General features: G+C 58.7%; 196 protein-coding genes, 3 tRNA genes and 8 pseudogenes (2 of these 207 running past the window's edge). 121 read left to right on the top strand and 86 right to left on the bottom strand.

The features are described 5' to 3' along the window. A protein-coding gene (gene ahpC, locus ACTG1K_RS11465; protein WP_005337335.1) for an alkyl hydroperoxide reductase subunit C crosses the window boundary here: on the top strand, positions 1–392 show its 3' portion. 175 nt of this gene lie to the left of the window's left edge; the window shows 392 of its 567 coding nt (coding positions 176–567); its start codon lies off the left edge, out of view; the stop codon is at positions 390–392. A gap of 124 nt (positions 393–516) precedes the next feature. Next, positions 517–2,097, top strand: a complete 1,581-nt coding sequence (gene ahpF / locus ACTG1K_RS11460; protein WP_440005408.1) for an alkyl hydroperoxide reductase subunit F — start codon at positions 517–519, stop codon at positions 2,095–2,097. 136 nt (positions 2,098–2,233) lie between these two features. Here ahpF and ACTG1K_RS11455 read toward each other — a convergent pair whose 3' ends face one another. The 9 genes and pseudogenes from ACTG1K_RS11455 to ACTG1K_RS11415 form a co-directional block, all read right to left on the bottom strand. Then, positions 2,234–2,950 (bottom strand): SIMPL domain-containing protein, encoded by a 717-nt coding sequence (locus ACTG1K_RS11455; protein ID WP_440005406.1) that lies wholly within the window; start codon positions 2,948–2,950, stop codon positions 2,234–2,236. Between the two features lie 56 nt (positions 2,951–3,006). Further along, positions 3,007–3,567 (bottom strand): hypothetical protein, encoded by a 561-nt coding sequence (locus ACTG1K_RS11450; protein ID WP_425855184.1) that lies wholly within the window; start codon positions 3,565–3,567, stop codon positions 3,007–3,009. Positions 3,568–3,653: 86 nt separating this feature from the next. Beyond that, complete coding sequence (locus tag ACTG1K_RS11445) at positions 3,654–10,337, bottom strand: retention module-containing protein (RefSeq protein ID WP_440005404.1); 6,684 nt, start codon at positions 10,335–10,337, stop codon at positions 3,654–3,656. A gap of 269 nt (positions 10,338–10,606) precedes the next feature. Beyond that, positions 10,607–12,532, bottom strand: coding sequence for an EAL domain-containing protein (locus tag ACTG1K_RS11440; protein WP_440005402.1), 1,926 nt, complete (start codon positions 12,530–12,532; stop codon positions 10,607–10,609). Positions 12,533–12,535: 3 nt separating this feature from the next. After that, entirely contained in the window at positions 12,536–13,288 is a 753-nt protein-coding gene (locus tag ACTG1K_RS11435) for a transglutaminase-like cysteine peptidase (RefSeq protein ID WP_005350994.1), read from the bottom strand. A 135-nt stretch (positions 13,289–13,423) separates the two neighbouring features. After that, positions 13,424–14,744 (bottom strand): annotated as a pseudogene (locus tag ACTG1K_RS11430) (TolC family outer membrane protein). 37 nt (positions 14,745–14,781) lie between these two features. Then, positions 14,782–16,215 carry an HlyD family type I secretion periplasmic adaptor subunit gene (locus ACTG1K_RS11425; RefSeq protein WP_216953334.1) on the bottom strand — a complete coding sequence of 478 codons (1,434 nt, stop codon included), beginning with the start codon at positions 16,213–16,215 and terminating at the stop codon, positions 14,782–14,784. Beyond that, positions 16,208–18,352, bottom strand: coding sequence for a type I secretion system permease/ATPase (locus ACTG1K_RS11420; RefSeq protein WP_227342443.1), 2,145 nt, complete (start codon positions 18,350–18,352; stop codon positions 16,208–16,210). Before ACTG1K_RS11420 ends, ACTG1K_RS11425 begins: the two co-directional genes overlap by 8 nt. 377 nt (positions 18,353–18,729) lie before the next feature. After that, entirely contained in the window at positions 18,730–19,659 is a 930-nt protein-coding gene (locus ACTG1K_RS11415) for a TIGR01212 family radical SAM protein (RefSeq protein ID WP_107682174.1), read from the bottom strand. 213 nt (positions 19,660–19,872) lie between these two features. Between ACTG1K_RS11415 and ACTG1K_RS11410 the strand changes: the two genes are divergently transcribed. The 3 genes from ACTG1K_RS11410 to ACTG1K_RS11400 are packed head-to-tail and all read left to right on the top strand — an operon-like array spanning position 19,873 to position 26,156. Beyond that, positions 19,873–20,232, top strand: a complete 360-nt coding sequence (locus ACTG1K_RS11410) for a hypothetical protein (protein ID WP_440005399.1) — start codon at positions 19,873–19,875, stop codon at positions 20,230–20,232. 38 nt (positions 20,233–20,270) lie between these two features. Next, positions 20,271–24,728: a glutamate synthase large subunit gene (gene gltB, locus ACTG1K_RS11405; RefSeq protein ID WP_440005397.1), complete on the top strand. Its 4,458-nt coding sequence runs from the start codon at positions 20,271–20,273 to the stop codon at positions 24,726–24,728. A 12-nt stretch (positions 24,729–24,740) separates the two neighbouring features. Then, complete coding sequence (locus ACTG1K_RS11400; RefSeq protein ID WP_201946056.1) at positions 24,741–26,156, top strand: FAD-dependent oxidoreductase; 1,416 nt, start codon at positions 24,741–24,743, stop codon at positions 26,154–26,156. 91 nt (positions 26,157–26,247) lie between these two features. Here ACTG1K_RS11400 and ACTG1K_RS11395 read toward each other — a convergent pair whose 3' ends face one another. Next, entirely contained in the window at positions 26,248–26,646 is a 399-nt protein-coding gene (locus ACTG1K_RS11395; RefSeq protein ID WP_440005395.1) for a nuclear transport factor 2 family protein, read from the bottom strand. An 11-nt stretch (positions 26,647–26,657) separates the two neighbouring features. Beyond that, positions 26,658–27,236 carry an O-methyltransferase gene (locus tag ACTG1K_RS11390; protein ID WP_270820246.1) on the bottom strand — a complete coding sequence of 193 codons (579 nt, stop codon included), beginning with the start codon at positions 27,234–27,236 and terminating at the stop codon, positions 26,658–26,660. Between the two features lie 287 nt (positions 27,237–27,523). Here ACTG1K_RS11390 and ACTG1K_RS11385 point away from each other — a divergent pair, with 287 nt between their 5' ends. Together ACTG1K_RS11385 and ACTG1K_RS11380 are read left to right on the top strand one after the other, a co-directional pair. Further along, positions 27,524–28,819, top strand: coding sequence for a DEAD/DEAH box helicase (locus tag ACTG1K_RS11385; protein ID WP_440005392.1), 1,296 nt, complete (start codon positions 27,524–27,526; stop codon positions 28,817–28,819). 98 nt (positions 28,820–28,917) lie between these two features. Beyond that, entirely contained in the window at positions 28,918–29,568 is a 651-nt protein-coding gene (locus ACTG1K_RS11380; RefSeq protein WP_440005390.1) for a DUF2913 family protein, read from the top strand. 94 nt (positions 29,569–29,662) lie between these two features. On the opposite strand, the gene ACTG1K_RS11375 is transcribed toward ACTG1K_RS11380, so the two are convergent. The 3 genes from ACTG1K_RS11375 to ACTG1K_RS11365 all read right to left on the bottom strand — a co-directional run bounded on the left by ACTG1K_RS11375 (position 29,663) and on the right by ACTG1K_RS11365 (position 32,525). Beyond that, positions 29,663–29,902 carry a FeoC-like transcriptional regulator gene (locus ACTG1K_RS11375; RefSeq protein WP_005350974.1) on the bottom strand — a complete coding sequence of 80 codons (240 nt, stop codon included), beginning with the start codon at positions 29,900–29,902 and terminating at the stop codon, positions 29,663–29,665. Continuing rightward, positions 29,899–32,169, bottom strand: coding sequence for a Fe(2+) transporter permease subunit FeoB (gene feoB / locus ACTG1K_RS11370; RefSeq protein ID WP_421279162.1), 2,271 nt, complete (start codon positions 32,167–32,169; stop codon positions 29,899–29,901). Before feoB ends, ACTG1K_RS11375 begins: the two co-directional genes overlap by 4 nt. Positions 32,170–32,297: 128 nt before the next feature. After that, a complete protein-coding gene (locus tag ACTG1K_RS11365) occupies positions 32,298–32,525 on the bottom strand; it encodes a FeoA family protein (RefSeq protein WP_005337384.1) in 228 nt (75 codons plus the stop codon). Positions 32,526–32,644: 119 nt separating this feature from the next. Here ACTG1K_RS11365 and ACTG1K_RS11360 point away from each other — a divergent pair, with 119 nt between their 5' ends. From ACTG1K_RS11360 to ACTG1K_RS11325, 8 genes and pseudogenes are all read left to right on the top strand, one after another. Further along, positions 32,645–32,974, top strand: coding sequence for a translation initiation factor (locus ACTG1K_RS11360; RefSeq protein ID WP_005337385.1), 330 nt, complete (start codon positions 32,645–32,647; stop codon positions 32,972–32,974). 259 nt (positions 32,975–33,233) lie between these two features. Next, positions 33,234–33,791: a TMEM165/GDT1 family protein gene (locus ACTG1K_RS11355; protein ID WP_005337386.1), complete on the top strand. Its 558-nt coding sequence runs from the start codon at positions 33,234–33,236 to the stop codon at positions 33,789–33,791. A gap of 165 nt (positions 33,792–33,956) precedes the next feature. Continuing rightward, positions 33,957–34,894: pseudogene (locus ACTG1K_RS11350) on the top strand (DUF2157 domain-containing protein). Further along, on the top strand, positions 34,887–35,891 hold the full coding sequence (locus ACTG1K_RS11345) for a DUF4401 domain-containing protein (RefSeq protein ID WP_440005388.1): 1,005 nt from the start codon (positions 34,887–34,889) through the stop codon (positions 35,889–35,891). Before ACTG1K_RS11350 ends, ACTG1K_RS11345 begins: the two are co-directional and overlap by 8 nt. Further along, complete coding sequence (locus ACTG1K_RS11340) at positions 35,888–36,406, top strand: GDYXXLXY domain-containing protein (RefSeq protein ID WP_440005386.1); 519 nt, start codon at positions 35,888–35,890, stop codon at positions 36,404–36,406. The genes ACTG1K_RS11345 and ACTG1K_RS11340 overlap by 4 nt, the downstream gene beginning before the upstream one ends. A 71-nt stretch (positions 36,407–36,477) precedes the next feature. Further along, positions 36,478–37,224 (top strand): substrate-binding periplasmic protein, encoded by a 747-nt coding sequence (locus ACTG1K_RS11335; RefSeq protein ID WP_440005384.1) that lies wholly within the window; start codon positions 36,478–36,480, stop codon positions 37,222–37,224. 130 nt (positions 37,225–37,354) lie between these two features. After that, complete coding sequence (locus ACTG1K_RS11330; RefSeq protein ID WP_440005382.1) at positions 37,355–38,101, top strand: substrate-binding periplasmic protein; 747 nt, start codon at positions 37,355–37,357, stop codon at positions 38,099–38,101. 139 nt (positions 38,102–38,240) lie between these two features. After that, the gene (locus ACTG1K_RS11325; RefSeq protein WP_005359734.1) at positions 38,241–38,996 is read left to right on the top strand and encodes a substrate-binding periplasmic protein; all 756 of its coding nucleotides are present in this window, start codon (positions 38,241–38,243) and stop codon (positions 38,994–38,996) included. Between the two features lie 1,197 nt (positions 38,997–40,193). Here the strand turns inward: ACTG1K_RS11325 and ACTG1K_RS11320 are convergent. Next, on the bottom strand, positions 40,194–41,333 hold the full coding sequence (locus ACTG1K_RS11320; RefSeq protein ID WP_440005380.1) for an N-6 DNA methylase: 1,140 nt from the start codon (positions 41,331–41,333) through the stop codon (positions 40,194–40,196). A gap of 73 nt (positions 41,334–41,406) precedes the next feature. On the opposite strand from ACTG1K_RS11320, the gene ACTG1K_RS11315 reads away from it, so the two are divergent. Beyond that, entirely contained in the window at positions 41,407–43,104 is a 1,698-nt protein-coding gene (locus ACTG1K_RS11315; protein WP_440005378.1) for a hypothetical protein, read from the top strand. Next, positions 43,104–43,991 (top strand): hypothetical protein, encoded by an 888-nt coding sequence (locus ACTG1K_RS11310; protein ID WP_440005376.1) that lies wholly within the window; start codon positions 43,104–43,106, stop codon positions 43,989–43,991. Before ACTG1K_RS11315 ends, ACTG1K_RS11310 begins: the two co-directional genes overlap by 1 nt. 121 nt (positions 43,992–44,112) lie before the next feature. Here ACTG1K_RS11310 and cysS read toward each other — a convergent pair whose 3' ends face one another. After that, positions 44,113–45,489 carry a cysteine--tRNA ligase gene (gene cysS / locus ACTG1K_RS11305; protein ID WP_265784069.1) on the bottom strand — a complete coding sequence of 459 codons (1,377 nt, stop codon included), beginning with the start codon at positions 45,487–45,489 and terminating at the stop codon, positions 44,113–44,115. Between the two features lie 212 nt (positions 45,490–45,701). Here cysS and ACTG1K_RS11300 point away from each other — a divergent pair, with 212 nt between their 5' ends. From ACTG1K_RS11300 to ACTG1K_RS11265, 8 genes and pseudogenes are all read left to right on the top strand, one after another. Beyond that, complete coding sequence (locus ACTG1K_RS11300; protein WP_005337417.1) at positions 45,702–46,199, top strand: peptidylprolyl isomerase; 498 nt, start codon at positions 45,702–45,704, stop codon at positions 46,197–46,199. Continuing rightward, positions 46,189–46,986 (top strand): DUF4269 domain-containing protein, encoded by a 798-nt coding sequence (locus ACTG1K_RS11295; protein ID WP_440005374.1) that lies wholly within the window; start codon positions 46,189–46,191, stop codon positions 46,984–46,986. The genes ACTG1K_RS11300 and ACTG1K_RS11295 overlap by 11 nt, the downstream gene beginning before the upstream one ends. Then, entirely contained in the window at positions 46,983–47,714 is a 732-nt protein-coding gene (gene lpxH / locus ACTG1K_RS11290; protein WP_440005372.1) for a UDP-2,3-diacylglucosamine diphosphatase, read from the top strand. The genes ACTG1K_RS11295 and lpxH overlap by 4 nt, the downstream gene beginning before the upstream one ends. 256 nt (positions 47,715–47,970) lie before the next feature. After that, positions 47,971–48,147: a DUF3606 domain-containing protein gene (locus ACTG1K_RS11285; protein ID WP_440005370.1), complete on the top strand. Its 177-nt coding sequence runs from the start codon at positions 47,971–47,973 to the stop codon at positions 48,145–48,147. Positions 48,148–48,425: 278 nt separating this feature from the next. Then, positions 48,426–49,450 (top strand): annotated as a pseudogene (locus ACTG1K_RS11280) (IS630 family transposase). Positions 49,451–49,820: 370 nt separating this feature from the next. After that, entirely contained in the window at positions 49,821–50,294 is a 474-nt protein-coding gene (locus tag ACTG1K_RS11275; RefSeq protein ID WP_257124722.1) for a DUF2846 domain-containing protein, read from the top strand. Between the two features lie 45 nt (positions 50,295–50,339). Next, positions 50,340–50,591 carry an EexN family lipoprotein gene (locus tag ACTG1K_RS11270; RefSeq protein WP_257124721.1) on the top strand — a complete coding sequence of 84 codons (252 nt, stop codon included), beginning with the start codon at positions 50,340–50,342 and terminating at the stop codon, positions 50,589–50,591. Positions 50,592–50,879: 288 nt separating this feature from the next. Beyond that, positions 50,880–51,455, top strand: coding sequence for a hypothetical protein (locus ACTG1K_RS11265; RefSeq protein WP_257124720.1), 576 nt, complete (start codon positions 50,880–50,882; stop codon positions 51,453–51,455). Positions 51,456–51,868: 413 nt separating this feature from the next. Here the strand turns inward: ACTG1K_RS11265 and ACTG1K_RS11260 are convergent. The 11 genes from ACTG1K_RS11260 to ACTG1K_RS11210 form a co-directional block, all read right to left on the bottom strand. Beyond that, a tRNA-Leu gene (locus ACTG1K_RS11260) sits at positions 51,869–51,955 on the bottom strand. A 41-nt stretch (positions 51,956–51,996) separates the two neighbouring features. Next, positions 51,997–52,070, bottom strand: a tRNA-Cys gene (locus ACTG1K_RS11255). A gap of 35 nt (positions 52,071–52,105) precedes the next feature. Further along, a tRNA-Gly gene (locus ACTG1K_RS11250) sits at positions 52,106–52,181 on the bottom strand. Between the two features lie 181 nt (positions 52,182–52,362). Beyond that, complete coding sequence (gene pgsA, locus ACTG1K_RS11245) at positions 52,363–52,917, bottom strand: CDP-diacylglycerol--glycerol-3-phosphate 3-phosphatidyltransferase (RefSeq protein WP_031227442.1); 555 nt, start codon at positions 52,915–52,917, stop codon at positions 52,363–52,365. A gap of 199 nt (positions 52,918–53,116) precedes the next feature. Continuing rightward, complete coding sequence (gene uvrC / locus ACTG1K_RS11240) at positions 53,117–54,970, bottom strand: excinuclease ABC subunit UvrC (protein WP_440005368.1); 1,854 nt, start codon at positions 54,968–54,970, stop codon at positions 53,117–53,119. Positions 54,971–55,097: 127 nt separating this feature from the next. After that, a complete protein-coding gene (uvrY, locus tag ACTG1K_RS11235; RefSeq protein WP_005337448.1) occupies positions 55,098–55,742 on the bottom strand; it encodes a UvrY/SirA/GacA family response regulator transcription factor in 645 nt (214 codons plus the stop codon). Between the two features lie 212 nt (positions 55,743–55,954). Beyond that, the gene (gene kdsB / locus ACTG1K_RS11230; protein ID WP_429215456.1) at positions 55,955–56,722 is read right to left on the bottom strand and encodes a 3-deoxy-manno-octulosonate cytidylyltransferase; all 768 of its coding nucleotides are present in this window, start codon (positions 56,720–56,722) and stop codon (positions 55,955–55,957) included. After that, positions 56,719–56,907 carry a Trm112 family protein gene (locus ACTG1K_RS11225; RefSeq protein WP_005347033.1) on the bottom strand — a complete coding sequence of 63 codons (189 nt, stop codon included), beginning with the start codon at positions 56,905–56,907 and terminating at the stop codon, positions 56,719–56,721. The genes kdsB and ACTG1K_RS11225 overlap by 4 nt, the downstream gene beginning before the upstream one ends. A 121-nt stretch (positions 56,908–57,028) precedes the next feature. Next, entirely contained in the window at positions 57,029–58,030 is a 1,002-nt protein-coding gene (gene lpxK, locus ACTG1K_RS11220) for a tetraacyldisaccharide 4'-kinase (RefSeq protein WP_216963406.1), read from the bottom strand. After that, positions 58,030–59,793 carry a lipid A ABC transporter ATP-binding protein/permease MsbA gene (gene msbA, locus ACTG1K_RS11215; RefSeq protein ID WP_157160501.1) on the bottom strand — a complete coding sequence of 588 codons (1,764 nt, stop codon included), beginning with the start codon at positions 59,791–59,793 and terminating at the stop codon, positions 58,030–58,032. The genes lpxK and msbA overlap by 1 nt, the downstream gene beginning before the upstream one ends. Before the next feature lie 104 nt (positions 59,794–59,897). After that, positions 59,898–62,099, bottom strand: coding sequence for a DNA internalization-related competence protein ComEC/Rec2 (locus ACTG1K_RS11210; RefSeq protein ID WP_440005365.1), 2,202 nt, complete (start codon positions 62,097–62,099; stop codon positions 59,898–59,900). A gap of 27 nt (positions 62,100–62,126) precedes the next feature. Here ACTG1K_RS11210 and ACTG1K_RS11205 point away from each other — a divergent pair, with 27 nt between their 5' ends. Next, positions 62,127–62,645, top strand: coding sequence for a DUF2062 domain-containing protein (locus ACTG1K_RS11205; protein ID WP_005350890.1), 519 nt, complete (start codon positions 62,127–62,129; stop codon positions 62,643–62,645). Next, a complete protein-coding gene (locus tag ACTG1K_RS11200; RefSeq protein ID WP_069526675.1) occupies positions 62,639–63,142 on the top strand; it encodes a DUF2062 domain-containing protein in 504 nt (167 codons plus the stop codon). The genes ACTG1K_RS11205 and ACTG1K_RS11200 overlap by 7 nt, the downstream gene beginning before the upstream one ends. A 116-nt stretch (positions 63,143–63,258) precedes the next feature. Here the strand turns inward: ACTG1K_RS11200 and ACTG1K_RS11195 are convergent, their stop codons facing one another. The 9 genes from ACTG1K_RS11195 to glpT all read right to left on the bottom strand — a co-directional run bounded on the left by ACTG1K_RS11195 (position 63,259) and on the right by glpT (position 73,166). After that, a complete protein-coding gene (locus ACTG1K_RS11195) occupies positions 63,259–64,449 on the bottom strand; it encodes an amino acid aminotransferase (RefSeq protein WP_440005363.1) in 1,191 nt (396 codons plus the stop codon). A gap of 145 nt (positions 64,450–64,594) precedes the next feature. Next, a complete protein-coding gene (locus ACTG1K_RS11190) occupies positions 64,595–65,536 on the bottom strand; it encodes a hypothetical protein (protein ID WP_440005361.1) in 942 nt (313 codons plus the stop codon). Between the two features lie 175 nt (positions 65,537–65,711). After that, positions 65,712–66,584, bottom strand: a complete 873-nt coding sequence (gene hdfR / locus ACTG1K_RS11185; RefSeq protein ID WP_005337525.1) for an HTH-type transcriptional regulator HdfR — start codon at positions 66,582–66,584, stop codon at positions 65,712–65,714. Next, on the bottom strand, positions 66,584–66,955 hold the full coding sequence (gene maoP / locus ACTG1K_RS11180; protein ID WP_005337527.1) for a DUF413 domain-containing protein: 372 nt from the start codon (positions 66,953–66,955) through the stop codon (positions 66,584–66,586). Before maoP ends, hdfR begins: the two co-directional genes overlap by 1 nt. Before the next feature lie 298 nt (positions 66,956–67,253). Then, positions 67,254–67,736: a serine protease inhibitor ecotin gene (gene eco, locus ACTG1K_RS11175; RefSeq protein WP_005337529.1), complete on the bottom strand. Its 483-nt coding sequence runs from the start codon at positions 67,734–67,736 to the stop codon at positions 67,254–67,256. A gap of 218 nt (positions 67,737–67,954) precedes the next feature. Beyond that, positions 67,955–69,043 carry a glycerophosphodiester phosphodiesterase gene (gene glpQ, locus ACTG1K_RS11170; protein ID WP_139401361.1) on the bottom strand — a complete coding sequence of 363 codons (1,089 nt, stop codon included), beginning with the start codon at positions 69,041–69,043 and terminating at the stop codon, positions 67,955–67,957. A 106-nt stretch (positions 69,044–69,149) separates the two neighbouring features. Continuing rightward, complete coding sequence (gene glpD, locus ACTG1K_RS11165) at positions 69,150–70,637, bottom strand: glycerol-3-phosphate dehydrogenase (protein ID WP_159157172.1); 1,488 nt, start codon at positions 70,635–70,637, stop codon at positions 69,150–69,152. Between the two features lie 309 nt (positions 70,638–70,946). Continuing rightward, the gene (locus ACTG1K_RS11160) at positions 70,947–71,705 is read right to left on the bottom strand and encodes a DeoR/GlpR family transcriptional regulator (protein WP_005347045.1); all 759 of its coding nucleotides are present in this window, start codon (positions 71,703–71,705) and stop codon (positions 70,947–70,949) included. A 102-nt stretch (positions 71,706–71,807) separates the two neighbouring features. Beyond that, positions 71,808–73,166 (bottom strand): glycerol-3-phosphate transporter, encoded by a 1,359-nt coding sequence (gene glpT, locus ACTG1K_RS11155; RefSeq protein ID WP_005337540.1) that lies wholly within the window; start codon positions 73,164–73,166, stop codon positions 71,808–71,810. A 489-nt stretch (positions 73,167–73,655) separates the two neighbouring features. Between glpT and ACTG1K_RS11150 the strand changes: the two genes are divergently transcribed. From ACTG1K_RS11150 to ACTG1K_RS11135, 4 genes are all read left to right on the top strand, one after another. Then, the gene (locus ACTG1K_RS11150) at positions 73,656–74,504 is read left to right on the top strand and encodes an MIP/aquaporin family protein (protein ID WP_005350866.1); all 849 of its coding nucleotides are present in this window, start codon (positions 73,656–73,658) and stop codon (positions 74,502–74,504) included. A gap of 54 nt (positions 74,505–74,558) precedes the next feature. After that, positions 74,559–76,061 carry a glycerol kinase GlpK gene (gene glpK, locus ACTG1K_RS11145; protein ID WP_005337546.1) on the top strand — a complete coding sequence of 501 codons (1,503 nt, stop codon included), beginning with the start codon at positions 74,559–74,561 and terminating at the stop codon, positions 76,059–76,061. 224 nt (positions 76,062–76,285) lie between these two features. Continuing rightward, positions 76,286–78,262, top strand: a complete 1,977-nt coding sequence (locus ACTG1K_RS11140) for a methyl-accepting chemotaxis protein (RefSeq protein WP_440005358.1) — start codon at positions 76,286–76,288, stop codon at positions 78,260–78,262. A gap of 193 nt (positions 78,263–78,455) precedes the next feature. Then, positions 78,456–78,689: a hypothetical protein gene (locus ACTG1K_RS11135; RefSeq protein WP_064336424.1), complete on the top strand. Its 234-nt coding sequence runs from the start codon at positions 78,456–78,458 to the stop codon at positions 78,687–78,689. 171 nt (positions 78,690–78,860) lie between these two features. On the opposite strand, the gene ACTG1K_RS11130 is transcribed toward ACTG1K_RS11135, so the two are convergent. Beyond that, the gene (locus ACTG1K_RS11130) at positions 78,861–79,763 is read right to left on the bottom strand and encodes a LysR substrate-binding domain-containing protein (RefSeq protein WP_440005356.1); all 903 of its coding nucleotides are present in this window, start codon (positions 79,761–79,763) and stop codon (positions 78,861–78,863) included. A gap of 191 nt (positions 79,764–79,954) precedes the next feature. On the opposite strand from ACTG1K_RS11130, the gene ACTG1K_RS11125 reads away from it, so the two are divergent. The 3 genes from ACTG1K_RS11125 to dkgB all read left to right on the top strand — a co-directional run bounded on the left by ACTG1K_RS11125 (position 79,955) and on the right by dkgB (position 82,152). After that, positions 79,955–80,359: a DUF6404 family protein gene (locus ACTG1K_RS11125; RefSeq protein ID WP_331379544.1), complete on the top strand. Its 405-nt coding sequence runs from the start codon at positions 79,955–79,957 to the stop codon at positions 80,357–80,359. A gap of 627 nt (positions 80,360–80,986) precedes the next feature. Further along, entirely contained in the window at positions 80,987–81,283 is a 297-nt protein-coding gene (locus ACTG1K_RS11120; protein ID WP_331378158.1) for a putative quinol monooxygenase, read from the top strand. A gap of 65 nt (positions 81,284–81,348) precedes the next feature. Beyond that, positions 81,349–82,152 (top strand): 2,5-didehydrogluconate reductase DkgB, encoded by an 804-nt coding sequence (gene dkgB / locus ACTG1K_RS11115; RefSeq protein ID WP_150996309.1) that lies wholly within the window; start codon positions 81,349–81,351, stop codon positions 82,150–82,152. Between the two features lie 162 nt (positions 82,153–82,314). On the opposite strand, the gene ACTG1K_RS11110 is transcribed toward dkgB, so the two are convergent. Then, positions 82,315–83,199 carry an HAD family hydrolase gene (locus ACTG1K_RS11110; RefSeq protein WP_331378157.1) on the bottom strand — a complete coding sequence of 295 codons (885 nt, stop codon included), beginning with the start codon at positions 83,197–83,199 and terminating at the stop codon, positions 82,315–82,317. Between the two features lie 477 nt (positions 83,200–83,676). On the opposite strand from ACTG1K_RS11110, the gene ACTG1K_RS11105 reads away from it, so the two are divergent. Beyond that, a complete protein-coding gene (locus ACTG1K_RS11105) occupies positions 83,677–84,855 on the top strand; it encodes an MFS transporter (RefSeq protein WP_331378156.1) in 1,179 nt (392 codons plus the stop codon). A gap of 154 nt (positions 84,856–85,009) precedes the next feature. Continuing rightward, positions 85,010–85,681 (top strand): NAD(P)H-dependent oxidoreductase, encoded by a 672-nt coding sequence (locus ACTG1K_RS11100; RefSeq protein ID WP_259583606.1) that lies wholly within the window; start codon positions 85,010–85,012, stop codon positions 85,679–85,681. A 100-nt stretch (positions 85,682–85,781) separates the two neighbouring features. Here the strand turns inward: ACTG1K_RS11100 and ACTG1K_RS11095 are convergent, their stop codons facing one another. From ACTG1K_RS11095 to ACTG1K_RS11060, 8 genes are all read right to left on the bottom strand, one after another. Then, positions 85,782–86,390 (bottom strand): HvfX family Cu-binding RiPP maturation protein, encoded by a 609-nt coding sequence (locus tag ACTG1K_RS11095; RefSeq protein ID WP_064338242.1) that lies wholly within the window; start codon positions 86,388–86,390, stop codon positions 85,782–85,784. 38 nt (positions 86,391–86,428) lie between these two features. Then, positions 86,429–87,193, bottom strand: coding sequence for an HvfC family peptide modification chaperone (locus ACTG1K_RS11090; protein WP_440005352.1), 765 nt, complete (start codon positions 87,191–87,193; stop codon positions 86,429–86,431). Continuing rightward, positions 87,186–88,043, bottom strand: a complete 858-nt coding sequence (locus ACTG1K_RS11085; protein WP_440005350.1) for a DUF692 domain-containing protein — start codon at positions 88,041–88,043, stop codon at positions 87,186–87,188. Before ACTG1K_RS11085 ends, ACTG1K_RS11090 begins: the two co-directional genes overlap by 8 nt. Continuing rightward, entirely contained in the window at positions 88,031–88,360 is a 330-nt protein-coding gene (locus ACTG1K_RS11080) for a hypothetical protein (protein WP_227094832.1), read from the bottom strand. Before ACTG1K_RS11080 ends, ACTG1K_RS11085 begins: the two co-directional genes overlap by 13 nt. Beyond that, positions 88,353–89,312, bottom strand: coding sequence for an MBL fold metallo-hydrolase (locus ACTG1K_RS11075; RefSeq protein WP_042081514.1), 960 nt, complete (start codon positions 89,310–89,312; stop codon positions 88,353–88,355). The genes ACTG1K_RS11080 and ACTG1K_RS11075 overlap by 8 nt, the downstream gene beginning before the upstream one ends. A 129-nt stretch (positions 89,313–89,441) precedes the next feature. Continuing rightward, entirely contained in the window at positions 89,442–89,552 is a 111-nt protein-coding gene (gene cydX / locus ACTG1K_RS11070; protein WP_005337572.1) for a cytochrome bd-I oxidase subunit CydX, read from the bottom strand. A gap of 16 nt (positions 89,553–89,568) precedes the next feature. Next, entirely contained in the window at positions 89,569–90,708 is a 1,140-nt protein-coding gene (cydB, locus tag ACTG1K_RS11065; protein WP_421300032.1) for a cytochrome d ubiquinol oxidase subunit II, read from the bottom strand. Further along, positions 90,708–92,279 carry a cytochrome ubiquinol oxidase subunit I gene (locus tag ACTG1K_RS11060; protein ID WP_440005348.1) on the bottom strand — a complete coding sequence of 524 codons (1,572 nt, stop codon included), beginning with the start codon at positions 92,277–92,279 and terminating at the stop codon, positions 90,708–90,710. The genes cydB and ACTG1K_RS11060 overlap by 1 nt, the downstream gene beginning before the upstream one ends. A 122-nt stretch (positions 92,280–92,401) precedes the next feature. Here ACTG1K_RS11060 and ACTG1K_RS11055 point away from each other — a divergent pair, with 122 nt between their 5' ends. After that, the gene (locus ACTG1K_RS11055; protein ID WP_440005346.1) at positions 92,402–93,820 is read left to right on the top strand and encodes a PLP-dependent aminotransferase family protein; all 1,419 of its coding nucleotides are present in this window, start codon (positions 92,402–92,404) and stop codon (positions 93,818–93,820) included. A gap of 70 nt (positions 93,821–93,890) precedes the next feature. Here the strand turns inward: ACTG1K_RS11055 and ACTG1K_RS11050 are convergent, their stop codons facing one another. Further along, complete coding sequence (locus ACTG1K_RS11050) at positions 93,891–94,529, bottom strand: tellurite resistance TerB family protein (protein WP_139460719.1); 639 nt, start codon at positions 94,527–94,529, stop codon at positions 93,891–93,893. Between the two features lie 138 nt (positions 94,530–94,667). Between ACTG1K_RS11050 and ACTG1K_RS11045 the strand changes: the two genes are divergently transcribed. Both ACTG1K_RS11045 and rsmS read left to right on the top strand, forming a co-directional pair. Next, positions 94,668–95,135, top strand: coding sequence for an acyl-CoA thioesterase (locus tag ACTG1K_RS11045; RefSeq protein ID WP_021230653.1), 468 nt, complete (start codon positions 94,668–94,670; stop codon positions 95,133–95,135). A 94-nt stretch (positions 95,136–95,229) separates the two neighbouring features. Continuing rightward, positions 95,230–95,385: a pleiotropic regulatory protein RsmS gene (gene rsmS / locus ACTG1K_RS11040; RefSeq protein WP_021230652.1), complete on the top strand. Its 156-nt coding sequence runs from the start codon at positions 95,230–95,232 to the stop codon at positions 95,383–95,385. Between the two features lie 57 nt (positions 95,386–95,442). Here rsmS and ACTG1K_RS11035 read toward each other — a convergent pair whose 3' ends face one another. Then, entirely contained in the window at positions 95,443–96,285 is an 843-nt protein-coding gene (locus tag ACTG1K_RS11035) for a LysR family transcriptional regulator (RefSeq protein WP_440005344.1), read from the bottom strand. A 175-nt stretch (positions 96,286–96,460) separates the two neighbouring features. Between ACTG1K_RS11035 and ACTG1K_RS11030 the strand changes: the two genes are divergently transcribed. Then, positions 96,461–97,723 (top strand): cyanate transporter, encoded by a 1,263-nt coding sequence (locus tag ACTG1K_RS11030; RefSeq protein WP_440005342.1) that lies wholly within the window; start codon positions 96,461–96,463, stop codon positions 97,721–97,723. 80 nt (positions 97,724–97,803) lie between these two features. Here the strand turns inward: ACTG1K_RS11030 and rluF are convergent, their stop codons facing one another. Then, positions 97,804–98,790, bottom strand: coding sequence for a 23S rRNA pseudouridine(2604) synthase RluF (gene rluF, locus ACTG1K_RS11025; RefSeq protein WP_440005340.1), 987 nt, complete (start codon positions 98,788–98,790; stop codon positions 97,804–97,806). Next, entirely contained in the window at positions 98,780–98,902 is a 123-nt protein-coding gene (locus ACTG1K_RS11020; protein ID WP_257493004.1) for a hypothetical protein, read from the bottom strand. Before ACTG1K_RS11020 ends, rluF begins: the two co-directional genes overlap by 11 nt. A 331-nt stretch (positions 98,903–99,233) precedes the next feature. On the opposite strand from ACTG1K_RS11020, the gene ACTG1K_RS11015 reads away from it, so the two are divergent. Further along, positions 99,234–100,814, top strand: coding sequence for an alpha/beta hydrolase (locus ACTG1K_RS11015; RefSeq protein WP_440005338.1), 1,581 nt, complete (start codon positions 99,234–99,236; stop codon positions 100,812–100,814). Positions 100,815–100,936: 122 nt separating this feature from the next. Here the strand turns inward: ACTG1K_RS11015 and ACTG1K_RS11010 are convergent, their stop codons facing one another. The 3 genes from ACTG1K_RS11010 to ACTG1K_RS11000 form a co-directional block, all read right to left on the bottom strand. Next, positions 100,937–101,305 carry a VOC family protein gene (locus tag ACTG1K_RS11010; protein WP_076493698.1) on the bottom strand — a complete coding sequence of 123 codons (369 nt, stop codon included), beginning with the start codon at positions 101,303–101,305 and terminating at the stop codon, positions 100,937–100,939. A gap of 133 nt (positions 101,306–101,438) precedes the next feature. Then, positions 101,439–101,732, bottom strand: coding sequence for a hypothetical protein (locus ACTG1K_RS11005; RefSeq protein WP_270904555.1), 294 nt, complete (start codon positions 101,730–101,732; stop codon positions 101,439–101,441). 130 nt (positions 101,733–101,862) lie between these two features. Beyond that, positions 101,863–102,339 carry a very short patch repair endonuclease gene (locus tag ACTG1K_RS11000; RefSeq protein WP_021230647.1) on the bottom strand — a complete coding sequence of 159 codons (477 nt, stop codon included), beginning with the start codon at positions 102,337–102,339 and terminating at the stop codon, positions 101,863–101,865. Between the two features lie 118 nt (positions 102,340–102,457). Here ACTG1K_RS11000 and ACTG1K_RS10995 point away from each other — a divergent pair, with 118 nt between their 5' ends. Then, positions 102,458–103,867 (top strand): DNA cytosine methyltransferase, encoded by a 1,410-nt coding sequence (locus tag ACTG1K_RS10995; RefSeq protein ID WP_440005335.1) that lies wholly within the window; start codon positions 102,458–102,460, stop codon positions 103,865–103,867. Positions 103,868–103,907: 40 nt separating this feature from the next. On the opposite strand, the gene ACTG1K_RS10990 is transcribed toward ACTG1K_RS10995, so the two are convergent. Further along, positions 103,908–105,131 (bottom strand): type II restriction endonuclease, encoded by a 1,224-nt coding sequence (locus ACTG1K_RS10990; RefSeq protein WP_252656717.1) that lies wholly within the window; start codon positions 105,129–105,131, stop codon positions 103,908–103,910. Positions 105,132–105,440: 309 nt separating this feature from the next. On the opposite strand from ACTG1K_RS10990, the gene rsxA reads away from it, so the two are divergent. Genes rsxA through gloA form a run of 8 tightly spaced genes read left to right on the top strand, consistent with a single transcriptional unit; the run spans position 105,441 to position 112,968 of the window. Beyond that, complete coding sequence (gene rsxA / locus ACTG1K_RS10985) at positions 105,441–106,022, top strand: electron transport complex subunit RsxA (protein WP_005337600.1); 582 nt, start codon at positions 105,441–105,443, stop codon at positions 106,020–106,022. A 2-nt stretch (positions 106,023–106,024) separates the two neighbouring features. Beyond that, the gene (gene rsxB / locus ACTG1K_RS10980) at positions 106,025–106,603 is read left to right on the top strand and encodes an electron transport complex subunit RsxB (protein ID WP_005350799.1); all 579 of its coding nucleotides are present in this window, start codon (positions 106,025–106,027) and stop codon (positions 106,601–106,603) included. A gap of 14 nt (positions 106,604–106,617) precedes the next feature. After that, positions 106,618–109,326, top strand: coding sequence for an electron transport complex subunit RsxC (gene rsxC, locus ACTG1K_RS10975; RefSeq protein ID WP_440005333.1), 2,709 nt, complete (start codon positions 106,618–106,620; stop codon positions 109,324–109,326). Positions 109,327–109,337: 11 nt separating this feature from the next. Next, complete coding sequence (gene rsxD / locus ACTG1K_RS10970; protein ID WP_005359616.1) at positions 109,338–110,390, top strand: electron transport complex subunit RsxD; 1,053 nt, start codon at positions 109,338–109,340, stop codon at positions 110,388–110,390. 43 nt (positions 110,391–110,433) lie between these two features. Then, positions 110,434–111,066, top strand: coding sequence for an electron transport complex subunit RsxG (gene rsxG, locus ACTG1K_RS10965; RefSeq protein ID WP_440005331.1), 633 nt, complete (start codon positions 110,434–110,436; stop codon positions 111,064–111,066). Positions 111,067–111,081: 15 nt separating this feature from the next. Continuing rightward, a complete protein-coding gene (locus ACTG1K_RS10960; RefSeq protein WP_440005329.1) occupies positions 111,082–111,843 on the top strand; it encodes an electron transport complex subunit E in 762 nt (253 codons plus the stop codon). Positions 111,844–111,856: 13 nt separating this feature from the next. After that, positions 111,857–112,498, top strand: coding sequence for an endonuclease III (gene nth, locus ACTG1K_RS10955; RefSeq protein ID WP_440005327.1), 642 nt, complete (start codon positions 111,857–111,859; stop codon positions 112,496–112,498). Positions 112,499–112,554: 56 nt separating this feature from the next. Then, a complete protein-coding gene (gene gloA, locus ACTG1K_RS10950) occupies positions 112,555–112,968 on the top strand; it encodes a lactoylglutathione lyase (protein ID WP_005347113.1) in 414 nt (137 codons plus the stop codon). Between the two features lie 87 nt (positions 112,969–113,055). On the opposite strand, the gene ACTG1K_RS10945 is transcribed toward gloA, so the two are convergent. Next, positions 113,056–113,931, bottom strand: a complete 876-nt coding sequence (locus ACTG1K_RS10945) for a flagellar protein MotY (protein ID WP_005337611.1) — start codon at positions 113,929–113,931, stop codon at positions 113,056–113,058. Positions 113,932–114,154: 223 nt separating this feature from the next. Here ACTG1K_RS10945 and ACTG1K_RS10940 point away from each other — a divergent pair, with 223 nt between their 5' ends. The 4 genes and pseudogenes from ACTG1K_RS10940 (at position 114,155) to ACTG1K_RS10925 (ending at position 117,806) form a co-directional block, all read left to right on the top strand. Further along, the gene (locus ACTG1K_RS10940) at positions 114,155–115,120 is read left to right on the top strand and encodes an autotransporter domain-containing protein (protein WP_100646196.1); all 966 of its coding nucleotides are present in this window, start codon (positions 114,155–114,157) and stop codon (positions 115,118–115,120) included. Positions 115,121–115,747: 627 nt separating this feature from the next. Continuing rightward, the gene (locus ACTG1K_RS10935) at positions 115,748–116,287 is read left to right on the top strand and encodes a hypothetical protein (protein ID WP_440005325.1); all 540 of its coding nucleotides are present in this window, start codon (positions 115,748–115,750) and stop codon (positions 116,285–116,287) included. A gap of 87 nt (positions 116,288–116,374) precedes the next feature. Continuing rightward, positions 116,375–116,758: a hypothetical protein gene (locus ACTG1K_RS10930; RefSeq protein WP_042056543.1), complete on the top strand. Its 384-nt coding sequence runs from the start codon at positions 116,375–116,377 to the stop codon at positions 116,756–116,758. An 80-nt stretch (positions 116,759–116,838) separates the two neighbouring features. After that, positions 116,839–117,806 (top strand): annotated as a pseudogene (locus ACTG1K_RS10925) (integrase core domain-containing protein). Positions 117,807–118,029: 223 nt separating this feature from the next. On the opposite strand, the gene ACTG1K_RS10920 reads toward ACTG1K_RS10925, so the two are convergent. Then, entirely contained in the window at positions 118,030–119,175 is a 1,146-nt protein-coding gene (locus ACTG1K_RS10920) for a porin (protein WP_440005323.1), read from the bottom strand. Positions 119,176–119,571: 396 nt separating this feature from the next. On the opposite strand from ACTG1K_RS10920, the gene dinG reads away from it, so the two are divergent. The 3 genes from dinG to ACTG1K_RS10905 all read left to right on the top strand — a co-directional run bounded on the left by dinG (position 119,572) and on the right by ACTG1K_RS10905 (position 123,524). After that, complete coding sequence (gene dinG / locus ACTG1K_RS10915) at positions 119,572–121,644, top strand: ATP-dependent DNA helicase DinG (RefSeq protein WP_439997357.1); 2,073 nt, start codon at positions 119,572–119,574, stop codon at positions 121,642–121,644. Positions 121,645–121,786: 142 nt separating this feature from the next. After that, positions 121,787–122,446, top strand: coding sequence for a YccT family protein (locus ACTG1K_RS10910; RefSeq protein WP_270816956.1), 660 nt, complete (start codon positions 121,787–121,789; stop codon positions 122,444–122,446). 181 nt (positions 122,447–122,627) lie between these two features. Further along, positions 122,628–123,524: a histone deacetylase family protein gene (locus ACTG1K_RS10905; protein WP_047439244.1), complete on the top strand. Its 897-nt coding sequence runs from the start codon at positions 122,628–122,630 to the stop codon at positions 123,522–123,524. 135 nt (positions 123,525–123,659) lie between these two features. Here the strand turns inward: ACTG1K_RS10905 and ylqF are convergent, their stop codons facing one another. Next, positions 123,660–124,610, bottom strand: coding sequence for a ribosome biogenesis GTPase YlqF (gene ylqF / locus ACTG1K_RS10900; RefSeq protein WP_270816955.1), 951 nt, complete (start codon positions 124,608–124,610; stop codon positions 123,660–123,662). Positions 124,611–124,933: 323 nt separating this feature from the next. On the opposite strand from ylqF, the gene ACTG1K_RS10895 reads away from it, so the two are divergent. The 8 genes from ACTG1K_RS10895 (at position 124,934) to ACTG1K_RS10860 (ending at position 133,617) form a co-directional block, all read left to right on the top strand. Beyond that, the gene (locus tag ACTG1K_RS10895; protein ID WP_005334065.1) at positions 124,934–126,331 is read left to right on the top strand and encodes an alkaline phosphatase; all 1,398 of its coding nucleotides are present in this window, start codon (positions 124,934–124,936) and stop codon (positions 126,329–126,331) included. Positions 126,332–126,342: 11 nt separating this feature from the next. Next, a complete protein-coding gene (locus tag ACTG1K_RS10890) occupies positions 126,343–127,734 on the top strand; it encodes an alkaline phosphatase (RefSeq protein ID WP_440005320.1) in 1,392 nt (463 codons plus the stop codon). 78 nt (positions 127,735–127,812) lie between these two features. Then, positions 127,813–128,499, top strand: coding sequence for a hypothetical protein (locus tag ACTG1K_RS10885; RefSeq protein WP_151287117.1), 687 nt, complete (start codon positions 127,813–127,815; stop codon positions 128,497–128,499). Positions 128,500–128,581: 82 nt separating this feature from the next. Then, entirely contained in the window at positions 128,582–129,319 is a 738-nt protein-coding gene (locus ACTG1K_RS10880) for a substrate-binding periplasmic protein (protein ID WP_439987896.1), read from the top strand. A gap of 245 nt (positions 129,320–129,564) precedes the next feature. Further along, entirely contained in the window at positions 129,565–129,960 is a 396-nt protein-coding gene (gene rnk, locus ACTG1K_RS10875) for a nucleoside diphosphate kinase regulator (protein WP_005334070.1), read from the top strand. A 193-nt stretch (positions 129,961–130,153) separates the two neighbouring features. Beyond that, the gene (gene uhpA / locus ACTG1K_RS10870) at positions 130,154–130,744 is read left to right on the top strand and encodes a transcriptional regulator UhpA (protein WP_005334071.1); all 591 of its coding nucleotides are present in this window, start codon (positions 130,154–130,156) and stop codon (positions 130,742–130,744) included. Next, complete coding sequence (gene uhpB, locus ACTG1K_RS10865; RefSeq protein ID WP_440005318.1) at positions 130,741–132,261, top strand: signal transduction histidine-protein kinase/phosphatase UhpB; 1,521 nt, start codon at positions 130,741–130,743, stop codon at positions 132,259–132,261. Before uhpA ends, uhpB begins: the two co-directional genes overlap by 4 nt. A gap of 21 nt (positions 132,262–132,282) precedes the next feature. Continuing rightward, positions 132,283–133,617: an MFS transporter gene (locus ACTG1K_RS10860; protein WP_440005316.1), complete on the top strand. Its 1,335-nt coding sequence runs from the start codon at positions 132,283–132,285 to the stop codon at positions 133,615–133,617. 18 nt (positions 133,618–133,635) lie between these two features. Here the strand turns inward: ACTG1K_RS10860 and ACTG1K_RS10855 are convergent, their stop codons facing one another. Further along, positions 133,636–134,772, bottom strand: coding sequence for a GGDEF domain-containing protein (locus tag ACTG1K_RS10855; protein ID WP_421336717.1), 1,137 nt, complete (start codon positions 134,770–134,772; stop codon positions 133,636–133,638). Between the two features lie 513 nt (positions 134,773–135,285). On the opposite strand from ACTG1K_RS10855, the gene ACTG1K_RS10850 reads away from it, so the two are divergent. The 4 genes from ACTG1K_RS10850 (at position 135,286) to ACTG1K_RS10835 (ending at position 137,978) form a co-directional block, all read left to right on the top strand. Next, complete coding sequence (locus ACTG1K_RS10850; RefSeq protein ID WP_421268227.1) at positions 135,286–136,086, top strand: transporter substrate-binding domain-containing protein; 801 nt, start codon at positions 135,286–135,288, stop codon at positions 136,084–136,086. Between the two features lie 99 nt (positions 136,087–136,185). Further along, positions 136,186–137,145 carry an amino acid ABC transporter permease gene (locus tag ACTG1K_RS10845; RefSeq protein WP_019445267.1) on the top strand — a complete coding sequence of 320 codons (960 nt, stop codon included), beginning with the start codon at positions 136,186–136,188 and terminating at the stop codon, positions 137,143–137,145. Next, positions 137,129–137,251 (top strand): hypothetical protein, encoded by a 123-nt coding sequence (locus ACTG1K_RS10840; protein WP_265781723.1) that lies wholly within the window; start codon positions 137,129–137,131, stop codon positions 137,249–137,251. The genes ACTG1K_RS10845 and ACTG1K_RS10840 overlap by 17 nt, the downstream gene beginning before the upstream one ends. Further along, entirely contained in the window at positions 137,235–137,978 is a 744-nt protein-coding gene (locus tag ACTG1K_RS10835) for an amino acid ABC transporter ATP-binding protein (protein WP_440005313.1), read from the top strand. The genes ACTG1K_RS10840 and ACTG1K_RS10835 overlap by 17 nt, the downstream gene beginning before the upstream one ends. Before the next feature lie 128 nt (positions 137,979–138,106). Here ACTG1K_RS10835 and ACTG1K_RS10830 read toward each other — a convergent pair whose 3' ends face one another. The 3 genes from ACTG1K_RS10830 to ACTG1K_RS10820 all read right to left on the bottom strand — a co-directional run bounded on the left by ACTG1K_RS10830 (position 138,107) and on the right by ACTG1K_RS10820 (position 141,000). Then, positions 138,107–138,847 (bottom strand): YebC/PmpR family DNA-binding transcriptional regulator, encoded by a 741-nt coding sequence (locus ACTG1K_RS10830; protein WP_005337681.1) that lies wholly within the window; start codon positions 138,845–138,847, stop codon positions 138,107–138,109. Between the two features lie 102 nt (positions 138,848–138,949). Next, positions 138,950–140,716: an aspartate--tRNA ligase gene (gene aspS / locus ACTG1K_RS10825; RefSeq protein WP_440005311.1), complete on the bottom strand. Its 1,767-nt coding sequence runs from the start codon at positions 140,714–140,716 to the stop codon at positions 138,950–138,952. A 32-nt stretch (positions 140,717–140,748) separates the two neighbouring features. Beyond that, positions 140,749–141,000 carry an FmdB family zinc ribbon protein gene (locus tag ACTG1K_RS10820; protein ID WP_440005309.1) on the bottom strand — a complete coding sequence of 84 codons (252 nt, stop codon included), beginning with the start codon at positions 140,998–141,000 and terminating at the stop codon, positions 140,749–140,751. Positions 141,001–141,162: 162 nt separating this feature from the next. On the opposite strand from ACTG1K_RS10820, the gene ACTG1K_RS10815 reads away from it, so the two are divergent. From ACTG1K_RS10815 to ACTG1K_RS10790, 6 genes are all read left to right on the top strand, one after another. Then, positions 141,163–142,011: a DUF72 domain-containing protein gene (locus ACTG1K_RS10815; protein ID WP_259583646.1), complete on the top strand. Its 849-nt coding sequence runs from the start codon at positions 141,163–141,165 to the stop codon at positions 142,009–142,011. A 275-nt stretch (positions 142,012–142,286) separates the two neighbouring features. Continuing rightward, entirely contained in the window at positions 142,287–143,033 is a 747-nt protein-coding gene (gene cmoA / locus ACTG1K_RS10810) for a carboxy-S-adenosyl-L-methionine synthase CmoA (protein WP_069529805.1), read from the top strand. Next, positions 143,030–144,007 (top strand): tRNA 5-methoxyuridine(34)/uridine 5-oxyacetic acid(34) synthase CmoB, encoded by a 978-nt coding sequence (cmoB, locus tag ACTG1K_RS10805; protein WP_259583649.1) that lies wholly within the window; start codon positions 143,030–143,032, stop codon positions 144,005–144,007. Before cmoA ends, cmoB begins: the two co-directional genes overlap by 4 nt. Positions 144,008–144,059: 52 nt before the next feature. Continuing rightward, on the top strand, positions 144,060–144,848 hold the full coding sequence (locus tag ACTG1K_RS10800; protein ID WP_005337698.1) for an ATP-dependent zinc protease family protein: 789 nt from the start codon (positions 144,060–144,062) through the stop codon (positions 144,846–144,848). 3 nt (positions 144,849–144,851) lie between these two features. Further along, positions 144,852–146,390 carry an inactive transglutaminase family protein gene (locus tag ACTG1K_RS10795; protein WP_005337699.1) on the top strand — a complete coding sequence of 513 codons (1,539 nt, stop codon included), beginning with the start codon at positions 144,852–144,854 and terminating at the stop codon, positions 146,388–146,390. A gap of 3 nt (positions 146,391–146,393) precedes the next feature. Next, positions 146,394–147,359, top strand: a complete 966-nt coding sequence (locus ACTG1K_RS10790; RefSeq protein WP_005337700.1) for an alpha-L-glutamate ligase-like protein — start codon at positions 146,394–146,396, stop codon at positions 147,357–147,359. A gap of 249 nt (positions 147,360–147,608) precedes the next feature. Here ACTG1K_RS10790 and ACTG1K_RS10785 read toward each other — a convergent pair whose 3' ends face one another. Next, a complete protein-coding gene (locus tag ACTG1K_RS10785; protein WP_101529759.1) occupies positions 147,609–148,211 on the bottom strand; it encodes a peroxiredoxin C in 603 nt (200 codons plus the stop codon). Positions 148,212–148,357: 146 nt separating this feature from the next. Between ACTG1K_RS10785 and ACTG1K_RS10780 the strand changes: the two are divergent. From ACTG1K_RS10780 to ACTG1K_RS10770, 3 genes and pseudogenes are all read left to right on the top strand, one after another. Continuing rightward, positions 148,358–149,270: pseudogene (locus ACTG1K_RS10780) on the top strand (hydrogen peroxide-inducible genes activator). A gap of 194 nt (positions 149,271–149,464) precedes the next feature. Next, positions 149,465–149,914 (top strand): C40 family peptidase, encoded by a 450-nt coding sequence (locus tag ACTG1K_RS10775; protein WP_259583652.1) that lies wholly within the window; start codon positions 149,465–149,467, stop codon positions 149,912–149,914. Positions 149,915–150,225: 311 nt separating this feature from the next. After that, positions 150,226–150,402 carry a hypothetical protein gene (locus tag ACTG1K_RS10770; protein WP_005337704.1) on the top strand — a complete coding sequence of 59 codons (177 nt, stop codon included), beginning with the start codon at positions 150,226–150,228 and terminating at the stop codon, positions 150,400–150,402. A 164-nt stretch (positions 150,403–150,566) separates the two neighbouring features. Here the strand turns inward: ACTG1K_RS10770 and dsdC are convergent, their stop codons facing one another. Next, entirely contained in the window at positions 150,567–151,511 is a 945-nt protein-coding gene (gene dsdC / locus ACTG1K_RS10765; protein ID WP_425855628.1) for a DNA-binding transcriptional regulator DsdC, read from the bottom strand. Between the two features lie 221 nt (positions 151,512–151,732). Here dsdC and dsdX point away from each other — a divergent pair, with 221 nt between their 5' ends. The 3 genes from dsdX (at position 151,733) to ACTG1K_RS10750 (ending at position 154,904) form a co-directional block, all read left to right on the top strand. Continuing rightward, complete coding sequence (gene dsdX / locus ACTG1K_RS10760) at positions 151,733–153,070, top strand: D-serine transporter DsdX (RefSeq protein ID WP_425855627.1); 1,338 nt, start codon at positions 151,733–151,735, stop codon at positions 153,068–153,070. 16 nt (positions 153,071–153,086) lie between these two features. Continuing rightward, the gene (locus ACTG1K_RS10755; protein WP_259583656.1) at positions 153,087–154,418 is read left to right on the top strand and encodes a D-serine ammonia-lyase; all 1,332 of its coding nucleotides are present in this window, start codon (positions 153,087–153,089) and stop codon (positions 154,416–154,418) included. A 309-nt stretch (positions 154,419–154,727) separates the two neighbouring features. Then, positions 154,728–154,904 carry a hypothetical protein gene (locus ACTG1K_RS10750; RefSeq protein WP_005337712.1) on the top strand — a complete coding sequence of 59 codons (177 nt, stop codon included), beginning with the start codon at positions 154,728–154,730 and terminating at the stop codon, positions 154,902–154,904. A 71-nt stretch (positions 154,905–154,975) separates the two neighbouring features. Here the strand turns inward: ACTG1K_RS10750 and icd are convergent, their stop codons facing one another. Continuing rightward, complete coding sequence (gene icd / locus ACTG1K_RS10745; protein ID WP_019446641.1) at positions 154,976–156,229, bottom strand: NADP-dependent isocitrate dehydrogenase; 1,254 nt, start codon at positions 156,227–156,229, stop codon at positions 154,976–154,978. Between the two features lie 156 nt (positions 156,230–156,385). Next, positions 156,386–157,261, bottom strand: a complete 876-nt coding sequence (locus ACTG1K_RS10740) for a helix-turn-helix transcriptional regulator (protein ID WP_240533740.1) — start codon at positions 157,259–157,261, stop codon at positions 156,386–156,388. Between the two features lie 129 nt (positions 157,262–157,390). Here ACTG1K_RS10740 and manA point away from each other — a divergent pair. The 4 genes and pseudogenes from manA (at position 157,391) to ACTG1K_RS10720 (ending at position 163,397) form a co-directional block, all read left to right on the top strand. Then, a pseudogene (gene manA / locus ACTG1K_RS10735) lies at positions 157,391–158,589 on the top strand (mannose-6-phosphate isomerase, class I). 503 nt (positions 158,590–159,092) lie between these two features. Beyond that, a complete protein-coding gene (locus ACTG1K_RS10730; RefSeq protein WP_440005304.1) occupies positions 159,093–160,985 on the top strand; it encodes a PTS fructose transporter subunit EIIC in 1,893 nt (630 codons plus the stop codon). Between the two features lie 233 nt (positions 160,986–161,218). Continuing rightward, a complete protein-coding gene (locus tag ACTG1K_RS10725; RefSeq protein ID WP_323930559.1) occupies positions 161,219–161,971 on the top strand; it encodes a DNA/RNA non-specific endonuclease in 753 nt (250 codons plus the stop codon). 322 nt (positions 161,972–162,293) lie between these two features. Further along, positions 162,294–163,397, top strand: a complete 1,104-nt coding sequence (locus ACTG1K_RS10720; protein WP_440005301.1) for an ElyC/SanA/YdcF family protein — start codon at positions 162,294–162,296, stop codon at positions 163,395–163,397. Positions 163,398–163,479: 82 nt separating this feature from the next. Here ACTG1K_RS10720 and ACTG1K_RS10715 read toward each other — a convergent pair whose 3' ends face one another. Continuing rightward, complete coding sequence (locus tag ACTG1K_RS10715; RefSeq protein WP_005337730.1) at positions 163,480–163,854, bottom strand: DUF805 domain-containing protein; 375 nt, start codon at positions 163,852–163,854, stop codon at positions 163,480–163,482. A gap of 367 nt (positions 163,855–164,221) precedes the next feature. Between ACTG1K_RS10715 and ACTG1K_RS10710 the strand changes: the two are divergent. Then, positions 164,222–166,194: pseudogene (locus ACTG1K_RS10710) on the top strand (NAD(P)-binding protein). Then, complete coding sequence (locus ACTG1K_RS10705; RefSeq protein WP_042656989.1) at positions 166,191–167,396, top strand: c-type cytochrome; 1,206 nt, start codon at positions 166,191–166,193, stop codon at positions 167,394–167,396. The pseudogene ACTG1K_RS10710 and the gene ACTG1K_RS10705 overlap by 4 nt, the downstream one beginning before the upstream one ends. Positions 167,397–167,485: 89 nt before the next feature. On the opposite strand, the gene ACTG1K_RS10700 is transcribed toward ACTG1K_RS10705, so the two are convergent. From ACTG1K_RS10700 to ACTG1K_RS10690, 3 genes are all read right to left on the bottom strand, one after another. Continuing rightward, a complete protein-coding gene (locus ACTG1K_RS10700) occupies positions 167,486–167,821 on the bottom strand; it encodes a DUF3634 family protein (protein ID WP_440005299.1) in 336 nt (111 codons plus the stop codon). Between the two features lie 106 nt (positions 167,822–167,927). Then, positions 167,928–168,896: a nucleoside hydrolase gene (locus tag ACTG1K_RS10695; protein ID WP_440005297.1), complete on the bottom strand. Its 969-nt coding sequence runs from the start codon at positions 168,894–168,896 to the stop codon at positions 167,928–167,930. Between the two features lie 222 nt (positions 168,897–169,118). Next, the gene (locus tag ACTG1K_RS10690) at positions 169,119–169,412 is read right to left on the bottom strand and encodes a hypothetical protein (protein ID WP_005353197.1); all 294 of its coding nucleotides are present in this window, start codon (positions 169,410–169,412) and stop codon (positions 169,119–169,121) included. 212 nt (positions 169,413–169,624) lie between these two features. Here ACTG1K_RS10690 and ACTG1K_RS10685 point away from each other — a divergent pair, with 212 nt between their 5' ends. From ACTG1K_RS10685 to ACTG1K_RS10615, 15 genes are all read left to right on the top strand, one after another. Beyond that, the gene (locus tag ACTG1K_RS10685) at positions 169,625–171,070 is read left to right on the top strand and encodes a coniferyl aldehyde dehydrogenase (RefSeq protein ID WP_440005295.1); all 1,446 of its coding nucleotides are present in this window, start codon (positions 169,625–169,627) and stop codon (positions 171,068–171,070) included. 11 nt (positions 171,071–171,081) lie between these two features. Continuing rightward, on the top strand, positions 171,082–171,702 hold the full coding sequence (locus tag ACTG1K_RS10680) for a TetR/AcrR family transcriptional regulator (RefSeq protein WP_346201341.1): 621 nt from the start codon (positions 171,082–171,084) through the stop codon (positions 171,700–171,702). Beyond that, positions 171,683–172,201 carry a hypothetical protein gene (locus ACTG1K_RS10675; protein ID WP_440005293.1) on the top strand — a complete coding sequence of 173 codons (519 nt, stop codon included), beginning with the start codon at positions 171,683–171,685 and terminating at the stop codon, positions 172,199–172,201. The genes ACTG1K_RS10680 and ACTG1K_RS10675 overlap by 20 nt, the downstream gene beginning before the upstream one ends. 18 nt (positions 172,202–172,219) lie before the next feature. Further along, positions 172,220–173,404: an iron-containing alcohol dehydrogenase gene (locus ACTG1K_RS10670; protein WP_139708930.1), complete on the top strand. Its 1,185-nt coding sequence runs from the start codon at positions 172,220–172,222 to the stop codon at positions 173,402–173,404. 203 nt (positions 173,405–173,607) lie between these two features. Continuing rightward, positions 173,608–173,868, top strand: coding sequence for a GNAT family N-acetyltransferase (locus ACTG1K_RS10665; RefSeq protein ID WP_005337747.1), 261 nt, complete (start codon positions 173,608–173,610; stop codon positions 173,866–173,868). Beyond that, positions 173,855–174,445 (top strand): nucleotidyltransferase family protein, encoded by a 591-nt coding sequence (locus ACTG1K_RS10660; RefSeq protein WP_159157220.1) that lies wholly within the window; start codon positions 173,855–173,857, stop codon positions 174,443–174,445. The genes ACTG1K_RS10665 and ACTG1K_RS10660 overlap by 14 nt, the downstream gene beginning before the upstream one ends. A 71-nt stretch (positions 174,446–174,516) precedes the next feature. Continuing rightward, positions 174,517–176,340, top strand: coding sequence for a SulP family inorganic anion transporter (locus ACTG1K_RS10655; protein ID WP_440005290.1), 1,824 nt, complete (start codon positions 174,517–174,519; stop codon positions 176,338–176,340). 121 nt (positions 176,341–176,461) lie between these two features. Continuing rightward, positions 176,462–177,823, top strand: a complete 1,362-nt coding sequence (locus tag ACTG1K_RS10650) for an MATE family efflux transporter (RefSeq protein ID WP_139477704.1) — start codon at positions 176,462–176,464, stop codon at positions 177,821–177,823. Next, positions 177,820–178,431, top strand: a complete 612-nt coding sequence (locus ACTG1K_RS10645) for a hypothetical protein (protein ID WP_257686632.1) — start codon at positions 177,820–177,822, stop codon at positions 178,429–178,431. Before ACTG1K_RS10650 ends, ACTG1K_RS10645 begins: the two co-directional genes overlap by 4 nt. Positions 178,432–178,706: 275 nt before the next feature. Then, the gene (locus ACTG1K_RS10640; protein ID WP_005337763.1) at positions 178,707–178,922 is read left to right on the top strand and encodes a YdcH family protein; all 216 of its coding nucleotides are present in this window, start codon (positions 178,707–178,709) and stop codon (positions 178,920–178,922) included. Positions 178,923–179,084: 162 nt separating this feature from the next. Then, a complete protein-coding gene (locus tag ACTG1K_RS10635) occupies positions 179,085–180,278 on the top strand; it encodes a sugar ABC transporter substrate-binding protein (protein WP_440005288.1) in 1,194 nt (397 codons plus the stop codon). Beyond that, the gene (locus ACTG1K_RS10630) at positions 180,275–182,413 is read left to right on the top strand and encodes a diguanylate cyclase domain-containing protein (RefSeq protein WP_440005286.1); all 2,139 of its coding nucleotides are present in this window, start codon (positions 180,275–180,277) and stop codon (positions 182,411–182,413) included. Before ACTG1K_RS10635 ends, ACTG1K_RS10630 begins: the two co-directional genes overlap by 4 nt. A 139-nt stretch (positions 182,414–182,552) precedes the next feature. After that, on the top strand, positions 182,553–183,212 hold the full coding sequence (locus ACTG1K_RS10625) for a YceH family protein (protein WP_064336484.1): 660 nt from the start codon (positions 182,553–182,555) through the stop codon (positions 183,210–183,212). 84 nt (positions 183,213–183,296) lie between these two features. Then, positions 183,297–183,860 (top strand): HutD family protein, encoded by a 564-nt coding sequence (locus ACTG1K_RS10620; protein ID WP_440005284.1) that lies wholly within the window; start codon positions 183,297–183,299, stop codon positions 183,858–183,860. A 93-nt stretch (positions 183,861–183,953) separates the two neighbouring features. Then, positions 183,954–184,409: a PD-(D/E)XK nuclease superfamily protein gene (locus ACTG1K_RS10615; protein ID WP_069529010.1), complete on the top strand. Its 456-nt coding sequence runs from the start codon at positions 183,954–183,956 to the stop codon at positions 184,407–184,409. 5 nt (positions 184,410–184,414) lie between these two features. Here the strand turns inward: ACTG1K_RS10615 and ACTG1K_RS10610 are convergent, their stop codons facing one another. Together ACTG1K_RS10610 and azu are read right to left on the bottom strand one after the other, a co-directional pair. Beyond that, positions 184,415–184,618 (bottom strand): hypothetical protein, encoded by a 204-nt coding sequence (locus ACTG1K_RS10610; RefSeq protein ID WP_083249997.1) that lies wholly within the window; start codon positions 184,616–184,618, stop codon positions 184,415–184,417. Positions 184,619–184,755: 137 nt separating this feature from the next. Next, on the bottom strand, positions 184,756–185,196 hold the full coding sequence (gene azu, locus ACTG1K_RS10605) for an azurin (RefSeq protein WP_440005282.1): 441 nt from the start codon (positions 185,194–185,196) through the stop codon (positions 184,756–184,758). A gap of 335 nt (positions 185,197–185,531) precedes the next feature. Here azu and ACTG1K_RS10600 point away from each other — a divergent pair, with 335 nt between their 5' ends. The 11 genes from ACTG1K_RS10600 to ACTG1K_RS10550 all read left to right on the top strand — a co-directional run bounded on the left by ACTG1K_RS10600 (position 185,532) and on the right by ACTG1K_RS10550 (position 202,037). Beyond that, the gene (locus ACTG1K_RS10600) at positions 185,532–186,578 is read left to right on the top strand and encodes an FAD:protein FMN transferase (RefSeq protein WP_440005280.1); all 1,047 of its coding nucleotides are present in this window, start codon (positions 185,532–185,534) and stop codon (positions 186,576–186,578) included. Positions 186,579–186,737: 159 nt separating this feature from the next. Further along, the gene (locus tag ACTG1K_RS10595) at positions 186,738–188,384 is read left to right on the top strand and encodes a tetratricopeptide repeat protein (RefSeq protein WP_440005278.1); all 1,647 of its coding nucleotides are present in this window, start codon (positions 186,738–186,740) and stop codon (positions 188,382–188,384) included. A gap of 66 nt (positions 188,385–188,450) precedes the next feature. Then, a complete protein-coding gene (locus ACTG1K_RS10590) occupies positions 188,451–189,413 on the top strand; it encodes an ion channel (protein WP_440005276.1) in 963 nt (320 codons plus the stop codon). 251 nt (positions 189,414–189,664) lie between these two features. Next, positions 189,665–190,471, top strand: a complete 807-nt coding sequence (gene xthA, locus ACTG1K_RS10585) for an exodeoxyribonuclease III (protein WP_005337776.1) — start codon at positions 189,665–189,667, stop codon at positions 190,469–190,471. A gap of 397 nt (positions 190,472–190,868) precedes the next feature. Then, positions 190,869–192,068 (top strand): efflux RND transporter periplasmic adaptor subunit, encoded by a 1,200-nt coding sequence (locus ACTG1K_RS10580; protein WP_236325114.1) that lies wholly within the window; start codon positions 190,869–190,871, stop codon positions 192,066–192,068. 9 nt (positions 192,069–192,077) lie between these two features. After that, positions 192,078–195,188 (top strand): efflux RND transporter permease subunit, encoded by a 3,111-nt coding sequence (locus tag ACTG1K_RS10575; RefSeq protein ID WP_425855599.1) that lies wholly within the window; start codon positions 192,078–192,080, stop codon positions 195,186–195,188. Positions 195,189–195,303: 115 nt separating this feature from the next. Further along, positions 195,304–196,056, top strand: a complete 753-nt coding sequence (locus tag ACTG1K_RS10570) for a substrate-binding periplasmic protein (protein ID WP_101529736.1) — start codon at positions 195,304–195,306, stop codon at positions 196,054–196,056. A gap of 57 nt (positions 196,057–196,113) precedes the next feature. Then, the gene (locus ACTG1K_RS10565) at positions 196,114–196,614 is read left to right on the top strand and encodes a hypothetical protein (protein ID WP_425855597.1); all 501 of its coding nucleotides are present in this window, start codon (positions 196,114–196,116) and stop codon (positions 196,612–196,614) included. 296 nt (positions 196,615–196,910) lie between these two features. Further along, positions 196,911–198,443 (top strand): efflux RND transporter periplasmic adaptor subunit, encoded by a 1,533-nt coding sequence (locus tag ACTG1K_RS10560; protein WP_440005273.1) that lies wholly within the window; start codon positions 196,911–196,913, stop codon positions 198,441–198,443. A gap of 73 nt (positions 198,444–198,516) precedes the next feature. Further along, positions 198,517–201,645, top strand: a complete 3,129-nt coding sequence (locus ACTG1K_RS10555; protein ID WP_425855593.1) for an efflux RND transporter permease subunit — start codon at positions 198,517–198,519, stop codon at positions 201,643–201,645. A gap of 44 nt (positions 201,646–201,689) precedes the next feature. Next, complete coding sequence (locus ACTG1K_RS10550; RefSeq protein ID WP_425855591.1) at positions 201,690–202,037, top strand: copper-binding protein; 348 nt, start codon at positions 201,690–201,692, stop codon at positions 202,035–202,037. A gap of 118 nt (positions 202,038–202,155) precedes the next feature. Here ACTG1K_RS10550 and ACTG1K_RS10545 read toward each other — a convergent pair whose 3' ends face one another. The 6 genes from ACTG1K_RS10545 to ACTG1K_RS10520 form a co-directional block, all read right to left on the bottom strand. Beyond that, a complete protein-coding gene (locus tag ACTG1K_RS10545; RefSeq protein WP_425855655.1) occupies positions 202,156–203,073 on the bottom strand; it encodes an ABC transporter substrate-binding protein in 918 nt (305 codons plus the stop codon). A gap of 83 nt (positions 203,074–203,156) precedes the next feature. Further along, positions 203,157–203,960 carry an ABC transporter ATP-binding protein gene (locus tag ACTG1K_RS10540; protein ID WP_100653382.1) on the bottom strand — a complete coding sequence of 268 codons (804 nt, stop codon included), beginning with the start codon at positions 203,958–203,960 and terminating at the stop codon, positions 203,157–203,159. Beyond that, a complete protein-coding gene (locus ACTG1K_RS10535; RefSeq protein ID WP_425855589.1) occupies positions 203,960–204,997 on the bottom strand; it encodes a FecCD family ABC transporter permease in 1,038 nt (345 codons plus the stop codon). The genes ACTG1K_RS10540 and ACTG1K_RS10535 overlap by 1 nt, the downstream gene beginning before the upstream one ends. Positions 204,998–205,004: 7 nt before the next feature. Continuing rightward, a complete protein-coding gene (locus tag ACTG1K_RS10530; protein ID WP_019446608.1) occupies positions 205,005–206,021 on the bottom strand; it encodes a FecCD family ABC transporter permease in 1,017 nt (338 codons plus the stop codon). A 124-nt stretch (positions 206,022–206,145) separates the two neighbouring features. Then, complete coding sequence (locus ACTG1K_RS10525; protein ID WP_425855653.1) at positions 206,146–208,113, bottom strand: TonB-dependent receptor domain-containing protein; 1,968 nt, start codon at positions 208,111–208,113, stop codon at positions 206,146–206,148. 278 nt (positions 208,114–208,391) lie between these two features. Then, positions 208,392–209,195, bottom strand: coding sequence for a siderophore-interacting protein (locus tag ACTG1K_RS10520; protein WP_425855586.1), 804 nt, complete (start codon positions 209,193–209,195; stop codon positions 208,392–208,394). 324 nt (positions 209,196–209,519) lie between these two features. Here ACTG1K_RS10520 and ACTG1K_RS10515 point away from each other — a divergent pair, with 324 nt between their 5' ends. Beyond that, a complete protein-coding gene (locus ACTG1K_RS10515) occupies positions 209,520–211,037 on the top strand; it encodes an HD domain-containing phosphohydrolase (RefSeq protein WP_005361714.1) in 1,518 nt (505 codons plus the stop codon). A gap of 93 nt (positions 211,038–211,130) precedes the next feature. On the opposite strand, the gene ACTG1K_RS10510 is transcribed toward ACTG1K_RS10515, so the two are convergent. Both ACTG1K_RS10510 and dnaQ read right to left on the bottom strand, forming a co-directional pair. Next, complete coding sequence (locus ACTG1K_RS10510) at positions 211,131–212,396, bottom strand: TIGR03503 family protein (protein WP_440006819.1); 1,266 nt, start codon at positions 212,394–212,396, stop codon at positions 211,131–211,133. Next, positions 212,393–213,127, bottom strand: a complete 735-nt coding sequence (dnaQ, locus tag ACTG1K_RS10505; protein WP_058055867.1) for a DNA polymerase III subunit epsilon — start codon at positions 213,125–213,127, stop codon at positions 212,393–212,395. Before dnaQ ends, ACTG1K_RS10510 begins: the two co-directional genes overlap by 4 nt. Positions 213,128–213,206: 79 nt before the next feature. Between dnaQ and rnhA the strand changes: the two genes are divergently transcribed. Continuing rightward, positions 213,207–213,671 carry a ribonuclease HI gene (gene rnhA, locus ACTG1K_RS10500; RefSeq protein ID WP_005353268.1) on the top strand — a complete coding sequence of 155 codons (465 nt, stop codon included), beginning with the start codon at positions 213,207–213,209 and terminating at the stop codon, positions 213,669–213,671. On the opposite strand, the gene ACTG1K_RS10495 is transcribed toward rnhA, so the two are convergent. Then, the gene (locus tag ACTG1K_RS10495; protein ID WP_005361718.1) at positions 213,659–214,381 is read right to left on the bottom strand and encodes a methyltransferase domain-containing protein; all 723 of its coding nucleotides are present in this window, start codon (positions 214,379–214,381) and stop codon (positions 213,659–213,661) included. The genes rnhA and ACTG1K_RS10495 overlap by 13 nt on opposite strands. A gap of 72 nt (positions 214,382–214,453) precedes the next feature. Here ACTG1K_RS10495 and gloB point away from each other — a divergent pair, with 72 nt between their 5' ends. Further along, entirely contained in the window at positions 214,454–215,218 is a 765-nt protein-coding gene (gene gloB, locus ACTG1K_RS10490; protein ID WP_005337817.1) for a hydroxyacylglutathione hydrolase, read from the top strand. A 70-nt stretch (positions 215,219–215,288) separates the two neighbouring features. Beyond that, complete coding sequence (locus tag ACTG1K_RS10485; RefSeq protein WP_040067949.1) at positions 215,289–216,842, top strand: LysM peptidoglycan-binding domain-containing protein; 1,554 nt, start codon at positions 215,289–215,291, stop codon at positions 216,840–216,842. 160 nt (positions 216,843–217,002) lie between these two features. Here the strand turns inward: ACTG1K_RS10485 and astE are convergent, their stop codons facing one another. Continuing rightward, positions 217,003–218,028 (bottom strand): succinylglutamate desuccinylase, encoded by a 1,026-nt coding sequence (astE, locus tag ACTG1K_RS10480; protein WP_440005268.1) that lies wholly within the window; start codon positions 218,026–218,028, stop codon positions 217,003–217,005. Positions 218,029–218,320: 292 nt separating this feature from the next. After that, positions 218,321–218,530: a DUF1127 domain-containing protein gene (locus ACTG1K_RS10475; RefSeq protein WP_005337823.1), complete on the bottom strand. Its 210-nt coding sequence runs from the start codon at positions 218,528–218,530 to the stop codon at positions 218,321–218,323. 522 nt (positions 218,531–219,052) lie between these two features. On the opposite strand from ACTG1K_RS10475, the gene ACTG1K_RS10470 reads away from it, so the two are divergent. Next, positions 219,053–219,946: a DNA replication terminus site-binding protein gene (locus ACTG1K_RS10470; RefSeq protein ID WP_236302299.1), complete on the top strand. Its 894-nt coding sequence runs from the start codon at positions 219,053–219,055 to the stop codon at positions 219,944–219,946. A gap of 141 nt (positions 219,947–220,087) precedes the next feature. Here the strand turns inward: ACTG1K_RS10470 and ACTG1K_RS10465 are convergent, their stop codons facing one another. The 3 genes from ACTG1K_RS10465 to ACTG1K_RS10455 form a co-directional block, all read right to left on the bottom strand. Continuing rightward, entirely contained in the window at positions 220,088–223,963 is a 3,876-nt protein-coding gene (locus ACTG1K_RS10465; protein WP_440005266.1) for an SNF2-related protein, read from the bottom strand. A 432-nt stretch (positions 223,964–224,395) separates the two neighbouring features. Further along, positions 224,396–225,481 (bottom strand): ATP-binding protein, encoded by a 1,086-nt coding sequence (locus tag ACTG1K_RS10460; RefSeq protein WP_440005262.1) that lies wholly within the window; start codon positions 225,479–225,481, stop codon positions 224,396–224,398. Then, complete coding sequence (locus tag ACTG1K_RS10455; protein ID WP_440005260.1) at positions 225,478–226,206, bottom strand: response regulator; 729 nt, start codon at positions 226,204–226,206, stop codon at positions 225,478–225,480. Before ACTG1K_RS10455 ends, ACTG1K_RS10460 begins: the two co-directional genes overlap by 4 nt. A 157-nt stretch (positions 226,207–226,363) precedes the next feature. Between ACTG1K_RS10455 and ACTG1K_RS10450 the strand changes: the two genes are divergently transcribed. Then, positions 226,364–227,521 carry an efflux RND transporter periplasmic adaptor subunit gene (locus ACTG1K_RS10450; RefSeq protein ID WP_440005258.1) on the top strand — a complete coding sequence of 386 codons (1,158 nt, stop codon included), beginning with the start codon at positions 226,364–226,366 and terminating at the stop codon, positions 227,519–227,521. A gap of 15 nt (positions 227,522–227,536) precedes the next feature. Beyond that, positions 227,537–229,195, top strand: coding sequence for an efflux RND transporter permease subunit (locus ACTG1K_RS10445; protein ID WP_440005256.1), 1,659 nt, complete (start codon positions 227,537–227,539; stop codon positions 229,193–229,195). On the opposite strand, the gene ACTG1K_RS10440 is transcribed toward ACTG1K_RS10445, so the two are convergent. Then, a complete protein-coding gene (locus ACTG1K_RS10440; RefSeq protein WP_440004735.1) occupies positions 229,184–230,131 on the bottom strand; it encodes an IS481 family transposase in 948 nt (315 codons plus the stop codon). The two genes, ACTG1K_RS10445 and ACTG1K_RS10440, sit on opposite strands and share 12 nt — an antisense overlap. 84 nt (positions 230,132–230,215) lie before the next feature. Between ACTG1K_RS10440 and ACTG1K_RS10435 the strand changes: the two are divergent. Next, a pseudogene (locus ACTG1K_RS10435) lies at positions 230,216–230,686 on the top strand (efflux RND transporter permease subunit) (its annotated part continues 1,017 nt past the right edge of the window); the annotation flags it as partial.

Below are 230,686 nucleotides of genomic sequence, written 5' to 3'. Positions count from 1 at the left end.
ACGCTGAATTCCAGAAACTGGGCGTCGAGATCTACTCTGTCTCTACCGACACCCACTTCACTCACAAAGCATGGCACGACACCTCTGACACCATTCAGAAGATCCAGTACCCGATGATTGGTGACCCGACTGGTACCATCACCCGCAACTTCGGCGTGATGATCGAAGAAGCTGGTCTGGCTGACCGCGGTACCTTCGTAATTGACCCGCAGGGCATCATCCAGATCGTCGAGATCAACGCTGGCGGCATCGGCCGTGACGCACTGGAACTGCTGCGCAAAGTTAAAGCGGCCCAGTACGTTGCCTCCCACCCGGGTGAAGTGTGCCCGGCTAAATGGAAAGAAGGCGAAGCCACTCTGGCCCCGTCCCTGGACTTGGTAGGCAAGATCTAAGCCTCCCGCTTCCAAGACCGGCCCGTATAAGGGCCGGTTTTGTTTCCGGCCCCAAGCAAAGGCGCCGGTCTGCTTTCCGGCTTACATCTCACGCCGACCCGCAATCACAAGAAGGAATTCGAAGATGTTGGATACCAACCTCAAACAACAGCTGAACACCTATCTGCAGTACATCGTCAATCCCATCGAGATCAGCGTGTCCGGCAACGACAGCGACAAATCTGCAGAGCTGCTGGCACTGGCCAGCGAGATCGCCGAGATGTCCCCCAAGATCATCCAGACCTCTGGCACTGCCGCTCGCAAGCCTTCCATGAGTGTCGCGCCGCAGGGCCAAGCCCCGCGCGTTCACTTTGCCGGCATCCCCATGGGTCATGAATTTACCTCTCTGGTGCTCGCCCTGCTGCAAAGCGGCGGCCACCCCTCCAAGGCCGATGCAGCCGTGCAGGAGCAGATCCGCAATCTCAAGGGCGAGTTCCACTTCGAGACCTATATCTCCCTCTCCTGCCACAACTGCCCGGACGTAGTACAGGCTCTCAACCTGATGGCGACCCTGAACCCCGGCATCACTCACACCATGATCGATGGCGCCCTGTTCCAGGAAGAAGTCGCCGAGCGTCAAATCATGGCAGTACCGAATGTCTACCTGAACGGCCAACCGTTCAGCCAAGGGCGGATCTCGCTGGATGAGATCGTCGCCAAACTCGACACCGGTGCCGCCGAGCGCAAAGCCGCCGAGCTGAATGAGAAAGCTCCCTACGATGTACTGGTGGTAGGCGGTGGCCCGGCTGGCGCCGCAGCGGCCATCTATGCCGCTCGTAAAGGCATTCGCACTGCCATCGTTGCCGAGCGTTTCGGTGGTCAGGTGATGGACACCGTCGGCATCGAGAACTTCATCTCCGTGCCCTACACCGAAGGCCCCAAACTGGCTGCGAGCCTGGAGCAGCACGTCAAGCAGTACGGCGTGGAAGTGATAACCGAACAGCGCGCCGCCGCCATCAGCAAGGATGGCTACGTCAATGTGGATCTCGCCTCTGGCGCCACCTTGAAGAGCCGCGCCGTGATCCTAGCGACCGGTGCCCGCTGGCGTGACCTGAACGTGCCGGGCGAGCTCGAGTACCGCACCAAGGGCGTGGCCTACTGCCCGCACTGTGATGGCCCCTTCTTCAAGGGCAAACGGGTTGCGGTGATCGGGGGCGGTAACTCCGGCATCGAGGCAGCGATCGACTTGGCTGGCATCGTCGAGCATGTGACTGTGGTGGAGTTCGCCGACACCCTGCGTGCCGATGAAGTACTGCAGAAGAAGGCTCGCTCCATGGGCAATATCGACATCATCATGAGCGCTCGCACCACCGAAGTGATAGGTGATGGAAGCAAGGTGGTCGGTATGGACTACGAAGATCGCACCACAGGTGAGATCAAACACCTGGCGGTGGCGGGTATCTTCGTCCAGATCGGCCTGGTACCGAACACCGAGTTCCTCAAAGGGAGCGAGATAGCCCTGACCCGCTTTGGCGAGATCGAGATCGATACCAAAGGGGCGACCTCCCTGCCCGGCGTCTACGCCGCAGGGGATGCCACCACGGTACCGTTCAAGCAGATCATCATCTCCATGGGTGCTGGCGCCACCGCCGCACTGGGTGCGTTTGATTACCTCATCCGCAACCCGGCTCCTGAAGCGACCCAGGCTGATGCTGTGACCGCCTGATAAACCCAGCGCAACAAAAAGCCGACGCTCGATTAAGTAAACACGAGCGTCGGCTTTTTTATATCTGCATCGATGCGCAATAAAAACCCCGCAGCAAATGGCGGGGTTGTTCATGACTGGACTTAAACGACGGGCATCACTCCAGCAAGAAAACAGCCTCGATATTATCACTTACCGTGATCTGCTGTTGTTGATAGCTGTTGTCCGCCATATCCGCCGCAGGTGCAGCCATCGCCATGGCCTGCACCATCTTCAGGTTGCGGCTGTAGGCGGTAATGGGCGAAGCATTGCGGTACTCCACACTGTAGACCTTGCCAAGCTTCATCCCGAACGCCTTGGCCAGAGATTCAGCCTTGGTTTTGGCATCCTCAACTGCATTCAGACGGGCCTGCTCCTTGATAACCTGCGGCGATTTCAACCCGTACTCAATCTGGGATACGGACTCCAGCCCGGCTTTGAGTGCGGTATCCATCAGGGGGCTCAACTTGTCGAGCTGATAGAGCTTCACCGCCAATTGTCGCTGAGCACGATACCCCAACAATACCGGCTTCTTATTTTCGCCATACTGATATTCCGGCGAGACCATCAGGTTGCCAGCCTCAACATCGCTGCGCTTGATCCCCAACCCTTCCAGTTGGCTGAAAAAGGCTGCAACCTTGGTATCGACCTGCTGCTTGGCCTTGAGGCCCTGCTTATCCAGTGCACTCACCGCCACATTGAGGGTCAGCATATCGGGTTCGGTCTTCTGCTCGGCATAACCGCTCACCACCAGATGGGGCACTTGCGGCACTTCAATCGCCAGCAGCGGAGCACTGACAACCAGAGCGGAAAGAGTAAGAAGGGGACGCCACATAGAAAAAAACCTCAATCGGAAAGATTGAGGCCATTATGCCCGTGCAGCTACGGGATTCATATATCGTGCAAGGGGGGGAGCTGATCCAGTATCTGATTGGTCAGATCGAGACTAATGGTGACCATGCTGCCGGGATCCTGGCTCTGGTTTGCCATATCCAGCGCAGGAGCCGCGCCACAGACCAACACCTCATCATCGAAATGGAACGAGTCCCACGACAGAACGTGTCCTTGCACCGCCTGTCCGATATTGGTGCCACCACTATCCTCCTCCATCGCAGACCAAGGGATGGTATCAGATGGTCCTAGCAAATCTTGCAACAACGGAGAGTGAAAACTGGCCAGCGGATACTCCTGCTGCCCCTGATGATGGCCAACCAAAATCATGTTATGGGCAGACTCGGTATCCATGACCGGCACATAAGTGATAGAGGCCGCAGCGAAGTCAACATAGAGCGAGCCCGCTACATCACCGGCCTCATTCTCAATCTCCATCCCATCCAGCCGATCCCCCGCGATCGAGGCCTGATAGCCAAACTGACCTGCACAGGTAATGTTCCCCTGCCCATCCCAGCTATAACGGATGCCATCAATGTCGACCCAGTTAAATGACTGCATGATTACCCCTCTCCTCTACTGCCGCTATCTTATCCATCCCCTGGGAGAAAAAACAGGGGCCAGGCAAGCCTGGCCCCGAGACAGGGTTACGGATCAACCTTCAAGTTACCGTCACCCAGCAACTTCTGAATGATCTCAAGGTCACTGTTGCCCAAGGTTGTCAGGTCAATACTGTCAAATTTTATGACGTGGGTGGTTCCTCCATTCGTACCATCCAAATCAATCGTCAATGTTGATTTGTTTGTGCCTGGCCCATCACTACTGAAATTGAGGTACGCATCAAGCGAACCAGAGTTGGCATGTTCGCCAGTGAGCAGCTCGCTTATATCCAGCACATCTCCACCGTCACCAGTTGTGAAGTCTTTGATAACGTCCACACCACCGGCATCACCCGCCCCCCACTTAAAGGTGTCTTTACCGCCTCCACCGGTCAGGGTATCGCTCCCAGCACCGCCAATCAGCAGATCGTCACCTTTCTGTCCGTAAAGAGTGTCATCACCTGCACCACCATCCAGAAGGTCATTGCCACCAACCGAACCGTCCTGACCAAAAGAGATATGACCTGCTGCAATCAAGGCCCTCAGTTCACTGTCGGTTGCTCCAGGATGTGTTGCGGAAAAAGCCGCCCAACCGCCATCGACACTGTCAGCATAAATACTGTCGCCAAAGAGGATATCGTTCCCATCGCCTCCCCGCAGAGCATCATTACCGACTACTGCGACATTGATTAACCCCCCGGCAATATTTCCGATAATACCCATCAACTGATTGGCAGTAATGACGTTATCAGCGAGTCCACCGCTCCCTTCAACATCGTCTAACAATTCTTTAGCACTAGCGGATACATTAATGCCAACAGCTTCAATGGTAAAAGCCTGTGCTGTACCTGGACCAGCCGTTTCGATCAATTCGACCTCACTGACGTTATCATTATCATTGCCTGCTGTACCAAGGACGTGTTTTATCGCTGTCTGTGCATTGGCAGAGATGACTCCACCGGAATTATCCAAGGCTCGATTTGGTGCACCATCAGATACGAACAGCACCTTGTTCACATCCGCAGCCAAAACAGGGGCTGACGACTGAATCCAATTATTGGCCTGCACCAGGCCGGCCTCATAGTTCGTATAGCCCCCGTTAGCCATGATTGCATTGACAAATGCAATCGCACTTTTCAACTGTTCAAGATTATCAGTACCATTAGCGGTAAGCGTGAACGTACTGCCAACGGGTGCATTTGTTCCAAACTTGACCAAATGTACCTTGATATCACTAGCCCCCGACTCATAGAGATTATTGAGAGATGCAATAACCGATTGTTTCAATGCATCAAGACGGCTGATATTAGTGGTAACCCCCTGAATATTGGTAAAAGGAATTTTGCTATCCATGCTGCCAGAATTATCCAGGACATAGACTATGTTAGCTTTTTGACCTGGTAACCTGGTGGAGCCACCAACATCCCCAATCAGCACATCATTACCCGCAACCCCCTGAATAACGCCTCCAGTCACCGAATCGAACGGACTGGCTATATGATGAGCAACGTGTGAAGAATCGATATCACTGACATTGTGGCCAACTACTAGAACAGACTGGTTGCTACGGATGCAGATCTCCAAGTTTGCAGGAGCCTTATCACCATCCCCATCAACCAAGGTGTAGGTAAACAACTGCTTCACTGCACCATCATCACCAAAGATCGCTGGTGATAAATTTGCCTTGGCAACAAAACTATATTCCCCCACATGGGTGCCTTGCAGGTCGATCTTCAGAATACCGAGCTCTGTATTGAGGCTCAATACTTTGGTATCCTTATCGAAACTATAAGTTACCCCCCCCGTACCCAAGATATCGATATCAGTACCACTAGCATTTAGGGTAAAGGTTTGAGCACCTACAGAGACTGATGCAATAAGACCTACTCCATCAGCACCGGAATTATCGTTAGCCAATACATTACCGATTACCCCACCGCCAGCACTTGCCAGGTCAACCAAGGTAGCGGATAGATTTTCCGGTGAGGCAAGAATATAAGTACCACTACTAGAAATTGGATTAAGGTAGGTACCTGTATTCACATTGATACCAATCGCATGCGCCTGGAACGGATTGGTTTCGGAATTATTATCGTTATCAACATTCCCATTTGTAATAAATGTTTGCCATGCCGTTATCGCTGAAACTTGACCGGTAGGGTCAGGTTCAGGATTACCATCAGAGATAAAATACAACTTGTTTTGTTGGGCTTTATCTGCACCGACATTATTCACATCAAGAAGAATTTGAGCCTTGGCTGTATTAAGCGCTTCCGCATAATTAGTCCATCCATCTGCGCTAAGCGCATTAACTGCGCTTATCAGGTTGATATAACCGGAATCACTAACCGAGTTGAAGTTATAGTCTCCAACATTGGAAGAACCCGTTGCGAAGGTTACTAAATTAACATGAATTGGCGCATCAAGTCCTGCGTAAGCCTGCGCCAAGTTAACGACCGCAGCTTTAAGCGCTGCCAGTTTATCCCCCCTCATGCTACCCGAGGTATCCAAAACCAGTGTTACATTTACCAATGGCAATGGTGATTGCATGATACAAATAGGGTTGTCATTCAGAGCTACCGGGCCGTCATCCTCGAAGGCCACCAGGTCGGCCAGGTCCGCCGACGCACTATCCGTATCGCCATCACCGTCGGTGGTGGTCGCCGTGACGAACACCACTCCATCGGCCAGGAACACCGCCTCGTCACCCGACTCATCGTGGTCTGCATCGTTGTTGTGCTCAACTGCACGGAACTGCGCCAACTCCAGCTCTGCACCGTCCAACCGCAGCACAAAGGCCACCTGGCCAGTCGGCTCGCCCTCACTATCCACACCGGCACCAACCCGACCTTCGACTTCGCCGCTAGCGTTAATGAACAGGTAAATTTGCTCACTTGTCTCGGTGTCGTACACACCCGACGCTGTGCCGTCAGTCAGCGGCTCACCATCAGCCGCCGTCAGGCTATAGGCCGTTGAACCACCATCGCTACCCGTGTCTGAGGTGTCGAACAGTGCACTGGCATCGGCGCTGGCATACCCCAGTACACTGCCCAGCAAGCCTGCCCAAGCTGGCGCAGTCTCATCGTTCTCGCCATCATCACGCACGGTCTCATCGACACGCAGGCTTTCCTCATGACCATCAGCCAGCTCAACCACCGGGCCGTCATCCTCGAAGGCCACCAGGTCGGCCAGGTCCGCCGACGCACTATCCGTATCGCCATCACCGTCGGTGGTGGTCGCCGTGACGAACACCACTCCATCGGTCAGGAACACCGCCTCGTCACCCGACTCATCGTGGTCTGCATCGTTGTTGTGCTCAACTGCACGGAACTGCGCCAACTCCAGCTCTGCACCGTCCAACCGCAGCACAAAGGCCACCTGGCCAGTCGGCTCGCCCTCACTATCCACACCGGCACCAACCCGACCTTCGACTTCGCCGCTAGCGTTAATGAACAGGTAAATTTGCTCACTTGTCTCGGTGTCGTACACACCCGACGCTGTGCCGTCAGTCAGCGGCTCACCATCAGCCGCCGTCAGGCTATAGGCCGTTGAACCACCATCGCTACCCGTGTCTGAGGTGTCGAACAGTGCACTGGCATCGGCGCTGGCATACCCCAGTACACTGCCCAGCAAGCCTGCCCAAGCTGGCGCAGTCTCATCGTTCTCGCCATCATCACGCACGGTCTCATCGACACGCAGGCTTTCCTCATGACCATCAGCCAGCTCAACCACCGGGCCGTCATCCTCGAAGGCCACCAGGTCGGCCAGGTCCGCCGACGCACTATCCGTATCGCCATCACCGTCGGTGGTGGTCGCCGTGACGAACACCACTCCATCGGTCAGGAACACCGCCTCGTCACCCGACTCATCGTGGTCTGCATCGTTGTTGTGCTCAACTGCACGGAACTGCGCCAACTCCAGCTCTGCACCGTCCAACCGCAGCACAAAGGCCACCTGGCCAGTCGGCTCGCCCTCACTATCCACACCGGCACCAACCCGACCTTCGACTTCGCCGCTAGCGTTAATGAACAGGTAAATTTGCTCACTTGTCTCGGTGTCGTACACACCCGACGCTGTGCCGTCAGTCAGCGGCTCACCATCAGCCGCCGTCAGGCTATAGGCCGTTGAACCACCATCGCTACCCGTGTCTGAGGTGTCGAACAGTGCACTGGCATCGGCGCTGGCATACCCCAGTACACTGCCCAGCAAGCCTGCCCAAGCTGGCGCAGTCTCATCGTTCTCGCCATCATCACGCACGGTCTCATCGACACGCAGGCTTTCCTCATGACCATCAGCCAGCTCAACCACCGGGCCGTCATCCTCGAAGGCCACCAGGTCGGCCAGGTCCGCCGACGCACTATCCGTATCGCCATCACCGTCGGTGGTGGTCGCCGTGACGAACACCACTCCATCGGTCAGGAACACCGCCTCGTCACCCGACTCATCGTGGTCTGCATCGTTGTTGTGCTCAACTGCACGGAACTGCGCCAACTCCAGCTCTGCACCGTCCAACCGCAGCACAAAGGCCACCTGGCCAGTCGGCTCGCCCTCACTATCCACACCGGCACCAACCCGACCTTCGACTTCGCCGCTAGCGTTAATGAACAGGTAAATTTGCTCACTTGTCTCGGTGTCGTACACACCCGACGCTGTGCCGTCAGTCAGCGGCTCACCATCAGCCGCCGTCAGGCTATAGGCCGTTGAACCACCATCGCTACCCGTGTCTGAGGTGTCGAACAGTGCACTGGCATCGGCGCTGGCATACCCCAGTACACTGCCCAGCAAGCCTGCCCAAGCTGGCGCAGTCTCATCGTTCTCGCCATCATCACGCACGGTCTCATCGACACGCAGGCTTTCCTCATGACCATCAGCCAGCTCAACCACCGGGCCGTCATCCTCGAAGGCCACCAGGTCGGCCAGGTCCGCCGACGCACTATCCGTATCGCCATCACCGTCGGTGGTGGTCGCCGTGACGAACACCACTCCATCGGTCAGGAACACCGCCTCGTCACCCGACTCATCGTGGTCTGCATCGTTGTTGTGCTCAACTGCACGGAACTGCGCCAACTCCAGCTCTGCACCGTCCAACCGCAGCACAAAGGCCACCTGGCCAGTCGGCTCGCCCTCACTATCCACACCGGCACCAACCCGACCTTCGACTTCGCCGCTAGCGTTAATGAACAGGTAAATTTGCTCACTTGTCTCGGTGTCGTACACACCCGACGCTGTGCCGTCAGTCAGCGGCTCACCATCAGCCGCCGTCAGGCTATAGGCCGTTGAACCACCATCGCTACCCGTGTCTGAGGTGTCGAACAGTGCACTGGCATCGGCGCTGGCATACCCCAGTACACTGCCCAGCAAGCCTGCCCAAGCTGGCGCAGTCTCATCGTTCTCGCCATCATCACGCACGGTCTCATCGACACGCAGGCTTTCCTCATGACCATCAGCCAGCTCAACCACCGGAACATCATCCAAAATGGTGACATCAAGGTTATCGCTAGCCGTATCACCATCACTATCGATCAGTACAACGCTGAAGCTTTCGCTCAGCGAGGTGTCATTGACAGGCCTTGTATGGTTTTCATTATCGCCAAGGGTATAGCTGTAGGAGACACTGCCGTTACCGGTAACGGGATCGTAAGTTATTGCGGTGATTTGCAATCCATTGCCAAGCGGTGTCTCAATGGATACAGGCAGAGCAACCACGGTGCCATTGCTGATCAACTGGATCGCCCCGATCGCCAGCGTTTGCACGCCATCAGGGGCATTAAAGGTAAACACCCCACTTTGAGTTAACGCGGCATCGTTAGGTGCCGAACCGTCGGCCAAGTTGGCATCACTGACCAACACCTCTCCCCCTTCCTGAGTAAGCCCATCAAGACTTACCTCCTCATCTACCGGAGTAATGGAGATAACGAGTGTTGAAGTCACTGTGTCCTGGCCATCAGTCACCTGATAATTAACCGGGGGAACTGCGCCATCATAGTTAGGAGCCGGAGTAAAGGTATAGCTCCCATCCGGATTGATGATCAGCGTGCCCACTCCGGTAATGGTGGCAACAACACCGGCAGGGACTCCGATATTGATACCCCAGTCATATGAAACGATAGAGGCATCAGCAGGCCCATCTGGATTGGTACTATTGTCGAGTAAATTCCCACTGACCTGAGTGTCTTCCTGGGTCTCGGCGGTTTCGCCCAAATCATCAAGCTGATTTTCAAGAATCAAATCTTCGGCCTGATTTTCATTGATGACAGCGGCCGTATCGTAGGTGGTATCAAACCCTGCAGCCGCTATCGTGGCATCGCCTGTTCGATCAATTGTTACGAAACCACCATTACCACTGGCCCCCGCAACCCCACCAATACCACCACCACCACCGGCCGCTGGTGCCCCACCAGCAGCAGAAGCCTCAAAGTTTTGAGTCGGGTCAACACCCTGCAGAATCGATTCTTGCAATGCAGCAATGTCAGAAGGAGTGCCCTCCGTGCTGGCACCACCTTGCGGTTGTCCCGGTTCTGCTAATTCGGAACCGGTGGGTACATTCTGCGCTGGTGTATCGTCATAGGGGGAAAGAACAAGCTTGGCATCATCCGCTATGGTCAATTTGGCACCGGGCTGGAGTATTTCCCCCTTTTGCAGGGGGCGACTGCTGCCATCAGCCAGCACAATCTCCACATTCCCTTCGATAGCTGAGACAACCACGGACTTGTCGATGATTTGGGTACGCATATCCATTGCTCCAACGTGACAGATCTTGATGTCTACACCGTAGAGGGAGATAACGTGCTTTTCCGTTGCAATAATCTATAGGTTTGACTGCCCTCAAACCGATATAGAGAATAAAATCGAAAGGTTATTTTTTCTTCATTAAAATCATAACGATATAAATGGAACCAAATAACACCCATATTAATTTGATAATAAAAAAATCAAAAAATATATTGTATTGATATAAAAAATGACCCCATTCGGGGCCATTTCTACACTGCACATATCAATCAAGACAAGGGGAAAGCAGGATGCACAAATCCCTGATAACCATCGATATGCAACTTGGAAAGCAGTTCCACTTGATGTTGATCTTCGACGCGGGTTGCAATGGTGGTCACACCGGCATTGTGTGCAGCTCGGCACACTGCAGCCAAGAATGAGGTGTCAGCACCCGGCTCCATGACCTGACTGGTATAACCGTGATCCACCTTGACATAGGCAGGCGCTAACTCCTCCAGATAGCCCAGAGACTGGAAGTGACGACCATAGTGGTCAACCCCCCACTGGAAGCCATGAGCTTGCAAGGTGCCCACCAACGCAGCCACGTTGTCTTTATGTTTCATGATGGCAGCTTCAGGTATTTCAAATAACAACCGCTCTTTCAACTCAACATGCTCGATCAGATAGCGCGTCAACCAGGTTAAAAACTCATCCGAGCAGAGCGAGCCAGCAGTGATGTTGATCGCCAGAACCAGATCAGACTGTTTTTGCAGTAATGGAACGCAAGCATCAAGCACCGCCTGGTCAAACTCGCCACCCAATTTGAACTGTTCAATCGCGGGCAAGAACTGACCGGCAAAATAATCAGTGCCATCCCGAGAGATAGAAGCAAACAGCTCGGCATGCAACCTTGCTCCATTATCAAACCGGCAAGCTGGTTGTGCTTTGAAGCGCCAAAGTTGTCGTGAAATTGCATCTTGTACCAGATCTCGCCAGGCCAAACGCCCCATCAAACCTTGCTCGGTACCCCCTTCCATCACCACAGCACCACGGCGTTCATTGCGCGCCTTGCCAAGCGCATTATCGGCTTTGGTCAACAAGGCAGAGAGATCATCATTGCCATCACGACCGGCAATACCGATGACGGAGAGCGCATCCCCTTCGCCCATTGGATTCACCACCAGATCGGCAATGCGGCTATTAATCACTTCAGCCAGCTCTTTTAGCTGAGTCAGATCGTCAGTTGGACAGAGCAGCGCATATTCCGTCGCGGAGATCCGTGCCAAGGCTGCGCCATCCCACCCTTTTAATTGCTCTTTCAAAGCCTGAGCTATCGATTTGACCATGTTGTCACGGGCAGCAAAGCCTTCATCGCGATAGATATCATCCAGCATGTCGACCGCAACCAACATGACGCCACCTTGGCCAGCCTCCGCTATCCATGCGTTTACCTGACCCACAAAATAGGCTCGGTTGCCAAGCCCCGACACGGCATCGACATAAACCCGCTCACGCAATTTCTCGGCCTCATCGGCTTGCTCTTTGAACTGCAACGCCAACTTGCTTGAGAGGGTGTTGATCGCCTGAACGACCTGCTTCAATTCATGGGTTTTAGGCTCCGGGATCGTATGACCGAAATGGTGCAGCTCGATCTCTACGGCTTGATCACAGATCTGTTTGAGTGGCTTGAGCAAGTAGTTGAGTGCTCTCATCAACAAAATGGTGGTGATCAAAAAGCCGACCAGAAACCAACTCGCCAGCTCACTCATTCCCCGCCACAACTCGTAATAAGCCTGGCCGGGGTGACCCACTACTTTTAATTTTCCAAGCTGCAACCAGCCAGACGTCAGAATTGACTCGTTGGATACCTCAGGAAACAGTCCCAAATTTACAAACCACCGCGGTACCCCCTGAATATTGTTGGTATTTTCCTGCTCGATGACATCCTTTGATGCCAGCAGATCCAGGCGAACCAATCGATAATAGCCACCATCAAAAATGGCCTGGATCACCGACTCGGCACCGACCTTGTCACCGTTTTCCAGATAGGGGGTGAGCGCAAGCCCCAGCGAGGTTGCCGTATTGATGACTGTTGTTTCCTGTTGCTGCGCAAGATAAGTGCGGGTTGAGTTGAATTGCACCCAGTATGTGGCCGCAAATAACAATCCAAACAGCAGCAGCATGGTGGCTAATAACTGTCGATAGAGCGTCATAGGTTAATCATCCAAATTCACCACTGGCCGAGCCAATCGCCCCGAGGTCATGCGATTGCGTAAATCATTCCATAATCCCAAGCGGGATGATTGACCAGCCAGTTCCCCTTGGCCTCGTGCCTTCATCAACCACAAGTGACTACCGTTAAAACTGTAAATAGGTACCAGATCACGCCGCTGTGTGGCAGGGCGAATCGAGCCTATCAAATTATCCAAAATAACCGGAACGGAAGAGGGTGTCTCATAATATGCCACCACCATGTGAAACTGGTTGTAATCAAGAGCCTTTACGTACACCATCCGCATTTTATCATCCGGGATCCCAAGCTCGAGCAGCGTAGAGTATTTAGCGATACTGAAATCTTCACAGTCTCCCCCAGCGGCTCCCAAAAATTCTAGCGGGGTTGCCCAATAATCCTTTTTGCGCCACAACTTGATATCGTCAATAAAACGCATCCGATTGAAAAAATTATTTACCCGCTCAAGCTTTTTTTCTTCGCTCAGGGCCCTGCCCTTCGTCTCCATGACCAGCATACGCCAACTGGTTACACGCTTGCCGGCTCTGGCGCCATAGGTCTGCTCCGCCCGTTTGATCAAGTTGAGATCTTCCTGTGGCAGAGGCTGACTGGCACAGAGCAGAAGTGAGAAGGGTAACAGCAGGATCCATAAGGAGTGGCGCAAAGCGCGTAGCGATCTGTATCTCCATTCATTGAGAAGATAACACCATCTGCTACCGGTACCACGCTGGAGTGTCACTTCATATTCCTGCTGCATTATTACTGCTGCACTCCTCAACGCTCGTACAACAACCTGCGTTAGCCAAACATGGTGACTGCCAGCAGCAGTCACCATGTTGGCGTTCATGATCCCTGCGGGATCATGAACAAACGGTTATTGCCTGGCCTGCCATTCAGCGGGTTGTTTGACGCTAAATGCATTGAGCAGGCTGCCTGTCGCGTTGAGAATGCGATAGTCCGCCAGCAGTGCATCATACTCGGCAGTGATGTAGCTGCGACGCGCCTCGAACAATTCGTTCTCGGTGTTCAATACGTCCAGCAATGTCCGTTGACCCAAACCAAACTGCTTCTTGTATGCCTGTACGGTGTCATAGCTGGCGTCAACATGCTCTTTCAGGAAGGTCTTCTGCTTGGCCAGCGACTCTTTCGCGTTCCAGGCCAGACGAGTGCCTTCCTCAACCTGGCGAAACGCATTCAAATGAATGTCTTTCGCCTGAGAGTAGAGCGCCGATGTTGCATTGCTCTCTGCCACATCAGAACCGCCACGGAACAGGTTGTAACGCATGCGCACCATTGCGGTCAGATCATCGTTGCGCCCTTTGACCGCATCGATATCCTCATTCCAGTTCTGATCGACCTCGAATGTTACATTCGGGTAGAAACCGGATTTGGCGCCTTCATGTTGATACTTGGCCGCTTCGATATCCTGCAGGGAAGAGAGCAGGGTCGGGTGGACTTCGGTCGCCGTTTTCAGCGCACTATCGAGGCTGGCCGGGATAAGCTCGGTATTGGGAACCGGCTGTACCAGATCTTTGGGCACCTCGTTCACGACACGAATAAATTCACTCTCTGCATCGCGATAGTTGTTTTCAGCAGCGGCCTGATTTGAATAGGCCCGGGCAACACGACCTTCAATCTGGGTCTGATCCGCAGTAGAGCCAAGCCCTGAATCAGTCCGCTTGCTGATGTCGCTGCGGATCTGTTCGTGGGTTTCCAGGTTCTGTTTGGAGAGTTCCAAAATCTCCTGCTGGCGCAGCATATTGAGGTAGACCTCAGCTACTCGCAGCGCAGTATTTCTCTGCTTCGGAGATCATCGCCAGACGCTGGGCATTGGCTTCTGCTTCGGTTCTGGAGACGTTGTTGCTGACATCAAAGCCATCAAACAACATTTGCCGCAGACTGAGTCCGGCTTCTTTACGCGTCAGTGAATCATCACCCCTGAACCCAGGAGCACGAGTTGTAGGGCTGTCAGTCTTTTCATAGCGTACGCCACCACGCAGATCGATCGTGGGATAATAGCCACCCTTGGCTCCATCATGCTGATAGAGTCGTGCCTGATACAGATCAAACGCTTCCTTGATCTTGGGATGCGTAGCAAGTGTCTGTGCCACCGACTCTTCCAGAGTCTGGGCCTGACCCAAACTCGGGATCAGGATGCAGCCACTGACCAGCATGGCAACAATCGTTTTTTTCATGTTATCTCCAGTCATGTTTTGTTTTTAGATTGTTGGCTTATCGTTCTCTCAGTGCCGACTGCTTAGCCCGTAAAATCGGCTTAAGTAAATAGTCTAGGACACTTTTTTTACCAGTAATGATATCAGCACTGGCTAACATACCGGGGATGATGGGAAGTGCGTTAAGCTCATCGCCCAAGTAACTCTTCTCGGTACGCACCCGAACCAGATAAAAGGAGTTCCCCTCCTCATCCTGGATCGAGTCCGCACTTATCTGTTCAACCTTGCCATGCAATCCTCCATAGATTGTAAAGTCGTAGGCAGTGATCTTGACGATGGCATCCAGCCCCGGTCGCAGGAAGGCGATATCTTTCGGCGACACCTTGGCTTCAACCAACAAGGTGTCCTCCAGCGGCACTATCTCCATCAAATCCATGCCGGGCTGCACCACGCCGCCCAGAGTGTTGATCTTGAGTTTCTTGATGGTGCCCTTGAGCGGAGCAATCACGCTGGTCCGGTCTACCCTGTCTCGCAAGCCAACCTGCCCTTCTGACAACTGGCCAAGTCGCCCCTGCTTCTCATTCAGTTCCGTCTGGGAGTCAGCACGGAATTTCAGCGCTATGTCATTGCGCTTGGAAATAGTCTCACGCAACACCGAATTGAGTTTTGGGATCAGCAGACGGTTGCTCTCCAGCTCCCCCTGCATCTCGTTGACCTGCCGCTCCAGCTTGATTAGCTCCACTTGAGGCACTATACCCTCTTTTGCCAGTGGACGGCTAATATTGAGCTCTTGTCTGGCCAGATCCACACTGCGATTCACGGTGCGAATTTTGGCATTCAGTTCAATCAGTTCCTGCTCTTTCTGCTCGATCTGTTGACCAAGAATATAGAGCTGGTTCTTCAGGTTATTAAGGCGATCCCGTTGTACCGAGCGTTCACGGTTGGCATATTCGGGAAAGACGGTTTCATAGCCATCCGGAAACTGAATTGGCGCTTCTCCCACCACTACCTGTTCACGCCACCCCAGTGCAGGGTCATTTTTAACCTCAACACTGGCCATTTCGGCCCGTAACCGGGCAATATCTCCTTTCAGAGTGACCAGCTCCTGCTCACGCTCTCGAAAATCGGAGCGGAAACGGGTGTCATCGATACGCAGCAGCGGCTGTCCCTTCTCGACGATATCTCCCTCTTTGACGAAGATCTCTTTTACTATCCCCCCTTCCAGATTCTGGATCACCTGCAGTTGGCGGGATGGGATCACCTTGCCCTGACCCACGGTGACTTCATCCAGCTCGGCCCAGGCAGCCCAGACGATGGCACTCATGAAAAAGAGGAAACAGCACCACAACAGGATGCGGGCACCGGTTGGGGTAGTAAGCAACACAGCCGCCGCGCCGTCATCGACAAACTCCAGATGCTCGGGGGCCGGCAATACATCACCGGAAGGCGCCTTTTTGCTGCGTTTTAACCAGTCCATGAGCCCCTTAACCATGGGACACCTCCTGCACGCGCACCTTGCCTTCCTTCAACTGCTGCAACACCACCTCTTTGGGGCCATCTGCCACAATCTGTCCCTGCTCGATGACAATAACCCGCGAGGCCACATCCAGCATTGAGGTCTTGTGGGTGATGAGGATCAAGGTGGTTTCCGGGCCCAGTCTGGCGAGCTCCTGTTTGACCTGCATCTCGGACTGGTTGTCCATGTTGGAGGTAGGCTCATCCATCACCAGAATGGGGGGATCATTGAGCAGGGCGCGTGCCAGCAGGATCGCCTGACGCTGGCCACCGGAGAGCTGGCGGCCACCCTCGCCGATCTGCCGATCCAACCCGTTGGGATCACGGTTGGTAAAATTGGTGACGCCCGCCCGCTTGGCAGCGCGCAAGACTCTCACGTCATCCACCAGCGGATTACCCAGCATGATGTTGTCTCGCACCGAACCAAAAAAGAGAATGACATCTTGGGGAACACAACCGATATTGCGACGAATCACCGAGGGAGGTAACTGGTCTATTTCGAAACCATCGATCCGGACCGAACCGTCAGTCGGCCGATACAGCCCCATCAACAACTTCTCGAGGGTCGTTTTACCCGCCCCAATCCGGCCGATAATTGCCACCTTTTCACCCGGCTGAATACGCAAATTGATATGGTGCAGGGTGCTGGTTTCCATTCCTGGATATTTGAACGAAACATTTTCGAATTCAATTCGACCGGCAATCACCGGATGATGGATATATTGCTTGCCCTCCTCCTGCTCACCCGGGGTTTGCATGATTTTTTCCAGAATATCCAGTGCAGATTTGGCCTGGTTATAACGGGTCGACAACACTGAGAGTTGCACCATGGGCGCAATGGCACGGCTGGAGAGCATCACGGCAGCAATCATCCCCCCCATGGTGACCAAGCCTTCGGAGATCTGGTAAACACCGACGATCACCAGACCGACCGTCACAACCTGCTGGATATAACTGGCCAGTGACGACATGGAGTTGGTAATTCGCCGTGTTTGTACACCCCAAGTGGAAATATGGGAAACAGCCTGCTCCCAACGGTGCTGGAACAGACTCTCGGCGCCGAAAATCTTGACGGTTTCCAGCCCGGAAATACTTTCAATCAGGTTGGCGTTCTTCTGGGACGCAAGGCGTGACCCCTCTTCGATGGACTGCTTGAGAGGCTCCTGAATATAGACGCTATAGGCGATGAGGATCAGCATGGCGACGATGGGAACCACCACCATTACGCCTGCAAACATCCAGATAATAAAAAGGAAGAAGACGGCAAAGGGGAGATCGATAAGAGTAGAAACCGTTGCGGAGGTGAAAAACTCCCGCACCGACTCAAATTCCTGCAGATGTTTGGCGAAAGCACCGGTGGAAGCGGGACGAGATTCCATCCGCATACCCATCACCTTGGCGAAAATTTTGGCGGACAGCAGCACATCAGACTTTTTACCGGCAATGTCGATAAAGTAACTGCGCAACTGCCGCATCACAAAATCGAAGGTAAAGACCACCATGGCCCCGACAGCCAGCACCCAGAGCGAATCAAACGCCAGATTGGGCACAATCTTGTCATAGACGTTCATGGTGAAAAGAGGGCTGGCGATGGCAAACAGGTTGATCAGAATGGAGGCGATCAGCACATCGCGATAGATGCCGCGGGATTCGAACAAGGTGCTCCAGAACCAGTGTCCATCACGGGTTTCAAGCACCTTGGGCGAGCGTTCGTCAAACTTGAACTGCTTCTTTACATAGAAGAGGCGCCCCAGATACTCATCACCCAACTGGGCTGCGGTCAGCCATTGCGCGGCATCACCGGCCTGCGGGAAAATCACTTTCCCCTGGCTGCGATCTTCGTTCCACTCCAGCAATATACAGGCGCCACCACTGCGCATCTGCAATACACAAGGCAGCAGCAAGGGAGAGATATCAGCCAGTGGCTGGATCACTTCACGGGCGGATAACCCGCCCCGCTCGGCAGCACGGCAAAAGAGTGCGGTAGTCAGGCGTCCGGAGACCAGTGGCAACCCGGTCGTCAGGGCATCCTGACTGTTGGGCACACCATAAAAACGGGTCAAGAAGACCAGACACTCCAATAACTCATCAATACGACTTGTTTCTGCTTGCATAGCATCCTGTCACTGCATAAATGAGGTAGATAAGAGCGTTCATCGCTCATATTTCCCTGCTATAGCCACGCTAAAACCGAGTGGCCTTCCCGCTGATGAGACTGATCAGGGGATAAACCTGTCCAGATAGATCGCGACACTCATCGCCAATTTCCCGGCACAGCAGCAATGGCGGCATGATTCGTTATTGGTAAAAATAATCGGCTCATCAACACCATGCTAACACTGCAATCAGGGTGAATGTCGGAGTTAATTGATAATGACATTTATTATGGCGCACCACTATATCAACCGGCACGTACCAAAACTATAGTTTAGGGTATGAAGTTTTTTATATAACCCTATGTTTTACGTGAAAATAATAATCTGGCGCTCAATTATAGGTCAGGAAGTATGAAGGGTCTGCCCAACGCGTGACCTTGCGGGCCGTTCAATGAGAGTGCTTTGGCAATATCCGCCATGGCAGTCCAGCGATTTTCACACCAGGATGGCGCCAACAGAGTTGGACGGCGCGCGGAGGCCGAAATCCGGTGATACACCACCTCGGGCGGCGTGTGCTGGATCATGGCAACGGCCGCCTCCACATACTGCTCCAGCGTCAATACCTCAAGCCGCCCCGCCTGCCACGCCTTGCCGAGAGTACTGCCTTCAACCACATGAAGCGGATGCAACTTGATCCCCTCAACACCGGTCTCAACGATGCGATGCAGGGTATCGAGGCTGTCCATCGGCACCTCCCCCGGCAGGCCGACGATCAGATGAGCACATACCTTGATGCCGCGCTGATGGGCACGTCTTACCGCATCCTCATAGGCGGCATAACCGTGGCCGCGGTTGATCCGTTGCAGGGTCTTGTCATTGGCACTTTGCAGCCCGAGCTCCAGCCACACCTCGTAACCCCGGGCCTGATAGCCCGCCAACAGATCCAGCACCGCATCCGGCACGCAATCGGGGCGAGTGCCCACGCAGAGCCCCACCATATCGCTCACTGACAGCGCCTCTTCATACATCCGCTGCAGATATTCGACCTCGGCATAGGTACTGGTATAGGCCTGAAAGTACGCAAGATAGCGCTTGGCACGGGTGACTTCGTCCCGGCGAGCCAGCAGTTGTTGCACCACGGATAGTTGTTGGGCCGACTCGTCGGCAAAAGAGGATACATTGCAGAAGGTACAGCCACCACGGCCCAGGGTGCCGTCACGGTTCGGGCAGGTGAAGGCCCCGTGGATGGAGAGTTTGTGGATCTTCTGACCATGACGCTGCTTGAGATCCTGACCGAATGTATTGACGAGTTCGTGTAACTGCATGACACCTCCGCTAAAGGAGCGCCATTGTACGAGCTTGCGCAAAACAGGGGCTGAGCTGGATCAAGCTAGCGGAGAGGGTAAAACATATAAATACCCGACCAATTTTGAATAAATATAGAGAAAAAGCGCAAAAAAAGGATTTTTACAGTTCTTTGACGATTCAAACAGTAAACATCCATATGAAAATGAGACCTGATAACCCACTGTTGAACAATGAAAAATTCAAAGAGACCCGACAGCACACAATTGCAAGCATGGGATATTGAAAATGTGATCACTTCCGCTCTCGGTAGCATAGGGTTGGTAAAATTACTACATTCGCCCATCGTCGCCGAGCGCACCATTGAGCCCGTCAATGGCGATATATTTAACCAACAAAATCAAACAAAACAGAATAAACACTTCACAACTGCGAGCAAATCCCCCCAACCCGACATTTTGTTATGCGAATGTAACCATGAAGACAAACCTGACCTGCGATTGACCTCGCCAGAAAATCCCATTAGTTTGGAGATTCGCCACGTCAGGCAGACGGAACCACAAGAGCCAATCGCAATTTATGCAGTCAGGTGATGACTGTGCGATACAAGGCCGAGCAAGGGAGAAATGCAATGTCACTATATGATCCAAAGCTGGAGAGGGATAACTGTGGCTTCGGCCTGTTGGCCCACATGGAAGGGGAAGCCAGCCACAAGCTTGTCCGTCTCGCGATGTCAGCATTGGCTCGCATGCAGCACCGCGGCGGGATCTCCGCCGATGGCAAGACCGGCGACGGTTGCGGCTTGTTGCTGCAAAAACCGGACAGCTTCTTCAGAGCTGTCGCCGAGGAGAAGGGATGGCACCTTGGCCGCAACTATGCGGTCGGCATGCTGTTTCTCAACCCTGACCCCGTATTGGCCCAGCAGACCCGCGACATCATCGACGAAGAGCTGGAAAAAGAGACCCTGAGTCTGGTCGGCTGGCGCAAGGTGCCTGTCGATACCAACGTACTGGGTACCATCGCCAAGGCCTCCCTGCCCAGCATTGAACAGGTCTTTGTCAACGCCCCGCCCGGCTGGGTCGACAAGGATCTCGAGCGCCGCCTCTATATCGTGCGTCGCCGCATCGAAAAGCGCGTCAACGACGACTACTTCTATGTGGTCAGCCTCTCCAACCTGGTCACCGTCTATAAAGGGCTGTGCATGCCGGTGGACTTGCCGCGCTTCTATCTGGATCTCGCCGACATCCGTATGCAGGCGGCCATCTGCGTCTTCCACCAGCGTTTCTCCACCAACACCAGCCCGCGCTGGCCGCTGGCCCAGCCGTTCCGCTATCTGGCCCACAACGGCGAGATCAACACCATCGCCGGCAACCGCCAGTGGGCCAAGGCACGCAGCTACAAGTTTGCGACGCCGCTGATCCCCGATTTGCAGGAAGCGGCTCCCTTTGTCAACACCACCGGCTCTGACTCCTCCAGCCTCGACAACATGCTGGATCTCTTCCTCGCCGGTGGCATGGACCTGTTCCGCGCCATGCGCCTGTTGATCCCGCCAGCATGGCAAAAGCACCCGAACATGGATGACGACCTGCGCGCCTTCTACGACTTCAACTCCATGCACATGGAGCCGTGGGATGGCCCCGCTGGTATCGTCATGACCGACGGTCGCTACGCCACCTGCGCACTTGATCGCAACGGTCTGCGTCCGGCCCGCTACGTCATCACCAAGGACAAGTTCATCACCCTCGCCTCAGAAGTTGGCACCTGGGACTACACCCCGGACGAAGTGCTGGAGAAGGGCCGGGTCGGCCCGGGCGAGCTGTTCGTGGTGGATACCAGCAACGGCAAGGTGTGGACCAGCTTCGAGATCGATGACGACCTCAAGAACCGTCACACCTACAAGCAGTGGATGGATAAACATTGCCGCCGACTGGTCCCCTTCGAGCAGATGGACGACAGCCAGACCGGTAGCCGCGAGTTCTCCGACGACCAGCTGAAAACCTATCAGAAGCTGTTTGGCTACTCCTTCGAGGAGCTGGATCAGATCATCCGGGTATTGGGTGAAAACGGTCAGGAAGCGGTCGGCTCCATGGGGGATGATACCCCGATGGCGGTGCTCTCCTCCGGCCCGCGCACCCTTTATGACTACTTCCGCCAGATGTTTGCCCAGGTGACCAACCCGCCCATCGATCCGCTGCGTGAGAACCACGTGATGTCGCTGGCCACCTGTATCGGTCGCGAGCAGAACGTCTTCAACGAGACCTTCGGCCACGCCCACCGGGTGCTGTTCCAGTCACCGATCCTGCTCTACTCCGACTTCCACCAGCTGCTGGCACTGGAGGGAGAGTACTACCGGCACAAGGTGATCAGCCTCAACTTCAAGCCCGAAGAGGGGCTGGAGGCAGCCATCCTGCGCATCTGCGAGGAGGCCAAGGCTGCCGCCAGGAGCGGTACCGTGCTGCTGGTGCTGTCGGACCGCGACATCAGCATCGATACCCTGCCGATCCCTGCCGCCATGGCGGTGGGGGCGGTGCAGCGCACTCTGGTGGACAACAACCTGCGCTGTGACGCCAACATTCTGGTGGAGACCGCAAGCTGCCGTGACCCGCACCACTTCTCGGTGCTGCTGGGCTTTGGCGCGACCGCCATCTACCCCTATCTCGCCTACGAAACCCTGGCCAAACAGGTTGAAGAGGGGGTGCTCGCCATGCCCCTGCGCCAGGCGATGGTCAACTACCGCAACGGCATCAACAAGGGGCTCTACAAGGTGATGTCCAAGATGGGCATCAGCACGGTCGCCAGCTACCGCTGCTCCCAGCTGTTTGAAGCGGTGGGTCTGGCCAAGTCGGTGGTCGAGACCTGTTTCCGTGGCGTATCGAGCCGTATTCAGGGCGCCGACTTTGCCGACATCCAGCAGGATCAGCTCAAGCTGGCCCGTCAGGCCTGGCTGGCCCGCAAGCCTCTTGCCCACGGCGGCCTGCTCAAGTTCGTTCACGGCGGTGAGTACCACACCTACAACCCGGATGTGGTGCAGACCCTGCAAACCGCGGTGCGCTCCGGCAACTATGCCGATTACAAGGAGTACGCCCGTCTGGTCAACGAACGCCCTGTCTCCACCTTGCGTGACCTGTTGGCCCTGAAGAAGGTCGACAATCCGGTCGCACTGGATCAGGTTGAGCCGGCCGACAAGCTGTTCCCCCGCTTCGACTCCGCCGCCATGTCCATCGGCGCCCTCGGCCCTGAGGCCCACGAGGCGCTGGCTGTTGCCATGAACCGCCTCGGTGGTCAAAGCAACTCCGGCGAAGGTGGCGAAGATCCCAAGCGCTTCGGTACCGAGAAGAACTCTCGCATCAAGCAGGTGGCTTCCGGCCGCTTTGGCGTCACCCCCCACTACCTGATGAACGCCGATGTGGTGCAGATCAAGGTAGCGCAGGGTGCCAAGCCCGGCGAAGGTGGCCAGCTGCCCGGCGACAAGGTCACCGCCCAGATCGCCCAGCTGCGTTATTCCGTGCCCGGCGTGACCCTGATCTCGCCGCCGCCGCACCACGACATCTACTCCATCGAGGATCTGGCCCAGCTCATCTTCGACATCAAGCAGATCAACCCGAGCTGTCTGGTGTCGGTGAAACTGGTCTCCGAACCCGGCGTTGGCACCATCGCCTGCGGCGTGGCCAAGGCCTATGCCGACTTCATCACCATCTCCGGTTATGACGGCGGCACTGGCGCGAGCCCGCTCACCTCGGTCAAATATGCCGGCTCCCCGTGGGAGCTGGGTCTGGCCGAGACCCAACAGGCGCTGGTCGCCAACGGTCTGCGCCACAAGGTGCGGCTACAGGTGGATGGCGGTCTCAAGACTGGCCTCGACATCATCAAGGCGGCCATCCTCGGCGCCGAGAGCTTTGGTTTTGGCACCGGCCCCATGGTGGCGCTCGGTTGCAAATACCTGCGGATCTGCCACCTGAACAACTGCGCCACCGGCGTTGCCACTCAGGATGAGAAGCTGCGTCGCGAGCACTTTACCGGCCTGCCGGAGATGGTGATGAACTACTTCAAGTTCATCGCCGAGGAGACCCGCGAGCTGATGGCCCAGCTCGGTGTCACCCAGCTGACCGACCTGATTGGCCGCACCGATCTGCTGGAGGCCCTGCCCGGCCTCACCGCCCGTCAGGCCAAGCTGGATCTCTCCGGCATTCTGGCTCGTCCGGTGGCACCGGCAGGTTCCAGCCTGTTTAGCCAGCAGCACAACCCCACCTTCGACAAGGGGCCGCTCAACCTGAAAATGGTGGAAGATCTGCTGGAAGCGGTGGAAACCTCAAGCGGCGGCGAGTTCCGCTACGACATTCGCAACACCGACCGCTCGGTGGGTGCGCGCCTCTCGGGCGAGATTGTCAAACGGCACGGCAATCAGGGGATGGCGGCGGATCCGGTCAAGGTGCACTTCAACGGCACCGCAGGCCAGAGCTTCGGCGTCTGGAACGCGGGTGGCCTTGAGATGATCCTCACCGGTGACGCCAACGACTATGTGGGCAAGGGGATGACCGGCGGCAAGCTGGTGATCAAGCCACATGTCGGCGTGGCGTTCAAATCCCATGAAGCGGCCATCATCGGCAACACCTGCCTCTACGGCGCCACCGGCGGCAAACTCTACGCCGCTGGCACTGCGGGCGAGCGTTTCGCGGTGCGCAACTCCGGCGCCCTGGCGGTAGTCGAGGGGATTGGCGACAACGGCTGTGAATATATGACCGGTGGTATCGTCACCGTACTGGGTCAGACCGGCGTCAACTTCGCGGCGGGCATGACCGGCGGCTTTGCCTACGTGCTCGACGAGTGCGGCAACTTCGCCAAGCGCACCAATCCCGAGCTGGTGGAACTGCTGGACGTGGCGGATCTCGCCATCCATCAGGAACACCTGCGCGGCATCATCACGGCGCACCTCAATGAGACCGGCAGCTCGCGCGCCGAGGAGATCCTGGCCAACTTCGACTCCTATGTGCCCAAGTTCAGGCTGATCAAACCCAAGTCCAGCGACGTGAAATCGCTGCTGGGTCACACCAGCCGTTCCAGTGCAGAACTCAGAATCCAGGCGCAATAAGGAGGGAACCCTATGAGCCAGAACGTATTTCAGTTTATCGATGTCCAGCGGGTCGACCCGCCCAAGAAGCCGCTCAAGATCCGCAAAATCCAGTTTGTGGAGATCTACGAGTCCTTCAATCAGCCGCAGGTACAGATGCAGGCGGATCGCTGCCTCGAGTGCGGCAACCCCTACTGCGAGTGGAAGTGTCCGGTCCACAACTACATCCCCAACTGGCTGAAGCTGGCCAAAGAGGGGCGCATTCTGGAGGCGGTGGAGCTCTCCCACCAGACCAACAGCCTGCCGGAAGTGTGCGGTCGGGTCTGCCCGCAGGATCGCCTCTGCGAGGGCTCCTGCACCCTCAACGATCGCTTCGGCGCGGTGACCATCGGCAACATCGAAAAATACATCACCGACAAGGCGTTCGAGATGGGCTGGAAGCCCGATCTCTCGAACGTGGTCAAGACCGGCAAGCGGGTCGCCGTCATCGGCGCCGGCCCTGCGGGTCTCGCCTGTGCCGATGTGCTGGCACGCAATGGCGTCACCCCGGTGGTGTTTGACAAGTATCCGGAGATCGGTGGCCTGCTCACTTTCGGTATCCCCTCCTTCAAGCTGGAAAAAGAGGTGATGCAGCGTCGCCGCGAGATCTTCCAGGGGATGGGCGTGGAGTTTCGTCTCGAGACCGAAGTGGGCAAGGACATCACCTTCGCCGATCTGCTCGGCGAGTTCGATGCGGTCTTCCTCGGGGTCGGTACCTACAAGTACATGAAGGGCGGCTTTGCCAACGAAGAGGCGCCGGGAGTCTATGACGCCCTGCCCTATCTCATCGCCAACGCCAACCGCTTGCTGGGGTTCGAGAAGGCGCAAGCCGACTATATCGACTTCGCCGGCAAGCAGGTGGTGGTGCTGGGCGGTGGCGATACCGCCATGGACTGTGTACGTACCGCCATCCGTCAGGGGGCCGCCAAGGTGATCTGTGCCTATCGCCGCGACGAGGAGAACATGCCGGGCTCCAAGCGGGAGGTGAAAAACGCCCGCGAGGAGGGGGTTGAATTCATGTTCAACCTGCAACCGGTAGCTGTCGAGCTGGATGCCCATGGTCGCACCGTCGGCATCAAGGTGGTGAGCACCGAGCTGGGTGAACCCGACGCCAATGGCCGCCGCAATCCGGTGATCATCGAGGGCTCCGAGCAGGTGCTGGCTGCCGATGCGGTGGTGATGGCGTTTGGCTTCCAGCCCAACCCCCAGCCCTGGATGGCGGAGTTCGGCATCGAGCTCGACAACCGGGATCGCATCAAGGCCCGCGAGCAGGCGGAGTATGCCTTCCAGACCAGCAACCCCAAGGTGTTCGCCGGTGGCGACGCGGTACGTGGCTCCGATCTGGTGGTGACCGCCATCTACGAAGGGCGCAAGGCGGCCGAAGGGATCATGGACTATCTGGCGGTCTGATCCGACCGGCCAAGACCGTGATGCACTTTCACTATCAGCCCCGCCAATGCGGGGCTGATTTCTTTGACATGCCGCCAGTGAATAGCGATGGCTAACTCTTTGGCATCGGACAAACCCAAGAACTGCGCCATTCTGGCGCGGCATACTCATCGGGCCAATACTCGGTCTGCTGTTGAATTTTACCTTCCGCAACATGGTGAAATGTGATGGCGCGAGCATTTACGACCCCATCGCTGACCAGCACCTCACTGACCACCTCACTCCCTTGTGCCAGAAGACGGACAATCTTGAAGCGCCACAGGCCAGCTGCGGGGTAGCGACGATTGATCTCAATAAAATTCTCTCGCCCCACAATCCGTTCTCCCGATTGGGGCCAGTCACAGAAAAAATCATCTCCCAGCCAGCTTGCCGCCTTCGCAAAGTCATTGCTCTGCATCTCCTGCCAATAGGCCTCTACCACTGCTTTTGGCTCCATGGTGTTCAATTCCATACTCACTCTCCCTACACACGCACCACCAGCCACTCCCCCTTGCCGACCGGCACCAGCGAGGTGGCAAAGGCCGGATCCTGTCCGACCTCGTTCATCCACTCCACCATCTCGCTGCGATGGGAGATGGCGTTATCAACCACCAGCAGGCCACGGGGTGCCAGCAGGCGGCGGATCTGCGGCCACCATGCCCGGTAGTGCTGACGATCCGAATCGAGGAAGATGAGCTGATAGCCGCCTTGCGGCAAGATCGGTAACAGCTCGCCCGCATCCCCTGCCAGCAAGGTTACCCAGGGGGCCAACCCTGACCTCTGAAAGTTGTCATGGGCCAGCACGCGCTTATCCTCATCCAGCTCAATGGTGGTAACGTGCCCCTCCAGCCGACGCACCGCTTCTGCCAGCCAGAGTGTGGAGTAACCATTGGAGGTGCCGATCTCCAGCACCGCCTGCGCCCCACGGGTCTGTACCAGCACTGACAGCAACTCCCCCGTATCGCGGGTGATATTGAGCAGCTTGCGGTGTCGAGCCTGCTGCATGCTGTCATTGCGCTCGCCAAGCTGCTCCAGCTGGCGTTTTAACTGTTCCAGTTCCATCGATATCCCTTTCGTCCTTGCCCAAAACCGTTAGCCCACACCTCCAGGCTTGGCATTTGGGAGTCAAATGATTGCTTTCAACCGCCATTCACACCACAAAGGATGAGAAAAGGACAACCATTTGAGGCAGAATTTGTGACGTCTATCTGTTACACTTCGCGCCCGCCATTTTCCGGCTCACTCTCTGACTTGATGTCAGGCGCAGCCGTCGGTGGTTACAACCTCCGTCTCGCTCATGCCGAGCTAACCAAGCCAAACACAGCCCAGCTGGAACACAGGAACCCATTATGAGATTTGAATCGTTCGATTTTGCCCCCGAGATTTTGCGTGCTGTCTCAGATTGCGGTTATCAGGAGATGACCCCTGTGCAGCAACAGGCGATCCCGGCCATTCGCCGTGGCCGCGATGTGCTGGCCAGCGCCCAGACCGGTACCGGCAAGACCGCCGCCTTCGCCCTGCCCATCTTGCAGCGTCTGGTAGACAATCCGGCGCCGGTCCAGCCTTCCAACGCCCGTGTGCTGATCCTGACCCCGACCCGCGAGCTGGCGGCTCAGGTGGCGAGCAACATCAATGACTTCGCCAAGTATCTCGATATCACCACCATCACAATCGTCGGCGGTGGCAAGCAGGACGTGCAGGCCAAGAAGCTCAAAGCGGGCGCTCACATCATTGTGGCCACCCCGGGCCGTCTACTGGAGCACCTCACCGCCTGCAACCTCAGCCTCTCTGGCGTCGAGTGTCTGGTGATGGATGAAGCAGATCGCATCCTCGACATGGGCTTCAGTGCCGATGTGCAGAAGATCCTGCAAGCGGTCAACAAGACCCGTCAAAACCTGCTCTTCTCCGCCACCTTCTCCGACGCGGTGAAGAAGCTGGCCAACCTGATGCTGGACAGACCGCTGATCGTCAGCGTCAACAAGCAGAACTCCACCGCCGACACCGTCAGCCACACAGTCTATCCGGTCGAGCAGAAGCGCAAGCGCGAGCTGCTCTCAGAGCTGATTGGCAAGCAGAACTGGCAGCAGGTGCTGGTGTTCGCCAGTACCCGCGAGAGCTGTGATGTGCTGGTCGAGGAGCTGAACCTCGACGGCATCAAGTCCGCCGTGGTCCATGGCGAGAAGGCCCAGGGCAACCGTCGCCGCGCCCTGCGCGAATTCATGGAAGGCAAGGTACGGGTACTGGTCGCCACCGAAGTGGCCGCCCGTGGTCTGGACATTCCGGATCTGGAATACGTGGTCAACTATGATCTGCCGTTCCTGGCGGAAGATTACGTGCACCGCATCGGTCGTACCGGTCGTGCCGGCAAGCGCGGCATGGCCATCTCCTTCGTCAGCCGTGAAGAGGAGCGCACCCTGCTGGAGATCGAGGCCCTGATCGGCCAGAAGATCCGTCGCATCATGGTGCCGGGCTATGAGGTGAGCAGCCGTGACGAGCTGATCAAGCAGTTGCAGGATCGTCGTCGCTTTGGCAAGCGCCCGCAGCGTGAAGATAACGCCGTGGCCCAGGTGATGGCCGAAGCCAAGCTGCAGGGTCAGCGCCTCAAGCGTCTGGCCGCCGCCAAGAAGCCCCGTCAGCCGAAATAAGGCGGGCAGTTGCTCTATTGAACCGCAAAGGCGCCACTGGCGCCTTTGCCATCTCTGTCATCGGTGTTGGCCCCTGGTGGTCAACTGAAGGATTGCTTATGACCTCTCCGACCTACAATCAGGCCCTGCTCGAGATGGCCACCCAGAGCCTGGTCGAACTGGCCCGCACCGCCGAACAAAAGGCGGGCAAGCGCACTCCGGCGCAAGAGAGCCACTTTCTCTGCACCTGGATGGCCGACTCCCTCAAGGAGAAGCGCTTCTCCCGTCTGGTGATGGAAGATTTGAAAGCTTGGGTGCAGCTTGGCCGCACCCTGGGGGCGGGCGCCGATCTCAAGGGATTGCTGGAGCGCATCGCCTTCCAATACCAGTGCGCCATGACCAATCCGCAGCAATTGGGAACCAAGCTGGCTGCCCTGCTGGAGGAGCTCTCAGCGGCAGGCTGGCTGGTGCTGACCGAGAGCGAAGTGAACGCCAAGCTGCGCCTGCAATCGGGCGGTCAGCCGAGTCTGGTGGTAAGCCATAGCGAATATGAAGGCCATATCGAGGACGGTGAGCTTGTCAAACCCCTCACCCTCTATGTGCGCGGTGACGAGAAGGTGCTGGCCGAGGCGGCCTTCAAGCACGGCCTGCTGCTGAGCCAGGGCAACAAGAAGACCACCCTGGTCAAACATCACAAGGCCTACCGGCTGATGCCAGACAACGCCCAACCGGCGCTGGCACTGCTGAGCGAGGCTCGCCAGAGCGCCTGATCCCGCCTGTTTTCAGCAATAAAAACGGCAGACCCTTGCGCAGGATCTGCCGTTTTTTATTGTTCGATCTTTGGTGATGAGGTTGGGTAGTCGTTTAGCGGATCTTGATGCCAATCTGGCCCGCATCACACCACTCGAACATCACCTCCTCGCTCTTGCCGCAGCAACTGCCACCACAGACACGGCTTTCACGCTTGATGACCCGCCCCTTGCGCATCCAGACGCCGAGCATGGCCTCCACCGCATCTTCCGAGGTGTGGAAGTGGCGAGCCAGATCACGCCGGCTCACCTTCTGCTGCGCGGCGAGGTAATCCCCCAGCTCGCGCAGGATCATAAGGTCACCACCTTGCGGGCGACGATGTCACCGTGACGGCGACCGGCCCACCAGAGCAGTACCAGAGAGAGGCCGTAGCTGACGATCCAGAACAGGCTCTGCTCCGGATGAGCGGCAAAGGTCGCGACCTGATAGAAGAGGGTCGCGCACATAAAGGCCATGTAGTTGCACCAAGCGGCGGTAAAGAGCGCCCACTGACGACCGGTTTCCCGCACCAGCGCGCCCATGGCGGCGGCGCAAGGCATGTAGAGCAGCACGAACAAGAGGTAGGCAAAGGCACCGGCCGCCCCGTCGAAGTGGGTCTGCATATTGCCGTAGGTGGAGACATCCACCTCCTGCGCCTCGGCGGCAGCTTTCTGGTCGTCGAGGTTGCCAACATCAAGCCCCATGGGGTCGCTCGGGTTGATCTCCGCCAGATTGGCCGCCACGGCATCGATCGCCTCGTGGAAACTGGCCACCAGCGAGAACTCGCTCTCCTCCTCTTCACCACCACCACCGGCGTAGAGGCTGTTGAGGGTACCGACCACTGCCTCTTTGGCGAAGATACCGGTGACGATACCGACCGTGGCCTGCCAGTTGTCATCGCGTACACCTATGGGGTGCAGCACCGGGGTCACCGCCTGGCTGATTTTGCTCAGCACCGAACTCTCCTGCTCCTGATGGCCAAAGCTGCCATCGGTACCCAGGGAGTTAAGCACGCTCAGCACGGCGACCACCAGTACGATGGTTTTACCGGCGCCAAAGACGAAGGATTTGAGCTTCTGCCAGGTCTTGATGGCAACGTTGACCGGACGCGGCCACTCGTAATCCGGCATCTCCATCAGCATGGAGTCGCTCTTGCCCGGCAGCAGGGTGCTGCGCAGCAACAGGCCGGTGAGCACCGCCACCAGAATGCCGATGAGGTAGAGACCGAACACCAGGTTCTGACCTGACTCGGGGAAGAAAGCCACCGCAAACAGGGCGTAAACCGGCAGACGGGCACCGCACGACATGAAGGGGGCCATGGCGGAGGTCATCAGCCGCTCCCGCTCGGAGTTGAGTGTGCGGGTCGCCATCACCGAGGGGACGGTACAACCAAAGCCCATCAGCATCGGTACGAACGCCTTGCCCGGCAGGCCGAGGCGGCGCATCAGGGCATCCACCACGAAGGCGGCACGGGCCAGATAGCCGGAGCTCTCCAGCACCGCGAGGAAGAGATAGAGGCAGCCAATCACCGGAATAAAGGTGGCCACGGTCTGCAAACCAACGCCAAAGCCGTCTGCCAGAATGGCGCCCAGCCACTCGGGGGCATTGACCAGTCCCAGCAGGTGGTGCACCCCATCGACAAACAGGGCGCCGCCCATGATGTCAAAGAAGTCGATAAAGGCGCTGCCAACGTTGATGGCAAACAGGAACATCAGGTACATGACAAACAGGAAGAAGGGGATGCCAATCCAGCGATTGAGCAGCACCCGATCCAGCCACTCGCTCTGGGCCTCGGTGAGCTTGCCCTTCTGCTGACGAGCCTGTTGTACCCACTGGTGGATATGGCCGTAGCGAATATCCGCCAGCTGCAGGTCGATATCCTGTCCCTGATGGGCGCGAGCCACTACATTGGCGGCGGCCGCCTGCTGACCGGGCAGCAGGGTCTCCTGCATCACCGCATCCTCTTCCAGCAGGCGCAGGGCGCGGCCACGGGTAGTGAGGTGATGCGGGGCGAGCAGGGTCTCCAGCTCCGCCAGATCGGTTTCAAGCGCGTGGCCGTAATCGAGCTGCAAGGCGGCTTGCGGCTGACCGATAAACTGGCGGATCTGCTGCTTGAAGGCGGCAACCTGCTTGCTGTTGTGGGCAGAGAGGGCCACCACCGGGCAACCGAGGGATTTGCCGAGCTTGCTCTCGTCGATGACGATGCGGCGCTTTTGCAGGATATCCAGCTTGTTGAGCACCACCACCATGGGCAGGCCCAGTTCGCGCAGTTGCAGCGTGAGGTAGAGGGAGCGCTCCAGATTGGCGGCGTCGATGACGTTGAGCAGCAGGTCGGGTTGTTGGCCCTGGGCAAAGCGGCTGGCGATCTGCTCGTCCAGACTGCCATCCTGACTGGCCAGGCTATAGATGCCGGGCAGATCCATCAGCTTGAAGTGATGTTCACCCGCGCTGAACTCACCCATCTTCTTGTCGACAGTGACACCACTCCAGTTGCCTACCTGCTGGCGGGCGCCGGTCAGGGCGTTGAACAGGGAGGTCTTGCCGCTATTGGGGTTACCTACCGTTACCAGGGAATAATTCATACCAGCTCTACCTCTATTTTCTTCTGAACCCGCCGCGTGCGTGTGGCAAGCCGCTTTGCAGGTTCGACTTCTTGTCTCTGAACCGCTCCCGGTGACTTTCTTGACCGGAGCGGCAGCCGAACAGGGGGTTATACCGGCTCGACTTCTATTTGCTGGGCCAGACTCTTTTGCATGGAGAGACAGATCCCCTGGCACTGGATCTGGAGCGGGTCCCCCAAGGGGGCGGAGCGCAGATAGATGACTTCAGTCTGGGGCAACAGGCCCATCACCATCAGTTTGCGGCGCAGCGGCCGGGCGAGCTGATTCATATTCTTGATGCGAGCACTCTGTCCCGGTGACAACTGCGTGAGTACCATGACTGACTCCTGAAGTTAAACAATAATAATTCGCTTTTACTTGGGGCATTATAAGCTGTGTCTTCAACTTTTATTTGAGTAAAATCAAACTCCGCTTAGCTAACCCATAAAGTAATGCCATGAGTCACGACAACAACAGCCGCCTCGTTTACAGCACAGATGGCGGCATGATCAAGGAGCAGAGCGCTCCCCAATCCGCCTCCCCCTTCCCCACCGACGGCACAGTGCGCATTCGCCGCGAGACCAAGGGGCGCAAGGGTGCAGGGGTGATCACCATTCATGGCGTACCCGCCGATCAGCAAAAATCCCTGGCCACCCTGCTCAAGAAAAAGTGCGGCACCGGAGGCGGTATCAAGGAGGGAGTGATCGAGATCCAGGGGGATAAACGGGACCTGATCAAAACCGAGCTGGAGAAAGCCGGTTTCAGCGTCAAGCTGGTGGGTGGCTGATCCCCTTGTCACTCATGCGGTTTTTCCCTAGAATGCCCGCTCCCATCGAGGGGGAGTAGTCTCGCACGCCGGTGCCATCGATTGCATGAATACCGGTTTGCGACCCTGATCAACATACTTGGTGCCAAATCACCATGGTCAGGGTGATCCATGCCAGCCATGGATTTGACAAGACCTTTGACGGGCCAGTGCCAATACCGGGGACGGATGGCGCAGGCTTGTCTTTGGTTTATAACAATTCCGTCCCCCGGTCATTTTTATGGAAGCCTTGTTAACCTCAACCCTCAGCGTCGCCATTGCCGAAATCGGCGATAAAACCCAGCTGTTGGCGTTGCTGCTCATCTGCCGTTTTCGCAAGCCCTGGCCCATCATCGCCGGCATGCTGGCGGCTACCCTGCTCAACCATGCGGGCGCTGCCTGGATTGGTGAGTTCATCAGCCGCTGGCTCGATCCCAAGATAATGACCTGGCTGGTCGCCATCGCCTTTATCGCCATGGCTATCTGGATTTTGGTGCCGGACAAGATGGATGACGAGGAGAGCTCGCTGGATAAATACGGCCCCTTTATGGCCACCTTCGTGCTCTTCTTCATCGCCGAGATTGGCGACAAGACCCAGATCGCCACCGTATTGCTGGCCGCCAAGTATGACTCGCTGGTGCAGGTCATTACCGGGACCACCCTCGGCATGATGCTGGCCAACGTGCCTGTGGTGCTGATCGGCAAGCTGGGGGCAGACAAGCTGCCGCTCAAGGGGATCCGCATCGCCTGCGCCATCCTCTTCGTCGGCCTCGGGGTGAGCACCCTGATCTTTGCCTGATGGCCCATATCCGATGACCAAGCCCTCCCCTGTGGAGGGCTTTTTTGTTTGCTGCTGTGTCTAGTGCGTAATCCGCTGTCGCAACCACCAGCCGTAGAGCCAAGGGGCAGTGCACGGTTGCGGATGCCTCATGCCATAATGGGGCAAACCTCGCGGAGTCCCCCCATGCACAACATATCAAGAGAGACGCTTCTCGAATGGGTCAAACAGGGACGGCTGGCGCCAGAGAAGCTGGTGGACGCCCTGACCCTCGCCGATCTTCCCCCCATCCGGCGCGCTGGCAGTGGCTGTTTGACCGGCTGCTGCTCTGGCTCGGCGCCCTCTGTATCGGGGCTGGCCTCATCTTCTTCGTCGCCTTCAACTGGCAAGAGCTGGGCCGGGTCTCCCGCCTCGCCCTGCTGGAGGCGCCGCTGCTCGCCATGCTGCTTCTGCTGTGGCGCAAACCGCTGGAGGATACCCCCCGTCAGGCGCTGCTGCTCGCCATCGCCCTCAATATCGGCGCCCTGCTGGCGCTGGTGGGTCAGACCTACCAGACCGGCGCCGATCCCTGGCAGCTGTTCGCCACCTGGGCGCTGATGCTGGTGCCGCTGGCGACATTTGGCCAAAGTCCCCTGCTCTGGACCTTAAGCTGGCTGCTCGGCCAGCTGGCGCTGGTGCTCTACTGGCGGCTCGGTTTGTTCACGTTCTTCTTTACCTTCGATGAAGAAGGATTGGGCTGGTGCCTGACCCTCCTCAACGCCGCCCTCTGGGCTCTGCTTCTGCTGGCACCAAACCGCTGGCGCCTGATGCCAAGCTGGCTGGCGGGCCTTGCTGCCGGTCTGGGGGCCACCCTGCTCACCCTGCTGGCGCTGTTTGATGCCGCCTCTGCGCTGGTGTGGCCGCTCTGGCTTGGCTGGCTCGCTGCGGCCTATGCCCTGTGGAACCACAAATTTATCGCCGGACTCGCCATGGGGTGCCTCAGCCTGATTGCCGTCATCCTCGCGGCACTGGGCAAGTGGATGGAGCCCGATATCAACGGCTTTTTGCTGCTGAGCCTGATTGCCATCGGCCTTTCTGTCACCGCCGCCCGCTGGCTGCAACAACAACGGAGGTCTCATGAGTGATCTGACCCTTTGGCAAACGCTGCAACAGGCCAATCTGGTGGAGGGGGAGATGCCCCGTGACACCCAGCCCCACTGGTCGAGCCGCTTTCTGCTCGGGCTGGTGGGCTGGATTGCCGCCCTGTTCCTGCTCTTTTTCCTGTTTCTCACCTTCGAGCAGCTGACCCGCGAGGCCAACAGCGCCCTGCTGCTGGGGGCCGTGCTGCTGGCGGGGGCCTACGCCCTCAATCGCAGCCAAAGCGGCGATCTCTGGGATCAGTTCGTGCTGGCACTCACCCTGGCGGCCGATGCCTGGCTGCTCTATGGCCTGCTCGATCAGCTTGATCTTCATCACGCCCTGCTCTGGTTCGGGTTGTGCCTGCTGTCCCTTGCCATCGCCGTGCTGTTCGATCACTGGCTGGTGCGGCTGTTTCACAGCGTGGCGGCGGCACTGCTGCTCACTCTTGGCCTTGCCTGCCTCGGGCTGCAACTGCTGGCGCTGCCGCTGGTGATGGCGGCCATCGCCTTCTGCTGGCTGCGGGCAGATAGGGATCCAGAGCGCCACCAGCTCTACCACTCCATCACGCTGGGGCTCGCCCTCTCGCTGCTGGTGCTGGGCCGTCTGCACCATCCGCTGTGGGATGGCGGCAGCAGCGTGCTGGACGAGCTGGGGCTGTCCCGCCTGCCGCTCTGGCTCAATCCCCTGCTCTGCGCCGCCCTGCTGCTGGCGGTGATGGTGAAGCTCAAGCTCCCGCTGCTGTTTGGCCTGCCACTGGTGCTGATCAGCGCCATCATCCCCGGCATGGGGGCGGGCGCACTGGTGCTGATCCTCGGCTTCTATGCCGGTAGTCTGGGGCTGATGACCCTCTCGGCCCTGCTGTTGCTCGGCTATGGCTCGCTCTATTACTACGATCTGGGGCTCACCCTGATGACCAAATCCTGGCTGCTGCTGGGCTCCGGCATCCTGCTGCTGGGTGCCCGCCAACTGCTCACCACCTTTGCGGCAAGGAGCGATTCATGAAACCCGTCACCCGACAGCTCGCCCTGTTACTGAGCGGCCTCGCCATCCTGGCGGGCATCAATGCCACCGTCTGGCGCTATGAGCACGCCATGAGCAGCGGCGAAGTGGTGCTGCTGCGACTCGCTCCGGTCGATCCCCGCTCCCTGATGCAGGGGGATTACATGCGGCTGAACTACGAGATTGCCCGCGAGCTGACCAGCCGCGACGCCCGTGCGACTCAAAACAAGGGCAGCGATACCCTGGTGATCCGCCTCGATGCCCATCAGGTGGCCACTCTGGTGGCCGATGGCAAACCGGATCGGCTCGCCAGCGATGAGCGGCTATTGCAGGTGCACAAGAGTGAACGGCAGTGGCAGATCGGCCCCGATGCCTACTTCTTTGAAGAGGGCACGGGGGGGCAGTACGAAGCGGCCCGCTACGGCGAGTTCCGGCTGCAAGCGGATGGCAAGACCCTGCTGGTGGGGCTGCGGGACGAGGCCTACCAGCCCATCGGGCAGATCCGCGCCCGCTGGTAACAGCCGTGAGTGGCTATTTACTCTGTTCATGGTCACACTCAAGGGAAGGTTGATCGCTAAGGATGTTCCCAATGAGGATATGGCTGATCTGTCATCTGTTGCTGCTCTGCTGGGCCTCGACGGCCCGGGCTGATCTGGGCAAGCTCGAGTACCTCACCGAAGAGTACCCCCCCTACAACTTCAGCGATCCGCAAGGCCAGCCCACCGGCCTTGCGGTCGATCTGCTGCAGATGATCTGGCAACACAGCGGCGTGACGCCCCAGCCGGTGCGCATCCTGCCATGGGCGCGAGGTTATTACTTGCTAACCCAGAAGCCCAACGTGGTGCTCTTCTCCACCGCCCGCACCCAGGCGCGGGAGGATCTCTTCAAGTGGGTCTGCCCCATCGGCTACTCGGAGTACATACTGCTGGGCCGCAAAGCGCAGAACATCACCCTGACCGCCTTCGAACAGATGAGCCAGTACAAGATCAGCGCGGTGCGCTCGGATGCCGCCGAGCAGTTGCTGCTCAACAACGGCATGGATGACAACAACATCATCCCGGCCAACCGCCTGTCGCAGGGGTTGAAGATGCTGCTCTCCGGCCGCGCCGACCTGCTCGCCACCAGCAAGCTGGCGGGATATGACGCCATCCGCGAATTGAAGCTGAGCAGCGACGACTTCAATGTGGCCATGGTGCTGAGCGCCGAGCAGCTCTGCTACGCCTTCAGCCGTCAGGTGCCCGACAGCAAGATCACCCTCTTTCAGCAGGGCCTGACCCGCGCCCTCGCCTCGGAAGAGTTTCGCAAATTGCAGGCCAAATACCTGCCGGTGCGCTGAGCACTCACTCACCCGCTGGGCAGCGGTTCGCTGCCCATTTTATTGATGAAAGATACAATAGAGGTGGCTAGCTATTCCCGCCACAAGCAGTCAAACTGGGCTACATAGTTGATTGCGAAGGATCTTTCCCGTGCGGACATGGCACCTACCTCATCTGCTACTGCTCTTGTGGGCCACCTTCGCGCAGGCCGATCCGGGCAAGCTCGAGTATCTGAGCGAAATCTCTCCCCCGTTTAATTTCAGCGACCAGCAAGGGATGCCAACCGGATTGTCGGTAGAGCTGATGCAGCTTATCTGGAAAGCGCGCGGCGTGTCGCCCCAGCCCATCCGCATTCTGCCCTGGGCCCGGGGCTACAACCTGCTGCAACAAAAACCCAATGTGGTGCTGTTTGCCACCGCCCGCACTCCGCAGCGGGAGGCGCTTTTCAAGTGGGCCTGCCCCATCGATCACTCGGAATTTGTGCTGCTGGGGCGCAAGGCGGACAACATCACCCTCGGCTCGGTGGCCGAGATCAGCCGCTACAAGGTCGGCGTGGTGCGATCCACCGTCTCCAAACAGCTGCTGCTCGAACGCGGTATCGATGAACGCCAGCTGATGCTGGCCAATCGCCTCACCCAGGCGGCCAAAATGCTCACCTCAGGTCGCGCCGATCTGTTTGCGACCAACAAGCTGGTGGGCTATCAAACCCTGCAACAACTGGGCTTCAAGCCGGATGACTTTCATGTCGCCTTCGTGCTGGATGCCAGACCGCTCTGCTACGCCTTCAGCCGTCAGGTGCCCGACAGCGAGGTCGCCCTCTTTCAGCAGGCGCTGACCCAGGTCGTCGCCTCGGCGGATTTCTCGGCCCTGCAAGCCAAATACCTGCCGCTGCGCTAACGCCCTGATCACCGCTGGCATAGGGTGCGGGATGGCGGCCGCCCCTCGCGATTTTTTGCCAAACATGCTCCGTCGCCTTGGCGAAATCGGCCAGCTTGGTCACACTTGAGCAGATATTCCCTTGATCAGGATGGCAAAAATGAAACCATGGATTGGATTGGCCGGGGCGCTGCTGGCCACCCTCGCACAGGCGAGTCCTGAGCTCGGCAAACTGCACTACATCACCGAAGAGTACAAACCCTACAACTACGCCGATGCCAGCGGCGCCCCCACCGGCCTCGCAGTCGAGCTGCTGCAACTGGTATGGAAAAAGACCAATACACCGGCGCAGCCCATCACCATCATGCCGTGGGCGCGCGGTTACTACCTGCTGACCCAAAAACCCAATGCGGTGCTCTTCTCCACCGCCCGCACCCAGGCGCGGGACCCCCTGTTCAAGTGGGCCTGCCCCATCGGGTATGCCGAGATCGTGCTGGTGGGGCTGGCCGATCGCAATATCACCATCACCAAGCTCGACGATGCCAAGGTGTTCAATATCGGAGCGGTGCGGGCCGATGTGGGTGAGCAATTGCTGCTCAACAACGGCTTTGACGAAACCAAACTGATGGCGGCCAACCGGCTGGCACAGGCACTCAAGATGCTCACCTCCGGCCGGGTCGATCTGGTCTCCACCAACAAGACCACCATGGAGCAGCTGATCGTCGAACAAAAACTCGATCCCGCTCGCTTCAAGGAGCAGTGGGTTCTGAGCTCGGAGCAGTTCTGCTTCGCCTTTAGCCATCCGGTGAGCGACGAGCTGGTCAAGGAGTTCCAGACCGGCTTGACCCAGGTGCTGGCGAGCAGCGAATACCCGCTGCTGCACAGCAAATACTTCCCTACCCCCGCCGCCAAATAGCGGCGCCGCGTCGAGCGCCAACAACAAGGGGCCCACCGCGGGCCCCTTCGCTTTTTTCCGTTTGCGCTCTCCTTCTTTACAGTTTGCGCTTCACTCTTTTTTTACCGTTTGCACTCCTCTCGCGGCGTCACCCCACCGCCCTGCCACTGCCAAGCCCGACAATCATCAACTAATTGCTAATTAATAAAAGTTTGTGCCAGCGCAAAAAATCACTCCTTTCTGATAGTTAGCTCATCAAAACCATAGATAAGACCACTCTGGCTCCGTAATATGGCGATGGGCGTCTGTTGACCCCTTTTCCGAGATCAATGGTCAACGGCGCAATCTGGTAGCGACAATCAGGGGCGGTAGCGACTTTAGCGTAGGGTCGATTAGCGAAGCGTAATCGTCCGCGGTAACCGTCCTCTCTCCCCTTGCGGGAGAGGGTTAGGGTGAGGGGTCGGTAACGTCTCTGCCCTGCAACAAGGTATTGGCACGACTTCGCCAGTAGGGTCGATTAGCGAAGCGTAATCGTCCGCGGTCGCCATTCCCTCTCCCCTTGCGGGAGAGGGTTAGGGTGAGGGGTCGGTAACGTCTTTGCCCTGCAACAAGGTATTTGGCATGGCTTCGCCATGCAGGACACGAGGACTCCGTCCTCGACGGGGTTTCGCCGTCGCTGCGCGGCTTGGCGAGTGACTTTGGAAAGACCCAAAGTCACCAAAGGTCTAATCCCCCACTTGTTCGCCCTCCTCCGTCGGGTTCCCTCGGTTCAGGCAAAAGGTCTGGCGGAACGACGCAGACGGTACATCCCTGTACCGCCTGCGTCTGCGCCGTCGTCCATGACGGCGCTCCTGACCTTGTGCCCTCACCTCGGCGAACAACAGGGGGCAACACCCAACCCGCCACCCCGAGGCCAGTAAACAGACGTAGGGTGCAATAAGCGCAGCGCATTGCACCGCGGTAACAGCCCCCTGCCTATTCGGGGCAAAGATCGGGAGGGTTGTTATCTCTGATCATGCCCTAACCAACCGTATGAAGAGACTAGGTTGTCGTACTTATGCAACCAGTACCATCGACAGGGTTGCATAGGTGAAAAATGCATTGTGGGTACAAGAGCAAACGATACATATCCCTATCGGGAACTGTTGTATATAGAAGGTCCGATAATGAGTATTTTACCGTGACAATGCTTTTTCTTGAGCGACCGATTACGCTTCGCTAATCGACCATACGAGCATCATCAGGACTGATGGAAATAATGAACTCATTAATACTTTTAATAGAAATATTTTTTGCACAAGTGCCTTTAACATGTTTTTCTAACCACCGATCACGATTTTTTGACCATTCATAAATAAATTTCAACTTCAATCTTTCACTAACAAATCTTATTACAATAATGCAATCACTGATTATTATCTTACCTTCATTCAAAAAAACCGTTTTACCAACACTTCTACCAACCCTATCAATTAAAATATCTCCAGTAATTGCATATTTGAAACCAACCAATTCTCTCTCTATATGAGGATAAATGACGGTTGAAAAATCTTTTATTTCAGAAAAGGTATGATGAAACTGAAAATTGGAATCTCTACATTGCTTACTAGATGTTGAGCCTCTAAAAATGGTAACTCCATCTATTTTTTTTGATTTATCTTCTTTGTATAATGAAGATATATTAAATGTACCTGAATATTGTTCATTACAACTATTGTACTTTACATAAAATGCTGTTTTATATTCATAGTGAGGTTTTGTTTTTCTAATGTAAAGAATATATGTTTTTGCTTCCGTTTTTTTAAAAACACCATGCTCTAATTCAACTACGCCCTCAAGTTTAAAAGAAGTAAAAAGCTGCTCTCGAAATCCAGATAGCGATGCTGACGAGACGATTAAATCAGGAACAATAATAGCCAGCAATGCATTATCTTTTAATAAGGATATGTTTTTTAAAATAAATAAAACCTCAAGCCTTATTTTCTTACCTTTATAAAAGAATTTCTTAAAATCATCACCTAATATATCTAACGCCCGCTGATCCAGGGCGCCATTTGAAAATGGAGGATTGCACACAGCAAGATCAAAGGATGCATTCTTGACAGAAATGTTTGGATCTAAAGCATCACCACAGATATGTATATCTTCTGGATATTTAACTTCTAATTTTTTTATATTTAAAGGATCTAAATCTACACTTGTAAAAGATACATTCTGACTTTTATCTTTGATTGGTGCAATTAATGCACCCTCACCAGCACTCAACTCTATGCAGCTTCTAACGTCACTCAAATCAAGCATTGATGCTAATAACTTGCTGGTGTCGCCTGATGTGTAATACTGATTTAAATCAACCACGTTCTGTGATAACCTAATGATAATAATAACGTATATTACAACCTAACCGATTAAAGGTAAAGAGATTAATACGATGCATGAACAACTAGAAAGGGATTTGGCATTCTTTGATAGTAGTGAATATGAGGAACGAGCAGACTATTTAAGCGAAGAAGAACTGACAGATTGGACAGCAAACAGTGAGCATTTCGTTAGAGTCCAGAAGAAGCTTATTCAGGTTGGCGCAAAGCTGATAACCGGCCCGCGAGGAACAGGTAAAACACATCAAATGAGATGTGCCTTCAACTATTGCTTAGGAAACAAAAGCTTTCCTTTACCTATATATGTTACTTTCAACCATTATTTGAGGCTTGAAGCTTACCTTCATAACAAATCAAATGCCTTGGATATTTTCCATGCTTGGGTATTGTGTAAAATTTCTTATGCCGTAATGCAAGAATATCAAGTAGAATTTGATGCTAAATGCTTAAACATTACGAAAATAAATGAATTCCTTAAAGATGTAGAAAGAAATAGATACGATGAAAGATATAGTGAGATAATAACAACAATAAACATTTCCCTAACACAGGATATTATTTATAGAGCAATTGATAAAACGGGTAGAAAAAGATCAATTCTTTTGCTTGATGATGCAGCATTGACCTTAACACACGACTATATGGTTGAGTTTTTTGACATATTCAGAAGCATAAAGAGCATAAAAATTTCACCTAAAGCTTCTGTATACCCAGGGACAACACAGTATGGACCAAGATTTCATATTGGCCAAGATGCAGAACAGGTGTCAATATGGATGAACGTTCAAGATAGAGATTATACGACCTTCATGCAATCGATTATCGACAGTCGATTTAGCAATAGAATTGATATCGATGACGATATAAATAAGTTATTAATGTTCGCTTCTTTTGGCATCCCGAGATCTTACATTTCATTAATTAGAACGTACATTGAGTCTGAAAAAAACACCACTCAACAAAAAATAAACTATGTTATTCAAGAAAAATGTGAAAATATTATAACTGAATACAATTCAATATCAGAAAAGATAAAGCAGTACGGTAGCTTTATTAAGATTGGCAACGTTTTTCTAGAAAAAATTATAACTCAAATCAAAGAGTACAATTACAAAAACTTTGATGAGAAAGGAATTGAATACAAGAAGACCATCACTGTTGGAATAGAAGACATTGATGAGAAAGCAGAAAGGATGATAAAGTTTTTAATAGAGGCTGGACTTCTGTTTGAAATGCCCACTGTATCTCACGGAACAGACCGAAAGCTCAGACGATTTGTTCCACATCTAGCATTACTAATTAATGAAAAAGCCTTAATAAAAAGTAGAGGTTTTAATGTTAGGAAGCTAGTTGAAACGTTAGAGTCACCATCTGAAAAACACCCATTAAGACGAAAGTTTAACAAAATACTAACCCCGGATATCATATCAAAAATTAAGCTTGATCTCCCCGAATGTAGTAATTGTGGTGCATCACGAATAGCTGATGGGCAAAAATTTTGTCATATATGTGGAAAGGAACTAATCGATAGCTCAATCTTTAAAGAATGTATGACTAAAAAACTATCTGAGTTACCTTTTACAGCCTTTCAACATCGAGTAATAAAAATTTCGAAATTTAAGACTATTGAAGATGTCCTGATCTCAGATAATGCTATTGAGGAGCTTAGGAAAGTAAAGCGTGTAGGCCCTAAATATGCCGAGAAGATTGTAAACAAAATCAACTCATGGACAAACGAGTTCTTATACTAATGGCTAAGAATAAATTTAAATATCCAATCTCAGGTTCAAGAAGCACTACGACTTTACGGTCTCATGAGTTATTTGATACTTCATATGAGGAGCCACAAAGATCTCCCATCGATATCTATCAATCCAGTATTTTAAGTTACAAAAAATTGATGGGCTGCTTTACTCTAGACAACACATCTGGGATATATATTTCATTAGCTGAATCTAGGAATTCAGAATGGGATAGACTAGCAAATTTATTGATTCTTGGTTTCATTTCATCGGTCGAAAGTTATGTAAGATGTCTTATCAGAAAACTACTATTACTTGATAGCGCATCAAGAAAAAAAAGTTACAATAGAGAGCTAACATATGGCGCAGCTATGCATCATAATAAAGAGTTGATGCCAGAAGCATTAATGGAGGGATGTTCATTCCATTCAGCATACAATATTAAAGAAACTATAAAAAATATGACTGGCGTTAATTTATTAAATTTAAACCAAGATCCAGAATTAGACACCGCATTTAAGGATTTTGATTTTATTGCTGAATTGCGCCACTGTGTTGTACATCGCTCTGGATTATTTGGTTCAAATAATGCGCTATCATTAGGCCTTGAAGAATATAAAGATTTTTTGGATAAACCAATAAAGCTGGATGTATTGGTAATACAGCAAGCGGCGAATGCATGTGACACTCTAGTTAAAGAAATAAATGATAAAATGTTCAGCGAAATACTATCTAGAACAGTAAGTGAATATTCATGGAGCGGGGATTTACGAAGTGACAGAAAGTATTTTGATAAGTATTTTTATTTATTTTCACCAGCATCTGAAATTAACTCAAGAACTGATTGCTATAATAAATTTAGAGATGCTTGCAATTTAAAATATAGGAATAAATAGACTGTTAAAAATATAAAACGATTCAATCAAAAATATTCTCTCAATAAAACCGCAGCCCAAGGGCTGCGGTTTTTTATTGGCTCAACCTGTTGGCACCAGACGCCAACAAGGCCAACCGTCCTTACGCACGGCGCCAGCTGGTCTTGCCGGCGCTGTCTTCCAGCACTATGCCCATCTCGGTGAGACGGTTGCGGGCGGCGTCAGCGGCGGCCCAGTTCTTGTCGGCACGGGCCTGATTGCGCTCGGCGATCAGGCGCTCGATTTCGGCAACCTCTTCGTCCGCTTCGTCACCCTTCAAGAAAGCCTCGGGGTCTTGCTGCAGGATGCCGAGCACGGCGCCCAGCTCGCGCAGACGGGCGCCCAGCGCGGCGGCAACGGCCATGTCCTCGCCCTTCTGGCGGTTGATCTCGCGCACCAGATCGAACAGGGCGGAGTAGGCTTCCGGGGTGTTGAAGTCGTCGTCCATCGCTTCCTTGAAGCGCGCTACCTGCTCCTCGCCACCGGCAGCGGCAGCGACCGGCAGATCGCGCAGGGCAGTGTACATGCGCTCCAGCGCGGCACGGGCTTGCTTCAGGTTATCTTCCGAATAGTTGAGCTGGCTGCGGTAGTGGCCAGACATCAGGAAGTAACGGACGGTTTCGGCATCAAAATGGGCCAGCACGTCGCGGATGGTGAAGAAGTTGCCAAGGGATTTGGACATCTTCTCTTTATCCACCATCACCATGCCGCTGTGCATCCAGGTGTTGACGTAGTCGCCACCGTGGGCGCAGCAGGACTGGGCGATCTCGTTCTCGTGGTGCGGGAACTGCAGATCGGAACCGCCGCCGTGGATGTCGAAGTGGTTGCCAAGGTGCTTGGAGTTCATGGCGGAGCACTCGATGTGCCAGCCAGGACGGCCCGGCCCCCAGGGGCTTTCCCAGGTTGGCTCGCCGGGCTTCGACATCTTCCACAGCACGAAGTCGAGCGGGTTGCGCTTGGCATCCACCACGTCAACGCGGGCACCGGCTTGCAGCTGCTCCAGATCCTGACCGGAGAGCTTGCCGTAGTCGGCGTAGGATTCGACGATAAACATCACGTCGCCGTTGTCGGCCACGTAGGCGTGCTCTTTTTCCAGCAGGGATTGCACCAGCTCGATGATCTCTTCGATGTGCTGGGTGGCGCGCGGTTCGATATCCGGGCGCACCATGCCGAGGGCGTCGAAGTCGGCGTGCATGTCGCCAATCAGACGCTCGGTCAGCTCGTCGCAGGTCACTTGGGTCTCGGCGGCACGCTTGATGATCTTGTCATCCACGTCGGTGATGTTGCGCACGTAGGTGAGGTCGTAACCGGCGTAACGCAGGTAGCGAGCCACCACATCAAAAGCGACGAAGGTGCGGCCGTGGCCGATATGACAGTGATCGTAGATGGTGACACCACACACATACATGCCCACCTTGCCCGGGTGGATAGGTTTGAATTCTTCTTTTTGACGAGTGAGTGTGTTGTATATCTTCAGCATCTTCTAACCACTGCCTGTGAGTAAAATGGTTGGTCATAATACCCCGTTCAGGGGCAGAAAACGAGGCAGAAAAACGGGCCAATCCCGCCTGCCAGCACGGTTACGGCGCCAGAGAGACTATGCCGCCAGCCCCTGATGGGCTAGAATTGCCACCACTTTATGCCATACACCTGCGGGCACTTCGTCGTCCGCATCAAATGAAAGGACATATCATGGTCACTCTGCACACCAATCACGGCGACATCACCCTCACCCTGAATGCTGAAAAAGCCCCGGAAACCGTGGCCAACTTCCTGCAATACTGCCGTGACGGTCACTACGACAACACCATTTTCCACCGCGTCATCGACGGCTTCATGATCCAGGGCGGCGGCTATGCCCCGGGCTTTGAAGAGAAAGACACCCGCGCCCCCATCAAGAACGAAGCGGCCAATGGCCTCTCCAACAAGATCGGCACCATCGCCATGGCCCGTACCATGGAGCCGCACTCTGCCAGCGCCCAGTTCTTCATCAACGTGAACAACAACGACTTCCTCGACTTCAAATCCGCCACCACTCAGGGCTTCGGCTACTGTGTATTCGGTGAAGTGACCGCCGGTATGGACGTGGTCAACAAGATCAAGGGCGTCAAGACCGGTAACTACGGCCGCATCCACCAGGACGTGCCGGTAGAAGACGTGGTGATCACCAAGGTGACCCTTGCTGACTGATCTCTGCCGACTCGGCACTGACAAAACTGCGGCCCCGGCCGCAGTTTTTCCATCTGCCTCCCCCACTGCCAGTCCGAACTGGCGCCGCCTCGACTATCTGGCCCACGGCAACCCGCGCCAGCGCTCGGCCCATGCCCTGCTCACCGCCGGTGTGTGGGATGAGCTGGCCGCGCAGTGCGCCGATATGGCACTGGTGAGCACTCTCGCCATCGGCCTCGATCGGCCGGGCAGCGATCTCGATATTCTCTGCCAGCATGCTGATCCAGCCGAGTTTGCAGCAACGCTCGAAGCTCAAGGTTGGCAGGCATGCGCCAAAGGCGACAATGTCTGGCTGCTGGAGCGCACCTTTTCCTGCCTCGACCAGCACTTTGCTAATAGCGGTTCTGACAAGAGCAAGACCAGCTGGCCGCTGGAGCTCTACGTGACCCCCGCCCCCATCGAGACGCTGAATGGCTGGCGCCACCTCACCCTGATGGCCGCGTTGCTCGAGCGGTTTGGCGATGCTTTCTACCGCGACGTGTTGCGTCTGCGCCTTGAAGAGGGACTGAAAGGGGAAGCGGCCATGTGCCGGTTGCTGGGTCTGGCGGGCGATCCTTACGCCGCGCTGCTGACGCTGGAGGGGCGCAAATTGGCCGAGCTGTCATGGCAGCCGCCATCCCGTGACGATATCCATACCTCAACTGGCGCGGCGGCGCCCGCAGCGCACGATTCGTCCCCTGTTGTGTCTACTATCTCTGCCACCCCTGTTTGCCCTGTTTCGACCGAGAGCCCGACCCCCACATCATGAGCACCCTCTTTATCAGTGACATTCACCTCTCTGCCCAGCGGCCCGATATGACCGCGGCACTGGTGCGCTTTCTCGAGCACGACGCCCCCGGCGCCGATGCCCTCTATGTGCTGGGGGATCTCTTCGAATTCTGGATTGGCGACGATGACCCCAATCCGCTCCATCAACAGATGGCCGACGCCTTTTTGGCCCTGAGCCAGCAGAACGTGCCCATCTACTTTATCCACGGCAACCGCGACTTTCTGCTGGGGCAACAGTTTGCCAAGCGCGCTGGGATGACATTGCTGGGTGACCCCTGCGTTATCGAGCTCTATGGGGAGCGGGTGGTACTGAGCCACGGCGATCTGCTCTGTACCCTGGATGAGGGGTATCAGAAGTTTCGCCGCATCACCCAGCTCAAATGGCTGCGCTGGCTGTTCCTGCGTCTGCCGCTCGCCCGCCGTCAGGCCATCGCCTGCAAGATGCGCGGCCAAAGCCAGATGGAGAATGCGCACAAGAGCCAGACCATCATGGATGTGACGCCCGCGGCGGTGGACGACACCCTGCGTGCTCACGACTGCCGGATGATGATCCACGGGCACACCCACAGACCCGCCATCCACGACTTCATCCTCGATGGCCAGCCCGCCCGCCGCATCGTGCTGGGGGACTGGTTCGAGCAGGGCTCGGTGCTGGTCTGTCGCCCCGGCGAGCAGCGCTTGGAAATGCGAGCGCTGGCAGAGGCTTGATAGCCCGCCAGTCCGGTTGACCACCAAGCCCCCAGCCCTCCATCACTCCCCATCGTTCGCGCCATCCGGTTCACTGCCCATCAGGCGCGAGCGAATAAGTGGTGATCGCTCACAGATCAGCAAAGCAAACCTGCACTCCTCCTTCAGTCCCCGGGTTGTGTGAACCCCGTCACCTTGCCCCTTGCCAATTGAGAGGATGATGGCGCTCAGGCAGAAATGTCTTTCTCGCCAGCTATTTCAACAAGTTGAGGTTTATATGCCTGACAGCAATGTGGTCGCTCACCCGTTCGATGCCAAGAAGATCAATGTCAACGATCCCTACGAGATGAAGCAGTGGATCAAAATGTTCGAGTGCACCGAAGTCCAGCTGAAACGGGCGGTCAAGGCAGTCGGCACCTCAGGCAAGGCGATCCGAAAACGCCTCAAGAAGTGAGGGTACAACCCCGTCACAAACCCGGCCCCGCTCGCGGGGCTTTTCTCTTTCTGACATCTATTTAACAGCATCTATTTCCGACAAAGCGCCCAGTACGCTGGCGAAAGAAGTTGTGGTTTGAAATCACCACCATTTCGGCAAAAACAAAAAAAGGCCACTATTTCTAAATAGCTGTTCCGAATAGTAGATCACAGGAGGAAGGGAACTCTGTCCAGTTTGTGCGATCTCATTAGTCGCCAAACAAAACAAGCCACACCCAAAGGACTGAGTGGACGCCTATCCTACCACCCCTGCCACGACCACAACGGCGCCGTATTCACAAAATCATCCATGCCACCCGTGATAAATGGCATGCTCGTCGCTTGATGGCCATCTTGCTGTTACATGAAGGCCGCACGATGACTGATGTTCATCACATTACCGGCGCTGCTCGCTCGCCCATCGGCCGTTGGCTTCGGTGGTATCGGGATGAAGACGTGGGCGCCTTGGAAGCCTTACCGGCTGGCCGTGCCCCGGTCCTACCTGTCGCCAAGATTTTCACCTTACTGGTGCTGCTCATGCCGTTTTCTCCGCAAGATTTTGGTTATCAGCGCAGCCGTTGGTGTTCTGAGCTATTGGCCATCAAAATCAATCGGTTAACAGGCCTCAATATGGCAGCCTCCACGCTCCGCCGATGGTTACCTCGTATGGGCATTGTCTGGCGAAGGCCCGTGCCGACCTTGCGGATAAAAGACCCGGCTTATCAGGAGAAAATGGCAAATATCGAGGCTGCACAGGCCCGCTGTGATGCCGATAATCCGGTGTTTTATGAGGATGAAGTCGATATAGACCTTAATCCCAAATTAGGGGCCGACTGGATGTTCAGAGCGCAGCAAAAGCGGGTTGTCATACCGGGACAGAACACCAAACATTACCTGGCAGGCGTTCTCCATGCAGGCAACGGAAGAGTACTTTAGTCTGTGGGATAAAGAAAAACTCATCCTTGTTTATCGCAATGCTGGAAAAGCTGCGTCGCCACTACCGGCGAGCCAAAACCATCACGCAGCTCCTCGATAACTACATCATTCACAAAAGCAAACAGACCGAGCGATGGTTGAAGAAGAACCCCAAGTTCTGCCTGGTATTCCAGCCAGTTTACAGCCCTTGGGTCAATCACATAGAACGGCTGTGGCACAAGTTACATGAAACCATCACGCGCAATCATCAATGCAGAGGAATGGCCAGCCTGCTGGCCCGAGTGAAACACTTCATGGATACCGTGTCTCCTTTCCCGGGGAATGGCTATGGCATAGCGAAGGTGTAGCACTATTGGGATCAGTTAATTAGTTTATGTCTGAGAGTTCGGACTTTAAAGCCCATCTGACAAAGCACAAGAGCCTCAATCTCTCTATCTTTTGCCAGCGATATATCTTGACAAACAGATAATGTGACAAAAATCACATTACCCCCACATTAAAACATGGACACATAAGCAATTGATATAGCTTAGTATTTTCTCATTAATTGGTGCAAGACAATTAACCGGCGAATAGTTATAAAAAAATCTTCAAAGACCCTATTGAAAACGTCGCTGCGCTCACAGACAATTCTTTAGCAAAAGAAACATCAGTATCAGATGTTCAATAAAATAATAATCAAAAACATCAATAAACTTTCAGCACAATGGGTAAAAAATGCGTAATACGTTTGTAATGATCTGCTTGGCGCTCTGCGCCATGATGCTTGGTGGCTGTTCCTCAGTGCCAACCGTCACCGATGAGGCTGTCGTCAATGAAGCCAAAAGCTTCTCACCTCCTGCTGAAGGAAAAGCCCACGTTTATATTTACCGAGATGGCTGGCTCGGTCGCCGTATTAACATTGACTTATTTCTCGATGGAAATCCTTTGGGTGAATCCGAAAATCTGCACTTTTACCTGCTCAAGGTTGATGCTGGAAAAACTGTACATCTGGAAACCAACAGCGAGTTTGGAAACAATAAGATCGATATCGAAACTAAAAATGGAAAGGTCTACTATGTTCGCCATTATACCCGATTCGGTCTAATCTGGGGTCAGGCTGACTTTGAAATGAAGACCGAACCAAAAGATATCGAAGATGCCCAAGAGTCCATCAAGAAATCTGAAATGTCATTACCACATAATTTATAGTTTTTCGTAAAAACATTTGTATTTTGATGTCATGAGTTTTTACTGTTGTTTTATTTATGGGTAATAAAAAAGAATAAGTTACTGTTAGTAGTTCCATTTACTATGTTACTTACTGCTTGTGGACCGACCTCAGTTGAGAATTTTATGAAAGATCCGAAATTACTGAATGAAACACTGCAAGAGTGCACTTTGAAAATTGCACAGGGTAAAGACGCCAATTCAGAGGAATGTAAAAATGCAATCGAAGCCCAGCAGAGAATGGCTACTAACTTGATGAAAAACATGTTGGGTCAGTAGTTTTCGTTACCCACACGGAATTATTTTAAATTAAGAACTTTTTTCTTCCCTAATAACGCCACCTGTTACGATATAAACTGAGAGCCTTATCTAATAAGGTGGCAAAATTCAATTATTAAAGTTCGCCTAATTGGCGCAATTACAATGAAGCATTATCTCAACCCAGTTGAGGAGCTGCACAGAATGAGATTGAACGCGATAAACCACTGAGCCTGAGAGTAAACCCATCCGGTGGACGGATGAGTATCAACACTCCATATAAACCTATTATCTTAATGAGGTGTCACCTTGACCCATAAAACCCTGCAGTTCTCTGCACTCTGCTTTGCGGTCAGTCTCATTGCCTCACCGGCTATTGCCGCAAATACGGGCTTCAAAACCCTGACAATCGGCCTGCCCATCACCACACTCCAAGTAGTCAACGATGGTTTGATACGCTATGACTGGCGCAGTGACATTGATGAAGACTTTCGCGGTAAACCAAAGGCGGGCGAGGGATTCTTAGGACGGCCAACTACGGGGGAGTATTACTATGCTGTCTACCAACACAAAGTGTTCTCCTTCGGCGGTACAATGGCATCGTACCAAGACGACTCCGTTGCTTCTGTCAAACAGGCCAAGGCAGACTTCGAGAAATTAGTAAGTCAGGCAACCAATACCTTAAAAGTCAAGCCGGTGATCGTTCGCACAATAAAGGATAAGTCGGTGCCATTTTTTGAATGTGTAAGCGACAGCATGTGCGGTGATTACAGCGCAACCTATACCATCGGTAGCAATGAGGTCTCGATCAATTTGATGCAAGACCGTGATGCTGAGGACGGTGGCCGCCAGCTAAACGCGGGAATGCGCCAGATCCTTGAGTAAAAGCCTCTTCCTTAAAGTGTTTCTGATTTAACCGTTAACCAGCCGAGGCTAATGGGCGGCACGGTCTGAGAGTAGTAACCAAAGCGAAAACAGAGACAGTAGAGCAGGACGGCACCTCTCAAACCACCAGTAAGAGAACATTGAGCACAACACTGCGCTTCAATGGCCATGAATACCCGGTTGGAGAATGGAATAACTTACCGAGCAAGGAGTGGTGGAAGTAATCGGCCATACCCTACCCCACGCGGTAAATTCCTCGGCTATGTACAGACCCTATAAAAGCCTGCCTTCAGCAGGCTTTGTTGTTATGCAACTGTGGACTCGACACAATCGCTGTCGCCACTCTGTCGCCATTTTGCCAAAAACAAAAAGGCCGCTATTGCTAGCGGCCTTCTGTAACTCTTTGATTTTAATGGTGCCCGAGGCCGGAATCGAACCGGCACGACGCGAACGTCGAGGGATTTTAAATCCCTTGTGTCTACCGATTTCACCACTCGGGCACCGCAATCGGTATCAAGCTCGCGTGGCGGGCTTGTCAATATGGAGGCACGTTCCGGAGTCGAACCGGACTAAACGGATTTGCAATCCGCTGCATAACCGCTTTGCTAACGCGCCATGCAAAAGAGAGTTGGCTCTCGATTGTCTGAATTTGGAGCGGGAAACGAGACTCGAACTCGCGACCCCGACCTTGGCAAGGTCGTGCTCTACCAACTGAGCTATTCCCGCATTGGTCTGGCTGACTGCCTGACTACGAGGACGCATTCTAGCGATGTTCCTCGCCCAGTCAACCAGAAATATTTAATTACCTGATCGTTCGGGCATTTTTTGCCCTTTTTGAACAGTTTTAGCGCCTTTGGACGTTTCCTGCCTCAAATCAGTGGAAACATCACCTTGCGGCGCAAGTGACTCACAGGTTGGCGTGGTGGGTCAAATCGCCCCAGGCTGCCTTCATGTACTGGAACATCGACCAGAAGGTGAGCACGGTGGCGACATAGAGCATCACATAGGCGAGCCACACCATCCAGACGTTGTATTGCCAAATCAGACCGGTCAGCGACACCATCTGGATCATGGTCTTCCACTTGCCAATCCAGCTGACCGCCACCGAGGAGCGTTTGCCGAGCTCAGCCATCCACTCACGCAGGGCGGAGATGATGATCTCGCGGCCAATCATGGTCATGGCGGGGATGGTCACCCAAATGGTGTTGTAGTGTTCAACGATGACTACCAGTGCGGCGGCAACCATGATCTTGTCGGCAACCGGGTCAAGGAAGGCGCCAAAGGCGGTGGACTGATTGAGCTTGCGAGCCAGATAGCCATCAAACCAGTCGGTGGCAGCGGCCAGAATAAAGATGATGGCGGCAGCCAGATAGGACCATTGATAAGGCAGATAGAACAGGATGACGAAGACGGGAATGAGCAAAATCCGGAAAAACGTCAACAGGTTAGGTATATTTGTCATTATTTTCAGCCACTTCTTGTACGTCGCTACATAGTGCGCCAAAGCCGATTTGCGATGCAACCGCACTGGCGCCCGTCTTGGTCTTTTTAATCCATCAATCTTCTCAAAATGCGAGGGCCATTATGGCATTTACGGCCCCCCCGCGTCACGGCTCTTGTGCATCAAGGAGTTAGCGATTTTGCCATGCGGCTAACCCAGCTCAGGCGCTGTGCAAGCCATCGTGGATGGCCTGGGCCAGCTCCTGGCTGATGCCGGGTACCTTGGCCAGTTCATCCACGCTCGCCTTTTTGACCTCCTGCAGGCCGCCCAGATATTTGAGCAGCGCCTGTCGCCGCTTTGGCCCCACCCCCGGAATATCCTCCAGACTGCTGCTGGTGCGGGCCTTGGCCCGTCTGGCACGGTGGCCGGTAATGGCAAAACGGTGGGATTCATCGCGAATATGCTGAATCAGGTGCAAAGCGGGCATATCTGCCGGCAAATGCAACTCTTCGTGACTCTCCCCCATGATGAGCGTTTCCAACCCTGCCTTGCGAGTCACCCCCTTGGCAATCCCCACCAGCAGCGGATATTTGCCGCCGAGGAACTCCAGCTGACGGGCCAGGATCTCTTCGGCGCGGCGCAACTGGCCGAGGCCACCGTCGATAAACAGCACGTCCGGCACCTTGTCCGGCTCCTGCTGCTTGCCAAAGCGGCGCTCCAGCGCCTGCTCCATCGCTGCGTAGTCATCACCGCCGGTGATACCGTCGATATTAAAACGACGATATTCCGATGAGAGCGGCCCCTCCCGGTTGAACACCACGCAAGAGGCCACGGTGCGCTCCCCCATGGTGTGGGAGATATCGAAACACTCCATGCGAGCGATGGGGCGCTCAAGCTCCAGCAGCTCTTCCAGCTGGTCGTAGCGAGCGGTGATGGTGCTCTTGTGAGCAAGCCGCGAGCGCAGCGCCGTCTCGGCATTGATGGAGGCAAGCTTGATAAAACGGGCCCGCTCGGCGCGAGTTCGGCTCACCACCCGCACCTTGTAACCGGCGGTCTGGCTCAGGGTCTCGGCGATGACGTTTTCGTCCTCAAGGGCCACGTCGAGCAGCACCTCGCTCGGGATCTGCCGTCCCCCCTGCCCCGACAGATAGAACTGCAGCAGGAAGGATTGCACCACCTCGTCGAGCTGGGTATCGGCCGGCACTTTTGGGAAGTAGCTGCGCGAGCCGAGCACCTTGCCCTGACGGATAAAGAGCACATGGATGCAAGCCGCCCCCTGTTCGAAGGCCACCCCCACCACATCCAGCTCGTCCAGCACGTTGCCGCTCACCGACTGCTGTTCGGTGACCCGACGCAGCGCCAGGATCTGATCCCGATAGCGAGCCGCCTCTTCAAAGCGCAGATCGCCGCTGGCGGACTCCATCTTGCCCACCAGCTCGCCAATCACCTGCTGGTTCTTGCCCGCCAGAAACAGTTTGGCCAGCTCCACCTGCTGGGCATATTCGGCCTCGGTCACCAACCCGGGTACGCAAGGGCCGGCGCAACGCTTGAGCTGATAGAGCAGGCAGGGACGGGTGCGGTTGGCATAGACCGCATCCTCGCACTGGCGTACCGGAAATATTTTCTGCATCAGATGCAAACTCTCACGCACCGCTCCGCCAGAGGGGTATGGGCCGAAGTACTCTCCTTTGATCTTGCGGGCACCGCGATGCACGCCGATGCGCGGATGCTGGTGCGCGGTGATGATGATCCAGGGGTAGGATTTGTCGTCCCGCAGCAGCACGTTGTAACGGGGTTGGTACTGCTTGATCAGGTTGTGCTCGAGGATCAGCGCCTCGGTCTCGGTGTGGGTGACGGTGACCTGGATATCGGCGATCTGGCGCACCAGGGTGCGGGTCTTGATGCTGTCGACGTTGGCCCGAAAATAGGAGGCGAGCCGTTTTTTCAGATCCTTGGCCTTGCCCACGTAGATCACGGTGCCACCGCTGTCATACATGCGGTAGACGCCGCTCTGATGGGTGACGGCGCTCAGAAACGCCTTGCTGTCGAAGAGAGGTTCGGGAGAGAGGGTCATCAGCTACTCGGCTCACACAAAGGCAAAAATTGACGAGCAGAGCATACTGCCCCCGCCGCCCGAAAAGCAAAGGGGCAGAAAAGCAAAAAGGCGGCACTCGCCGCCTTTGTGACCACACGCCACCCGCTTACAGGGTGTCGGCATCCAGCATGCCATAGCGAATGGCCAGATGGGTCAGTTCCACGTCACCGTTGATCCCCAGCTTGCTGAACAGACGATAGCGGTAGCTGTTGACCGTCTTCGGGCTCAGGTTGAGCTGCTCGGAGATATCAGTCACCTTCTGCCCCTTGGTGATCATCATCATGATCTGCAGCTCGCGCTCGGAGAGGGACTTGAAGGGATTCTCGTCAGCGGAGGCAAACTGGCTGAGGGCCATCTGCTGGGCAATCTCCGGGGAGATGTAGCGCTGACCGGAGTGCACCAACCGGATCGCCTGGATCATCTCGTCAGGAGCTGCCCCCTTGGTCAGGTAACCGGCGGCGCCGGCCTGCATCACTTTGGTGGGGAACGGATTTTCTGAATGAATGGTCAGCACTATGATGCGCACATCGGGGCGGATCCGCAGAATTTTGCGGGTCGCTTCCAGACCACCAATACCCGGCATGTTCATATCCATCAGGATCACGTCCGGATGGTGTTGGCGACAGAAAGTGACTGCTGTCTCGCCGCTCTGTGCTTCGCCCACCACCTTGATCCCGCGCACATCTTCAAGAATGCGTCTTATCCCTGTACGCACCAGCTCATGATCATCGACCAGGAATACATTTATCACCCAAACACCCCGTTTTATCTCGTTTTAGCCGCCCGGTTAGGGTTAACAGGGCGTCTTGCATCATAACCAAACTCGTCGCTTTGGCAAACCATGCACGCCAAAAGTTTGAGAAAACCCATGTTTAGCGTTTAAAATCAAATAATTATATAAATTTTCAAAACAAAAAACGGTGCCTTGCGACACCGTTTTTCATGACGTTAGTGCTGTGGCCATCACTTGGCCAAAAAGGTGCGCACCTTCTCCAGATCGGCCTGGGTATCCACCCCGACCGGCGGCGCTTCGAGCGCCTGGGCGACGTGGATCTTCTCCCCGTACCAGAGCACCCGCAGCTGCTCCAGCGCCTCGACCTGCTCCAGCACGCTCGGTGCCCAGTCTACGTAACGCTGGATAAAGCCGGCGCGATAGGCATAGATACCGATATGACGCTGGTAGTGGTCACCAATCTGTTCGTGGCTCCCAGAAATGCGGTCACTGGCAGCAAAGCGATCCCGATCCCAGGGAATGCTGGCGCGACTGAAGTAGAGGGCGTAGCCATCCTTATCAGTCACCACTTTCACTGCGTTCGGATTGAACGCCTCTTCGGCATCCTTGATCGGCACCGACAGGGTCGCCATCGGCGCCGTAGCGGCGGCCAGATTGTCCGCCACCTGACGAATAATGGCGGGCGGAATGAGCGGCTCATCCCCCTGCACATTGACGATGATGGTATCGGCAGCAAAACCGTAGTGACGGCACACCTCGGCCAGACGCTCAGTGCCGGACTGGTGATCCGGTGAGGTCATGCACACCTCGACGTCGGTGCTCAGCAGTGCCTGCTGCACCCGCTCGTCATCGGTGGCGACGATCACCCGATCGGCACCCGATTGCAGGGCTTTCTCCACCACGTGCTGCACCATGGGCTTGCCATGGATATCCGCCAGCGGCTTGCCCGGCAGACGGGTTGACGCATAGCGGGCCGGAATGACGACGACGAAACTCATGACGGCAGCTCATCGCTATTGAGCGGACGGGCACGGTTCTCCAGCAGCACCGGGATCCCCTCCTCCAGCGGATAGGCCAGCTTGTCAAAGCGGCAGACCAGCTCATGAACTGCTTTGTTGTAGTGCAGCTTACCCTTGCAGACTGGGCAGGCGATGATGTCGAGCAACTTGATGTCCAAAGCCAAAACGATACTCCTTCAACGATGTCGCGCTGGCGGCTTCATCACGCCAGCGATGGATGTCGAGCAACCAGCTATTCCATGCGGGGCATATTCCCCCCCTGCTCCCCCGCCGAGGCGAGAGAGATTAATCTTGTGCCTTGGTTACGCCTTGCGCCTTTCCACTCGTGTTCAGCTTGTGCAACAAGGTATCGAGCAAGGAGGCGGGCAACTCGGCGCTGACCGGCAGATACCACCAGTTATCGAGGGCAAACGGGCGGCACTTGACCGCATCCTTCTCGGTCATCAGCAGCGGCTTGCTGGCAAAGCGCCCCACCAGCTCATCCCGATCGAAGGGGTGATGATCGCCGTAGGCGGCCTGCTGATCCAGCTGATAGCCGAGCCCTTCTAGGGTGGCAAAGAAGCGGGGCGGATGACCAATCCCCGCCAGCGCATCAACCGGCCCCGACAAGGGGGCGGCCAGCGGGGCATCGTCGCGCACCCGGCGCGGGGTGTCGGCAACCAGTTGCATGGGGTACTCCCCCTTGCCCGGTTCGCCGCCGTTGCAGATGATGGCGTCCACCCGTTTGAGACGAGTGACCGGCTCGCGCAGCGGCCCCATCGGCAGCAGGCAGGCGTTGCCGAAACGGCGCGCTCCGTCCACCACCACCAGCTCGATGTCGCGGGCCAGCGCATAGTGCTGCAGACCATCGTCGGTGATGATGATATCCACCTCACCGCTCTGCTCCAGCAGTCGTACCGCGTCGGCCCGTTTCGGGGCAACCACCACCGGGCAGCCGCAGCGCCGGGCAATCAGCACCGGCTCATCTCCGGCCTGCGCCGTAGTGCTGGTCTCATCCAGCCGATAGGGGTAATGGGGCGCCTTGCCACCATAACCACGGCTCACCACCCCTGGGCGATAGCCGCGGGCTTGCAACTGCTCCACCAGCCAGACCACCACCGGCGTCTTGCCGTTGCCCCCCACCGAAATATTGCCCACCACGATCACCGGCAAGGAGGCGCTATACCCCCTGCACCAGCCGTGACGATAGGCGTAGCGACGGGTGCCGCTGATGATGGCAAACAGCAGGGCAAAGGGGGCCAGCAACCAGCGCCAGCCACTTTTGCGATACCAGAGCCGTTCCAGCATCAGGCCTTGCTTCCCGCGTTGCCAAACTGAATGGCGCGCAGCTGGGCATAGGTGCCGCGCTGCTCCATCAATGCTTCGTGGTTACCGCGCTCGACGATATGACCTTCGTCGATCACCAGGATCTCGTCCGCCTTCTCGATGGTGGAGAGACGGTGGGCGATCACCAGCGAGGTACGCGCCTTGCAAAGCTCGTCGATAGCCGCCTGAATGTGGCGCTCGGACTCGGTATCGAGGGCCGAGGTGGCCTCATCCAGCAGCAGAACCGGCGCATCGCGCAGCAAAGCCCGCGCAATGGCAACACGCTGGCGCTGACCACCGGAGAGGGATGCACCGTTCTCGCCAACCACAGTGTCATACCCGTTGCTCATCTTGCTGACGAACTCGTCGGCGTGAGCGATACGGGCGGCCTGCACGATCTGGTCGCGGCTGTATTTGTCTTCTGCGGCGTAGGCGATGTTGTTGGCCACCGAGTCATTGAACAGGTGAACATGCTGGGAGACCAGCGCGTACTGCTTGCGCAGCTCGCTCAACTTGTATTCGCGGATGTTGATGCCGTCCAGCAGGATCTCGCCCTGATCGATGTCGTAGAAGCGGGTCAACAGGCTGGCAATGGTACTCTTGCCAGAGCCGGAACGGCCCACCAGCGCCACCGATTTACCCGCCTCTACCTTGAAGCTGACGTTGTGCAGCGCCGGGGTGTCCTTGGTCGGGTAGGTAAAGGTGACGTTGCGAAACTCGATCTCGCCACGGGCGCGCTCCAGAGTGCGGGTGCCGGTATCCTGCTCCGGCTCGCTGTCGAGCAGGCCAAACAGGCTATGGCAGGCGGTGATGGCGCGCTGAAACTGGTTGTTGACGTCGGTCAGGCTTTTCAGCGGCTTGAGCAGCATCATCATGGAGGTGATCATGACGGTAAACGTACCGGCAGTCAGCTCGCTGCGCACACTGTCGATGGTAGCTACATAGAGGAAGGCAGCTAGCGCGATGGAGGCAACCATCTGCACCACCGGGCTGCCGATGGCATCAGCCGCGACCATCTTCATGGTCTGCTGGCGCATGTTGTTGCTGACCTGGAAGAAACGCTTCTCTTCCACCTTCTGGCCACCAAACATCAGCACCTCTTTGTGCCCTTTGAGCATCTGCTCGGTAGAGGTGGTGATATCCCCTACCGCCTGCTGGATGTGACGGCTGATCTGGCGGAAACGACGGCTGATAAGGCCGATGATGACCCCCACCAGCGGGCCAACCACCAAAAAGATCACCGACAGCTGCCAGGAGTGCCAGAACATCAGGCCGAGCAGACCGACCACGGTCGCCCCTTCCCGCACCAGGGTCACCAGCGTGGTGCTCGCCGCCGAGGAGACCTGACTGGCGTCATAGGTCACCTTGGAGAGCAAATGACCGGTGTTCTGGCGGTCGAAGAAGCTCATCGGCATCGCCACCATGTGATTGAACACCTGCTGTTGCAGACGCATCACAACGTGGTTGCCGACCCAGGCCATGCAGTAGTTGGAGAGAAAGTTGGCGACACCGCGCAGGGCCACGATGCCGAGGACGAAGAAGGGCATCCATTTCAAAACGGTGCTGTCGTTGCCATTGATGCCCTGATCGATCAGCGGCTTGATGGAGTAGACAAAGGTGGTATCCACGGCGGCGTAGCCCAGCATCCCGATGATGCCACCGACCAGGCCCAGCTTGCGATCACGGACATAACCGAGCAGGCGCTTGAATACTGGCCAGCTCTCTTGTGAGGTTTCTTGTTGCATGAATAGCCGTTAGTAATGGAAATGACGGGCTATTCTAGCCAAAGCGCAGGCTTACACCAAGCGCCGCCACCTATATCGCATTCCTACACGGCAGAAATGGCGGATTATTGCTCAAACCACACTCGCGGTCGCCACCACTCACCACTTCGCCGGTACCAGGGCCCCACATCTCGCTCGGCAGTGACGCTCAAGCCCGCTGCGGTGGGTTCGACCAGCATCGCCCCTTGCTGACCGGTGATCCACTGGCGGGCATCCCGATAGCGGGCCACCACATCAGGACGGGGAAAGCCCCACTGATTCATAAAACCGGCGCTGTGGATCACCTCCTGCGCCGCTACCGCCGCGACAAACGGGGGCGTGGAGGAGGTGCGACTGCCATGATGGGGGCTCACCAGCAAGGTGCTGGCCAATCCCTTTCCCTCCAGCGCCACCAGCCGTTGCTCGGCCTGCCGCTCGATATCGGCACTGAGCAGCACGCTGCGCTGCCCATCGCTGATGCGCACCACGCAACCATCGTTATTGCGCCCGCCACCGGGGCGCTCGGGCCAGAGCACTGCAAACGAGAGCCCCTGCCAGCGCCACTGTTGCCCACGCTGGCAGAGCGTCGTTCCCTCACTGAAGGGGTAAGAGGAGAGCTCGTGGCGCACCGGCATGGCGCTGAGCAGTCGCTTGCGATTGCCGGCATGGTCCCGATCCTTGTGGCTGATGATGAGGCGATCGATGACCCGGATCCCCAGATGGCTCAGCTGGGGCAGGATCACCGCATCCGCCATGTTGTAGCCTCCGGGATAACGATCGCCGGTGTCATAGAGGATGGCACGCTCCCCCTTGCTGATCAGCACCGCCAGCCCCTGCCCCACATCCAGCACCCGCAGTTGCCAGCGGACAGGCGTTGGCCAGAGCGCCAGCAACAGCGCACACAGACCCGGTAGCCAGAGCCAGCGTGCCGGGCGCCACTGCGCGGCGAACCAGAGCAGCAACAGCAGGGTGCAGAGTGGCAGCCACCAGCCAGGCAGTGGCCACCACAGTTGCAGTTGATCGGCCAGCCAGTTCAGGATCGTCAGCACCCACCCGAGCCCCAGATCCGCCAGCCAGAACAGGCCATAGGCAAGCGAGGTGGAGAGCGGCGCCAGCAGCACACCGATCAGCGCCAGCGGGATGATGGCGATACAAAAGAGCGGCACCGCCAACAGGTTGATCACCATGGCAAGGGGCGCGATCCCCTCGAACAACGCCAACTGCAGCGGCAACAGACCGAGCAGCAGCCAGAGCTGGATCTGCCAGAGCCCCGGCTTGTCGTGGACATATCCCACCAGCAGCAGGATGGCCACCGCCAGAAACGAGAGCCAGAAGCCGGCCGAATAGAGGGCGAAGGGATCCCAGAGGGTCAATACCATAAAGGCCCACAGCCAGATGCGCCAGGCCGGCCACTCCCGCCGGCTCCAGCGCAGCACACTCCACACCAGCACCATGATCAGGGCCCGCTCGGTCGCCACCGCAAACCCGGCCAACGCGCTGTAGACGGCGGCAAATAGCAGGGAGGTGATGATGGCGCCACGCAGGCCAAACAGCCTGCCCAGCCACCACCCGAGCACCGCCACCAGCGCAATGTGCTGCCCTGAAATGGCGATGATATGGGTCAGGCCGCTGCCGCGAAACAGCTCCCACTGGGCATCCGTGATGCCGCTCTGCTCGCCAAAAGTGAGCGCCGCCAGCAAGGGGGCATGGTCAAGCGGACGCCAACTCTCGGTCGCGACCCCCAACCAGCGTTCGCGCCACCCCGCAGGTGCCTGTTGAATATCTATCACCCGACGCAAATTGCCGGTGGCAGTGATCCCCTTGCCCAGCAGCAGACGCCGCCCATCCAGCCCCGCCTCGTTGGCCAGACCGTGAGCCGGTTTCAACGAGGTCACCAGGGTGATCCGGCTGCCTACCGTCATGGCGGGTAATGCCTGATAGGCATTGACCCGGATCAGGGGCTCAGGTGTCACCGGTTGCTCGTCGAGGGTGCTCACCCGCAGCAGCAGCCGGACAAATTTATCCCCCTCGGGCTCTGCACTTTGCAGCTGTGCGGTTATCATGTGGCTCGTCTGATCACCCAACCGCTCCAGCCAGGCCAGCCGATAGGCAAAATTGGCCTGCATCCAGAGGATGCCGAGCAGGAGAAATAGCCACCGCCAGGCACGGCAATATGCAAGGGGGATCAGCAGGGACAGCAACAGGCCCCCCCATGCGAGTGAAGGTAACCATGGCCAGAGCAGTGAGGAGCTTGCCCCCAGGGCAAACGACAACAGACGCAGATCCATGGAGCAAGTATTTAGCAAGGTTTCAATATGCCCAAACGACTCATTAAACGCTGGATGCCCGATCAGCAAACCCTGAAAGAACACAAGCACCTGCGACTGTTCGGCAAACTGCTGCTCGATGCCAACCTCTGGCACCTCAACCGCCGCTCGGCTGCCGGGGCATTTGCGGTGGGCCTCTTCATGGCCTGGGTGCCGCTCCCCTGCCAGATGCTGCTGGCTGCCGGTGGCGCCATCCTGTGCCGGGTCAATCTGCCGCTCTCGGTGGCGCTGGTCTGGCTCTCCAACCCCTTTACCATGCCGCCCCTGCTCTATGGCGCCTATCTGGTAGGTTGCCAGTTGCTGGGACATTCGGCGCAGCAGATCGAGATTGAATTCACCTGGGAGTGGCTGGTCTCGGTACTGGGCACAGTGGCACCGCCGCTGTTGCTGGGCTCGCTGATCCTGGCCCTGCTCAGCTCCCTTATCGGTTACACCCTGATCCGCACCTTCTGGCGGATCAGCACGGTGCGCCAGTGGCAAAAACGCAAGATGGCCCGCCCATGCTGAGTCGCTGGTTTGCCCGCTTCAAGCTCGATCCCGATACCCTGCGCCAGCAGAAGTGGTTTGCCCTGTTTGGTGAGCGACTGCTTGCCCCAGCCCTCTGGCAAGGGGGCACCCGCGCCCTGAGTGGCGCGGTGGCGGCCGGGATCTTCGCCTGCTGGTTCCCCATCCCGATGCACTCGCTTATCGCAGTCGGTCTGGCGCTGGCATTCAGCCTCAACCTGCCGCTGGCACTGCTGGCGGTCTGGTTCAACAATCCGCTGACCCTGCCATTCATGTATCTCTACGCCTATCGCACCGGCTGTCTGGTGCTGCACAAGACGCCGGAGCCTTTCCACCTCAGCTGGACCCTCCACTGGCTGGAGCAGGAAGCGGCCACCCTGGTGCCTCCCTTCCTGCTCGGCAGCCTGCTGCTGGCGGTACTCACCGCCCTGAGCGGCGGCGCCCTGACCGCGCTGCTGTTGCAACTGCGCAAACTGTGGCAAGGTGCCCGCCACCACTGAGCCGCCCTTACCCTTGTTTGGCGATCAGCCGTTGACGATCAAAAAAGCCCGTCACCAAGGTGACGGGCTTTTTCATGGCATAGTGCTGCATAGTGCCAGAGCATCAGGCGATGCAATTACAGCACCTTGGCAATGGCCTCGCACAGGGGATCGATATTGGCGCGGGTAATACCGGCTACGCTGATCCGGCCTGAGCCGACGATGTAGATGGCAAATTCGCTCTTGAGGCGCTCAACCTGCTCCTTGGTAAGACCGGAGAAGGAGAACATGCCGTTCTGCTCGCGGATAAAGCTGAAATCCTGGCTCACGCCGAGAGCCGTCAGCTTCTCGACCAGCAGCTCGCGCATCTCGCGGATGCGTACCCGCATGGCGGCCACCTCTTCGACCCACTCGGCATAGAGCGCCGGATCGCTCACCACGGCGGTGACCACAGCCGCGCCGTGTGACGGCGGGTTGGAGTAGTTGGCACGGATCACACTCTTGACCTGAGTGAAAGCCACGTCGGCAATCTCTTTGGTCGCGCTGACCAAGGTGAAGGCGCCGACCCGCTCATTGTAGAGGCCGAAGTTCTTGGAGAAAGAGCTCGCCACCAGCAGCTCGTCATGGCACTCGGCGAAGATCCGCAGCCCCTCTGCATCCTCTTCGATACCACGGGCAAAACCCTGATAGGCGAAGTCAAACAGCGGCAACCAGCCAGCGGCGGCACTCTGCTTGGCCAGGGCGCGCCACTGATCGCCGGTGGGGTCGATACCGGTCGGGTTGTGGCAGCAGCCGTGCAGCAGCACCAGTTCGCCGGGCTGCACTTCGGCCAACGAAGCCTGCATGGCGGCAAAGTCGAGCCCCTTGGTAGCCGCATCGTAGTACTTGTACCACTTGACGGTCAGGCCCGCTGCCTGGAATACGCTGACGTGGTTGGCCCAGGTGGGATCCGAGATCCAGATGGTCTTGGCCAGACCGTTGCGCACCACAAATTCGGCGGCGATACGCAGGGCACCGGTACCGCCCGGCGCTTGGGCTGTCTTGGCGCGGCCGCTGGCAACCAGCGCAGAGTGCTGCCCGAACAGCAGTTGCTGCACGATGCGGCCATATTCGATATTGCCTTCAATACCGAGGTAGTTCTTGGTCTTCTCGTCGGTCAGCAGCTTCTGCTCGGCTTTCTTGACACAGTGAAGAATGGGGGTGGCACCGGACTCGTCCTTGTAGATACCTACGCCCAGATTGATCTTGTGGCTGCGAGAGTCAGCACGGAAGGCTTCGGTCAGGCCCAGGATCGGATCCGCTGGGGCGGCAACAACCTTTTCAAACATGGTATTCCCTGTATTCCGTTGAGTTCGTTGGGTGGCAAAGCGGCTTGATAAACAGAAGCGCTCATCTGGCGAGCGCTTCGTCAACCCTTTATATCACCGCGTTCAATGGGGGAAAACCGCTTTTTGCCTCGCTTGCAGGCCAGCGTTACCCCACCGCATGCCAGGCTGGCGCCAAGGCACACACCTCGGCGGAGACCCCTCCACCAGACTCAACCAAACCGCAACAAACGGCTAACAACAACTTGGGGATCCGGCTCGGCTCCCAGGGGCGCGCTTCATTCAGCGGCTGACCATAGGTGTTGATGATAGGTGCCAGATCCCGGGGCAACCACCAGCTGGCCGGTCGACCGAGTCGCTGAGCCAATGCCAACACCCGATCCACTCCTGCAGGGTCGAGGGAGGTGAGGTGGCTCCACTGCACATTGGGCGGCAGCGCGGCTACCACCTGCTGCAAGGCAAGGGGAGCCGATGAGGGGGCCCACACCAGCAAGGAGCCGGGCTCAAGAGATAGCTCGGCAAAGGCACCAACGCTGTCGGTGGTGATCACCCGCTCGATATTCCCCTCCCCCCACAGGATCTTGCCAAGCCCCGCCAGCGTGCGCTCGGGCAGGGCTACCTCCCCTAGCGCCTGCAACCAAGGGGCGGCATCGATCAGGGTGCCGCCACTGAAAAAGAGGCTGAACGGCTGAGCGGCACGCAAGCGCAGCAGCTGATCGGCACAGAGGCGAATGCCCTTGTCTTCAAAGTCGATCTGTTCATTGGGAGTGAAATTCACATCGGACTTGCGATAGAGGGCCGCCAGCACCCGCTCGTTGACCTGCTCCCCCAACTGCCAACCCTGGGCATGCAGCCACTCTTCCGGCTCGGGAGGGGCGACCGCGATCTCGGCCAACATCAACTCGCGGGTGAGGTAGCGCCGTCCGGCGGGGGTGAGCTCATAGCGGTGGTTGCCATGGGCGAGCAGCAGCTGGTTATCCTTCAGCAGCCCCACCAGCGGCTGCCACTGGCGCGCTCGGATCACCACGGACGAGTGATCCAGAAGTTGTTGTACCAGCGCCCGCCACTCGGGGTGACTAAAATCGATCAATTACAATCCATCCCTGTCAGTGCTCAATCGGATAAACAAACAGCCTGAAAAGGTACCGTTACAGGCCGATGACGCCAAGCCTCCCGCGCCAATTACGTGACCTCGCTCCCTGCAATGTTCCCCAAACAGAAGAGCCCACCGTGGGGTGGGCTCTTCCTTGGATAACACTCGATACTTATTCGACGTTGAGGCGCAGCTCGGCGTCGTGCCAGCCCAGTGGCAGGGTCAGCAGTTGATCGATCAGCTCCCGGCGATCGGATTTCTCCAGATAGGCGAGATAGAGCGGACGGCTCAGCGGCTGGCCCCCCTCCACCAGATGGAGCGCCCCCTTCTCGAGGAAGGGGCTGACCATCCGCCGTGGCAGGTAGGCAGCACCACCGTTGGCCAGCACGAACTGCAACGCCATGCTGGCGGAGCTGGAGTGCAGCACCGGGGTCTTTTGCAGGCTCTGCAAGCGGCTGGGTTGCGGCTCGAAGCTGGTGCCCCAGTCGAGGTGGATGTGCGGCATCTGCATCAGGTTGTCGGCATTGGCGGCCGGATCCCGGCTCACCAGCTCGAACACCAGCTCACCGATGGGATGCAGGGCAATCTCGTCGATCTTGGTGGGCTCGGAGAGCAGGGCCAGATCGAGGGAGCGCTCCAGCAACTGGCGGCAGAGGTGCTCGCGGGAAGCTGTTTCCAGCCGCACCGCCAAACCGGGCGCCAGTGCATAGATGTGATTGAGCCAGTCGTTGAAATCGAGCTCCCAGAACACCGCGGGCGCGCCGATGGCCAACTGCTGGCTGAATCCTGGCGAGAGCGCCACATCCTGCTTGGCACGACCAAGGGTGTGCAAGATGGCGTCTGCGTAGGGCAGCAGACGCTCACCGGAGGCGGTCAGGCGGATGTTGTTGCGATGACGGGCAAACAGACTGACACCCAGTTGCTGCTCTAGCTGGCGGATCCGGAAACTCACCGCCGACTGGGTCAGGTAGAGATTTTCAGCAGCCCGGCCAAAATGCCGGGTCTTGCTCACCTCGATAAAGGTCCGAAGCAGCTCGGTATCCATTAATCGATGGACTCGTCACTGCCACCGCCGCTGCCACCACCGACATCAAAGCTGCCGCCACCGCTGCTCTCTTCGCTGGCGCCGCCAACGACGGTGCAGAGGCGATGAACGCGCTTGGGACCGATCACCTTGAGGTATTTGAACCACACCTTGGCATGGGGGTTGGCACCGGCTGCGCCGGATTTGACCTGCTCGACGAAGGCGGACTCGACATCGTCACGGGGTGCAAGGTTGCCCTGGTAGAGTGCCAGCATGGCGGTACCATACTTTTCCAGACTGTCCGCTTCGGCCACAGTGAATTCGCCACTGCGACGCAGGCCACGGGGAAAATGTTTGAAGTCGTTGAAACGCTTGTCTGATTCGAAGCTCATAGTGCTCTTTTTTCTGGTTAGTTTGACCTTTGCGGGCAAGTATCATCAGGCCATCGCCGAGTGCAAAATCAATTTTCTCACTATATTAATAAATATCTTTTATCGAAGTCACTTTGCCCCATCGCTGACGCTGATTTTGTGGCATAACACACAAAAAACGTTGATAAATAATAAACTTATGTAAACGTGCAGCCAATTTGCACGTCACTTTTTGGACTGTGCAGGCAAAAATAAAGCGCCATACGGCGCTTTATTTATCACATCAGGTGAACCAGCTGAACCTTTGGTTCAAACATGCTTACTCAATCATGGCCGGTTGGGCCAGGTTGTCGGCACGCCACAGACGGTAGCGCACTTCATACTCCTGCGGCACGTAGATCACGAACGGCAGTTTTGAGTTGTAGTTCACAAAGAAGCCCTGACCGTAGATCTGGACGAAGGTCTCTTTCTGCTGGTTATCCGGGCACATCATCAGGGTGCTGATGGGGTCGGAGACTTTGCCCAGTTTCAGGTAGTTGTAGCCCCAGCCTTTGACGCTGTGCTGTTCCAGGTTGCCTGCAAAACGCGGTACGTTGCAATCAACCATCATCTTTTTGCCGACCTGCAGCTCGACCATCATGTCGGCTTCTTTCTCGACTTCAGGCAGGCGGATCACCACACGTTCCTGATTCACGTCAGCGGCTGGGAACATGCTGATATCAAATTTTTTCGGCTCGGCGGCGAAGGCATGGCCACCCAGCAACAAGGCGCCCAGCAGGCTAAAACGCAATACGGTTTTCATCTGTACCTCATGGGGTTGGTTCAACGCCGCTAGACTAACCGCTCTGCCGATTTCATGCCAGCGATCTGCTACGTAAAAACTGCGTAAAATGATGCAGATCCGGCACACCATGACGTGATCTGGCTATTTTCTGACAGGGCGCACACTCCCGTTACGGGAACCTGAAACAAAAAGCGAGGCCAATTGGCCTCGCTTTGCATTCAAATGGCGCCAGAGTGCTATTTGGCCGCCTCTTGATGGGCATTGATGACGGCCACCGCCTTGTCAGGGAAGTCACTGAACACCCCGTCCACATCGGCTTGATAGAGGAAGATGTTAAGGAGATCGGTGAAGTCCTTGGCATAGGCCGGGATCTGCCCCTCATCCTGACGGAAGGTATAGGGGTGAACTTTCAGGCCCGCCGCATGGGCTTCTTTTACCATGCCGGTGAAGACCGGCTTGCCCAAAGTGCCCGGCTCGGTGACGATCATCGGCTTCCATGGGCCAATCCCTTCGGCATAGCTGGCGATGGTTTTCATCGCCCCCGGCTTGAACATCCAGTCATAGTTGTAGGGGGTCGCCTTGCCCTTGGCGTCGTAGACCATGGTCTCGTTCCAGTCGGTCTCGGCCATCAGCTGCACCAGTTTCAGATCCATACCCATGGCGGGCATCAGTTCGCTGTTGATGCGCTTGAGTTCATCGGCATCGAAGCACTGCAGATAGACCTTGTCATCCTTCCCGGTATAGCCGTACTCCTTGAGCACCTTCAGCACCGCCTTGGAGATATCCTTGCCTTCGTGACGGAACAGCCAGGGCGCTTTGATCTCCGGGTAGATGCCGATGTTCTTGCCGGTGCTCTTGTTGAGCCCCTGGATCATCTCGATCTCCTCCTGGAAGGTGTGGATCTTGAAGTCTGACTTCCAGAGCGGGAAGCGGGCCGGATAGACCGGCACCTGCTTGCCATCCACCAGCTGGAACGGCTCGGTCATACGCAGGGAACGCACCTCATCCAAGGTGAAATCCACCACATAGTAACGGCCGTCCGGACGGGCACGACCAGGGAAGCGCGCTGCCACATCGGTGATACCATCGAGGAAGTGATCGTGCATCACCACCAGCTGGTCATCCTTGGTCATCACCAGATCCTGCTCCAGATAGTCAGCGCCCATGCCATAGGCCAGCGCCTTGGACTCCAGGGTATGCTCGGGCAGGTAGCCGGAAGCGCCACGGTGGGCGATCACCACCTTGCCTTCATCGGCAGCCAACACGGGTAATGAGAGGGATGCCCCAAGGCTCAAGGCAATGAGGGAAACGGCGAGTTTTTTCATATGTGATGCTCTTTATTATTGTGTGTAGGTAATTGTTCTATCAGAGGTTTGTTGCATATTTACGGTGGAAAGCGGTGGGCAGCAGCGCACTGCCCACCGTCACTCATCAGCTCGCCTTGCGCAGAGCCTGATGGTATTGGTCGAGCCAAATCTGCAGCATCTGCTGCTCTGAGTCGTTCAGGCGCAGCCCCAGCTTGCTGCGGCGCCAGAGGATATCGTCCAGTGAACAGGCCCACTCCCGCTCGATGAGATAACGCACTTCCGACTCGTAGAGGCCACCACCGAAGTGAATGCCGCGATCCTCTTTCAGCCAGAGACGAGCATGGGCACCATAGGCCTCGGCAATACGCAGGGCGCTGCGATCATCGAGCCAGTCAAACTCCAGCGCAAAGGCGCGGGCCAGCTCGCGCACCGAGCAGTCAAACTCGCCGCCGGGCAGACGGGTGGTCGCCGTCCAGTCATCCCCCATCTGGCTAAACCAGGGCTTGAGCTTGTTGCAGGCGGCCTGCGCCAGCTTGCGATAGGTGGTGAGCTTGCCGCCAAATACCGAGAGCAGCGGCGCACCGTCGGATTCGCCAGAGAGTTCGAGGGTGTAGTCGCGGGTCACCGCTTGCGGCGAGTCTGACTCGTCATCACAGAGCGGACGCACCCCGGCATAGGTCCAGATCACATCTTGCGGCGCAATCTGGCGAGTGAAGTGGGCGTTGACCACCTTGCACAGGTAGGTAATTTCGGCCTCGCTGATCTTCGCTTCCCGCGGGCTGCCGTGGTGCTCCACATCCGTGGTGCCGATAAGGGAGTAGTCCTGCTGATAAGGGATGACGAAGACGATACGGTTATCTTCGTTTTGCAGGATATAGGCCTCTTCGCGCTCGTGGATGCGCGGCACTATCATGTGGCTGCCTTTAATAAGGCGAATGCCGCGGGGGGATTTCTCGTGCAGGCTCTCGTCGTAGAAGGTCTTGACCCAGGGGCCCGCGGCATTGACCAGACCACGGCAGGTGACGGTGAACTGCTCGCCCCCTTCCCGCTCCAAAGTGAGCGTCCAGTGTTTGGAACCGCGCACCGCCTTGATGCAACGGGTGCGGGTCTGCACGTCGGCCCCCTTGTCACGGGCCATCATGGCATTGAGCACCACCAGCCGGGCGTCGTCGACCCAGGCGTCCGAGTATTCAAATCCCTTGTTGATCCCTGCGGTCAACCCATCTTGCGGCAGGAAGCGCACGCCACAGCTCCCCTTGAGCTTGTCGCGCTTGGCCAGATTGTCATAGAGGAACAGACCGGCGCGGATCATCCAGGCCGGACGCAGGTGTGGACGGTGCGGCAGGCGAAAACGCATGGGACGGGCGATGTGGGGCGCCATACCGAGCAGCACCTCACGCTCCGCCAACGCCTCTTTCACCAGCCGGAATTCGTAATGCTCGAGATAGCGCAAACCGCCGTGGATCAGCTTGCTGGAGTTGGACGAGGTGGCAGAGGCGAGATCTTGCGCCTCAAACAGGGCAACCTTCAGACCCCGTCCTGCCGCATCGGCTGCGATGCCGACCCCGTTGATGCCGCCACCGACGACGACCAGATCATAATGTTCGCTCATGTTCACCTACTTTCATTTTTATGATTGCTATAACAGCAATGTTTGATTTCGCTCATTTTAGAACATGAAAATACAACAAACGAACATTTTATGATGAAAGTGTGATCGCCACAGCCCGCCAGAGGTGGCGAAGAGGACAGGTCAGCTGAGCAAATGGCATCGGGCCAACATCGGCGAGTTAATAGCCAAAAAACCAGATTGAATAGTGGTTTTGGCAATACCCATAAAGGGGTGATATGACGCAGGAACGGGAGAGAGAAAGGAGGCCGCCCTGACGGGCGACCGGCACAGCCTTGGCGTGTTTCGCCGTCAGCAGATGTGGCAAGCGATCTGGTGTTGCGCCATCAATCGCGTCAGCTTTTCCGGTGGCTCCTGATCGGTAAAGAGGGCGTGGATCTGGCTGAGATTGCCCAGATTGACCATGGCGTTGCGACCAAACTTGGTGTGGTCGGCGGCCAGGAACACCTGACGGGAGTGGGCGATGATGGCCTGGGCGATCTTCACCTCGTGATAGTCGAAATCGAGCAGGGAGCCGTCGTTGTCGATCCCCGAAATCCCGATGACACCATAGTCCATGCGAAACTGACCGATGAAGTCGCGGGTCGCCTCCCCCACGATGCCGCCATCGCGGTTGCGGATCTCGCCGCCGGCAATGATGACGGTGAAGTCATCCTTGGCCGTCAAAATGCTGGCCACGTTGAGGTTGTTGGTGACGATGCGCAGCTCACGGTGATCGAGCAGGGCGCGGGCAATAGCTTCGGTGGTGGTGCCTATGTCGATAAAGAGCGATGAGCCGTCGGGAATATTGGCCGCGACCTCGCGGGCGATGCGCTCTTTCTCCTTGAGTTGCATCACTTTACGGGCGCTGTAGGCGGTATTGACGGTACTCGAATGCAGGGAGGCACCGCCGTGATGGCGCCGGATCTTGTTCTGTTCGGCGAGATCGTTCAGATCCCGGCGAATGGTCTGGGGGCTGACGTCAAAGTGGGTCACCAGATCGTCGGTCGAGACAAATCCCTGCCGCGTCAGGACGTCCAGGATCTCCAGATGTCGTTGGGTTTGCTTCACGCTTGCACTCCGATGATGAGACAAAAAAAGGCCCCGGCAGATGCGGGGCCTTTTGGCAGTTTACCTGATCCCCTTTGGGATCAATAAGCTGAGGATCACGTTTTATGCCTTATGGGCAGCCGCTTTCTTGGCCGCAACGGCAATGTTCTCATGCTTGAGGGTCATCGCCAGCAGGATGATGGAGAGCACACAGGAGACGGTCAGCACCATGAAGCCGCCATCCCAACCGAAGTGGTCAACGGTATAACCCAGCATGGCGTTGGCTGCCACGGCGCCGCCCAGATAACCGAACAGACCGGTGAAACCTGCCGCAGTACCGGCTGCTTTCTTCGGTGCCAGCTCAAGAGCATAGAGGCCGATCAGCATGACAGGGCCGTAGATCAGGAAGCCGATCGCCACCAGCGCCATCATGTCGATGGTCGGGTTGCCGGCCGGGTTGAACCAGTAAACCAGTACAGCCAGGGTCACCAGCACCATGAACAGGATACCGGCCGGGGCACGGCGGCCCTGGAACATCTTGTCAGAGATCCAGCCACACAGCAGGGTGCCCGGAATACCGGCCCACTCGTAGAGGAAGTAAGCCCAGGAGGAGTTGTCGACGGTGAAGTGCTTGGCCTCTTTCAGGTAGGTTGGCGCCCAGTCCAGCACACCGTAACGAATGAGGTAAACGAAAGCGTTGGCGATCGCGATGTACCACAGCAGTTTGTTGTGCAGCACGTACTTGACGAAGATCTCCTTGGCGGAGAACTCCTGCTCGTGGCTCTCGTTGTAATCCTTCGGATAGTCGTTCTTGTACTCCTCGATGGGAGGCAGACCGACCGATTGCGGGGTATCACGCATCACGAAGAAGGCGATCACCGCGATGGCGGCCGCCGCTGCCGCAGGCACATAGAAGGCGCTGCGCCAGTCGTTGAACCAGCCCATCCCGAGGATAAACAGCGGGCCAATCATGCCGCCGCCCACGTTGTGCGCCACGTTCCAGACCGCAACCACTTCACCGCGCTCTTTCTGTGACCACCAGTGCACCATGGTGCGACCGCAGGGCGGCCAGCCCATGCCCTGTGCCCAACCGTTCAGGAACAACAGCACAAACATGATGGCAATGCTGGAGGTGGCCCAGTGCATGGTACCCATCATGAACATGATGGCAGCCGAGAGCAGCAGACCGGCGGAGAGGAAGTAACGAGCGTTGGAACGGTCAGAGACGTTCCCCATCAGGAACTTGGACAAACCGTAAGCGATGGAGACCCCGGAGAGCGCGAAACCGAGATCACCACGGGAGAAGCCCTGCTCGATCAGATAGGGCATCGCCAGACTGAAGTTTTTCCGTACCAGATAGTAGCCGGCGTAACCGAAGAAGATCCCGAAAAACACCTGCCAACGCATGCGTTTGTAGAAGGGGTCGACCTTGTCGGCCGGGAGCCTGTCGATGTGCGCCGCAGGCCTGAAGAGACTAAGCATGTTCTGCTTCCTTATTGTTGTTATGGGCGGTTGAGGATGCCCTGACCATTCCGACGAATCATGTGAGTCCGCTGATTCGTAAGCGAGCCTATTGTGCTCATATGCGCTCATTTAATCTGTGATGCATGCTCAAATATTGCAGTTTTATTACAAATAAAAGCTCCAAATGAGAAATCACTCAGCAAGCGCCAGCCCTTGTGTAGCAAGGGTTGCAAGCTACCCCCTAAGTGGTAACTGGCGGTTATCAAGATGCTTTACGTCACATTTTCTTAGCAATGAGTGGGATCTTGTCCACATTTCCTATGGAGGGGGGATGGTGAAATTATTGGGAAGGGTTATTTTCTGTCACGACCGATAACGAGCGCAAACGAGCATAACGTTTGCGCAAGACGCAAAAACAACAAGGAAACGTTTTCGGCAGCAACGGATAGACACAAAAAGATAAAACGGAACATCAAACCTCTACGGGTGGATATAAGGAACAAAAGTATGAGCATACAAAGACCCAATACCCTGCTTGGCGAGTGCATCGCCGAGTTTATCGGAACCGGCCTGCTGATATTTTTCGGCGTCGGATGTGTGGCGGCACTGGTGCTGGCAGGTGCCAACTTCGGGCAGTGGGAAATCTCCATTACCTGGGGTCTGGGTGTGGCCATCGCCATCTATGTGACCGGCGGCATTTCAGGTGCTCACCTGAACCCGGCTGTAACCCTGGCGCTGATGACCTTCTGCGGTTTCGACAAGCGCAAGGTGGTACCCTACATCATCGCCCAGATGGCCGGTGCCTTCTGCTTCGCGGCCCTTGTCTACTTCCTTTATGGTAACCTTTTCACCCAGTGGGAAGTGACCCATAACGTGGTGCGTGGCAGCGTCGAGAGCCTCGGCACCGCCGGGATCTTCTCCACCTACCCCAATGCCCTGCTGACCAATATGCAAGCTTTTGCCGTCGAGCTGGTGATCACCGCCGTCCTGATGCTGGGCATCATGGCGCTGGGTGACAACAACAACGGCGCTCCCAAAGGTTTCGCAGCCGCACTGCTGATCGGTATCCTGATCGCGGTGATCGGCGCCTCCCTTGGCCCGTTAACCGGTTTTGCCATGAACCCGGCTCGTGACTTTGGTCCGAAACTGTTCGCGTTCTTTGCTGGCTGGGGTGATGTTGCCCTAACCGGTGGTCGTGACAACCCCTACTTCTGGGTTCCGATCCTTGGCCCCATCGTTGGCGCCCAGATTGGTACCGCTCTGTATGTCAAAGTGCTGGCTCCCTGCGTCCCGGGCAACCGTGTCGTCACCACCGAGCAAGCGACCCAAACCGCCAAAGAAGAGGCTGCCGCATAAGAGCGGCCCCCTCCAACGTATAAAAACGTGGAAAATAGAAACGTGGAGAACATCATGTCTGCTGAAAAGAAATATGTCGTCGCTCTGGACCAGGGAACCACCTCTTCCCGCGCCATCGTGTTTGATCAGGATGCCAACATTGTCGGTACCTCCCAGCGCGAATTCACCCAGCACTACCCGAAAGCGGGCTGGGTAGAGCACGACCCGATGGAGATCTGGGCGACCCAATCCTCCGTCTTTACCGAAGTGCTGGCCAAGACCGGCCTGCGCAGCGAAGAGATCGCCGCCATCGGTATCACCAACCAGCGTGAAACCACCGTCGTCTGGGAAAAGGCCACCGGCAAGCCCATCTACAACGCCATCGTCTGGCAGTGCCGCCGCACCGCCGCCATCTGCGAGGAGCTGAAAGCACGCGGTCTGGAAGAGTACGTTCGCGAGAACACCGGTCTGGTGCTGGATGCCTACTTCTCCGGTACCAAGGTGAAGTGGATCCTCGATAACGTGGAAGGTGCCCGCGAGAAGGCGATGAACGGCGAGCTGCTGTTCGGCACCATCGACACCTGGCTGGTCTGGAAGATGACCAATGGCGAAGTGCACGTCACTGACCCGACCAACGCCTCCCGTACCATGCTCTACAACATCCGCGAGCTGAAGTGGGACGAGAAGATGCTGGACGAGCTGGGCATCCCCATGTCCATGCTGCCGGAAGTGAAACCCTCTTCCGAAGTGTACGGCTACACCACCCGTGGCGGCGGCTCCCGCATCCCCATCGCCGGTATTGCCGGTGACCAGCAGTCTGCCCTGTTCGGCCAGCTCTGCTTTGAAAAAGGGATGGCCAAGAACACCTACGGCACCGGCTGCTTCATGCTGATGAACACCGGCACCGAGCCGGTTCGCTCCAGCAACGGCCTGCTGACTACCGTTGCCATCGGCCCGAAAGGGGAAGTGAACTACGCGCTGGAAGGTGCAGTGTTTATGGGCGGTGCCACCATCCAGTGGCTGCGTGACGAGCTGAAGATCATTCACGATGCCCGCGATACCGACTACTTCGCCTCCAAGGTGGGTGACACCAACGGCGTCTATCTGGTGCCGGCCTTCGTCGGTCTGGGCGCCCCCTACTGGGATCCGTATGCTCGCGGCACCATGGTCGGTCTGACCCGTGGCGCCAACCGCAACCACATCATCCGTGCTGCGCTGGAATCCATCGCCTATCAGAGCCGCGATGTGCTGGATGCCATGCAGCAGGACTCCGGCATCAAGCTGGCAGCGCTGAAAGTAGACGGCGGCGCCGTAGCCAACGACTTCCTGATGCAGTTCCAGGCTGACATGATGCACACCCCGGTGGTACGTCCGACCCGCATCGAGACCACCGCCATGGGCGCCGCCTTCCTGGCCGGTCTGGCCGTCGGCTTCTGGAAGAGCTCGGACGAGCTGGAAGACAAGTTCAGCGTTGACCGCGAGTTCATCCCGCAGATGGACAGAGACGATCGCGCCAAACGTTACAGCGGCTGGCAGAAAGCGGTTGAGCGTTCACGCCGTTGGGCTGAAGAGGATTGATCGGGCACCCGACATTCCGTTGAGATAAACACCAGAGAGGCCGACCGCTATGTCGGCCTCTCTTTTTATGCTTTCCCTTGCCGCTTTCTGCCCCCTTCCCGCTAATTGCTCCCTCCCTTTTTCTGCCGCCCTCTGTTGTTACCATCCGCCACAACACAATTGAGTTATCTATCTATAATCATCATCTGGGTCGCATATGCGACCTTATTTATGAGGAGAGCGATATGGAGAGGGCGATACACCGTTTTACACTGCACTCACTCTGGTCAAGGCTCGGGATCCGCACCCGGATCCTCGCTGGCGTGGCGATACTGATGGCCATCGCCATCAGCTGCATCACCTTGATCCTCGAGCAGATATCCCACAGTCAGGCCCAGCAGCGGGTCGAACGCTACGAGCTGCCAAGCAGCGTGGATCGCATTGCCAACCAGCTGACCGCGCAGCTTATCCAGCACCTGACCGAAGCGCAGGCGCTGGCCAGCAACCGTTTTGTCATCGACTGGCTGACCGCTGGCATGCCAGAGCAAGAGTGGCCCACCATGGAGCGCTACTTTCAGGATCTGCAACGGCGGATCGGCGGCAACGTCTTTATCGCCCCCCGCCAGAGCAGCACCCTGATCAACTTCAGCGGCGGCCCCACCGCCCAGAAATCGCTTAGCGGATCAGACCCGAAAGATGGGTGGTTTTTCGGCTTTCTCAAACGCAGCAAACCCTATGAGCTGAACCTCGACATCTCCGATTTTGACAAGCGCGCCTCCCTCTATATCAACACCGCCGTCACCCACGAGGGCAAGACCCTGGCGGTGGCAGGCACCTCCATCGACATGAGCGCCCTGAGCAAGCTCATCAGCGGCTACCGGATCGGCAAGAGCGGTCAGGTCTATCTAGCGGACATGGAGGGCAATATCGAGATCCACCCCGAGCAGGAGGTAGAAGGGGCCGCCCACCACCAGCAATCCTTCCTCGATACCGTCAAGCGGCTTATTCCCAATGCCCGGGAACAGGTGGCCGTAGAGGCGCTAACGCTGGAGGGACAAACCTATCTCATCGCGGTGCGTTACATCCCCACCCTCAACCGGCTGCTGATTGGCGAGATCAACAGCGCCGAGCTGGAAGAGGGACTGCAGGAATCCCGCCAGCTCATTATCATGGTGTCGCTCGCCATCGGCGGGATCGCCATGCTGGCCTCCGCCTGGCTGGCTCACTCCATCAGTCGCCCCATTCGTCAGGCTGCCGATGGCATGCACCACATCACTGCCGATCGGGATCTGGCAACCCGCCTCGACTTCTCTGACGAGTCGGAGCTGGGGCTGATGGCCCAAAGCTTCAATCGGCTGATCCAGAGCCTGAACCAGAGCTTCTCCCGCTTCCAGCAGTCAGGCAGCGCCCTCTCCGCCCAGTCGTCCCAATCCATGCAGCAGGCCCAGGCACTGGCAGGAGAAGCGTGCCAGCAGGCCCAGAGCATTCAGGAGCTGACCACTGTGGTCACCACCATCGGTGACAACGCCGAGCAGATCGCCAGCCGCTCTGAAGGGGTCAACGACGTGACCCAACGCATCGCCAACCATATGCTCAGCATCGAGCAGGATGTGACCCAGAGCGCCGCGCAACTCGACAGCTTGCGCAGCAGCATCGGCAGCTCCTCGGCCCTGCTCGATGAAGTGGTGAAAGACAGCAACAACATCACCCAGATCATGAACCTCATCCGCGATGTCTCGAACCAGACCAACCTGCTGGCCCTCAATGCGGCCATCGAAGCGGCCCGGGCAGGGGATATGGGACGGGGCTTTGCGGTGGTGGCCGACGAGGTACGCCAGCTGGCGGTGCGTACCCAGACCGCCACCAAGGATGTGCAGGATCTTATCTTGCGCCTGCAGGAGGGAACGCGGCAGGCCAGCAGCTCGATGGCAGACTCCCGCAACCTGAGCGAAGAGGGATACAACCGGATGAATCAGGCCAGAGAGGTGCTGGTTGATGCCACCAGCCAGATCAACCAGACCGCCCTCGAGATCAACGAGATCAGTGCGCTGGCGCAGGCGCAGAATCAACAGATGGGGCAAGCCAGAACGGCGCTCGACGAGCTGGCCATGGTGGCCGAACACCAGCGGGAACACGCGCAGGAGAGCAATGCCACCAGCCGCGAACTGTTCGAACTGGCCAAGGCCATCGACGAGCAGATCCGCCAATACCGGATTGGCTAGGCCCGGCGCTTCCCCCTCTCCCTCTCAATAACCAAGACGCCACCGCAGGGTGGCGTTTTCATTTTGCAAATCATTTTGCCTGCGCTCTCGAAACGGGAATGACGACAAAACTCGCAAGATATTGATAATTAACATGAAAAAATGTGGAATGGCCATTGCTTAGTAATATCAGACTCAACAGAGGGATATCGCCATGAAACCGACCACCACTCAAGCGCCCGTAGCCCACGTCGCCACTCAAAAAGAGACCCTGACCCCCCGCGAAGGCACCTTCCTGATGATGGTGGCCCAGCTAGTGGTGCTCACCTGCATCGTACTGGCCGCCACCGTCGGCGGCCTCTCCTGGCAGTGGACCCTGCTGCTGACCATTCCGCCGGTGCTCGGCGGCGCCCTGCTCAGCCGGGTATGGGGCAAACTGCCCCACTAACTGCGCTTCAGCTCACACACCTTCCCGAACCGGCGGCTGACCCTCAAGTCGGCCGTCTGTTTATCTGCCACCTGGCTCATGCTGATTGGCCGCAACGAAGGCGCGGCTTGTTCTTCGCCAAGCAAACCGCAGCGACGAACCGTTCAAACAAACCGCACAAACCAACCTGCACTAAAGGGTATGGCTGCCAAGCTGCTCTTTAAGAAAGTCGAGCCAGACCCGTAGCCGGATATCCCGCTGGGCATCGGAGTAGAAGACCGCATTGATGGGGCGCGAGGCGCCGCTGTTGCTGCGGGCCAGCACCTCCACCAGCGCGCCGCTCTCCCGATCCGGCCCGGTCATGAAATCTGACAGACAGACAATCCCCTGACCCGCCAGCGCCAGCTGACGCAAGGTTTCACCGCTGCTGGCACGCAGGCTGGGGGTGATGGCAAAGCGATCCCCCTGCTCGGCACTGAGCAGCGGCCAGTGGTTGAGGTGATCGGGATGCAAAAAGCCGAGCAGCTCGTGACCGCTCAGCAGATCCGCCGGTTGGCGTGGGGTGCCGCGCTCGCTCAAATAAGCGGGAGAGGCCAGCAGCCGCAGCCGCGAACGGCCAAGGGGCAGCGCGCGCAGGGAGGAGTCGGTCAGCTCGCCGATGCGGATGGCCATGTCCACACGCCGCTCCATCAGATTGATAAAGCCCTCCGAGCTGTGAAGCTGTAGCTCGATGGCGGGGTAGCTGCGGCGAAACTCGCCGATGATCGGCACCAGCCGGTGCAGAATAAAGGGGGTAGCGGCATCTACTCTCAACACCCCTTCGGGTTGTTCCCGGCGCATCAACAGATGCCCCTCCGCCTCGCTCATCTCGGTCAGGATCTTCACCGCCCGCTGATAGAACCAGCTCCCCTCCTCGGTCAGGCTGACCCGGCGAGTGGTGCGATTGAGCAGCACGGTGGAGAGCTTCTCCTCCAGCCGCTTGATGCCGCGACTCACCACCGAGTTGTCCATGCCGAGGTTCTCCGCAGCCTGGCGAAAACTGCCCGCCTCCACCACCGCCACAAACAGGGTCAGTTCATCAGAATGGGTCTTCATTGCTGTTATCCGGACAAGAGTAATGGGCCTTTATAGGCGCAGCCACTGTGGATTGGCAAGCGTGCTCAGACAGGCGATCTTGTTTTTCGAAGAGAAATAACCAGAGAGAATCACTATCTCTCACCATGCTTAATCAGTAGAATGCGATCAATAGGAATCGTATGAAGCCAGATTATCAAGGGGATACATTAATGGAGTTTGAAGAGCGGCTGGCTATTGCCCATCAACTACTGGCTGACCGTGGCCTCAAGGAATTTCACTACAATCCGTGGCTGTTCAAATTGCTGCGTAAACTCGGCGTCCCTGTCAAGCCGCCTTATTACGCGGGCTGGCTTACCAATTTCCTCTGTTCCGGCCTCTCTATTGCGCCGTTATGGGGTCTGATTATGTGGACATTCGTCTGGCATCCAGAGGGAAGGGATCTTTTATCAGCCCTGTTCAACACAGCCATGTTCGCTGGCGTATTTGGTCTTTTCACCTTAATTGGACTCTGGCTCAAACGCCGGCAGCTTGAAATGACCCCATGGGAGCAGTTGGAGCACCAGCACATCAATGAAAGCACAGAGAAGAAGGTCAAAGCTCCTGCTGCCGATTGAAACTGGGTGCAATACAGGCTCTGAAGAGCACACTTTCACAGACTCGGACTCTCACCTTGCCGGATTTCGTTAAATTTTTTATCAGCTTTTCAATTAACTGCCTCATCCAAACCGCCATTTGCCTCTTGGTTCTCGCCTACAGGCTTTTCCGCCACCACAATGGCAACTGGCGCAGCTATCGACGAAGCTGGGATCCTCTCCCTCTATTTGCCTCCATTTTCCTGGGCATGATGATCGCAAAAAAGCTTCATCCGGCCATCATGGCAGCCTTGTAATGATTAGCCATAGCTTGGACGTTCATAGCCACAAATAATCAAGTAGTTCACTAGATGATCAAACAGTTGTGCCCTCACTGTGAGATAAGCACTGGATCAAAGCGTCCATGCGGGCCAAAAATATCTCTTTGCGGGTTTTAGGTGGTTTGCCATTGAACGCACAAACCGCGAAGGTGAGCTGGTGACTCATGTAGAAAAAGGGTTGTTGACTACAAATTCAGACAATCATTCATAAAAATTTCTCACTACTGCTATTGCTGCTCTCCCCTCAATACTGTTTTGCGACCAGCGCCCTGTTTCCTGCAAGTCACGGCAGGCATACTGACCCTTCGTTTTTGCCAAGGAGGTTCAGATGTCATCACCCGTGATTGTGATTGCCCAGCTTGAAGCCAAACCCGAATTCGCCGCCCAGTTTCGCGCCGCCCTTGAGCCGCTGATTGCGGCCACCTTGCAAGAGGCGGGCTGCCAGCGCTATCAGCTGCACCAAGACTTGGACAATCGAAACAGCTGGATGCTCTACGAGGTGTGGGAGAGCGAAGCGGCCCTCACCGCCCATCGGGGTCAGCCCCACTTTACCGAATTTGTCGCCAAGGCCGAGCCCTGGTTTGCCAGCTGCACCATTCGCCGCTATCAGCCGCTGGGCGCCTGACTGGCCCCTGTGCCACTTTCCACTTAGCCCATCAAGGGCCAACCACCACCCCATTGAGGAACGAGATGATCAATATGCCACCCATGGGTCTGGGCACTTTCCGCCTGAAGGGCGAGCCGCTGCTTGCCACCCTGACCAACGGTCTGGAGCTGGGCTATCGCCATATCGATACCGCCCAGATCTATGACAACGAAGCCGAGGTCGGCGCCGTGCTGACCCGCAGTACTGTTGCCCGCCACGAGATCTACCTGACCACCAAGGTGTGGACCAGCGAGTTTGGCCCGGGCAAGCTGATCCCGAGCCTTGAGGTGAGCCTCGAAAAACTGGGCACCGACTATCTGGATCTGGCGCTGATCCACTGGCCCTCCCCCAAGGATGAGGTGCCGATGGCAGTCTATCTGGAGCAGCTGGCAGAGGCCAAGGCCCGGGGCCTGACCCGGGAGATCGGGGTCTCCAACTTCACCGTGGCCCAGCTCAAACAGGCTATCGAGATTTTGGGGCCTGGGGCCATCGCTCACCAGCAAATCGAAGTTCATCCCTTGCTGCAAAACCGCAAGGTGGTCGAGTTCTGCAAAGCCCAGGGTATCGCCGTCACCGCCTATATGCCGCTCGCCTATGGCAAGGTGCTGAGCGAGCCGCTGCTAATGGAGATTGGCAAACGCCACGGGGTATCGGCTGCACAGGTGTCGCTAGCCTGGCTGCTGGCGCAGGACATGACAGTGATCCCGAGCTCCACCAAGCGGGAGAATCAGGCCGCCAATCTGGCCGCCCTCGATATCACCTTGAGCAGCGAGGAGATGGCCGCCATCGCCACGCTGGATCGGGGCGAGCGCTGCGCCAATCCCGACTTTGCCCCCGCGTGGGACTGACGCGAAAGGCGTGAGACTAACGCGAAAAAAAGGCTGGCTCTGCCAGCAAGCCAGATAAAACAGGGAGAGCATCATGCTCTCCCTGTCTCTTTTCTTGCCTCACGCTTTGCAGCGCTTGCTGAACGTCCAGCCGCCATATTGATGCCAGATGCAGCCCCGCAATCAGGGCGCGTTCTGGCAAAGGGCGGGATCGAACACTTGATTCCAGTCTGATTTCATATCGACCACCACCCAGCCCCGCGCTTTTGCCTGTGCCAGCCCGTCGATCAGCTTGCCGCTGGCTGGCGGATGGCTGTCGTAGGCGTATTCGCGCTTGGCATCGGTGTGGTGCACCAGCAGACCAAAAGTGTGGTAATCCGGGTTGGTCGAGGTGTATTGCAGCATAGGCACGTCGCCATCGCTGTTGCCAAAGGCGCCGACCGGACGCTGCCCCATAAAGAGGTGAATGGCGGCCGGTTTCGCCTTGCTGTCATCGAAATAGGCGCCGTTCATGGTCTTGCGGATCTCGCTGCCCCCCCCGGTCAGGGCAAACTCGCCGAGGGTAAAGGAGCCAATCACCTGCTGGGGCGGGATGCCATACATCTGCTCGGACATCACCCGCATAAAATCGATGCCGCCGCCGGAGACAATCCAGGTCTGGAAGCCATTATCCCGCAGATACCCCAGCAGCTGTTTCATCGGCAGATAACCGAGCTGATCATAGTGGCAGCCAAAACGGGGATCCTTGCTGCTGTTGACCCAGCGAGTGACCCGCTCGGCAAACTCGGTGGTGGTCATGCCGCTGTGGGTCAGTCCCACCAGCTTGGCGAGCCCCTTCTCCCCCGATTTGGCCACAGCCTTGAGATCATTGTTCAGCACTGCCGCGACGATGGGGTCGGCCTTCCACTCCGGATGTTCCGGCGCCAGGCGCTTGATCTCGTCCATCGCAAACTGCAGCTGATAGGTCATGGGCGCTTCAGGCCAGAGGGTGCCGTCATTGTCAAACACCACATGGCGCTTCTCTGGCGGAATAAAAGTGGCCTGCTGCTGATCGGTGGCATTGGTCACCCAGCGGGTGATCGCCTGCTTGGCCGCCGTGTCATTCCAGGCAGAGAGGGGATCGCTCTGGCCAGCCTGTACCGCAAAGGCGCCTCACAGCAGCAAAAGAGAGGAGAGTCGATTCAATGTCATCATGTTACCTGTCAGCTGGATATTGCCTGTCTATTGCCTATAGATGAAAGCGCACGGCCATCACAACACCGGCGCGCATGGGTTCAACACACTCGGGTTTCACAGGGAAAATCCTATGGCGGCCAGCTTGTACTGGAGCTTAAGCAAGCTCAGAAAAAGAGCAGCGTTCATCCCGTTTTGCGAGGCAGATCACTGCGTTGCGCTCACGCAGCGGGCAGCACAATCCCCTCCCACTCAGCGTTATTGCTGCTTATTTGGCAAAAGTAATTTGATGTCACCGTCATTTTTGCCAACAAAACCCATCGGCATACTGGCGCCATTCTCCCGTCGGGAGTCCCTAACCAAGGAGTTGTTATGCCACTGGCGTTATTTGCCCTTACCCTGAGTGCCTTTGCGATAGGCACCACCGAATTTGTGATTGTGGGGCTTATCCCCACCATCGCCGAGCAGCTCAGTGTCTCGCTTCCCTCGGCGGGCCTTCTGGTCAGCCTCTATGCCCTTGGGGTTGCCATCGGCGCCCCCGTGCTCACGGCGCTCACCGGCAAGGTGCCGCGCAAGTGGCTGCTGGTAGGGCTGATGGCACTCTTTACCGCCGGCAACCTGCTGGCCTGGCAGGCTCCCGGTTACGAGAGCCTGATTGTGGCCCGCATCCTGACCGGATTGGCGCACGGGGTCTTCTTTTCGGTAGGCAGCACCATCGCCACAGGTCTTGTGGCCAAAGAGAAGGCGGCGAGCGCCATCGCCATCATGTTCAGCGGCCTTACCGTGGCGCTGGTAACCGGCGTACCGCTCGGTACCTGGATTGGTCAGGTCTTTGGCTGGCGCGAAACCTTTCTGGTGGTAAGCCTGCTCGGCCTCATAGCTATGGTGGGCAGCCTGCTGCTGATCCCGAACAACCTGCCCAAGGGGGCGGCCTCGACCATCCGCGAGCAACTCTCGGTACTGACCAAAAAGCCGCTGCTGCTGGTCTACGCCAAAACCGCCCTCGGTTACGGCGGCGCCTTCACGGCGTTCACCTTCCTCGCCCCCATCCTGCAGCAGGTGAGCGGCTTTAGCGCCGGTGCGGTGAGCCTGATCCTGCTGGTCTACGGGGTATCAGTTGCCGTCGGCAATATCTGGGGTGGCAAACTGGCCGACAAGATGGGTCCCCTGCCGGCGCTCAAGCTGCTGTTTGCCGGTCTGGCGCTGGTGCTGCTGGCTCTCACCTTCACCGCCCCCCATCCGGTGCTGGCGGTACTGACCGTGCTGGTGTGGGGCGCCTTTGCCTTCGGCAACGTGCCGGGTCTGCAGGTGCTGGTGGTGAAACAAGCCGAACTGCACACCCCCAAGGCGGTGGATGTGGCATCGGGCCTCAATATTGCCGCCTTCAACGTCGGCATTGCGCTGGGATCTGTGGTCGGTGGTTTTGTGGTGGAACACCTCGGCCTGATGCACACCCCCTGGATCGGCGCCCTTATCGTGCTGCTGGCCTACGGACTGACCCATGTCAGCGAGCGCCGCGAAGCCCTCCGACTCGCCGCCTGTCAGGCATAGGCTGCGCCAGCAGGCGTCACGCAAGGGCGTGGCGCCTGCTGCAATCGGCGCGCCAGGCTTCTATGCTGTGACACAGCGCCAACCCGGCAGCCATTTCAGCAACTGTTTCAGTAACCAAGCCTGCCCCCTAGCATCATTTGCCACGGAGTCTGTTATGAAGGTGCTTATTGTCTATGCCCATCCCGAACCCAAAAGCTTCAACGGTGCCCTCTTCTGCCACGCCATCAGGGCGCTGGAGCAGGCGGGTCACACAGTGATGACCAGCGATCTCTATGCCATGGGCTTTGATCCCGTCTCGGATCGGCGCAACTTCACTGCCGCCAGCGATCCCGATTTTCTCAAGCTGCAGCTTGAAGAGCTGGCGGCCACCGAGCAGGGCAGCTTTGCCCCGCAACTGGAGCAGGAGATGCAAAAGCTGGAGGCAGCCGATCTGCTGATCTTCCAGTTCCCGCTCTGGTGGTTTGGCCTGCCTGCCATTCTCAAGGGGTGGGTGGATAGAGTCTTTGCCATGGGGCGAGTCTACGGTCAGGGCCATATCTACGAGAGCGGCAAATTTCGCGGCAAGCGGGCCCTGCTGAGCCTCACCACCGGTGGCCCCGCCGAGACCTATCTGCCCGACGGCTTCAACGGCGATATCGACGGGGTGCTGCGCCCCATCCAGCGCGGGATCCTGCAATTTGTCGGCTTCGATGTGCTGCGCCCCCATATCTGCTATGCCCCTGTGCGGGTCTCGCAAGAAGAGCGGGAAGCCTGGCTCGCCCAGTGGGCCAAACGCCTTGGCCAGATTGAGCAGGAGTCCCCCATCGCGGTTGGCCGCTACCAGTAACAGCTGCCCCCCCAAAAAGCACAAAAATAGCGAGCGGCCCCCGGCCGCTCGCTGTTTTTCACGCTCTGTCGTTATGGTTTTTGTTATCCGTGGGCAAGCCTTATGCCGCCTGTTGCACGCCTGCTTTGCCGGTCACCGCCCGCTTGAGCCAGTAGTCGAGGCTGACATAGCGGCCCCCGCCGTAAACCAGCAGCACCAGCAGCATCACGAAGTAGGTGGCGGCAAACTCCATCCCGTTGTTGAGCATCACGGGATCACCCAGCTCGGTGATGTAGTTGTAACGACCGGGGAAGTTGGCGGCCAGCCACTCGATAAAGCCGTTGAGGCGCAAGGTGGCCTCCATGCTGCCGGTGGCGATGGCGTCCCAGCCGTGCTTCCAGTGCACCATGGCGCTCGCCACGCTCATCAGGAAGATGGTGGGAATGGCCATGATACGGGTAAAGAGGCCAAGGGCGATGCAGATGCAACCCAGTACCTCGGTGCCCGCCGCCAGAAAGGCGAGCAGGGTCGGGAACGGCAGGTTGAGCCCCCCTTCCGAGACCGGGGCACCAAACCAGGCGACGGTGCCGGCAAAGCCCATCACCTTGGAGTGGGCCCCCACATAGATGACCGGAATGAGATAGAGGCGAATGGCCAGCAGGGCCAGAAAATCGAGCCGCTTGCACTGGGCCACCGCCCGCTCGTACCACTGGATCAGGGTGTTGTTCATGGGAATTCTCCTTGGTGTTTGCTAAATGAGGGCCTAAGTCAGGGCAAGGGGGCGCCGGTCTGGCGCACGCCAACGGACAAGGTCAGCAGACCCAGCCGGTGAAAATGGCGTGCCCACTCGCTCAGATCAAAGTCGCTGCGAACCTGTTGTACCTGTTGCAGGAACGCGGCTTGGGTGATCCCCGGCTGCTGTTGCAGCAACTGGATCAGCGCCACATCCCATTCGCGCAACCGCTGGGTCACCACCTGATGCTCCGGGCTGCGAAACAGGCCATAGAAGTGGTTGCCCTGCCGGGTCGGCACCACGCCGCTGCGACGAATGGCGAAGGGGAGCTCCAGCAGTTGCAGGGTGGGATTGAGCACAAACGAACTCTCCGCCGTCACCTCCTCCCCCGGCAACACTTGCGGCACCACCCCTTGGTCAATTTCGACACAGAGGCAGGCCCACTCATACTCCAGCAGCGCCAGCCGCTGCCTGGGCCAGTTGAGGGAGCCTTCGCCGTGGCGATGCTGCACATAGCGGACAAACTCGGTGGCGATATGGTGAAACTCCGGGGCCTCGGCGCCGTGCGCGATGACAAAGCCCTCCACCAGTTGCCACCTGTCCACCGGTGCCCAGTGAGCGTGGGTGAGCGGAAAAGCGCTCTCCAGCACCGACGCCACATTGGCGCGCACGCTGCGGGCATAGTGGCTGGCAATGCCATCCTGCGGCAGCCGCACCCGGCTCGCCAGCCAGGCGGTCTGCTGCTGCATCCGCTGCGGCGCCGTTTTGGGCGCAGTGATCAGGGATAACCGTCTATCCATAGCGCACCTCCCGCACCTGACTGTCGATCGCCTCGCAACAGGCGCCGTGCACCCGCGCCAGCTCGGCCTCCAGCTCTGCCAGCGGTGGCAGATGGTGATCCCGCTCCAGCAACAGGGGGCGCAGGCCGTGGGTCTGCACCGTATAACGGGCCAGCGCCACCACCTCCTCACATACCGGACGACCATGGGTATCCAGCAAGGTGCCGTCCGCCTCTTCCAGATGACCGGCGATATGGAAATAGCGGATCGCACTGCCCGGCAGCCCGGCGATCATCCGCTTGGGGCAGTAACCGTGGTTGCGGCTGTTCACAAAGACGTTGTTGATATCGAGCAGCAGCTCGCAGCCGCTGCGCGCCACCAGCTCGGCGAGAAAATCCTCCTCCGGCATCTCGTGGTCATAGCCGTGGTAGTAGGAGATATTTTCCAGCACCAGCGGGCGGGCCAGCGCCTCCTGCACCTGTGCGATCCGCTCTGCCAGATAGGGGATGTTCTCCCACTGGCGCGGCACCGGTAAGAGCTCGTAGAGATACCCCTGCTGGTCGCGGGAAAAGCTCAGGTGCTCGCTATAGATCTCAATGCCAAACTCGTCCAGAAAGGTGCGGATCTGGCTGAGCAGGGTGCGGTTGAGGGGCTGACAATCGCCGAGGGAGAGGCTGAGGCCGTGAGCCACCAGCGGGTAACGCTCGGCCAGCTGATGCAGCTGCGCCCGCTTGGCTCCGCCTATAGCCATCCAGTTCTCCGGTGCCAGCTCGAGAAAGTCGATGCCGGGGCGGACGGGGCCGGCGCAGAGCGCATCCAGATGCTCCTGACGCAGCCCGATCCCCCGACTGCGGGAGCTTATTGGCCGCATACCCCCTCCGTCATCTTGCTGCCCTGGCTGGATGTATTGCCATCAATCCCCTCGCCCGCCACGCCACACTTGCCATCGCGGGCGCGCACCAGCCGCCCCTGTGGATCACTGTCGAGGGCTTGCTTTTCAAAGCGCTTCTCGGTGCCGCACTTGCCCGCCGCGCACTTGCCGCCGTGCTGTTCGCTGGGGGAGGCCTTGACCGGCGCATCGCTCGGGGTGGCCGCCAGCGCCAGCCCCGGGGTCAGGGCAATCAGGCTGGTCATGGCGATGGAGAGGGTCAGTTTGCCGGTGGTTTTGTTGCTGCTTGAGTTACTCATGAGCGGACTCCTTGACGGATGAAACGGGGTAGCTGGAGAGATCGCGGGCGGCCACGATCTGACCGTGGAACTGCTGTTTGACGATGGCCATCGCCTCTTTCTTGTGATTGAGGCCAACCCCCATCCAGTGGTTGAGCACCAGCAGCTTGGGGTTCACCTCGGCGGCAATCTTGGCCACCACAGATGGCTTGGCGTGAAGCGAGGCGGAGACAGGGTCGGCCCCTTCGTGGATGGCGAGCGGCATCACCAGAATGTCGGCCCCCTTGGCAAACGGCACAAAGGCCGGGTTGCTGCCGTTCTGATCCGCCGAGATAACGATGGTCCCCTCGGCGCTCTCGATGCGATAGGCCAAACAGGGCACGTCACCGTGAGGGATGCCGAGTGCGGTGATGGTCAGCCCATCCTGCTGATAGACGGTGTGGGGCTGCGGGCTCTGGTAGGGCACATCGTGCAAGGTGATGGGGAAGAGGCCATCGGTGCCATCCTTGAAGCCGCTCAGGTAGGCATAAGCGCCCTTGTCCTTGTTGAAGAGGGCATCGAAGTAACCGCTCATGCTGGGGAAGGCCGAACCCGCCTCGGGCCCCGCCAGATCCAGCGGATCGCTGCGCTCAAAGAAGTAGGCCCCCTTGAGCAGGGCGGGCAGGTCGGTCACATGGTCGGTGTGAAAGTGGGTGATGCCGATAAAATCGACCTCTTCGAGCTTGGCCCCCGCCTGGCCGAAGCGCAGGTAGACGCCGCCACCGGCATCGATCAGGATGCGGGATTTCCCCTTCCACCAGATCACCTCGCTGGAGGAGGCGCGCAGATCGTCGGAGATGGGGCCACCACTGCCGAGCACCTGCAGGGTGAAGGTTTTATCCAGTGGCGTCAGTTGTACCGGTTCGGCACAGGCCGGGGCGACGGTGAGCGCGCACCCGATGGCCAGCGCCACCGCTTTCAATCTCTGTTTCATCACAATTACCTGTCGGTTGGTTGTCGGTTGAAAGTGTGTCGTTTGTATCGTTTAAAGAGGGGGAGAGAGGGGCCGATGGCGACGAGTGAACGCCCGCCACCGGCCGTGGCGGGGCGCGAGCCCCCGCCGTCAGTTGCCGTCCCGTTCGTCCGCCTGCCAGCGCGCTTCCAGCCAGAGCAGGTTGCACAGGCCCAGCAGCAGGGCGAATCCGAGGCCCAAAATCCAGGTGAAGTACCACATAGCAGATCCCTTGAGGTCAGTAGAGTTGATGGCTGTCGCGCTTGATGCGGGCACGGTCGAGCTTGCCGCGCACCACCCGATAGACCCAGCCGGTGTAGCCCAGGTTGACCGGCATCAGCACCAGCACGAGGCCGAACATGATGGCCAGGGTCTTGTAACTGGAGGTGCTGTCCCACAGGGTCAGGCTGCTGACCGCATCGAGGGATGAGGGCAGCACGAAGGGGAACAGGGCGATGGCCACCGAGCAGAGCATGGCGGCGCAGGCGATGGCGCTGGCCAGCAGCGCAATTCGGCCCCGCTCCAGCCAGGAGGCAATCCCGCTCACCAGCGGCGCCAGCGTCCCGATGATCGGCACCAGCCACAGCAGCGGATAGTCAAAGTAGTTGCGCAGCCAGCCTCCGGCGTGGGGGATCACCCCCTTCATCAGCGGGCTGATGGCAGCATTCGGGTCAAAGGGTTGTGTGCCGACACCGGTCAGCTGAAACCCTTGCAGATCCACCAGATGCCAGCCGGCCAGCAGATAGCAGAGGCTCACCAGCGGGGCCAGCAGGATGGCGATGCCCCGTGCGCGCAGCGCAGGGGTGCCAGTCACCTTGGCTTGCAGAAAACCGGCGCCGTGCAGCAGCAACAGGCTGATGGCAGTGGCCAGCACCGAGAGCAGCCAGCCCCAGTGGAAGTCGAACGCGCCATAGTGCAGACGCAGCGCCGTGTCGAAGCGAAAGGGCAGCCCCTCCATCACCAGACCGATAGCCGCACCGAGGATGAGCGCCGGTATCAGGCCACCGGCCACCAGCGCCCGATCCCACCAGCGGCGCCACGCCGGATCGGCCAGCTTGCTGCGATAGTCAAAACCGACCGGACGCAGAAAGAGCCCGAGCAGCAGCACCACCATGGGGATGTAGAGCCCCGAGAAGGCGGCGGCATAAACCAGCGGCCAGGCGGCGAACAGGGCACCGGCACCGGCAATCAGCCACACCTGATTGCCCTCCCACACCGGCCCCACGCTGTTGATCACCAGACGGCGGTCGTCGTCATCTTTCGACACCACCGGCAGCAGCATGGCGATGCCGAGATCGAAGCCATCCATCACGATAAAACCGACCATCATGAAGAGCACCAGCGCCCACCAGATGAGTTTCAGTGTTGCGTAATCCATCAGGCGATCCTCGCAAGTTCGGGTTGTTCACCGCTGTAGCGGCCGGTATGGAGAATGGCGGGCCCCTTGCGGATCACATGGCGCAACAGGAACAGCTCCACCACCAGCAACAGGGTGTAGATGGAACAGATAGCGATCAGGCTGAACCAGAGTTGGCCCGGCTGAAGCAAAGAGACCGAGGCCGAGACCGGCAGCACGTCGCTGATGGTCCAGGGTTGACGGCCGAGTTCGGCCACCAGCCAGCCCGCCTCGATGGCAATCCAGGGCAGCGGAATGCTCCAGAGCAGGGTCTTGAGCAGGCGCGGCGAGTCTTGCAGCCGGTTGCGGCAGAGCTGGACAAAGCTCACCACCATCAACCCCAGCATGGTGACGCCAAGCCCCACCATCACCCGAAAGCCCCAGAAGAGCGGCGCCACTGGCGGGATGGAGTCATCGACCGCTTTGGCAATCTCCGCCTCACCGGCCTTGGCAATATTGCTGGTATAGGGGGTGAGCAGCATGCCGTAGCCAAGATCCTTGCCGTGTTTGGCAAACAGCGCCCGGTTTTCGGCCGAGTCGTTGCCGGCGCGGATCTCTTCGAGTGCACCGGACGCCACCATGCCGCTGCGAATACGCGCCTCGTGCTGCACCTTGAGATCCTTGATGCCGGTCACCGCCTCATCGAGGGAGCGAGTGGCGATGATCCCCATCAGATACGGGATCTTGATGGCGGCGTGGGTGGTCTCCCCCTGCTGATCCGGGAAGCCGAACAGGGTGAATGACGCAGGCGCAGGCTCGGTATGCCACTCCGCCTCGATGGCGGCGAGCTTCACCTTCTGCACCTCGCCGGTGCGATAGCCCGACTCATCCCCGAGCACGATGACCGAGAGGATGGCGGCCAGCCCGAAGCCGGAGGCGATGGCAAAAGAGCGCAGGGCAAACTGCACTTCCGTCTTGCGCAGCAGATACCAGCTGCTCACCCCCATCACGAACATGGAGGCAGCCACATAGCCCGCCGCAACGGTGTGAACGAACTTCACCTGTGCCACCGGGTTGAGCAGCACGGCGGCAATATCCACCAGCTCCATGCGCTGGGTCAGCAGGTTGAACTCGGCCCCCACCGGGTTTTGCATCCAACCGTTGCCGATCAGGATCCAGAGCGCCGAGAGGTTGGAGCCGAGCGCCACCAGCATGGTCACCAGCAGGTGCTTGCCGCGGGAGAGCTTGTCCCAGCCAAAGAAGAAGAGTCCCACCAGGGTCGATTCGAGGAAGAAGGCCATCAGCCCCTCGATGGCCAGCGGGGTACCGAAGATGTCCCCCACGTAGTGGGAGTAATAGGCCCAGTTGGTGCCGAACTGGAACTCCATGGTGATCCCCGTGGTGACCCCCATGACGAAGTTGATGCCAAACAGTTTGCCCCAGAAGCGGGTGATGTCCTGATAGATCACCTTGCCGGTCATCACATAGGCCGACTCGGCGATCACCAGGATCCAGGACAGCCCCAGGGTGAGGGGGACAAACAGGAAGTGGAACAGGGCCGTGGCGCCAAATTGCAGGCGCGACAGGCTGACCACGTCATCCGGATTGATCATGCGTCACTCTCTTTTGTTGTATTTGCCTTGCACGTTTCATGCAGGACAAGTACACCACGGGTCATGACACCTATAACAGATGCAGTTATAGTGAATAGCACCTATAACAGTTGATCCAGATCATGCCTCTTTACCAACAACTGGCCGAACGTCTGAGCCGCGAGATCGATGACGGCATCTGGCAACCGGGGGAGCGCATCCCCTCCATCCGCCAGAGCTGCAAGACCCACAACCTGAGCCCGATGACGGTGCTGCAGGCCTATCAGTTGCTGGAGAGTCAGGGGCGGATCCTCGCCCGTCCCCAGTCCGGTTACTACGTCAAGGCCGCCTCGCCAAAGGTGGCGCGCCACACCCCGAACCAGACCCACTACAGCGGCTCGGTGGATATCAACGATCTGGTGTTCGAGGTGTTGCAGGCGAGCAAATCGCGGGCGCTGGTGCCCCTTGGCATGTCGGTGGCCGACCCGACCCTGTTCCCCCATCCCCAGCTCGGGCGGGCCCTGGCCAGCTGCATGCGCAGGCTCGACCCCTTCAGCACGGTGTCCGACCTGCCCCCCGGCAACGAGGCGCTGCGCCGCGCCATCGCCCAGCGCTATGCCAGCGACGGGGTGGCGGTCAATCCGCAGGAGATCATCATCACCACCGGCGCCATGGAGGCGCTCTCCCTCAGTCTGCAGGTGCTGACCGAGCCCGGTGACTGGGTGGTGGTGGAGTCCCCCACCTTCTATGGCGCCCTGCAGGCCATCGAGCGGCTGAAGCTCAAGGCGGTGGAGATCCCGGTGATCCCCGGGGTGGGCATCGATCTGGCGCTGTTGGAAGATGCCCTCAGCCAGATGCCGATCAAGGCGTGCTGGCTGATGGGCAATGTGCAGCACCCGCTGGGCCACACCATGCCCGATACGCACAAACAGGGGCTGATGGCGCTGCTCAACGCCCACAAGGTGCCGCTGGTGGAGGATGACGTCTATGCGGAGGTCTACTTCGGCCGCGAGCGCCCCAAACCCATCAAGCACTGGGATCAGCGCGGTGACAGCCTGCTCTGCAGCTCCTTCTCCAAATGTCTGGCACCGGGCTTTCGGGTCGGCTGGGTGGTGGCGGGGCCCCATGCCGAGCGGATCCAGCGGCTGCAGCTAATGTCCACCCTCTCCACCAATGTGCCGAGCCAGCTGGCGCTGGCCGAGATGCTGCGTCAGGGCGGGGTCGATGCCCACTTTCGGCGTCTGCGCCACACCCTGGCCCAGCGCCAGCAGCTGATGCGGGCCGCGCTGCAGCGACTGTTGCCGGGCGAGGTACGGATCTCCTCCCCCGATGGCGGCTACTTTCTCTGGCTGGAGTTTGTGCCCCGCCTCGACAGCCGCGCCCTCCACGCCATGGCGCTCGATTGCGGCTTCTCCATCGCCCCCGGCGCCCTCTTCTCCAGTCAGGGGCAACACAACCACTGCCTGCGCCTCAACAGCTCCCATCCCTGGAGCGAGCAGCTGGAGCAGGCGCTCCACCAGCTTGCAGGCCTGATAAACCGGCAGCTGGCAACAGAGAGGTGATCGCCAAAGTGCAGAAACAACAACGCCCCTTGAGCGGGGCGTTATCGGCAATCCATGGCGGTGAGGGATATCAGGCGGGGGCGTTAAGCTGGGCCACCTGCCGCTCGATGCTGCCCTTGAGGTTGTCATCGAGTTTGAGGGCGCGCGCCAGCTCATCGAGATAGCCTCGCTCCATAAAGTGATCCACTTCGATGGCGAGCAGGGAGGCGAGATAGACCTCGGTGGCCAGCTCCATATCGGTCACTTCCCGTGCCAGCGCGTGGGGATCAAGGGGGCGGGCCAGCTCGGCGTCAATCCAGCGGGCGACATCGCTCTGGCCCTGTTCGGTCAGGTACTCCTGAATTTTCTGGCGCTCGGCGCCGTCGATATGGCCATCGGCCCGGGCCGCGGCCACCATGGCGCGCACCAAAAGCGCCGCGCGGGTATCCAGCGCATTGCCTTCCAGCCCGCTGATGGGATGGGTGGGCTGGGCCGGTGCCGCCTGCTGGGCCTGCCAATCCTGATAGAGCTTGTAGGCCAGCCCGCCAAGGGCTGCGGCGCCGCCCACGGCAGCGGCCTTGCCACCATATTTGCGCACTTTTTTATTGCCCAGCAGCAGACCGAGCGCGCCACCGGCCAGCGCCCCCTGCATCTGCCCCTTGCGCTTGTCTCCGCCTTCGTTGAGCCAGCCTTTGCCAGCCCCCAGCAACTGTTCCAGCATCTGTTTCATGGTGTCACTCCTGCGGCTATGTTCCCGTCGATAGAGCAAGATAGTGACCCCGCCCCCCTGAATCGGGGATGAACCCTTGACCGGGCAGGCCGATGGGGCAAAGCTCAGGGAAACCCTTCAGGCAATAAGGATGTAACTGTGCCCAATCGCGAACTGACCCTGCAATTTCTGGCCGAACCCTCCGACGTCAATTTCGGCGGCAAGGTCCACGGCGGCATGGTGATGAAGTGGATCGATCAGGCGGGCTATGCCTGCGCCGCTGGCTGGTGTGGCGGCTATGCGGTGACCGTCTATGTGGGGGGGATCCGCTTTTTGCGCCCCATCCAGATTGGCCAGCTGGTGGAGGTTCACGCTCAGGTGATCCACACCGGCACCACCAGCATGCATCTGGCGGTGGATGTCTACAGCCGCCACCCCACCGACACCGAGCGCCACAAGACTACCCACTGCATCATCATCTTTGTTGCGATGGATGAGCAGGGCAAACCGACCCCGGTGCCCCAATGGCAACCGGTGAGCGAGAGCGATCTGCAGTTGCAGCAGTACGCCAAAAAGCTCATCGCCCTGCGCGAGGAGATCGACAAGGAGATGCGTCAACACCTCTGACCTTCATGCCTCACAGCCCGACAGAGCGGGCGCTTTCGGCCAACGGCGGCGCCCCTGTGTAATCCCCCCTCTTCCCGCAACCGGAACCCTGCCCATGTCACTGGAAACTGCCCCGCCCGAGGTGAAACTCGCGGTGGATCTGATTGAACTGCTGGAAACCAACCAGCTGGCCCCCGAGCTGGTACTGGCGGCGCTGGCCATCGTGAAACAGGATTACGAGCGCAAGCTGGCGGAGGGGAAGGATCTCTGATCGGCCCTCACACTTTGTTGCGCTTTTTCAGACTTCAACTTTTCCCCATACCGCAAATTACTGCGGCCCCATCACCTCGTCACAGAGGGCGATCAGGGCCGCGCTCAAGCGGGTGAGCGGTTCGCTCCCGCTTACCCCGGCATGGAGGGCCAGCTCCACCGGCGCCACCTTGGGCCACTGGGTCAGGACCAGCTGATCGGCGGGCATCAGCCGTTTGGGTAGCAAGCTCACCCCGATCCCCGCGCTCACCGCCCCCTGCAAACTGGCAAGGCTGGCGCTGACATAGGCGATACGCCAACGCCGACCGAGGCCATCAAGCGCCTCGGTCATCTGCTGGCGATAGAGTCCTTCGCTCGGGAAGGCGACCAGCGGCAGCGGATCCCGTTCCCGTGCGGGCCAGTCGCGACTGTCGACCCAGACCAGCGGCTCGCGCCAGCTGGCAAGGGGCGAACCCTTTCCCCGAGTCTGCTTGACCAGCGCCAGATCCAGCTCCCCCGCCTCGAAGCGCTGCCAGATCTCGTGGCTCAGGCCACTTTGCACCTCCAACCGTACCTCGGGGTAGTCGCGGGCAAAGGCGGCCAGCACTGGGGTGATGGCGCCTGCGGCAAAATCCTCCGGCACCCCGAGGCTGAGCGCCACGCTCCCTTCCGTCACTTGTTCTTCGGCCTGCGCCAGCAGCGCCAGAATGCGGCGGGCCAGCCCCAGCAATTTTTCTCCCTCCGCCGTTGCCACCACCTGCCGACCGGAGCGGTCCAGCAGCGGACAGCCAAGCTGCTGCTCAAGGCGGCGGATCTGCTGGCTGATGGTGGATTGGGTCAGATGGACCCGTTCACCAGCACGGGTAAAGCTGCCGGTGTCGATAATGGCGACAAAACTGCGCAGTAACAGGGGATCCAGCATGGGGCGCTCCATTTACAAAACCACTGAAACTCATTCTATCATTTAATTTCCAAATGACTTTCGACCCCGCTAGGCTGCGCTTTTGTCTCCTTTGACGGTGATCTGCCATGTTCAGCCCCGATGACTCCGCGTCCCGAGTGCCCCCTGTCTCTCCCAGAACCGGAAACTGCACCCGATGAATCAACGAAATACGGATCAACCCGCAGGCCAGACCGCCCTGCTGGTGCTGGTGATCCTGATTGGCCTTAATCTGCGCCCCTTTCTCACCGCCATCGGCCCGTTGAGCGGCGAGATTGGCCGCGCCCTGTCGCTGGGGATGGACACCCTCGCCTGGCTTACCCTGTTGCCGCTCTGGCTCATCGGGATTGGCGTGCTGCTCACCCCCAGCCTGCGTAGACGCGCCAGTGCGTGCCAACTGCTGGGGCTGGCCCTGTTGCTGCTCGGCATTGGCAGCGCCATGCGCTTCGATGCCCAAAGCGGCGCCCTGCTGATCGCCAGCGCTGCGCTGTGTGGATTGGGGTCGGCACTGGTGCAGGGAGTGCTGCCCGCCCTTATCAAGCAGGCCTTCGCCCGCAAGGTGCCGCTGGTGATGGGGATCTTCTCTGCCTGCATGATGGGGGGCGGGGCGCTGGGGGCCAGCCTCACCCCAAGGCTGGCAGTGAGCCTCGACTGGTCGCGGGCGCTGGCGCTCTGGAGCCTGCCGGTGCTGCTGGCCCTCGTCTGGCTTGGGTGGAAAGTGCATCTGCCACGGGCCGCCGCGGTCGCCATTCCCCACGGCGAGCAGCGGCTAATCACCCTGCCCCGCAGCTGGTTGCTGATCGTCTGCTTTGGCATCATCAACAGTGGCTACGGCATCGTAGTGGCCTGGCTGGCCCCCGCCTATATGGCGCAAGGGTGGAGCGCCGCGCAGGCGGGCGAGCTGGTCGCCTGGCTGGCGCTGGCCCAGACTGCCAGCGGCCTCGGCTTGCCGCTACTGGCGGCGCGCAAGATGGATCGGCGGCCGTGGATGGCGCTGGCAATTGCCATGCAGCTGGCGGGATTCGGCGGCCTATGGCTGGCGCCAGCCAGTGCCCCCATTCTCTGGTGCATGCTGTGCGGCGCCGGTCTTGGCGGCAGTTTTTCGCTGATCATGGTGATTGCGCTCGATCACCTGCCAGACCCGCGCCGCGCGGGCACCCTGAGCGCCCTGATGCAGGGCTTCGGGTTTATGCTAGCGGCCACCGGCCCCTGGGTGGCGGCGCGGCTCTATCACTATGTGGGCGACTTTGCGGCCGTCTGGCAGTGGCAACTGGGGGGCTTGCTGCTGATGAGCCTGCTGGTAGTGCGCCTCGACCCGCGCCACTACCCCCGAGTCATGGGGTTACCGACCGCCAGCGAGCCATCCCTTTCGGCGCCCCTCCCAACCAGCGCTGCGGCCCAAAGCAACACACCGGCCTGAGGCCGGTGTGTTGGAGATAATAGTGTTGGGGATAACCGTATTGGAGATGACTGGCGGCTGACGCCACTCAGGGGAGCAACTCAGCGCCCCTTCTTCTGCCGTCCGGTGTTAGCGGTGCGCGGCTTGCCAGCGGCCGGTTTGCCACCCTTGGCAGCACCTTTACCCGCGCCCCCCTTGCCCACCGGCAGCTTCTTCTCGAAGGCTTCCGGGCCCGGTACATTGGGGCGCCCGCCAATCTCGTGATCATCATCGCGGCGCGGCTTCTTGCCATGCCCCGGTTTGGCGGTTTGCGCCGCAGGAGCCTTGGCCGCCTTGGGCTTGTCGCCTTTGGCCGGTTTCACCTCGGAAGAGGAGTCCTCAATCAGCTTGAACAGATCGATCAGCTCGTCGTCGGTGAGATCGCGCCACTCGCCCACCGGCAGCCCCTTGAGGCTGACGTTCATGATGCGGATGCGCTCCAGCTTGGTCACTTCAAAACCGAAGTGCTCGCACATGCGGCGGATCTGGCGGTTAAGCCCCTGCACCAGGGTGATGCGAAAGACAAACGGTGCCTCTTTCTTCACCTTGCACTTCTTGGTCACAGTACCAAGGATCGGCACCCCGGCCGCCATCCCGCGCACAAACTCGTCGGTCACCGGCTTGTCGACGGTCACCAGATACTCTTTCTCGTGATCGTTGCCCGCCCGCAGGATCTTGTTGACCAGATCGCCGTGGTTGGTCAGGAAAATCAGTCCCTGCGAATCCTTGTCGAGCCGCCCGATAGGGAAGACCCGGGTACTGTGGTTGACGAAATCGACGATATTGTCCTTCTCGCCCGCCTCTGTGGTACTGACGATGCCCACCGGCTTGTTGAGGGCGATCAGCACCAGACTGTCCGCCTCGCGCGGCTCGATCACCTGACCGTTCACCTTGACCAGATCGCCAACCTGCACCTGATCGCCGATCCCGGCCCGCTTGCCGTTGATAAAGACGTGGCCCTGCTCGATAAAGCGGTCGGCCTCGCGGCGCGAGCAGATACCGCTCTCGCTGATGTATTTGTTCAGGCGCATGGATTCGTTAGCCAGCATGGGTCACCTGCCACAGGGTCTGGGCCACGCCCGGTTGTGCTATCGCCTGTTCCGGCTGCGCCAGGGAGGCTGTCTGCTGCATCAGCCAATTCACTACGTCAAAGTTCTGCATACCATTCCATCTTCAAAAAAGGCCAATGCCAGCTTATCCATCAAAAAACGCCGCTACAGTAGCATAATTGCCCTCTTTCAGGGGCAGATAGTTGCAAGTTCGCAGCACCCAAGCGGGCATCCGCGAATAAGTTCACGCCGCCAGATGGCCCGCGATGCAGCCTTCGAACGGCCAGCCTGATGCCAACGGCAGGGTCAGGCGCCCACAGCCAGCGCGGACGAACGCCATCAACTATACATATCACCTTGTTTCCATTAGGCTTTAAGCCGGTTGGCTGCGCCAAACTTGCCCGCCCAGAGGCGGATCCACCCCTATCGCCAAGGATTGCACCATGCTGGCTCACACTCGCCGCCTTGTTCGCCGTGCTCTGCTGACCCTGTTGCTGCTGTTGCTGACCGCATGGGCGGTGATCGCCTACTTCGCCTGGCAGGCAGCGCCGCTGCAGCTGTGGCACACAGTGGTGCCCCCCGAACTCAGCGCCGATGAGCTCGACAGCAGCGATTGGCACGCCTATCTGGCCCGCGAAGCAGAGCTGTTCGAACTGGTGGCCACCGAGGTAGTCGCCAAGACGCCGCCCGAGCAGCAACTGGCCAGCAATCGCTACCATCAGGACGCCCCCATCAATCCCGCCCGCTTTCAGCAGAACTGGAACCGCTCCTACCTGCTGCGCCCCGAGGGGGACGTCAAAGGGGTGGCGGTGCTGCTGCACGGCCTGACCGACTCCCCCTACAGCCTGCGCCATCTGGCCAGACGCTATCAGCAGCAGGGCTTTATCGCGCTGGGGCTGAGGATCCCCGGCCACGGCACTGTGCCCGCTGGCCTCGTGGATGTGGATTGGGAAACCTGGCTGGCCGCCACCCGACTGGCGGTGCGGGAGGCCAGATTGCTGGCACCGGGCAAGCGGCCGCTGCATCTGGTGGGCTTTTCCAACGGCGGCGCGCTGGCGGTGAAATATGCGCTCGATGCGCTGGCTGACCCGAGCGGCACGCTGGCAAAACCGGATCGGCTGGTGCTGATCTCCCCGATGATCGGGGTGACCCGCTTTGCCCGCTTCGCCGGGCTCAAGGCCGTGCCAGCCCTGCTGCCCGCCTTTGCCAACGCCGCCTGGCTCGACACCATGCCGGAGTTCAACCCGTTCAAGTACAACTCGTTTCCGGTCAACGGGGCGCGCCAGTCCTATCGACTGACCCACGCCATCCAGCAGCAGGTGCGCCAGCTGGCCGCCAGTGGCGAGCTGGCGGCATTTCCCCCCGCCCTCACCTTCCAGTCGGTGATGGACTACACCGTCAGCACCCGCTCCATCATTGCCGATCTCTACCACTACCTGCCGGCCAACGGCAGCGAGCTGGTGCTGTTTGATATCAACCGCAGCACCCTGTTTGGCCCGCTGATGAGCTCGGCCTCAGAGCTGGCGCTGCACCGCTTGCTGCCAAACACCCCTCAGCACTATCGCCTCACCGTGGTGGGCAATGTCGCACCAACCGCCCCCGCGACGCAGGCCAGAACGCTGGCCAGCGCCGACCAGCCTGAGCAGCTCCGCCCGCTGGGTATCGACTATCCCAAGGAGATCTACTCCCTCTCCCATGTGGCGCTCCCCTTCCCGATGGACGACCCCCTCTATGGCATGGCAGCGCGCCCGCAGCAGCGGGAGCAATACGGCATCAACCTCGGTGGTCTGGCCCTGCGTGGCGAGCGCGGAGTGCTGATCGTCAACCCCGGCGCCCTCACCCGCACCTCCTCCAACCCCTTCTACCCCTATCTGCAGCAGCGGGTGATGGAGACCCTCACCGCACCTCCCGTCGTCCGGCCTGCCGCCGTAACTCCTGCCAGCAGCGGTCAACCTGATGCGGCCTATCAGGCAGAAGTGGAGAAGTTTTTACAGGAGAGCGACGAGAGCGGTGCGCCTTTCTAGGGCGTTTCTGGAGTATCGGCAAAGAGCCACTGGCGCTGGGTCGATGGCGATACAAGAAAGGGGCCGTCAATTGACGGCCCCTTTCTGTTGCTGATGGCGATGGGACTGATGGCTTGGTGGGCTCAGGGATAGATGCTGACCTCAATCAGGTTCTGGTCAGGGTCGAGGAAGTAGACTGATTCTATCGGCCCGCAGGCGCCGCTTTTGGTCACCGGCCCCTCGACAATCTCCACCCCGTGGCAGGCAAGCTGGGCCATCACCTGCTCCAGCGGCCAGCGGGTGATAAGGCAGACATCCCCCGACCCCACCTGCGCCCGATTGCGCGGCTCCTGCCCCAGCAGTTGCAGATTGATCTTCTGGTTGCCAAACCCTACCGCCCGGCGCCCCGCACCGAAGGTGATGGCCTCCATATTGAGCACCGAACTGTAAAATTCCACGGCCCGTTCAATATCACTGACCGTCAATACCAGATGGTCGATATGGCTGATCATGGTTACCTCCTAGTGGTGATCTATCACTGCCCAACCACAAGAGATAAAACCATATTTGATCACCAAATAATGTTAGTGCTATCTCTTTTTAGAAAAGAAAATTTCAAGCACAACCGTTAGGTGTCAAGAAAGTCTATTCTCTGCAATCAATTCCTGCCGTTTCAATTACATTTGACAGAGAACCTGAAAATACCATCCTTGTAATTAAGTCTTCGTCATCATCATATGAAAATGATAGTAACTCATACGAACCGCTATCTTCATTTTCGAAGATTACCAGTCCATTAGTTACATCACCGCTTATTAGCCATGTCTGATAAACCCAATCAGCAGACAAACCAATCATAGGGTAACGACGATTCAACACACCTATCAAAACATCAGAATTCATATCACCACCATTACCAGCCACATCATTTTTCAACATTCAGAATCATACCATCCACACATATGAATGGATAATAAAAAATAATATCCACCACACGTTTAAATCATACAAACTGATATAAAAAGGGGGTTAGATAAATAGCATCCTTCAATATTAATGTGATTATTTTCTATTCATTCTGATAATTTAACTCACATCCACCAGCAATTTCACCATGACTTGTACCACTGGTCAGCCACCAGCTGATAACCAGGATCAAACGTTCTGGATCATGTCGCAAGCGCCCTTTCAGAGCACACTCCCAGATCGTCAAACGGCGGATCCCCAGCTGTTCAAGCTCGGCTAGGTGACGAGCATCACGCGCACGATTGCTGGCAATCTTGGTCTGCCAGAAGTCGGTTCTGGTCGATGGGAGTTTGAAGAGATGGCAGTCATGTCCGTGCCAGAAACAACCATTCACCTCGATCACCGCACGGTAGCGCGCCAGCCAAAGGTCAGGCTTACCCGGCAAGGCTGCATTGTGCAGACGGTAGCGAAATCCGGCATGATGCAGCAACTGGCGAATCTGTATCTCCGGCTTGGTATTGGCATTCTTAATCCCGGACATAAACCGGCTTCTGGTCTCTGGATTCACTATGTCGGGCATACAGATACTCGTTTGAAAGCGAATGATTGATACTGTATTTTTTTACAGTCTCGGGCGTTCTCTCTGGGTTAAATGAGTGATAAGATTCCGCGCAACTGCAACACGCCCAGATTTTGATATGACATACTCAACCACCTCTGCACACAACACACCTGAAGAAGATCAGGCATTCTCCAGCAAACGCCAAGCTGAAGATCGCCATCTGATGGATAAAGTCCTGGAAATCTACGACCAAAAGCAAGTCGCTGAAAAGTTGCGTGCATTGGGCGATGCCGACTGGACTCGTGAATCCCTGAACCGCTGGCTCAATGGCAAGATCGAACAAAAGCCGCTGACTCATCTCGAAACAGAGATGCTGAAAAGTCTCATCCCTTCGCCCCCCAAGCATCATGGCCATTACGATTTCAAATTTATTGACCTGTTTGCGGGTATTGGTGGCATTCGGAAAGGCTTTGAGGATATTGGTGGGCAATGTGTCTTTACCAGTGAATGGAACGAACAGGCTGTCAGAACTTACAAAGCCAACTGGTACTGTGATGAAACTGCACACAAATTCAATTCCGACATCCGTGAAATCACCATGCCGGACAATGACGATCGTGATTTTGTCTATGACCACATAGATAAAGAAATTCCAGATCATGACGTACTGCTTGCCGGATTCCCGTGTCAGCCCTTCTCACTGGCAGGTGTATCCAAAAAGAACTCTCTTGGTCGCGCTCATGGATTTGAGTGCGAAGCTCAGGGAACCTTGTTCTTTGATGTGGCTCGTATCATTGATGCCAAAAGGCCAACAGCTTTTGTGCTTGAGAATGTGAAAAACCTAAAGAGTCATGACAAAGGCAACACATTCCGGGTAATCAAGGAAGCATTGACCGAGTTGGGATATTGGGTTGCAGACTTGGATATCAACGGTTCAGATGACCCCAAAATCATCGATGGCAAACATTTCATCCCTCAGCACCGGGAACGTATTGTACTTGTCGGTTTCAGAAAAGATCTGAACCTGCATGAAGGTTTTACGCTAAGAGATGTTTCAACATTATTTCCTGAAAACAGGATTACTTTCGCAGATCTGCTTGAGCCAGTTGAAAAACTCGACTCGAAATATATTCTGACCCCCAAGTTGTGGTCTTATCTATATCAATATGCGAAAAAGCATCAAGCTAAAGGAAATGGCTTTGGCTATGGTCTTGTTGACCCCAAAAACCCGACAACTGTCGCTAGGACTTTGTCCGCTCGTTATCACAAAGATGGTTCTGAGATTCTGATTGATCGTGGTTGGGATATGACTCTAGCGGAGACTGATTTCAATAATGAGCAAAATCAGCAAAACAGACCACGACGTCTTACCCCCAGAGAGTGTGCACGGCTGATGGGATTTGAACAACCGGGTGAATATAAATTCAGAATCCCTGTTTCAGATACACAAGCCTATCGTCAATTTGGTAACTCTGTCGTAGTTCCTGTATTTGCTGCCGTTGCCAAGTTGATGAAGCCATACATAATGAAAGCAAAGAAAAATTAATAAAAAAGCCCGTCATAAATTCTATGACGGGCTTTTTTATCTACTGGCAGCCTTTTACCTCGTTAATGAAATCTCGAAATGACATTAATTGAGGTTGCTGCTGGGGCATATAAGTTTGTTGAATAGTCGTAGGTACAACAAGTTGCAAGTTATTTGCTTGCATTTGCTCTGTCTGATTCTCACTGATTGCAGGCTCCATAGTAATCAGATGCTTACGCTCCACCCTCGCAGCCTCTGCCAAGACTTGACGCCATCTGTCTTTACAAGTGGTTTTAGCCCCTAATATTCTCAGCTTTTCGGAAGGGAAATTTTTATCTGCATAACAAGCTGAGCTTGGAAATATGAAATCCGGTTTCTGACGAGCCTCCGTCAAAGCACCTCGTTCAAAGTAAACACCAGACTTGTTTAAAATAAATTCAATGTGATTTTCAAAAGCATGACCACTACGAGATTTCCGACGATTCTGCACACTCAGAGAAAAGCGAACAAACTCATCTACGTCATCACCATTTTCCCCAAAACCTGCTAACAGAGTCTTTTTTACAATATGCCTTTCCAATTGACGGAATGCAGACTCTTCTACCTCCATCCATTCAATCAGTGCACTATCTGGCTCTTCAACAGGACAAATATCTTTTCCCAATGTTCTGGTAAATGCAGAGAAGTCTTTTGTTTTAGGAAATACTGCACCAAACTTTTCCAAAATAGTGTCAAGATAGTCTGGGCCATCATGACCAATTTCGATGCCGTAACGAGCAAGCATTAACCTGATGGGAACAGCCAACCCCCTTTCAATATTTAATCGTGTCAGACCCTTTTCATTGGCTTCCACACTCCTCGCCCCGAATAGTGACCGGATTTGCACTTCAAAATCGCTATGTGGAGGACAAAATATCATCAGGAGAGAACCTTCCCGAGTCAGGGCAATCAGGAAAAAATCACCGGGCTTGAAACGGTTGCTGACATCATTTGATTTGTAGTAAAGCCGCCACTCAGCCCCTCGGTCCTCTTTTTGATACCGAGCATCATACCAAGTAACAATATCTTCCGAGACCAGCGGTTCATCATAGCTTTCGCTCAAATAGACCATCGTCGTCCGGATAGTGAGTTGGCTCCCATCGTCAGGCATCCCCAATTTCCTACCAATACCGGCATTAACAAGGCCGCCGATTTCATGCTGGTGGGAGCTTTTGGGATCCGCATCAACAACGGACAGGTACTTGAATGCGGCAGAAGAAAAAACGTCAGCAAGCTGTTCGAACATGTTCATTACTCTGTCTACAGGCGAGGAAACCATAGAGTAACGTGGCTGATTGCGTTATGCATCAATATGTTATGAGCATGTGACGCCATCACCACCCACAATCTATAAAACTGTGCGAGCATTCACACCCTTCCAAAATTGGCTATAGTCCTCTCCGCCCAAAAAGTGCGCAGGGCCTCCTGGAACTGTGTCGATATTGGCTATTTGACTAATAACCATGCGGCCTTGCGGTTGTTTAACTGGCCCTAACGTCAGATAATACCGCCCGCCTTCAAACCCCGATAACCCGACTTTCAGTGACGGTAATTGATGACTGAGTACCTGCTTTTATTGATCGGCACCGTGCTGGTTAACAACTTCGTGCTGGTGAAATTCCTCGGCCTCTGCCCCTTTATGGGGGTCTCCGGCAAGCTGGAAACCGCCATCGGCATGGGGCTGGCGACCACCTTCGTGATGACCCTCGCCAGTGCCAGCTCCTATCTGGTGGAGCACTATATCCTGCTGCCGCTGGATATCGCCTATTTGCGCACCCTCGCCTTTATTCTGGTGATCGCCGTGGTGGTGCAGTTTACCGAGATGGTGGTGCGCAAGAGCAGCCCGACCCTCTATCGCCTGCTGGGGATCTTCCTGCCCCTCATCACCACCAACTGCGCGGTGCTCGGGGTGGCGCTGCTCAGCATCAATGAGCGACACGACTTTATCCAGAGCGTGATCTACGGCTTTGGCGCCGCCACCGGCTTCTCGCTGGTGTTGATCCTGTTTGCCGCCATGCGCGAGCGTCTGGTCGCCGCCGATGTGCCCGCGCCGTTTCGCGGGGTGTCGATTGCCATGATCACCGCCGGTCTGATGTCGCTGGCCTTTATGGGCTTTACCGGCCTTATCAAGATATAACCATGATCCATATTCTCTTTGCCATTCTGGTGCTCACCCTGCTGGCGCTGGCGTTCGGGATTATCCTGGGCTTTGCCGCCGTCAAGTTTCATGTGGAAGCAGACCCCATCGTCGATCAGCTCGATGCCCTGCTGCCCCAGACCCAGTGTGGCCAGTGCGGCTATCCCGGCTGCAAACCCTACGCCGAGGCGCTCGCCAACGGCGATCAGATCAACAAGTGCGTACCCGGTGGCGAGGCCACCATGCGCAAGATTGCCGATCTGATGGGGGTCGAGCCCCAGCCACTGGGGGGCAGTGACGAGGCCGCCGTGCCAGTCAAAAAGGTCGCCTTTATCCACGAAGATCAATGCATCGGCTGCACCAAGTGCATTCAGGCCTGCCCGGTGGATGCCATTGTCGGCGCCACCAAGGCGATGCATACCGTGATTGCCAACGAGTGCACCGGTTGCGATCTCTGTGTCGATCCCTGCCCGACCGATTGCATCGAGATGATCCCGGTGCCCACCACGGTCGATAACTGGAAGTGGGACCTCAATAACGTGCATGTTCCGGGCAAGATTCCGGTCAAGATAGTGGAATAAACAGCGGAGCAACCATGCATTCCTTACTCGAACGTATCAAAGCCGGCACGCTCTGGGACTTTCACGGTGGCATTCACCCCGCCGACAACAAGCTGCAATCAAGCCAGAGCCCGGTGGTAAACGCCGGTCTGCCGCCGCGCCTCATCATTCCGCTGCGCCAGCACGCAGGCCCCGCCGGCGATCTGCTGGTGCAGGTGGGCGACAAGGTCAAAAAAGGGCAGCCGCTGACCCGTTATGCCAAGGGGCGGGTCGTCCCTGTCCATGCCTCCACCTCCGGCACCATCACCGAGATTGGCAACCACACGGTTGCCCACCCCTCCGGGCTCGGCGATCTCTGTGTCATTCTCACCCCGGATGGGGAGGATGAGTGGGGCGAGCGCAACGGCAAAGCCGATTACTGGAATCTGGAGCGGGGCGAGCTGCTCGAGCGCATTCAGCAGGCGGGGGTAGCGGGCCTTGGCGGCGCCGTGTTCCCGACCCACAGCAAGCTCGATGGCCGCGGCCAGCTCACCGAGATCCTGATCGTCAACGGGCTGGAGTGCGAACCCTATATCACCACCGACGATCGGTTGATGCAGCAGTACGCCGACGAGATCATGGATGGCATCCGGGTGCTCAAGCACCTGCTCAAACCGAAACTCACCCTGATCGGGGTGGAAGACAACAAGCCCGAAGCGATCGAGCAACTGACTCGCCACGCCACCGATGAAGATGTGCTGGTCAAGACGGTGCCGACCAAGTACCCCTCCGGCGGTGCCAAGCAGACCATCGAGCTGCTCACCGGCCGTCAGGTACCCAAGGGGGGCCGCGCGGTCGATATCGGCATCATGGTGCTCAACGTCGCCACCGTGTTTGCCATCAAGCGCGCCATTATCGACGGCGAGCCGCTGATCGAGCGGATCGTCACCCTCACCGGCGACAGCTTCAAGAAACCCGGCAACGCCTGGGTGCGCCTAGGTACGCCGGTGCGCTGGCTGTTGCAGCGTTTCGAGCTGCAACCGGAAGCGGAGCAGCGGGTGATCATGGGAGGCCCCATGATGGGCTTTACCCTGCCCCACGCCATGGTGCCTGTGGTCAAGGCCACCAACTGCCTGCTGGCGCCGACGCAGGCCGAACTGCCCGCCCCCGGCCCGGAGCAGCCCTGCATCCGTTGCAGCGCCTGTGCCGATGCCTGCCCGGCCACCCTGCTGCCGCAAGAGCTCTACTGGTACAGCCGGGCCAAGGAGTATGACAAGGCCGAGAAGCTCAACCTGATGGACTGCATCGAGTGCGGCGCCTGCGCCTGGGTCTGCCCGAGCGAGATCCCGCTGGTGCAGTACTACAAGATCGCCAAGGACGACATTCGCGAAGCCCGCGCCGAGGCCGAAAAAGCCGAGCGCGCCAAGCAGCGTTTCGAGGCCAAGCAGGCCCGCTTCGAGCGGGAGAAAGCGGCCCGCGAAGCGCGCCATGCCGAAGCCGCCGCCCAGCGCCGTCAGACCATGACGGCCGCAGGCGGGGAGGATCCTGTGGCAGCGGCACTCGCCCGCATCAAAGCCAAGCAGGATGCCCCCATCACTGCCATTACCGCCACCGCCGAGGGCTTGCCTGACAACAGCGCGGTGATCGCCGCCCGCGAAGCCCGCAAACGGGAAGCGGAAGCGCGCCGCGCCGCCAAGCTGGCGGAGAGCGCAAACAGCGAAACAGCCGCTACGGCGCAACCCGCCGAGGCGGTTGACCCCGCCAGCGATCCCAAGAAAGCGGCCATCGCTGCCGCACTGGCCCGCGCCAAGGCCAAGAAAGCCGCTCAGGCAGGCGAGAGCACCGAGCCTGCGACTGCCGAAGCCGTTGCTGCGCCTGCGGTAGATGCTGATCAGCAAAAGGCAGAAGTTGATCCGAAAAAGGCAGCAATTGCCGCCGCCATTGCCCGTGCCAAAGCCAAAAAGGCCGAGGCGAATGGTGAACCGGTAAGCGCAGATCACAGCGCGGTAGCCGACGCAGGCTCGCAAGGCGATGCTCCATCTGCTGCCAGCGAAGCAGTTGACCCCAAGAAAGCCGCTATTGCTGCTGCCATCGCCCGGGCCAAGGCCAAAAAGGCCGCTCAGCAGGGTGACAGCGCTGAGGGCGATCTGACTGCAACCGCAGGCACCAGCGAATCCGCTGCAACCCAAAGCACTGCGCCATCTGCGGCCAGCGAAGCGGTTGATCCCAAGAAGGCGGCTATCGCCGCTGCCATTGCCCGCGCCAAGGCCAAAAAGCTGGCCCAGCAGGGCGAAAGTGCCGGTGCTGAAGGTGCGCAGAGTGAGCCAGCTGCCAGCACACAGACCCGCGACGTGGCGGTAGCCAAGAGCGAAGTAACCACCAGCCAAAGCGATACGGCTGAAAGCGAAGCGGTCGATCCCAAGAAAGCCGCAATCGCCGCGGCCATCGCCCGTGCCAAAGCCAAAAAGCTGGCCCAGCAGAGCGCAAGTACCAGTGCTGAGGTAGAAAATGCCGGTGCTGAGGGTGAGCGCGCACCGGCCGAGCCGATGCAAAGCGATGCAACCAGCAGTGAGCAACCACTTGCCGTCACTGCCGCGCCTGAAGCGAGCGCTCCAGCGGTTGACGCCCCGGTTGATCCAAAAAAAGCGGCCATTGCAGCCGCGGTGGCCCGCGCCAAGGCGAAGAAGCTGGCGGCCGAGGCAGCCAGAGCTGCCGAAACCGCCGCGGAAGATGCCCCGTCAGCCGACCGAACAACCACAAGGTAATCGACAGACTCATGTTCAATATTGCGACTGCGCCGTTTGCCCATAACCGCAAACAGACCCGAATCCTGATGCTGCTGGTGATCCTGGCCTGCGTGCCGGGCTTGCTGGCTCAGACCTGGTTCTTCGGCTGGGGCTCCTTTATCCAGATCCTGCTGGCGTTGGTGACAGCGCTGCTGTGCGAGGCGCTGGTGCTCAAGCTCCGTGGCCGAACCATCAAGCCTGCCCTGATGGATGGCAGTGCGGCGCTCACCGCCGTGCTGATCGGCCTCTCCCTGCCGCCGCTGCTGCCGTGGTGGATGCTGGTGGTGGGCACGGCCTTTGCCATTATCGTCGCCAAACACCTTTACGGCGGACTGGGCCAGAACCTGTTCAACCCGGCCATGGTCGCCTATGTGCTGCTGCTGGTCTCCTTCCCGGTGCAGATGACCAGCTGGCTGCCGCCGGAGAGCGTGCGCGCCTACAGCCTCGGTTTTGGTGATGCGGCGTCGGTGATCTTCACCGGCTTTAGCCTCGACGGCTACAGCATGGCCCAGCTCAAGCAGGGGGTGGATGGTCTAACCATGGCGACCCCCCTCGATACCCTGAAAACCGGCCTGACTCAGGGGCTCACCACTGGCGAGATCCTGAGCGGCCCGCTGTTTGAGGGTTGGGGCGGCATCGGCTGGAGCTGGGTCAACCTCGGCTATCTGCTGGGCGGCCTGTTCCTGCTGCAGCAGAAGGTGATCAACTGGCGCATTCCCACCGCGATTCTCGGTGCCCTGCTGGCGGCCTCCACCATCGGCTATCTGGTGAGCCCGGATGCGACTGCCACGCCCATGTTCCATCTCTTTAGCGGCGCGACTATGCTGGGGGCCTTCTTTATCGCCACCGATCCGGTCAGCGCCTGCACCACACCGCGCGGCCGACTGGTCTATGGCGTGCTGATCGGGGTGCTGGTCTACATCATTCGCCGCTTTGGCGGCTATCCGGATGCGTTTGCCTTCGCCGTGCTGCTGGCCAACCTCTGCGTACCCTTTATTGACAGCCTGACTCGCCCGAAAGTGTATGGAGCCCGTCGCCAATGATGTTTCTGCCCTTTTCCCCCATCACAGCTGACGGAGCCCGGACATGTTAAAGAGCATGCGCAAGAACGGCCTTATTCTGGCGATGTTCGCGCTCGGCTGTACCGCGCTGGTGGTACTGACCAACGAGTTGACCAAGGATAAAATCGCCCACCAGCAGCAGCTGGAGAAACAGCAGACCCTCTCGGTATTGCTGCCAGAGGGGAGCTATGACAACGATCTGGTGGCCAGCTGCAAGCAGGTGACCAGCAGGAAGTATCTCGGCAGCGATCAGCCGCAGGCCCTCTATACCGCCAGCAAAAATGGCGTGGTGACCGGCTATGCATTGGAGGCGATTGCGCCGAATGGCTACAGCGGGGCGATCCGCATCGTGGCGGGCTTTGATGCCAAGGGCACCATCACCGCCGTGCGCGTGCTCGCTCACAACGAGACCCCGGGCCTGGGTGACAAGATCGAGCTGAAGAAATCGGACTGGATCAACAGCTTTGCCGGAAAATTCCTGACCCATGACAACGAGCCCCAATGGGCGGTGAAGAAGGATGGCGGCGAGTTCGATGCCTTTACCGGCGCCACCATCACCCCGCGAGCCGTGGTCAAGGCGGTGAAAAACCTGCTTAAACTGCAGCAGGAGCAACCCGAACTGCTCAGCAACGCCCCGGCTTGTCCGGCGGCGAACTAACGGAGTCGAGCCATCATGAACCAGATGGAACAGATTGAAACGGGCGCAACCCCGCTTGCCAAGCTGGAAAGCCGCAAGGGCGAGCTCAAGGAGCTGATGAGTCAGGGGCTGTGGAAGAACAACCCCTCGCTGGTGCAGGTGCTGGGACTCTGCCCGACCCTCGCCGTCTCCTCCACCTTTACCAATGCGCTGGGGCTGGGCCTTGCCACCATGGCGGTGCTGGTCTGCTCCAACCTCGCCGTCTCGCTGGTGCGCAACTGGGTGCCGAAGGATATTCGCATCCCGGTCTATGTGATGATCATCGCCTCGCTGGTGACCAGCGTGCAGCTGCTGATGAACGCCTACACCTATGGCCTCTATCAGGCGCTCGGCATCTTTATCGCCCTCATCGTCACCAACTGCGTCATCATCGGCCGCGCCGAGGCCTATGCCTCCAAGAATCCGCCGCTGCTGGCGGCCCTCGACGGCCTGATGATGGGCCTTGGCTTTACTCTGGTGCTGCTGGTACTGGGCGGCATGCGCGAGATCATCGGCATGGGCACCCTGTTTGATGGTGCCGAGCTGCTGCTGGGCGAGTGGGCAAAATCCCTGCGCATCGAGCTGTTCCACTCCGATGCCAGCCTGCTGCTGGCGATTTTGCCGCCGGGCGGCTTTATCGGGCTGGGGCTGCTGATCGCCGCCAAGAACGCCATCAACGACTGGCGGGACCGCAAACAGGCCGCTACCGTAGTCCACTGCAACGTTGCCCCGGCCCGCGTCCGGGCGACCGAGCTATGATCGGACGCAAGGCATGAACAACCAGAAACGCAGAGAGATCCTCGAGCGGCTGCGGGCAAACAACCCCCACCCCACCACAGAGCTCAACTTCAACTCGCCGTTCGAGCTCTTGATCGCCGTGCTGCTCTCGGCGCAGGCGACCGATGTCAGCGTCAACAAGGCGACCGACAAGCTCTATCCGGTGGCCAACACCCCGCAGGCGATGCTGGAGCTCGGGGTGGACGGGCTCAAGGAGTACATCAAGACCATTGGCCTCTTCAATACCAAGGCCGAGAACGTCATCAAGACCTGCGCCATCTTGCTGGAGCGCCACGGCGGCGAGGTGCCGGAGAACCGCGAAGCGCTGGAAGCCCTGCCTGGCGTCGGCCGCAAGACCGCCAACGTGGTACTCAACACCGCCTTTGGCTGGCCCACCATCGCCGTCGATACCCATATCTTCCGGGTCTCGAACCGTACCGGTTTTGCGGTGGGCCAGAACGTGGATCAGGTGGAGGAGAAGCTGCTCAAAGTGGTACCCGCCGAGTTCAAGCTGGATGTCCACCACTGGCTCATCCTGCACGGGCGTTATACCTGTCTCGCTCGCAAGCCCCGTTGTGGTTCCTGTATCATCGAGGACTTGTGCGAATACAAAGAGAAGGTCTATCCAGAAAGCTGATAGCCTCGCAACCGAGATTGAAAGCAGTACACATCACCAACCCGGAGAACTGAGCAATGAGAATTCTGCATACCATGCTGCGTGTCGGCGATCTGCAACGCTCCATCGACTTCTACACCCGTGTCCTTGGCATGAAGCTGCTGCGCAAGAGCGAGAACAGCGAGTACAAGTACACCCTGGCCTTCGTCGGCTACGGTGACGAGAAGGATGAAGCGGTGATCGAGCTGACCTACAACTGGGGGGTGAGCGAGTACGAACTGGGCTCCGCCTACGGCCATATCGCGCTGGAAGCGGACGATATCTACGCCACCTGCGACGCACTGCGCGCCGCCGGTGCCAAGATCACCCGCGAACCGGGCCCGGTCAAGGGCGGTACCACCGTCATCGCCTTCGTCGAAGATCCGGACGGTTACAAGATTGAACTGATCGCCAAGAAAGATGCCGGTACCGGCCTGGGTGACAGCTTCTAAGCTGCCCGACTCCCGCTGCCGGATGGCAGGATCAAAAAAGAGCGCAGATGCGCTCTTTTTTTGTGCTTCTCTGACCGGGCCGCAAAGCTAGATCTCGCCATTGCGCCCCATGCTGATCACCACCCGCCGGTTCTTGGCACGTCCCTGTTCGGTTTCGTTGGAGGCGACGTGCTGCTTCTCGCCATGCCCCTCCACCGAGATCTTGCCGGGATCTATCCCCAGATCGACAAACACCTTCTTGATGGCATCGGCCCGCTTCTCGGAGAGTTTCAGGTTCGGCCAGCGGCCGCCATAGCTATCGCTGTAAGCATCGATCACCACTACGTCGATACTCTTGTCCGCCTTGATAAACTCGCTGATCATCGCCAGCCGCCGCTTGGAGGGGATGGAGAGCTGATCGCTGTTTTTGTCGTAGGTGAGCACGCTAAAGGCGATATCGTTGAAGCTGTAGGGCAACAGCCCGCTCAGACAGTCGATAAAGGCCTGATATTTCACCCGAAAGTTGACCGACGAGAGAGACACCCGCACCGCACGGTTCTGGCGATACCAGTCCCGATACTGGAAAGTGGGCATTCGCCCCCCCTCCAGCTCGTCGAGCATGGTCCAGGCGGTTTGCCCCTCCACCAGCCCATCGAACTGCTGATAGAAGCGCAGTTGACTCACTTCTCGCCCGGCGATGCCCGGGCGCCATACCGGTGGCATGATGCCAAGGCTCACCGTCTGGGTCTGGGCCTGTGGCCGCTTACCCTTGAGCTCGAAGTCGAGGTTGATCTTGCGCCCGGCGCGGCTGACAAAGGCCCCCGTTCCCCAGTTGGGAATAGGGTGTTCGAGGCGACACTCAATCTGGGTATCGGAGGTCAAACGCCAGACGGATTGATCCAGACCGGCACCAAATTCGGTGACCCCAGCCTGTAACTGCATACTCACGGATATGCTGACCAACCCCAATACCCAAGCGTTCAATTGCTTGCCCTCCACACGATCTCACAAGAGATATCGGCGGCAAGAGGCCAAGCTTTAGCGACAAACTGCAAAGGCGTGCCGTTGGTGTGGCAAAGGCTTGCCCCTCAGCGGCAACCGACCGCAAGCGGCGCTTATTCCCCCCTCTTAGCTCCGTGCCAACCGCCGGGAAGCTCGCTACAGTAAAGCCAGGGCAATCAGACGCCGCTTATCGGGAACCACACTCATGCACCGCTCTTGCTCCTCTTTATTGCAGATGTTGTTGCCAATGCTGCTGGCGCTATCCGGCAGCACCGTCAAGGCCGCAACACAGGATCAGGAGTGGGCACAGGAGCGCGCCAATGCGGTGCTCTCGCTGATGACCTTCACCGTGGTGCCCGACATCACCGCCAGCAACCTCGATATCGGCAGCGGCACCAATCAATCTGCCGCCCTTAACATGACCCAGATCGGTGGCGGCGCCACCATGAGCGAAGCCGTGCCCATCTATCTGGAAGGGGCGATCGGCTTTAGCCGCTACGATCCCCAGTTTGTGGTGAGCAACGGCACCGAGAGCCGCACCCTCCCGACCAAATGGAACAGCCTGACCGCCTCTGGCGGGATCGGCTGGGATATCGCCCTCCATGAAGACCCGCGCGGTGGCCACTGGGTACTGCGCCCCATCGCCAACGTCTCGCTCGGTACCATGGCCAGCGATCTGCGGATCGGCAACTGGCTGCTGGAGCGTACCAAGGGCTACTCGCTGGATTTTCTCGATGGTGGACAGCTCAATATGTACGGACTGGGCGGCTCGCTGATGCTCGACTACGAGCTCTTTTCAAAGGCGCAGGATATCGATATCGAAGTGCGCTACTCCTACCAGCACCTGCAGAGCTTTGGCGGCACCTCGACCAGCGTCCGTGGTCACGCCGAGGCGGAGAACCTCGGTCTCTATCTGCGCCGCCGGGCCCCGCTATTCCACTGGACACTGCTCGACAGACCGGTACGCTATGTACTGGAAGGGGCCCATACCGCATATCTGGGGGAGCAGCGGGGGTTGCTTGGCTTTGACTCCCTCAACTCTATCGGCGCCGGTCTGGAGCTGGACAGCAGCAAGTACGACATCATAGTCACCCGCACCCGGTTGGTTGCCCGCTATATGTTCAGCCACAACACCAGCGGTTATTCCATCGGGTTGGCCATGAGTTTCTAAGTCGTTATATTTTCCTGCCACGAGTGGGCAATCCTCAGGGAAAGCAAATTAACACTCCAGATAATCACGCCCTATTGACGGAGGGTTTATTTATCCTGACCCTTTCATAGGCCTCACAACCCAGTCATATCAGGTAAAAATATCTTCCTGCTGGCAGGCCAATTTTGCCCCCCCTCGCACACCAAAAATTGGTGCTTTTTTCTGTATATTTACGGCGCGCAATGGCTGATTGGCCCTGTGATGTCGCCAGCCTGTGCCATCATGCAACATAGGAAATACTCTACTCCCGGCATTGCAGCCCTATGGCCAACTTTATCGACACCCATAAGGAACCATCCCGGATGGTCCCCCATCTTTTGCAAAGTGACCAGAACCACATCTAACTCATTGTTTTAAATGGTTTATAGTTTTTCATATTTTATGAATCCAATTAATCCTGTTTTATTTTACTTACATCACCCGACTGCTAAATTTGGCGTCATCCCGGCAGGACGAGGCGCACTGAAACGACTGACAGCGGGCTACCGATAACAGGTGTGCAATGAGCACAGAAATAACGTTAAGGCATAGCAACCGTTATTTTGACGACATCACACTTGCTGATCCTTGTTGATTTGAGGTTATCTGATGAAAAAAACGCTGCTTGCTCTCTCTGTATTGGTCATGACCGGAACCGCATATGCAGGGGTGCCTGATTTATCCGCCAGCTGTCCTGGACATATTAATCTTCGCGTCGAAGATGGCACGGCTTATATCAATAACCAGCAAGTTCCACTTAAAAAAGTGAATTCAAATTTCTACGAGGCGAGCAAGGGGCGCACCACCCTCTCCATGGTGAAAAATAGCGACTGGGGCATCACCTATTTTGTCAAAAATGGCGACAGCGGCGCCTGCCAGCTCAATGACGATGAAAACGATGACGACGGCGATGATGAGAGCGCCAGCAGCAGTGCCTACAACGGCAGCACTGCGCAAACCAAGGTTGCCGAGAACGCCTGCATGAACGCCGTCGCCAGAAAAGCGGACGTCAGCCGCAGCAAACTGACCCTCGACTATGTGGCCGACTCCCAGGCGGGGATGATGATTGATATCAAGGGGCCCCATGACCGGCTCTGGCACTGCCTCACCGACGCCCGCGGCCATATTTCTGGCATCAATCAGGACTGATTTCGAGCCACGGCTCAGCGGGGCCCACACCTACCGTGGGGGCTCTACCCCTTATCCATTGCAATTATTTGATTCAGGTAAATGAAGATGAAATCCAAACAGACTCTGCTCAATGTCGCCCTCGGTTGCCTGCTGGCGGTCGGTATCTCCGGCTGCGCCGTGGCCAAAACCCATCATGGCCACAAGACCCATGCCCAAGCGCACGCTCAGGAAGGGGCCGTGCAGTATGGCGACGAGAGCCCGTGGGCTGGCAACTATAAGGCGGTCACTGACGATGGCCGCACCGTGGCCGAAATTCACGTCGATACCACAGGGGAAACCTATATCGATGGCAATCAGGTAAAACCAAGTCACAGCGGCAGCGACTACCTGAAATTCAAGCAGGAGACTATCACTTACACCCTGCGCAAAAGCGGCGCCAGCTGGAAAGACAGCGATGCCGGCACCAGCGGCCGCATCCTGTTCGATTGATAATCCCGACACAGGCCTTGCCAGACACCAAGCCCCGCCAAGGGGCTTTTTTGCACCTGCAAAATACTATCAGCCTCTGCATGACCACCAACGAGAAAGTAGCACGTCGCAAACTCAGCCTGCTAGAGCTCGCCATAGAGCTCAATAACGTCAGCAAAGCCTGCAAACTCATCGGCTACAGTCGTCAGCAGTTCTACGAAATTCGCCGTAATTTCCAGACCTATGGCGCCGAGGGATTGCTCGACAAATTGCCCGGCTGTAAAGGGGCTCATCCCAATCGGGTTGCGCCCGAGATTGAACAGGCCATCCTCGATTACTCCCTCACCAGACCAGCTCATGGCCCGCTGCGAGTCGCGCAAAAACTGGCTCTGCAAGGCATCAATGTCAGTGCGGGCGGTGTGCGTGGCGTGTGGCAACGGCACGACTTGCTCTCCAAACACGACCGCTTGCTGCGCCTCGAGAAAACCCACCGGGAGCAGACCATTGAGCTCAGTGACGAGCAAATTCGCCTGTTAGAACGCTTTAGCCCCGAGTTTCGCGAACGCCAGATTGAGGTTTACTACACCGGAGAACTGGTGGCGGTCGACACCTTCTTTGTCGGCGCGCTCAAGGGGGTTGGCAAGGTGTATCTGCAAACCGTGCTGGACTGCTACAGTCGCCACGCCTGGGCGCGGGTCTATACCATCCTGTCGGATAACGGGCGCGAGTTCTGTGGGCGCCCTGACCACCATCCCTACGAGCTGTTCCTGCAACTGGAGGGGATTGAGCACCGGACAACCAGGGTGCGCAGGCCGCAGAGCAACGGCTTTATCGAGCGACTGCATTGCACACTGCTGGATGAACACTTCCGTATCAAGGGGAGAACGACTTGGTATGAGTCGGTAGAGCAGATGCAGACAGAGCTGGATAGCGATCTGGAACACTACAACACCCAGCCAACACCCAGCGGCCACATCAGGGCAGGATGATCGAGGGTCAAACCCCCTACAGTATGTTCAAGAAGGGTCTGAAATTGATACCGAAGGAAGTGCGCACTAAAGTAGCGTAAACAAGACACCGGTTTGAGGCCGGTGTCAGGTGATAACTAGATCTGTACAAATTAAACGAGACCGGCAATTTGCCAACTATCACTAGAAATTACAATCCGGCGATTCACCAGAACTCCGTTACGCAATAGCAATGCCGCCAAAAAGAAAATGGCCGAGATATCATCTCGGCCATTCGTAGCTTGGTCAAAGACTCAAGCTAGGATATTACGCATGTGCAACTTATTAGAAGTTGTACTGCATACCGAATTCCCACTGGTCGTCTTTGTTATCAGCGCTTTCGATGGCGTAGTTAGCATAAGACTTGATGTTGGAAGTGAAGGCATACTCAACACCCAGAATAACGCGGTTAAACATCTCGACGTCATTGCTGGAGCCAAAGTTATCAGAGGCTTTGGATTCTAGGAAGTTATAACCTGCCAGCAGTTTCCATGCATCGATGGTGTAAGAACCGGCGATTTCATAGCCTTTGGCCTTAACTTCTTCACCATTGTCATAGCCTTTCAGCTTAGACTGGTTATACAAGGCACCAACATAGAAAGCATCGTAGGCATAGGAAGCACCAATAGCCCAGTCATCCTTGCTTTCGAGATTCTTCATAAAGGTGCTTGCAGTAGCAGTGTTTACACCATCGAAATCCTTCACACGAGTGCCACGCTCAAACTCTTTGCTCTCGGTGCTCACGCCGAAACCGAAACCGTTCGGCATGTTGTAGCCAGCGCCCAGCGCATAACCGGATTTCAGGCCTTTATCATTTTGGTCCAGGGCAGTATTAGCGCCAGACTCAATGCCAAACCGCTCACCAGACTTATAGCTGCTGTTTTTGGTAATGTATGAGGCGTTGGCGAAGATGCCATCCCACTCACCACGATAGATGACCTGACCTTCTTGACGACCATCGTTGAGGTTACCGACGTTGCCCAGTTCTTCAAAGATATCGGCACGATCCTGTACACCCCATTTGGAGGCAGTATCAGTCTGACCGAACAGGAATTTACCGTACTGAGAACCATCAAAACCGGTCAGAATATGGCGAGATTTAAACTGATCATCACCATCAGATTCTTCGCCTTGAACCTCCCACTCACCCATAGCAACGGCAGACCAAGTATTGTTCAGCGCAACTTTGCCCTGCATACCAAAACGCGCATAGGTGTAAACTTCACCTTTCTCGGTGGTATCGAGTCGCTTGTAGTACAGATCATCGTTGGCATTAACCGCCAGCTCATCCGTGTTGGCTTTGCCCTGATAAGCCGCGTGCACACGCCCAGTCACATCAAACTTGGTACCATCTTTGTCATACACGGTAGCTGCGTTGGCTGCGGAAGCGAACAGAGCCGGGATAGCGATTGCCAGAATTGTCTTTTTCATAGTTTCCAATGCCTACTGTAAGTTAAACACTAAGTCGTTGTTATTCCCTGTGTTAGCGATGTTCTTTGCATCACTATGCCGCCGAGACTAGCACCGGATTTTTTGAACCGCAATGAAAAAACTTGGAACTTTTTATGGAAATCATGGTCACCAAGATGAAAATGTGATGCGCATCTCACTTGAAGCAGAACCAACGGGAAAACGTTTACAATTAATCCTGCTGATTATTTGGACTAAAATAGTCTATTTTTCATGCAAATAACGCTAACTACCTGATAAACAACCAACGTGGTCTGATCAGCGTAAAACTGCCGTGATAATGGCTGTTGCCTCGACCTCACCAAGGGGTTGCGGGTATCCTTGTCCTTCGATTAACCCCTAACTGGCCTTCTCTTCATGCTCTCTACTCGCCTTAAAGCCACCATTCGTCAAACCTATCGCCAGATTTCGGATGGATTACCCGGTTTTGTGCCGCGCAAAGAGCAGAACTTTCTGGTGGCCGAGATAGCCAAAACCCTGACCGGCGAGTACGACAAACAGCGCCGGATCCTGGTTGCCGAAGCGGGAACCGGTATAGGCAAATCTCTTTCTTATGCGCAAGGTGCCATTCCGGTTGCGCGACTCACCCAGAAGAAGCTGGTGATCTCCACTGCCACAGTGGCTCTGCAAGAGCAGCTGATCCACAAAGACCTCCCCTTTTACCACCGCCACAGCGAGCTGCCGTTTCGCTTTATGCTGGTCAAGGGGCGTCAGCGCTACTGCTGCGAGCATCTGCTGGAGCAGGCAGCCAGTGGCGCCGAGATGGCCAACTTCGAGCTCGACTTTGGCAGTCTGAGCAAGTCCAAGCCCTCTGACAGCGACAAAGATCGCTACCAGGCCCTGTGGCAGGCCTACACCAATGGTAAATGGGACGGGGATCGGGACAACTGGCCGGAGCCCATTCCCGACACGTGTTGGGATCGCATCGCCGCCGACCGCCACACCTGCAACAAGGCGCTGAGCCATCACCAGCACTGCCCATTTCATCGCGCCCGCAACGATATGGAGAGCGCCGATGTGCTGGTGGTAAACCATGCGCTGCTGCTCTCCGATCTGACCATGGGCGGCGGCATCATTCTGCCGCCCCCCGATGAGTGCATCTATGTGCTGGATGAGGCCCATCACCTGCCCACCATTGCCCGGGATCACGGCGCGGCGTCGGCCAGCGTCAAAGGCTCGCGTCGCTGGTTGGAGAAGCTGGTACAAAGTGCAGGCAAGCTGGCGCGGACTCTTAATAAGGAGAGCCTGCTCGACCCCCAACTCAAACTGCAGGATGCACTGGCCTCCATCCAGCCTGATCTGAAGGCGGTCGAGCAGTGGCTCAGCGCCAACGATCGGCTTTTTGGCAGTGAACCCCACTACCGTTTCGCCGAAGGGGTATTGCCGGATCCCCTGCCCATGCTGGCAGAGAATCTCAAGGAGTCGAGCAAGAAGGCGCTGCGGGCGCTGGATCGGATGCAGGGGGCCATAGGTGAAGCGCTGAAAGATGGTGAGATCCGCCGCAAGGAGGCCGAGCCCCTGCTGGCCGAGAGCGGTTTTCATCTGCAGCGACTGGAGAGTTTCTGCGCCCTCTGGGAGATGCTGGGGCGCCATGTGCCGACCGGCAAAACCCCGCTCGCCCGCTGGATGGCCAAGAGCGATGACGGCGATATCTGGCTGCACGCCTCACCGATAGAGGTGGGCTATCTGCTGGAGGAGTGGCTCTGGTCGAAATGTCTAGGTGCCGTACTGGTCTCCGCGACCCTCACCGCCCTCTCTTCCTTTAGTTATTTTCGCCATCAGGTGGGGCTCAAGGAGCACGATGGTACCCGCTATCTGCGCCTGCGCTCCCCCTTTGACTATCAGAAAGCCGAGCTCTATCTGCCCAAGATGGAGCACGAACCCAACTCGCCGGCCTTTACCAACGAGCTTGTCAGCGTGCTGCCACGCATTTTGGCGGGCAAGGAGGCGAGTCTGGTGCTCTTCTCCTCCTACCGCCAGATGAATGAGGTGGCCGTTGGCTTGCGAGCCAAGGGACTATCACTGCTGGTGCAGGGGGAAGCCTCCCGCAATGCCCTGCTCACCCTGCACAAACAAAAATGCGATGGCGGTCAGGCCAGCATCCTGTTTGGTACCGGCAGCTTCTCGGAGGGGCTGGATCTGCCGGGTCACTATCTCACCAATCTGGTGATCACCAAACTCCCCTTTGCGGTACCCAACTCGCCGGTCGAGGAGGCCACCGCCGAGTGGGTGGAGCAGCGAGGGGGGAACCCCTTTCTGCAACTGACAGTGCCGGAGGCATCGCGCAAGCTTATCCAGGCCTGTGGCCGCCTCATCCGCAAAGAGGCTGATCGGGGACGGGTCACCATTCTCGACCGCCGCCTGCTGACCAAACGTTATGGCAAGGGGTTGCTTGATGCTCTCCCCCCGTTTACACGGCGGATCGAGTAAATCAGTCTGCCGCTATTGACAAACAAACTGACAGCAGCGCAAACATCGAGCACCAGAAAGAGCCATTGCCGCAGTAGGCCAAACCTGTAAAAATGAGCCCCTGTTTTCAGTGGGCAATCGCCTGACTGTTCAAGGAGATGAAATGAAACTGACTGTTCTGGTACCGGCGCTGGCTGGTCTGTTGTGGGCCGGTAGCGCCCTTGCTGATGCCCAATTGGAAGTGACCACCCCGTATGTCGTCCAGCTGATCGATGGTCAAGCAATCAATCCCTCATTACTCGATAACACCAAAAAGTTTCCACTTAGCGTTGGTAAACATCAGCTCGTGGTTGCATTTGAAGGCAATTATTCTAATCGAGACGAAATCAAGCTGGTGACCGCCGAGCCGCTGGTGCTGAACTTCACCGCTGCCGACAACCAGCAGCTGGTGCTGGACTATAAAAAGCCCCGCAACGAAGCAGAAGCCAAACAATTCCTGAAGGATCAGAAAGTCACGCTGAAAGACAAGGTCAGTGGTCAGCAAGTGAGTAGCGAACAGTTCGTGATGCCGAAAGTAGAGGGCTTCCAGCTGACCCGTGACTATCAGCAAGAGCTGATCAACATGGGCAAAGCCTTCAACCAGCCCAAAACCGTTGCCGTCTCTACTGCTGCCGTGATGGCTGCCGCCAGCGCACCGGTTCAGGTTGCCCCCAGCAAGGCTCAAAGCAATCCGGAAGCGCTGACCCAGTTGCAAAACTGGTACAACAAGGCAGATGCGGAAACCCGCAAAGCCTTCCAGATCTGGGTTATCCAGCAGCAATAAGCCGGACTGAGAGATTGACTGAAAGGGGAGCCAAGCTCCCCTTTTCCATATCCTGCGGTCTCACTCACGACGCGTCTTGATTTGTGCGCTGCCACTTCCCCTTTATATAGGGAGTGTATATATGGATTCATCTGCTGATTTCATATATAGAAAGCGCCACCTTGCCAGGGAGAATGGCACCATGTCGTTGCGCATTTTCTATCACCCCCTCTACTCCTCCCTGACGCTACCCGAGCGCCATCGCTTCCCGCTGGCCAAGTATCAGGGGCTGTTTGAGCACCTGCAGGTGCAGGGTTACCCCCTTGGCGAAGCGCCGGCCGCTACCCGGGAGCAAATCTGTCGCATTCACGATGCCGATTATGTCGCGGCGGCCCTGAGCGGCCAGCTTGAAGAGCGCGCCATCCGCAAGATCGGTTTCCCCTGGTCACCCATGCTGATGGAGCGCACCTTGCGCTCGGTGGGTGCCACCGTTGCCGCCAGCCGCCATGCTCTTGAGCAGGGCTGCGGCTTGCAGATCTCCGGTGGCTACCACCACGCCCATCGCGATCACGGCAGCGGTTTTTGTCTGTTTAACGATTTGGTGATTGCCGCCCAGGCTTGCCTCGACGAGGGGCGCTGTGAACAGGTGCTGATCGTCGATCTCGATGTGCATCAGGGAGATGGCAGTGCGGCCCTGTGCGCCGGACGGCGCGATATCATCACCCTCTCCCTTCATGGGGAGCACAACTTCCCCTATCACAAAACCACCTCTCACCTCGACTTTCCGCTGCCAAGCGGCATGGCAGACGATGCCTATCTCACCACACTGCAACAGGCACTCTCGCTGGCACTGCGCCTCTATTCGCCGGATCTCATCCTCTATCAGGCGGGCGTCGATGTGCATCATGCCGACGAACTTGGTTATCTCTCCCTGAGCGATGAAGGGGTTCGCCTGCGCGATGCCATGGTATTTGACTGTGCAATCAAGCATGGGTTGCCTGTCGCCGCAGTGCCCGGTGGCGGCTATCGCCGCGACTGGCAACAGCTGATCCCGCTTCATATGTCGCTGTTTGAGACGGCGCGCCACCGTTTTGGTTGATGACATGCCTTTATATGTCGGGCACTTCACCAGATAAAACAGAAGAGGCGACCCTGGGGTCGCCTCTTCGTGTTTCGTCATCTGGGTCACACAAGCTCGCTCGTTGTCAGGCAAGCTCGGGACGCCTGAGGATAACTATTTCTGACGCTTGCGGGCGTACTTGCGACGGGCGCGGGCCTGACGCTCCTCTTCCCGCTCGGCCTTCTCTTTGGCTTTTTGCTCGGCTTCTGCGGCGGCCTCGACAATCTCGACGCTCACCATCTCCGGCGTCTCCAGCGAGATGCGCCCCAGCAAGCCTGAGCGGAACTCGTTGATCAGGATCTCGGACGCCTTGTGCAGGTCGGCCAGCCCCCCCTTGCGCATGAAGCCACGCTGGCGAGCGATCAGATCCAGCAGCTCGATCTCGGTCTCGGGCAACTCGTCAATCTGATAGCGCGCCTTGATCCGCTCCGGATACGCCTTGAGGAAGTAGTCAGCGGCGAACATGGCGATGTCCGCATAGTCATAGACGGTATCCTTGATAGCCGCCGTGATGGCCAGCCGATAACCGCAGGAGGGCGGGTTGAGCTTGGGCCACAAAAAGCCCGGGGTATCGGTCAGGATGACGTGGTTGTCGAGCTTGATCCGCTGCTGGGACTTGGTCACCCCCGCCTCGTTGCCGGTGCGGGCAATGATACGCCCCGCCAGGGTATTGATCAGGGTGGACTTGCCCACGTTGGGGATCCCCATGATCATCGCCCGCACGCCGCGCAGCTCAAAATTGCGCTCCGGCAGCATTTCGTGGCAGAGGGTCAGCAGTTGCTTGATCTTCTCCGGCTCTTGTTGCGTCAGCGGCAGCGCCTTGATCCCCTTCTCTTTTTCCATGTGCGCCACCCACAGATCGGTGATCGCCGGATCGGCCAGGTCCGCCTTGTTCAGCACCTTGATCACCGGGGTATCACCACGCAGCTCGGGCACCAGCGGGTTTTCGCTGGAGAAGGGGATGCGGGCATCGAGCATCTCGATGATCACATCGACCTGGGGCATGACCTCGGCAATCTCTTTGCGGGCCTTGTGCATGTGACCGGGGAACCAGTTGATGGACATATCCGTTACTCTCTGTGGGGGCTGCGGGCGCGCGCATGGAACAACAAGCGCTCTGCCGCGGGCATCGAACGAAGGGGGCGCATTTTACCTGCTGCGGGCCTCTTTTGACAGGTCATTCTAACCATCACCTCCTCAAATCAGCAAACCGCCGAGGCGGAGCGACCTTGCCGGAAGCGACCGGACCAACTGGCTCAATTGACAGATAACACATTGATATAGTGTAACATTTTCATCACTTTTTCACACAACCGTCACCGATAGTCAGTAAAAGTGTCATCTGCCCCCTCTAGGCTGCGCTCAGGTTATACAAGGAGCGAACCCCAATGAGAAAAATGGCAGGACTTGCAGTGATGATCGGCGCCGCCCTGGCTGCCGGCTGCAAATCAGACAATGACACGGTGGCGACCAAGCCCGCAGCCCAACCCACCAACGTCATCTTCTTCCTCGGTGACGGCATGGGCCTCAACACCCTGACGGCGGCCCGCATCTACGGTGTCGGCGAAGAGGGTGATCTCACCATCGATACCCTGCCAGAGACGGCCTTTATCAAGACCTTCTCCCACGATGCCCAGGTCACTGACTCGGCCCCCTCCATGGCGGCCTACATGACCGGGGTCAAGAGCAACAACGGCGTCATCAGCATGGACGGCGACGCCACCTATGAGAGCGACTGCAGCAAGAGCGCCGGCAAGCCGGTGACCACCCTGCTGGAGCTGGCCAAAGCCGATGGCCGCGGTACCGGTGTGGTAACCAGCACCCGGGTAACCCACGCCACCCCGGCGGCTACCTATGCCCATATCTGCAACCGGGATCTGGAGGCAGATATCGCCGTCCAGCTGGTACCGGGCGGCAAAGGCTACAACAGCGCCCTCAAGGAGGGGCTGGATGTGGTGCTCGGTGGCGGCAGCAGTTTCTTCCTGCCTAAAGCCGACAAGGGCAAGCGGGAGGATGGCCGCAACCTCATCAGCGAAATGCAGGCCAAGGGCTACCAGTTTGCCAGCAATCTGGATGAGCTGAACAAGGCCGATGCGGGCAAGCCACTGCTGGGCCTGTTTGGTTCCAGCCACATGAAATATGACCTGGACCGTCCCGCCAGCGAGCCGTCACTGGCCCAGATGACCCTGGCCGCCATCAAGCAGCTCAAGGGCAAAGAGAAGGGTTACTTCCTGATGGTGGAAGGGGGTCGCATCGACCACGCCCTGCACGACACCAACGCCAAGCGGGCGCTGCAGGACACCATAGCCTTCGACAACGCCATCAAGGCCGCCATCGACGAGGTGAAAAAGAGCGACCCCGAGCTGAAAAACACCCTGATCGTGGTCACCGCCGACCACGACCACACGCTAGTGCTCAACGGCTATGCCAAGCGCACCGGCAAGACCACTGCCGACAACCCCGGCGTACTCGGGCTGGTGAAGAACTACGAGACTGGCGAGCCAAGCAAGGATAGCGAGGGCATGCCCTACACCATCATAGGTTTTGGCAACGGCTACAACCGGGTAGATGGCCCGCGCAGCAGCGTTGCCCCGCTCGACGATGCCACCGTCTCCGCCAATGACTACCACCAGGAAGTGGTGGTCAAGGTAGGCGAAATCGGCAACGAGACCCACGGCGGCACCGATGTCTTCCTCGGCGCCATCGGCAAGGGGGCGGACAGCTTCCATGGCTCACTCGATAACACCGCCGTGTTCGGCAAGATCAAGGCTGCGGCCAAGCTGTAAGGAGCACTTTCATGAGCAAAAAGATGAACACATCCATCAAGCACACGCTGGTCTGCGCAGCCCTGTTCAGTGCGCTGGGCGCAACCTCCCAGGCACAGGCCGGTGATGCCAAAAACGTCATTCTCTTTATCGGTGATGGCATGGGCCCCACCGTGCTCACCGCCACCCGCCTGTTCAAGGTGGGAGAAGAAGGCAATCTGGAGATGATGAAACTGCCGCGCAGTGCCCGCATCAAGACCTTCTCCAACGATGCCCAGACCACCGACTCGGCCCCCTCCATGGCGGCCTACACCACCGGGGTCAAGATGAACAACGAGGTGATCGCCATGAGCAGCGACACCAAAGCCGTCGCCCCCGGCAAAGACGTCAATGGCAACAAAACCGTCAACAATTGCAGCAGCGATAACGGCAAGCCGGTGCCCACCATCCTGGAGCTGGCCAAGGCGGCAGGCAAAGCGGTCGGGGCCGTCACCACTACCGAGCTGACCCACGCCACCCCGGCGGCTACCTACGCCCACATCTGCCATCGGGATGCCGCTTATGACATCGCCGCACAAGCTGTTCCGGGAGGCGCAGGTTTCAACCAGGCGCTGGGGGATGGGGTCGATGTGCTGATGGGCGGTGGTGCCAACCACTGGACCCCCTACAGCGCCAGCAACAAGGGCGGTCGCAATGACAACCGCGACCTGACCGCCGAGATGAAGGCGCAGGGATACAGCTATGTCACCACTCAAAGTGAACTGGCCAAGGTCACCAGCGGCAAGGTGCTCGGTCTATTCAGCAGCAAATCCCACTTGGACTACGAGCTGGATCGGGTCGCCAAGGGGGCAGCCAATACCCAGCCGTCCCTCTCCGAAATGACCGCCAAGGCGATCGACCTGCTGAGCAAGAACAGTCAGGGTTACTTCCTGATGGTAGAAGGCGGCCGGATCGATCATGCCCTGCACGGCACCAACGCCAAGCGCTCGCTCACCGACGCGGTGGCTCTGGATGAGGCGGTCAAGACGGCGCTGGGTAAAGTGGATCTCAACAATACCCTGATCGTGGTCACCGCCGACCATGACCACACCATGACCATTAACGGCTACTCCGCCAAGGGCAATCCGGTGCTGGATCTGGTGAAAAATGGCGACGGCTCGACCCAGAACGACGTGGATGGCAAGCCCTTCACCACCCTGGTGTTCGGTAACGGCCCCAACCGCCCCGATGTGCGCCCGGTCCTCACCAGCGATCAGGTGATGGCCAATGACTACCTGCAGGAGACCGGCGTCAAACTGACATCGGAAACCCACGGCGGCGGCGATGTGATGCTGTTTGCCGATGGCGCCGGCAGCAACCGCTTCAAAGGCACGCTGGATAACACCAAGGTGTTTGGCAAACTGCGGGAGGCGCTCGGCCTGTAAGCAGCAGGGGCCCGGGTGCATCTGAGCAATTGACTCAGCGGCCCGGGCCCGGGCCCCGGCACTTTCGAGCGACAGATGATGATGCGACTTTTGCTTTCGTTATGGCTGCTTGGCAGCACCCTCGCCTTCCCCCTGCATGCTGACGACACGCCCCCGGATCTCGCCGCCCGGATCAGCTATCACGACCGGAATACCGGCAGCGATGGCATCGCCAGAGAGAGTGTCTGGCAAGAGAAGTGGCTGCGCGTGGGCAATCAGGTGTGGAGCCAGCGGCTCATTCCCCTCCCCCTTGCCCGTGCCTATCACGCCACTCACGACGCCACGCCCGGCCACAAGCACTTTACCCACCAGATGGCGGCCCGCTGGGTCAGCCGCAGTGATGAGGGTGAGCTGCAGCTGCGTTATGCCGACAGCTGGCACAACCAGCTGGTTGAGGTGCCGGTGGAAGAGTATGGCCAGGTGGCCTTCAAGCCCGACTGGCCGCGGATCCGCCATCTCGTCAACCCGGCGCTGATCGAGGGGATGACTCCGCTGGATGAGGCCACCCCCGAGCAGGCCCGCTGGTATGAAAAGCGCGAAGGGCAGCAACGAACCCGCATTCTCTGGTCGAGTCAGTGGCAGATCCCGCTGGTAGTCGAATCGGCCAGTCTCGACGGCTATCGCAGCTACCGGATGGAGGTGACCCTGCGCAAGCTGCCTGCTCAGCTCCCCTGGCAGCAACTCGCTGATTACGAAGTGCGCGATCTGCGGGATTTCTTCGACTGAGATCCCAACCCCTCTGCGGGCACAACGACAACGCAGGCAGGAATGCTACACTCTGCATATTCGACTCTGGCTCACGACCTTGATGCGCGCTCTCTGCCTGCCCTTTTTTGCCCTGCTGTTATTGCTGGTACACACCGGTGCCCAGGCTATTGTGCTGGTGGCGGCCGAGTTGCCCCCCTATGTCATACGTTCCCAGCAGGGGGCTCCAAGCGGCATGGCCATCGAGGTCATGGAAGAGGCCGCCCGGCGCTTAAAAGAACCGCTCACTATCGAGTTGATGCCGCTGGCCCGAGCCCTCATCGAAGTGACCCACCGCAAGGATGTACTGCTGATCCCGCCAGTGCGGAGCTCTCGACGAGAGCACCTCTTTTATTGGGTAGCACCAATAATCGACGAGGAATTTGTTATCGTCAGCGATCGCCGCTTTCATCCTGTTCCAATCAAAGCCGGTGAGCTGTCCACCCTCAAGGTCGGTACTCTGCGCCACTCTTTCGGCCAACATTTACTCAAACAAAGACTCAATCTGACCAGTCAAACTGTCGCCACCGAAGAACTCAATGCGCACAAACTACAACGAGGGCGTATCGATGCATGGGTAGCAGCCTGGAACGCTATTCTCTACAACCAACAGCAAGAAGGATTTTCTACTGGGCAACTTGTTCGTGGTGAAACCCTGATGCGCACCCAGTTATTTATTGCCGCTCACAAAGAGTTCCCCTTCACCGAAGGGCGTCGCTGGCAAGCCGTGATAAACGAGATGCGCCGTGATGGCTCGCTCACGCGGATCATCCGTCAGTACAACTATCAGGCTCCTGAGTAGTCACTCAATCACGGTTGCCAAGGCCAGCCAGAATGGTTATGGTAGCCCCATGAAAATACTCGCTATTTCCTCGCATTTGCTCACACCCTGCTGAGCCCCCGCCTCGCTCCTTCGGCCGCGAGTCGCTTGGGGGCATGGCATTCTCAATCGATTGAACCTGTTGAATCCATTTTTGTAACACTTTGCGTGATGGCCAACCTGCACCCGCCGGTATGGGCCTATCCGCTATTGATAAGGAATATCTTATGAAACAACCACATCTGGTTATCTCCAGCCTTGATCTGGACCGTATCGAACAACTGCTCGGCAACCACCCACAGCATCTGGCCCTGCAAGAGGAGCTGGACCGCGCCGAGATCCGCGAACCGGCCGACATGCCGCCGGACGTGGTCACCATGAACAGCAAGGTTCGCTTCAAGATGCAGAGCAGCGGCAACGAGTTCTGCCTGACCCTGGTCTACCCGCGCGATGCCAAGGGCGACGAGAGCAACATCTCGGTACTGGCGCCGGTGGGTAGCGCCCTGCTCGGTCTGAAAGTGGGCGACAGCATCGCCTGGCCGGGCCCGGCCGGTCGCACCATCGAGGTCGAAATTCTGGAAGTGGTCTATCAGCCGGAGCGCGCCGGCGAGCTGCACCGCTGAGTCCCCCGGGCTGGTCATCCCCCTGTTGATCAGCCCGCTTGCTCGCCCTTGCCAGCTGATCCCGATCAAGCTTTGCGCACCTTGCCACCCGGTTTTTAGCCTCTTTCCCTGCTGCTGCTTGAGCCTGGCTCGGGGGGCAGGTATCTTGTTGGCCGCGTCATGGTCATGACGCACCGAATTTCAGGCTGACATCATGATAAAAATTGCCCTCATCGACGATCACCAGATCGTCCGATCCGGTTTTGCCCAACTGCTCAATCTGGAGCCAGACCTGCAGGTGGTCGCCGAATTCGGCTCCGCCAGCGACGCCCTGGCCGGCCTGCCCGGCAGCGGGGCGCGAGTCTGCGTCTGCGACATCTCGATGCCCGACCAATCGGGGCTGGATCTGCTCAAGCAGCTCCCCTCCGGCCTTGCGGTGGTGATGCTCTCGGTACACGACAGCCCCGCCCTCATAGAGCAGGCACTGCAGACCGGAGCCAAGGGATTTCTCTCCAAGCGCTGCAGTCCGGACGAGCTGATCGCCGCCGTGCGCACCGCCGCACAGGGGGGGTGTTATCTGACGCCGGACATCGCCCAGAAACTGGCCAGCAGCAGCCGGGATCCCCTCACCAATCGGGAGCGGGAGATTGCCCAGTTGCTGGCACAGGGGCTGGAGGTGAAGGCCATTGCCGAGCAACTTGGCCTCTCCCCCAAGACGGTTCACGTCCATCGCGCCAACCTGATGGACAAGCTCAAGGTCAGCAACAACGTCGAGCTGGCCCACCGCATGCTGGATAGCTGGTGATCTCCCGTTTTGCCAGCTATGTCGCCATCGCGCTGGCGGCCTGCTTCATCTTTGCCGCCGGCTGGTTTTGCCTCTGGAGCATCAGCCTGCATCTGGCGGGCGGCCCGGCTCTGGCGGTGCTGCTGTTCCCCTTCGGCCTGCGCCTCGGCTTGCTGCTGCAAAGTCCCGGCCACTACTGGCCGCCGCTGTTGCTGTGCGAAGGGCTGCTGCTCTACTGGCTCAATCTGGAAGTGGGGCTGCCCCACTGGCCTTGGCTGGTCGCGGGCAGTCTGCTGACCCTGATACCGCTGCTGATTGCCCGCCGCCAGCAGGTGCGCAATGACTGGCAGCAACTGTTGCTACTGCTCGCCACCGTCACGGCGGCGGCGCTGCTGCAAGCCCTGCTCTGGCATCTGGCGGGGGAAGATGTCCTCTCGGCCCTGCTGCTCAGCCTGACCGGCGGGCTGACCCTGACCTCCACCTGCATGCTGATCTGGCACTACCTCACTCGCGCCACTTGGGTGCCACTGGGGCCTGCGCTGGTGGATCAGCCGGTAGAGTGGCGCTTTCGCCATCTGGTCTGGTATCTGCTGCTGTTCGTATTGAGCCTCTGGCTGCAACTGGGATTGCCCAACTCGCTGGTGCGCTTTACCCCGTTTTGTCTCGCCATCCCCATCATCGCCATGGCGTGGCGCTACGGCTGGCAAGGGGCGCTGCTCGCCACCCTGATGAACACCATCGCCCTGCTGGCGAGCCAAGCCTGGCACGATCACCCCCTCGATCTGCTGCTCTCCCTGCTGGCCCAGAGCCTCACCGGCCTGCTGCTGGGTGCCGGGATCCAGCGCCAGCGCGAGCTCAATCAGGCGCTGACCCGCCAGCTCGCCCACAATCGCCAGCTCACCGAGCGGCTGCTGGAGACCGAGGAGAGCATCCGCAAGGAGGTGGCGCGCGAGCTGCACGACGACATCGGCCAGACCATCACCGCCATTCGTACCCAGGCTGGCATAGTGCGCCGCCTCGCCCCCGATAATGCCGGGGTGGGCCAGAGCAGCACCCTGATCGACACGCTGTCGCTCGGGATCTACGACGCGGTGCGCGGCCTGCTCGGGCGGCTGCGCCCGCGCCAGCTCGACGACATGACTCTTGAACAGGCGGTACGGGCACTGCTGCGGGAACTGGAGCTGGAGCGTCACGGCATCGTCACCCGGCTGGAGTGGCAGCTGGCGGATGGGGATCTCTCCGATGCCCAGCGGGTCACCCTGTTTCGGGTCTGTCAGGAGGGGCTCAACAACGTGGTCAAACATGCCAACGCCCACTCGGTCACCATTCGCGCCCGGGCCAGCGGCGAGCAGTTGCAACTGGTGCTGGAAGATGATGGCCGCGGTCTGCCAGAAAGCCGCCCGCAGCAGGGCTATGGCCTGCTCGGCATTCGCGAGCGGGTACAGGCCCTAGGGGGCAGTTTGCAACTCTCCTGCATCCACGGCACCCAGCTGACGGTCAATCTGCCCAGTCGCAGACGGGAAGAGAGTCATGGCTAATCACCACCAGAGGGCCTGCCTGTGCTGAGTTTTATGAGAAGCGCGCCGCCCCGGCCCCTTATCCGGGATCAGGCCGAGATCGATGCCACCTATCGCCACTGGCGGCTGCACCTGCTGCTGACCATGTATCTGGGCTATGCGGTCTTCTACTTCACCCGCAAGAGCTTCAACTTCGCCATGCCGGACATGCTGGCGAGCGGCATGCTGGACAAGTCCGATATCGGCATGCTCTGGACCCTGTTCTACATCACCTACGGCTGCTCCAAGTTCTTCTCCGGCATCATCAGTGACCGCGCCAACCCGCGCTACTTCATGGGTGTCGGACTGATGGCCACCGGCGTTATCAATATCCTGTTCGGCCTCTCGTCGGCACTCTGGATGTTTGCCGCCCTCTGGGTCGCCAACGCCTTCTTCCAGGGCTGGGGGTGGCCCCCCTGCTCCAAGCTGCTCACCAGCTGGTATTCACGCAGCGAGCGGGGCGTCTGGTGGTCGGCCTGGAACACCGCCCACAACGTCGGCGGGGCGCTCATTCCCCTTATCGTCAGCACCATCGCCCTGCAGCATGGCTGGCGCTACGGCATGATAGTGCCCGGCCTTATCGCCATCATCGCGGGATTGTTCCTCTGCTGGCGGCTGCGGGATACCCCGAGTGCCATGGGATTGCCAACGGTGGGCGAGTGGCGCAAGGACACCATGGAGCTGGCCCAGCAGACCCAGGATGCGGGGCTCTCCCATCGCCAGATCCTGCGCAAATATGTACTGGGCAACCCCTATATCTGGCTGCTCGCCTGCTGTTACGTGCTGGTCTATGTGGTGCGCACCGCCATCAATGACTGGGGCAATCTCTACATGACCGAGCAGCGCGGCTTCAATCTGATGAGCGCCAACTCGGCCATCTCCATGTTCGAGGTGGGAGGCTTTATCGGTGCGCTGGTGGCGGGCTGGGGATCGGACAAGCTGTTCAACGGCAACCGTGGCCCAATGAACCTCATCTTTGCGGTGGGGATCCTGCTGGCGGTGGGATCGCTCTGGCTGATGCCCTTCTTCAGCTATGTGATGCAGGCGGCCTGCTTCTTTACCATCGGCTTCTTCGTGTTTGGCCCCCAGATGCTGATCGGCATGGCGGCGGCGGAGTGCTCCCACAAAAACTCGGCGGGAGCGGCTACCGGCTTTGTCGGCCTGTTTGCCTACATGGGGGCGGCGCTGTCGGGCTATCCGCTGGCCAAGGTGATGGAGATCTGGCACTGGAACGGCTTTTTCGTAGTGATCTCGGTGGCGGCGGGCGTCTCGGCCCTGCTGCTGCTCCCCTTTCTCAAAGCGCAGGCACCGCGCCCCCAGCCTGCCGAGATAACGTAATACTGGACTGAACGGGAGTTACACCTCCCGACCAGCCTGACAGACCCGGTTCTTGCCTTGCCGCTTGGCGCTGTAGAGCGCATGGTCGGCCTGAGTGAACAGCGGGTCAAAGTGCCACTCCCCTTGCCAGTGGGAGAGTCCCATGCTGACCGTGATGGAGAGGCCGCCCATGTTGCGGTTCGCGACCTCCTCCAGCAATCCCTCGCAGCGCTGCAGGGCCAGCACGCCGGGCTGCGAGAAGAGCAGCACAAACTCCTCGCCACCGAAACGACTGCACACCAGATCGGGCTGACTACCCAGATAGGCACCGAGCTCGGCCAGCACCCGATCACCCACCTCATGGCCATGCTGGTCATTGATCTGCTTGAAATCATCGATGTCGAGCACCGCCAGCGCGCCACTGTCACCCCACTTTTGCTGCTTCAGCTGCTCCATAAAGCCACGCCGGTTGAGCAGACCGGTAAGAGGGTCGTGGCTAGCCTGCTGGCGCAGCGCCAGCGCACGGTACTGGGTACAGAGCAGCAGCACCCCGAAGGTGGAAAGATAGCTCCCCATCAGCATGGAGAGGAAGGGCAGCACATTGACCCCGCTCTTATCCATCAGCATCTGTACGTTGTCCTGCCAGAGGAACCAGAGCCGCATCAGGTAGAAGGCGTAGAGCAGCACATTGACCAGGGTAAAGACCATCACCGCCGGCAGATAGTGGGGGTAACCGTGGCGCCAGACCAGATAGACGATCACAGCACCCAGCACCATGTAACTCAGGCAAGCCAGCAACACCCGGGATGCCATCCCCCCCTCCACAATGCACCAGCTCAGAAGCAGCAGATAGACCAGCATAAAGAGCCCCCCGGCACGCCAGTTCGGGGGCTGTCCGAAAAAGCGCTGCAGCGCCGGCGGCATCAACACAATGCAGAGCGTGATCAGGGTATTGGCCAGCCAGATGCCGGAGGAGCTGGGGAAAAATGCCTGTAACGAGAAAAGTATCTGGGCCACCAGCGCACAGAGACTGGACCACCACCATAACCCAATGCCCGGGATCTCCCGGTGGGTCGACCAGATAATGGAGAGCGTGATAAACCCGAGGCTATATCCCCCCAATGCCATCACCATCAGGGTAAATACATCCAGCTTCAGCAACAACGAGACATCCATATCAAAACCAGGCAGAGGGAGGTAAGTGAGTATATGAGAACCGTTTGCCAAGACCCAGAGACCCTGACTATTTTCACAATAAAAACATATTGTTCGTCTGTTTTTCACACCACCAGATAACTCACACCATTCCGCTGTAGCAGCTTTGAGATATGCAAGAAAGATAAGGCCAACCAGACTAAAGCCACATACGAGCCCCTCTCAATGTAACAAAATGTCTTGGGGATAATTTGGGCTTGAACCCACTCAATTAGATAGATATGTTGTTTTCGTGTGATTTTATGAATGAAGCCATGAGCAATAAATGTCTCTAACCTGTTGAGTCTTCTGACACAATCTGTTTTTGGTACATTTTTCACTCAACCACTATTCATAGCATCTCATATGGGGCTTTTGTCCCGCTCAAGACATTCATCCTGTCTTGCCTGTTGCCGGATGCAGCAGTCTCTTGTGCCACGGAGTCGCACGGGATCAGGTTCAAGGCCGAACACACCACCGACAGAGACGTCATTTATGATCAAAAAACTGATTCTTTCTACCCTGCTGTTTTGCGGGATCGCCACGGCGGCTCCGACCCCTGCCCCTACCTCCACCCTGGATGCCGTGCTCGAACGCGGCGTGCTGCGAGTCGGCTTTGATGCTGGCTATCAACCCTTCGAGATGACCAACAAGCAGGGCCAATACATCGGCTTTGATGTGGATCTTGCCAAGATGGTCGCCAAAGAGATGGGCGTGAAGGTCGAATTCGTCAACACCGCTTGGGATGGCATCATTCCGGCGCTGCTGACCAACAAGTTCGACGTCATCATGGGCGGCATGACCGTCACTCCCCAGCGCAACCTGCGGGTCAACTTCGCCGATCCTTACATCGTGGTCGGCCAGACCATAGTCCTGCGCAAAGAGAAGGCGGGCGAAATCAAATCCTTCACCGACCTCAACGACCCGAAATACAAGATCGCGGTCAAGCTCGGCACCACCGGCGAGCAGGCAGTGAAGCGCCTGATCCCCAAAGCCACCCTGCTGCAGTTTGAAACCCAGGATGACGCCAAGCTGGAAGTGATCAACGGCAAGGTCGATGCGTTCGTCTATGACCTGCCCTACAACGCTATTTTCGCCTCCCAGAATCAGGGCACCGTGGTGCACCTCGACAAGCCGTTCACCTTCGAGCCGCTGGCCTGGGCCATCCGCAAAGGGGATCAGGACACCCTCAACTGGTTCAACAACTACCTGCGCCAGATCAAGGGCGATGGCAGTTACGACCGTCTCTACAAGAAGTGGTTCGAGTCCAACGCCTGGCTGAACCAGCTCAAATAACCTCCGGGGGGCGGCACATGCCGCCCCTGCACCACGCAGCTCCCCACACAATAACGAGAAGAGGTTGTGACTGTGCACACACCCAAACCGACAAGACAGATGGAAAAACAACCCAATCAGCTGCTCTGGCATGGGGTTTTCCTGCTGATGCTGCTGGTTGCCGTATTCGGCATCTACAAGGCTGTCCAGTCAGTGGATTACACCTGGCGTTGGGAACGCATTCCCCAATACATCGCCTATCAGGCGGAGCAGAAGAATCTCGCCGAATTTGACGGCACCGTGATGGCGGGCACCAGCGAGGCCGAGAAGGGCAAGCTGTTCCTGCAAGACGATCTCGATCCCAATGTGCGGCAAGCCATCGCCAGTACCGGCGTACAAGTCGCCGAAGGGGATACCGTTTTTCGTGGCGATACCCTCGACACCCAACTGAGCTGGACCGCAGGCCCCATCGCCTGGGGCGTCTGGGTCACCGTCAAGCTCTCGCTGGTGGCGGGCATCTTCGCCATCCTGCTCGGTACCCTGGCCGGGCTGGCGCGTCTCTCCCCCAATCCCGCCCTGCGCAATCTGGCGGTCACCTACGTTGAGCTCATCCGCGGCACGCCGCTGCTGGTACAGATCTTCATCGTCTACTTCTTTATCGGCACCGTGCTAAACCTCGATCGCTTCACCGCCGGGGTCGCCGCGCTGGCGGTCTTTACCGGTGCCTATGTGGCGGAGATCGTCCGCGCCGGCATCAGCTCCATTCACAAGGGGCAGATGGAGGCGGGCCGCAGCCTGGGAATGACCTCCGCCCAGACCATGCGCTATGTCATCCTGCCGCAGGCGTTCAAGCGGGTGCTGCCACCGCTGGCAGGCCAGTTCATCAACCTGATCAAGGACTCCTCGCTGGTCTCGGTCATCTCCATCACCGATCTGACCAAGGCGGGGCGCGAGGTGGTGAGCTCCACCTTCAGCCCGTTCGAAGTGTGGTTTACCGTGGCCCTGCTCTATCTGGTGCTGACCGGCACCCTCTCTTTCCTGGTACGCCGTCTCGAGGTGAAATATGCACGCAGCAACTGATCCCATCATCAAGGTGCTACAGGCATCGAGAAGTGCAGCCATCACCGGCACCCCCTTCGCCTTCCCGGTTCGTTTTCTGGAGGTGAAATATGCGCGCAGCAACTGATCCCATCATCAAAGCGACCGGCGTTGAGAAGTTCTACGGCAGCGAAGTGCATGCCCTGAAAAACGTCAGCACCGAGGTGGCCGAAGGGGAAGTGGTGGTGATCGTCGGCCCCAGTGGCTCCGGCAAATCGACCTTCCTGCGCACCCTCAACCAGCTGGAGACCATCAACGACGGCAATATCGTGGTCGATGGCATCTGCCTGACCGAGCCGGGCGATGTCAACAAGCTGCGGGAAGAGGTGGGCATGGTGTTCCAGTCCTTCAACCTCTTTCCCCACCTGACGGTGCTGGATAATATCTGCCTCGCTCCGCAGAAGGTGCGGGGGCTATCGCGCAAAGAGGCCGAAGACAGAGCCAAGGCGCTGCTGCTGAAAGTGGGGCTGTCGGTGAAAGCAGCCAGCTATCCCTCCCAGCTCTCCGGCGGTCAGCAACAGCGAGTGGCCATCGCCCGGGCGCTCGCCATGCAGCCACGCATCATGCTGTTTGACGAGCCCACCAGTGCGCTCGACCCCGAAATGGTGGGGGAAGTGCTGGATGTGATGAAGGGGCTGGCCCGCGAAGGAATGACCATGGTGGTGGTGACCCACGAGATGGGCTTTGCCCGCGAGGTGGCGGATCGGGTGCTCTTTATGGAGAGTGGCGAACTGCTGGTAGATGAAAAACCGGCCGACTTCTTCGACAATCCCCCCTCCCCGCGTCTGCGCCAGTTCTTGAGTCAGGTGCTGTAGCCAATACCCAAAGATGGATTATCGAGTTGTTGCACTGGGTGCTCAACTGACACATCAGCAGTTGCCACGATGCAAAGATAAAAAAATGGCAGCCATCTGGCTGCCATCGGGAGAGCACGATTCAGCGATCAGAGGGTCGCAGCGACTTCATCGGAGATGGAGCCGTTGTGGTAAACCTCTTGCACGTCGTCCAGATCTTCCAGCATGTCGATCAGACGCATCAGCTTGGGTGCAGTTTCTGCATCCAGCTCAGCTTCGGTGGAGGGGATCATGGTCACTTCGGCGCTCTGGGCCTTGAAGCCGGCAGCTTCCAGACCGTCCAGCACGGTACCGAAGTCGTTCGGGGTGGTGTACACCTCGATGGTGCCATCCTCTTCAGTGACCACGTCATCGGCGCCCGCTTCCAGCGCGGCATCCATCAGGGCATCTTCGTCCACACCCACGAAGGTCAGCAGACCTTTCTTGCTGAACAGATAGGCAACGGAGCCGTCGGTGCCCAGGTTGCCACCGCACTTGCTGAAGGCGTGACGCACTTCGGCTACGGTACGGTTACGGTTGTCGGTCAGGCACTCTACCATCACGGCAGAGCCAGCCGGGCCGTAACCTTCGTATACGATGGTCTCGAGCTGTTCGCCATCGCCACCACCGGCGCCACGCTGAATGGCACGGTTGATGGTGTCGCGGGTCATGTTGTTGGTCAGGGCGGCAGTCACCGCAGCACGCAGACGCGGGTTGTTGGCGGGATCGGCATCACCCAGACGCGCGGAGGTAGTGATTTCGCGGATCAGTTTGGTGAAGATCTTGCCACGCTTGGCGTCCTGAGCGGCCTTGCGGTGTTTGATGTTGGCCCATTTACTGTGACCTGCCATAGAGACTCTCCGTTATTGTTTAAATGTCAGTAACACTGATCATGACTAACCCAAGGGAAACACAGATGCCGCACGGCGGCGGCCTCCGGTGCCGGTATCGGCTTACTCGTCGCCCTTGACGGTGGTTGCAATCGCCAGCTCACCCAGTTGGGCGGCATTGGCAAGGCTGGGGGCGTCTGTCATCAGACAGGCGGCCGCGGTCGTTTTCGGGAAGGCGATGACGTCCCGAATGTTTTCGGTGCCGGTCAGCAGCATGCTGAGACGGTCCAGACCGAAGGCCAGACCGGCGTGCGGCGGGGTACCGTACTTCAGCGCATCCAGCAGGAAGCCGAACTTCAGGCGCTGCTCGGCCGGGGTGATACCCAGGATGTCGAACACGGTGGATTGCATCTCGCTGTTGTGGATACGGACAGAGCCGCCACCCACTTCGTAGCCGTTGATCACCATGTCGTAGGCGTTGGCGTAAGCACCCACCGGGTTGGCTTTCAGCTCGGCCGGGCTCATGTTGCTCGGCGCGGTGAACGGGTGGTGCATGGCGGCCAGACCACCTTCACCATCTTCCTCGAACATCGGGAAGTCGATGACCCACAGCGGTTTCCAGCTGTTCTCCAGCAGGCCCAGATCGCGACCCACTTTCAGACGCAGGGCGCCCATGGCATCGCAGACCACTTTCTTGCTGTCAGCGCCAAAGAAGATGATGTCGCCGTCGGCAGCGCCGGTACGAGCCAGGATCTCGCGCACGATGGCGTCAGAGAGGAACTTGGCAACCGGAGACTGCACGCCTTCGATACCATTGGCCGCTTCGTTGACCTTCATCCAGGCCAGGCCCTTGGCACCGTAGATGCCGACAAACTTGGTGTATTCGTCGATCTGCTTGCGAGAGAGCTCGGCAGCGCCCGGGACTTTCAGGGCAGCCACACGGCCTTTCGGATCGTTGGCGGGGCCCGCGAACACGGCGAACTCGACAGCAGTCAGCAGATCAGCCACATCAACCAGCTCCATCGGCAGACGCAGGTCCGGCTTGTCGGAGCCGTAGCGACGCATGGCTTCGTCGAAGGTCATGATCGGGAAGTCGCCCAGATCCACGTTCAGGATGTGCAGCCACAGTTTGCGGATCATCTCTTCCATCACTTCACGCACCTGCGGCGCGGTCATGAAGGAGGTCTCCACGTCGATCTGGGTGAATTCCGGCTGGCGGTCGGCACGCAGGTCTTCGTCACGGAAGCACTTGACGATCTGGTAGTAGCGATCGAAGCCGGACATCATCAGCAACTGCTTGAACAGCTGGGGTGATTGCGGCAGAGCGTAGAACTTGCCCTTGTGCACGCGGCTCGGCACCAGATAGTCACGGGCACCTTCCGGGGTGGCCTTGGTCAGCATCGGGGTCTCGATATCGAGGAAGCCGTGCTCGTCCATGAAGCGGCGTACGAAGGCGCTGGCCTTGGCACGGGTCTTCAGGTACTTGGCCATCTCGGGACGACGCAGATCCAGGTAGCGATACTTGAGGCTGATCTCTTCGCTGTTGACCTGATTGAAGTCCAGCGGCAGCGGCTCGGCACGGTTGATGATGTTGAGCTCGTGAGCGAACACTTCGATGGCGCCAGTGGCCATGTCGCTGTTGCGCTGGGACTCGGGACGGGTGCGCACCACGCCGGTCACCTGGATGCAGAACTCGCCGCGCAGCTCGGAGGCCAGGGCAAACGCGTCCGGCTTGTCCGGATCGAAGAACACCTGAACGATCCCTTCCCGGTCGCGCATATCGATAAAGATCAGACCGCCGAGATCACGACGACGATGAACCCAACCGCACAATGTAATGGTCTGCCCTGCATGGGCCTCATTGACCTGTCCGCAATAGATAGAGCGCATGGACTTCTTCCTTCGAAATTGTAGAGAGACGGTTAACCTTGGGCCACCGGGCACGACTGGCAAGCACCGTCTGTCTCACAGCTGGCCAGATTCTTTTTCTTACCCGGTTTGAAATCAGTCTCGTACCATCCGGTTCCCTTGAGCCGGAAGCCTGCCGCCGATATCAGCTTGACCAGATTCGGCTTGCTACAGGCCGGACAGTCGGTCAGGGGGGCATCGGAAAGCTTTTGCAGTTTTGCCAATTCATGGCCACAGACGTCGCAACGATATTCGTAGATAGGCATGGGTCACAAGAAATTGAAAAACAAAAGGGCTGGCATTATAGAGGAAAACCCCCTTTTGGGTAAAATGGCCAGCAGCCTCCTTTCGCCAGTTTTTTGCACTCGATGGCAAAAAGCGGGCAAAAAATCGGCACGAATGCACCAAGAGCGAAGAGAATAGTCACCATGAGCCTCTATTTGGGCCTGCCACAGTGGTCCCACCCCAGCTGGCCCGGCCAGTTGTTGGGCCTTGGCGCCAAGCCTGCCGAACACCTTGCCCACTACGCCACCGTGTTCAATTCGGTGGAGGGCAACACCACCTTCTACGCCCTGCCGACACCGGATACTGTGCAGCGCTGGGCCGATGCGGTACCCGATCACTTTCGTTTCAACTTCAAATTTCCGCAAACCATCAGCCACCAGAGCGATCTGGTGAGCGCAGACAAGCAAGTAGCCGACTTTATTCGCCTGCTTGCCCCGCTGCACGACAAGCTGGGGCTGCTCACCCTGCAGTTGCCCGCCCGTTTCGGGCCAGAGGGGCTGGCCAGACTGGCGGCCTTTATCGAGCGGCTGCCGCGGGCGTTTCGCTACGCCATTGAAGTGCGTCATCCTGAGTTCTTCGCCAAGGGGGAGGCCGAGCGGGCATTGAACCGGCTGCTGATGGAACAGGGTGTGAACCGGGTGATGCTCGACAGCCGGCCACTCTTCTCGGTGCCAGCAACCACGCCAGCCCTTGTCGATGCCCAGGGCAAGAAACCACGCCTGCCGGTGCATCTGCTGGCCACCGCCAACGCCCCCATGGTGCGCTTTATCGGCCTGCCGGATCCGGCGGCCAATCACCCCTTCATGCCCAGCTGGCTCCCCCACTGGCGCCAGTGGCTAGCGGAGGGCAAGGACCTCTACCTCTATATACATACTGCCGACAACGCCCAGGCACCTGAGCTGGCCCGTCAGATCACCCGCTTGCTGGAGCAGGAGATGGCCCCCTGGCCGGGGGAAAACGATCGCGCACGGCAGGGAGTGCTGCGCTTTTAGCCAACCCATTCTGCGGTCATCGTTTCGCTGCAAAAAAAGTGCTTTTTTGTGGCGTGGCAAGCCCTGGCGTCAAGACAAACGGCCATCAATCCTCTACACTACCGCCCCAAGTAAGGGTCCGGAACATGGCCCGTACGAACAGGACAGGTCCAAAGGATTTCATGACCAGCCACCCCGTTCGTAAACAGGTGATAAATCTACTCTGATGGGTGTCACCCAACGACTCAATTGAACAATACAGCCGGGTGATGTCCCGACTGTCAGGTTGCGCCAGCATGCATACCAAAGATCAAATTTTTGCCGCCCCGATCGCCCGATTGGGTGACTTCTGTTTTGACGAACAGGTCGTCGACGTGTTTCCCGATATGATCCAGCGCTCGGTGCCGGGTTACAGCAACATCATCTCTGCCATCGGCATGATGGCCGCCCGCTACGCCCAACCCGAGAGCCGACTCTATGATCTCGGCTGCTCACTGGGCGCCGCGACCCAGGCGATGCGTCGCCATGTCAGCCAGTCCGGCTGCCGCATCACCGCGGTGGATCTCTCCCACCCGATGATTGAGCGCGCCCGCGCCCACCTCTCCGGTTTCAAATCCGAGGTGCCGGTGGAGCTGGTGGAGGCGGATATCTGCGACATCGAGATCGAGAACGCCTCCGTGGTGGTACTCAACTTCACTCTGCAGTTTGTCGAGCCAGAGAAACGGGCCGCCCTGATCCAGCGCATTCACGATGGGCTGCGCCCGGGCGGGATCCTGATCCTGAGCGAAAAGTTCCGCTTCGAAGATGAACCGGTCAACGAGCTGCTCATCGATCTGCATCTCGACTTCAAGCGGGCCAATGGCTACAGCGAGCTGGAGATCAGCCAGAAACGCACCGCCCTTGAGAACGTGATGCGCACCGACAGCCTGCCGGTGCATCAGGCACGCCTGCGGGATGCCGGTTTCGTCCATCAGGATCTCTGGTTCCAGTGCTTCAACTTCGGCTCCATGATTGCCATCAAATCCAGCGACGCCCAGCCATGATCGACTTTGCCAATTTCTATCAACTGATTGCCAAAAACCGGCTGAGCCACTGGCTGCATACCCTGCCCGCCCAGCTGCACGCCTGGCAACATGACAACCAGCATGGCGACCTGCCGCGCTGGAACCGTGCCCTCAACAAGCTGCCGGTGGTCTCCCCCGGCAACGTCGAGCTGAAAAGCCGGGTCGAGATTGGCTCGGCCGAGAGCCTTGGCGAAGGTGAACGCAAGAAGGTCGAGAGCCTGCTGCGCCACTTCATGCCCTGGCGCAAGGGGCCGTTCACCGTGCACGGCATCCACATCGATACCGAGTGGCGCTCTGACTGGAAGTGGGATCGGGTGCGGCCCCATATCAGCCCGCTCGAAGGCCGTTACGTGCTGGATGTGGGCTGCGGCAGCGGTTACCACCTCTGGCGCATGGTGGGTGAAGGGGCCAAGCTGGCGGTCGGCATCGACCCGAGCCCGCTGTTCCTCTGCCAGTTCGAAGCCATTCGCCACTTCGCAGGCAATGATCAGCGCGCCCACCTGTTGCCGCTCGGCATTCAGGAGTTGCCGGAGCTGCGCGCCTTTGACACCGTCTTCTCCATGGGGGTGCTCTATCACCGCAAATCCCCCATCGAGCACATCGAGCAGTTGCGCAATCAATTGAAAGATGATGGCGAGCTGGTGCTGGAGACGCTAGTGATTGACGGCGGGGTCAACGACGTGCTGATGCCCACCGATCGTTACGGCAAGATGCGCAACGTCTGGTTTATTCCCTCAAGCCGCGCCCTCAAGCTGTGGGTCGAGCGCTGCGGCTTCACCGACGTGCGGATAGTAGACGAGAATATGACCAGCACCGACGAACAGCGTCGTACCGACTGGATGATTAATGAATCCCTGAGTGACTATCTGGATCCAGACAATCCGGCACTCACGGTAGAAGGACACCCGGCGCCGAAACGTGCCGTACTGATTGCCCGCAAGGCCAAAGACTAGCCGATGGCGATTCAGGAAGTTACACTGACCCAATTCCAGGAAGCACAGTTAAATGAATGACATGAAAAGCAAATTAAAAGGAATGACCCTGCTCTCCCTGCTTAGTCTCGGCGGGTGTGTCAATATGGAAAAAGCGCCTCAGGTTCCTGCTCTGACGCTGGCCGAGCTTCGTAGCGAGCTGAGCCAGAGCGAGCAGCGCCTGCAAACATCCATGGAACAGCAACAGAAGCAGTATGTGCAGCAACAGCACCTGCTGGTTCAGCTCAACACAGATGTCACCAATATGAAAGAGTCCGTCAAGCAAGTAGACCACAAGCTCGCCACCCTCCCCTCCGAGCCGCCCAAGCCGATGGCCATCCCCACCGAGAAGTGCCCGGCCCCCAATCAGGGTCACACCATCGATGGCAAGCTGATGGTCGGTGAAGCCGAGTGGATCTGGGTTGATGCGGCCAACGACGCCTTCCAGGCGCGGGTCGATACCGGTGCGACCACCTCCTCCATCAGTGCGCAGGAGATCACCATTTTCGAGCGCAACGGCAAAAACTGGGTGCGCTTCTTCCTGAGCCATCAGGAAGTGGACGACAAGATCCAGATCGAAGCGCCGCTGGTACGCCATGTACGGGTGCGTCAGGCCTCTGCCGACGATCTGGACCGCCGTCCGGTAGTGCGTCTGGCCGTGCGCATTGGCGACATGACCGAGAAAGCCGAATTTACCCTGAAAGACCGTAGCGACATGACCTTCCCTGTGCTGCTGGGTCGCGAATTTTTGAAAGACATCGCCGTGGTTGATGTGGCCCGCGAATATATCCAACCCAAACCCAAGCTCAAGGATGTGAAATAATCCATGGTTTCCCGTAAGCCGTTCTATTTGCTGGTAGCCCTGCTGTACATTGTCGGCCTGGGGATGACGATCTATCACCATATCGCGTTGGATGTGCCGCTGACGCCCGGTGAAAAGCGCCAGATCTGGTCCATCGAAGCCAAGCTGGAGTTCGAGGCGACCGGTGAGCCGGTGATCGCCTCTCTGGCCATTCCGGGCACCCAGCCCGGTTTCACCCTGATGAACGAGAACGCCGCCAGCCCCGGCTACGGCCTCTCCTTTGTCGAGAAAGATGGCGATGCCCGCGCCGAGTGGTCCATCCGCACCGCCTCTGGCCGTCAGGAGCTCTACTACCGCGTAGACATGATGGCGGATGCCCATGCCAAACCGGCCGCCAATCCGCAGCCACCCGCCATTGAGAAGCAGATCGAGAGTGAGCCTTATGCCACCGCGATGAAGCAGATCCTCGAGCGGGCGCAGGAGCGCTCCGCCGACGGCTACACCCTGACTCGCGAGATCATCAAGGAGATCGAGAAGCAGGAGCAGAATGCCGAACTGCTGAAAAAGCACAAGAGCCGCGCCAACCTGATCGCCGAGCTGCTCAACAATGCTGACGTCCCCACCCGCGTGGTGCATGCCCTGAATCTGGAAGATGGCCGCCGTCGTCAGGAGCTGGTGGATTACCTGCAGGTATTCAACAGCCCGACCGACTACAAGCTGTTCAACCCGCAAACCGGTGAACAGGGCCGTCCGGCCAACCTGCTGCTGTGGGAATACAACTCCGGCGCCCTACTGGACGTGACCGGTGGTCACAACTCCCGTGTCAGCTTCTCGATGATCGAGCAGGAGCAGCCGGTGAGCGTTGCACTGGCGCAGAAGTTCGAAAAATCAGAGATGATGAACTTCTCCATCCACAGCCTGCCGCTGGAAGAGCAGACCCTGTTCAAGGGCTTGCTGCTGATCCCGATCGGCGTGCTGATGGTGGTGTTCCTGCGGGTGCTGGTGGGGATCAAGACCTCAGGTACCTTTATGCCGGTGCTGATCGCGGTCGCCTTTATCCAGACCTCGCTGGTCACCGGTCTCATCGGCTTCCTGCTGATCGTCGGCACCGGTCTCATCATTCGCTCCTATCTGTCTCGGCTTAACCTGCTGCTGGTCGCCCGAATATCGGCCATCATCATCATGGTTATCTCGATGATCGGTATCTTCTCCGCGTTCGCCTTCAAGCTGGGGCTGACCGACGGTATGAAGATCACCTTCTTCCCGATGATCATCCTCTCCTGGACCATCGAACGGATGTCCATCCTGTGGGAAGAAGAGGGCCCGAAAGAGGTGTTCCGCCAGGGCGGTGGCTCTCTGCTGGTTGCCGTCATCGCCTATCTGGCCATGGATAATGAACTGATCCGTCACCTCACCTTCAACTTCCTCGGCCTGCAGCTGGTGCTGATGGCGACCGTGCTGTTGATGGGTAACTACACCGGCTACAAGCTGAGCGAACTGAAGCGCTTCAAGCCGCTGGTGGACGAGATGAAATCTGGCGTCACCCCGGGTAAGGACAAGTAACCGATGTGGTTCTGGGAAAAATACACCACCCCGTGGAGCCTGTCCCAATCAGGCATCCTCGGCATGAACAAGCGCAACCACTCCTACATCAGCCGCTACAATCCGCGCAGCCTCTATCCGCTGGTGGATGACAAGCTGCAGACCAAGCAAATTGCGCTGGATGCAGGGGTCACCGTGCCTGAGCTGATCGGTACCATCCGTGCCCAGCACGATGTAGGTCGCATCACCGAGCTGGTAAAAGATTGGCCGGGCTTCTGCATCAAGCCGGCCCGTGGCTCGGGCGGCAAGGGGATCCTGGTGATCCTGCGTCAGGAAGATGGCCTCTTCTATAAACCCAACGGCAGCGCCTCCAACGGTCAGGATCTGGAGCGCCATGTCTCCAACATTCTGGCGGGGCTCTATTCCCTCGGCGGCAAGCCAGACGTGGCACTGGTGGAAGGCCTCATCAACTTTGATGATGTGTTCGACGGCTACTCCTTCGAAGGGGTACCCGATGCCCGGGTCATCATCTTCAAAGGGTTCCCGGTGATGGCGATGATGCGCCTCTCCACCGCCGCCTCTGACGGCAAGGCGAACCTGCACCAGGGCGCCGTGGGGGTGGGTCTGTGCCTGCGTACCGGTCGTGCCCTGCGGGCAGTGCAGTTTGGCAATCCGCTGCGCCACCACCCGGACACCGGCCTCGACCTCTATGAGCTCAAGGTCCCACACTGGGATACCCTGCTCACCCTGGCGGCCTCCTGCTATGAGATGTCGGGTCTGGGCTATATAGGTACTGACATGGTGCTGGACAAGTTCCGCGGCCCCATGCTGCTGGAGCTCAACGCCCGTCCCGGCCTTGCCATCCAGATCGCCAACGGTCGCGGCCTGGTGCCCAATCTCAAGACCATCGAGAAGCTGGGGCAGGTGAAGATGAACGTGGAGCAGCGGGTCAATTTCGCCAAGGATCACTTCGGGATCTTTGAGGAATAACACCTCCGCTTGTGAACTGAGCGCGCCTATGGCGCGCTTTTTTTATGGCTCATGTTTGTCTGTCGGCATATCCCCCATCCAGCCATAGGGGCAGCACCTCATTTCGAAACAACGAGTACGCCAGCGAACGGCTGCTTGGAATAGCGATGGAGTGAGAAGAGTGTGACCGCAATGTCAGGGGATGGATAAATCTCAGATATAAAAAAACCGGCGCCAAGACGCCGGTTCTTCAAGGAGAGTACGACCCGATTACAGGGAGTCAGCATTCTCGGACAGGTACTTGGCAACGCCGTCCGGAGAGGCTTGCATACCTTTTTTGCCTTTTTCCCACTGAGCCGGGCACACTTCGCCGTGCTCTTCGTGGAATTGCAGGGCATCGACCATGCGCAGCATCTCGTCGATGTTGCGGCCCAGCGGCAGATCGTTGACAACCTGGTGACGAACGACACCGTTCTTGTCGATCAGGAAGGAGCCACGGAACGCCACACCGGCTTCCGGATGCTCAACGTCATAGGCTTTGCAGATTTCGTGTTTCACGTCGGCGATCAGCGGGTACTTGACCTGACCAATACCGCCATCTTCCACTTTGGTGTTGCGCCATGCGTTGTGGGAGAACTGGGAATCGATGGAAATACCGATCACTTCCACGCCACGCTTCTGGAACTCTTCATAACGGTGATCGAAGGCAATCAGCTCAGACGGGCAGACGAAGGTGAAATCGAGCGGATAAAAGAAGACAACGGCAGCTTTGCCTTTGATGTGGGATGACAGGTTGAATGAATCAACGATCTCGCCATTACCCAGAACAGCTGCGGCGGTAAAATCGGGTGCGGGACGGCCTACCAATACCATATTCAATTCCTCTTTATGTGAAGTGAACAATCCGGTGAGGATTGGGCTACCTAGAGCCAAGTCCATCTAATTCAAGCGACAAACTATAGACCCGGTGGTAGATTAGTTAAATCAAATTAAATAGATAGCATTAATCGGGTTTTTCTATGCAACGTTGGCCCAGCCTCAAACAGCTGCAATATCTGGTCGCTCTCGATGAGCACAAGAACTTCAACCGCGCCGCCAAGGCCTGTCATGTCAGCCAGTCGACCCTGAGTACCGGGATCCAGACGCTGGAGGACATGATGAACCTGCAACTGGTGGAGCGGGACCACAAGAGCTTCATTATGACCCCGGTCGGCATGGAAATCGTCGAGCGCGCTCGCAATTTGCTCTCCGATGCGCGGGATCTCATGGAGCTCGGGCAACATCAGGGCGGCGTGATGCAGGGGACGGTACGTCTTGGCTGCATTCCCACCATCGCCCCCTTCCTGCTGAGCAAGCTGCTGAAAGACTGCAGCAAAACCTATCCTGACCTCGAATTGTTGCTGCGTGAAGACACCACCAGCAATCTGCTCAAGCAGCTGGAACAGGGTCAGCTCGACTTGCTGATCCTCGCCCTGCCCATCGAGATCGGTGGATTTCACTGCAAGACCGTCCGTCGGCCAGGATCCGTTCCACATGGTGATGCCCGCCAGCATGGCGGCCGGTCTGCATACCCCGTTCGACTACAAGGAGCTGCCCAACCAGAGCATCTTCCTGCTGGAGCGGGAGCACTGCCTCACCGAGCACGCAGTGAGCGCCTGCCGCCTGCGGGACAAGAGCAAGATCAACCCGTTCGCCGCCACCAGCCTGCACACCCTGGTACAAATGGTGGAAGCGGGTCTTGGCACCACCTTCCTGCCGCAGATGGCCATCGATGCCGGCATTCTTGCCAACTCCGATCTGGTGGCCATCCCGCTGCCGGGAGAGACCTCCTATCGCGAGATTGGGCTGGTCTGGCGCCCTAGCACCACTCGGGTACAGACCTTCTACAAACTGGCCGAGCTGCTTAAACCGCTGATCAGCCACAACGAGTGACAACAAACGCCAGCCCTCGGGTTGGCGTTTTTCAGTTCCCCGCCACATTTTTCCTCTCGGAGACTAGGTCTGGAGCCAGATCCCTGTTTATGATGGAAAAGTTGTCGCGTGCCCTCCTGCCGCCAGAGCGATTTGGCAGGATATGGCGCTCGATAAATGTCTCGTTTGGTAGACCCGTCCGTGGAGAGAGCCCGATGTATCGCAAGCTGCTGCTATCCCTGCTGGCTCTGCTGCTGGCCGCCTGTTCCAGCACGCCGGAGCCACCTCCGGCCCCCCGGCAGAGCAGTGCCTTTGATGGCTTCTACCAACAGTGGCGCGGTGTCCCCTACCGGATGGGCGGCGCAAGCCGCGCCGGGCTAGACTGCTCCGCCTTCACCCAGCTCGCCTACAGTCAGGTGCTGGGCTTCAACCTGCCAAGAACCACCGAATCTCAGGCCAGCATTGGCAAACCGGTGGATCGCTACCGGCTGCAACACGGGGATCTGGTCTTCTTCAAAACCGGCTGGCAACAGTACCATGTGGGGGTCTACACCGGTGCCGGCGAGTTTATTCACGCCTCCACCAGCAAGGGAGTGATCCGCTCCCGCCTCGACAACGTCTACTGGAACAGTCGCTACTGGCAGGCACGTCGGGTGACCCAGTAACCGCTCAAACGCCTGCTTGCGGCACAAGTTGCGTGCCGATACTCTCCGTCAATTCCTGTCGCCATGTCGGGACACACAACCCGCGCTTATAACTCAATTGGCCCCAAAGCCTGCATATCACACCATTTTGTGATAAGGTGGTGGCCAATTTTTAACACTTTCGCCTTTTTCTCATGCGCTCTCTGTCCTGATTGACAACAAGCGCGGCGATAACAAGCAACGCGCGGCGAAAGTGGAGTGTGGCGCAACACTGCCGGACGGGTGTCCCACAGCTGCAGTATCAAGGGTTAAATAGATAAGGAGATCGTGCAATGAAACAGTATCAAAGCTGGCTGGGGCAATACCTGATGAGTCGCCGTGACGGTGACCACGCTATGGCATGCGAGATGGCGAGTTCCATCTGCGAGTTCTGGCAGCAGCAGGGTGATGAAAACGAACTGGACAAGTGGCAGCAGATTTACCAGAACCATCTGGAAAAGACCACCTGATCCCGACCGTTGCCTTGCTGCCAGCCACGGTTGGCAGCAAGGCCACTCGCGACCAACCACCATCAGCCAACCCCTCTCCCCCAATTTTCCCGCTACGTTAAACCGCTACCTTCGTTCACTCGCGCTTTACCATCTTCATTTTGCTCTTGCGCACCGGCCTCTGTTCATTCCATCTCGGCAGCCATTTTCTGCGCCCAGTCGATAAAGGCCCGGATCTTGGGACACGCCCGATTGGGCAGGGTCGCCATGTAATAACGCTGCTCGCACTTGACCTCCAAGCCGGGGAAAGGTGCCACCAGTTCGTTGCGTGCCAGTCGCTTGCTCACCAGATTCTTGCGCCCCATGGCGATCCCGGCGTGATTCATGGCGGCGATGATGGCGAGATCCGAGCGATCAAAACCCATGCTCAGCTGGCATGCATCGAGGCTGACCCCGGCGTGGCGAGCCCAACTGCTCCACTCGTCGGTATCCGAGTCAAATCCCCATGCCTGCCGATCATGGAGCAGACGGCACAAGTACAAGTTGGCGGGATTGCCGACAAGCCCGTGTTGCTCGGCATATTCCGGGCTGCAGACCGGCAGCATAAACTCATCCATCAGCGGGTGGATGGCGAGCCGCTCCGGGCTCTTCTCATCGAAATAGAGGGTCAAATCGATGCCATAACCATGCAGGTTGATGTTCTCGTTGCCGGTGATGATATTGAGCTCGATCTGCGGATGCAGGCGGGAGAAATCCGCCAACCTGGGCACCAGCCAGCACTGGGCGATGGAGGGACGCGAATAGATGGTCAGGGTACCGGAGAGTTCCTGATTCTTGATCTCCAGGATCTCCTGATTGATGAACTCCAGCGAGGATTTGAGCGCCCAGAACACCCGCTGCCCATCCGCCGTCAGTACCACCTTGCGGTGAAAACGCTCAAAGAGCTTGAACCCCAGCACCTCTTCCAACGCGCTGATCCGGTGACTCACGGCACTGGGGCTCAGCGACAGCTCATCGGCCGCCATGGCAAAAGATCCGTGGCGGGCGGCCGCCTCGAAGGTGTGCAGCTTGGCCAACTGGTAGCCGCTCAATAGCTTGTTGCGCGATATGTAATTATCCCCGTTATACATTCATCCCCCTCTTCGCAATGGCCGCCGATGATACACCCACAGGCTACTTTCAGGATGAACCCAAAAGACCCAAAGAGTGTGATTTCGATAAATTGTGACCAATGTAACGTTCTTGCATCACCTCATCTCACCCAAGTGGTCGATTTCATCATTTGTCAGCCCCGCCTCATTTTCATTCAATAAGCGCATAAACAATCACACAACAGATGTCGAGGCGCAGTATGAGTTCAGAGGTATGGGTCATCGCTACCTTGCTAAGTAGCATCGTTCTTATCGTGGTCACCATAGTGAAGGGCAAGGTGCATCCTTTCCTTGCCCTGCTGCTGGCAAGCTTCTATGTCGGCACTCTGATGGGGATGAACCCGGTCAACATGGTCAATGCCATGGAAGCGGGCATTGGTGGCACCCTCGGCTTTCTCGCCGCCGTCATTGGTCTTGGCACCATACTCGGCAAGATGATGGAGGTGTCAGGGGCGGCGGAGCGCATCGGCCTCGCCCTGCAGAGATGCCGCTGGCTCTCGCCACAGGTCATCATGGTGCTGGTGGGTCTGGTGTGCGGCATCACCCTGTTTGTCGAAGTGGGGGTAGTGCTGCTAATCCCGCTCGCCTTCTCCATCGCCCGCAAGACCAGAACCTCGCTGCTGACCCTGGCCATTCCGCTCTGCACCGCCCTGATGGCTGTGCACTGCATAGTGCCGCCCCACCCGGCAGCACTCTACGTCACCAATCAGCTGGGTGCTGACGTCGGCTCCGTCATTGTCTATGGCCTCGCGGTCGGCCTCTTTGCCTCCCTTATCGGCGGCCCCCTGTTCCTCAAACTGCTGGGCAAGCGGGTACCGTTTAAGGAGGTGCCAGCCGCCTTTGCCGATATCAAGGCCCGCGATGAAGCAACTATCCCGACTTTAGGCGCCTCGCTCTTTACCGTGCTGCTGCCCATCCTGCTGATGCTGGCCAAGACGGTCGCCGAGCTCAATATGGATCACGCGAGCCACCTCTATACAGTGCTGGAGTTTATCGGCAACCCTATCACCGCCATGTTTATCGCTGCCTTCACCGCCTACTACGTGCTGGGGGTCCGCCAGCAGATGAAGATGGAGGGACTGCTTAACAAGACCGAGGAGTGCTTCTCCTCCATCGCCAACATTTTGCTCATCATCGGTGCGGGTGGCGCCTTCAACGGGGTGCTCAAGTCAAGCGGCCTGGGCGATAGCCTGGCCACCATCCTCTCCCAGCTGGATATGCACCCCATTCTGCTCGCCTGGCTGGTTGCCATCGTGCTGCACGCCGCCGTGGGCTCCGCCACCGTCGCCATGATGGGCGCCACCGCCATTGTCTCCCCCATCATGGTGCACTACCCGAACATCAGCCCGGAGATCATGACCCTGGCCATCGGCTCCGGCGCCATTGGCTGCACCATGGTGACCGACTCTCTGTTCTGGCTGGTCAAGCAGTATTGCGGCGCCACCCTGAACGAAACGCTCAAGTACTACACCACCGCCACCTTGGTCGCCTCCCTGATGGCGCTGGCCGGTACCTTCCTGCTCTCCTTTATCGTGTAACAAGACCGAGAACACTATGAAAAACATCGACGTACAACAGCTCACAGCGCAATTTCCACTGGTGCAATCCCTGATCGCGCTTGAGCCAGTCACCTGGTTCAACCCCAACACCACCACTCTGGCTGCCGGTCTGCCCTATGTGGGGCTCGATAACAACAATGTGGCGGACGCTTCCGCTCGGCTGGCCCGCTTTGCCCCCTACATGTGCGAGGCCTTCCCCGAGACCCGCACCAGCAACGGTATTCTGGAGTCCGACATCGCCGCTATTCCGGCGATGCAGGCTACGCTCAACCAGCGCTACGGGGTCGAGGTCACCGGTCGACTGCTGCTGAAAAAAGACAGTCACCTGCCCATCTCAGGCTCCATCAAGGCCCGTGGCGGTATCTACGAGGTGCTGACTCACGCCGAACAGTTGGCGATCAAAGCGGGACTGCTCTGCGAAGAGGATGACTACCGAAAACTGTTCAGCGACGAGTTTCGCCAATTCTTCAGCCAGTACAGCATCGCAGTGGGCTCCACCGGCAACCTCGGCATGTCTATCGGCATCATGAGCGCCAAGCTCGGCTTTACCGTCACCGTTCACATGTCAGCCGATGCGCGGGAGTGGAAGAAGCGCAAGCTGCGTGAACACGGCGTCATCGTTGTCGAATATGCCGAAGATTACGGGGTGGCGGTGGAACAGGGGCGCAAAGAGGCCGAGCGCGATCCCAACTGCTTCTTTATCGACGACGAGAACTCCCGCACCCTGTTCCTCGGCTACTCGGTGGCGGGCGAGCGGGTGAAAAAGCAGTTCGACCAGATGGGTATCAAGGTGGATGCCGACCACCCGCTGTTTGTATACCTCCCCTGCGGCGTGGGTGGCGGCCCGGGCGGGGTGGCCTTTGGTCTCAAGCTCGCGTTCGGGGATAACGTCCACTGCTTCTTCGCCGAGCCCACTCACTCCCCCTGCATGTTGCTGGGGGTCCACACCGGATTGCACGATGCCATTGCGGTGCAGGATCTGGGCATCGATAACCTCACCGCAGCCGACGGCCTCGCGGTAGGTCGCGCCTCCGGCTTCGTCGGCCGCGCCATGGAGCGGCTGCTTGATGGCTTCTACACCCTGAGCGATCAGGAGATGTATGACCTGCTGGGACTGCTGGCGCGCAATGAACAGATCACACTCGAACCTTCTGCTCTGGCGGGTATGGCCGGCCCGTGGCGGGTGGCTGCCAATCCCGAGTGGCTCACCGGGCGCGGTTTCGATGCCGCAACCATGGCACAGGCTACCCATCTGGTGTGGGCCACCGGCGGTGGCATGGTGCCCGCCGAAGAGATGGCAAAGTACCTGGCCAGCGCCAAGATCTAGGCTGTTTTGCCACATTTATCTGCAAATCAACCCGCCATCACGGCGGGTTTTCTGTTTTGGGAACAAGGGGATGGGGCAGTTCTGTCGCAATCCATGGCGACAATTTCCCCAAGTTGGTCAGTTTGTGCTAAAATGGCGCTCATTTTTTGACATCTCGCGTCACGTTCGCCGCCAGATTGCCCATCGGGCTCTCTGCCCGGGTCGTGACTTTGCACCATCATGCCTGATGATGTTCCCCCCCAGGATGAGCCAACAGGCTCTCGTCACGGTGGGCACCCTCAAGGGCACATGAGATAAGGAGATCGGGTAATGAAACAATATCAAAGCTGGCTGGGAGATTATCTGATGAGTCGACGTGACGGAGATCACGCGATGGCTTCGGAACTTGCCAACACCATCTGCGCCTTCTGGAAGGCCCAGGGTGATGAAGCAGAAACCAGCAAATGGCAGCAACGCTATCAACAACACGTAGAGCAGGCGCAATAAGCCCCTTCACTCTTTCGCGATAAAAAACCGGCGCACATGGCGCCGGTTTTGCGTTTCTGGCAAGTAGCAGATTACATCTGGTCGATCATGTCCTGAGCAAACTGGGAGCAGGAGCGCAGGGTGGCCCCTTCCATCAGACGCTCGAAGTCATAGGTGACGGTCTTGTTTCGGATCGCCGCTTCCATGCCCTTGATGATGAGATCGGCCGCTTCGACCCAACCCATGTGGCGCAGCATCATCTCGGCGGAGAGGATCAGGGAGCCCGGGTTGACCTTGTCCTGACCGGCATACTTCGGTGCAGTACCGTGGGTCGCTTCGAACAGGGCCACGCCGTCACCGATGTTGGCACCCGGCGCGATACCGATACCGCCTACCTGAGCGGCCAGCGCGTCGGAGATGTAGTCGCCGTTGAGGTTCATACAGGCGATGACGTCATACTCGGCCGGGCGCAGCAGGATCTGCTGCAAGAAGGCATCGGCGATGACATCCTTGATGACGATGGTCTTGCCGGTTTTCGGGTTCTTGAAGGAGCACCAGGGGCCGCCGTCAATCAGCTGGGCACCGTACTCGTTCTGGGCCAGAGCATAACCCCAATCCTTGAAGGCACCTTCGGTGAACTTCATGATGTTGCCCTTGTGCACCAGAGTCACGGAGTCGCGATCGTTGTCGATGGCATACTCGATAGCGGCACGCACCAGACGCTCGGTACCGGCTTTGGACATCGGCTTGATGCCGATCCCGCAGGACTCGGGGAAGCGAATTTTCTTCACGCCCATTTCGTTTTGCAGGAAGGCGATCACCTTGTTCGCTTCAACGCTGTCGGCCTTCCACTCGATACCGGCGTAGATATCTTCGGCGTTCTCGCGGAAGATCACCATGTCGGTCAGATCAGGACGCTTGACCGGGCTCGGGGTGCCGTCGTAGTAACGGACCGGACGCAGGCAGATGTAGAGATCCAGCTCCTGACGCAGGGCTACGTTGAGGGAGCGAATACCGCCACCGACCGGAGTAGTCAGCGGGCCCTTGATGGCCACGCAATATTCACGAATGAAATCCAGGGTTTCGGCCGGCAGCCAGGCACCTTCGCCATAGACATGAGTCGATTTCTCGCCGGTATAGATCTCCATCCAGGCGATCTTGCGCTCGCCCTTGTAGGCTTTCTCGACCGCTGCATTCACCACATTCAACATGGCCGGGGTTACGTCAACACCGATGCCATCCCCTTCAATAAACGGAATGATCGGATGGTTGGGAACCTGCAGCTTGCCGTTGGCATCGACTGTGATTTTCTGACCCTGGGTCGGGATTACTACTTTGCTTTCCATCGGCATCTCCTAACTTCCGTTTGTTATCAACTTGTTTGTTGCGCGCGGCCATCTTAGCCCATTCATTTTCATAATAAAATGACAAGAAAGCATGTCAGACCAAAGAGGTAGCCACTCGCCAGTACGCCGTCACCACGCCTTCCCGACCCCACCCAGTTATCCCTCCAGCTCGCTGGCCGCAGCCTGCGGCTGACTCAGGGAACGATACTGGGAAGGGGTCAAGCCGGTCTTCTGTTTGAACACCCGGCAGAAGTAGTTCACGTCACTGTAACCGCAGCGACTGGCAACCTCCTCAAGACGAAAGCGGTACTTTTTCAACATGAATTTGGCCCGATCGATCCGCACCCAGCTGATGTAATCGGCAAGGCGCATATGACCCTGCTCGCGGAACAGGTGGGAGAGATGGCTGGCCGAGACGTTGAAGCGGTGGGCAATGGAGTCACGGGTGATGGGACGGTGAAAGTTCTCCTGGATATAGATGCAGATCCCGTGAAAGAGCTCTGCCCCCCGTGGCCGATCCGTGGCGGACTCCAGCAACAGCTGACGGGCACTCGCCAGCAGGGCCTGCAGCAGGTGATCATCGGTGGGGGAGCGACCAGGGTCCTCGGTCAGTACGTTCAGCGCCGCCAAAATGTGTTCGATCACATGGCCCGCCCGCGCCATGATGCTGTGCTTTTGCACATCGAAGAAATCGGGATCTTCACGGCGCTTGCTCACCAGGCTGAACCCCAGCTGGCGTTTGCCAAACAGCAGGCTCAGCACCGAGCAGTCGGTGGTCCAGAGCGGCTTGTTCCAGCCGTTGGGAGGGATATAGAGCGCCTGTCCCGGCAATACACTGATCTCTCTGACCCCCTCCTCCCTGTCCCAAATTTGGTTGAGATACTCGCCGCTAAAGACCAGCTCGAGGCGGGGAAAGTTGACCTGATAGCTGAAACTGGGTGGCACCCCATGTTCACTGGCAAACCAGATTTGGTCAAATGGAACCTGTTCGCTCAGGGCTCCGTCGAGCAGTTGGCTGAAGATGAGAGACATGGTGATCCTGATCAAGAGAGAGGCAAGCGGTTGCGGCGCGCACGACCGCCCATGTTATAGTCCGGTCCACAGCAGTAATGCCACCCTTTTCTGCACCCGATTTTCTTCAAACTAGACGAGGCGTCCCTTATGAGCAGTAGCGATCTGCCCTCCTTTCTGTTGATGCAAAACCCGATTCAAGGCTATGACTGGGGCAGTCATGACTCCCTCACCACCCTGTTTGGCATTCCCAACCCGCAAGGCAAACCCCAGGCCGAGCTGTGGATGGGGGCTCACCCCAACGGCTGCTCCGAGGTGACGCTGGCGGGCAGTGTGCAAAAGCTCTCTACGGTGATCGACAGGGCCCCGGCCGCCGCGCTGGGTGAGGCCACCTTCGCCCGTTTTGGCAGCCTGCCGTTCCTGTTCAAGGTGTTGTGTGCCGAGAAGGCTCTCTCCATTCAGGTGCACCCGAGCAAGGCTCAGGCCGAAGCGGGCTTTGCCAAAGAGGAGGCCACAGGCATCGATATCAAGGCGAGCAATCGCAACTACAAGGACCCGAACCATAAGCCGGAGCTGGTCTTTGCCCTCACCCCCTATCAGGCGATGAACGGCTTTCGCGCCATTCCCGCCATTCTGGCACTGTTCGAGCGGGTCAATCTGGCGGCCATCGCCGATCTGACCGCAGCCTTTGCCGCCAGCCAGAATGAAGCGGGCCTGCAGCACTTCTTCCACCAGCTGCTGGTACTGGAAGGGGCGCGCAAGGACGAGGCGCTGGCAGGGCTGCTGACCTATGCCGCCGCCCATCAGGATGAGGAGACGTTTGCCCTCATCACCAGTCTGGCGGCCCAGTACCCGGGAGATGTGGGCCTCTTCTCGCCGCTGCTGTTGAACGTGGTGACCCTCAAACCCGGTCAGGCGATGTTCCTCGATGCCTGTACCCCGCACGCCTATGTGCGCGGCACGGGTCTCGAGATCATGGCCAACTCCGACAACGTGCTGCGCGCCGGCCTCACCCCCAAATACATCGATGTGGCAGAGCTTTTGGATTGCACCCGCTGCTTGCCCAAGCCGGACGACCAGATCCTGCTGTCCCCCCGCTGTGATGGTGCGGACAGCACTTCGACGTGCCGGTACCTGACTTCACTTTCAGCATCTACCCGGCAGGCGAGCACCAGCTCACCACCGCCAGCGCCGAGATCCTGTTTGCCATCGATGCAACCGTGCTCCTCAAGCGCGGCGATGAGACGCTGCGTCTCGAGAAGGGCAAGTCCGCCTTTATCCCGGCCACCACCGGCAGCTACCAGCTGCTGGCCGAAGGGCGGGTCGCCCGCGCCGGCAACCGCTGCTAACGAGCACATCCCGGGCGATGCCCCCACCCGAACATGCGCAAGGGCCATCAATGATGGCCCTTGTTTTTTATCCCCATCCATCCCCTTTCATCGCTTCACAACACGGTTGACCAGACTCTCAGAGTTATCTCCCTCCCAATTAATGACAATAAAATCACTTGAGGCGCCTGCTATTTGCCAACCAGCTCACACTATTGACCCATAACAAATCACACAAATATCCATTCCATCACAGAAAACTCATCATCGACTTGGACACTCAGATAAGATTTTGCACGAACAAAACCAAAATAAGCGATTGATATTAAATGATTAAATTCATGTTCACATAGAGTTTAATCATCACACCAAAACGAGATGAGAGTCACAGCTCATTCTTGCCAGCACAAAAATCCAGTAAACGGCACATTTGTCCGATTTCGGCACCGCGCCAACGGGAGAACAATATCCAGGTCAATTGTTCCCCCCATCATGCGGCTCGGCAACGGAGCCAGGAGAGTAATATGTTACCCACCATGACCAACGGCAGACTCATCTGCCTGGAGTTGAAGGCCACCAGCAAGGAGGCCCTGTTCGACGAGATGGCACAGATGCTGGCTCGCGATGGCGCCGTGTCTGATCAACAGCAATTCGTCAAGGATATCTGGGCCCGCGAACAGCTGGACTGCACCGGCTTCGAGCAGGGTGTCGCCCTGCCCCACGCCAAGAGCAAGGCGGTCAGTCGTCCGGCCATTGCCATCGGTGTCAGCCGCCAAGGTATCGAGTACGGCGCCGAAGATGGCAAACCGACCCAGCTGATCTTCATGATTGCCTCCCCGGATGGCGGCGCCAACCACCACATCGAAGTGCTGGCGGAGCTCTCTACCCGTCTGCTGGAACCCGGTTTTATCGAGCAGATGAAGGCGGCCACCACTGTCGAGCAAGCCCTGACCCTGCTCAAGCAAGGCCCGAAAATGGAAAAACCGGCGGCAGCCGCCAAATCGGCTGCCACTGCTCCGGTTGAACCCACCGATCGCACCTTCAAGGATCGCCTCAATACCATGAAGCAGCACCTGCTGTTTGGTACTTCCCACATGATCCCCTTCATCGTGGCGGGCGGTGTGCTGCTCTCCCTGTCAGTGATGATGAGCGGCAAGGGCGCCGTGCCGGAAGCGGGCTTCCTCAAAGACATGGCCACCATGGGTATCGCCGGTCTGACTCTGTTTACTGCCGTACTGGGTGGCTACATCGCCTACTCGCTGGCTGACAAGCCGGGCCTGGCCCCGGGCATGATCGGCTCCTGGATTGCCGTTCAGCACTATCAAACCGGTTTCCTCGGCGCCATTCTGGTGGGCTTTATCGCAGGTTTCGTGGTCAATCAGCTCAAACGGATCAAGCTGCCTGACTCAATGACCTCCCTTGGTTCGATCTTCATCTATCCGCTGATCGGTACCTTCCTGGTGTGTGGCATCGTGATGTGGGGGATCGGTGCCCCGATCGCCGCCATGATGGAAGGGATGAACCACTGGCTCTCCAGCATGGCGGGCTCAGGTAAAGTGATGCTAGGTGCCATTCTGGGTGGTATGACCGCCTTCGATATGGGCGGCCCGGTCAACAAGGTTGCTACCCTGTTTGCCCAGACTCAGGTCAACACCCAGCCCTGGCTGATGGGCGGTGTCGGCATCGCCATCTGTGTGCCGCCGCTCGGTATGGCACTGGCGACCTTTATGTCTCCGAAGCGTTACAAGAAAGAGGAGCGTGAATCCGGCAAAGCGGCCGCCATCATGGGCATGATCGGTATCAGTGAAGGTGCCATCCCGTTTGCCGCTGCTGACCCCATGCGTGTTATCCCGGCCATCGTCGCAGGCGGCATCGTCGGCAACATCACCGGCTTCATGATGCACAGTATCAACCACGCACCCTGGGGTGGCTGGATTGTCCTGCCGGTTGTTGAAGGCAAGATGGGCTACATCCTGGGTACCATCCTCGGCGCCCTGACCACCGCCATCATCGTCAACCTGCTGAAGAAGCCGGTGAGCGAAGAAGATGACGTGACCGCCACCCACACCAGCTTCGAAGTCATTGAAGCGGAAGGGGAAGCAGACGTACTGGCCATCACTGCCTGCCCGTCTGGCGTGGCCCACACCTTCCTCGCCGCCAAGAGCCTGCAGAAGGCTGCCGCCAAGCAGGGGATCAAGATCAAGGTCGAGACCCAGGGCGCCAACGGCATCATCAACCGCATTACCGCCAAGGATGTCGCCAACGCCCGCTGCGTCATCTTCGCCCACGACGTGGCGATCAAGAACCGCGAGCGCTTCACCGATATCGAGGTCATCGACGTGAAGACCAAGGAGGCGATCCACAATCCGGAAGCACTGCTGGCCCGCACGCTGGGCAACAAGGCAAACGCCGCCTGATAGCAGTCAGACAGCTCATCACAAGGGGCCCATCGCGGGCCCCTTTTCGTTGTCTGCCGAGCAACCGCATATCATCCCACCGACCAAGCCACTGATTTAAAACATATTAACCAGTCACATCACGGATCTTGGCGAGCCGTCACAGAACGGTGACGTGTAAAAAAACAGCAATTGAAGCGCTAGTCAGATCTCATGTCAAATGGCTCCGCCTACTAAACTGGAGCATCACAAAAATGATAAAAATCAATAAATTGGTTCTGGCAGTTACCCTCGCCCTCACTACCACCCCCTTGCTGGCGGCCCACTGGGCGTGTGGGGACCACGTGCGTTTCGGCCTCCCCTCCGAATCGGATCAGAAGCTCTGCCGGGAAGGGTATGCCGTCGGTTACAACTACGACTACAAGGTGGCGGACTGGGTCTCCTACCGGATGACCGCCCAGAGCGCACAGGGCACAGTGCCGCGCAAGGATGCCTTCGCCGAGGACAGGGAGATCCCGGTCGCCTACCGCGCCACCCTCTCCGACTACAAGAGCTCGGGCTACGATCGTGGCCATCAGGCCCCGGCGGGGGACATGAAATCGAACAAGAACACCATGAAAGAGAGCTTCCTGCTGAGCAACATGACACCGCAGATCGGGGTGCTCAACCAGAAGGCGTGGCGCGTGCTGGAGGACAAGGTGAACAAGTGGGCGGTCTCCCGCAAGGATGTGCAGGTGATCACCGGCCCCATCTTTACCGGCTCTGAAGAGTCCATCGGTCAGGGTGTGGCGATCCCGAGCGCCTACTACAAGATCGTGATGGACCCGGCCAGACTGCAGGCCATCGCCTTTATCATGCCGCAGGAAGAGGTGCCCATCAGCCAGATCGCCGACTACCGGGTCTCGGTACGCGAGGTGGAGGAACAGACCCAACTCAACTTCTTCAGCGATATGCCCGAAGAGCAGCAAGAGACCCTGGAAGCCCGCATCTCCCCGATGTGGAACTGACCGCGAATACTCGTCAGCAGATAGATTCATACGCCATCAGTCTTGCATCGCGATAGAGGGAGGGGCCAGCGCCCCTCCCAGCAGGGGGAGTCACGCTCCCCCTGCCCTTTTCAGATGGCTGCTGACCCGTTGCGGCCATTTTTGCGGCCACAGGTGTGGCATCACCCGACGACCCGCCCCGACTCACAGTTTGCCGCACCGTTAGCTGGTATATTGCCCTCTCTTTGGCACTAACAGACTGAATTGACGCACATTTGCCTCGTCGCATCGGCCCGCAAACCGCTGCGCCACCGCGCGATTCAGCCCGACAGAGGACCTTTTGATGAAACAGACCCTTCTTGCCCTCACCCTCGGCGGCCTGCTGGCGCTCTCGCCCCTCACTCTGCAAGCGGCCGAGAGCTCAATGCAGATGGAGCATGACCTCAATACTCTGGTCAGCAAACGGCAGGCGGTGGACATGCTGCTCGGCGAAGCACTGCAGATATACAAGTCGCCAGCCAAGATCTCCCACGCCGGTTTTACCGCCAAGATGCCGAGCAATATGGAGCTGGTGACCGAGCGGCTACTGGCCGCCTACCAGCTGGAACCCTACCGCACCGACCTGCTCATCTCGGCGGCCAACGCCCAGATCTACAACGGCAACCTGAGTCGCGCCATCACCTTGCTGGAGCAGGCGCAGGCCGTCGCCCCCGATGATCTCGACATCAACAGCTATCTCGCCATCTGGCAGTTGGTGAAGGGTAACAAGGAGGCTTCCCGCAGCTATCTGGCGAAAGTGGCGGATCGCAACAGTGGCCGCGCAGCCGATCTGGAGGAGATCATCGCCCGGGTGCAGCGGATCACCGCCGCCCCGCTGCAGACCGAACTGACCGGGGATCAGGTCAAGGCCACCCAGGAGGGCAAGCGCGCCATCGTCACCCTGGGCTACGCCCTCAATCCCGACGGCAGCATGGACAAGATCCTGCTGGGCCGTCTGCAAACCACCCTTGATCTGGCCAAAGCCGACCCGGAAGCGCTGCTCATCCTGACCGGCGGCGTGCCCCAGAACCGCCAGACCGAGGGCAAGCTGATGGCTGACTGGCTGGCCAACCACGGCATCGACCGCAGCCGCCTGATTGAAGAGAACTACGCCACCAGCACGGTGGACAACGCCCTCTACAGCGCCTATGCCCTCGCCCGCCACCAGATTGACTATGCGGTGCTGGTAAGCTCCGCCAGCCATGTACGCCGCGGCCAGACGGTGCTGGAAATCGCCTGCGACCAGATTGGTCCGGCCAACATCAAGGTGGCGAGCGTCAGCTACCCCGACAAACCCCTCGAGGAGCTGGCCACCCCGAGCGAGAGCGAGCTGCTCGGCATCTACCGCGACGCCCTGCGCACCTACGGCATGTGGAGCTACCGCTCCGCCCCGCTGATTGAGCGTTGATCGGCCATCAACACGAAAAAGAGAGGGAGGCGTGATGCCTCCCTCTCTTTTTATTGACCGATGATTGGCCAAGCCGCGCCCGTTAGCTGACGATAAAGCCCTGCGAGGGGGCCGCTTTGGGATCGTCACCGAAGCGGTTTGGCCCCTGCTGACCGTTGCAAACCATAAAGTAGATAAGCACCAGGGTGCCGATAATGGGGATAAGCCCGAGCAGCAGCCACCAAGCGCTGCGGTCGGTATCGTGCAGACGACGGGCCGCCACCGCCAGCGATGGCAGCAGCACCGCCAGCGAATAGATGGAGCTGATCAGCTCATTGTCGCCGCCGATCAGCTTGTCCACCATGCCGAGCAGCAGCATGACGATGACGTTGCACAGCACGAACATCCAGTATTCGGTGCGACGGGCCCGCCCGCTGAATACCGCATATTGCTTGAGGACCGAGATGTACCAGTTCATTGCGCCTCCTGAGTGGCCTTTATGCCTATGAATAAAAAAGAGAGTCGATAAAACAAGTAGTTAAGAGCTTAGCGCGATCATCCCCCCGAGTCGACAATGATGCCCGAACGTCTCCCAAACTAATCAGCTGCGGCAATCATTGACCGACCGAGCCGGAAGATAATTTGCCCTGCGACAGGGCAAATCCCCCCCATCAGCGCATCACTCTCGTCACAAGCAGGAAAATGGTGCTTAATAATCCATTAGCAATCGTATGGACTCAGCGTGAGGATAGCGGTAGATTCGGCGCCCAATCCTGAACAGGATCTGTGTCTCCCCCCCATAATGAATCCACTTATTCATTACTTCTCCTAACACAGGGATAGCCATGAGTATTACACGCAGAGATTTTCTCAACGGCGTTGCCATCACCATTGCGGCAGGCGTAGCCCCCATCAATCTGCTCAAGGCTGCCGAAGGCGGCAGCGCGCTGGCGGATAAAACCCTAGCCTACCCGCCCGCCCTCACCGGCCTGCGCGGCAACCACCCGGGCTCTTTCGAACCGGCCCACAGCATCGCCCGTGACGGCAAGCAGTATGATTTTGCCAATATTCCCCTAGAGGGAGAGTACGATCTGGTGATCGTCGGCGCCGGGATCAGCGGTCTGGCCGCCGCCTGCTTCTATCAACAACTGCTCGGCGCGGATAAAAAGATCCTGCTGCTCGACAACCACGACGACTTCGGCGGCCACGCCAAGCGCAACGAGTTCACTACCCCCGATGGCCTGCGTCTGGGTTACGGCGGCAGTGAGTCCCTGCAATCACCGCGTTCGGTCTACAGCCCGGTGGCGCTCGGTCTGCTCAAGGCGCTGGAGGTCAACATCGACGAGCTGGCTGCCGGTTTCCAGCAGACCTTCTATCCGGATCTGGGGCTAAGCCGCGGCGTCTATTTCGACGAGAAGCACTTTGGCGTCAACAAGATAGTGAACGGCGATCCGGGCCACAACGTGGCGGACGATATCCCGCGCGATCGCCTGAACGGCCGGCCACTGGCAGAGTTTATCGGTGACTTCCCCCTCGATGATGCCGACAAGGCCGCCCTGTTGGCCCTGCACGAATCAAAGATCGACTACCTGAGCGGCATGACCCGCGAGCAGCAGGATGAGTGGGTAACCCGCAACAGCTACACCACCTTCCTGCGCGATAAAGTGGGCCTGAGCGAGCGGGCGATCACTTACTTCCAGCAGCGCACCAACGACTTCCAGGCGGTCGGCATCGACGCCACCGCCTGCGCCGATGCGCGCCTCTGCGCATTGCCGGGTTTCGACGGCCTCAATCTGACGCCGCTGGATGCCGAGGAGCAGGCGGAGCTGGACGATCCCTACATCTTCCACTTCCCCGATGGCAACGCCGGTCTCACCCGCCTGATGGTACGCAAGCTCATTCCGCAGGTGGCGCCGGGTCACACCATGCAGGATGTGGTGCTGGCCAAGTTTGACTACAGCAAACTCGACCTGCCTGAGCACAAGGTGCAACTGCGCCTTGGCAGCACAGCGTTGCAGGCCAAAAACGTGCGCCTCGCCGACGGCAAGCTGGCGGTGGATGTCACCTACATCAAGGAGGGGAAACTGCACCGGGTGCGGGCCAAGCAGTCGATCATGGCTGGCTACAACATGATGATCCCCTACATGGTGCCCGAGATGCCGGAGCCCCAGAAGGAGGCGCTGCGCCAAAATGCCAAGGCGCCGCTGGTCTACACCAAGGTGGTGATCAAGAACTGGCAAGCCTTCGTCAAGCTGGGGGTACACGAGGTCTACTCCCCCGCCGCACCCTACAGCCGGGTCAAGCTCGACTATCCGGTCAGCATGGGTGGCTACGAGCATCCCAAGAGCCCGGATCAGCCGATGTGCCTGCACATGGTCTATGTGCCGACCCTGCCGGGCAGCGGCCTCTCGGCCCGCGAACAGTCCCGCAAGGGGCGCGCCATGATCCTCGGCATGCCGTTCGAGCAGCATGAGCAGATGATCCGCGAGCAGTTGCAGGGGATGCTGGGCAGCGCCGGTTTCAACCATGAGCAGGATATCCTCGCCATCACGGTCAACCGCTGGTCTCACGGTTACTCCTATGTCACCAACACCCTATTTGATGACGAAGCTCAGTGCGAAAAATGGATTGAACTGGGTCGCCAGCCGATCGGCAACATCACCATCGCCAACTCGGATGCAGGCTGGAGCCCCTACGCCCACGCCGCCCCATCGCCAACTCGGATGCAGGCTGGAGCCCCTACGCCCACGCCGCCATCGACGAAGCGTGGCGCGCCGTCAACGAGCTGGTAGCCATGAGCAAGGGAGGTGCCCAATGAGCCGCGCCCTGTCACTGACCGCCAGCGCCCTGCTGCTGGCCCTGCCCGCCCTTGCCGCCAACGCAGCCCCCGCCATGTCTGCGGGGGAATACGTGGCCAAGCTGGGCGATTGCGCTGCCTGTCACACCAGCGAAACCAGCAAGCCGCTGGCGGGCGGCAAAGGGTTCCCGACCCCCATCGGCACCGTATTTGCCACCAACATCACCCCCGACAAGACCCACGGTATCGGCAACTACAGCCTGCCGGAGTTCATCAAGGTGATGCGCGAAGGGGTGGCCCGCGATGGTCATCGCCTCTATCCGGCCATGCCCTACACCGCCTACGCCAAGATGAGCGATAAGGATCTCGAAGATCTCTATCACTACCTGATGAAGGAGGTGCAGCCGCTGGCCATCGCCAACAAGGAGAGCGACATCCCCTGGCCCCTCAACATGCGCTGGCCGCTGATGGGCTGGAACTGGGTCTACCACGATGACAGCCGCTTCACCCCGGTGGCGGGCAAGAGCGAAGAGTGGAACCGCGGCGCCTATCTGGTGCAGGGTGCAGGTCACTGCGGCAGCTGCCACACCCCACGCGGATTGGGGATGCAGGAGAAAGCGCTGACCGAGGCGGATCCCGTCTACCTGAGCGGTGCCGCGCTGGATGGCTGGTATGCCCCCGACATTCGCGGCAGCCGTTACAGCAAGCAGGCGCTGATCGATCTGCTGAAAACCGGCCGCAGCCAGCATGAAGCGGTCGCGGGCCCCATGGGGGAAGTGATCACTCACAGCAGCCAGTATTTCAGCGACGCCGATCTGGCCAGCATCGCCACCTATCTGACCGATCTGAAAGATGAACCGGTGGCGGAGAAAGGGGCCCGCGCCTACGCCAGTGCCAGCGGCAAGGCGGACTACGCCATGTACTGCTCCACCTGTCACGGGGTCAACGGCCAGGGCAATGACCACGTCATCCCCTCGCTGGTCAACAACCGCACCGTGCTGGCGAGCGATCCGTCGAGCCTGATCAATGTGCTGCTGCACGGCGCCGAAACACCGGTCACCCACGGCCATCTGGGTTACCACATGCCGGGCTATGGCTGGACCATGGATGATGAGCGGCTCGCCGAGCTGGTCAACACCCTGCGCGCCTCCTGGGGCAATGAAGGCACCGCCGTCAAGGCGGCGGCGGTCAAGGCCCAGCGCGAGCTGCACGGCAAGGAGTAAGGGCTGTCAGCTCTCTCTTGGCCAAGTGTCATAAGAAAACGGGCCTCCACTGGAGGCCCGTTTGCTATTGATGAACCACGTTCCGGTGCTTATCCCTTGCGGGATTTGGGCCCCGGCAGCGGCGCCGTTGGCTGGCGGTAATCGCCATAGGGGAAGATATTGCGAAACCGCTGGGCCACCGATTCGGGGATGGAGCGGGAGAAGATCAGCTTCACGCCATCGCCATCACGCTGCCCCACGATGCGACCGCGCACCGTGTCGTGGCGCAAGATCTGCTTGGCATGCTCAATAAAGGCGGGTGACACCTTGCCCTGCTTGACCACCACCTTGCCGGGGGCAAGGCGGATTTCGAACAGGGCACCACGCCCCAGCTTCATCAACCACCAGATCAGGGCTATCGCCACTATCAAGGAAATCCAGGCCATCTTCATCCCTCCCAAGCTCTTGATATCAGGCAGTATAAGCGGCCGTGCGCTCCGATTGTTTGGCGTCGATCACAGCCCCCGCCTCAGCGCAATAGCGCCTCTTTGCTCAGCAATCCTTGTCCCAGCCCACCAGCGTCTCGCGATAGAGCGCCAGCAAGGCTTCATCACGCACCGCCACCCCGACCTGCTGCGGACGATAGGCTGCCCAGTCATCGTGGGAGTGGCGCTTGCCATCGAACTTTTGCAGGGTGTGGCCGATGGCCGGGCCGCTGGTGATCACCCGCACCGGCCCTTCGCGCAGGGTGAAAAGGGTCGGATCGATGGCATAGGCGATGGCGGACGGATCGTGGACATGACAACCGGAGAGCCCCAGTTTCTCGGAGTAGAAGCGCAGATAGAAGCGGCTGACATCCCACAGGAAGCGGCCCGGCTCCCCCGCCTTGTCCCTGAGTTCATCCAGATAGGCGCTGCCGAAGAAGCTCTGCTGGGTCACATCCAGCCCGATGATCACCACCGGCCAGTCGGCGGTAAAGACCCGGTCGGCGGCATCGGGATCGTCGTGGATATTGGCCTCGGCATAGGGGGTGACGTTGCCACGATGGCCGTTGACGCCAAAGGCGCCGCCCATCACTACTACCTGTTTCACTAGCGAGACAATCTCGGGCGCCTGTTGTAGCGCCAGCGCCAGATTGGTCAGTGGGCCGATAGTGACGAGGGTGATCTCCCCCGGCGCGGCTTTCACCGCCTCGACAATATATTGCCAAGCGGGGCGGGGATCCGGAGCGATAGTCACCTCCCCCGCCTCCATGTCGCCAAAGCCGCTCGGGCCGTGGACTATGGTGGTGGGGCCGACCGGCTCGCGCAGCAGCGGGGCGGCAGCGCCTTTGGCCACATCCGCCTTCATGCCGTACTTCTGCTTGAGCCAGAGGGCGTTGCGGGTACCATTGTCGATAGTGGCGTTACCAAAAACAGTGGTGATGGCGAGCAGCTCGATGGCGGGATGGGCCTCGGCAAACAGGATGGCCATGGCATCGTCGATACCCGGGTCGGTATCCAGAATGATTTTATGGGTCATGAGAAATTCCTACGGTGACAAACCCTGCGACAAAAGGGAGAGTCTACCCGGCTAACGGCCCCGTATCCCGGCATGGGATCACAGAGCGGGCCTTTGCTCTCGGCAACGACACGCTGCTGGCGACAATCTGCACAAGAAACGGCGCGGCCCTGTTGCCAGCGCCGCGCCCTTTATCGTTGTTCGTTATCTGCTATCTGGCAGTGATCTGCCTTACTCCGACCCTCAGTGCTTGCGGTGCCAGCGCGGTGAGGTCGCCTTCTCCCCCCAGGGGGTGACGCAGGGGAGCAGCGCCCCTTCAATCACCATCTCGCTGCCTGCCAGCGCCTCGGCGATCTTCTGGTGCAGCACCCGCAGTACCTTGCCCTCGTGCTCGGCCAGAGAGTGGCCCGCGGCAAAGAATTCCGGCTGATATTGCAGTGCCAGCTTCTGGGCGAATTCGTAGGTGTTGAAGCAATCCGGCATCCGCTCAACCACATCTTCAAGCCGGGCCAACAAGCTGTTCAGTTCCCTGGTCATAGTGCTCTCTCCGTGTAGGTTAATAGCCAAAAACTACCCCTTATTAGATAAGTCACCAACGAGCAAACCACAAAAGTGTGGGGAGACACACAGTTCTCTCTTGCGTCCGGCTCATGGTGAACGGCAGACAGCTTGCCAGCTTTACATTCCGGTAACAAACAGCTAGATTTAGACCGACTAATCAGTCGGTCATTTTTCATGCGGAGAACAACATGGGTGCGGCGCAGCTTCAACACACTCCTGAGGATATCCTCGCCATCAAATTGTCCCTGCCGGATCAGCTGGCACGGCTCAAGCGGGCGAGTCTGGCTCATCCCATGCCTACCCTGGCCGAGCGCCGGGCGCAGCTGACCAAACTCAAGCAGGCGTTGCTCGCCCACAAGGGGCAGCTGTGCAAGGCGCTGGCGGCAGATTATGGTCAGCGCAGCCACTACGACAGCCTGATCGCCGATGTGCTGCCCTGCATCATGCAGATCAACTACACCCAGAAGCGGCTCAAACGCTGGATGCAGCCCCACCGCCGCCACACCGGCCTGCTGCTGGCCCCCGCCAAAGTAGAGGTGCACTTCCAGCCACTCGGGGTGGTCGGCATTATCGTGCCGTGGAACTTTCCGGTGATGCTGAGCCTTGGCCCCCTCATCACCGCCATCGCGGCGGGCAACCGGGCGATGCTGAAACTCTCCGAGTTCACCCCCCATACCAATGCCGTGCTGCGCACCATGCTCACCAGCGTATTTGACGAAAACGAGATCGCCATCATCGAGGGGGATGCCCAGATGGCGGCGGCATTCAGCTCACTGCCGTTCGATCACCTGCTCTTTACCGGCTCTACCATGGTAGGCAAGCTGGTGATGGCCGCCGCCGCGCCCCAGCTCACCCCCCTCACCCTTGAGCTGGGTGGCAAGAGCCCTTGTCTCATCGCCCCCGACATGCCGGTCGCCACCGCGGTCGAGCGGATGATCTTCGGCAAGAGCCTCAACGCCGGACAGATCTGCGTCGCCCCCGACTATGTGCTGCTGCCCCGCAGCGAGGTGGATAACTTTATCGCCGCCTATCGCCGCCACTTCAGCAAGCTCTACCCGCAGGGGCTCAATAGTGCTGACTACGGCGCCATCATCAACGACCGCCAGTATCAACGTCTCGTCAGCTGGCTGGATGAAGCCGAGCAGGCGGGTGCCCAGCTCCACCCCTGTGGCAACCCGGCCCGCGACGACCAGCGTCGCCTGCTGGTGCCCCACCTGCTGACCGGGGTGCCGGGTCAGTGTCAGGTGATGCAGCAGGAGATCTTTGGCCCGCTGCTGCCGCTCATTCCCTACGACACCCTGGAGGAGGCGCTCGCTTATGTGGCCGAGCGGCCCCGCCCGCTGGCCCTCTATCTGATGAGCTTCGACCCCGAGTTGCAGGCGCGAGTGACCAAGGAGACCCACTCCGGCGGCATGGCGATCAACGAAAGCCTGTTTCAGGTGGCGGCCGACGATGTGCCGTTTGGCGGCATCGGCGCCTCCGGCATGGGCCACTACCACGGCCACGAGGGGTTCCTCACCTTCTCCAAGGCAAAAACCGTGCTGACCCGCGGCAAGTTCACCACCGGCTCCCTGATCCATCCGCCCTACCACAGCTGGATCCAGAAGCTGATGATGGCCTTCTTCCTGCGCTGATGGAGATAACCATGAACCAGGCTATCCCGCAGCCACAAACCATGACCGACAAGCGCCGCCAGATCCTGGATGCCGCCCTCGCCCTCTGCGCCGAAGATGGCCTGCAGGGGGCCGCCACCGCCCGTATCGCCAAGGCGGCCGGGGTGGCCAACGGTACTCTGTTCCACCACTTTCCGAGCAAGGAGGCGCTGATCCTCGCCCTCTATCAGGATGTAAAGACCCGGATGGGGGGCGCCATCCATGAAGCAGACCCCACCCTGCCGCTGTACGACCAGACCCGCCACTACTGGCAGCTGGCGATGGAGTGGATGCAGGCTAACCCCAATGAGCTCAAATTTGTGCTGGGTTTCTTTCACTCTCCGCTGCTGGCCAGACCGGCCCGCAGCCAGATCCTGAACGATGCCCTGCGCTTTCTGCCTGCCCTGCTGGCAAAGGGGCAGGCCAGCGGCGAGCTGATGCAGGCCCCCGCGCCACTGTTGCTGGAGGTGTGTCAGGGCCAGTTCCTTGCCTGCGCATCACTGTTTGTCGATCAACCGGAGCTGGGAGAGGACGACTACTGGCAAGCCAGTGCGTTCGCTCTCTTCTGGTCAGCCATCTCAGGAGCCAATCCTCATGCAAACACGGATGTTTGAACCTGCGGCCGCCCTTGGCCGCCGCCTCTGGATCACCACTCTGCTCTGGGTGGTGGGTCGCACCCTCTGCCGCGCCGCCCGCACCGACGAGGCAGTGCGCCGTGAATTGTCGCCGTTGCCGGACGGGTTGGCTATTCGCCTCGAAGTAGGCGGCATCGGCTACGCCATGAACATGCACAAGCAGGGTGGGCGCTGGTATCCCGGCGCGCCGGCCGCCCCTCATGCCACCATCCATCCGCTGCGGGTGCGCTTCAAACACCCCAATATCGCCTTTCGCGCCCTGAGCTTTCGGCTCGGGGTCAATCAGGCATTTGGCGAAAACCGGCTGCTGGTGGAGGGAGATCTGACCGTTGCCATGCATCTGGTGCGGGGGCTTGAGCAGTTGCAGTCCCTGATCCTGCCCGCCTTTATCGCGCGGCCGCTGCTGCGCCACTATCCCGCCCCGACCAACAAACTTGGCCGGGCCTGCAACATCTATCTGGGTCTGGTGACCGGCTAACGCGCAAGGAGCCTTGAAATGAGCCGCTATTACGATTTTTTCTGCCCGGTCAAACTGCTGGCCGGTGAACAGGCGCTGGAGCAGCTGGCCAGCGAGCTGGCCAGCCTCGGGGCCCGTCGCCCGCTGCTGCTGACCGACAAGGGGGTCAATGCCACCGGCCTTGCCACCCTGCTGGCCAATGTGCTGGCCGAAGGGGAGCTGCCGGTCGCCGCCATCTGGGACGAGATCCCGGCAGACTCCTCCACCGCTGTGGTGGAGCGGATCGCCAAACGCTATCGCGAGCTCGACTGCGACAGTCTGGTGGCGCTGGGGGGCGGCTCGGTCATCGACACCGCCAAGGCAGTCAACATTCTCACTTCCATGGGGGGGGATCATCTGCTCGACTACTCGGGCGCCGGTTGCCTGACCCGTCCCCTCAAGCCGCTGGCGGTGGTGCCCACCACGGCGGGCACAGGATCAGAAGTGACATTGGTTGCAGTGATCAAGGATGAGGCGAGCGGGCGCAAGGTGCCCTTCACCTCCCCCTTCCTGCTGCCCCAACTGGCGGTGTTAGACCCGCGCCTGACCCAGGGGCTGCCCCTCAATATCACCGCCGCTACCGCCATGGATGCCATGACCCACGCCATCGAGGCCTTTATCGGTACCGCCAAGAACCCGGTGAGCGATGCGCTGGCCCTGATGGCAGTGGAGAAGATCGCCAGCGCCCTGCCGCAAATCATCCACGACCCGCAAAACAAGCAACTGCGGCTGCAACTGGCGGAAGGATCCACGCTGGCTGGCATGGCCTTCTCCAACTCCATGGTGGGGCTGGTGCACGCCCTCGGCCACAGTCTGGGAGCCCGCTGCCATCTGCCCCACGGGCTGTGCATGAACCTCTTTTTGCCCACCGTGCTCGACTACAACCGCCCCGAGGTGGATAGCGAGCTGGCCCGGCTGCTGTTGCCGCTGGTGGGGGCCGAGCGCTTTGCCGCCACCCCGGCCCATCAGCGGGCGGAGGCGACCATCACAGCCATTCGCACCCTGCGCGACACCCTGTGGCAAGCGGTCAAGCTGCCGCGCACCATGAGCGAGGCAGGGGTAAGCGATCGCTCGCTACTGACCGAGATCCGCGATCTGGCGGTCAACGACGGTGCCCTGCTGTTCAATCGCAAGGACGCCGACCGTGAGCAGTTACTCACTCTGTTGGAGCGAGCCTGGGTCTGATCCCTCCCCTTTGCCAACACTCTTGTGCTGACACTAACGCGGTGCCCGACTCACCATCGGGCACCTTGATCTACATCGCGATATCGATGCGCCCTCTGTCAAAGGGGGATGATATTGACCACGGGCTCTCATTATCTGTTCTATACCTTGGCTAACAGTTATGTTGTGCCGAGAGACCCAACTTTATGCCAGAGGTGCCCACCATGAGCGACATCATCCATCAGGCCAACCAGCAGCAGTTCATCTGTATGGTGGAGGGGAAAGAGTCGAGACTGCGCTACCGGCGGCTCGACGCCAAGACCATCGACGCATACAGCACCTTCGTGCCCCCCGAGCTGCGGGTGCAGGGGATTGCCGATCAGCTGGCGCGCGCCTTCTTCAACTGGACTCAGGCGGAGGGGCTCACTATAGTGCCGAGCTGCCGCTACATTGATGTCTGGTTACGCCGCAATGCCAACAACTGAACCTCTGAACTCCGCCCTCGAACAGCAATTCCAAGCCAAAACAGAAGCCCTGCTGCGGGCCGATCCGCAGCGGATGGCCTGCCTGCAAGCCGCGGCCGAGCTCAATCTGCCCGACTGGGCGCTGGGGGCCGGTTTTATCCGCAACCTCATCTGGGATCACCTTCACCACAAGGCGGTGCCCACCCCGCTCAACGATATCGACCTTATCTATCTCGATAAAACCGATCCGCAAGGGCTGGCCGAAGCGGAGCACGAAGCTTGGCTCGCCAAACGCCTGCCCGGCCAGCAGTGGGAGGTGCGCAATCAGGCCCGCATGCACACTCGCCAGCTGGTAGCGCCGTTTGCCAGCAGCCTTGAGGCGCTCAGCCACTGGGTCGAGGTGCCCACCTGCATCGGCGTACGCCTGAATCAGGATGGCGAGTTCGAGTGGCTCGCCCCCTACGGCTTTGCCATCAACTGGTCGCTGCAAGTGAGTGCCAACCCCAAATGTCGCCAGGACAAACAGATTTTTACCCAGCGCATCAAGGAGAAACGCTGGCAGGCTATCTGGCCTGACCTTCAGGTAAACTGGCCATAACCTGATTGCAATCTTTCGATAACCTTGGGCACACTAGGGGAAAAGCTGGTTGTAACTCAATGGGTTAAATAATGCGCGACTTCTTCTCTCTCGAACGCTGGCTACCGGGCCTCGCCGCCCTGCTGCATTACCAGCGCGCCTGGTTGATGCCAGACCTTCGCGCCGGACTCTCGGTGGCGGCCGTGGCACTGCCCGTCGCCATCGCCTATGCCGAGCTTGCCGGGGTGGGTGCCATCGTCGGCCTCTACTCCTGCATCCTGCCCATGCTGGTCTACGCCCTGTTTGGCACCTCCCGCCAGCTGATTGTCGGCCCCGATGCCGCCACCTGCGCGGTCATTGCCGCCGTGGTGACGCCGCTGGCTGCAGGCGACCCCACCCGTCACTGGCAACTGGTGATGACCATGACCGCCATGACCGGCTTCTGGTGCCTGATTGCCAGCCGCTTCAAGCTGGGGGTGCTGGCGGACTTTCTCTCCCGCCCGATCCTGATGGGGCTGCTCAATGGTGTGGCCATCACCATCATGGTGGGCCAGCTCTCCAAGATCTTCGGCTTCACTTTCAGCGAACGTTACCTCATCGAGCGGATCGCCAGCGGGGCTACCTATATTACCCAAACCCATCTGCCGACCCTGGCCATGAGTCTGGTGGCTCTGCTCACCCTGCTGCTGGCCAAGCGCTACAAACCGGCATGGCCCTCCTCCATGGTGGCCATGGTGGTGACCGCTGCGCTGGTGTGGGGCTTTAATCTCGGCCAGTTTGATATCGCTACCCTGGGGACGGTGGGCTCCGGCCTGCCCGCCTTCCAGATGCCGGAATTTCCCCCCGGCCTGATGCGGGAGCTGGTGCTGCCAGCCCTTAACCTCGCCATGGTGAGCTTCGTCTCCATGATGCTGACCGCCCGCAGCTTTGCAGCCAAAAACGGTTACGAAATCGACGCAGACAAGGAGTTTCGGGCCCTCGGTATGGCGAACCTCGCCTCCGCAGTCTCCCAGGGTTTCGCCATCAGCGGGGCGGATTCACGCACCGCGGTCAACGACGCCAACGGCGGCAAGAGCCAGCTGGTCTCTATCATCGCCGCGGCGGTGATCGCCCTCATCACCTTCTATCTGACGGCGCCGCTCAAATACATCCCGACCGCCGCCCTCGGGGTGGTGCTGGTAATGGCCTCCCTGTCGCTCACCGATTTTCGCGGTCTCTGGGCCCTGCGCCACTCCGATCGCTCCGCCTTCTGGCTGGCGCTGGTCACCTTTATCAGCGTGCTCACCATGGGAGTGATCCCCGGGATCACCCTCGCCGTGTTGCTGGGCTTGTTCCAGTTCCTGCGCAATGTGATGCGCCCCACCGACCAGTTGCTCGGCATGGATGACGAGGGGGTAGTACGTACCCTGGGGGACAACGAACAGGCCAAGGCGATCCCGGGTATTCTGGTCTATCGCTTCAACTCACCGCTCACCTACTTCAATGCCCCCTATTTCAAGCGGCGGGTGCTGGCCCTGCTGGTGCAGGATCCCCGAGCCCCCAAGTGTCTGGTGATCGATGCAGTCGCCTGCTTCACCCATCAGGACATCAGCGTGATGAGCATGGTGGGAGAGCTGCACAAAGAGCTGAAACGGCGCGGCATCCATATGGTGATGGCGGGTCGCCACGGCCAGATGACCCACTGGCTAAAGCAGGCGGGCGTGCGGGTGGGCGATGAAGGGATCATCCTCTGCCCCGACATGTATCAGGCGCTGCGCCTGACCCGCTGCTACCGCGAGCCGATGTTCAAGGATGATGCGGTGGTGGAGAGCACCACTGATGCCATCCGCTCCAACTGGCCGCAGGATGATGCCCTGCCCGACTCGGCGCGCCTCACCCAGCCAAGCGAACAGGAGGCAGGCGCCACGCCTGCCTGATCCCTTGGCCTGACCCCCTGGCCGATGCAATCCTGCACAAGGATTGCACCGGCCTTGGCCTTGGTGTTAAATGCGCCCCCAGAGGACACTCCCCCGTGCCCTCCCAGCTGTTGGACATGCCATGCAATCTCAATCCCACGCAGGCCCGGGCACGCTATTTGCGCTGACCTGGCCGCTCTTTATCGATCTCGCCCTGCACTTTCTGACCGGCGCCCTCAATACCTTCATGGTGGGTCACGTCTCCTATCAGGGAGTGGCGGCGCTGGCGGTCGGCAATCAGGTGTTCGATCTCGCCATCACATTGTTCAGCTTCGTCAGTATCGGTACCAGCGTGGTGATCACCCAGTATCTGGGGGCCGGCGATCGGGAGAAGAGTCGGGTGGTGATCCACACCGCTATCGGCTTCAACCTGCTGATCGGTCTGGTGGCCGCCATCGGCGTGATGGCGGGGGCCAGCACCATGCTGGCGCTGATGAACCTGCCTGCCAATCTGATGAGCGACGGGACGCTTTACTTGCAGATCATCGGTCTCTGCCTGTTACCGGAAGCGGCAGCCCTCTGTCTGGCGGCGACCCTGCGCGCTCACGGCCACACCCGTCAGGCGATGTATGTGACCCTGATCGTCAACCTCATCACCTTCGTCGGCAACCTGCTGCTGCTCTACGGCTGGTTCGGCCTGCCCCAGCTGGGGGTCGCTGGCGTTGCCATCAGCACGGTCGCTGGCCGACTGGTCGGCGTGGTGCTGCTGGTGTGGCTGGTGGCCCGCAAGACCGGCATTCGACTGGTGGTGCGCGATATCGTCCACCCCAGTCGGGAGATGCTGGGCAAGGTGCTCCATATCGGCCTGCCGGCGGCAGGGGAGAACCTCTCCTGGATGCTGCAGTTTATGGTGGTGACAGCCTTTGTCGGACTGCTGGGGGACAAGGCGCTGGCGACCCAATCTTACTTCTTCCAGATCTGCCTGTTTATCCTGCTGTTTGGCCTCTCCATCGGCCTTGGCAACGAGATCATCATCGGCCATCTGGCGGGAGCAAGACAGTTCGATCGCGCCTATCAGCAGCTGCTCAAAAGCCTCAAGCTGGGGCTGGCGGTCACCTGCGTCATCGCCGTGGCGGCGGCCCTCAATGGCCACACCATCATCAGCCTCTTTACCGATGATGCCGACATCATCACCCAGGTGGCGCAACTGTTTCTTATCAGCCTTATCCTCGAACCCGGCCGCACCTTCAATCTGGTGGTGATCAACGCCCTGCGGGCCACCGGGGATGCCCGTTTCCCCCTCTACATGGCGTTGCTCTCCATGTGGGGAATTGCCGTGCCACTCTCGTATTTCCTCGGTATCATGCAGGGTTATGGACTGGTCGGTATCTGGCTGGCGCTGGCCTGCGACGAGTGGGTGCGCGGTCTGGCCATGTTCTGGCGCTGGCGCAGTCGTCGCTGGCAAAACAAAATTCTTGTTGAAACAAAAGCGGAATCACAATGAAGAAGATAGGACTCTTGCTGGCTGCCATCCTGCTCAGCCCCCTGGCCATGGCGCAAACTGCCCCTGCCGCTCCCAAGGCTCAAGCCACCCAGACCTGGTATGTGGCCCCCATCGCCATCGATGAAACCAGCGACGCCCAGAAGGCGCTGACCAAGGACTTCATGGCCCAGATGATCAAGACCATCAAGATCAACGAGTACCAGACCGGCAAGGCGGTGGGCAACACCAAAAAGCCCAAGTGGCTGATCCGCACCAAGCTGATCCCCGCCAGCAACGAGCCGCTGGTCGGCAAGAAGCACCCGCAGGGTCTCACCTACGGCAAGGGCAATCCGACCCAGGAGATCGTCGGCGAGCTGTTGATGAACGGCACCCTGGTGGCCCACATCGGCCAGGGCTGGCGCGAGCCTATCGTCCCGGGCACGCCGGTGGCCGAAAAGATCTCCATCGCCAACTATCGCTACGCCATCGGGGATCAGGCCAAGTCGGCGGATCTGGAAGAGCTGGCCGCCCAGATTGGCTTTGAAGCGGGCAAGGTGATCCACCGCGATGGCAAGCCGCTGCCCGAGAAGAAAAAGAAAAAAGAGCAGGCGGACGAAGAGAAAGAGTAACGTTGCCTGCATCCATAAAAGGGGCCACTCGGCCCCTTTTTTGATCCTGCACCCTCACACCAACACTGCCCCTGTTGTGACTTGTCGCACAGTTTGGCTCACCATTCAGATTGATAAATCACTTATCTTGTTTTGATTCAACAAGTTATAAATATCCCGCCGAATACTCCAAATCATTGCCCCCAAATCCGATCAGGATCACATTTATCCCCGGCACTAAGGGGTAGCTTTGGTCTTACAGGCACAATCAAACGAAACCAAGGAGGCTCCATTACATGTTCCCAGAGTACAGAGAACTCATCTCGAAACTGAAGAGCAGTGATGTCCATTTCCAGAAGAAGTTTGACTTGCACAACGACCTGGATGCGGAGATTAGAAAGTTGGAAAAGCATCACGCCAGCGACTATAGCGCCGAGGTGAGAGATCTGAAAAAACAGAAACTCAAACTGAAAGAGGAGATATACGACATCCTCAAACAACATCCACAATAGATGCCTCGAAGAATATGCGGATAAGCAATTTATCCCCCAGCCCGGCCCACGCGCCGGGCTTTTTGTTTTTTCAGTCAATTAGTTGACACCCGAGCCTACCGATCTTGCCGGTAGTTTGTTACATTTTTCCCTTGGAATTCAGGGAATAACGGTGATGATAACATGAGCAGAAAACGATCTTTTTATCATCTCTTGCTGCTTTGCCTGTTTGCATTGAGCCACCCCCTGCAGGCTCAGGAGCCTGAACTGGAGCTGTGGCACTCCCAGCAAGCCGGTTACGTGATCGACGACGTGATCGCCCGCTTCAATCAGGAGGGGAACCACAGAGTGCGGGTCACCCAGATTGAGCCGGGCAAGATCAAGGCGGATCTCCTGCTGGCAGCTCAGGCCAGGGGGCTGCCCGATCTGATGCTGATCCCCTCCGATTTTATCGGCCTCTATCGCCAGATGACCCTCGCTCCCCTCCCGGCCGAGTGGTTTTCCCCCGCGCTGATGGCCAGCGCCTTGCGTTATGTCACCCTGGATCGGCAACGCTGGGGCATGCCCATGATGCAGGGCAACCATCTGATGCTGTTTTACAACAAGGCGCTGGTCTCGACTCCGGTGACCCAATGGCAGCAACTGACTGCTATCACCCCGGCCCTCAAGGCCAAGGGGGTCTACCCCGTCAGCTGGCCCTATCACGACATGTACTACTTCGCCGCCTTTTTACACACCTTTGGCGGCTCGCCGGTGACCGAAGGGCGCATCACCCTCGACAGCCCGGCCATGGTGCAGGCACTGGAGGCCTACCGCACCGTCGCCAGCGAACAGTGGGTTGATCCCGAGTGCGACTATGACACCGCCCTCGCCCGCTTCAATGAGGGCAAAAGCGCCTACCTCATCAATGGGGACTGGGCCTTCAATGATCTGGTGAAGAATATGGGGGATAAGCTGGGTGTCGCCCTGCTGCCCCGCTGGCAAAGCCATTCCATGCACTCCATGAGCGGCGCCTACGTGATGGGAGCCTCCCGCTGGGCGATGGATGATGAGGATCGGCAACCCGTCATCAAGGCACTGATGGCCTTTATCCAGCGTCAGGATATTCAGCAGTTCATCTATCATCAGGGGGCGTTGCTGCCGGTCAATCAGCAGGCTTTTACCGCCATCAGCCGCCGTCCCACGCCTCAGGAAAAAGTGCTGCTGGAGCAGTTCACCCTCAGTCCCCCCATGCCCTCCGACAGCGCCATGTCCATCGCCTGGCAAGCGATGGAGAAAGGGTTCGAGCGCTTTAAAGAGGGGATCAGTGCCGCCGACACCGCCCGCTATATGCAGCAGCTGGCCGATCAGCAGTACCGGCAGGTCAAAACACCATGAAACATCGCACCTTTCGGCTCGGCCCGACCCTCATCATCATCCTGTTCACCGTCGCCCTGCTGCCGGCACTGCTGGCCAGCACTGTGCTGCTGATCCGCCAGCACCAGATCATCGCCCAGAGCGAGCAATCGCAGCTGGAGCGGGCCCTCACCAGCATGACCCGCGAGGCCCGCTTTCGCAGCGAGCTGATCGGCACCCAGCTCAATCAGCTCAGCCAGGATCGGGTGCTCCATCAGGCCCTCGACAACTTCCTCTTCTCCAGCCATGCCCGGCTGGCGCTTGCCACCTTTATCAAATCCAACAGCCTGCTGACCTCGGCCTACCTCATCGATGACAAGGGGTTGGTGGTGGAGTACATCAATGGCCAGGCCTCCCACCTCGAATCGAGCAACCTGATGCCGCAGCTGATGGCCTGGGGCAAGACCCGCGAGGCAAAACAGGGCAAGCATCTGCTGCTGCCCGTCGATGATCCCGTGCTGGTCGACGACATGGAGCAAAACCGCAGCGGTGGGCTGGCACTGGTGGCCCCCATCTATCGCAACCACCAGCGCGCTGGGGTGATGCAGACCCCTTCCGGCTTCGTGATGGCCATTCTCCCCTGGCGGCAGATGGCCCAGTTGCTGGAACCCTATCTCAAGGGGAGCGAATATCTGGTGATCTCCCAGGGCGAGAACCGTCTCTACGAAGGGGCTCACCAGAGCGCCAACGCCATGGATGACAGGGAGCCAAGCAAGTTGGCGCAGCCCCTGGCCATTGGCTGGCCCCAGCTGGAGCAGGAGATCACCCCCACCATCACCCTCTACAGCTACAGCAATGACAGGGTCAGCGAGCTCAATAAATCCCAGCAGTTGCTGACCGTCAGCATCGCCCTCATGTTGCTGCTGGTGGCCATCGGCTGCGTCTGGCTCACCCGCTGGCTCACCCGACCGCTGCGCTCGCTGGCCGCGCTGGTGCGCAGCTATGGCAAGGGCAATTACCAGCAACGGCAGGCGCCGCTGCGCTTTGTGGAGTACGACGAGGTGCGCCAGTTGCTGCAGGAGATGGCCAGCACCATCTCGGATCAGGTGCGGGCACTCTATCAACAAAATGAACAGCTGCAGCAGGCCAATAGCGAGAAAGAGGCCTTCAACCAGCGGCTGCTCGGCTTCAACGATGAACTGGAGCAAGAGGTTGCCTCGCAAACGACCGCCCTGCGCTCGGCCCTGAGCCGGGAGGAGCGCAGCCGCCATATCCTGCAATCCTGGCTGCAGTTCGGTCTGCATCAGCAGCTGGATATCGATATTGCCGAGCTGGCCAGCTCCGCCCTGCTGCAGCTCTCGCAGCTCTATCCTGGCCACCGCTGGGGACTGGTGATCCGCCGAGACGGGCAACCCCACTACTCCCTGACCCAGGGGGTCGATGCCCCCTTGCGGGATGCACTGCAGGAGAAACTGACTCAACTGATGGATCAGGAGGTCAAACACTCCGAATGCCAGTGGGATAACGCACTCTGGAAGATCATGACCCTGCCCGGTAGCCAGAGCGGCGTGCTGTTTGGCTATCTGATGGTGAGCGCCGAAGGGCTGGAGTCCGAAGACAGGGCCATCTTGCGGCTGTTTGCCAAGCAGCTGGCGGTGGGCATCGAGGGGCGTCTCTTCACCGACGAGCTGGCGCGGGTCGCCCGCACCGACAACCTCACCGGGCTACCCAACCGGCAGGCGTTCGAAGAGGCCTTCCATCACTATCAGGCGGTGCTGGCACGCCATCCCGAGCGTCACCTCGCCCTCTTCATGCTCGATCTCAACGGCCTCAAGCGCACCAACGACCAGTATGGGCACGAGGCAGGCGACGCCCTGCTGATCCAGATGGCTCGCCAGCTGCGCACCCTCTGCCGTCAGGATGAGAAGATTTTCCGCATCGGCGGCGACGAGTTCGTTCTGCTGGCGGAGGCGGATCACCTCGCCAGCCAGCAGCTGGCAGGCAGGTTGGAGGCAAGCCAGCAGCACGCCATCGTGCAACATGGGGAGCACAGCTTCCCGCTGCGTTTTGCCATCGGCTGGAGCAGCAGCGACCAGACCCCACTGGCGGAGCTGAGCCGGGTGGCTGACGATGCCATGTATGCCAATAAGGCGCGCTTCTATCAGGGGCAGCGATAAACAGCAGAGGCCTGTGGCGTTGGTGAGCCTTTCGCCAACCCCCTGATCAGCTCGCAAAAATGGCGCGCAACGCTAGACGCGGCGCGGACCATGACTAAGATAGGGGCTCTTGATGTCTCGATTTGGAAGGGAGTAGGAAATGGAGTTAGTACTTGGCCCGCTGGAAGCCCGCGTCATCGGCTGTCTGATTGAAAAAGAGATCTGCACCCCGGATCAATACCCCCTCTCCCTTAATGCACTGGTCAACGCCTGCAACCAGAAGAGCAACCGCGAGCCGGTGCTGGAGCTCTCCGAGCTCGATATCCGCGCCGTGGTAGACGAGCTGATCCGCAAGCGGCTGGTGGTCAACACTGCAGGCTTCAACGCTCGGGTGCCCCGCTATCAGCACAGATTCTGCAACACCGAATTTGGCGAGCTGAAATTCAGTGCCCAGGAGCTCGGCATCGTCTGCGAACTGCTGCTGCGCGGCCCGCAAACCCCGGGGGAGCTGCGCTCGCGCACCAACCGCCTCTGCAGCTTCGATGATGTCACCGAAGTAGATGCGGTGCTGACCCAACTCATCGAGCGTGGCCCCTACGTGGTCAAGCTGCCGCGCGAGCCGGGCAAGCGCGAATCCCGCTACGCCCACCTGTTCAGCGGCGAAGTGGATATTCAGGCGATGATGGATGCCGCTCCCGCCGCGGCCTATGCCTCCCCTGCCGCCGACCGTCTGAGCGAGCTGGAGCAGGAGGTGAACGAGCTCAAGAGCCGTCTCGCCGCCATGGAAGCGCGGCTGGCTGCGCTGGATGGTCAGGGCTGATCGCCTTTACCATCACCACTCTCTATCAGGGAGCCGGGGCTGATGTCCCCGGCTCCCTGCGTTTTTTATCGTGAGGAAGTGCCCGTGATCACCCTGATTAAAGAGTCTGACCACCAGAAGATGCCCTGGAAAAACCAGCAGGGCACCACCAGCCAGATCCTCATCTCCCCCAAGGGGAGCAGCCTTGCCAAACTCGACTTTGACTATCGACTGAGCTCGGCCCCCATCAAGAGCGCGGGCCCCTTCTCCCCCTTTCCCGGCTATCAGCGCATTTTGCTGCCGGTGAGCGGTGCAGGCTTTGTGCTCAACGGTCACCCCTACGCCACCTTCGAGGCGGCGCACTTTAGCGGCGATGAGGAGACCCACTGCGAGTTGCTGAAAAAAGAGGTGACCGATCTGGGGCTTATCTACCATCCGGATCGCATCAGCGCCAACGTGCGGGTACTGAACCTCCCCTTCCCGCTGACCCTTACCCTCGAGACAGAGAAGACCTACCTCTGTCACCTGCTGAGCGGCCAGCTGGCCGTGCAGGGCAAAGAGGTGGCCATCAACGAGACGCTGGTGGTGACCGGTGAAGAGAGCATTCACTTCGAATGCCAGAAGAAGACCGCCATCGCCTTCTTTACCCTGCAGGATGTTCTCAAATAGGATCTGCCGCGGTTAAAAATTACTCACGAATATTGAAAGTTATATATCTCGGAGTAATATGGGTCTCTCATGGCTTTTGTGATGAGAGATCCTATGCAATACACACTTGATGGATTCGAAACACCACCAGAACTCACCACTGAAGAAGAAAAAAGTAATCAACAACTACAGAAAAGAATTAGAGAGATTTTGAATGAATTTGGTTATGTTGAGGATAATAAATTAGTTAACGCCAAAACATTCAAATGCAGAGTTCCTTACGAGGATCTCTATGGGCTTAAAGCAATCAGTGCTTTTGTAATTAACCATCCAATTGATGGGTTAACTCGTATTGAGCCTCATCAGCAACAAGTTTCCGGCTCTGTAGACCGTAAATTTCCTTTCTTTTTACAAAGTGCAAACAAAGCTCCTGAACAAAATGTCATCATTTTGATTGAAGGCCAAGGCCATAAAAAAGCTGCATTTGAATGGCTAAAATCCGAGGCGAAAAAATGCGCTACCAAAAATGTCAAATGCTATGACTTGGCTGAGTTTTCACTCTGGCTCTAATTTGATTAACGTTTGGGTGCCCGCCCTCCACTGTCGAGGCATGCTTGCATTGTGTCATAAGGGATATAATGCTTGGTTCGGTTGTAATAAGTCCCCCCTTTCGGATGACATATACCACTACGACTTTTCTTTACCGGAGGTTCTGCTGCCAAGGCGATGGTACACACCAAGAGTAAACAACAACTGAGAACCAATTTTACTAATTGCATTTCCGTGTATCTTCCAGCGTCTTTAGAACAAAAACCTCGTCTGATGCCAGCCAATTCTGTCAGATATATAGCTCAATAGAAAAGCCGGGAAATCCCGGCTTTTCTATTGAGGCAACCGGCTCGTGCCGGTCAGCGCCTTAGTTGACCTTGAAGGAGCCCTTCATCATGGCGAAGTGGCCGGGGAAGGAGCAGAAGAAGGTGAGATCCTTGCCCGACAGACCGTCGGTCTTGAAAGTGACGCTGCTGCTCTCGCCGCCGCCGATCAGCTTGGTGTGAGCCAGCACACGAGGATCATCCTTGGGCAGATAACCGTTCTCGGCCCCGGCGCTCATCCCGGCAGTTGCCACGGTCTGATAGTCGGCGGTGCTGGCCAGCACCCAGTTGTGACCCATGGCGGTCACAGGCAGCTTGCCGGTGTGGTTCAGGGTGACCGTCACCTCCTTGCAGGTGGCCGGCACGCTCATCTCTTTGAGGTTGTACTGCATGGCATCATTGCCTTCGATGACCAGTGCACACTCATCCGCCAGCACGGGGGCAGCCAGGGTACTCAGAAACAGCAGGGTAATCGCCTTTTTCATCATCTTCTCCTTTGATTGGCAATGGATGGCAACGACTTGGCGGATGCGGTGAACGCTTCGCAAAGATGCCGTCTAAATCGACCTTCATTTTACTCAATTGTCTTCAATCGGCTATGGCTTTTGGCCAAAGCTGCGGGCCAGGTCACCAGACGGTGCTCTACTCGCCACTCTCTCCCTCACGGATGGACGATACGACCCGCTCCCGCCACAGGTTCAAAACTGTTTAATTTTTTCTGCCATTTTCCCTCCGATTACCCCCATCAGGGCTCGCCCGGCGGGCGCCCCTTGGCTAAGCTAGCGCCCCGATATGAACCTTCTCCAGATGAGAGCGCCGGATGATTGCGATAACCCCCGTGGCGGCCCTGCGCGGCCTGCTGCTGACCCTGCTGCTGGCGCTGGCCGGCTGCCAGCCCACCCCGCCTGCCCAGACCCGTATTCAGGGCAAGACCATGGGCACCTACTATGTGGTGACCCTGAGCGATAGCTATCCCGGTGGGGAGCCCGCCCTCAAAAGCGATGTTGAGAGCCTGCTGGCCCGGATGAACAAGGAGATCTCCACCTACGATCCAGGCTCGCTCATCTCCCGTTTCAATCAAGGGCCCGCCAACACCCCGTTTGCCATCCCGCCCGCCATGGCCATCATAGTCCAGCAGGGGATTGAAGCCGGTAAGCTGACCGACGGCAAGCTGGATGTGACCGTGGGGCCACTGGTCAATCTGTGGGGCTTTGGCCCGGACAAACGGCCGGTCAAGCGGCCCGATGAGGCGGCCATCGCCGCCGCCCGCCACAAGGTGGGCATCGACAAGCTGACCCTGACCCCGCAAGGGGATCACTTCCTGCTCGAAAAAACGATCCCGGATCTCTATCTCGACCTCTCCACTCTCGGCGAAGGGGCTGCATCGGATGAAATCGCCACCCAGCTCGAGGGCAAGGGGGTACACAACTACCTGATCGAAGTGGCCGGTGCGGTGCGCAGCAAGGGCAACAACAGCAAGGGCTCGCCATGGAAAGTGGCCATCGTCGAACCCTCCGATCAGCCGGGAGCGTTTTCCGATATCGTCATCCCCAACGGCATGGCGCTCAGCACCGCAGGCAGCTATCGCAACTACTACGAGCTGGATGGCCAGCGTTACTCCCATATCATCGACCCCGCCACCGGCCAGCCGGTCACCCACAAGCTGGTTTCCGCCAGCGTCATCACCCCGACCGCGCTGGAGGCCGATGCTCTCGATACCGCGCTGATGGTGATGGGGCCTGAAGCGGGGATGGCATTTGCCAAACAGCACCAGCTGGCGGTTTATCTCATCATTAAGACCGAACAGGGGTTCAAGGCCGAGTACACGCCGCAATTTGCTCCCTATCTGGCAGAGAAAAAACGGTGAGTTCAAGGCCCTGGCAACAGGGCCTTTTTCTTTCACTCATCGCGGGCAAAAGGCGGACAAACGGAGATGGTTCGCAATCGACAACTTGGCCAATTGCCTCTTCGGGCGCTTTGGTGGCACACTTTCTCCCATCAGCCCGCAGCGCCTCGACCCAGACAGATGCAGACACCTGAACAAGAGCCAGAAAAAAAGAGCCCAGCCAAGCCACAACGCATTCTGATGGTCAATGAGCAGCGCTCGTTTCAGGTGATGATGAAGGCGATGCTGCTCAATCTGGGTATCAGCAACATCACCTACTCCAATACCGCCGAGGATGCGCGGCGCCGCTGCCAGAAGGGCAGTTTCGACATCTATCTCATCGATTACGATCTGGGGGTTGGCGAGAATGGCCGCCAGTTGCTCGAGAGCCTGCGCGACAAAGATCTGATCCCGCCCCAGAGCGTGGTGATCATGTTGAGTGGCGACAGCTCCCGCGCCATGGTACTGAGCGCGCTGGAAGCCGAGCCCGACGAATACCTGATGAAGCCCTTCTCTCAGGAGCAGTTCTCGTTTCGCTTGAAGCGTGCTCTCGCCCGGCGCAACGCCCTGGCCAGCGTCTTTACCGCGCTGGCCGATGACAATCTGGCAGCCCTCATTACCGCCTGTGCCGAGCGGGCCGATGCAGTGCCCCGTTTTGCCAACTACTGCCGCTGCCTGCAGGCCGATACCCACCTCAAGCTGGGTCAGGCGCAGGAGGCACGCGCCCTGATGCGCCAGCTGCTGGCCGGGCAGGAGAACAGCTGGGCCCGCCTGACACTGGGCAAGGCGTGCAACACCCTGGGGCTCCACGAAGAGGCGGTCAGCCATCTGCAGGCGACCCTCAAAAATACCCCGCTGATGGTGGAGGCTCACCTCTGGCTGGCAGAATCCCTGCTGGCCCTTGGCAATGACGAGCAGGCGCAGCAGGAGCTCAGACGGGCGGTGGATATCTCCCCTCAGTCGGTGCAACTCTCCCGTCGGCTGGCGGAGGTGTGCCTGCAGCGTCACGACTACGCCCAGGCCAAAGATGTGCTGATGTCGCTGATCGACCTGTCGCGCAACTCCATCCACCGCACGCCCCATTATCTGGGGGCCTATATACAGACCCTGACCCTCTACGCCCTCAACAGCAACGACAGCTACCACATCGCCAACCTGCAAAAGCAGGTCAATTCTGCCCTGTCGCGCATCCGCGATTCGCTGATGATGTCGGAGTTCAACTACCCGGTGTTCGAGCAGATCTGTCAGGCCCGGGTGCAGATTGCGCTGGGGGAGCTGCTCAAGGGCAAGAAGATGCTCTATCGCGCCAATCAGAACTGGCTCGATGAACCGGCCACCATGCCCCCCGCCCTGCTTGGCGAGACCATCCTTGCCCTCTACCAGCTCGGCGAGTTTGAATATGCCGAAAGCCTGCAAGGGCTGCTGGCGGAGGACGAAGATCGGCTGCTCACCACCTGCATTCAGGCAACCCGCGATGACAAGACGGTGCTGGAGCGGCGTCAGCGCTACCAGCAGCTCAACGATCTGGGGATCAAGGCCTATCAGAGCGGCGAGCTGGAGCAGGCCCTCGGCCATTTTCGCGAGGCCCTGCGCCGCGCTCCCGCCAATACCGGTGCCGCTCTCAACAAAATCCAGGTGTTGCTGCAACTGATGCAGAAAAACCGCAAGAGCCCGGAATTTGGTGCCGAGTGCAAAGACACCCTGGACGTGCTCGACGGCATCCCCCTCAACCCGGCCCAGCAGGAGCGTTTTCGCAAGTTGCGTCAGGAGTTCAACCAGTTCAGCTAAGACGCCGCCGCTCCCCCTTTTCCCCGCCTATGCTGAAACCAGTTCGGCAATGCGAGGGAAACGAAGATGGCGATGTGTCGTTATCTGGTGGCCGATGGCCGCCACTGCAGTGAAGAGGCTGGCGAGCACGATCTCTGCCACTGGCATGATCCCCACCATACCCATCAGGAAGCCCACACCGCCGAGGCGCTTGAACAGTACGTTCGCGCAGGCGGACTCTGCCACGGCCTGCAGCTGTCACGGGCCAATCTGGCGGGCCTCAATCTGGTCAACAAGGAGTCCGATCAGGGATTTTTGCTGGAGCAGTGCAACCTCTATCGCGCCAACCTGCGCGGTGGTCACCTCTACGGCCTGCGCATGAAGGGCGGTAGCCTGATGAAGGCCGATCTCAGTGATGCCAACCTCCAGTGCGCCACCCTCGATGACGTCAATCTGCTCGGCATCCGCTGGCACAACACCCGGCTCGACAACATGCAGACCGGCAAACAGGTGATGCAGGATCGCAAGGGGCGCCGCGAACGGGATCCCAAACAGGCGCGCATCTGGTTCAAGGAGGCGGAAGAGACCTACCGGGATCTGCGCAAAGCCTCCGAGGCACAGGGGATCTTCACCATGTCCGGCAACTATATCCAGCAGGAGCTCACCATGCGCCGCCTGCAACTGCCGTTCTGGTCGACCCAGCGCTTCACCTCCTGGGTGGTCGATCTCTTCTGCGGCTATGGCGAGGCCCCGATGCGGGTGGTGCTCTTCTCGTTGCTGCTCATCTTTATCTGCAGCATTTTTTACTTCTTCTGCGGACTGCATTTTCAGGGCGAGCACCTCATCTACCAGCCCGGTGCCCCTCTCGAGCAAAATGCCATCTTCCTGCTCGAATGCCTCTACTACAGCGTGGTCACCTTCACCACATTGGGGTACGGCGACTTCACTCCGGTCGGGCTCTCCAGGATCTTTGCCGCCTTCGAAGCCTTCACCGGCAGCTTTACGCTGGCGCTGTTTGTGGTGGTATTCGTCAAAAAGATGACCCGCTGAAAACCTGTCCACGATCCTACTGCGAGGCTGTGATCAAGGCTCATGTGCTGCTCGCTTTTTTGTAACCAAGAGTGCTCATGTATACATATACAATCCGGTTCATGCGCTGCGCTTCACCTTGCTGACAGCCTCTCGCGACGGATCGTGAACAGGTTACCAAGCAGCTGCACCAGTCACAGCCCCCGAACTTGCATCCACCGCCGATTCCTAGTCCAATAGCCACTTATAAAAATGACATGAGCATCCCGGACATGAAGATCATCTCTTTCAATATCAACGGCCTGCGCGCCCGTCTGCACCAGCTGCAAGCCATCATCGACAAGCACCAGCCCGATGTGATCGGCCTGCAGGAGATCAAGGTGCACGATGAAGCCTTCCCGCTGGCCGATGTGGAGGCCATGGGATATCACGTGGAGTTTCACGGCCAGAAGGCCCACTACGGGGTCGCCATCATGAGCAAACAGAAGCCGGTCAAGGTGGAGAAAGGCTTCCCCACCGATGACGAAGAGGCCCAGCGCCGGATGATCATGGCCACCTTCGAACGTGAAGACGGCTCTCTCATCAAGGTGATGAACGGCTACTTCCCGCAGGGTGAAAGTCAGGATCACGAGACCAAGTTCCCGGCCAAGCAGAAGTTCTACGAGGATCTGCAGCACTACCTCGAGACCAACCACACCCCGGACGACCAGCTGGTGCTGATCGGGGATATGAATATCTCCCCCACCGATCTCGACATCGGTATCGGCGAAGCGAACCGCAAGCGCTGGTTGCGGGATGGCAAGTGCTCCTTCCTGCCTATCGAGCGCGAATGGATGGAGCGACTGAAAGGGTTTGGCCTCACCGACACCTTCCGCGCCGCCAATCCCACCGAGTGCGAGCGTTTCTCCTGGTTTGACTACCGCTCCAAGGGCTTTGACGAGAACCGCGGCCTGCGCATCGATCTCATCATGGCCTCCGACGCCCTCAAGGACAAGGTGACCGAGACCGGCATCGACTACGAGCTGCGCGGCATCGAGAAACCCTCCGACCACGCTCCCATCTGGGCCTGCTTCGCCTGATGCGGCGCAAGATTAACCGATGAGCCGCGACGAATTCGTAAATTGTGAAGCGGCTCGCGGTTGCCCGCGATAAAAGGGCGTAAAAAACCCATCCAGATAAGGTGCCTTATGGCACCTTATTTTTTGCAGCAAGGAGTGGCTGGCGTGATACGGTTCCGAAGAGCCCGGGCCCGGGATGAACATCCCCGAAGCCCCCCGCCCAAATCGGAAAAGTCAGACTTTTTTCGTCAATCGGCAACCCTAATTGCCACTTTGAGAAGGTTGTGTTCAAGGTTGCCGCCCTATCATCTCCCATTCCAATCATAAATAAGTTGTTTTTTTAATCATGAAGTTAATGATGTGTATGGAGAAACATGCTGAACGCAGCAGCCGAAATCGATCCAACAGGAGTGTGATGATGAAGGTGCCCAATGCCGGAAGAGAGGTTTACAAACGCAGCTTGCTGACCCTGGCGCTGATCAGCGGTCTGAGCGCCTGTGGCGGCGAGACGACCCAGACGGCCCAGACCATGCCCGCCGTCCCTGTGGTGGTCGCCGAGGTCAAGCTGACCGATGTGCCGCTCACCACCGAGATGGTGGGAGAGACCGCCGGTTTTCGCGAGATTGATGTGCGCTCCCGGGTCAGTGGCATCCTGCTCAAGCGCACTTATGTGGAAGGCCAGCCGGTTACCGCCGGTCAGGAGCTGTTTCTGATTGACCCTGAGCCCTACAAGGTGGCGCTGGAGCAGGCCAAAGGGACTTTGGCTCAGGAGCAGGCCCGTCTCAACAAGGCCCGTGCCGATCGGGATCGCATCATTCCCCTCTTCAAGCGTCAGGTGGTGAGCCGCAAGGACTATGACGACACCATCGCCAACTATGAAGCGGCCATCGCCAGCCATCAGGCCGCTCAGGCCAAGGTGAAAGAGGCGGAGCTCAACCTCAGCTACACCCAGGTGACCGCCCCCATCAACGGCATGGCGAGCAAGAGCTCCCAGTCCGAGGGGAGCCTTATCTCCACCAGCGGCGACAACGGCCTACTCACTACCATCACCCAGTTTGATCCGCTCTACGTCAACTTCTCCTACTCGGAGCAGGATCGCCTCAACTTCGAAAACTCGGTAAAGAAAGGGGTGATTGAGGCGAAGGATGCCACCACCTGGCGCACCCATATCCGTCTGGCCGATGGCTCCCTCTACCCGGAGGCGGGCAAGCTCAACTTCTCCGACAACCGGGTCGATCCCCAGACCGGCACTATCCGTGCCCGCGCCATCTTCGACAACAAGGACGGCGTACTGCTGCCGGGCCAGTTTGTCCGCATGACCATCGATCTGGGCACCCGCAAAAACGCCATCGTGGTGCCGCCGCGCGCCATCGTCCAGTCCCAGGCTGACCGCATGGTGATGGTGGTCGATACCGACAACAAGGTGGTGCCCCGTCCGGTGACCCTGGGCGCAGCGGTCGACTCCGGCGTGCTGATCGAGAGCGGTCTGCAGGCTGGTGAGCGCTATATCGTCGAAGGCTTGATGAAGGCTCGCCCCGGCGCCGTGGTAAAACCTGTCTCTGCCGACGAGATGAAGGCGATCACCGGCAAGGTGGTCAGCCAGTCTGCGGCCAAGTAAGGAGCCCGTATGTTTTCCAAGTTCTTCATAGAACGCCCCATCTTCGCCAGCGTGATTTCGATCATTATCGTGCTGGGCGGGTTGGCGGCGATGCGGGCGCTCCCCATCGAGCAATATCCCCAGATCACCCCGCCGGTGGTCTCGGTCACGGCGTTTTATCCGGGCGCAACCCCGGAGGTGATCTCCCAGACCGTGGCTGCGCCGCTGGAGCAGCAGATCAACGGCGTCGAGCGGATGATCTACATGCAGTCGGGGTCGGCCTCCAACGGCCAGATGAACCTCAACGTCTACTTCGAGATCGGCACCGATCCGGATCAGGCCACCATCAACGTCAACAACCGGGTCTCGGCCGCCATGGCCCAGCTGCCGGAAGAGGTGAAGAAGCAGGGGGTGACGGTCAAGAAGAAATCGACCTCCATCCTGCAGGTGGTTACCCTCCAGTCACCGAACGGCTCGTTTGATACCACCTATCTGTCGAACTACGCCCTGCTCAACATCATCGACGAGCTCAAGCGGATTCCCGGCATCGGTGATACCACCTTGTTTGGCGGTACTGACTACGCCATGCGTATCTGGCTGCGGCCGGATCGACTGGCCCAGCTCGAGCTCACCCCGAGCGACGTGATTGGCGCAATTCGCGAGCAGAACACCCAGTTCGCGGCAGGCAAGATTGGAGCCCAACCCACCACGGCCCCCATCGACTTCACCTACACGGTGCAGACCAAGGGGCGCCTTGAGGATGTGAAGGAGTTCCAGAACATCATCGTCCGCTCCATGCCCGATGGCTCCAAGATCCGGGTCCGCGATGTCGCCCGGGTCGAGCTGGGGGGCAAGGATTATGACCTGGTCGCCCGCGCCAACGGCAAACCGGCCATCGGTATCGCCACCTATCTGCAACCGGGCGCCAACGCCGTGGCGGTGGCCGGTGCGGTGCACGACACCATGGAACGGCTCAAGGCCCGTTTCCCGCAGGATGTGGAGTACCAGATCCCCTACGACACCACCGAGTTCGTGAAGATCTCCATCGAGGAGGTGGTCTACACGCTGTTCGAGGCGATCGTGCTGGTGTTCGTGGTGGTCTATCTGTTCCTGCAGAACTTCCGCGCGACCCTGATCCCCTGTATCGCGGTACCGGTATCGCTCATCGGTACCTTCGCCGGCATGCTGGTGCTGGGCTTCTCCATCAACCTGCTCACCCTGTTCGGCATGGTGCTCGCCATCGGTATCGTGGTGGATGACGCCATCGTGGTGCTGGAGAACGTCGAGCGGATCATGCAGGAGAAGAAGTGTTCGCCCAAAGAGGCGGCCATTCTCGCCATGCAGGAGGTCTCCGGCCCGGTGGTCGCCATCGTGCTGGTACTCTGCGCCGTATTCCTGCCGGTCGCCTTTATGGGCGGCATGACGGGGGTGATGTACAAGCAGTTCGCCATCACGGTTGCCGTATCGGTGGCCATCTCCGGTCTGGTGGCTCTGACCCTCTCCCCGGCCCTCTGCGCCGTATTGCTCAAAGAGGGGCACCACAAACCGGCCCGTTTCTTCGTCTGGTTCAACGACAGGTTTGATCAGCTGACCCGTGGTTATGTGCGTGGCGTGGCCTTCCTCAACCGTCGGGTGGCCGTGGCCTTTGCCATCATCGCTGTCCTGCTGCTCTCCATCTACGGCCTCTTCCTCAAGGTGCCGGGCGAGCTGGTACCGAACGAAGATCAGGGTTACCTCATCTCCGCAGTGATGCTGCCGGATGCCGCCGCCATGACCCGTACCCAGGCGGTCGCCAACCAGTTCGACAAGATCGCCATGGCCAACCCCAACGTGAAGGATGTCATCACCTTCTCGGGCTTTGACATCCTCTCCAGCGCCATCGTCAGCAACAGCGGCCTCACCTTCATTACCCTGAAGGACTGGAGCGAGCGCAAAGAGGCGGGAGCCGACTCCTTCTCGCTGGCCAAGACCCTGCAGGGGATGAGCCTGATGGGGCTGGCGGACGGTTTTGTCGCCTCCTTCAACCCGCCGCCCATTCAGGGGATGTCCACCACCGGCGGTCTTGAGGGATATCTGCAGAACCGCGGCTCGGGCAATGCCCAGGAGTTCTCGGCTGAAGTGCAGCGCTTCCTCGAAGCTGCCAAGGAGCGCCCCGAATTCGCCAGCGTGACCACCACCTACCGCGCCAACGTGCCGCAGGTCTATCTCGACCTGGATCGGGAGAAGGCCAAGGCGCTGGGGCTGCCCATCAACGCGGTGTTCGACACCATGCAGGCCACCTTTGGTCAGGTCTATGTCAACGACTTCAACCAGTTTGGCCGTACCTACCGGGTACAGTTGCAGTCCGAGGCGGACTACCGTGCCAAGAAGAGCGACATCCGCAACGTCTATGTCCGCTCCGACAAGGGGGAGATGATCCCGCTCAGCAGTCTGGTGACGGTGCGTGATGCCACCGGCCCCGAACTGGTCGAACGCTTCAACATCTTCCAGGCCGCCAAGATCATGGCACAGCCGGCACCCGGCTACAGCTCGGGTCAGGCCATCGCCGCGCTGGAAGAGGTTGCTAATGAAGCTCTTGGCAACGACGCCAAGCTGGAGTGGACCGGCTCCGCCTATCAGGAGAAAGCGGCCGCAGGCAGCGCAGGCATGGCCTTTGGTTTCGGTATCGTGATGATCTTCCTCATTCTGGCCGCCCAGTATGAACGCTGGAGCCTGCCGTTTGCGGTGATCACCGCCGTACCGTTCGCCCTGTTCGGTGCCCTGCTCGCCACCTGGCTGGTGGGGCTGACCAACAACGTCTACTTCCAGATCGGGCTGGTGACCTTGGTCGGCCTTGCCGCCAAGAACGCCATCCTGATCGTGGAGTTCGCGGTGATGAAGCACGAAGAGGGGATGAGCCTCATCGAGTCGGCACTGGAGGCGGCGCGCCTGCGTTTCCGTCCCATCGTGATGACCTCGCTCGCCTTCATCCTCGGCTGTGTGCCGCTGGTCACCTCCAGCGGGGCCGGTGCGGCAAGCCGTCACGCCCTCGGCTGGCCGGTCATCGGCGGCATGCTGGCGGCCACCTTTATCGCCATCTTCTTTATCCCGCTCTTCTTCCGCCTCATCATGAGAGGATCGGAAAAGCGCGCCAAGCAGTAAGGCTCTCCCCGGGCGTTCCACCGATAACAAACTACCCCCGCCCGTGCGGGGGTATTTTTTGTATGCGGTGTGCTTCAATGACACACATAGAGACTTTTTTGCACAGGATCCGGATATGCTGGCTCAGCTCTGGCTCGCGACGACCTTGACGACCACTACCCTCTCCGCCTGTGGTCATCACGATTATCCCCCCTGGAACTGGCTGAGCGATGGCAAGATCATCGGCGTTTGTGCCGAAGTCGTCAGTACCCTCTATCAACGGTTGGGTTTCAATGTGGACCTCTCCTATGTGGGCCCCTGGGCCCGCTGTCAGCAGAAAGTGGCGAAAGGAGAGGTCGACATCAATATCTGTGCGCTGCGCAACGAAGAGAGAGCGCACTACTCCCGCTTTACCCGAACGCCCATGGCCATCAATGACATGGCGGTGTTCGTACGCCAACCAGGCAGCCGCTTGCTGCAACGACGGGAGGACCTGACCGGACTGCGGGGCGCCATGATGATAGGCGTCAGCCTTGGCAGCGAAATGGATGGTTTTTTGCAAGCGAATACCCGCATCTACAGGGTCAACTCCCTCAAGCAGGTATTTGGCCTGCTGGCCAGTGACCGGGTCGACTTCGTTCCTTATGGCCGCTCTTCCGGTCGCCTGTTTCTGAGCGACAATTACCCGGACAGCGGGCTGGCTGATCTGCAGTGGCCACTGCAGCGTGGTGAGCTCTATATTTCTGTTTCACTGCAATCCCCCCATCTTGGCACCCTCGAACAACTGGAGCCCATGTTGCAAGCGCCCGGCATGAGTCAATGGATAGACCAGTTGCTGGAAAAATACAGTGACCTCTACCTGCAACAGCAGCGCCAGCAGAAGCCTTGACCTTCTCCTGCGAGCAAGGTTTACAGTCCCGCCATCTGCTCCCGAAGGATGCCCGGATTGTCACTCACCCAGCTTGCTGCAAGATTGCCCTGCGTTGCTCTGGCCCGGCTATTGCTGGCGCTGCTGCTCGTCTGCAATCTGACTCTCTGCATCAGCTGGCATGGTTCTCCCCTCTCCTCCGAGCCGACCCCAAGCAGCGCCCAATCGATGGTGATGTCCGATTCATCCATGGCGATGGCGGATGGCGATATCTCTCATGCAATGCCCGCTATGGATCACCCGGGCGATGTCATGCCCCTCTCCTGCCATCAGGGAGACGAGGGGTCAGCCATGGGCGATGAGTGCCAGATGCAGACCGGCGTCAATGCTCTCTCCTTCGGCGCGATGGCTCTGCTGGGTGTGCTGGTCGCCCTGCTGATCTTCCCCCTGCTACTTGGCAACAACGTCGCAGCGTCACTGCTTGATAACTGGTTGCGGGATCCCTTCCTGCGCTCGCGCGGTTCTCACCCTCCTTCCTGGCCGCGCCGACATCTGATGCTGTCGGTGTTACGCCACTAGAAAGTCCTTCTCTTGCGGCACAGGCAAGCTTCAACTTGCCCGTTCTCTGCCGCCTTGCCTGACCCTGTGCCCCGGCCAAACCGGTCCGCTCACAGGGAGCCGTGCGCACTGATACAGCTGCGCCCCGTTTGCCGCCAGCCCCTTGGGTGATGCCTTGAACCTCACCCGGTCGGCGGCCTGCAAAAGAGAAGACGTATTATGTCACCAGCCCACTTTTCACCGTCCAAGGTTGCTGCCTTTGCGGGCGCATTACCCTCCTGCACTTTCTGCATGCAGATCCGCGCCGGAGGCCAGTCATGAACAAGACCGTCCTGATGTCGGCCCTGCTACTTGCCATTGGCGCTGGTGGCGGCTACTGGGCCGCCAAACAGACCTCCGATGGCGCAAGCGCCAAAGAGAAGATGCCCCTTTACTGGGTCAACCCCATGGATCCCCGTGACAAGCGCGATGCCCCTGCCAAAGACAACATGGGGATGGACTTTATCCCCGTCTATGAGGAGCAGAAAAACGGCTCGCCGGGCACCGTCACCATCAGCCCCGAGATCCAGCAGAACCTGGGGGTGCGGCTGGCCAAAGTGGAGAAGCTGCCTATCCACCAGCAGATCGAGACGGTGGGCTACGTCGGCTATGACGAGGACAGGCTGGAGGCGGTCAACGCCCGCATGGCTGGCTGGATCCGCACCCTCGCCATCAAGAGCGAGGGGCAGAGGGTCACCAAGGGGAGCCTTATTTACGAGCTCTACGCGCCGGACCTGGTCAACGCCCAGCACGAATACCTGCTCGCCCTCAACACGGCCAACCCACTGCTGCTGCGCGCTGCCGAGGGCAAGCTCAAGTCCCTGCAGGTACCGGCAGATCAAATCTCAGCCCTCAAGCGCACCCGTCAGGTGCGCGAAACCATCAGCATTTACGCCCCCAGCAGCGGTTATGTCTCCGAGCTCAAGGTGCGCGAGGGCCAGTATGTTGAGCCCGCTGCGGCGCTCTTTAACATCAGCACCCTCCAGCAGGTGTGGGTCAGTGCCGAGGTGTTTGAACGTCAAGCCGCCCAGCTGAAGGTGGGGGATCCGGTCACCATGACTCTCGACTATGCCCCCGGTCGCAGTTGGCAAGGTAAGGTGGATTACCTCTACCCGACACTGGACGCAGCTACCCGCACCCTCAAGGTGCGCCTGCGCTTTGCCAACCCGGACGAGTTTTTGAAACCCAATATGTTTGCCAAGGTGAGCATTCGCACCGGGCAGGGAGAGCCGCAATTGGTGGTGCCGAGCGAAGCGGTGATCCGCACCGGCAGTCAGGATCGGCTGGTGCTGGCGTTGGGGGATGGCAACTTCAAGTCGGTCGCCGTCACTCTGGGCACCCAGTTTGGCGATAAGGTCGCCATCAAGGCGGGGGTAGAGGCTGGGGATAACATCGTCAGCTCGGCCCAGTTCCTGCTCGACTCCGAGTCAGCCATCGATTCAGACTTCCAGCGTATGACGGCAGTGCGCCCTGCACAGGTGTGGACCCAGGGCGAGGTTGAAAGCATCGATCTGGCCAACCGCACCCTGATGGTCTCCCACCAGCCCATCCCCGAGTGGCAGTGGCCCGCCATGGAGATGGAGTTCACCGTCGCCGAAGGAGTCGACATCAGCAAGCTGGTCGAGGGGCAGACCCTGCACCTGCAGGTGATGCAGGAGGGGGATGAGTACCGCATCACCACCATCCATCAGGAGAAGGCACCCGCTACTGACGGCGACGCCAAGCGTGGAACGGATGAGATGGAAAAGATGGAAGGCATGGACCATAGCCAGCATCAGATGACGATGCCCGAGGTGGAGAAGAAGTCATGATCCCTACCATCATTCGCTGCCTAGCAGGCAACCGCTCTCCGCTCTCTCTACTTGGTGAGAAAGGAGTTCAATCATGATCCCGTCGATTATTCGCTGGTCAATCGGCAACCGCTTTCTGGTGCTGCTATTGACCCTCATGCTCACCGCCTGGGGGCTCTGGTCGGTCAAACAGACCCCGGTGGATGCCCTGCCGGATCTCTCCGACGTGCAGGTGATCATCAAGACCTCCTATCCGGGCCAGGCGCCACAGGTGGTGGAAGATCAGGTGACCTACCCGCTCACCACCGCCATGCTGGCGGTGCCGGGGGCCACCACGGTGCGCGGCTACTCTTTCTTCGGCGACTCCTTCGTCTATGTGCTGTTTGACGACAACACCGACCTCTACTGGGCCCGTGCCCGGGTGCTGGAGTATTTGAGCCAGGTGGCCCCCAATCTGCCCGCCTCCGCCCGCCCCCAGCTCGGCCCGGACGCCACCGGGGTGGGCTGGGTCTATCAGTACGCGCTGGTGGACAAGACCGGCAAGCATGACCTCAGCCAGCTCACCTCCCTGCAGAACTGGTTCCTCAAGTACGAGTTGCAGACGGTGGAGGGGGTCTCCGAAGTCGCCACCGTGGGTGGCATGGTGCGCCAGTATCAGGTACGGGTCGATCCGGACAAGCTGCGCGCCTACGGCATTCCGCTCTCCCTTATCGAGACCGCCATCAAACAGGGCAATCAGGAGACAGGCGCTTCCGTCATCGAGATGGCGGAAGCGGAGTACATGGTGCGCTCCAACGGCTATCTGAAAAGCGTCGAGGATCTGAAGCAGATCCCGCTCGGCACCAATGTGCGCGGCGCCCCGCTGCTGCTGGGGGATGTGGCAGATGTGGTCACCGGTCCCCAGATGCGGCGCGGTATCGCCGAGCTCAACGGCGAAGGGGAAGTGGTGGGCGGCATCATCGTCATGCGCTACGGCGAGAATGCCCAGCACACCATAGACGGAGTCAAGGCACGGCTGGCGGAGCTGAAAAGCAGCCTGCCGGAAGGAGTAGAGATCGTCACCGTCTACGATCGCTCCGACCTTATCCAGCGCGCCATCGACAACCTCTCCGGCAAGCTGCTGGAGGAGTTCGCCGTGGTGGTGCTGGTCTGCCTCGCCTTCCTGTTCCACCTGCGCTCGTCACTGGTAGTGGTCATCACCCTGCCCATCGCCATTCTGGTGGCCTTTATCGTGATGCATCTGCAGGGGATCAACGCCAACATCATGTCGCTCGGGGGCATCGCCATCGCCATCGGCGCCATGGTGGATGGCGCCATCGTGATGATCGAGAACGTCCACAAGCACATGGAGCGGGAGGCGCTCACCGACAAGAACCGCTGGCACATCATCACCAAGGCGAGCATCGAAGTGGGGCCTGCCATCTTTTTCTCCCTGCTGATCATCACCATCAGCTTCCTGCCGGTGTTCGCGCTGGAGGCGCAGGAGGGGCGGATGTTCCACCCCCTCGCCTACACCAAGACCTATGCCATGGCCGCCGCTGCCGCGCTCGCCATCACGCTGGTGCCGGTGATCATGGGCTACTTTATCCGTGGCAAGGTGCTGGCCGAGCAGGCCAACCCGCTCAACCGCTGGCTGAGTCAGGGCTATGTGCCACTGCTCAAGGCCGTACTGGCCCGTCCGAAAACCACCCTGGCCATCGCCGCCGTGGTGACGGTGGCGGGCTTCTGGCCGCTCAAGTACTTGGGCTCCGAGTTCATTCCGCCGCTCGATGAGGGGGACATCATGTATATGCCCACCACCGCGGCCAATATCTCGGTGGGCAAGGCGCGGGAGATTTTGCAGCAGACCGACAAGCTCATCCGCACCGTGCCTGAGGTGCAGAACGTATTTGGCAAGGCGGGGCGCGCCGAATCGGCCACCGACCCAGCCGATCTGGTGATGATGGAGACCAGCATCCAGCTCAAGCCCCGGGACCAATGGCGCCCCGGCATGACCCCGGAGAAGCTCAAAGAGGAGCTCGACTCCCTCATCCGTTTCCCAGGTCTCACCAACGCCTGGGTGCCCCCCATCAAGACCCGCATCGACATGCTGGCTACTGGTATCAAGACCCCGGTCGGCATCAAGATAGCGGGGCCGGATCTCAAGGTGATCCAGCAACTCGGCCAACAGCTCGAACAGATCGTTGGCAAGGTGGAGGGTGCCTCATCGGTCTACGCCGAGCGGGTGGCGGGTGGCCGCTACGTCAAGGTGGATATCGACCGGCTCAAAGCGGCCCGCTATGGCCTCAACATCGCCGACGTACAGGCGGTACTCGCCACCGCGGTGGGCGGCATGGAGGTGGGCCAGACCATCGAGGGGCGCGAGCGCTATCCCATCAACCTGCGTTACCCCCAGAGCTATCGCGACTCGGTGGCGAGCCTAGAGCTGCTGCCGGTGGTGACGCCGAGCGGGGCACGAATCGCGCTGGCGGACGTGGCCCGGGTCTACATCAGCGATGAAGCCCCCATGCTGCGCAGTGAAAACGCGCGCCTCAACGGCTGGGTCTACGTCGACATTCGCGGCCGCGATATCGGCTCCTTCGTCGATGAGGCCAAGGCAGAGGTGAACAAACAGCTGGTGCTGCCGGCAGGCTACGCCCTCACCTGGTCTGGCCAATACGAGTACATGGAGCGGGCCAAGGCGCGCCTCGCCTACGTGGTGCCGCTGACGGTCGCCATTATCGTGCTGCTGCTCTATCTGGCGTTTCGCCGCGTTCAGGAGGTGCTGCTCATTCTCACCACCTTGCCGCTGGCGGTTGTGGGCGGGATCTGGACCCTCTGGCTGCTCGACTTCAACCTCTCGGTGGCGGTCGGGGTGGGCTTTATCGCTCTGGCGGGGGTGGCGGTGGAGACCGGCGTCTTGATGCTGGTCTACCTCAACCATGCCTGGGATGACCTGGTGGCCAGTGGCAAGCCGGACAAGGCGGGGCTGCATCGTGCGGTGATCCACGGCGCCGCCCTGCGCCTGCGTCCCAAGATGATGACGGTGGTGACCATTATCGCCGGCCTCTTGCCCATCATGTGGAGCCACGGCACCGGCTCCGAGGTAATGCAGCGCATCGCCGCCCCCATGATCGGCGGCATGGTGAGCGCGCTGGTACTGACCCTCTTGGTGCTGCCCGCCGCCTACTACCTGTGGCGCAGTCGCAGCCTTGGCAAGAGCACGAACCCGCAATCCGAATAACCCGATTTCACGATCCATATTGACTGAACGATAAGGAAACCATCATGAACTACAAAACGCTGACCCTGCTGCTTGGCCTTGCCACCCAGACCAACCTGCAAGCCGAAGAGATGATGCACCATGAAGGGCACGAGATGAGCCAGACGGGTGAGATGAGCGAACAGGCCGCAATGGTGATGACCAAGGGGGTCATTACCCGCCTCGATGAGGGGAGCGGCAAGGTCGGCATCAAGCACGAGGCGATCGAGAATCTCAAGATGCCCGCCATGACCATGGTCTTTCGAGTGGCAGATCCGGCCCAGCTCAAGGGGCTGAAGATGGGGGATGCCATCCACTTTCATGCCGAAAGCCAGAGCGGCAAGCTCACAGTGACAGCCATCCAGCCGCAATAAACGGCTCTGGCTCGCCGAAGAGGTCACGATAGACAGTGACAACGCAAGAGGGAGGCATCAGCCTCCCTCTTCTTTGGTCAACCTGTTCATGTGGTCAACCTCTGGCACGCGATGGCACTCAGCTGCGGGTTGCCAGCAACTGCTCCACATCCTCGATCACCTTGAGAGCCGCCTGCGGGCCGCCGCTCGAAGTCCAGAGCGATCCGTCCACGGCGCCAAAGCGCTTGGCCTTGATCACCGGCAACTGCTGGAACGCCGGGGTCTGCTCCGCCTGACGCATGGCATCTACCGCATCACCGCTGGCGCTCAGAGTGCCGACCACCAGCCAGTCAGCATCCAGCAAGTTGAGAGACTCCAGACTGAGTGCCGGTGAGTGGGGCGCGCCAGTCCCCTGTTGTTTGTCCGGACGCACCAGTCCCATCGACTCCACTACGCTGCTGGCAAAGGTGCCCTGATACATGAAGCTCGGCCCCTTGGGGTTCCAGCGCACTATGCTGATGCTCTCCCCCTGATGCTTGGCCAGCTTGCTGCGAGCCTGAGTCAACCGCTCGGCATACTGCAGCAAGAAAGTATCCCCTTGCTGGTCGCGGTTGAGGGTGTGAGCGGTGCGGCGGAAGCTATCCTGCCACGGCTCCCCCCACTTGCTGGTCACCACGGTCGGCGCGATCTCCCCCAGCAAAGTCAGCAGCTCGGGACGGGTCTGGCCTGTCAGGATAAGGTCAGGCTCCAGCGCAATCAGCGACTCCAGATTGGGGCTGTCGAGATCGCCGATCACCAGGATCCCCATGCCCGCCTTGTTCAGCAAATAGCGAGGCAAAGTGGGTTGACCACGGCCATTGACGGCGCCGATGGGGGTCAGCCCCAGGGTCAGGGTGCTGTCGAGTTCGAGCTCGCTCAGCACCACCACCCGCGTTGGCTGGACTGGCACCTGCACCTTCTGGCCAAACGCATCAGTCACTTCACGCATCTCCTGTGCCTGAACCAGCGGCGCGGCCAGCATCAGGATGGCTGCTGCCAGGGCGGCAAAACGCTTCATCATCTCACTCCTTCTCGTTGCACGGCCCGGATAATCGGCCGCGTGAATATACTCGGCGGGCCCACAGAGCAGGCCCATATGACTCAACTCGCCGAACGCAGGGCGCGGCCATGTTCGTGGCGACGAGGCACGATAATGGGCGCCCCGTCGCCGGGGGCATGCAGAATGTCGACACTGGTGTGGTAGAGCCGGTCGATTAGATCCTTGGTCACCACCTCCCGGGCCGGGCCCATGGCGGCAATGGTCCCCTCGCCGATGGCGATCAGCTCGTCACAGTAGCGGGCCGCCATCGCCAAATCGTGGATCACCAGCAGCACGGTTTTGCCCTCGGCGGTGATGCGATGGATCGCCTCCATCACCTCGGTCTGGTGACCGATATCGAGGGCGCTGGTGGGCTCGTCGAGCAGCACCATGTCGCTGTCCTGCGCCAGGATCATCGCCAGCCACGCCCGCTGTGCCTGCCCGCCGGAGAGGGACGCGGCGCTCTGCTGCCAGATGCTTTCAAGCTGCATCCGCTCGCAGGCAATACGCACCATGCGGGCATCTTCCTCACCCCACTGATTGAACCAGCCCTGATGAGGGTGGCGGCCATACTGCACCAACTGCTCCACCAGAATGCCGGCAGGCAGAGTCGGCCGCTGGGGCAGATAGGCGAGCTCCCGCGCCAGCCCCTTCATGGGGTAGCTGGCAAGCGGCTTGCCCTTGAGCAGGATCTCGCCGCGTTGGGCTTTCATCTGGCCGGATAGCAGCTTGAGCAGGGTCGATTTGCCGCAGCCGTTGGGGCCGACGATCCCCACCAGCTTGCCTCTCGGCACGCTGAAAGAGATGTCCCGCAAAATGGGGGTCTGCTGATAGGCGAAGTGGAGGCGATTTACGGTGAGCGTCATCAGTCAGCCCTCTGGCGATCGTTAACGAGAAGAAACAGCAGCAACAGGCCGCCGAGAATGCGGGTCATGATGCCGGTCGCCACCTCGTGAGGGCTGGCCAGCACCCGAACCAGGGTATCGCTGGCAAGCAGCAGCAAGGCGCCGCTAAGCGCCGCCAGCCAGAGCGGCACCACTCGGTCTTTCACCAGCCAGGAGGCAAGAATGGGGGCCGCCATGGCGATAAAGACCACGGGGCCGCCGATGGCGGTGCCGAGCGCCGCCACCAGAATGGCCTGGGCCAGAATGCCCAGTTGTACCCGATCGCCGTTGACGCCAAGCCCTCTGGCCATCTCGGGACCAAAGCGCAGCACCGCCAGCGCGCGGGAGAGATAGACGATCCACGGGCAGAGCAGCAGCAACAGGATGGCAATCGGGGTGATAGTGCTGTAACCCACGGCGATAAAGCTGCCCATGTTCCACAGATAGAGAGAGCTCAAGTGCAGCAAAGCCTGGGTGGACATCACAAACTGGCCGAGCGCCTCGAACAGTTCGGAGAGGCCGATGCCGATCACTACGAACAGATAGCCCTGCTCACCCGGTTTGCGGCAGAGGGCACAGAGCACCAGCGCCGCGAAGATGGCGCCGATGGGGGCCGCCCACCAGGGCCAGCTGCCCACGGTCAGGTAGAGGGAGAAGATGATGATGGCCAGAGAGGCGCCGTTGTTGACCCCCACCATGTCGGGTGTGGCCAGCCGGTTGCGAACCAGAGTCTGCACCAGACAGCCGGAAAGCCCCATGGCCGCCCCCGCCACCACGACCCCAAGGATGCGCGGCAGCCGGATCTTGAACAGGGTGAGCTGCTCAAGCCGCGTCCCCTCCCCCAGCAGAGTGTTGACCACCCCGGCAAAGCCGAGTTTGCCGCCGCCAACGCTCAGGGCCAGCAGAGCAAGCGCCAGCAGCGCCATGGCCAGCAGTACCAGCCAGCGCCAGCTTGGCAGATGGAGCAGCAAAGAGCGGTTGCCGGCTCGCAGGCAGAACATATCGGTAGGTGTGCGCATCAGCCCCTCACTTGACGGTCAGCAGGGTACGAAAGCCCCCGCGGTGGACGATGGCGATCAGCACTGGCGCACCAATCAGGGCCAGAATGACCCCGTTTGGCAGCTCGAACGGCTGGATCAGCCAGCGCGCCAGAATGTCGGCCAACAGCAGAAACAGCATGCCGAACAGGGCGGAGAAACAGACCTGCACCGACAGCTTCACCGGCTCCACCAATCGGCCACAGTAGGCGGCCAGAAAGCCGACAAAGCCGATAGGGCCGGCGATGGCGATGGCACTGGCGGTAAACAGGGTGGCGGCCAGCAGCACGCCAATTCGCACCCGGTTTGGGCGGATCCCCAGCGCCTGGGCCTGACTGTCCCCCATCTGCATCAGGGTCAGCTGGCGACAGAGCAGCAAGGTGATGACAAACGCCGCCAGCACGAAGGGCAGCACGGCAATGATGGCATCGAGATTGGCCGCCGACAGGGAGCCGAGGTTCCAGAAGCGGTACTGCTCCAGCACCATCTTGTTGGAGAGCAGCAAAAAGCTGGAGAGACCGCCGAAGGTGGCCGAGAGCGCCACCCCGACCAGAATCAGCTTGAGGGGGTTGGAGCGGCCAATCATCATGCCAAGCCCCAGCACAATCACGTTGCCGAGCAGCGCACCGAGTCCGGCCCAGAGCAGATAGCCATAGGCAGACTCTACCCCGAACCAGGTAAGCCCCACCACCAGCGCAAAGACGGCCCCGGCGTTGACCCCAAGCAGGCCGGGTTCTGCCAGCGGGTTGCGGGTCGCGCTCTGCAACAAGGAAGCAGCCAAAGATAAAGAGGCGCCGACCACCATGGCACAGAGGGTGCGCGGCAGTCGCAAGGTATTGAGCACCATGGCGAGCTTCTCGTCGCCAGCCCAGCGGGCATCCCCCATCAGGTAGCCGAGCACCTCGCGAGCACCATAGACACCCGCACCGGTGGCGAGCGAAAGAGAAAGCAGTACGAACAGGAGGAACAATCCCAGCCAGAACAGCGAGGTCTGGTCTCTAAACACCCTTTAACTCCTTATGATTGCAATGCCATCTTGTTGAAATACAAGTGGTTTTAATAAAAGTCGTCACCCGAGGTGATCCCCTGACAACAACGGAAGCCCGTCAGTGCGGGCTCCCGCTCAGCCACTACATCTTGTAGGCCACACCGGCATAGATAGTGCGCCCGTCGAGGATCTGATCGGCCTCGGTGGCAACCCAGTCACGCTTGGTATTGGTCAGGTTGTTGAGTCCGAACTTCAGATCCAGTGCCCGGGTGGCGTTCCAGACTGCCCCGACATCCAGGGTGTGGAATCCGGCGGTGGTCTCATAGGTGGTGCCGCTCATGCGCGGAACCGGAAGGATCTGGCTGCCGGTGTAGTTCCAGCCGAGCTGGGTACTCAGGCTCTCGATGACCTGCCACTCCAGCTTGGCGTTGGCGGTATGCTCCGGCGTCCGATAGAGATCCTTGCCGCTGGTCTTGTCTTCCCCGTCGATCAGGGTGACGTTGCTGGAGAGGGTTAGGTTATCGGTGAGATCAAACCAGCCGCTCAGCTCCACCCCCTTGATGCGGGCCTTGCTGACGTTCTGATAGGTCATCACCGCCGGACGCCAGGTGGCGGTCCATGCCTCGCTCTGGATCTTGTCCTTGATATCGTTGTGGAAGGCGGTAACCCCGGCGCCCCAGAACGAACCATCATAGGCGGTGCCCAGCTCGTAGCTGACGGCGGTTTCCGGTTTCAGATCCGGGTTGCCCACTACGGCGCAGCGACCGCGACAGGCGGCTACCGCATAATCCGGGTTGGACTGGGCAATAGTCGGCGCCTTGAACGCCTTGCCAATGCCGCCCTTGACCACCCAGTTGTCCGTCAGGCTGTAGAGGGCATAACCACGGGGGCTGAACTCGGTGCCATAGGTCTCGTGGTGATCGACCCGGCCACTCAGGGTCAACGACAGATCGCCAAAGCCAAACTCATCCTGCAGATAGAGCGCGCTCTGGTTAACGCTGACATCGCCCCCCTTGAGGTTGACGTTGTGCTTGAGTTCGGTGATGCGGTACTCGGCACCGCTGGTCAGCAGGTGGCTGCCCAGATTGCCGCTCAGCTGACCATCGAAGGTGTGGTTGGTCTGGCTCACATCGCCGCTGGTCTTGCTCAGCGCCGTCATCAGTTCGGAGTCATCAAAGAGATCCACCTGCTCGAAGGCATAGCCGACCCGGCTGTCGAACTGATCCCAACGGCCGACGTGAGTAGCATTGAGCCCCAGTCGCTCCATCTGCTGGATGTTGCGCGGCGTCTGGCCGTAGTTGTTCCAGTGGGCCTCCCGATCGTCTTTGGCGTAGTTCATCCCCACATCCAGATCCTGACGATCATCGATCAACCATTTGACGTTGGAGAGGATCCCCAGCTTTTCACGCTGCTCGATGGCATCGGCCTTGGGGTTGATGCTCTGCTCGCTCTGCCAGGCATCCCTGTGGTTCCCTTCCACCACCAGGTTGGCCAGCAGCTTGTTGTCGATCAGCGCCCCGCCCACATAGGCACTCGCCTTGTTGATAGTCCCGCCGTGACCGTCGGTGGGGTCACTGAAGGTATAGGTGGCCGCCGCTTCGGTCTTCTCCCCGGGTTGGCGCAAGATGACATTGACCACCCCACCCAGCGCATCGGCACCGTAGAGGGAGGAGATGGGGCCACGGATCACTTCGATACGCTCGATGACCGCCATCGGGATGGCGGAGAGATCGAAATCATTGCCATAACCGGAGGTTAGGGCATCGCGGGAGCTGATTCGCCGGCCATTGACCAGCAACAGGGTGTAATCCCCCTCCAGCCCGCGCAACTTGATCTCGCTGCGGCCGTAGCTGGTCGCAGGGCTGATATTGACCCCCGGCAACTGTTTCAGAGCGCCGGTCAGATCATTGACATTGAGCTTGTCGAGCTCGGCCCGGGTCACCACAGAGACGCTGGCCGGGGCGGTCAGCTCGCTGTGCCGGGTTTTACTCGCCGTCACCACCATAGTTTCATGAGCGGTGACAGGCGCAGTCCCTTGGGCCAGAACTGGCAGGGCAAAAAGGGACAACACCAGCGGATGCACTGCAAATCGTCGGGATGATGTACGCATCATCAACACTCCACATAAAACAACCAAGGCCAACACCACCGACATCCCTGTCTGACCTCGCCAGACCCGGTGCAAAGTGATGGAGTTCATTGGCATGAACAGTCGTCCATGCCCCATCACCCCGAACATCAGTGCATTACGGCAGGCCCTGCGTTGTGCTATGCCACTCGCAGCCATCAATAACAAAAGCGCCGTACCGACTGACATCGGGACGGCGCAATACTAAATGCAAATCATTTTTATTTGCAAGAGTGAATCAGGTATTCTTTCGCATCCGCTTAATTATCCATCACATCGTGACGGGTCTGGTGATAGGCCTCTTCACTCTTGCCCCGACGCCAGTACGGCACGGCGTAGAGCGACTGGCGATCCACCTCGAGCACAGACCGAAAATGGCGGCGCAGCGGCAGCACCAACGCCTCTTCCCCACCCAGCCAGAAGAAGCCACCATCGCGCACCAGCGGCAGAGCAATCACATGCTCCAGCAGGCCACTGGACTCGGGCTCACCGACAAACCAGTGACAGCGCACCCCGACCGGTAGCGTCAACGGTTGAGCATCGGCCTGATCCGGCACCAGAATCGCAATTTCCCCTCTGGCATCGGCAGGCATCACCTCACACATCGCCATGATGGCGGGCAAGGCGGTGAGATCCCCCACCAGGCAGTAGTGATCGGCCGGTTGCAGCATGGGGTTGGGACCACCCGGCCCGGAGAGGATCACCTTCTCTCCCGGCTTGGCATGGGTGGCAAAGGCGCTGGCGGGCCCGCCGTCACCGTGCAGCACGAAGTCGATATCAATTTCCTGCTCATCACGGCGAAATGCGCGGATGGTGTAGGTGCGGATCACCGGCTTGTCAGCCGGGTCACTCCAGCGCGGGCCGCTCGGGGTCATGGCAGGCAGCACCGGCTCTACCTGATGGGGCTGGGCCAGCATCACCTTGATATGGGCCCCACCGCAGGTAAAGGGATAGTCAGCCAACTCGCTGCCACCAAAGGTGATACGACGCAAATGGGGGGTGATCTGGGTAATGGCTTTGACAGTCAGCAGACGGGGACGACTGGGAGGCAGAGATGGGGACACGATGGGGCTCCTCGTTGAGTGTGTCGCCCATGCTACACGCAAATAGGAATTACTATCAAATAAGATTGCTTCTCGTCTAATAGCTACAAGCTGGATTCAAACATCCCCAACCACTGGCGTCCACACCCCAATTCAGACATAGGCTTTATGCACGCTAGCTCCATGATTGGGCAAAGAAAGCAGCCGGACAACGCCACAGTTACAAAGGGTTCCATTTGCTTATTTCGACCATAGTTTTTCGAGATCAAATTTTATTTCCCAATAAGTTTCCTATCCTTAGTGAAGCAGTTAATGTAAGCACAGGATGCCAAACAGGATTGTATGATGGATGACCAGATCCTGATTATTGATGATGACGATCTCTCCCTCCCCGACGCACAGCAAGCGGGCTGGAAGGTGATGATTGTTGACGATGAGCCTGAAGTGCATCGCATCACCAAAATCACCTTGAATAAATTCGAGTTTGACAATCGCCCCATCGATTTTCTGCATGCCTATTCCGCGGCGCAGGCCAAGGAGTTGCTGGCCACCACCCCGGACGTTGCTCTGTTGCTGCTGGACGTGGTGATGGAGGTCGACCACGCCGGCCTTGATGTCGTCAAATACGTCCGTGAAGATCTGCAAAACAAGATGGTACGCATCGTGTTGCGTACCGGCCAACCCGGCCAGGCGCCGGAAGATGACGTGGTCACCAACTACGACATCAACGACTACAAGGATAAAACCGAGCTCACCTCCCAGAAGCTGCGCACCCTGCTGCGGGCCAGCCTGCGATCCTATCGGGATATCCGCACCCTGGAGAGTAACCGTCAGGGGCTGGAAAAAGTCATTGAAGCCTCCAAGGGGATCTTTGAGAAACGGGCCTTGCGCCAGTTTGTCGAAGGCGCCCAGGAGCAGCTCAGCGCCCTGCTCCATCTGGGGGAAACCCAGATATACGACGTCAAGCAATACGCCTATGAGGTGAAGGATCAAGTATTGGAGCCCCTGCTCCCCGGCCATCCAGCCATGCTCCTCACGGACGCGCCGGAGATCCTGCGCCAGGCCATGAGCAAGCGCAGCAACGTCTATAACGCCACCCAGATGGTGCTCTACTGTCAGAATCCGCGCCACCACCTGCTGTTCCACATCGAGACCACCCGCCAGCTCAGCCAGATCGATACCAGTCTGCTGACGCTGTTTACCGAAAACATCATAGTGGCGCTGGAGAATATCCGGCTCAATGAGGTGATCGCCGACAACCAGCGGGAGATCATCTATCGCATCGGCGAACTGGTCGAAACCCGTTCAAAAGAGTCAGGGCTGCACGTCAAACGGGTCGCGCTCTATACCGAACAGTTCTGCCACCTGATGGGCATGAGCGAAGAGCAGAGCGAGCTGGTGAAACGTGCCTCGCCGCTCCATGACATTGGCAAGGTGGGAATTCCCGATGCCATCTTGCACAAGCCGGGCAAGCTGACGCCGGAGGAATGGGAGATTATGAAAACCCACGCCCAGCTCGGGCAGGATATGCTCTCCGGCAGCGATCTGGCGCTGTTTCAGATTGGTGCCACCATCGCTGGCAATCACCATGAGAAATGGAATGGCAGTGGCTATCCCCGCGGTCTGAAAGGGGCGGATATTCCGCTGGAGGGACGAATTGTGGCGCTGGCTGACGTGTTCGATGCCCTGGGTTCGGATCGCTGCTACAAGAAGGCGTGGCCGCTGGACAAGGTGCTGGCCCTGATTGAAGAGGAGAAGGGGCAGCATTTCGACCCCCAGCTGGTCGAGCTGATGATGGCCAATCTGGACAAGTTCCTCGAGATCCGCGAGCAGAACAAGGATGTCTATATCGGCGAACACTGATAGCCAGCTTGTTCTGTTTATGAACTCAAAAAAAACGCCCTGCTTATCAGGGCGGTTTTTTATATCTGGCATCACGCCACTTCAGAACGAGGGTTACTGCTCTGGCAGATTGAGATCCAGCTTGGCAGCCGGTTGTCCGGCTTGCTGATTCTCGGCCTGCGCAGCGGCCAGAGCACGCTTCAGAGCACGCCGTTTTTGTATCACCACAAACCCGACCCCACCCAATACCGCCAGCAGCACACCACCACCCGCCAATGCCCAGATCAGCCAGCCCATTTCCTCCTCTGCCGGAGCTTCATGGGTCGCCTCGGCGCTAGATACAGGAGCTGCAGCCGACACCACCTCTACAGGAGGCGGCGGTGGCGGGAAGACATTGAAGGTTTTCACCGGCAACTCGATTTTCAGCTCACGGCCGAGGCGAGTGGTGCCATAGAGGGTTGCTTTCACCTCATGCTGACCGACCTCCTTGATGTTGGAGAGATCGATATCAAGCTTGGGGTCGCTGGCTGTCTCGCTGAACTCGTAGAGGCCGCCCACATTGCTGGTCACACTCCCCTTGACCACCACGGAAGCGGGATCCAGCTCATCACGGTCGATTAGCAGTGAGAGCTTGGCACCCAGCTCATCCGAAGGCGGCGACAAGTTATAGCTGAACGGATAGGGGTAAAGCAGCACATCCTGATAACGGGCACGGACAAACACCTGATTGCCGGTGCTGAACATGGCGCGGTACTTGCCACCGGGAATATCCTGCAGCGTCACTTCCGCCGTCATGATGCCATCGCCTGGCACCTCATCTAGCCCCTTGCCATCATCGCGATAGTGGCCAAGTACTTGATCCAGCACGACCTCTTTCTTATCGGCATCGCTGAACGATTGCAGCTTGACGGTCATGCCAAGGTCAGAGAGATAGTATTTATCTTTCGGCGGCTGACCATTGATCAGCAACCACGCCTTGAGTTTGACCACCTCCCCCTGATAGAGCTGCATCGGCAGGGCGGCGATATCGAGCCGGATATCGGAGAGAATGCGCACCCGGTTGTCGGGATCCACCTCGCCAATCGCCTGCCAGGGGCCCGGCATGGGATTGCGCAGGGTAATGAGATCATGCTCCGGCAGCGCCAGCCAACCCACGTCGGCGGGTTTGACCCTACCCACGTAAAGCTTGCTGCCATCGGGGCGAACCAGGATCACGGACGGGGTGCCCGGCTTGCGCTTGATGATGAAGGTGATCTCCTTCACGCCGTAATCGATGCGAAAGCGGTTATCCAGCAGCGGAATATCGGAAGGGGCAAATACCTCGGTCGCCGTCGCCCCCAGCGAGAGCAACAACAGCAGACCGGCACACCACTTGCTCATTGCCGCCACAGACAACTTCCTCCCTTCTTCTGTACCAGATCCAGTCTCGCTTCGTGCAGGGCCTGAACCTCGGCACTGGCACGCACCACCTTGAGGGCGGGTCGGTTGCTCTCCAACCGGCGAATACTGGTGTCCTGATTGCTTTCGTTTTCGTTGCTCTCGGTGGCCAGATTGAGTTTGGTCTGGCCGCCGGTCATCAGCAGGTAGACGTCCGCCAGGATCTCCGCATCGAGCAGAGCCCCGTGCAGGGTACGGTGGGAGTTGTCGATACCGTAACGATCGCACAGCACATCCAGGTTGTTGCGCTTGCCGGGGAAGAGATCCCGCGCCATCGCCAGGGTATCTGTGATGGTGCAGATATCCGCCGTCTTGAAGTTGAGGCCGAGCTTGCTGAACTCGTAGTCCATGAAGCTCACGTCAAACGGCGCGTTGTGGGCGATCAGTTCGGCGCCGCGGATGAAGTCGAGGAACTCGTCGGCGATCTGGCTGAACGACGGTTTGTCACGCAGAAATTCGTCGGTAATACCATGCACCTGGATCGCTTCCGGGTCGACCAGACGATCAGGCTTGATATAGACGTGATAGTGGTTACCGGTCAGCTTGCGGTTGATCACCTCCACACAGCCGATTTCGATAATGCGGTGCCCCAGATAGACAGGGCCGCCCGCCGTATTCATACCTGTGGTTTCAGTATCCAGAATGATCTGGCGATTCAGTTGGGGTGTGTTCATGATCCAATCTATGTCAAACTTCGGCTTTACTTACTCGCTAGTTTACCCCAAGCCTCATGTTAAAACAGATTGATTGCTCATGTTAAAACAGATTGATGTCTATACCGACGGCTCCTGCCTCGGCAATCCGGGCCCGGGTGGTTACGGGGCCGTCATGGTCTACGGCAAGCACCGCAAAGAGATTTCCGCCGGATTCAAGTTGACCACCAATAACCGGATGGAGCTGATGGCCGCCATCATGGGGCTGCGCACCCTCAACGAACCGTGCAAGGTGCGCCTCACCACCGACAGCCAGTATGTCCGTCAGGGGATCACCCAGTGGATCATCGGCTGGAAGAAGAAAGGGTGGATGACCGCCAACCGGCAACCGGTCAAGAACGTCGATCTCTGGAAGGAGCTGGATGCGGAAGTGGGTCGCCACCAGATTGAGTGGCTCTGGGTGAAGGGTCACTCCGGCCACCCGGAGAACGAACGGTGCGACGAGCTGGCCAGAGAGGCCGCCTGCGGCAAGGATCTGGCCGAGGATACCGGCTACCAGCCCTGACGAGCCATTCCCGGTGTGGCGAGGGACTTTGGCAGTTGCCAGCGCCGCCGCACCGGGATCAGTGGAAAGCGCCGTTTACGGGCCGCAATCACGTATACCGATGCAAATGCCCTGCAATAATCCCGCCCGATACTCTCCCGCCACCAACTGTGCCAGCTCTGTTTTCCCATAAACGAATAACCAAAGCGCTCGTCGAACATCACCTCACATCCCAGCAGATGCAGCCAGTCCGTCACCCGCCCCGGGGTGAACATCCGTGCTGACCAGGGCATTCTGCGCCGCAAAAACGGCACACAGTGACCGATCCCGACCAGACTCATGGGGTTATAGCCACTGATGATCAGCCAGCCATCGTCGGTCAACACTCTTTCAGCCTCACGCAACACCTGATGGGGATCGGCAGAGAAATCGAGGCAGTGAGCCAGCAGGCAGGCATCGACGCTGCCGGTCCGTACCGGCAGATCGAGGGGGTCGCCATACATGTCGAGCAGCCGCCCGCCGGGGGCGACCCCGATCTGGTGACGAATGGAGGAGCGTTTGCAGGAGAGTTCAGCGCTCAGAGCGCCAATTTTCAGCAGATGATACCCAAACAGATTGGGACACCAGTTGTCGAGCCGATCCTGGATCTCGGCCGCCACCCAGTCCCCCATAGGCAATGCAGACCAGCTGGTCGGGATCTCGATTTGTTGTTCGGTACGTGCCACCTGCATAATAGGGCTCAACTCGGGGTTTCGAACGCCATCCTGTTATATAAGATACCCTCCCTAAAGAGAAGCAGACTCATGTATCCAGTGATCACAGTTCCAGCCTTTAATGACAACTACATCTGGTTGATCCGCCACGAAAATCACTGTCTGGTGGTCGATCCGGGCGATGCGGCCCCCGTGCTGGAGCGGCTCGAGGCATTGGGGCTGGTGCTCGATGCCATCCTGCTGACCCATCACCATCACGACCATGTCGGGGGCGTCACCGACCTGCTTGCCCACTTCCCCCACGCCCGGCTCTATGGCCCCAAACTTGACCCGATGCCGGATCACCACGGTCAGTGGCTGGAAGATGGCGATCAGATCAACTGGCACGGCCTCGCCCTCGAGGTAATCCATGTGCCCGGGCACACTCGCGGCCACATCGCCTACCACGGTAACGGCATGCTCTTTTGTGGCGATACCCTCTTCTCGGCCGGTTGTGGCCGCCTGTTTGAAGGGACGCCGGAGCAGATGTACCACTCGCTGCAACGACTCGCCGCCCTGCCCGATGAGACACTCATTTATTGTGCCCACGAGTACACCCTCTCCAACCTGCGTTTTGCCTATGCGGTCGAACCGGACAACCCGGCGATCCGCCGCCAGATCGGGCTGATCAGCAAACTGCGGCAACAAGGGCTGCCAAGTCTGCCAACCCGGCTGGGTGACGAACGCACTTTCAACATTTTTCTGCGATGCGAACAGGATTCAGTGAAATTTTCTGCTGAAAAACATGGGCTAAAATGCGTGGAAAATCCGGTAGATACCTTCACCATCCTGCGTCAGTGGAAGGACGTTTTTTGAACAAACCTTGATCAGGGGGCCATTGCCCCTTATGATGCGAGCTGTTTTTCCTAAAAATGACCGGAACGAGATGAAGGTACGAACGGCCTTATTGGCAGCGCTGTTGCTCAGCGGCTGCCAAAACCTGAGCCATCAGGATGACCGGGCGCTAACGGCAATCGAGCCGATCAAGTCCCCCCAGGTCAAGAAAAAAGCGCATAAAAAACACTCTTCCCATTTCCTGTTTGGCGATGAACAGCTGGACGAAATGGAAGACACGGACAATCTGTGGGTGCGTATCAGCGATGATATGCAACTGGAAACTCCGGACAACCCGCGCATCCGCCAGCAACGTGAGTGGCTGTTGCGCAATGATAAGCATCTGGCGACCATTGCCAGCCGGGCTGAACCCTACCTCTATCTGATGGTAGAGGAGATTGAACGGCGTGAGCTGCCAATGGAGCTTATTACTGTCCCGATGATCGAGAGCATGTTTGATCCCCATGCCCGATCCCGCAGCAATGCCGTCGGACTCTGGCAGTTTGTGCCAGCGACAGGCAGAAACTTCGGTCTGCGCCACGACAACTGGTATGACGGACGGCGCGATGTGCTGGCCTCCACCAATGCGGCGCTCGACTATCTGGAGTACCTGAACCGCTTCTTTGACGGTGACTGGCTGCAAACGCTGGCCGCCTACAATGCCGGGGAAGGACGGGTGCGCAACGCCATCCAGCGTAACCAGCGCGCAGGCAAACCGACCGACTACTGGTCGCTCGATCTGCCCCGGGAAACCCGGATGTATGTACCCAAGATCCTCGCCATGGCTGACATGATCAGCAATGCGGACAAGTACAATATCCAGTTGCCGGTGCTCGCCAACGAGCCGAAGCTGCGAGTGGTGGAGACCGGCAGCCAGATCGATCTGAATGTGGCCGCCCAACTGGCAGGTCTGCGCACCTCACAGCTCAAGGAGGTCAATCCGGCCCTGAGCCGTGGCGTGATGTCGCCCCGTGGCCCTTACCGCCTGCTGGTACCGGTAGAGTATGCCGATACCCTGGAGCTGGCACTGGCCGATCTGCCCAAGAGCGAGCGTATTCGTACCCGCTCCTATCAGGTCACCAGTGGCGATACCCTGTCGCGCATCGCCCAGAATCATGGCGTCAGCGTGAACGAGCTGAAGCTGGCCAACAATCTGCGCAGCAACAACCTGCGTCGTGGTCAGCAACTGGTGATCCCGACCCACGGTCAGGTCAGCAGCAAGGCCAGCTCCGCCAGCAAACCGCAGCAGTTGGCAAGCCGTGGCAGCAGCCAGAAGGCCAAGGTCAGTTACAAGGTGCGCTCGGGTGACAACCTGTGGAGCATCAGCCAGGCCCACGGCGTCTCCCACGAAGAGCTCGCCAGGTGGAATGGTCTGAATGCCAAATCGGCGCTCAAGCCAGGCATGAAGCTGGTGGTCTATCCCAAGCAAGGGAAGAAGAGCGACAAATCGATGGTGTATCAGGTTCGCCGTGGCGACTCCATCTCCTCCATCGCAGCTCGCTTCCAGGTGGCCATCAACGATGTGATGCGCTGGAATCAGCTAGATAAAGGGGATTACCTCAAGCCCGGCCAGGAGCTGACCCTGTTTGTGAAGAACAACAGCTAAGCCACACCACTTGAACCCGATAAAAAACGGGGCCAGTCATCTGACTGGCCCCGTTTTTTATTACTGCGGCTAACCGCTGCTGTGTCTGAGCCACCGACTAAAACAATGGCTTGGCGCCACCTGCGGATGCCTCACCGCTCTGCAGGCAAAACTATCACAGCTATTCCCAGAGCCTTGTCGGCACCACCATCAGCACGGTGCGCTGACCGATCGCCACATTGGCATTGGGGAAGACCACCGCCTCACGCGGCTTCTCGACGATGTAGCGCAGCTCGCCATCCTCGGCCAGCACGAACCCTTGGGGGAATTCGGTGAAGTTGTCCACATCGCTGGCGAATAGAAAGCGAAACTGATCCGATTTTTTGGTGATCACCCGATCGATGGCAAACAGGATGAAATCATCCGCCCGCCACGGCTCCAGTGCCACTTCATCCTGAGTCACCAGCTCCTGCAGCGCCTGGCGGGTTTCGATAAAGCGGGTCATATCGTTCTCGCCAAACGGGCGCACCTTGCCCAACTCCACCGTAAAGGCGTGGGCACCATGCTGGCGGGAGCTGTAGTAGCTGAAGGTCGTGGTCGGGCTGGCGGAGAGCAGAATGGTGCGCACCCCGCAGGCGCCGAGGAACTGCACCTGCTCGCGGCAGTGAGGCCGCTCATGGGGAAAGGGGTAGACGGCAAACTTCTCGTGGCGCGAGCCGCGAATGGCGGTGTGCAGGTCGTAGTGGTAGCGGGGACGAGCCGGATCAGCAAAGAAGCGGCTCACATACTGCTCGAGGCGCATGGCGCGGATCCGCTCCCGATTGCAGAGCCCCTCTCCCTTGCTGTGTGCACCGGAGAAGAGCCGGTTCATGTTCTCCTCCACCTCCCGCAGCCCCAGATTTATCGCCGCCGGATTGCCAAACAGGAACAGCACCCGATGGCGGGCGCTCAGCTCGCCAGAGAGCAGACGGCTCAGCAGCTGGTTGCAGATCTCGATGGGAGCGGTCTCGTTGCCGTGAATACCGCAGGAGAGGACGATATCCTTGCGTCCTCCCGGCTGGTCGTCCGTGCCACTGGCAGGCTCCAGACAGAGCACGCCCGTATCCCAGACGCTGACCCGCGCACCATCGGGCAGGGCAAATTCAAAGGGCTCAAGCTGCCACTCATGGCTGCGGGTCAAGGCCAAAAAATCGTGCTGGGGAATCATCCGTCTCACCCTCTCGCTCTGGAATACTATGGCCGGATTATACGCAAGGCATCGCGGCTTAAAATCGTTTTTTAAACAAATTCAAACATTAACGATACAAGTGTGATAACAATCGAACGATGACAGCAATGGCAGTAGCGATGTGCAATAAAGAGGAGAGGAAAAAGGACCAACAAATAACAGGGGGAAAACGGGGGATATAAAACAGACAATGACAGACTTGGCGGCCAGGCGCCACGGGGCAGAACAGCAAACGACTCAGCAGAAAAACAAGGCATCCATGCCCGGCAGATCAACCACGCCAGAACGGCTTGGTGGTCTCTTGATAACGGTCAGCTTCGTTCAGGCCGATATCTTTGAGCAGGTACTCGGGCAGCTCGGAGAGCTGGCGACGGCTGCGGCTGCGCTCCAGCCAGGTCAGAACGGTCATTTTAACGCGAGCAACCAGATTCAATTGGCTGGAATGCTGGTAACCGGTTTCGGTATAAGTCATGTTGGCCATGATGTGGCTCCTCTGAATATTTGTTTACGCACTGGGCTTTATTTGATGCGCAAAGCTTAGTCAGGGAGCAGGGCCGACTCAATTGACGAATTTTGATACGTTACATTAGGAAAACTAATAGTAAAAAACTGACTGATATAATTTTAATACTTTGATTTATAAAGAATAATTAAGTCACTATTCGACCATCAACGGCCCGCAGCATATTGTGCTACATGGCACCACCTTACATATGCAATTTACCGCATTGCCTATGCACTCGCCAATGGACGCGCCATGGCTGGCAACCCCGTCATTACATTCTATTGTTAATTCTTCGATCTATTGGTGATCTTAAATTAACACAATGAAACATAAAACAAACTTACTTTCCTCCCGCGCAGCTCCCTCGATGAAGACCCGAAAACGCCCCTCTTGGCGCGCAACCGGCATACTGGTATGGTTATTTATACAGTAGTTTATTCCCCTGCCCTGACGCCATCGTTTATGTCGTCAGAGGCGGATGAAACCACAGGATCATCGATGGATACCTTTACCCCGACCGCCGCCCTGCGTCAACAGATGGCCGCCATAGAAGCCTCTCTCAACCAGCTGGCCGATCTGCTTGGCCAGCTCGAGCTGCAGGAGGCCCATGCCTATCCCCTCCCCCCGGTTGCACAGGGGGAAGAGCACGACCCGATCGAGCAAATTGAGGTGGGCTATCTCAACGGTGAAGCCGCGCTGGCGGCCACCCTCGCCGCCTATCGGGATCATAGCGCCCGCCCCGGCTGCTCCACCAAGGCGACTCATCGGCTGCCCGGCTGGTTGCGCTTTCCTGCCGCCGCAGCCCCCTTGCTGCAACCGCTGATCGACCAAATCAACCAGCACAAACTCGATTTCAAAGCGCTGGTGCAGCAGGCGGGGGGACGGGACGAGAAGTTCGAGCTGGTACATACCGCTCTGCCTGGGGTGATCACCTTGCAGGTCTACCGCAAACTGACCCTGCTGGCGGGGGAGCTGCAATCCCTCGGCTTTACCTGGGCCGACAAGCAGACCATCAATCGCCTCAGTCGCGAGCAGGTGCTTGAGATGCTGGAGCGCAGCCGCCGCTATATACCGGCCCTCTCCAACAACGAGGAGTGGAGCAAGATGGTGGATCAGGAGGTGTACGACATTCGCCGTCTGCCCGCCGATGCCGAGCTGCGGATCCGCCGCCCGGTCAAGACTCACCCGATGATCAACCTGCTCTGGCTGGAGCGCACCCCGCGCAAGCAGCAGATCAAGGCGAGCCTGCCTCTGCTGCTCTGCTCGGATACCCCGCCTGCGGTCACCCATCTGGGCAACTATCCCCCCAAGAGCCGACAGGCGCGGCGGGATCGCAAGATTGGCGGCGAGCCCATCATCGAGCGGCTGCACCTCTATCTCTATCAGGGGTGACTGGATCAGGAATAGCTGGGCCGCCTTGCCGCGATAAACGAAGTATCCCGCATCAGCACCCCAAATAAGAAAAGGGAGAACATCTCTTGATGTTCTCCCCTTTTCTGTATCGATAGGCGGTATGAAAGGCGGCGTCGCCAATCAGCCCATCAGCAGGGCTCGCAGGCTCTCCACATCCAGCCCGCGCACCTCGGACTGGCCGCTCAGCAGGCCATCGGCCAGCGCCCGCTTCTCGTCGTGCAGAGCGACGATCTTCTCCTCCACCGTCTGCTCGCACACCAGCCGGTACACGGTCACCGGCTGGGTCTGGCCCATCCGGTGCGCCCGATCGCTCGCCTGATCTTCCACCGCCGGGTTCCACCAGGGATCGAGGTGCAGCACGGTATCGGCCTGGGTGAGGTTGAGGCCGGTCCCCCCCGCCTTGAGGCTGATGAGGAACAGCGGCACCTCCTCATGACGAAAACGCAGGATGGAGTCCTGACGGGACTTGGCGGAGCAGCCCCCATCCAGATAGCAGTAGTCCCAGGACTTCTGCTCGATGCGGGCTCGCAGCAGGCTCAACAGATCGACAAACTGGCTGAACACCAGCACCCGATGACCACCGTCGATCGCCTCTTCCAGCAGGGCCATCGCCTCGTCCAGCTTGCTGCTGGTTTGCGACCACTCGGGCATCACCAGCTCCGGCGAGCAGCAGAGGCGGCGCAGCCGGGTCAGGCCGCTCAGCACATGCATCAAGGCGCGGCCATCGGCGCTTTGCACCTGCTGCACCACTTCCCGCCGGGTCGCCTCGTAGAGCTGACGCTCCTCGGGGGAGAGGCTGATGTGGTGGATGATCTCGGTCTTGTCCGGCAGCTCGGTCAGCACCTGCTGCTTGAGACGACGCAGGATGAAGGGGCTGATCACCGCCCGCAGCAGCGCCATGTGCTGGGGATCCTTGACCGCCTTGCCAAAACGGCGCTTGAACTCGCCAAGGCTGCCGAGCAGCCCCGGGTTGATAAAGGTGAAGAGGCTCCACAGCTCCCCCAGATGGTTCTCGATGGGGGTGCCGGAGAGGGCGAGGCGAAAATCGCCGTCGAGCTGGAACAGCAGCTTGGCGCGCTGGGTACCGGCGTTTTTGATCTGCTGCGCCTCATCGAGCACCATACTGGACCAGCGGCGGGACTTGAGCGCCTCCGCCAGGCTGCCGAGCATGCCGTAGTTGATGAGGATCACCTGACCGGCCTTGGCCTCGCGAATCATCCCCTCCCGCTCGGCCGGGTTCTCGAACACCACCACATCCAGTTCGGGGGCAAAACGAGTCACCTCCTCCTGCCAGTTGGTGACCACTGACTTGGGTACTACCACCAGCGCAGGGCCAAGGTGCTGGCGCATCCGCAGCACGATAAGCGCCTGCAGCGTCTTGCCCAGACCCATGTCATCGGCCAGACAGGCACCAAAACCGTGATGGGCCAGGGTCGCCATCCAGCGCACCCCCTCTTTCTGATAGTCCCGCAGGGAGGTAAGCAGCTCGTCCGGGCACTCGACCTCCTGCTGCCACTCCTGCTGCAGGGATTGCCACGCCGCATCCCCTTCGGTGGTAATGACCGAGAGCAGACGAGTGAGCGGATAGGCCAGCTTGTTGTTGATCCGCTGCTCTTCATCGAGCATGGCCCCCAGCATGGTGAGCCGCTCCACTAGCTTGTCGCTCAGCATCAGGCTGGTCTTCTCGTCGAGCTGAACGGTGCGCTGCCCCGGGGTCATCTGGCGCAGAATAAGGCGCAGGTCGAGGATCTGGTGCTCATCGAGGGCCAGTGCCCCTTCGACCTGGAACCAGTCCTGCCGCCGCTCGATGCGCAGGCTCAGAGCCGCTTCATCAAGGCTCTTGAGGCGGGCGCTGTCCTGATGCCAGTGAATGACCACACCGGCATCCACCAGCTCGGGCAGGGCATTGACCAGCGCCAGCGCCTGCTCCCCCTGCAGTAGCCACTCGCTGCCGGGCAGGCCGATGGGCAATTGATTGAGCAGCAACTGGGCCTGCAGCTTCTCGGCCCCGAGATCCCGCTGCCAGTAGTGGTACGCCTTGATCCCCTGCCGCACGATCGCCTCCCCCTTGCCAAGGGGCTGGGGCGGCAGATCCTCAAAGCGGGTCACCAGCTTGACCGAGAGCTGACCATCCTGCCAATCCAGTTGCACCGAAGGAATGCCCGGCCAGGGAGCCAGTTCGGCATTGCCGCTAAGCCCCGCAACCTGACTGTGCCAAGGTAGTTCGGGAATGGCGTCCAGCGTGCGTTGCAGCTCGGCCAGCCCCTCGGCGGGCAGCAGCGGGATGGATTCGAGCGCAGGCAAGCGGTCGAGCAGCGGCTGCGGGGTGAGGATCAGCTGCCACAGATCCTGTGCCAGCGGCATGATATGGGCCCCGCGAGCGGCCGCATCGGGACAGAGCTGCGCGCTCATCCCCTGTTCGGTGGCCACCACCTGCAGCAGGGGGGCGCTGATGGCCAGTTGCAGCTTTTGCCCCTTGGCGTTGAACAAGCGGGGGTGATCGGCCAGCGGCGCCCAGACATCCCGCGGCAGTCGTCCCATCACCCGTGGCAGGGTGCGGACCAGCGCCCAGTCATGCTCGTCGAGCATGGCGGCATACTGGGTAGAGAGCAGGGCCGGATCGACCCGGCGACCGGCGGTCCACTCCCCCTTGGTGCTCAGCTTCTGGATCTTGCACTCCAGCTCGGGACCGTCGGCATGGAGCAGCCACACCAGCCGCTCCTGCGGCTTGCGCACGCCACTGGAGCGTCCCAGCCCCTGCAACCAGTTGAGCCAGCTGGCAGAGGCCGCGGTTTTATCCTCGTCCCCGTCATCATCCTGCTCGTCACTGCCCTCTTGCGTACTCTCCTCACTGCCGCGCAGTTGGCACAAGGGCGCCCCTTTGGCCGCCTCGCCCAACAAGATACGCAGCAGATCCTGACAAAAGGCCATCAGGCGATGATGGGGCTCGGCATCGAGCAGATGGGAGAGATCCCACTTGTGCAACATGGCCACCTGCGGGCTCTGGGCACCGTGACGGGCCAGCGCGCAGAGATCGAGCCAGAGATAGCCCCAGTGGAGCTCCTCCACCGGCAGTTGCAGGGTATCAAACAGGCCAACCGCCTGACCGTGGCGATCACCCGCCCACTGGCTGAGCAGGTCGGCAAGCAGGGGGAACTGGCCAGTCAGGCTGCGCTGCCACTTCTTGCGCTGTTCGCTGGCGATGACGGGATCGGCCTGCTGCAACCAGCCAAGCCAGAGCAGGGCGCTGAACGAACGGGGCCACTGGCCCGCCTCGCCCTCATCGGTTGCCTGCCACTGGCCCAGTGCGGTGAGCAGCCGCTCGCCAAGCGGGCCGCTCTGGCTCTGCTGGGCCAGCGCCTGCAGGGCTGGCCAGCCGGGGGCGGCATCCTTGTCCTCGCCGGTTGGCGATGTGCTCTCGCCATCCCCGCAGAGCCAGCGCCACTCCGCCTCGAACGCTTTGGCCCGGGCCTGTACCTCGGGGGCGCAGCGCACCAGCGCATTGGCCAACGGCCAGCGCTCTTCATAGGGGGCATCAAGCAAGAGTTGCAGCGAGAAGTGCTCCAGCAACATTTGCTGCCAGGCGGGGCTGGAGCCCGCCAGCAACTGGTGAGCGTCCGGGGTATCGAGCAGGGTCAGCAGATCGCTGGCCGAGAAATAGGTGGGGATCTCCCCCGCCTTGCCGCGGCAGAGCTCGCGCACCACCGCATGGGTGAGATCCTGCCCGGTCAATGAGGGCACCCGGCTCCAGTCCGGTGCCGGGCAGAGACCGGCACGCACCCCCAGGATCAGCGCCAACGTCCCCTCGGCGGTCAGGCTCCACTGCTGCTCCCCACGTAATCTGACCAGCCCCGCATCCTGCAGTCGGGTCAGTTTATCGATCAGGGCATGGCCTAACGCCAGTTGTTCTTGCAGCAAACGGGTACTGGCAACGCGCTGCAATTGCAGGGTGGCGAGCAGGGCATAACTATCCGAAGAGAGGGTGGACGCAGACATCAAGACTCACGGGCAAGTGCAAAAGCGGAATTTTAACGGTAAAGCGCCAGCGGCTCGACCCTTTACCGTGAAATAACTCAAAAAAAACGGCCATCCATGATGACCGTCGAAAGTAACGAAGGAAATAGCCGGATCATCCGGTTACCTCCCACAGCGGGAAAATCGGGAGCGCTAGCCCCTAATTCGTGGAGCCAATGCTAGAGGTTGGCGCCCGAAAAAGCTTTGAAGCGGATCACAGTTGAAAAGGATTTCTGAAAACGGTTTCAATTTTTAGCGGCAAAAAACCATGATTTCGCGCCAAATGAGCCATGTCCAAACCCCTCCTGCTCACCCGGCACAAGCGGTAGAAAACCCTATGACGGTCGCTTGCCGAACGCCCCTGTGCGGGCAGCTGTCAGCTGTATAGCTTCATCAGAACCTGCCGCCCGCAGGCTAGGTTTCAGGGCAACCGGACATGGCAGAGATGGGCCAAGAGAGCACGAATCGGCTCCCTCCCTGCCCGGTAGCTTGGCAAACCGCGCTGCCACCGTGGGCCTCGGCAATCGCCTTGACCACGGCGAGTCCGAGTCCGCTCCCGCCGCTCTTGCGCGAGCGTGACGGATCTCCGCGACGAAACGCATCGAAGATACAGGCGGCGATCTCCTCGCTGATGCCCGGCCCCTCATCTTCCACACTCAGGACGCACACACTCTCCGAGCGATGCAGCCGCACGGTCAGCAGGCCCGGCAGCGCGTGCTTCTGGGCATTTTCCAACAGCGCCATCAGAGCCTGACGGATACGAAACAGATCGCAGCAAACATGAAGTTCGCTATCGAGCTCCCGCTGCAACACAAATCCGCTCGCCGCCAGAGGGCTGGCAAACGCCTCAAGCACCACGGCAAGCTCGTCGGCCAGCCTGACCTCGGTCCGCTGCAACTCCAGATGGCCGCTGTCGTTGAGGCTCAATACCCGCAAATCCTCGATCAGGTGATTGAGCCCCTCCACCTGACGCAGCAATCCCTCGAAGAGTTCGCTGCTGGGAGGAAATACCCCTTCGGCCAGCCCCTGCAAACGGCCGCGCAAAATGGTCACCGGAGTGCGCAACTCGTGGGCAATTGCGGCATTCCAGAACTCCCGCTCGCGGGTCATGCTCTGCAGTCGCTCGGCCATAGTATTGAAGTCGCGCACCAGTTGCGCCGTCTCCCCGATCGCCTGCTCATCCTCCGGCACACGGGCATCGAGTTTGCCCTCGGCCACCTCGCGCAGGCTGGTTGCCACCGAGTTGAGGGGAGTCAGGATGCGGCGAGAGAGGCGCACCGCCACGTAAAGCGCCATCCCCAATGCAATGAGAATGGTGGAGCCGATCCAGATCATCTCGACTCTGGAGGGCACCCAGGTCTCGGAGATGCTGCCCGGCACAAACGCCACGGCGATGCCATAAAACACATAGGTGCCGATCACCGCGAGGGAGATGATACCAAGCGTCATCAAGCCCAGAGAGCGGATGATCTGCCTGCGAAGGCCGGGCGCCGATTTCATGCATCGCCCCCGAAGCGATAGCCAACGCCCCAGACACTGGCGGGGACCCCCTGAATGCCGTGTGTCTCCAGTTTTTTGCGCAACTTGCTGATGTGGCTATCCACCGTACGCTCCTGGGTATCCCCCTCCGGCAAGCAGTGAGTCAGCAGTTCGGCGCGGCTGAACACCCGTTTCGGCGCCCGCATCAAAGAGGCGAGCAACTTGAACTCGGTCAGGGTCAGCTCCAGCACCTGCTGCTGGTCATCGCGGAAAATGCAGGCCTCGTGGCTCTCCAGATCGATCTGCAACTGGCCGACCCGCAGCACGTTCGCCGTGGCAGGCTTTACGGCCCGGGTGCGCCTGAGCACGGCCTGCACTCGCGCCACCACCTCGGCCGGATTGAAGGGTTTGACCACATAGTCATCCGCCCCCATGCGCAGCCCCATCAGCTTGTCGAGATCCTGATCGAGGGCGGTCAACATGATCACCGGCGTATCGCCGCGCGCCCGGATCTCGCTGAGCACCTGCCAGCCATCCAGTTGCGGCATCCGCACATCCAGCAGCAGGAGATCGGGTTTGAATGCCTGATGCATGACCAGCGCTTCACGGCCATCGGCGGCGTGCAGGGAGCGCAAGCCATGACGTTGCAGGTAAGCGGCGAGGATGTCGGCGATCTCGGCTTCATCCTCTGCAATCAGTACCAGTGACTGGCCCGCCGGGCTGGCGGAAGCATTGAGATGGGACATAGTCGGACTCGAAAAAAGGTGGCGTTGAACTTTATCATCGCCTCCATGGATTCTCCACAAAGCCTCGAATCATTCGCAATAGCCCCTCGCCATAATGGCCGCTCGATGCACTCTCCGGTCACATCACACCGGAGAGACGGTTTAACGAGGTGAGTGGATGATGTTTGTAAAACAGCGGTATGCGGGCGCCCTGCTCGCCGTCATTGCCGCATTCGGGTTGGCGGGTTGCGATGTCGCGCCGCAAGAGCAGGAGGCACCCGCCCCTCCTCAGGTGTCGGTGCTGACTCTGACTGGTCGGGAGCTGGTCATCAGCGAGGATCTGCCCGCCCGGGTGGCGGCACTGCGCAGCGCCGACATTCGCGCCCAGATCAGCGGCATCGTACAGCGCCGCCTGTTCGAGCAGGGCGCCGAGATCAGCTCAGGCACAGTGCTGTTCCAGATAAACCCGGCCCCCTTCAAGGCCGATGTCGACAGCGCCGCCGCCGCATTGCAACGGGCCGAGGCCGTGCTGGCCCGCGCCCGCATCCAGATTGAGCGCCTGCAGCCGCTGCTGCGCACCGACGCCATCAGCCGCCAGACCTATGACGATGCGATCTCCCAGCGGGATCAGGCGGCCGCCGATGTAGCCCAGGCCAGGGCGACTCTGGCCCGGCACCAGCTGAACCTGCAATTTGCCAGCGTGGAGGCCCCCATCGCCGGGCGCATCGATCAGGCGCTGGTGAGTGAAGGTGCCCTGGTGTCGCCCACCGATGCCACACCCATGGCCAGGATCCAGCAGATTGATCAGGTCTACGTCGATGTGCGTCAACCGGCCTCGGTGCTGGAATCCCTGCGCCAGCAGGCTGGCTCAACGGCACCGGAACTGGCGGTAGAGATCCTCGGCAGCAATGGCACGCCGCTGGGCATGCAGGGGCACATCCTCTTCTCCGGCATCGAGGTCGATGCCGGGACCGGCGATGTGCTGCTGCGGGTGCTGGTGGATAACCCTGAGCGGCGGCTGTTGCCCGGCCTCTATGTGCAGGCGCGCATCCCCCGTGCCCGCTATACCAACGCCCTGACCGTGCCCCAGCAGGCGGTAGTTCGCACATCGGGTCAGACCCGCGTGTGGGTGGTGGATGGCCAGGGGCAGGCACAGCTGGTTCCGGTCAACACCGCTGAACTGGTGAATAGCCAGTACCGCATCGCGTCCGGGCTCAGTGCCGGGCAACAGGTGGTGATCGAAGGGATCGACCGTCTGACCCCGGGGGTTCAGGTCACAGCTTCCCCCTGGCAAGCACCCGCTGTCAGCCAACCGGCTGACGGTGGCATTCGCTGAATCGGAGAGTTATCCATGCCGCAGTTTTTTATCCATCGCCCGGTGTTTGCCTGGGTGATCGCCCTGTTCATCGTGCTGGCAGGGGTCATCGCCATCCCCAAGCTCCCCATCTCCCGCTATCCCTCGGTGGCGCCGGTGTCGGTGACCCTCTATGCCGCCTATCCGGGTGCCACGCCGCAGACCCTGAACGATGCGGTGGTGAGCCTTATCGAGCGCGAGCTGTCGGGAGTGAAGAACCTGCTCTACTTCGAGTCGTCGGTGGACGCCTCGGGCAGCGCGCAGATCACCGCCACCTTCAAGCCGGGCACCGATCCGGAGCTTGCCCAGATGGACGTGCAAAACCGCATCAAGGCAGTCGAACCTCGCTTGCCACAAGCGGTGCGGCAGACCGGCCTACAGGTGGAGTCCGCCTCATCCGGCTTTCTGATGATGGTCGGCATGACCTCACCGGATGGCCGCTTCGATGAAGTTGCCCTCAACGACTACATGGCACGCAATATTGTGCAGGAGCTGCGCCGCATCGACGGGGTAGGACGAGTGCAGCTGTTCGGCGCCGAGCAGGCCATGCGCATCTGGGTAGATCCGGCCAAACTCGCCGCCTACGGGCTGACCATCGGCGAGGTGGCACAGGCCATCGAGCAGCAGAACATCCAGATTGCCCCGGGGCGCCTCGGTGACGAGCCCGCCCTGCCTGGCCAGCGCCTGACGGTACCCCTCACGGTTCAAGGGCAGCTGACAACCCCCGAGGCGTTCGCCGCCATCGTGCTGCGAGCTGGTGGTGATGGCGCCAAGCTGGTGCTGGGTGATGTCGCCCGGGTCGAGCTGGGGGCGCAATCCTACGCCTTTTCCAACCGCGAGAACGGGGTAGCCGCCACCAGCGCCGCCATCCAGCTCTCCCCCGGCGCCAACGCCGTGCGTACCGCAGATGCGGTACGCACCCGTCTCGCCCAGCTCGCCCCCACCCTGCCGGCGGGCATGACCTATTCGATACCCTTTGACTCGGCCCCCTTCGTCAAGGTCTCCATCGAAAAGGTGATCCACACACTGCTGGAAGCCATGGTGCTGGTGTTTCTGGTGATGTTTCTCTTCCTGCAGAACCTGCGCTACACCCTGATCCCGGCCATCGTCGCCCCTATCGCCCTGCTTGGCACCTTCGCGGTGATGCTGCTGGCCGGTTTTTCGATCAACTCCCTCACCATGTTCGGCATGGTGCTGGCCATCGGCATCATAGTCGACGACGCCATCGTGGTGGTGGAGAACGTCGAGCGCCTGATGGCCACCCGGGGGCTGTCGCCCCGGGAGGCGACCTCGCAGGCCATGAAGGAGATCACCGGGGCGGTGATCGGCATCACCCTGGTGCTCACGGCGGTGTTCCTCCCCATGGCGTTTGGCAGCGGCTCGGTGGGGGTCATCTACCAGCAGTTCACCCTGTCGATGGCGGTGTCGATCCTCATTTCGGCCTTTCTCGCCCTGACCCTGACGCCTGCGCTCTGCGCCACCTTGCTGCGTCCGGTCAGTCCGGATCATCATGAGAAGCGCGGCTTCTTCGGTGCCTTCAACCGGGGTTTCGAGCGGTTCACGGCAGGCTACGGTGCGCGGGTAACCCGGCTGGTCGGGCGCAGCGGACGGATGATGGCAACCTTTGCCGCCCTCTGCGCCGTGCTAGCTGTGTAAACCCACCAGGTTGTTCACAGATTGAAGACGACTGATGGGGGGCTGGTAGCCCAGACTGGCATGAGGACGATGCCAGTTGTACTCATGCAACCACGGTTGCAAGTGCTCTGCCCGTTGCTCTGACGAGTCATAGCTCCGTGCATAAGCCCACTCACGCAGGGCGGTCTGAATGAAGCGCTCTGCTTTGCCATTGGTTTGTGGTGTGTAAGGCTTGGTGCGCAGATGCTTGAGCCCCAGCCGACGACACAGCTTCTGGAAGCGTTTCGACCGGTAACAGGCTCCATTGTCCGTGAGTAGCCGACTGAAACAAATGCCGAGCCCGGCGTAGTAGCGAAGTGCCTGTAACAGCGCCAGGCAGGCACTGCGTCCCGTTTCATCAGGATGCAGAGCGCTGAACGCCACACGGGAGTGGTCATCAATCGCCACATGAACACACTCCCACCCTGCGCCGCGTGAGTCCTTGCTGCGGTCGCCGGTGATACGATGGCCGGGACGGTGGAAACGCCCCAACTTTTTGATGTCCAGATGCAGCAAGTCACCCGGTTTCTCATGTTCATAGCGTTGTACTGGAACAGCTGGGGCCAGATTGGCCAATCGATGAAGTCCCATGCGCTGCAAGATGCGGGCGACAGTACTGTGCCCTATGCCCAGATATTGGCTGATGTGCCGATAGGTCCGTCGCTGCTTGCGCAGTTCGATAATCCTCTGCTGGCGCTGGTCATCAATGGCATGAGGGCAAGATGCGGGTCGAGAAGAGCGATTGTACAAACCATCAGGTCCCTCCTGGCGATATCGAGTGAGCCACTTGTAAGCGGTGCGGATACTGACCCCGGCAGCGTGAGCGGCCTCTTCAACGCGCAGGCCCTGCTCAAGGATACGCTGGACAAGAAGCTGTCGACCAAAGACGGTTAATCGGGCATTTTTATGATTGTTCACTCGGGCACCTCGGATGATTGGTTTGGTTGGTGCCTCCAATTCTCCGGGAATGCCCCGAGTGAACAACCTACAGAGAGATCACAGCTAGCCATCGCCGCCGCCCAGCTGCCCTCCTCTTTCCTGCCGGACGAGGATCAGGGCTACTTCATGACCTCCATCCAGCTGCCGACCGGCGCCACCAGCGAGCGTACTCTTGAGGTGGTCAAGGCCTTCGAGGCTCACGTCGCCTCTCGCGAGGTGCTGGACACCAACCTGGTGGTGCAGGGCTTCAGCTTCTCCGGCGCAGGCCCCAATGCCGCCATGGCCTACACCATGCTCAAAGATTGGGATCAGCGTCATGGCGCCACGGCAGCCGAAGAGGCAGATCTGGCACAAGCGGCTATGGCAAATATTCCTGAAGGCACGGTAATGAGCCTGCTGCCGCCCGCCATCGATGAGCTGGGCACCGCCTCCGGCTTCACCCTGTTCCTGCAAGACAGAGCCAACCGGGGGGAAGCCGCGCTGCTGGCCGCCCAGGCACAACTGCTGGAACTGGCCGCCAACAGCCAGGTAGTC

The sequence above is a fragment of the Aeromonas sp. 102P genome, assembly GCF_051920345.1.
GTDB lineage: Bacteria > Pseudomonadota > Gammaproteobacteria > Enterobacterales > Aeromonadaceae > Aeromonas > Aeromonas veronii.
Note: the sequence above shows the minus strand (reverse complement) of the source record. Positions and strands in the feature narration are given on the sequence as shown.

Excerpts from the sequence above, each read along its gene's own strand:
- ahpF (WP_440005408.1), top strand. The coding sequence starts at position 517 with ATGTTGGATACCAACCTCAAACAACAGCTGAACACCTATCTGCAGTAC.
- ACTG1K_RS11455 (WP_440005406.1), bottom strand. The coding sequence starts at position 2,950 with ATGTGGCGTCCCCTTCTTACTCTTTCCGCTCTGGTTGTCAGTGCTCCG.
- ACTG1K_RS11450 (WP_425855184.1), bottom strand. The coding sequence starts at position 3,567 with ATGCAGTCATTTAACTGGGTCGACATTGATGGCATCCGTTATAGCTGG.
- ACTG1K_RS11445 (WP_440005404.1), bottom strand. The coding sequence starts at position 10,337 with ATGCGTACCCAAATCATCGACAAGTCCGTGGTTGTCTCAGCTATCGAA.
- ACTG1K_RS11440 (WP_440005402.1), bottom strand. The coding sequence starts at position 12,532 with ATGACGCTCTATCGACAGTTATTAGCCACCATGCTGCTGCTGTTTGGA.
- ACTG1K_RS11425 (WP_216953334.1), bottom strand. The coding sequence starts at position 16,215 with ATGGTTAAGGGGCTCATGGACTGGTTAAAACGCAGCAAAAAGGCGCCT.
- ACTG1K_RS11420 (WP_227342443.1), bottom strand. The coding sequence starts at position 18,352 with ATGCAAGCAGAAACAAGTCGTATTGATGAGTTATTGGAGTGTCTGGTC.
- ACTG1K_RS11415 (WP_107682174.1), bottom strand. The coding sequence starts at position 19,659 with ATGCAGTTACACGAACTCGTCAATACATTCGGTCAGGATCTCAAGCAG.
- ACTG1K_RS11410 (WP_440005399.1), top strand. The coding sequence starts at position 19,873 with ATGAAAAATTCAAAGAGACCCGACAGCACACAATTGCAAGCATGGGAT.
- gltB (WP_440005397.1), top strand. The coding sequence starts at position 20,271 with ATGTCACTATATGATCCAAAGCTGGAGAGGGATAACTGTGGCTTCGGC.
- ACTG1K_RS11400 (WP_201946056.1), top strand. The coding sequence starts at position 24,741 with ATGAGCCAGAACGTATTTCAGTTTATCGATGTCCAGCGGGTCGACCCG.
- ACTG1K_RS11395 (WP_440005395.1), bottom strand. The coding sequence starts at position 26,646 with ATGGAATTGAACACCATGGAGCCAAAAGCAGTGGTAGAGGCCTATTGG.
- ACTG1K_RS11390 (WP_270820246.1), bottom strand. The coding sequence starts at position 27,236 with ATGGAACTGGAACAGTTAAAACGCCAGCTGGAGCAGCTTGGCGAGCGC.
- ACTG1K_RS11385 (WP_440005392.1), top strand. The coding sequence starts at position 27,524 with ATGAGATTTGAATCGTTCGATTTTGCCCCCGAGATTTTGCGTGCTGTC.
- ACTG1K_RS11380 (WP_440005390.1), top strand. The coding sequence starts at position 28,918 with ATGACCTCTCCGACCTACAATCAGGCCCTGCTCGAGATGGCCACCCAG.
- ACTG1K_RS11375 (WP_005350974.1), bottom strand. The coding sequence starts at position 29,902 with ATGATCCTGCGCGAGCTGGGGGATTACCTCGCCGCGCAGCAGAAGGTG.
- feoB (WP_421279162.1), bottom strand. The coding sequence starts at position 32,169 with ATGAATTATTCCCTGGTAACGGTAGGTAACCCCAATAGCGGCAAGACC.
- ACTG1K_RS11365 (WP_005337384.1), bottom strand. The coding sequence starts at position 32,525 with ATGGTACTCACGCAGTTGTCACCGGGACAGAGTGCTCGCATCAAGAAT.
- ACTG1K_RS11360 (WP_005337385.1), top strand. The coding sequence starts at position 32,645 with ATGAGTCACGACAACAACAGCCGCCTCGTTTACAGCACAGATGGCGGC.
- ACTG1K_RS11355 (WP_005337386.1), top strand. The coding sequence starts at position 33,234 with ATGGAAGCCTTGTTAACCTCAACCCTCAGCGTCGCCATTGCCGAAATC.
- ACTG1K_RS11345 (WP_440005388.1), top strand. The coding sequence starts at position 34,887 with ATGAGTGATCTGACCCTTTGGCAAACGCTGCAACAGGCCAATCTGGTG.
- ACTG1K_RS11340 (WP_440005386.1), top strand. The coding sequence starts at position 35,888 with ATGAAACCCGTCACCCGACAGCTCGCCCTGTTACTGAGCGGCCTCGCC.
- ACTG1K_RS11335 (WP_440005384.1), top strand. The coding sequence starts at position 36,478 with ATGAGGATATGGCTGATCTGTCATCTGTTGCTGCTCTGCTGGGCCTCG.
- ACTG1K_RS11325 (WP_005359734.1), top strand. The coding sequence starts at position 38,241 with ATGAAACCATGGATTGGATTGGCCGGGGCGCTGCTGGCCACCCTCGCA.
- ACTG1K_RS11315 (WP_440005378.1), top strand. The coding sequence starts at position 41,407 with ATGCATGAACAACTAGAAAGGGATTTGGCATTCTTTGATAGTAGTGAA.
- ACTG1K_RS11310 (WP_440005376.1), top strand. The coding sequence starts at position 43,104 with ATGGCTAAGAATAAATTTAAATATCCAATCTCAGGTTCAAGAAGCACT.
- cysS (WP_265784069.1), bottom strand. The coding sequence starts at position 45,489 with ATGCTGAAGATATACAACACACTCACTCGTCAAAAAGAAGAATTCAAA.
- ACTG1K_RS11300 (WP_005337417.1), top strand. The coding sequence starts at position 45,702 with ATGGTCACTCTGCACACCAATCACGGCGACATCACCCTCACCCTGAAT.
- lpxH (WP_440005372.1), top strand. The coding sequence starts at position 46,983 with ATGAGCACCCTCTTTATCAGTGACATTCACCTCTCTGCCCAGCGGCCC.
- ACTG1K_RS11285 (WP_440005370.1), top strand. The coding sequence starts at position 47,971 with ATGCCTGACAGCAATGTGGTCGCTCACCCGTTCGATGCCAAGAAGATC.
- ACTG1K_RS11275 (WP_257124722.1), top strand. The coding sequence starts at position 49,821 with ATGCGTAATACGTTTGTAATGATCTGCTTGGCGCTCTGCGCCATGATG.
- pgsA (WP_031227442.1), bottom strand. The coding sequence starts at position 52,917 with ATGACAAATATACCTAACCTGTTGACGTTTTTCCGGATTTTGCTCATT.
- uvrC (WP_440005368.1), bottom strand. The coding sequence starts at position 54,970 with ATGACCCTCTCTCCCGAACCTCTCTTCGACAGCAAGGCGTTTCTGAGC.
- kdsB (WP_429215456.1), bottom strand. The coding sequence starts at position 56,722 with ATGAGTTTCGTCGTCGTCATTCCGGCCCGCTATGCGTCAACCCGTCTG.
- lpxK (WP_216963406.1), bottom strand. The coding sequence starts at position 58,030 with ATGCTGGAACGGCTCTGGTATCGCAAAAGTGGCTGGCGCTGGTTGCTG.
- msbA (WP_157160501.1), bottom strand. The coding sequence starts at position 59,793 with ATGCAACAAGAAACCTCACAAGAGAGCTGGCCAGTATTCAAGCGCCTG.
- ACTG1K_RS11210 (WP_440005365.1), bottom strand. The coding sequence starts at position 62,099 with ATGGATCTGCGTCTGTTGTCGTTTGCCCTGGGGGCAAGCTCCTCACTG.
- ACTG1K_RS11205 (WP_005350890.1), top strand. The coding sequence starts at position 62,127 with ATGCCCAAACGACTCATTAAACGCTGGATGCCCGATCAGCAAACCCTG.
- ACTG1K_RS11200 (WP_069526675.1), top strand. The coding sequence starts at position 62,639 with ATGCTGAGTCGCTGGTTTGCCCGCTTCAAGCTCGATCCCGATACCCTG.
- ACTG1K_RS11195 (WP_440005363.1), bottom strand. The coding sequence starts at position 64,449 with ATGTTTGAAAAGGTTGTTGCCGCCCCAGCGGATCCGATCCTGGGCCTG.
- hdfR (WP_005337525.1), bottom strand. The coding sequence starts at position 66,584 with ATGGATACCGAGCTGCTTCGGACCTTTATCGAGGTGAGCAAGACCCGG.
- maoP (WP_005337527.1), bottom strand. The coding sequence starts at position 66,955 with ATGAGCTTCGAATCAGACAAGCGTTTCAACGACTTCAAACATTTTCCC.
- eco (WP_005337529.1), bottom strand. The coding sequence starts at position 67,736 with ATGAAAACCGTATTGCGTTTTAGCCTGCTGGGCGCCTTGTTGCTGGGT.
- glpQ (WP_139401361.1), bottom strand. The coding sequence starts at position 69,043 with ATGAAAAAACTCGCCGTTTCCCTCATTGCCTTGAGCCTTGGGGCATCC.
- glpD (WP_159157172.1), bottom strand. The coding sequence starts at position 70,637 with ATGAGCGAACATTATGATCTGGTCGTCGTCGGTGGCGGCATCAACGGG.
- glpT (WP_005337540.1), bottom strand. The coding sequence starts at position 73,166 with ATGCTTAGTCTCTTCAGGCCTGCGGCGCACATCGACAGGCTCCCGGCC.
- ACTG1K_RS11150 (WP_005350866.1), top strand. The coding sequence starts at position 73,656 with ATGAGCATACAAAGACCCAATACCCTGCTTGGCGAGTGCATCGCCGAG.
- glpK (WP_005337546.1), top strand. The coding sequence starts at position 74,559 with ATGTCTGCTGAAAAGAAATATGTCGTCGCTCTGGACCAGGGAACCACC.
- ACTG1K_RS11140 (WP_440005358.1), top strand. The coding sequence starts at position 76,286 with ATGGAGAGGGCGATACACCGTTTTACACTGCACTCACTCTGGTCAAGG.
- ACTG1K_RS11135 (WP_064336424.1), top strand. The coding sequence starts at position 78,456 with ATGAAACCGACCACCACTCAAGCGCCCGTAGCCCACGTCGCCACTCAA.
- ACTG1K_RS11130 (WP_440005356.1), bottom strand. The coding sequence starts at position 79,763 with ATGAAGACCCATTCTGATGAACTGACCCTGTTTGTGGCGGTGGTGGAG.
- ACTG1K_RS11125 (WP_331379544.1), top strand. The coding sequence starts at position 79,955 with ATGGAGTTTGAAGAGCGGCTGGCTATTGCCCATCAACTACTGGCTGAC.
- ACTG1K_RS11120 (WP_331378158.1), top strand. The coding sequence starts at position 80,987 with ATGTCATCACCCGTGATTGTGATTGCCCAGCTTGAAGCCAAACCCGAA.
- dkgB (WP_150996309.1), top strand. The coding sequence starts at position 81,349 with ATGATCAATATGCCACCCATGGGTCTGGGCACTTTCCGCCTGAAGGGC.
- ACTG1K_RS11105 (WP_331378156.1), top strand. The coding sequence starts at position 83,677 with ATGCCACTGGCGTTATTTGCCCTTACCCTGAGTGCCTTTGCGATAGGC.
- ACTG1K_RS11100 (WP_259583606.1), top strand. The coding sequence starts at position 85,010 with ATGAAGGTGCTTATTGTCTATGCCCATCCCGAACCCAAAAGCTTCAAC.
- ACTG1K_RS11095 (WP_064338242.1), bottom strand. The coding sequence starts at position 86,390 with ATGAACAACACCCTGATCCAGTGGTACGAGCGGGCGGTGGCCCAGTGC.
- ACTG1K_RS11090 (WP_440005352.1), bottom strand. The coding sequence starts at position 87,193 with ATGGATAGACGGTTATCCCTGATCACTGCGCCCAAAACGGCGCCGCAG.
- ACTG1K_RS11085 (WP_440005350.1), bottom strand. The coding sequence starts at position 88,043 with ATGCGGCCAATAAGCTCCCGCAGTCGGGGGATCGGGCTGCGTCAGGAG.
- ACTG1K_RS11080 (WP_227094832.1), bottom strand. The coding sequence starts at position 88,360 with ATGAGTAACTCAAGCAGCAACAAAACCACCGGCAAACTGACCCTCTCC.
- ACTG1K_RS11075 (WP_042081514.1), bottom strand. The coding sequence starts at position 89,312 with ATGAAACAGAGATTGAAAGCGGTGGCGCTGGCCATCGGGTGCGCGCTC.
- cydX (WP_005337572.1), bottom strand. The coding sequence starts at position 89,552 with ATGTGGTACTTCACCTGGATTTTGGGCCTCGGATTCGCCCTGCTGCTG.
- cydB (WP_421300032.1), bottom strand. The coding sequence starts at position 90,708 with ATGGATTACGCAACACTGAAACTCATCTGGTGGGCGCTGGTGCTCTTC.
- ACTG1K_RS11060 (WP_440005348.1), bottom strand. The coding sequence starts at position 92,279 with ATGATCAATCCGGATGACGTGGTCAGCCTGTCGCGCCTGCAATTTGGC.
- ACTG1K_RS11055 (WP_440005346.1), top strand. The coding sequence starts at position 92,402 with ATGCCTCTTTACCAACAACTGGCCGAACGTCTGAGCCGCGAGATCGAT.
- ACTG1K_RS11050 (WP_139460719.1), bottom strand. The coding sequence starts at position 94,529 with ATGAAACAGATGCTGGAACAGTTGCTGGGGGCTGGCAAAGGCTGGCTC.
- rsmS (WP_021230652.1), top strand. The coding sequence starts at position 95,230 with ATGTCACTGGAAACTGCCCCGCCCGAGGTGAAACTCGCGGTGGATCTG.
- ACTG1K_RS11035 (WP_440005344.1), bottom strand. The coding sequence starts at position 96,285 with ATGCTGGATCCCCTGTTACTGCGCAGTTTTGTCGCCATTATCGACACC.
- ACTG1K_RS11030 (WP_440005342.1), top strand. The coding sequence starts at position 96,461 with ATGAATCAACGAAATACGGATCAACCCGCAGGCCAGACCGCCCTGCTG.
- rluF (WP_440005340.1), bottom strand. The coding sequence starts at position 98,790 with ATGCTGGCTAACGAATCCATGCGCCTGAACAAATACATCAGCGAGAGC.
- ACTG1K_RS11020 (WP_257493004.1), bottom strand. The coding sequence starts at position 98,902 with ATGCAGAACTTTGACGTAGTGAATTGGCTGATGCAGCAGACAGCCTCC.
- ACTG1K_RS11015 (WP_440005338.1), top strand. The coding sequence starts at position 99,234 with ATGCTGGCTCACACTCGCCGCCTTGTTCGCCGTGCTCTGCTGACCCTG.
- ACTG1K_RS11010 (WP_076493698.1), bottom strand. The coding sequence starts at position 101,305 with ATGATCAGCCATATCGACCATCTGGTATTGACGGTCAGTGATATTGAA.
- ACTG1K_RS11005 (WP_270904555.1), bottom strand. The coding sequence starts at position 101,732 with ATGTTGAAAAATGATGTGGCTGGTAATGGTGGTGATATGAATTCTGAT.
- ACTG1K_RS11000 (WP_021230647.1), bottom strand. The coding sequence starts at position 102,339 with ATGCCCGACATAGTGAATCCAGAGACCAGAAGCCGGTTTATGTCCGGG.
- ACTG1K_RS10995 (WP_440005335.1), top strand. The coding sequence starts at position 102,458 with ATGACATACTCAACCACCTCTGCACACAACACACCTGAAGAAGATCAG.
- ACTG1K_RS10990 (WP_252656717.1), bottom strand. The coding sequence starts at position 105,131 with ATGTTCGAACAGCTTGCTGACGTTTTTTCTTCTGCCGCATTCAAGTAC.
- rsxA (WP_005337600.1), top strand. The coding sequence starts at position 105,441 with ATGACTGAGTACCTGCTTTTATTGATCGGCACCGTGCTGGTTAACAAC.
- rsxB (WP_005350799.1), top strand. The coding sequence starts at position 106,025 with ATGATCCATATTCTCTTTGCCATTCTGGTGCTCACCCTGCTGGCGCTG.
- rsxC (WP_440005333.1), top strand. The coding sequence starts at position 106,618 with ATGCATTCCTTACTCGAACGTATCAAAGCCGGCACGCTCTGGGACTTT.
- rsxD (WP_005359616.1), top strand. The coding sequence starts at position 109,338 with ATGTTCAATATTGCGACTGCGCCGTTTGCCCATAACCGCAAACAGACC.
- rsxG (WP_440005331.1), top strand. The coding sequence starts at position 110,434 with ATGTTAAAGAGCATGCGCAAGAACGGCCTTATTCTGGCGATGTTCGCG.
- ACTG1K_RS10960 (WP_440005329.1), top strand. The coding sequence starts at position 111,082 with ATGAACCAGATGGAACAGATTGAAACGGGCGCAACCCCGCTTGCCAAG.
- nth (WP_440005327.1), top strand. The coding sequence starts at position 111,857 with ATGAACAACCAGAAACGCAGAGAGATCCTCGAGCGGCTGCGGGCAAAC.
- gloA (WP_005347113.1), top strand. The coding sequence starts at position 112,555 with ATGAGAATTCTGCATACCATGCTGCGTGTCGGCGATCTGCAACGCTCC.
- ACTG1K_RS10940 (WP_100646196.1), top strand. The coding sequence starts at position 114,155 with ATGCACCGCTCTTGCTCCTCTTTATTGCAGATGTTGTTGCCAATGCTG.
- ACTG1K_RS10935 (WP_440005325.1), top strand. The coding sequence starts at position 115,748 with ATGAAAAAAACGCTGCTTGCTCTCTCTGTATTGGTCATGACCGGAACC.
- ACTG1K_RS10930 (WP_042056543.1), top strand. The coding sequence starts at position 116,375 with ATGAAATCCAAACAGACTCTGCTCAATGTCGCCCTCGGTTGCCTGCTG.
- ACTG1K_RS10920 (WP_440005323.1), bottom strand. The coding sequence starts at position 119,175 with ATGAAAAAGACAATTCTGGCAATCGCTATCCCGGCTCTGTTCGCTTCC.
- dinG (WP_439997357.1), top strand. The coding sequence starts at position 119,572 with ATGCTCTCTACTCGCCTTAAAGCCACCATTCGTCAAACCTATCGCCAG.
- ACTG1K_RS10910 (WP_270816956.1), top strand. The coding sequence starts at position 121,787 with ATGAAACTGACTGTTCTGGTACCGGCGCTGGCTGGTCTGTTGTGGGCC.
- ACTG1K_RS10905 (WP_047439244.1), top strand. The coding sequence starts at position 122,628 with ATGTCGTTGCGCATTTTCTATCACCCCCTCTACTCCTCCCTGACGCTA.
- ylqF (WP_270816955.1), bottom strand. The coding sequence starts at position 124,610 with ATGTCCATCAACTGGTTCCCCGGTCACATGCACAAGGCCCGCAAAGAG.
- ACTG1K_RS10895 (WP_005334065.1), top strand. The coding sequence starts at position 124,934 with ATGAGAAAAATGGCAGGACTTGCAGTGATGATCGGCGCCGCCCTGGCT.
- ACTG1K_RS10890 (WP_440005320.1), top strand. The coding sequence starts at position 126,343 with ATGAGCAAAAAGATGAACACATCCATCAAGCACACGCTGGTCTGCGCA.
- ACTG1K_RS10885 (WP_151287117.1), top strand. The coding sequence starts at position 127,813 with ATGATGCGACTTTTGCTTTCGTTATGGCTGCTTGGCAGCACCCTCGCC.
- ACTG1K_RS10880 (WP_439987896.1), top strand. The coding sequence starts at position 128,582 with ATGCGCGCTCTCTGCCTGCCCTTTTTTGCCCTGCTGTTATTGCTGGTA.
- rnk (WP_005334070.1), top strand. The coding sequence starts at position 129,565 with ATGAAACAACCACATCTGGTTATCTCCAGCCTTGATCTGGACCGTATC.
- uhpA (WP_005334071.1), top strand. The coding sequence starts at position 130,154 with ATGATAAAAATTGCCCTCATCGACGATCACCAGATCGTCCGATCCGGT.
- ACTG1K_RS10855 (WP_421336717.1), bottom strand. The coding sequence starts at position 134,772 with ATGGATGTCTCGTTGTTGCTGAAGCTGGATGTATTTACCCTGATGGTG.
- ACTG1K_RS10850 (WP_421268227.1), top strand. The coding sequence starts at position 135,286 with ATGATCAAAAAACTGATTCTTTCTACCCTGCTGTTTTGCGGGATCGCC.
- ACTG1K_RS10845 (WP_019445267.1), top strand. The coding sequence starts at position 136,186 with ATGGAAAAACAACCCAATCAGCTGCTCTGGCATGGGGTTTTCCTGCTG.
- ACTG1K_RS10840 (WP_265781723.1), top strand. The coding sequence starts at position 137,129 with ATGCACGCAGCAACTGATCCCATCATCAAGGTGCTACAGGCATCGAGA.
- ACTG1K_RS10835 (WP_440005313.1), top strand. The coding sequence starts at position 137,235 with ATGCGCGCAGCAACTGATCCCATCATCAAAGCGACCGGCGTTGAGAAG.
- ACTG1K_RS10830 (WP_005337681.1), bottom strand. The coding sequence starts at position 138,847 with ATGGCAGGTCACAGTAAATGGGCCAACATCAAACACCGCAAGGCCGCT.
- aspS (WP_440005311.1), bottom strand. The coding sequence starts at position 140,716 with ATGCGCTCTATCTATTGCGGACAGGTCAATGAGGCCCATGCAGGGCAG.
- ACTG1K_RS10820 (WP_440005309.1), bottom strand. The coding sequence starts at position 141,000 with ATGCCTATCTACGAATATCGTTGCGACGTCTGTGGCCATGAATTGGCA.
- ACTG1K_RS10815 (WP_259583646.1), top strand. The coding sequence starts at position 141,163 with ATGAGCCTCTATTTGGGCCTGCCACAGTGGTCCCACCCCAGCTGGCCC.
- cmoA (WP_069529805.1), top strand. The coding sequence starts at position 142,287 with ATGCATACCAAAGATCAAATTTTTGCCGCCCCGATCGCCCGATTGGGT.
- cmoB (WP_259583649.1), top strand. The coding sequence starts at position 143,030 with ATGATCGACTTTGCCAATTTCTATCAACTGATTGCCAAAAACCGGCTG.
- ACTG1K_RS10800 (WP_005337698.1), top strand. The coding sequence starts at position 144,060 with ATGAATGACATGAAAAGCAAATTAAAAGGAATGACCCTGCTCTCCCTG.
- ACTG1K_RS10795 (WP_005337699.1), top strand. The coding sequence starts at position 144,852 with ATGGTTTCCCGTAAGCCGTTCTATTTGCTGGTAGCCCTGCTGTACATT.
- ACTG1K_RS10790 (WP_005337700.1), top strand. The coding sequence starts at position 146,394 with ATGTGGTTCTGGGAAAAATACACCACCCCGTGGAGCCTGTCCCAATCA.
- ACTG1K_RS10785 (WP_101529759.1), bottom strand. The coding sequence starts at position 148,211 with ATGGTATTGGTAGGCCGTCCCGCACCCGATTTTACCGCCGCAGCTGTT.
- ACTG1K_RS10775 (WP_259583652.1), top strand. The coding sequence starts at position 149,465 with ATGTATCGCAAGCTGCTGCTATCCCTGCTGGCTCTGCTGCTGGCCGCC.
- ACTG1K_RS10770 (WP_005337704.1), top strand. The coding sequence starts at position 150,226 with ATGAAACAGTATCAAAGCTGGCTGGGGCAATACCTGATGAGTCGCCGT.
- dsdC (WP_425855628.1), bottom strand. The coding sequence starts at position 151,511 with ATGTATAACGGGGATAATTACATATCGCGCAACAAGCTATTGAGCGGC.
- dsdX (WP_425855627.1), top strand. The coding sequence starts at position 151,733 with ATGAGTTCAGAGGTATGGGTCATCGCTACCTTGCTAAGTAGCATCGTT.
- ACTG1K_RS10755 (WP_259583656.1), top strand. The coding sequence starts at position 153,087 with ATGAAAAACATCGACGTACAACAGCTCACAGCGCAATTTCCACTGGTG.
- ACTG1K_RS10750 (WP_005337712.1), top strand. The coding sequence starts at position 154,728 with ATGAAACAATATCAAAGCTGGCTGGGAGATTATCTGATGAGTCGACGT.
- icd (WP_019446641.1), bottom strand. The coding sequence starts at position 156,229 with ATGGAAAGCAAAGTAGTAATCCCGACCCAGGGTCAGAAAATCACAGTC.
- ACTG1K_RS10740 (WP_240533740.1), bottom strand. The coding sequence starts at position 157,261 with ATGTCTCTCATCTTCAGCCAACTGCTCGACGGAGCCCTGAGCGAACAG.
- ACTG1K_RS10730 (WP_440005304.1), top strand. The coding sequence starts at position 159,093 with ATGTTACCCACCATGACCAACGGCAGACTCATCTGCCTGGAGTTGAAG.
- ACTG1K_RS10725 (WP_323930559.1), top strand. The coding sequence starts at position 161,219 with ATGATAAAAATCAATAAATTGGTTCTGGCAGTTACCCTCGCCCTCACT.
- ACTG1K_RS10720 (WP_440005301.1), top strand. The coding sequence starts at position 162,294 with ATGAAACAGACCCTTCTTGCCCTCACCCTCGGCGGCCTGCTGGCGCTC.
- ACTG1K_RS10715 (WP_005337730.1), bottom strand. The coding sequence starts at position 163,854 with ATGAACTGGTACATCTCGGTCCTCAAGCAATATGCGGTATTCAGCGGG.
- ACTG1K_RS10705 (WP_042656989.1), top strand. The coding sequence starts at position 166,191 with ATGAGCCGCGCCCTGTCACTGACCGCCAGCGCCCTGCTGCTGGCCCTG.
- ACTG1K_RS10700 (WP_440005299.1), bottom strand. The coding sequence starts at position 167,821 with ATGGCCTGGATTTCCTTGATAGTGGCGATAGCCCTGATCTGGTGGTTG.
- ACTG1K_RS10695 (WP_440005297.1), bottom strand. The coding sequence starts at position 168,896 with ATGACCCATAAAATCATTCTGGATACCGACCCGGGTATCGACGATGCC.
- ACTG1K_RS10690 (WP_005353197.1), bottom strand. The coding sequence starts at position 169,412 with ATGACCAGGGAACTGAACAGCTTGTTGGCCCGGCTTGAAGATGTGGTT.
- ACTG1K_RS10685 (WP_440005295.1), top strand. The coding sequence starts at position 169,625 with ATGGGTGCGGCGCAGCTTCAACACACTCCTGAGGATATCCTCGCCATC.
- ACTG1K_RS10680 (WP_346201341.1), top strand. The coding sequence starts at position 171,082 with ATGAACCAGGCTATCCCGCAGCCACAAACCATGACCGACAAGCGCCGC.
- ACTG1K_RS10675 (WP_440005293.1), top strand. The coding sequence starts at position 171,683 with ATGCAAACACGGATGTTTGAACCTGCGGCCGCCCTTGGCCGCCGCCTC.
- ACTG1K_RS10670 (WP_139708930.1), top strand. The coding sequence starts at position 172,220 with ATGAGCCGCTATTACGATTTTTTCTGCCCGGTCAAACTGCTGGCCGGT.
- ACTG1K_RS10665 (WP_005337747.1), top strand. The coding sequence starts at position 173,608 with ATGAGCGACATCATCCATCAGGCCAACCAGCAGCAGTTCATCTGTATG.
- ACTG1K_RS10660 (WP_159157220.1), top strand. The coding sequence starts at position 173,855 with ATGCCAACAACTGAACCTCTGAACTCCGCCCTCGAACAGCAATTCCAA.
- ACTG1K_RS10655 (WP_440005290.1), top strand. The coding sequence starts at position 174,517 with ATGCGCGACTTCTTCTCTCTCGAACGCTGGCTACCGGGCCTCGCCGCC.
- ACTG1K_RS10650 (WP_139477704.1), top strand. The coding sequence starts at position 176,462 with ATGCAATCTCAATCCCACGCAGGCCCGGGCACGCTATTTGCGCTGACC.
- ACTG1K_RS10645 (WP_257686632.1), top strand. The coding sequence starts at position 177,820 with ATGAAGAAGATAGGACTCTTGCTGGCTGCCATCCTGCTCAGCCCCCTG.
- ACTG1K_RS10640 (WP_005337763.1), top strand. The coding sequence starts at position 178,707 with ATGTTCCCAGAGTACAGAGAACTCATCTCGAAACTGAAGAGCAGTGAT.
- ACTG1K_RS10635 (WP_440005288.1), top strand. The coding sequence starts at position 179,085 with ATGAGCAGAAAACGATCTTTTTATCATCTCTTGCTGCTTTGCCTGTTT.
- ACTG1K_RS10630 (WP_440005286.1), top strand. The coding sequence starts at position 180,275 with ATGAAACATCGCACCTTTCGGCTCGGCCCGACCCTCATCATCATCCTG.
- ACTG1K_RS10625 (WP_064336484.1), top strand. The coding sequence starts at position 182,553 with ATGGAGTTAGTACTTGGCCCGCTGGAAGCCCGCGTCATCGGCTGTCTG.
- ACTG1K_RS10615 (WP_069529010.1), top strand. The coding sequence starts at position 183,954 with ATGCAATACACACTTGATGGATTCGAAACACCACCAGAACTCACCACT.
- ACTG1K_RS10610 (WP_083249997.1), bottom strand. The coding sequence starts at position 184,618 with ATGCAATTAGTAAAATTGGTTCTCAGTTGTTGTTTACTCTTGGTGTGT.
- azu (WP_440005282.1), bottom strand. The coding sequence starts at position 185,196 with ATGAAAAAGGCGATTACCCTGCTGTTTCTGAGTACCCTGGCTGCCCCC.
- ACTG1K_RS10600 (WP_440005280.1), top strand. The coding sequence starts at position 185,532 with ATGATTGCGATAACCCCCGTGGCGGCCCTGCGCGGCCTGCTGCTGACC.
- ACTG1K_RS10595 (WP_440005278.1), top strand. The coding sequence starts at position 186,738 with ATGCAGACACCTGAACAAGAGCCAGAAAAAAAGAGCCCAGCCAAGCCA.
- ACTG1K_RS10590 (WP_440005276.1), top strand. The coding sequence starts at position 188,451 with ATGGCGATGTGTCGTTATCTGGTGGCCGATGGCCGCCACTGCAGTGAA.
- xthA (WP_005337776.1), top strand. The coding sequence starts at position 189,665 with ATGAAGATCATCTCTTTCAATATCAACGGCCTGCGCGCCCGTCTGCAC.
- ACTG1K_RS10580 (WP_236325114.1), top strand. The coding sequence starts at position 190,869 with ATGAAGGTGCCCAATGCCGGAAGAGAGGTTTACAAACGCAGCTTGCTG.
- ACTG1K_RS10575 (WP_425855599.1), top strand. The coding sequence starts at position 192,078 with ATGTTTTCCAAGTTCTTCATAGAACGCCCCATCTTCGCCAGCGTGATT.
- ACTG1K_RS10570 (WP_101529736.1), top strand. The coding sequence starts at position 195,304 with ATGCTGGCTCAGCTCTGGCTCGCGACGACCTTGACGACCACTACCCTC.
- ACTG1K_RS10560 (WP_440005273.1), top strand. The coding sequence starts at position 196,911 with ATGAACAAGACCGTCCTGATGTCGGCCCTGCTACTTGCCATTGGCGCT.
- ACTG1K_RS10555 (WP_425855593.1), top strand. The coding sequence starts at position 198,517 with ATGATCCCGTCGATTATTCGCTGGTCAATCGGCAACCGCTTTCTGGTG.
- ACTG1K_RS10550 (WP_425855591.1), top strand. The coding sequence starts at position 201,690 with ATGAACTACAAAACGCTGACCCTGCTGCTTGGCCTTGCCACCCAGACC.
- ACTG1K_RS10545 (WP_425855655.1), bottom strand. The coding sequence starts at position 203,073 with ATGAAGCGTTTTGCCGCCCTGGCAGCAGCCATCCTGATGCTGGCCGCG.
- ACTG1K_RS10540 (WP_100653382.1), bottom strand. The coding sequence starts at position 203,960 with ATGACGCTCACCGTAAATCGCCTCCACTTCGCCTATCAGCAGACCCCC.
- ACTG1K_RS10535 (WP_425855589.1), bottom strand. The coding sequence starts at position 204,997 with ATGCGCACACCTACCGATATGTTCTGCCTGCGAGCCGGCAACCGCTCT.
- ACTG1K_RS10525 (WP_425855653.1), bottom strand. The coding sequence starts at position 208,113 with ATGCGTACATCATCCCGACGATTTGCAGTGCATCCGCTGGTGTTGTCC.
- ACTG1K_RS10515 (WP_005361714.1), top strand. The coding sequence starts at position 209,520 with ATGGATGACCAGATCCTGATTATTGATGATGACGATCTCTCCCTCCCC.
- ACTG1K_RS10510 (WP_440006819.1), bottom strand. The coding sequence starts at position 212,396 with ATGAGCAAGTGGTGTGCCGGTCTGCTGTTGTTGCTCTCGCTGGGGGCG.
- dnaQ (WP_058055867.1), bottom strand. The coding sequence starts at position 213,127 with ATGAACACACCCCAACTGAATCGCCAGATCATTCTGGATACTGAAACC.
- rnhA (WP_005353268.1), top strand. The coding sequence starts at position 213,207 with ATGTTAAAACAGATTGATGTCTATACCGACGGCTCCTGCCTCGGCAAT.
- ACTG1K_RS10495 (WP_005361718.1), bottom strand. The coding sequence starts at position 214,381 with ATGCAGGTGGCACGTACCGAACAACAAATCGAGATCCCGACCAGCTGG.
- gloB (WP_005337817.1), top strand. The coding sequence starts at position 214,454 with ATGTATCCAGTGATCACAGTTCCAGCCTTTAATGACAACTACATCTGG.
- ACTG1K_RS10485 (WP_040067949.1), top strand. The coding sequence starts at position 215,289 with ATGAAGGTACGAACGGCCTTATTGGCAGCGCTGTTGCTCAGCGGCTGC.
- astE (WP_440005268.1), bottom strand. The coding sequence starts at position 218,028 with ATGATTCCCCAGCACGATTTTTTGGCCTTGACCCGCAGCCATGAGTGG.
- ACTG1K_RS10475 (WP_005337823.1), bottom strand. The coding sequence starts at position 218,530 with ATGGCCAACATGACTTATACCGAAACCGGTTACCAGCATTCCAGCCAA.
- ACTG1K_RS10470 (WP_236302299.1), top strand. The coding sequence starts at position 219,053 with ATGGATACCTTTACCCCGACCGCCGCCCTGCGTCAACAGATGGCCGCC.
- ACTG1K_RS10465 (WP_440005266.1), bottom strand. The coding sequence starts at position 223,963 with ATGTCTGCGTCCACCCTCTCTTCGGATAGTTATGCCCTGCTCGCCACC.
- ACTG1K_RS10460 (WP_440005262.1), bottom strand. The coding sequence starts at position 225,481 with ATGAAATCGGCGCCCGGCCTTCGCAGGCAGATCATCCGCTCTCTGGGC.
- ACTG1K_RS10455 (WP_440005260.1), bottom strand. The coding sequence starts at position 226,206 with ATGTCCCATCTCAATGCTTCCGCCAGCCCGGCGGGCCAGTCACTGGTA.
- ACTG1K_RS10450 (WP_440005258.1), top strand. The coding sequence starts at position 226,364 with ATGATGTTTGTAAAACAGCGGTATGCGGGCGCCCTGCTCGCCGTCATT.
- ACTG1K_RS10445 (WP_440005256.1), top strand. The coding sequence starts at position 227,537 with ATGCCGCAGTTTTTTATCCATCGCCCGGTGTTTGCCTGGGTGATCGCC.